The following is a 222,653-nucleotide window of genomic DNA, read 5'->3' as shown; positions in this document are numbered from 1 at the left end:
ACGCCGACGCTGGAGCAGATCGAGGAGGTCCACGGCGCCGTGCGCGCCGCCATGGTCGCGCGGCTGGGGGAGGGCGGTCGCACCGCCCCGATCCTGTACGGCGGTTCGGTCAAGCCCTCGAACGCCGCCGAAATCCTGAAAGTCGCCGAGGTCGGCGGCGCCCTGGTCGGCGGCGCCTCGCTGAAGGCCGCAGACTTCCTGGGGATCATCCGGGCTGTCTAGGGTCGAGGGTCGAGGGTCGAGGGTCGAAGCGGGGTCCCCGGATCACGCGACGGCGCAACCTTTGCTACTCGACCCTCGACCCTATTCCCTCGACCCTCTCTTGATGTTAGACGCCGCCGCTTGATCGGCGCGCCTGCGCCACACATGTAAGCGGCCATGCTCCAGACCATTCTCCTCGTCGTCATGATCCTGATCTCGATCGCCCTCACGGGGATCGTGCTGCTGCAGAAGTCCGAGGGCGGCGCGCTCGGCATGGGCGGCGGGCCTTCGGGCTTCATGACCGCGCGCGGCGCGGGCAATCTGCTGACTACGGTCACCTGGTGGCTGGCCGGAGCCTTCTTCGCCTGCGCCATCGGCCTGACCATCCTGGGCAACGTCCAGCGCGGCAACCAGTCGGTCATCGACGCCAAGGCCGTCGGCTCCATCGCCGTCGACCAGGCCCCGGCCCAGACCGCGCCCGCACAACAGGCTCCGGCGACCCAGCCGGCGGCCCCGGCGGCCCCGTCGCTCGACGATCTGGAGGCCAGCCTCCCGACCGCCGGCGCGGCTCCGGCTCCCGCCCAAAACGCCCCGGCGCCGAAGCAATAAGGTGGCGACGGCGGGACTTCCTCCCCGCCGCTCCCGCCCCCAGTCCCCCAGCGAGCGCGACCGGAGCCGATCCGGACCGCGCTCGTATTGTTTTCAACAGCCGTTTCGTTCGCGAACCGGTCGAGTGGCCGCGAATCAGCGGTAAGGTGACCCCCCATGGCCCGTTACGTGTTCATCACCGGCGGCGTGGTTTCCTCTCTCGGAAAAGGCCTCGCATCCGCCGCTCTCGGCGCGCTTCTGCAAGCGCGCGGCTACAAGGTGCGTCTGCGCAAGCTCGACCCCTATCTGAACGTCGATCCGGGGACGATGAGCCCCTATCAGCACGGCGAGGTCTTCGTGACCGACGACGGCGCCGAGACCGACCTGGACCTGGGCCACTATGAGCGGTTCACCGGGGTGTCGGCGGCCAAGTCGGACAACATCACGACCGGCCGCATCTATTCGACCATCCTGGAGAAGGAGCGCCGCGGTGACTATCTGGGCGCGACCGTCCAGGTGATCCCCCACGTCACGGACCAGATCAAATCCTTCTGCCTGACGCCCGCCTTCACCGACATCGGCGAGGACGTCGACTTCGTGCTGGTCGAGATCGGCGGCACGGTCGGCGACATCGAGGGCCTGCCGTTCTTCGAGGCCATCCGCCAGCTGGGCCAGGACCTGCCGCGCGGCCAGAGCTGTTTCGTGCACCTGACCCTGCTGCCCTTCATCAAGACCGCCGGCGAGATGAAGACCAAGCCGACCCAGCACTCGGTCAAGGAGCTGCGGTCCATCGGCATCCAGCCCGACATCCTGCTGTGCCGCTGCGAGTTCCCGATCCCGCCCGAGGAAAAACGCAAGATCGGCCTGTTCTGCAACGTGCGCGAAAGTGGCGTCATCCAGGCGATGGACTCGGCCGACATCTATGCGGTGCCGCTGGACTATCACCGCGAAGGACTGGACGCTGAGGTCCTGGCGCACTTCGGGATCACCGACGCCCCCGCGCCCGACCTGACCATGTGGGAAGAGATCGCCCGCCGCCGTCTGCAGCCCGACGGCGAGGTCACCGTCGCCGTGGTCGGCAAATATACGGTGCTCAAGGACGCCTACAAATCCCTGATCGAGGCCCTGCATCACGGCGGGGTGGCCAACAACGTCAAGGTCAACATCGACTGGGTCGAGGCCGACACCTTCGAGGGCGACCGTGACGCCTGCGAGGAACGTCTGCAGGGCGCCCATGCGGTGCTGGTGCCCGGCGGCTTCGGCGAGCGCGGCTCGGAGGGCAAGATCGAGGCGGCCCGTTTCGCCCGCGAGCGCAACATCCCTTACTTCGGCATCTGTTTCGGCATGCAGATGGCGGTGATCGAGGCGGCCCGGAACCAGGCCGGCTATCCCAAGGCGTCGTCGACCGAGTTCGGCCCGACCGAAGAGCCGGTCGTCGGCCTGATGACCGAATGGACCCAGGGCAACCAGCGTGTGCTGCGCCAGCAGGGCGGCGATCTGGGTGGCACCATGCGTCTGGGCGCCTATGAGAGCACCCTGAAGGAAGGGTCGAAGATCGCCGAGATCTATGGCTCGACCACCATCAGCGAGCGACACCGCCACCGCTATGAGGTCAACATCAACTACCGCGAGGCTATCGAGGCCAAGGGCCTGGCCTTCGCCGGTCTGTCGCCGGACGGCATCCTGCCCGAGACGGTGGAGCGGACCGACCACCCCTGGTTCATCGGCGTCCAGTACCACCCGGAGCTGAAGAGCCGGCCGTTCAAGCCGCACCCGCTGTTCGCCAGCTTCATCGGCGCGGCCGTGGTGCAGAGCCGGCTGGTCTGAGCCCCCTCGCGCCGCTCTCGCGGAACGCGAAAACTTGAACACGGTTTTTGAACGGTTTCGTGTTACACACGTGACGCGTTCGATCGATCTGCCGGGCGCTTGAGGCGTCTGGGAGGGCGCGGGCGATGGTCGGTGAGTTCATCACCTTTCTGCATCGGCACGTCCGGATCGTGACGCCGGCCGTGGTGCTGGGTTGCGCGGCGGCGACGTTCGCCGTCTTCCATCTGCTGACCGCGCGCTAGGCTCGCATTCTCACAGCCCGTCATCCTCGGGCTCGTCCCGAGGATCCATGGCGAGTTCCGCGCGGTCCTGATCCGCTATTCCACAATCGCCGATCCAGACCACAGCCCGCGTCCGCTGAACGATGGGTCCTCGGGACAAGCCCGAGGATGACGGATTTGGCGTGTGTTGTTCCGGGGGCTGGGGGCAGCAGTGTATCAGCGCTAGCCAGCATCGATGCTTTGACAGAGCATGGACGCATGATTCAGCGCACCCTGTCCCGCCGCTCGACCCTGGCCCTGATGACCGCCGCCGCCGCGACGCCGGCCTTCGCCCGACAGCGAGCCCCTTCCGAAGATTGGGCCGCGCTCGGCGCCGATGTGAAGTCCGAGTTCAAATGGGCCTGGGGCCACTATGTCGAAAAGGCCTGGGGCAAGGACGAGATCAATCCGGTCTCAGGCACCAGCCAGTCCTTCTTCATCGAGGGGCATGATCTGGGCCTGTCGCTGGTCGAGGCCCTGGACACCCTGTGGATCATGGAGCTGGACGACGAGTTCCGGGCCGGGGTCGACTGGGTCAAGGCCAACCTCGACTTCGACATCGATGGCGAGGCCCAGGTGTTCGAGACCAATATCCGTCTGGTCGGCGGCCTGCTGTCGGCCCATCTGGCCTGCGGCGATCCGGTGCTGCTGGCCAAGGCGAAGGATCTGGCCGACCGGTTGATGAAGGCCTTCGACGCCTCGCCGCACGGCCTGCCGTATCGCTATGTGAACCTGAAAACGGGCGCGGTGCGCGATCCCGAGACCAACCTCGCAGAGATCGGCACCTATGCGACCGAGTTCGGCCTGCTGGGCCAGCTGACCGGCGACGACCGCTATTACGCCGCCGCCAAACGGGCGATGAAGCATGCGCTGGACATGCGCTCGCCGCTTGGCCTGATGGCGGCGAACATCCATGCGGAGACCGGTAAATTCACCAGCCGCAACGCCTCGATCGACGTCTATGCGGACAGCTTCTACGAATACCTCTGGGACAGCTGGGAGATGTTCGGCGACGCGGAGATGAAGACGGCGGCGCAGGAATGCATGGCCGCCATGGTCGCCCATCAGGGCCATCGCTACGACGGCAAGCTGTGGTTCCCCATGGTGGATTATGAGACCGGGGCGGTGACCAGCACGTCCCAGACGGTTCTGGGGGCCTATCTGGCCGGGCTGCTGGGGCAGGTGGGGCTGAAGGCCGCCGGTGACGACTTCCTGGCGACCTACACCGCCATGCAGGAGAAGTACGTCATCATCCCCGAGAGCACGGATGTGACCACCGGCACGGCGCGGTCAAAACGCACCGGCCTGCGCCCCGAGTTCGCCGACGCCTGCCTGAACCTGTGGCTTGGTGACCGCGACGACCGGTATCGGGGCCTCGCCGCCATCCACTATCGCAACATGAAGACCACCTCGAAGGCGGCCTTCGGCTACACCTCGCTCAAGGACATCACCACCCGCCCGATGGAGCAGGGCGACAACTGCCCCGGCTACTGGTGGTCCGAGCAGATGAAATACTACTACCTGCTGTTCGCCGACGCGAAGCGCGTGGACTACGGTCGGCTCCAGCTGAGCACGGAGGCGAATGTGCTCAGAGGATTCAGGACGGCCTAGGGGCGTTCACCTCTCCATCGCCGGAGGGCGATGGAGAGGACAGATCGGCGCGCAGCGACGATCAGGAGAGGGCGACTCGACGTCGGCCAAATTGCACTCCATAGTTGCATAATGCCTGACGGGATCAGCTGTACGCGAGCCAAGGTCTTCCGGCGTGTGATGACGCCGCCGGAGGCGCGGCTGTGGACGCGGCTGCGCGGCAAGCGATTGAACGGCGTCAAGTTTCGCCGCCAGCACCCGGTCGGGCCCTACATCCTCGACTTCTATTGTGCTTGGGTGAAGCTGGCGATCGAGGTGGATGGGGCCTCACATGATGCGCCGGAGCGGATCGCCCATGACCGGCGACGGACGGCGTGGCTGGCGACGCAGGGCATCCGGGTGATCCGGCTACGGGCTTCGGATGTGCGCGACGAGATCGAGGGGGGGATGGACTTCATCCAGCGGTCTGTGCGGGAGCGGGTTCCTCCCGGCTATCACGGTGTCGCCCCCTCCTGACCGCTTCGCGGTCTGTCCTCCCCATTCGCCTTCGCGAATGGAGAGGTGAACGGCGGCGTCACCTCTCCATCGCCGGAGGGCGATGGAGAGGGCAGGTTGCGAAGCAACCAGGAGAGGGCGACGCTGCGCCTACCGCCCGAAACCCGTCATCGAATACGGCCTTGCCGCCGCCCCAGAACCCCAGCTCCGGTTCGGCCGCGCGCTCATGACAAACCTCAGTTCGCCGCCGGCGCGGATTTCGTCATCGCCGATCCAGCTGCGGGTGAGGGGGCGGCCGTTCAGCGATACTGACGCGATGTAGGGCCGGGCGTCGGACAGGCCGTCGGTGACGATGATGAAGGTCTTGCCGTTCGGGAGGTTCAGCACGGCGCGATCCACGAAAGGCCGCCCGATCACATACTGGTTGCTGCCCGGCGTGACCGGATAGAAGCCCAGCCCCGTGAACACCAGCCAGGCCGACATCTGGCCCAGGTCGTCGTTGCCGGCGAGGCCGTCGGGACGGGCGTGGTACTGGCTGTCGACGATCTGCTTCAGCCGGGCCTGGGTGCGCCACGGGGCGCCCGCGTAGACGTACATGTATGCCGAGTGATGGCTGGGTTCGTTGCCGTGGATGTACTGGCCGATCAGGCCGGCGATGTCCTCGGCGTGGGAGTAGTCGAGCTTCGAATTGTCGAAGTCGAACATGGCGTCCAGCTTGGCGACGGTGGCGGCGTCCCCGCCCATGGCCCCGACGATGCCGCCGAGATCCTGGGGCGCGAACCACGAATACTGCCAGGCATTGCCCTCGGTGTAGTCGGATCCGTAGTTGATGGCGGTGGGATCGAAGGGGGTGCGGTAGGTCCCGTCCGCCTTGCGGGCGCGCAGGAAGCCGGTCTCCCGGTCGAAGCTGTTGCGCCAGTTCTGCGCGCGCTTCTCGAAGGTCTCGGCGATGTCGGCATGGCCCAGGTTGCGGGCCATGCGGGCGATGGTCCAGTCGTCATAGGCGTATTCGACGGTCTTGGAGGCCGCCTCCGGCTCCCGGTCGATGGGGACGTAACCGAGGTCCATATAGTCGCCGAGGCCACCGTAGGGGCGGTAGGTGGCGCTGGCGACCATGGCCTTCAGCGCCGCCACGCCGTCGAAGCCGCGGATGCCCTTCATCCAGGCGTCGGCGATGACCGGAACGGCGTGATAGCCGATCATGGTCCAGGTCTCCTGACCCGCGAACTGCCAGACCGGCAGCAGGCCATAGGGGCTGTGCTGCTGGGATGCGATCAGGGAGTTGATCATGTCGGCGTTGCGCGCTTCCGGCTGGACCAGCGTCAGCAGCGGGTGCTCGGCGCGGAAGGTGTCCCACAGGGAGAAGGTCGAATGGAAGGTGAAGCCCTCGGCCGCGTGCACGGCTTGATCGGGCCCGCGATAACGACCGTCGACGTCGCCCATGACACTGGGGGCCATCAGCGAGTGATATAGGGCGGTGTAGAGGGTGGTGCGCATCTCGGCGGGGGCGTCGATCTGGACGGCGCCGAGCGCCTGTTCCCACTGCGCTTTCGTTGAGGCGCGCAAGCCGTTGAAATCGAAGTCGCCGCCCTCGCTGTCGAGGTTCTTGATGGCGCCGGCCTCATCGACGCCGGACAGGGCGACCTTGACGATCAGGGGGGCCTCGATCGGACCGAAGTCGAAGACGGCCTCGAGCGCGCGGCCTTCGACCTGATCGCGATCCCCGGGCGTGCGGCCGGGCTTGGTGAAGCCGTTGTAGGTGACATTCTCCTCGCGGTTCTGGATCGAGCGGCTGACCATCGGCTTCGAGAAGCGCATGGCGAAATAGAGCTGACGGCCGGGCGCCCAACCGCGCGTCTCGCGATAGCCGGTGACCGTGCCGTCGGCCGCGACGCGGATGCGCGACCAAGAGACCTTGTCCGGGTAGTCGTAGATGGAGGGGCGGAAGTCGAGCAGGACCCGGGCCGGGGCGCCGGCCGCGAACTGGTAGCGGTGCATGCCGACGCGGGTGCCCGCCGTCAGCTCGGCGCGGACGCCTGAGTCCGTCAGGTTGACCGCGTAATAGCCGGGCTCGGCGACCTCGGAGGCCTTGTCGTAGCGGGAGCGGTAGCCGGAGCCGGGGGTCGCGGCGTCGCCCGGCTCCAGCTTGATCTCGCCGGCGCCGAGCGGCGTCAGCAGGACGTCGCCGAGGTCGGAGTGGCCCGAGCCCGAGAAATGGGTGTGGGAGAAGCCGAGGATGGTCGGGTCGTCGTACCGATAGCCCGAGGCCCAGTCATAGCCCTGACGCAGCACCTTGTGCTCGGTGTCGGGGCTGAGCTGGACCATGCCGAAGGGGGCGACGGCGCCGGGGAAGGTGTGGCCCTGACCCGAGGTGCCGATGAAGGGATCGACGGCGTCATAGGGGAAGGGAACGGCCGCGGTCTGGGCCACCGCGAGACCGCCGGGCCCGACGGCGAGCGCCGCCGAGAGGACCATCGCCACCATCCGACGCACCATGACGACTCTCCCTGCTGACTGCGCCGGGACTTCACATGATCGTGGGAGCGATCTCAAGCGCCCAAAGCCGGGGTCAGGGCGCCGGTTGGGGCTCCCGAACGACCACGCCGCCCTTCATGACCAGCCGCACGGCCTCGACGGCGGTGATGTCCTGCGTCGGATCGCCTTCGACAGCGACCAGATCGGCCAGCAGGCCCGGCTTCACCGCCCCCAGACGGTCGTCGATGTGGAAGATGCGGGCGTTGCCGCCGGTCGCGGCGATCAGGGTCCGGGCGGGCGACAGGCCGGCTGAGACCATCAGCTCCATTTCGCGCGCATTGGTCCCATGGGCATAGACGCCGACGTCGCCGCCCATGCAGAGCGTGACATCGGCCGCCATGGCCTCGGCGAAGGCCCGGCGCTTGTTCAGGACGTTGGCGGGCGCCGGCTCCTGACCATCCCAACCGCGATAGCGGGTAGTGGCGTCGGTGGCGGCGAGGGTCGGGCACAGGGCCGTGCCGCGGTCGTGCATCAGGCGGAAAATCTCGGGCGTGCCCGCATCGCCGTGCTCCAGCGTGTCGGCGCCGGCGAGGATGGCGCGGCGCATGCCCTCGACGGTGCCGGCGTGGACGGCGACCAGCCGACCGGCGGAATGGGCCGTCTCGACCGCCAGCCGCAGCTCGGACTCGGAGAAGGTCGGGCGGCTGGGCTCGCCGGGACCCCAGCGATAGTCGGCATAGAGTTTGACGATGTCGGCGCCGGCCCCGATCTGGCTGCGTACGACCCGAACGAGCGCATCCCCGTCGGCCTCCTCGGCGCCCAGAGGGACCTCGACGCCCGGCTCGAACCCCTTGGGACCATAGGCGCCGGTGGCGACGATGGCGCGGGTCGCGACCAGCATGCGCGGGCCGGGGATGACGCCCTGTTCGATGGCCTTCTTCAGCCCGACGTCGGCATAGCCCGCGCCCTCGGTGCCGAGGTCGCGCACCGTGGTGAAGCCCGCCATCAGGGTGGCCCGCGCCGAGACGGTGGCGCGGGCGGTCCTCAGCGCCAGAGGCTCGTGCAACACCTGATCGTCCCAGGAGGTCTCGTTGTACGGATGCAGGAAGAGGTGGGAATGGCCCTCGATCATTCCGGGCATCAGGGTCATGCCTGGCAGGTCGACGACGCGGGCGGCGGCGGGCACGGTCAGGTTCGGGCCGACCGCCTCGATCCGTTCTCCGCGCACCAGCACCTGCCAGCCCGCGTGGGTTTGCGGGTTCACGCCGTCGAAGACGCGGTCGGGGCGGAGGAGGACAGCCTGTTGTGCGAAGGCCGGGCCAGCGACCAGCGCCAGCAGCAGGATCAGCAGCCCCCGCCTCACGGCTTGCCCGCCGAAAGGGAGGCGGCCGGGGCGATGGGGCTGCCGGGGATCCACTGCGGGGCCTGGTCGGCGTCGGCGACGCGTCGGGTCAGGGTCTCGTAGAAGCGATTGAAGTCGCCCGCGGCCTTCCAGTCGATGGCGGTGGTCAGGTCGTCCTGGGGCATGTGGTAGCGGGTCTGGTACCAGAGGCGGTAACGGGCCTCGGCCTCGGTCCCCGGGTCATAGCCGAAGATGAAGCTGATGCCCGGGACGCCCTTCTGCATGAAGGGCCAGTGGTCCGAGCGGCGCAGCAGACCGCGCTCGGGCTCGGGATCGGCCCGGACCTCGACGCCCATCTCGCCGGCGATCTCCCGCGTCACGGCGCCGAGCGATGTGTCGTTGACCGCCAGGGTGGTCAGGATGGTCAGGGGATAGAGGGGGCGCAGCTGGTCCAGGTTGAGCACGGCGACGGGCAGGCCTTTCGGTCCCATGGCAGGGGTCGGGTGGTCGGCCAGCCAGCGCGAGCCGAGCAGGCCCTTCTCCTCGCCCGTATAGGCGGCGAAGAAGACCGGGCGGCGCAGGCCTTTTCCGCCGAAATGGTCGGCCATCTCGATCAGGGTGGCGACATAGGCGGCGTCGTCCAGGGCGCCGTTGTAGAGGCCGTCGCCGTCGACCGGCTCGCCATAGCCGTAGCCGTCGAGGTGGGCGTTCACCAGCACCGGCTGATCGGCCAGGGCCGGGTCGGTTCCGGGCAGGACGGCCAGGACGTTTTCGGATGAGTAGTCGCTTTCCCTGACTGCGAAGGTCAGGCGCATCCGGGCCGGGATGTCGAAGGCGGGCAGGGGCGCGGCGGCGACGGCCCTGGCGAGGATATCGGCCGAATCCTGGCCGGAGCCCGCAATGACGGCGGCGAGGGCGTCGGCGCTCAGGCGCATCACCGGAAAGGCCGGGCCGCCGGAGGGCGGGTTGTCCGCGAAGCCGACCGAGCGGGCATAGGCCATCGGCCAGCGCGGCGGCTCCACCGTGAAGCCGACATCGTCGATATTGATCAGGGCCACGGCGTCGCCCGCCGTGACGGTCGCCATCCGCCCGGCGGCTGTGGTCATCCCGGCGCGGCGACCGGCGAAACAGACGAGGATCTTGCCGCGCACGTCGCCGATTTCTTGTGGAGAGCAATAGCCGCGGAACGCGAGCGGCGCTTCCAGACGGACGGGCAGGGCGGCGACGGGGGTCACCGAGATTTCGCGGAGGAACTGAAGCGGACGGGTCGAGCCGTCGTCGCCGACGACGGTGAAGCTGGTCCCTTCCTTCACGACCGCCACCTCGTGCAGGGGGATGGACTGGATCCACGTCCCGTTGTCGCCCGCCGGCTGGAGCCCTGCGCGCTGGAACCGGTCGATGACGTAGGCGGCGGCCTTGCGATAGCCTTCCGAACCGGTGTCGCGGCCCTCCATGTCGTCCCTCGAAAGGGCGCTGGTCGTCGCCCACCAGGCGACGACGGCCGGGTCGGTTCCGGGCGGGGGACCGGAAACGGAAGAAGGGGCGCCCGTCGTCGCGCAGCCGGCCAGCCCGGCCAGGAACAGGGCCGCGCCCGCCGCCTTGAGTCCGTACCGCACCGTCATCGCCAACTTCCTTTCAGCACGGCAGGGAGAGGAGGCGTCCGGCCCCTCGAAGTCAATGACAGGGCGGGGCTGTTCGCGGACGCGGCGCCGGTTTCGCGTGTGCGGGGTATGGACTTGGCGCAGGCGCGGAACCACCCCCAGATGCAGCTGGGCTGTAAGACCGGAGCGGGGGCTCCGGGAACTCTGGGGAATCATTCGTATGCCGCAAGAAATCATCGCCGGCGCCGTCGGCATGGGCCTGGTCGCGACCGTGTGGGCTGTGCAACGGTTGATCGTCCTTTCGGTCTCGCGCCGGGAACGCCTGCGATTCTAGGGTGCAGACCGTTGTTTTCTATGGTTCATAGATAGCGACTGAGGGGGCAAGCCTTGGTCAGGCGGCCCGGTGGATTTTCCAGTCACCAAGCCGGGTCGCCTCCCCCCCCCCCTCCAGAACCTGGCGCGACGACAGCCCGCCGAATCCCGCATTTTCAGCCTGTCATTGCGCCTCTGCGCGTAAGAGGCGCGTCGGCGAACGATGGTCTTGAGAAACATCTGAGGTGGGCTGCGAACTGCGGCGTCTCACTAGCGGAGCCCTGTGTTCGGGGCGTGGAATCCGCGTGGGAGGCCGTCTTGCTCTACAGCGAACTCACCCCCGAAGAGGTGGACGTCTTCCATATGCTGGCCGAGCACGCCGGTCAGGTCGCGCATCGGCTGCTGTCGGAACGCGGCATCGAACATCTGGAACAGATGACGGCCGAAGCAGGGCGTCGCGTGCTGCTGCAGGCCTGGCAGGAGGTGGCGGAGGCCTATTTCTCGCACCTCGACGGCGTGGACCTGAAGGCGGCCCTTCCCGAATTCGTCGAGGCCATGATCGGCTGCTGCTCGACGGTCGGAACCCCGGGCCCGACCCTTCACTGACTAATCGCCGAACAAGGCCTCGAGCCCGCCCGGCAGGGACGAGGCGCGGTCCTTGAACACGGCCTTGCGCTTTTCCATGAAGGCGGCGACGCCCTCCTTGCCGTCGGCCTGGCTCATGTCGAACATGGCCAGGCTCTCGATCAGGTGCGCCTCGAGCGGGTTGGGCAGGGCCGGATTGCGGCGCAGCATCTGACGGGTCAGGGCGACGGCGGCCGGCGAGCGATCCGTGATCAGCCGCCGCGCGAAGGCCTCGGCCTCGGCCAACAGCTGGTCCGGCGCATGGACCGAACGCAACAGGCCCGCCGCCTGACCCGTCGCCGCATCGAAGATGTCGCCGGTCAGGCACCACTCCAGCGCCTGCTGCTGGCCGACGAGTCGCGGCAGGAACCAGGTCGAACAGGCCTCGGGCACCACACCCAGCCGGGCGAAGACGAAGCCGATCTTCGCCTCGGTCGAGGCCAGACGAAAATCCATGGCCAGGGTCATGGTCGCGCCCACGCCGACGGCCGCGCCGTTGATGGCGGCGATCACGGGCTTCCTGCAGTTATGGATGGCCAGGGCCACCCGGCCGCCCTTGTCGCGGATATTGCGGACCACATAGGGATCGTCGAACCGCTCGCGCAGCATGGCGAGGTCCGGGCGCGCGGTCTCGTCGAGGGCGAAGACGTTGTCCGGTCGGGTCAGGTCGGCGCCGGCGCAGAAGCTGCGGCCGTTTCCGGTGACGATGATCGCGCCCACGGCGTCGTCGGCGCTGGCCGCGATGAAGGCCGCCTCCAGCTCGTCGCCCATGGCCTCGTTGAAGGCGTTCAACTGATCAGGCCGGTCCAGACGGATCCAGAGGATGCGGTCCCGGAGTTCGATGTTCAGGGTGGTCATGGCCGCCACCTGTATCGAGTTTCGACGCGCCGGGTCCAGAGCAGGACGAAACGTCGCAGGCGCGACCGGCCGCGGTTTCCTGTGCTATCTCGACCGCATGCTGAAGGCGGCCAGGCAGATTCTGCGGCGGTTCGGGGTGCTCGGCGCCCTGCTGATGGCGCTCGTCGCGATCGTCCCGGCCGGCGAGGCCCTGGCCTGCTCGGCGCCGGAGGCGATCGCCGCCGTCGTCCAGAGCCCGGAGCCGGCCTCGGACGGATGCCGTGACTGCGGCCCCGCCTGCCTGCACGGCTGCTGCCACGCGTCTCACGTCGCCCTGCCGGGTGAAGCCTCGCCGGTCGGGACGCCGCTCCGGTTCCGGTCGCCCGTGTCCTGGGCCCATGTCGCGGGCGTGCCTTTGGGCGCGCCCGAAGGCCTCGATCGCCCTCCACGTGCCTGATCGGCGAGGCCGCACAAGCCCTCGCCCTCCTGAATGATCGCCGCAGACGCGCCGCCCTCGCGGTCCCGCGTCGTCGCCCCATGACCATCACGCCCGGCTGACACCGCGCAGCGCTCGCCGGGCCTGCGAGACCTGACATGATCCCATCCAGAACGCCCTCGAGACGGGCCCTGATGACCGCCGCCGCCATCGTCGCCGCCCTGGGCCTCGGCCTCGGCGGGGGCTACGGCCTGGCCCGGTTGAACACCGCCCCCGCGCCCGACGCCCACGGCGAAGAGGAGGGGCACGGCGAGGAGGCTCATGTTGAAGGGGTCGTCGCCCTGACCCCCGAGGCGGCCGCGAAGGCCGGTGTCAGCGTGATCGCGGTCGGTCGCGGCGGCGGAGCGGAACTGACCCTGCCGGGCCGGATCGCCTTCGCCCCGGGCGCCGAGGCCGTGGTCGATGCGCCTCTGCCCGGCCAGGTGGTGCGGGTCCATGTCGGCGTGGGGCAGGGCGTGTCCGCGGGATCGCCTCTGGTCACCCTGCGCAGCCCGGAGGGCGCGGCGTCACGCGCCACAACCGACGCCGCCGAGGCCGCAGCGGAGGCCGCGCGGGCCGCCCTGAGGCGCGACCGCAGCCTGTTCGAACAGGGCTATGTCGCCAAGGCGCGACTGGACATCACCGAAGCCGAGGCACGGCGGGCCGAGGCCGAACTGCGCGCCGCCCGGGCTCGCGTCGGGGCCTATGGGGCGCCCGGCGCCGACGGCCTGGTCGTGGTCAGGAGCCCGGTCGCCGGGGTGGTGACGCGGATGGCCACCGCTCCCGGGCAGGTGCTGCACGAAGAGGATCAGGAGGTCGCCGCCGTCGCCGACGCGCGCCGTCTGGAGCTGGCCTTCGAGGCGCCGCCCCAGGCCGCCGCCCTTCTGGGGCTGGGCGCCCGGGTCGAGGCCCGCACCGGCGACGGTCGTATGGTCGCCGGAACCGTGGTCGCCATCGCGCCCGCCAACGCCAGCGGGGTGGTCATGATCCGCGCCCGTATCGACGGGGCGACGGCGCCCGCCGGAACCGTCGTCTCGGCGCGGCTGATGACGATCGCGGCGAACAGCGGAAACGTCCTGACCGTGCCGTCCGAGGCGGTCCAGACCGTGGAAGGCCGGCCGTCGGTCTTCGTGGTCGAGGAGGGCGGCTTCCACGCCCGGCCGGTGACCACGGGCGCGATCAGCGGCGGCCGCACCGAAATCACTTCGGGCCTGACCGGATCCGAACGCATCGCCGGGACCGGCGCCTTCCTGCTCAAGGCCGAACTGGCCAAGGGCGAAGCCGGGCATGAGGACTGAGGATGCTGGACCGGATCATCGACGCCTCGGTGCGTTTCCGCTGGTGGGTGGTGGGCATCGCCTGCGTCCTGGCGGTGCTGGGCGCGCGAGAGCTGCTCAAACTGCCCGTCGACGCCGTGCCCGACATCACCAACCGTCAGGTGCAGATCACGACCGTCGCCCCGGCGCTTGGGCCCGAGGAGGTGGAGCGGCAGGTGACCTTCCCGCTGGAGACCGCCCTGGCGGGCCTGCCCGGCCTGACCGGAACCCGCTCCCTGTCGCGCCACGGCTTTTCCCAGATCACCGCCGTCTTCACCGACAGCACCGACATCTATTTCGCGCGTAATCTGGTCAACGAGCGCATCCAGTCGGCGCGCGAGGACCTGCCGGGCGGGGTCTCGCCGTCGATGGGGCCGGTCGTGACCGGTCTGGGCGAGGTCTATATCTGGACCCTGGAGTTCAAGGGTGAGGCCGCGAAGACCGGCGTCCCCTATGTCACACCCGAAGGCGAGCGGCTGGTCACCGACGCGGAGAAGGCGACATACCTGCGCACCGTTCAGGACTGGATCGTCGCGCCCCAGCTGAAGACCGTGCCGGGCGTCGCCGGGGTCGATGTGCTGGGCGGCTATGTGAAGGAATATGCGGTCCATCCCGACCCGGCGCGGCTGGCGGCCTATGGCGTCGGTCTGGTGCAGTTGGTCGAGGCGCTGGAGCACGCCAACCGCATCGCCGGCGCGGGCTACGTCAACCGCGCGGGCGAGGCCTATATCGTGCGCGCCGACGCCCGGGTGAAGTCGCTGGCCGAACTGGCCGAGACCCCGATCCTGAACCGGGGCGGGCAGGTGATCCGGGTGTCGGACGTGGCTGCGGTCGAGACCGGCCGGGCGCCGCGTCTGGGGTCGGCCAGCGTCGATGGGCGCGAGACCGTGGTCGGCACCGCCCTGATGCTGCAGGGCGAGAACTCGCGTGAGGTGGCGCATCGGGTCGGGGAGCGGCTGAAATCCATCGCGCCGAGCCTTCCGCCCGGCGTCGCCGTGGTTCCGGCGCTGGACCGGACCGAACTGGTCGAGGCGACCATCCGGACGGTGGAGCACAATCTGGCGCTGGGAGCCCTGCTGGTCATCGCCGTGCTGTTCCTGGCGCTCGGCAATGTGCGAGCGGCGATCATCACCGCCCTGGTGATCCCTCTGGCCTTCCTGTTCGCGGCCTCGGCCATGAACCGGTTCGGGATCAGCGCCAATCTGCTCAGCCTCGGGGCCCTGGACTTCGGCCTGATCGTCGACGGCGCCGTGGTGGTGATCGAGAACACCCTGAGGCGGCTCGGGATCAAGCGGCATGAGACGGGACGGCCGCTGACTGTCGCCGAACGGCTGTTGGTGGCGGCCGAGGCTGCGCGCGAGATGGCTCGGCCCGCCGCCTTCGGTCAGGCCATCATCCTGCTGGTCTATGCGCCCCTGCTGATGTTCGAGGGGGTGGAGGGCAAGATGTTCGGGCCGATGGCCGCGACCGTCATGCTGGCGCTGCTGGCCGCCTTCGTCCTGAGCTTCACCTTCGTACCCGCCATGGCCGCCCTGTGGGTCAAGGAGCCGAAGGAAGACCACGAGGAGACCCGCCTGACCCGCGCGGCCAAGGCGCGTTACCGGCCCCTGCTGGAATGGGCCGTCGCCCGGCCGCAAGCGGTGCTGGGCGGGGCCGGCCTCGCCCTGCTGGCCGGTGTCATCGCCTTCCTGATGCTGGGCCGGGAGTTCGTGCCGACGCTGGATGAAGGGGATGTGCTGGTCCAGGCCATGCGCGTGCCCTCGACCTCTCTGGAACAGAGCCAGGCCATGCAGTTCAAGGTCGAGACGACGCTCAAGGCCATGCCCGAGGTGGAGCGGGTCTTCACCCGCACCGGTACGGCCGAGGTGGCGTCTGACCCCATGCCGCCCTCCATCTCGGACACCTTCGTCATCCTGAAGGACCGCAAGGACTGGCCGAACCCGAACCTGCCCAAGGCCGAACTGGTCGAGCGGATGGAGGGGCAGCTTGGGACGCTGCTGGGCAATGCCTATGAGTTCACCCAGCCGATCCAGATGCGGTTCAACGAGCTGATCGCCGGGGTGCGCTCCGACGTGGCGGTCAAGGTCTATGGCGACGACTTCGCCGCCATGAGCCGGACGGCCAATGAGATCGCGACCATCCTGAACGGCATTGAGGGGGCGGCCGACGTCAAGGTCGAGCAGATCAGTGGACAGCCGACCATCACCGCCGGGGTCGACCGGACACTGGCGGCGGCGCAGGGGATCCACGCCTCCGACGCCGCCGACGCCCTGGCTATCGCCTTCGCCGGCCAGACTGCGGGGCAGGTCAATGAGGGCGACCGCCGCTTTGACGTGGTGGTGCGGCTGGCCGACGACCTGAGGAACGATCCGGCGGTGATGGGCCAGCTGCCGGTCATGCCGGAGGAGGAAAAGTCCGGGGCGCCGACCGTCCCCCTGTCGTCGGTCGCGCGCTTCGACCTCGCCGAGGGGCCGAACCAGATCAGCCGCGAAGACGGCAAGCGCCGCATCACGGTTCAGGCCAATGTCCGCGGCCGCGATCTGGGGAGTTTCGTGAAGGAGGCGCAATCGAAGATCGACGGCAAGGTCACGCCGCCGCCGAACGGCTGGCTGGACTGGGGCGGGCAGTTCGAGAACCTGCAACGGGCCTCGGCGCGGTTGGGGCTGATCGTGCCGATCGTCTTCCTGACCATCGGCGGGCTGTTGGTGCTGGCGTTGCGGTCATGGAAGGACGCCGCCCTGGTGTTCGCGGGCGTGCCGCTGGCCCTCGTCGGCGGAGCGCTGGCGCTGCTGGCCCGAGGCATGCCGCTGTCGATCTCGGCGGCGGTGGGCTTCATCGCCGTGTCCGGCGTCGCCACGCTGAACGGCCTCGTCCTGATGCAGGGCATTCGCGAGCGGCTGGACGCCGGGACCGAGCCGGCAAGCGCCGTGGTCGAGGGGGCGGTCGGGCGGCTGCGAGCCGTTCTGACCACGGCCTTGGTGGCGGTGCTGGGCTTCGCCCCCATGGCTTTCGCCATCGGGGCCGGGGCCGAGGTGCAGAAGCCCCTGGCCACGGTCGTCATCGGCGGCCTGATCACCGCGACCTTGCTGACCCTGATCGTCCTGCCCGCCATGGCCGCGGTCCTCGCGCGGCGCGGTTCCGGCCCGGAGGCGGTCAGCGATTGAGGGATTGGCGGACAGGGTGGGATTCGAACCCACGGTGGGCTTCCACCCACGGCGGTTTTCAAGACCGCTGCCTTAAACCACTCGGCCACCTGTCCATCCGGACGTCGCACGGTGGGCTGGGCCGCGCGGAGGGGCTCCTTAGCAGCGAAAGGCCCGGTTAACCAAAACGGAAATTTTCTCGTCCACACTGAAGGCTCGGGATCGGCCCGAGACTTCCGGACGGACCATGCGGTCAGGATCGCTGAAAGGCGTTATACGAGCGGCGGCGGTGGCGGCGGCGACCGCCACACTGGCCGCCTGCGCCGGCGTGCCCGGGATGGGCGGCGCGGGTCGTCCGCGCATTCCCGTGGTCACAGATCCGGCCCCGATCGTGCCTGGAACCATGCGGCCCTATCAGGTGCGCGGGCGCTGGTATAGGCCGATGAGCGACGCGCGGGGCTATGACGAGACGGGCCTGGCCTCCTGGTACGGCGACCAGTTCAACGGGCGGCCGACCTCGACCGGCGAGCGCTTCGACATGCATGGCCTCAGCGCCGCCCACAAGACCCTGCCGCTGCCGGCCTTGGTCGAGGTGACCAATGAGGCCAACGGCCGCTCCATCGTCGTGCGCGTCAACGACCGGGGGCCCTTCGTCGACAACCGCATCATCGACCTGTCGCGCGGCGCGGCGGAAGAGCTGGACCTGCTCTCGCGCGGCGTAGGGGAGGTCAGGGTCCGCTATCTGGGTCCGGCCCCACGCGGCGGCGGCACCGGCATGGGCGGCGGCTATCAGATCGCCGCCAACGACCGACCGACCCGCCCGCCCCCGCAGGCGAGCGGCCCGGGCGACCGGTTCTGGGTCCAGGCAGGGTCCTTCCAGGATTCGACCCTCGCTCATCTGGCGGCCGAATCGCTGGGCTCGAGGGCCACGGTGAACACCGCCTCGATCGACGGTCAGCGCTATTTCCGCGTCCTCGTGGGCCCGTGGGACGACGCCAACGCCGCCGAGCGCGAGCGCCAGTCCATCGTGGCGCGGGGCGTGCGCGACGCCCTGCTCATTTCCGGCCGCTGATCGGCCTCCCGGGGTTGGCGCCCCGCGCCCGGGTCTTCATCATGGGCGGGTGACCACCCATCCCCGCGACCGTTTCGACCTGCAGCCGTCTTCCGAAGCCGAAGCCGCCTTCGAGGACGCGCGCCTGCGCGGCCGGCTGCACCACGCCTGGCTGCTGTGCGGGCCGGAAGGGGTGGGCAAGGCGACCTTCGCCTATCGCGCCGCCCGCCGCCTGCTGGGCGCCATGCCCGACCCGTCGCGCGGCGTTCTCGGCGCCCGGCCCGACGATCCGGTGTCCAAACTGATCTCCGCTCAGGCCCATCCGGACCTTCTGGTGCTGGAGCGGCTGGTCGAGAACGGCAAGACCAAGAAGTCGATCTCCGTCGATCAGGCGCGCGACCTGCCGGAGTTCTTCTCCAAGAGCCCGTCCCAGGCCCAGGCGCGGGTGGCGATCATCGACGCCGCTGACGACCTTAATGTTAATGCAGCCAATGCCTTGTTGAAGATTCTTGAGGAACCGCCGGAACATGGCGTCCTGCTGATGGTGACCCATGCGCCGGGACGGCTGCTGGCCACCATCCGCTCGCGCTGCCGCCGTCTGGCGTTTCCGGTCTGGTCGCGGCACGCCCTGGCCGAGCTGGTGCTGGACCGGTCGGGCGTCGATCCGGACGAGGCCGACCGGATCGCCGCCATGGCCGGGGGCTCGCCCGGTCAGGCTCTGGCGCTGAGCGCCGGCGCGACCTCGGAGGCCGACCAGCTGGCGCGGCGCTGGGTGTCGGAGCCCTCGCTGGACCGGGCCGAGGCCCTGGCCGTCGCCGACGGTTTCCGCGGCGCGGAGGGTCAGGCGAAGTTCGACATGGTGCTGGACCGGCTCATCGCGGCGGTGAAGGCACAGGCGCTGCAGGCAGAAGCGGGGCAGGGGGCCGCGGCCTGGGCCGAGCTCTGGGGCCGGCTCAGCGAGCTGCCGGACCGGACGGCGGGGCTGAACCTCGACCGTGGCGACGCCCTGGCGGGCGCCCTGGCCGACGTCGCCCGCACGCGCAGGATCGCCAATCTTCAGGGACTGGGCTGATGATCATCGACAGCCACGTCAATCTGCACGCGCCCCAGTTCGATGAGGACCGCGACGAAGTCATCGTCCGCGCCCGCGAGGCCGGGGTGCAGATGATGGTCGAGATCTCGGACAAGCTCTCGACCTTCGAGGCCACCCACGCCCTGGCCATGGCCCATGACGATATCTGGTGCACCGTCGGGGCCCATCCGCATGAGGCCAAGGACCATACGGCCATGACGGCGGCCGATCTGGTCGAGCTGGCGCAGCGGCCCCGCGTGGTCGGCATCGGCGAATGTGGGCTGGACTTCCACTACGACCTGAGCCCGCGCGACATCCAGGCCGAGGTGTTCCGCCGCCATATCGAGGCCGCGCGCGAGACCGGCCTGCCGCTGGTCGTCCACACCCGCGAGGCCGACGAGGTCATGGCCGCGATCCTGAAGGAGGAACAGGGCAGGGGGGCGTTCAAATTCCTCATGCACTGCTATACCAGTGGTCAGGAACTGGCGGATATCGCTCACGAACTTGGCGGATGGTTCTCGGTTTCTGGCATCGCCACCTTCAAGGCGGCCGAAGAGGTCCGGGCGGTGGTCCGCACCATGCCGGCCGACCGGATCATCGTCGAAACAGACTGTCCGTACCTGGCGCCCATGCCGCACCGGGGCCGCCGCAACGAGCCTGCCTATGTGGGTCATGTGCTCGACAAACTGGCCGAGATCCGCGGCTGGGACCGGACCGAGGCCGAGGCCCGGACGACGACAGCCTTCTTCGATCTGTTCGACCGCATCCCGAGGCCGAGTTAAACCGATGGATGAAGTTGCGGCTCTAGAGATCACAATTCTGGGCTCAGGGTCGTCCGGCGGCGTGCCGCGCGGCGACGGCGACTGGGGCGCCTGCGATCCGGCCGAACCGAAGAACCGGCGCACGCGCTGCTCGATGCTGGCGCGCCGACAGGGGCCGGACGGCGTCACCCATGTCCTGATCGACACGTCTCCGGACCTGCGTCAGCAGATGCTGGCGGCGAAGGCGACCTCGGTGGATGCGGTTCTCTATACCCACGACCATGCCGACCAGACCCACGGCATCGACGACCTGAGGGTCTTCGCCATCCGCCGGCGGGCGCGGATTCCGGCCTGGATGGATCAGGCGACGGCTGACGCGCTGCAGCCGCGGTTTCCCTACATCTTCGAAAGCCAGTTCGGCTATCCGGCGCTGCTGGATCTCAACCTGATCCCGCCGCATGGCGATCGCTGGAGTGTTAACGGGCCCGGCGGTGAAATCCCGGTCGTGACCTTCGATCAGGCGCACGGACCGATCCGGTCGGTCGGCTATCGGCTTGGCGACGTCAGCTATTCCAGCGACGTGTCCGGTCTGGATGATGCGGCCATCGCGGCCGTGCGCGGATCGAAGCTCTGGATCGTCGACGCGCTGCGCTGGACGCCGCACCCGACGCACGCCACGGTCGATCAGGCCCTGGACTGGATCGCACGCGCCGAGGTCGAACGCGCCGTGCTGACAAACCTGCACATCGACCTTGATTACAATGATTTGAGCGCCAAAGTTCCGGCTAACGTTGAGGTCGGATACGACGGCTGGGCCGCGTCCATTCCGCTGTGACCCCATCGCTAATTTCGCATAATATATCTTAGGCGATAAAAGATAGTGTAGCTTCGGGCCGGCTCTGCGGCCCCTTCTGACAAGGATTTCGATCATGGCCGGCCTCAAGGACAAGCGCGGGTTCATCGACAAGGACCGGCTGGACCTGTCGGAGCGTCAGGCCGTCGAATACTGGATGAAGCGCTGGGGCGTGACCAGGGACCAGATCACCGCCGCCCACCGCAAGGTCGGCCGGATGACCAAGGACATCGCGGCCGAACTGGGCAAGAAGCGCTAGGCCCCTCACCGTGGTGCTTCAGGGCTTCCGTTCCACCCGCGCGCCCTCCAGACGCGGCGGACTGTTGTACCTACGGGCGCTGGCGGCGACATAGTCGGCGAAGGCCTGAGGCGTCTTCAGGACCTCGCCCTCGCTCCAGCCGGCGGCCAGCATGTAGCGATAGGTCCCGTCGGCCCGGGCCGGGATGCGATAGACGTGGTTGCCGCCGCGCGTCTCCACGAACTGATAGCGGCCGTTTTCGTCGTCGGGGACCACCAGCGCCGTGCCAGCGTAGAGGATCGGCGCCTGCTGCTGCAGGCCCTCGACATCGTCGGGATTGCGCAGAGCTTCCGGAGCGGCGGTGACCACCTGATTGCTATCCTGAACCACAAAGTTTTCTCCCGGACGCTTCCGGATGCCGACCGCGAAATCGGCGCCCTGGCCCCCCGGCCGCCAGGTCAGGAAGCGGGCCTCGGCGGTCGTATAGTTCTGGCCGGCCCAGGCGGAATAGGTCTGTTCGAGGGCATAGGTCCCCTGCCCCGTGTTCCAGTTCATCGTGCGGATGCGGACCATGCTGCGCACCGGCCCGTTGGTTACGACCTCGAAGGCATAGCGGGTGTCGGACTGCTGGCCGCTGTTGAAGCGATGCTCGAGATCAGCCGTGGGCGAGAAGCGCGGCCGTTGCAGCACATCGCCCTCGAACACCCCGATGCCGCCGCCGCCGAAGCTGTCGTCGACCGACTGGATGTCTGCGCCATAGTCCGGGTTCTCGGCCGAAACGCCGTATCCGTCGAGGTTGCCCATATAGAGCCGGTTCGACATCAGGAGCGGCTTGCGCTTGGCGTAGATGTCGATGTCGGTCGGAAACCACAGCTTCCAGCCCACATTCTCGCTCTCCCAGAAGGGCACGGTGTGGCGCATGTAGGAGCCGATGGCGGCGTGGGTGCGGTGCGGGTTCCAGCCGCGCTGCTGGAAGCCGCGATAGACGTAGAAGCGCTTGTGTTCCCCCGCCTTGAGGTCCGCGACGAAGACCAGCTCGTCCCAGATCCCGTCCTTGTCCAGGTCGTCGAACTGATAGTCGAGCGCCCGGCCGTTCGTCTCGCCGCGCCGCTCGTGCGGTCCCTGACGCGCCAGCACCGCCGCCGAGGGCTCGGGACGCGGTTCGCCGTCCGGGTCGACCACGGTGGCGGTCAGTTCCTGTATGTCGGCCAGCATCGGCAGCTGGTCGCGGCGCAGGACGATGGGCTGACCCTTGCGGTCCTCGCTCAGGTCATTGGCGATGACGATCTCGACCCGCTCGACGGGGATGAAGTCGCCTTGCGTGTACCAGCTGGGGCTTTGGGCGAAGGCCGACCCCCCTGCCCCGCCGAGCGCCAACCCTGCGGCCGTGGCGGTCCAAAGCATCCGTCCCATCGTCGTCCTCCCTCGGTCTCAAGCCGATTTGTATGACGAATGTCGATGATAGACGACGGAATGTCTACCGGTGTCAGTGACGCATTCCTTCACCGCTCATCCCGGCGAATGCCGGGATCCAGATGACAAGTCGGGCGCGCAGAGTTTCACGCAATCGGGACCGTGCGTCTCCCGCCGTGCCTGGATCTGGATCCCGGCATTCGCCGGGATGAGCGGTGTGGGGTTAGAGGTGGATCGTCCTGCCGTAGGCGTCCAGCGCCGCCTCATGCATGGCTTCCGACATGGTCGGGTGCGGATAGACGATGCCGTGGATGTCTTCCTCGGTCGCTTCCATGGTGATGGCGGTGACATAGCCCTGGATCATCTCGGTGACCTCGTGGCCGATCATATGGGCGCCGATCAGGGCGCCGGTCTTCGCATCGAAGATGACCTTGACGAAGCCGTCGACCTCGCCCGCCGCCACGGCCTTGCCGTTCACGCGGAAGGGGAAACGTCCGACCTTGACCTCGCGCTTCGTCTCGCGCGCGCCTTGTTCGGTGACGCCGACCGAGGCGACCTGGGGCTGGGTGTAGGTGCAGCCGGCGATCGGCGAGACGACGTTCGGGGTCTTGTAGCCGGCGATATATTCGGCGGCGTGGATGCCCTCGTGCGAGGCCTTGTGCGCCAGCCAGGGGGCGCCGGCGCAGTCGCCGATGGCGAACAGGCCCTTCACATTGGTCTGGCAGTGGCTGTCGACGACGATATGGCCGCGGTCCAGTGTGACGCCCAGCGCCTCCAGACCGATGCCGTCCGTGTTGGCGGTGATGCCCACGGCCGAGATGCAGACTTCGGCCTCCAGGCTCTCGGCCTTGCCGCCGATCTCGACGTCGACCTTCACGCCCGAGGCGGTCTTGGTGACCTTCGACACCTTGGCGCCGACGCGGAACTTGATGCCGCGCTTCTCGAACGACTTCTGGGCGGCCTTGGAGACCTCCTCGTCCTCGACGGGCATGATGCGGTCCACGGCCTCGACGACCGTCACCTCCGAGCCCAGAGCGCGGTAGAAGCTGGCGAACTCCAGACCGATGGCGCCCGAGCCGATGACCACGAAGGTCCTGGGCAGTTTCTTCGGGGCCAGGGCGTCGCGATAGGCCCAGATCTTGTCGCCGTCGGCCTCAAGGCCGATCTGCGGCAGGGCGCGGGCGCGGGCGCCGACGGCCAGCATGACTGCCCTGGCCTCGACCGTACGCGAGCCGCCGGCCTTCAGATCGATGACGACCTTGGGAGCTCCGGCGGCCTTCTCCAGCTTGGCCGAGCCCTCGATGACCTCGATCTTGTTCTTCTTCATCAGGAAGGCGACGCCCTTGTTCATCGTCGCCGCCACGCCGCGCGAGCGCTGGATGATGGCGTCGAAGTCGAAGGTCGCGCCCGAGGCGCTGAGGCCGTAGTCCTTGAGGTGCGACAGGCTCTCGAACTTCTCGCCCGACTTGAGCAGGGCCTTGGTCGGGATACAGCCCCAGTTCAGGCAGATGCCGCCCAGGTTCTCGCGCTCGACGATGGCGACCTTCTGGCCCAGCTGCGCGGCGCGGATGGCCGCGACATAGCCGCCGGGGCCCGAACCGATGACGATGAGATCGAATTCAACAGCCTGGGAAGGGGTGGGCATGATCAGATCAACTTCTCTATGTCGGCCTGGATCGCCGAGGGTTCAGTCTGGGGGGAATAGCGGGCGACCACCCTTCCCTCCCGGTCGGTCAGGAATTTGGTGAAGTTCCACCGGATGGCCTTCGAGCCGAGGAAGCCGCGCTTCTGGCTGGTCAGCCAGGCGTAGAGCGGATGCCGGTTCGGGCCGTTGACCTCGACCTTGTCGAACAAGGGGAAGGACACTTCGTAGTTGGTCGAGCAGAAGGTCGCGATCTCGTCCGCCAGTCCGGGCTCCTGATTGCCGAACTGGTTGCAGGGAAAGCCCAGGACTTCGAACGGCTGGTCCGCGAACTGGCGGTGCAGCGTCTCCAGACCGGCGTACTGACCGGTGAAGCCGCATTTGGACGCCGTGTTCACGATCAGCAGGGCCTGACCGCGAAACCGGTCGAAGGAGACCGGCTCGCCGTCGAGGGCCACAGCGCTGAAGTCATAGACCGAGGCCATGTCTGACCTCAGGCCAGCATCGTCACGGGGTCTTCGATCAGGGGCTTGAAGGCCTGCAGGAAGCGGGCGCCGGTGGCGCCGTCCACCACGCGGTGATCGCAGGTGACGGTGACCGTCATCACGGTCGCCACGGCCAGCTGGCCATTCCTGACGACCGGACGCTGCTCGCCCGCGCCCACGCTCATGATCGCGCCCTGGGGCTCGTTGATGATCGAGGAGAACTGCTTGATCCCGAACATGCCCAGGTTGGACACCGAGAAGGTGCCGCCCTGGAACTCTTCCGGCTTCAGCTTGCGCTCGCGCGCCCGCTTGGCCAGATCCTTCGACTCTACAGCTATTTGCGACAGGGTCTTGGTTTCGGCCTTGAAGATGATCGGGGTGATCAGACCGCCGTCGATCGCCACTGCCATCGCCACGTCGGCGTGGTGGTGCATGGCGATGCCCTCGGGGCTGTAGCTGGCGTTTGCCTCCGGCACCGCCTTCAGGGCCATGGCGGCGGCCTTGATGACGAAGTCGTTGACCGAGACCTTGACGCCCGACTTCTCGAGCAGGGCGTTGACCTTGGTCCGCGCGGCCAGCAGGGCGTCGATCTCGACGTCGATGGTCAGGGGGAAGTGCGGGACCTGCTGCACCGACTCGACCATGCGGCGGGCGATGGCCTTGCGCATGCCGTCCAGCGGGATGAGGTCGTAGCTGCCGTCCGGAATGCCCATCTGGGCCAGGGACTGGACCTTGCGGAACTCCGGCGAAGGCGCAGCGGCGGCTGAAGCGGGCTTGGCGGCCCCACCCTTGCCGGCGGCTTCGACGTCGCGCTTGACGACGCGGCCGTGCGGGCCGGTGCCGGCGATGGTCTTCAGGTCCAGACCCGCCTGGGCGGCCAGACGGCGCGCCAGCGGCGAGGAGAAGACGCGTTCGCCGGAAGCGGCCTTTGCAGGCGCGGGGGCAGCGGCGGGCGCCGGCGCGGCAGCGGCCGGAGCAGCAGCGGCGGGCGCAGCGGCCTTGGGAGCCTCAGCCGCAGGAGCAGCCTTGGGCGCGGGGACAGCGGCGCCGCCCTCGTCCTTCAGACGGGCGATCGGGGTGTTGACCTTCACGCCCTCCGTGCCTTCCGGCACCAGGATGTCGGTGATCTCGCCCTCGTCGACGGCCTCGACCTCCATCGTGGCCTTGTCGGTCTCGATCTCGGCGATCACGTCGCCGGCCTTGACCACGTCGCCGGCCTTGACGTGCCATTTGGCCAGGACGCCCTCTTCCATGGTGGGAGACAGGGCAGGCATCAGGATGTCGGTCATCAGGCATTGCCTCCCTTCAGGGCGGTGGGTTCGGCGACGGTGGCGACGTTGTCGGCCTTGATCACCCCGCTGAGCCCCTGGAGAATACGGTTATAGGCCGCCTTCTCGTCGTGTCCGTGCCGCACGGCATAGCCGTGGGCCATGTGGCGGGCCGCGATGGCCAGCAGTTCGCCGAACTGGGCCGGGTCGCTGAACGCGGGCTTCACCGCCATGACCGGCTCGTCCTTGGACCACCAGATCCGGATCAGCTCGATGGCGCCGTCATCGGCCGCCACGCTGTCCGGAACGGTCAGCAGGTTTTCCAGGGGTTCGCTCACGCCATCACCGCCTTCACGGCCGCGACGATCTTGTCCACGCCCGGCAGGGAGAGGATTTCGAGGTTGGCGGCGTAGGGCAGCGGCACGTCTTCCTGGTGGACCCGCAGCGGCGGGGCGTCGAGGTAGTCGAAGGCGTGTTCGATGACACGGGCCACGACCTCGGCGCCGACGCCCATCGGACCCCAGCCTTCCTCGGCCGAGACCAGACGGCTGGTTTTCTTGACGCTGGCGACGATGGTCTCGTGGTCCAGCGGACGCAGGGTGCGCAGGTCGATGACCTCGCAGCTGATGCCTTCCTCGGCCAGCTTTTCGGCGGCCTGCAGGGCGAAGCCGACCATGCGGGCGTGGGCCGTGATGGTGACGTCGGTCCCCTCGCGGCGGACCTTGGCCTTGCCGATCGGCACGATGTAGTCCTCGACCTCGGGCACGTCGAACTCGATGCCGTACATCATCTCGTGTTCGAGGAAGACGACGGGGTTCGGGTCGCGAATCGCGGCCTTGAGCAGGCCCTTGGCATCGGCCGAGTCATAGGGGGCGACGACCTTCAGGCCGGGCACCTGGGCGTACCAGGCGGAATAGTCCTGGCTGTGCTGGGCGCCGACGCGGCTGGCGGCGCCGTTCGGACCGCGGAACACGATGGGCGCGCGGATCTGGCCGCCCGACATGTACAGCGTCTTGGCCGCCGAGTTGATGATGTGGTCGATGGCCTGCATGGCGAAGTTGAACGTCATGAACTCGACGATCGGCTTCAGGCCCGACATGGCGGCGCCGACGCCCAGGCCGGCGAAGCCGTGCTCGGTGATCGGGGTGTCGACGACGCGGCGGTCGCCGAACTCCTGCAGAAGCTCGCGGCTGACCTTATAGGCGCCCTGATACTGGGCGACTTCCTCGCCGATCAGGAAGACGGCCTCGTCGCGGCGCATTTCCTCTGCCATGGCGTCGCGCAGGGCGTCGCGCACGGTCGTCTTGACCAGCTTCGTGCCCTCCGGGAACTCCGGATCGCGCAGTTCGCCCTTGGGTGCGGCGACCGGGGCGGCGGCGGCGGATTTGGCCTCGGCGGCCTCTTCCTGCGGCGCTTCAGCGGGAGCAGGAGCGGCTTCAGCGGCAGGCGCGGCGGCAGCCGGGGCCTTGGCGCCCGCGTCGTCGCCGGACAGACGGGCGATCAGGGCGTTGACCTTCACGTTCTCCGTGCCTTCAGGCACGAGGATTTCCAGCACCTCGCCCTCGTCGACGGCCTCGACTTCCATCGTGGCCTTGTCGGTTTCGATCTCGGCGATGACATCACCGGCCTTGACGGTGTCGCCGGCCTTGATGTGCCATTTCGTCAGCGTGCCCTCTTCCATGGTGGGGGACAGCGCCGGCATCAGAATATCGGTCACGGATCAGGCCTCTACGTAGACGTCGGTATAGAGCTCGGACGGATCCGGCTCCGGGCTCTCTTGAGCGAACTGCACGGCCTCGGCGACGATGGCCTTGATCTCGTTGTCGATCGCCTTCAGCTCGTCCTCGGTGGCCTTGGCCTCCTCCAGCAGCATCTTGACGTGATCGATCGGGTCGCGGGTCTTCTTGACCTCGTCGACCTCCTCCTTGGACCGGTATTTGGCCGGATCGGACATGGAGTGGCCGCGGTAGCGGTAGGTCTTCACCTCGAGGATGAAGGGGCCCTCGCCCGCACGAGCCCGGGCCACGGCGCGTTCGACCGCATCCTTGACCGCCAGAACGTCCATGCCGTCGACCTGCTCGCCCGGGATGCCGAACGAGGCGCCCCGCATGTAGAGTTCGGTCGTGGACGACGAGCGCTCGATGCTCGTGCCCATGGCGTACTGGTTGTTCTCGATGATGTAGATGGCCGGCAGCTTCCACAGCTGGGCCATGTTGAAGCTCTCGTAGACCTGGCCCTGGTTCGAGGCCCCGTCGCCGAAATAGACGAAGGCGACCGAGTCATCGCCGCGGTACTTGCCGGCGAAGGCCAGGCCGGTGCCGAGCGCCACCTGGGCGCCGACGATGCCGTGACCGCCATAAAAGCCGGTCGGCACGTCGAACATGTGCATCGAGCCGCCCTTGCCCTTGGACGAACCGCCCGAGCGACCGGTCAGCTCGGCCATCACTTCCTTGGGGTCCATCCCGGCGGCCAGCATGTGGCCGTGGTCGCGATAGCCGGTGATGATCTTGTCGTGGCCTTGCTTGACACTCTCCTGAACGCCGACGGCGACGGCTTCCTGGCCGATGTACAGGTGGCAGAAGCCCCCGATCAGGCCCATGCCGTACAGTTGGCCCGCGCGCTCCTCGAAGCGGCGGATCAGCACCATCTCGCGATAGTAGCGAAGCAGATCTTCTTTCGACGCCGTGGGCGTGTTCGGGATCTTGTCGGTCTTTGCCGCGGGTTTCGCGGCGGTCTTAGCGGAGGGGGCTTTCGCCATCCGGCATCTCCCGGCTGAACCCCGAAGAACCACACTGGCTTCAGGGCTTCTTATCGTTACGGAAAGCGGCTTTAGCAGCCTTCGATCAGATAACGCAAAGCGAGCCGGTCCGGCTGTAACAATAGTTCAGGAAGCCATAACTTTTGTGCTCGGCGCCGCGGAGGCCGAAACATGGACCACATAGTCGCGCGGGTCGGCGAAACCGAGCACGACGCGGGCCCGCTCCTCGAGCAGGTCGCGCGACAGGCTATTGGTTCGCAGATAGCGGGCGCGGACCTCCAGGTCGGCGCGTTTCTGGCTAAGCTCGGTGAGCTGGGCCTCGCGCTCGGCCAGCAGGGCGTCGCGGGCATGGCCACTGAGCAGGCCCCGCTCACCCGTCATCGCCTGAACGCCGAGGTAGGCGAACAAAAGCAACAGGAAGGCGGACAGGGAATACGGTTTCATCCGTTCGGGCAAAGCGAACGCTCCTTCTGAGCGTGGGTACAGTTGCCTGAACATGACCGAAAATGCCTAACAAACGGTAGCTTGGCCATAAGTTCGTAACCTTTGTTTCAATCGTGAAACCGGGATTCGACGAACCGCGAATGGGCGGGCTTGCAGGCAGTCTAAAACAGACAGTCCCGCGTGTCGGGGCGACCGACGCGCGGGACTGTGCAGGAACGACGATTGTCGGTGGACAGGCCGCGAGCGCCCCCCCCTTCCCTTTTTATTTCAGCAACATGCCGTCGCCGTAATAGGCGCCCTGGTCGCCCAGCATCTCTTCGATGCGGAGCAGCTGGTTGTACTTGGCCGTACGATCCGAGCGCGCGAGCGAGCCGGTCTTGATCTGTCCGCAGTTGGTGGCGACGGCCAGGTCGGCGATGGTCGAGTCCTCGGTCTCGCCCGAACGGTGGCTCATCACCGAGGTGTAGCCGGCGCGGTTGGCCATATCGACCGCATCCAGGGTCTCCGAAAGCGTGCCGATCTGGTTGACCTTGATCAGGATCGAGTTGGCCAGGCCCTCGCCGATGCCGGCGGCCAGACGGGCCGGGTTGGTCACGAACAGATCGTCGCCGACCAGCTGGATACGGTCGCCCAGACGCTCGGTCAGCAGCTTCCAGCCGTCGAAGTCGTCCTCGGCGCAGCCGTCCTCGATCGAGACGATCGGGAAGCGCTCGCACAGGTCGGCCAGGTAGCCGACCATGCCGTCGGCGTCGAAGGACTTGCCTTCGCCGGTCAGCTCGTACTTGCCCTTCTTGAAGAACTCGGTCGAGGCGACGTCGAGGCCCAGATGGAAGTCCTCACCGGCCAGATAGCCGGCCGACTGGCCCGCCTTGGTGATGAAGCTAAGCGCTTCCTCGGCGGAGGCAAGGTTCGGGGCGAAGCCGCCCTCGTCGCCGACGTTGGTGTTGTGGCCCGCGTCCTTCAGGGCCTTCTTCAGGGCGTGGAAGATCTCCGAACCCATGCGCAGGGCTTCCGAGAAGCTCTCGGCGCCGGTCGGCAGGATCATGAACTCCTGGATGTCGATCGGGTTGTCCGCGTGCATGCCGCCGTTGATGATGTTCATCATCGGGGTCGGCAGGACCCGGGCCGAGACGCCGCCGACGTAGCGATACAGCGGCAGGCCGGCCGAGATGGCGCTGGCCTTGGCCACGGCCAGCGAGACGCCGAGGATGGCGTTGGCGCCCAGGCGGCCCTTGTTCTCGGTGCCGTCCAGCGCGATCATCGCTTCATCGATGCGGCGCTGGTCTTCGGCGTCCATGCCCGACAGGGCGTCGAAGATCTCGCCGTTGACGGCGTCGACCGCGTTCTGGACGCCCTTGCCGCCCCAAAGCCCCTTGTCGCCGTCGCGCAACTCGACGGCCTCGTGTGCGCCCGTCGAGGCGCCCGAGGGCACGGCGGCGCGGCCGAAGGAGCCGTCATCCAGGGTCACATCGACCTCGACGGTAGGGTTGCCACGGCTGTCGAGGATCTGGCGGGCGACGATGTCGGCGATGTCGGTCATTAGGCGCGGCTCTGGCGGATGATTTCGGGAATGGTCCCGGGTTTAGCCCGCGACCGCTCAAACTCAAACCCAGAACCGGCGCTGTGACAGAATGAGAGCGGTGTCAGCCGCAGCTTTCGGCCAGCTGGATCGACGGGCCGCCCGCATGGACCGCCGCGACCTTGCCGTCGGCGCCGACCTCGTAGCGGACGCCGCGCGCCTCGGGATCGGCGACATACTGGGTCGAGCCGCCCCTGGCCCAGACATAGAGGTCCTGGGCCGGGGCCGGTTCGTATTTGGCGGGCTGGACGATGACGCCGCCGCCATAGGCCGCCTTGATGGCCGAGCCTTCCGAGCCGACGCCGAACCCCCTGGCCGTCTTCACCGTCGCGCCTTCGTGCAGACTGATGCGGGTGACGTGGCCCGCCTCGGCCATGACGACCAGACCGACGGGCGCGCGCGACGGGTGGAAGATGTTGCAGCCCGACGGGTCGTTGATGGGGGTGTCGGACATGCCGGACAGGGCCTGGACCTCGCCCACGCTCTGGCCGATGCGAATCATGCCGATGCCGTCGGGCGTCAGCAGATTCGGATCGGCGGGGGCCTCTTCGGCGGGCGCGCGGGTCACGGCGACCTCGGCCGTCTCTGCCGGCTTCGACCGGTCACAGGCCGCCAGGATCGCGACGGGCGCGAGGACGGCGACGGTAGTCAGGACGACGGCGCGGCGAATCATGGGCGGGCTCCGGGGATCGAAGCCGGACTGTAACGCACGAAAACGGCGCGCGAGGCTATCGCGCGCCGTTCAATTCCCGGTCAGCCGCATCAGCGGCCAAGCGCCTGAAAAGACTAGTCTTCCTTGGGCGTCAGAACCTGACGGCCGCGGTAGGTGCCGGTCTTCAGGTCGATGTGGTGCGAGCGGCGCAGCTCGCCCGTGTCCTTGTCCTCGGTGTAGGCGTTCGAGGTCAGGGCGTCGTGGGCGCGGCGCATGTTGCGACGCGAGGGGGATACTTTGCGCTTCGGAACAGCCATGTCCGTCTCAATCTCAGGGCTCGGCGCTCCCGGAAGGGAAACGCGAAAAACAGAAGCGGCGGCCCATCGGTGAGCCGCCTGCGAGCGGGGGCTTATGCCGGAACCCGCCGTAAGTTTCAAGAGGCTGTTTCGCCTCTCAGGAACCCTGATCGACCAGCCGTTCCGCGACCGCCTCGCCGATGGCGAGAGAACTGGTCAGGCCGGGGCTTTCGATGCCGAACAGGGCCATGAGGCCGTCGATGCCATGGTCCTCGGCGCCGCGCAGCTGGAAGTCGGGCTGGGGCTCGCCGGGGCCATGCAGCTTGGGCCGGATGCCCGCGTAGTCGGGCGTCAGGGCGCCGTCGGGCAGGCCCGGCCAGAAGCGGCGAATGTAGCGGGCGAACTCCTCGGCCTTGGCCGGGTCGACGGAGTAGTCCTCGGTCTCGACATAGACGAGGTCCGGCCCGAACACAGCCTGACCGCCCAGATCCTTGCGATAGTGGGTGCCGAGCGCCCCGGCGATGGGCGGCGGATAGATGAGCCGGTCGAACGGCGCCTTGCCCGTCAGGCGGAAGTAGACGCCCTTGCCGAAATGACCGGCCGGGATGCGGTCGGCCGGGAAGCCCTCGATCAGGGCGGCGACGTGCTGGGCTTGCAGCCCCGGCGCGGTGACCAGAAGCCGGGTCGTCAGGGTGGCGCCGCCCTCCCCTCCGGCGACGATCGTGAAGCCGCCGCCCGGCAGGAGCTCGGCGCGCTCGAACGGCGTCGACAGGACGACCGAACCGCCCGCGTCCTCGATCTCGCCCTGCAGGGCCAGCATATAGTCGTGGCTGGCGAACAGGCCGCTCTCGGGCGACAGGATGGCGGCGTGTGCGTTGAGGGCCGGCTCCATGGCCCGCGCCTGGGCGCCCGTCAGATGCTCCAGCCCCTCGACGCCGTTGGTCTTGGCCTGCTGGAATATCTGCTCGATATGCTCGACCTCGCCTTCCTCCGTCGCCACGACCAGCTTGCCGCATTTGCGGTAGTCGATCTTGTGGCTTTCGAGGAAGGCGTAGAGCGCCCGACGGCCCTCGACGCAGAAGCGGGCCTTCAGCGAGCCGGTCGGATAGTAGAGGCCGCCGTGGATGACCTCGGAGTTCCGCGAGGAGACGCCCTGACCGATATGGCCTTCCTTCTCCAGCACCAGGACGGTCAGGCCGCGCTTCGCCAGCGCCCGTCCACAGGCGAGGCCCACGGCCCCTGCCCCCACCACGGTCACGTCGAAGTCGAAGGCCATGGTCATCCGTACCTGCGTTTCGCCTCGGCCTCGAAGCTGGAGATCAGCTTGGAGACGGCCAGATCGAAGTTGGCCTGGAGCATCGCGTTCAGGATCGGGCTCCTGAAGGCGAAGTCGATCATGAACTCCAGCCGTGTCCCGGCCGGGTCCTCATGGAAGTCCCAGCGGTTCTTCAGATGTTTGAACGGCCCGCGGATCAGGCCGACCTCGACGCGCGGCAGGTTGGTGTCATGGCGCACCCAGGTCGAGAACCGCTCCTTCAGGAAGGAGAAGCCCACCTGGGCCTCGGCGTCCAGCAGGGTCACGCCGGGCGCTTCCTCGCGCACGTTCCAGACGCGCATGGAGGTCACCCACTTCACAAACTCGGGATAGGCGCGCACATCCGCCACCAGCGTGGCGAGCTGGGCGGGTTCGTAGGGCAGGATGCGGGTGACGCGGTGGAGAGCCAAACTCAGTCTGTCGGTCGGGGAGCGGCGACGCTCGGCGGATTGGGAGAAAGCCGTTCCAGAACGTCGATCCCGTTGGTCATGCCGATAAACAGCACGCACCAGAATGCCAATGGCACAAGCTCGGCCGCAATGACGATAGCCGCCAGCTGAAGGCGACCGGTCCTGCGCAGCACCAGGGCGATGAGGGCGATCCCGACCACAACGGCGACATAGGTCAGCCAGACCGGGTTGGCGCTCAAAGGCAGAGGCCCGGCCGTCAATGTCGTCAGCAGGGCGACATCGGCGAAAGCCGCGAAGAGCCCGATCCGGAACAGAAGGCTCCAGGCCGGGGCGGCGTCAGTACTCAACGCCTGTTCTGACCTTCGCGGGCGGCCTTCAGGCGGGCGAAGTCGTCGCCGGCGTGGTGGGAGCTGCGCGTCAGGGGGCTGGACGAGACCATCAGGAAGCCCTTGGCCCGGGCGATGGCCTCATAGGCCTTGAACTCTTCCGGCGTTACGAAGCGCTCGATGGCCGCGTGCTTGCGGGTCGGGGCCAGGTACTGACCGATTGTGATGAAGTCGACGCCGGCGGAGCGCATGTCGTCCATGACCTGCATGACCTCCTCCTTGGTCTCGCCCAGGCCGACCATGATGCCGGACTTGGTGAACTGGTTGGGGTCGCGCTCCTTGACCATCTGCAGCAGGCGCAGGGAGTGGAAGTAGCGGGCGCCGGGCCGGATCTTCAGATAGAGGCGCGGCACGGTTTCGAGGTTGTGGTTGAAGACGTCGGGCTTCGCATCGATCATCACCTCGGCCGCCCCGTCCTTGCGCAGGAAGTCGGGCGTCAGGATCTCGATGGTGGTCTGGGGCGCCTGCAGGCGGATCTGGCGCACGACCTCGGCGAAGTGGACGGCGCCGCCGTCGGCGACGTCGTCGCGGTCCACCGAGGTGATCACCACGTGGTTCAGGCCCATCTGCTGGACGGCCAGCCCGACCTTGCCGGGCTCTTCCGGATCCAGCGGCTGGGGCAGGCCCGTCTTGACGTTGCAGAAGGCGCAGGCCCGGGTGCAGGTGTCGCCCATGATCATCAGGGTGGCGTGCTTCTGGCTCCAGCACTCGCCGATGTTCGGGCAGGCCGCCTCTTCGCAGACCGTCACCAGTCCCTTGGAGCGGACGATGTCCTTGGTCGCATTGTACTGGCCCGAACCGGGCGCCTTGACCCGCAGCCAGTCGGGCTTCTTGAGCACCGCCGATTCCGGGCGGTTCTGCTTCTCGGGGTGACGCAGGGCCGAAGGCGACGTCTTCAGGGTGTCGATCAGGGTGACCATGGCCGGTATTTCGTCTTTCCGGGCCCGGAAGGCAAGGCAGGCGGCCAGCACGACTGGTTTCAGCGTTCGCAGGCGGGAACGGCTTCACGCGACGTAACTTATCTTTTCAAGCCGCGCCGAGGGCACTAGGTTCCGCCGCCTGATGCGAGGGAGCCGTGCGAGCTTCCCGGAGGAGATTACCGCTTGCCGTTCGCCCCGAACTCCAGCGCCCTTAAGCCGGCCGTGTATGAAGAAACCCTGTTCGACGCCCTGATCGCGGCGCGGGCCCGGTTCGGCGACAAGGAGATCCTGGAGGACCAGGACCGCAAGCCCCTGACCTACACCGGCCTGATCCGCGCCGCCTTCGTGCTGGGCCGCAAGATCGCCGCCATGACCGAGCCGGGCGAGCGGGTCGGGGTGCTGCTGCCGTCGTCGATGGGCGTTGTGGTCACCTTCTTCGGCCTGCACGCCTTCGGCCGGGTGCCGGTGATGCTCAACTTCACCGCCGGCGAGGCCAATCTGAAGGCGGCGCTCCAGACCTCGGGCGTCAAACGCATCCTCTCGGCCAAGCGCTTCATCCAGCAGGCCAAGCTGGACGAGCTGACTGACGCCCTGGGCAAGGTCGCCGAGATCACCTGGCTGGACGACGTTCGCGCCACCATCGGCCTGCCCGACAAGCTGTTCGGCCTGGCCGCCGGCATCGCGCCCAAACGCTTCCGCACGAAGACCGATCCGGACGGCCCGGGCGTGGTCCTGTTCACCTCGGGCAGCTTCGGCGCGCCCAAGGGGGTGGTGCTGAGCCAGAAGAACCTGGTCGCCAACGCCCGTCAGGTGGCGCTGCACATCGACCTGAAGCCCGAATGGGTGATGTTCAACCCGCTGCCGACCTTCCACTCCTTCGGCCTGACGGGCGGGGTCATTCTGCCGCTGCTGCAGGGGATGAAGGCGTTCGAGTATCCCTCGCCGCTGCACGCCAAACAGATCACCGACCTGCTACCCCAGGTGAAGGCCTCGATCCTGTTCGCGACCGACACCTTCCTGAACCAGTACGCGCGCGTCGCCGAGCCCGGCGACTTCGCCACCCTGCAGTTCGCCGTCGCCGGGGCCGAGAAGGTCCGCGACGAGACGCGTCACCTGTTCAACACCAAGTTCGGCGGGGTGATGGTTCTGGAGGGCTACGGCGCCACCGAGGCCGCGCCTGTCGTCGCCGTGAACCACCCGGATCGTAACCGGCCGGGTTCGGTCGGCCAGATCCTGCCGGGCATCGAATACCGGCTTGAGGAAGTCCCCGGCATCACCGGCGGCGGCCGTCTGTACCTGCGCGGCCCGAACGTCATGGAAGGCTATATCTCCCCCGACGACCCGGAGGGGCTGGATCCGCTGGCCGACGGCTGGCACGACACCGGCGACATCGTCGACATCGACGAAGAGGGCTATGTCACCATCCTCGGCCGGGTGAAGCGCTTCGCCAAGATCGGCGGCGAGATGGTCTCCCTGACCGCCGTGGAAGGCCTGGCCTCGGCCGTCTGGCCCGACAACCGCCATGCTGTCGTCGCCGTCCCCGACAGCCGCAAGGGCGAGAAGCTGGTGTTGGTCACGGACCACAAGGACGCCTCCTCGGGCCGCCTGTCCGAATGGGCCCGCGACCACGGCGCCCCCGAACTGGCCATCCCCAAGAAGATCATCACCGTCGCCGAGGTCCCCGTGCTGGGCACCGGCAAGACCGACTATGTGGCGATCCAGAAGATGGTCGAGGCGGCCTGACCATCCGCAATGACCGATCGCGGCTGGGTCCACGTCCACAAGGGGCTTGAAGGCGACGACGCCAAGGTCGGCGGCCTGTCGGTGTGGAAGCATCAATGGACACGCGTCGGCTCGACGGACCCATTGCCGCACAACGGCGAGGCCGTGCCGGTCTATGAGATCGGCGGCCCGCCTTGGCCGAAGCCCGTAACCTTCGCCGCGACCGAGGCGTCCAACGGCGTGTGGTCGTTCTGGGAGCCCGCCCCCTAGCCGATCCGCACGCCCGTCATCGAGATCGAGCCGCCAGTAATCTCGTCGTTGAAGAAGGTCACCGGTTCGCCGAGCTTCTGCTGGGCGGCGATGTAGAGCAGCGGCAGATAGTGTTCGTCAGTCGGGACGCTGAGCTCAGCCTCCTCGGCGAGGTCGACCCAGTCGATCAGGGCGTCGTGATCGCCGCTGACGAAGGCCGCCTTGACCGCGTCGTTGAAGCTGGTCGCCCAGGGATAGGGGCCGTCGTCCCCGGTCCGCTTCCAGGTGCGCAGGTTGTGGACGAAGTCGCCGGAGCCGGCGATGACAATCCCCTCCTCCCGCAGCGGGCGCAGGGCCTTGGCCAGCTCATAGTGCTGGCGCGCGGTCAGGTCGCGGTTCAGGGACAGCTGGACAACGGGCACATCCGCCTCCGGCCAGACATGGACCAGGACCGACCAGGTGCCGTGGTCCAGACCCCATTGCTCGACGGGCATGGCGCCGGCCAGTTCGGCGACGCGCGCCGCCAGCTCCGGCGATCCCGGTGCAGGGTACTGGACCGCATGCAGCGCCGGCGGGAAGCCGCCGAAGTCATGGATGGTCTCAGGCCGCGCCTGGGCCGTGACGCCCAGCCCACGGGTCTCCCAGTGGGCCGAGATCATGACCACGCCCTTCGGCTTGCCGACCGCCTCGCCCAGGTCGCGCCAGGCGGCGGTATAGGGACCGCCCAGCGCGTTCATCGGAGAGCCGTGACCAAAGAAGATCGCCGGTTGGGTCGTCATGGCCTAGCCGTGCAGCTTCTTCGCGATCTCGGCGATGTGCTTGCCCTGGTGGCGGGCGCCGCCGAGGTCGATGTCCGAAGGCTGACGCGAGCCGTCGCCGCCGGTGATGGTGGTGGCGCCGTAGGGGCTCCCGCCGTGGATGGCTTCCAGCGTCATCTGCTCCTGATAGTTATAGGGCAGGCCGACGACGACCAGGCCGTGGTGCAGCAGGGTCGGGATGAAGCCGAGGATGGTCGATTCCTGGCCGCCGTGCTGGGTCGCGGTCGAGGTGAAGACGCCGCCGACCTTGCCGATCAGGCCGCCCGAGAACCACAAGCCGCCAGTCTGGTCCCAGAAGGCGCGCATCTGCGAGGCGACGGTGCCGAAGCGGGTGCCGGCGCCGACGATGATGGCGTCATAGTTCTTCAGGTCGTCGACGGTGGCGATCGGGGCTTCCTGATCCATCTTGTAGTGGGAGGCCCTGGCCAGCTCGTCCGGCACGGTCTCGGGGACGCGCTTGATGTCGACGGTCACGCCCTCGACCGAGCCCGCGCCTTCGGCGACGGCCTTGGCCATCGTCTCGAGGTGGCCGTAGGTGGAATGATAGAGAACCAGAACCTTCGCCATGGGGCGCTCCTTGAGAATGAGGGACGCGGTTCAGTAACAGCGTCGGTAGCGGATTTAGCTCATCCCGCGCGCGGTTCAAGCCTCAAGGTCGAAACTCTGGGTTTCGGGATGGGGTTTCGGAAACGGACACAACTGGTCGTAAAAAGCGGAGTGCGCAGGCATTTTCTGGCCGCGCGACAGGCGGAATCGATGCTCCACCGCGGTCGCCTGCTGCTCGATGTTGAGATGGTCCCAGCCGCAGGCCGGATCAAGTGGGTAGGCGTAGGAGGCGGCGCTGTCACCCGCCTTGAGCTTGGCCAGCAGCAGGTTCACGCCGTTCAGGGCCTGCCAGACGTGGACCAGCTCATGGATCAGTGTGGCTTGCAGCGAGACGGGCGCGAGCGCGATGTCGGCGGGCAGATCTCGCCCCGGCCAGACGATCCAGCCCCTGCCCCACAGCATGCCTGGCACGAAGGCGCGCTCGAACGGGCTGGCCAGCAGCCGCACGGTCTCCAGCGGGATAGCCTCGGCGAAGACGGAGCGGGCCAGCCCCTGTTCGCCGGTCGTCAGAGGCCGCGTTCTCGGCATCAGGCGGTCGGCGGGCCGAAGCGGTTGGGCTCGGGTTGTCCCGCACCGCTCAACTGGATGATCAGGGTGAGGAGCACCGCCAGATAGCAGATGTTGTTCAGGAAGATGGCGAGGAACAGCCGCATGTCGGGCTCCACGCCGGTCGTGATCTCGTTCATCACCGCCGGTACGGCGACCAGACCGAAGGTGAGGAACGGCAGGGGCGCGAGACCCCAGAAGGCCGACCTCCCGCGGTCATGAAGCCGCCGGGCGACCGCCGCAGCCAGCAGCACCACGGCCGCGATCACCATCCCGCCCAGGATCCAGAACAGGACGCCGAAGTCCGGTATGAACTCGGGATGAGAGCCTTCGATCGCGATGGAGGTGGAGCCGTCCGCGGTGGTTACGGTCGCCTGGTCCGGATGGGCCTCGGCATAGGCGGTCATCTGGCTGACCATACACCCGAAGACCGAGCCGACGGCCACGAACCAGATCAGGATGATCCCGCCCACGACGCACGCCGCCCAGGGCCAGAACTGGCCGCGTGTGTCACGGCCCTTGAAGTCGGTCAGGCGGCTCAGATTGTGCGTGATCGGGTTGGGCATGGGTCAGGATCCTGCGGCGTAACGGGCGGCCGAGGTCCCGACAAACTCCCAGTGCCAGGGCTCGTAGAGGTAGGGGACGAAGCCGAAGCGGGCGGCGTTGGCGACGAGCCAGCGGTAGGTGGGGCCCCGCGTCATGTAGAGACGGCTGGCGGGATCGGTGGAGTCGACGCCCATCCCCTCCATATGGCCGACATAGAGGTCGACGGCGGCGCCGGTGCGGTGGGGCGAACAGGCGGCGCGGCGGACGCCGTCGCAGTTGGCCTCGGCGGCGCAGCGGGCGGCGTCGGCCTCCGGGTCGCGGAAACCCGAGAAGATCTGCAGCAGCTCGGGATCAGCGGCGATGGCCGGGACCTCGCGCCGGGCGGCGGCGGCCATGGCGCGATAGGCCTCGAGGGTGTCGCGGCGCAGCAGGCGGGTCAGGCGGTCGGCGTGCTCCTCCTCCGGCGAGAGGTAGCCCAGCTGGTTCAGCGGCGGCGGCTCGGGGCATTCGTCGCGGGTCCGGGCCATGACGAAGGGCCGGCGCTCCTGCAGCACGCCCTTGAGCACCGCGAAGGTCTCCTGATCGAAGACGCCGGTCGGAGTCAGGGCGTAGCGCCCCTGGAAGGCGGCGAGCGCGGCGGCGAAGTCGGGCGTGCCGGGGGCGCAGTCGGTGCGCAGCTCGCGCTGCAGCAGGGGGAGATAGGTCTCCCAGCCCATCTCCGGCTTGCCGAAGGGCGACCATTCGAGGGTGTAGACCGAGACCGCGTTGGAGAAGGCCGGGCCCGACCACGGCGCTCCGGAGCGGTCGCAGGACTGGGCGTTCGCCGCGCCCGCGACGGCCATCAGCGACAGGGCTCCGAGAGCCGACAGGAAGGCGCGCATACCCATGCGGCGAGGAAGCCTGAGGACGGGCCGGGCCGCAAGCGGAATTGGCCTTCTGCGCCCGCCCGCAATGCTGCGATAACGGGACGGGCCGAATCCTCCGGCCGGCCGCCCGAGACGCCCGCATGACCGACGTCCCCGCCCCTGCCCCCGCGAGCGCAGCGCCGCGCCGCTCCAACGCCGTGCTGGCGGCCTTCTCGACCGTCTGCCTGCCGCTGGCGGCGTTCGGGGTGGCCCTGCCGGTGACCCTGCCGGAGTACTATGCGACCCACGTCGGGCTGGACATCGCCATGGTCGGCTTCGTCTTCATGGCGGTCAGGGCCTTCGACATCGCCGCCGATCCGCTGATCGGGGCGGCGATGGACCGGACGCGGACGCGGTTCGGACGCTATCGCCCGTGGATGGCCGCCTCGACGCCGATCCTGATGCTGGCGGCCCTGATGGTCTTCGTCATGGTCAAACCGGGCGCGGGTCCCTTCTACCTCTTCGCCTGGCTGCTGGTGCTCTACATCGGCTTCTCGGTCGGGACCCTGAGCCAGCTGGGCTGGGCGGCGGTGCTGGCGCCCCAGTACGACCAGCGAAGCCGGGTCTATGCCTGGTGGCAGGCGTTCAACATCATCGGCGTCATCGCCATCCTGATCCTGCCCGCCGCCGTGGTGCAGCTGGGGCTCGGGGACTATGTCGCCGGGGTCCACGTCATGGGCTGGGCCATCGTCGTCGCCCTGCCCGTAACCATCGGCCTGGCCCTGTTCGCCGTGCCCGAGCCGGTCAATGCGGGGGCGCCCGCCCACGGCGGCCTGAAGGCCTATTGGGACATCGTCAAACGCCCGACGGTGGCGCGGCTGCTGGCCTCGGACGTGGTGCTGGGCGTCGCGCCGGGCATCACCGGGGCCCTGCTGTTCTTCTTCTTCGATCAGGTGAAGGGCTACGACAAGGCGGCGGCCTCGATCTTCATGCTGCTCTACTTCGTCGGCGGGCTGTGCGGCGCGCCGATCTGGGCCAAGCTGGCGACGCGGATCGGCAAGCACCGGGCCCTGGCTATCGCCAGCCTGATCTTCGCAGCCCTCTATGTCGTGGCGACCCTGCTGCCCGGCGGCAGCTTCGCCCTGACGGCGGTGGCCATGTTCATTGCCGGCCTGCCCTATGCGGCCGGGCTGTTCCTGCTGCGCGCCATGATGGCCGATGCGGGCGACGAGGTGCGGCTGGAGACGGGTGTCGACCGCACGGCCCTGATGTTCTCCATCCTCAGCGCCACGACCAAGCTGGGCCACGTCTTCGCCCTGATCCCCTATGTCGTCCTCGGCTGGGTCGGCTTCCAGGCCGAGCCGCCGGCCGGGGGCAACAGCCCGACGTCCCTGCTGGTGCTGCAGGTCCTGTTCATCGCCGTGCCGGCCCTGCTGATCGCCTCGGCGGCGGTGATCCTGCGCCGCTATCCGCTGACGCCTGCTCGCCATGACGAGATCCGGCAGGCGCTGGAGGCGCGCGACGCCGAGGGTCCGGCTGCATGACCCCGATCGATCGCCTGCTGGGCATCATGGCGAAGCTGAGGGACCCGGACGGCGGCTGTCCGTGGGACCTGGAGCAGACCTTCGCCACCATCGCCCCCTATACGATCGAGGAGGCCTATGAGGTCGCTGACGCCATCGAGCGGGGCGACATGGGCGAGCTGAAGTCCGAGCTGGGCGACCTGTTGTTCCAGACCGTCTTCCACGCCCGGATGGCCGAGGAGGCCGGGCTGTTCGGCTTCGACGACGTGGCCAACGCCATGTCCGACAAGCTGGTGCGGCGGCATCCGCACGTCTTCGCCGACGAGGCCGCAAAGGGGGACGCCGTCGAGCAGAAGGCGCGCTGGGAGGACATCAAGGCGGCCGAGCGCGCGGCCAAGGCGCAGCACGGGGTGCTGGACGACGTGCCCGTCGGTCTGCCCGCCCTGGCCCGTGCGGCCAAGCTGACCAAGCGGGCGGCGCGGGTCGGGTTCGACTGGCCCTCCACCGACGAGGTCTTCGACAAGCTGGACGAGGAGGTCGGGGAGCTGAAGGCCGAGATCGCCGCGGGGGACCTGGACAAGGCCCGTGAGGAGATGGGCGACCTGCTGTTCGTTGTCGCCAACCTCGCCCGCAAGCTGGGGGTCGAGCCCGAGGACGCGCTGCGGGACGCCAACGCCAAGTTCGTGCGCCGCTTCGGCTTCATCGAGGCCGAGCTGGCGAAGGACGGCCGCACGCCCGACCAGTCCGACCTCACCGAGATGGACGGCCTGTGGGACGCGGCCAAGGTGGCGGAGAAGGCCGGTCCGGCGGGCTGATTGCACTCAAAAAGCCGAGTGCAAAAGGTGCAATTCGGAAGCGAATTGCGAAGAACCGCCGACAAGTCATTGATCTTGCGTCTCGCCGCGTGCGCCGGAAACGGCTCGCCGAAAACCGGCGTGCAAAGGGGCTTGCGAGCGAGCCCCGGATGTCAAAGACCAGAACCGAAGTCTAACACGGCCCGAGTCGGCGCCTGTTCGAATCCCGGGAGCACGCATAATGACCGCCGAGAATTCCAGTCCCGAGGGGCACGACCCCGGCGGCAAGGTGCGGCTGGCACTGATGCCCGGAGTGAAGGGCGACGCGGCGTTCAGCGCGGACGGACGGTATCGCCAGCTGATGCGGCGCTGGACGGGGGAGACCTTTCCCGAGCGCTATATGCTGTTCATCGGCATGAACCCCTCAACCGCCGATGCGATGGTCAACGACCCGACCTGTGCGCGCGAATGGACCTTCACCCGGCGCGAGGGCTTCGACGCCATGGTCAAGGCGAACGTGGGCGACTATCGCGCCACCGATCCGAAGATGCTTCTGGCGCCCGGCGTCGAGGCCGTGTCGCCCGAGAACCTGCCGGCCATCCGGGCGCAAGCGGCTAAGGCCGGCAAGGTGGTCGTCTGCCACGGCAAGCTGAACAAGGCGCTGGCGCCCGCTGGCCGCGCCCTGATCGAGGCCCTGAGGGCCGACGGGGTCGCGCTGTGGTGCTTCGGCCAGAACGGCGACGGCAGCCCGAAACACCCGCTGTATCTGCGCGGGGATACGCCCCTGAGGCCGTTCGAAGGCTGATCAGTCGTCGGCGGCGGACGGATCGACGGCGCCCGCGACCAGCTTTCGCCAGGTCGGGTCGGTGTCATCGACGATGTCGAGGTCTTCCAGCAGGGCGATGGCCGCCTCCCCGGCCGGCAGGATCAGGCCGACGACCTCCATCTCCTCGCCCTCGGCGGTGGTGTGGCATTCGGCCTGGACCGCGACGGCCGCCTGTTCGCCGTCCTCCTCCCACCAGATCACCGGTTGGGGCAGGTCGAGATCGAGCGGGAACGGCCGGTCGGTGTCGTCGAGGGCGAAGACGGCGCGTTTGGCCTGGACGTCGTCCAGCGTCGCGACCCGGCCGGTGAAGGCGGTCAGCCGCGACCAGTCGTCGATGTCGTAACCGCCGGAATCGGGGCCGGAATCTTCGTCGAAATCGGTCATGCGCGGGCCTCCGTCCTTCGGCCGATCCTTTGGGCCGATCCGGCGGGGGACGCCAGAGCCGATTATGGCGATCAGCCCAGCGTCCGACGCAGCTTCAGGCCGATCCAGGGGCCGAAGCTCTCGCGCCGCTGCTCGATCCGGCTGACCGGATTGAGGTCGCGCGGGCCGTCATAGAGGGTGCGGTCCAGCCGGTATCGCCGCCCGGTCAGGTTCTCGGCCTCCAGCGTCACCGTGGTGTTCGGGTGGGCCTTCCACTCGATGAAGGTCGACCACCAGGGATCGGTCATCTCCTCGGCGACCTCGTCGAAGCGGTACTGGCGATACGGCGACCCGAAATAGGCCGTGACGCCCCAGCGCAGGCCCCGGGCGGTCAGGTCGTGGGTGAAGGCGACCTCGGCCTCGAAGGGGTTGTAGCCGGACATGCGGCGGCGCTCGCCGGTCGTGGGGTCTGTCGCCTCGGTATGGGCCCACTCCACGAAGGTCTTCAGCAGACCGCCCTGAAGACCCAGGCGGGCCAGCGGGGCCGAGACCCGCAACTGGGCGACCCGGCGCTCGGCGTCGCCGATATTGCCGGGCGCGTCGAACACCTCGGAGCCCGAGACGATGGGCACGCGGTCGATGGCGTCCTCGATGGCCTCGTGGAAAACGGTCAGGCTGGCGACCCCGTCGGTCCAGAAGCGGCGCTCATAGACGCCTTCGAACACCCATTTGATCGCGGGCCTGAGGTCGGCGTTGCCGGCCGAGATCTGGTCCGTGTCGAGGCTGGCGGAGGTGATGAAGTCGCTGAAGGACAGCTGACCGGCCTCGCGCTCGACGCGGAACCGCCACTGGCTGGACGGGGCCGGGGTCCAGACGGCGATCAGGCGGGGCTTGGCGTAGGTCAGGGTGCGGTCGGCGGCGGCGTCGCCGTCCTGGGTCAGGCTGGAGGTCTCGAGCCGCAGGCCCGCCTCGACCGAGAGCCTGTCCGAAGGCCGCCAGGCGGCCGTGCCGAACAGCTCGGCCCGGCGCTCCTCGACGCGGACATTCGAGGACGGCAGGTCGATGACGACCCCGTCTTCCTCCGAACGGGCCGAGCCTTCCTGCCAGTTGAAGGCGCCCTCCAGGCCGCCGTCCAGCGTCAGCCGCTCGCCCAGACGGCGCGACAGGCTGATGCGGCCGATGCTCTCGCCCGAGGTCTGGTCGCTGTCGAAGCGTTCGGTGGCGCTTTCGGAGTTGACGGTCTCCCAGCCCAGCCGCTGAAGGCCGATGATCTCCAGACGCCCCCGGGACAGGGGCCTCTCCCAGGTCCCGCCGAGTTCGATGTCGGAATCCTCCTCGGTCTCGTCGATCCGCGAGCGGGCCGCGGCCGGGACGCTGATCCGCTCGTCGAGACGCCAGTCGTAGCGCTCGGTCGATGCCAGGGCGTTTGCCGAGAGGGTCCCTCCCCCCAATGGCTGACGCCAGGCTGCGGTCAGCTTGCCCCCGTCCCCGCCCCCGGTCTGGTCGGCGTCGCTGAGGCGAAGAAGGTCGCCCGAGGCGTCGCGGCGCGCGCGCGTCCCGTCGCCGGCGTCCTCGTCAACATAGCGATAGACCTCCCCGGCCACCTCCAGCCGACGATCGTCCGACAGGCTGCGGCTGGCCGAAAAGCCGAGTTCGCCGGCCCAGCGACCATCGTCATGGCGCTCGACGCCGGCCTCCATCGCCCCCTCCAGCGCATGGTTCTGACGGCGAATGATATTCGCGACCACAGGCGCGCCCTGCATGTCGATGCCCGGCGCACCGCCCCGGATCACCTCGATCCGCAGGACCGAGGCGGCGGGAATGCGCCGGATCACGGCGTCCAGATCCTCGGACTTGCTGGCCGGCCGCTGGCCGTCGATCAGGACATTGCCCTGGGCGCCCGACAGGCCGCGCACGTCGCCGCCGCTGTCAAAGGCGAAGCCGGGCAGGCGTTCGATCATGTCCAGGGCTGTGTTGGGCTGAACCCCGGCGAAGAAGGCCGGCTCATAGACCACGACCGATCCGGAGCGAGCCGCCGCCGCAGGTTCAGTCCGGTCTTGCCCGGCCTCCGCCTCGCCCGCGAAGGCCAGGCCGGCCAGCACCGCCAGACTTGTACGCCACCCCGTCATAAACGCCCCTCTAGTTGAGAACGCCTCTCAACAGAAGACAGCCAGCTTGGCAATAGGGCTTGATGTCGCTCATGAAAAAGGGGCGCTCCCGGAAGGAGGCGCCCCCTGATCGATTGGCTGGACGGCCGGCTTAGGCCGCGCCGTCGGCCGCCTTCTTCTTCTCGGCGTAGATCAGCAGAGGCTGGGCCTTGCCGTCGATGACCTCGGCGTTGACGACCACTTCCTCGACGCCCTCGAAGGTCGGCAGCTCGAACATGGTCTCGAGCAGGATGCCTTCCAGGATCGAACGCAGGCCGCGCGCGCCGGTCTTGCGGGTGATGGCCTTCTTGGCGACGGCGTTGAGCGCGTCGTCGGTGAAGGTCAGGTTGACGTTCTCCATCTCGAACAGGCGCTTGTACTGTTTGATCAGGGCGTTCTTGGGCTCGGTCAGGATGGTGACCAGAGCCGCTTCGTCCAGATCTTCCAGCGTCGCCAGAACGGGCAGACGGCCGATGAACTCCGGGATCAGGCCGAAGCGCATCAGGTCGTCAGGCTCGACGCCCTTGAGGATGTCGCCGGTGCGGCGCTCGTCGATTTCCTTGACCTTGGCGCCGAAGCCGATCGAGGCGCCCGCGCCGCGCGCCGAGATCACTTTCTCCAGGCCGGCGAAGGCGCCGCCCACGATGAAGAGGATGTTGGCGGTGTCGACCTGCAGGAATTCCTGCTGGGGATGCTTGCGGCCGCCCTGCGGGGGCACGGAGGCGACGGTGCCTTCCATGATCTTCAGCAGGGCCTGCTGTACGCCCTCGCCCGAGACGTCGCGGGTGATCGAGGGGTTGTCCGACTTCCGGGAAATCTTGTCGATCTCATCGATGTAGACGATGCCGCGCTGGGCGCGTTCGACGTTGTAGTCCGAGGCCTGGAGCAGCTTCAGGATGATGTTCTCGACGTCTTCACCCACATAACCGGCTTCGGTCAGGGTGGTGGCGTCGGCCATGGTGAAGGGCACGTCGATGATGCGCGCCAGGGTCTGGGCCAGCAGCGTCTTGCCGGAGCCGGTCGGCCCGATCAGCATGATGTTCGACTTGGCCAGCTCGACGTCGTTGTTCTTCGTCGCGTGATTCAGGCGCTTGTAGTGGTTGTGCACCGCGACCGAGAGGACCTTCTTGGCGTGGCCCTGACCGATGACGTAGTCGTCGAGGACTTCGCGGATTTCCTTCGGCGTCGGCACGCCGTCCTTGGACTTCACGAAGCCGATCTTGTGCTCTTCGCGGATGATATCCATGCACAGCTCGACGCATTCATCGCAGATGAACACGGTCGGGCCGGCGATGAGCTTGCGCACTTCATGCTGGCTCTTGCCGCAGAAGGAGCAATACAGCGTGCTCTTGGCGTCAGTTCCGGCGGCTTTGGTCATGGACCCTTCTCACTCTCGCGGCGTCTTTCCCCTCAGGTGAGGATGGGACTCTCGCGCTTCCTTCGCGTTGATTCCATCACTATGGACGCGAAGATATTCAAAAAATGACAATCACCCATCCAAACGCCACTCACAACCCCGCTCAAGGTGAGCAGTTCGTGATGGACGTGGATTGGTCTGTATCGATGGGGATCACGGCGGATGAGTGACATGGGGAGCGCACACGCGGTTCGCCAGAGGGTTGAAGCGGGTCAGCCGGTCGTGGCCTTCGATTTCGACGGCACCCTGACGATCCGCGACAGTTTCACCGAATTCCTGCGCTGGCGGGCCGGACCGGGCGGCTGGGCCCTGGGGCTGGTGAAGATGGCGCCGGCGGTGGCCCACTATGCGCGCGATCGCGACCGGGGTCGGATCAAGGCGGCCTCGGTGCGCGAATTCCTCGGCGGAATGGACCGCCAGACGCTGGAATCCGAGGCAGAACGGTTCGCCGAGGCTGTCTGGGACCAGTTCATGCGGCCCGACGCGCTGGACTGCTGGAAGGCCTGGGGCGACAAAGGAGCGCACCGGGTGATCGTCACCGCCTCGCCCGTGACCACGGTCGCGCCCTTCGCGAAACGGCTGGGCGCGGAGAACCTGTTGGGCACGCCCCTGTTCTTCGACGCCGAGGATCGGGTGTCGGGCGCCTTCGCGGGGCCGAACTGCCGGGGCCCCGAGAAGGTGCGGCGGTTGCAGGCGGCCTATGGGGCCGACGTCAGGCTGGCCGCGGCCTATGGCGACACCTCGGGCGATACGGAGATGCTTCAGATCGCCGACGAGAAGGGCTTTCGGGTGTTCAAGGGGCGGCCTTAGGCCCTCTCAGCGTCCTTGGGCGTCGACGTCGAACTCGACGGCCTTGCCGCGCGAGGTGGGCTCCCAGCCGGCCTCGATGGCGGCGGCGACGGCGTTCTTGACGTAGTCAACGTTGACCTTCTGTTTCTCGAGGTCCGGATGGCCGTTGGCGCGCATCGGCATGGGGAATTGGATGATGGCCTCGCGCTTGTAGCCCTGCATCCAGAGGCTGACGGCGATGCCTTCCCAGTTGTTGCCGGTGGTGCGCCGGGGCTGACGGCGCAGCTCCCAGTCGTAGAGTTCGCCGTCGACCTCGACGGTCCCCTTCTGATCGCGTGTGTGCTGCATGGGCGGCTGATAGCACAAAATGAAAAGGGCGCGCCGTCGTGGCGCGCCCTTCCCTCATCTTTATCGAGACAAAGGCCTCAAACGGTCTTGATGCCGTCGGCTTCGGCTTCGGTGCGCTTGTCGTAGACGTGGTCGACGATGCCCCAGGCCTTGGCGGCCTCGGCGTCCATGAAGTGGTCGCGGTCGAGGGTGGATTCGACCTCTTCATAGGTGCGGCCGGTGTGCTGGACGTAGATCTCGTTCAGGCGGCGCTTGGTGTAGCGGATGTCGGCGGCGTGCAGCTCGATGTCCGAGGCCTGACCACGGAAACCGCCCGAGGGCTGGTGGACCATGATGCGGGCGTTCGGCAGGGCGATGCGCTGGCCCGCCTCGCCGGCCGTCAGGATCAGGGAGCCGGCCGAGGCGGCCATGCCCATGACCACGGTCGAGACCGGCGACTTGATGTACTGCATGGTGTCGTAGATCGCGAGCGCCGAGGTCACCTGACCGCCGGGGCTGTTGATGTACATGGAGATTTCCTTCTTCGGGTTTTCCGATTCCAGGAACAGCAGCTGGGCGCAGATCAGCGACGCCATCGTGTCCTCGAACGGACCCGTCAGGAAGATGATCCGCTCGCGCAGCAGGCGGGAGAAGATGTCGAAGGACCGCTCGCCGCGGCTGGATTGCTCCACGACCATGGGCACGAGGTTGTTGGAGATGTAGTCGATCGGATCGCGCATATGGCCTTCTCGGATGCTTGTGGGCGCGACTCGGGAGTTCGCTGCCTCATTGAACAGCATATCGCGTTGCCGAAGCCTTGACGCAAGGTGCGGCCGGGCGAGCGAATGGGCGGGAATCGTCAGTCCGGGCTGTCCGTCGGGCCTTCCCGGACGCGGGTGACGAGGGCCGCCGCCTGGGTTCCGCCGTTGAGCCGCTCGTCCGGTGACGCCGAATAGAGGGCGGCGAGGTAAGACCGGTCCCATTCGGTCAGGCCCGCGACCGAGCCGGGCGCGTCGAACAGGTTCAGGATGGTGTCATAGGGGGCGGTGTCGGCGCGGGGATCGACCTGGGCGAAGGCGACCATGACCAGATAGTCGCACAACTGGTCGATCGAGACGCCCTCCAGCCTGTTCACATCGACCACGACCGTGACCCGGAAAAGGTCGTCGCGGCGCCGGGCGGTGTTCTGGCTGCGCGACATGACCACGACAAAGGGCGCCGACCGCCCGGGGAAGCGCACGGCGGGCCCGGCGGTGCCCTCCACGATGTTGACGGTCATGGGCATGGAGACATGCCACCAGCGGACCGGGTCGTCGGAGGTCTCGAAATCGCTCAGGGCGGCGTTCGAGGCCCGGACGCCGGAGGCGTTGAAGGCGAAATCGGCCCGGATGTCGGCGACCATACGCTGGGCCAGGCCCGGGCCGTCCGCCGTCCCGACGATGAAGATGTTGGGGGCGCAGTCGCCCTCCTTGATCGGCACGCCCAGATCCGCTGCGGTCGAGGCCACCCGGTCGGCGATCATCCGCGCCGCCTCGCCGCGGAAATTGACCACCCCGACGCAGACCGGCGCCATCCAGCGGGCCAGGCCGCGACCGGGCGCTGGGGCGGCGACCTCGTCGACGAAACGGGTGGAGAGCTGTTCCAGCCGGCTGTCGCGCGACCCGACAACATCGATGTCGTCGACGGCGGTGGTCGGCTCAGGGCTTTGCGCCGGTGGCGGCGTCTGCTGCGGGGTCTGGCTCTTGTCGCCTGACGTGAGGGCCAGGGCGGCGAGGCCGACAGCGACGATCTGTGCGGCGGCGAACATCGATCGCTCTCCTCAGGGCTCGGACGGGTCGGCGTTCGGCTGGTCGGCGTCGGGACGCAGGGCCGTGGTCATCAGCTCGGCCTGGCGGAACGGCAGGATGCGCTCGTTGCGGTAGTCGTAGAGGGTCGAGAGATAGGCCCGGTCCCAGTCGGTCAGGCCGCCCGCCCCTGCCCGCTCCGCCGCCGGGCGGTCGAACAGGTTGAGCACGGTTTGAAACTCGGAGGTGTCGGCCTCGGGGTCGATCTGGGCGAAGGCGACCATGGCGATATAGTCGCCCAGCTGGTCGAAGGTCATGCCGTTCGCACTGTTGAAGTCGACGATGACGATGACGCGCTTCAGATCGTCGCGGATGCGGCCGCGCATCTGGGACTTGGCGAAGATCTCGATCCGGGGCGGCCGCTGGCCCGGCATGCGGACGACCGGGTTTCCGGTCCAGGAATCGGTGGGCATGCTGATCTGCCACCATCGCACCGGGGCGTCGGAGGTGCGGAACCGCTCGAAGGCTGCGGGTCCCTGATCGATGCGGCTGGCGCCGATACGGAAGGCGCGGGGGCGGGCGGCAGCCAGGCCGTCGGCCATGACGGCCCCGTCGGCGGCGCCGATCACGAGAACATTGGGCTTGCAGCCCGGCTCGCCCGTCTCGATGCCGTAGTCGAAGGCGACGGTGGAGACATGGTCGATCAGGGTCTGGGCCGCCTCACGGCGCATGTTCACCGCCCCGATACAGACCTTGATGCTGTTCCAGCGGGCGATGCCGCGCTGGTTCACGGGAGCCGCGACCTCGTCGACGAAGGCGCGCACGGCTTCCGGCAGGGCTCCGGCGACGACCTCGACGTCATCGACGGGGGACGCCGGCGGCTCGGTTGGCGTCTGACGGCTCTGCGGAACCGGAGCCGTCTGCAGGGTCAGGGCCGCGAGGCCGAGCATCGCCCACGCCGAAAGACCACCCACCATCGCGTCCTCCTGACCGACCTGCGGTTTGCGGAACGCACGCTAGGGCTGAACGGCGCCAGCGACAATCGCCAAATGGACGCGCGCGGAAAGCCTAGCTCTGGGGAGCCGGTCGAGGGGCGGGCTCGGGCTGGGGCGCCGGTTCAGACCTGGGCTGGTGGGTCATCCGCTCGGCGACATTCCCCTCCTGCTGCGACGTATGCAGCTCGTTCAGCTCGGCGGCGTAGAGGGAGCGGAGGTAACCCAGGTCCCAGTCGGTCATCTGGCGCGCGCCCGACGGATCGGTGAACAGGTTCAGGATGGTGTCATAGCCCGAGACCTCGGCGTCGCCGTCGATCTGGGCCAGGGACACCATGGCGATATAATCGCCAAGGGCCCCGACGTCATAGCCGCCGGTCTGGGCCACATCGACGATGACGAAGGTCCGGGCGAAGACATTGCGGTCCATGGTGCGCAGGCGCGAGGGCTGGCGGATGGCGCGGTATTTGAAATCCTCGCCGGGCAGACGGACCGTCGGGGCCCCGGTGTCGGCGTCGACGGGCACGGTCAGGCGCCAGGCGCGGATCGGGTTGTCGTTGGCCTGGAACCGCTCGAGGTCGGCGATCGTCTGGCGGGTGCCCGAGAAGCCGGGGTTGAAGTTGCGCGGCCGGGCCTGGACCAAGGCGCGGGCCGTGGCGGCGCCGTCGACCGTGGCGATGATCATGATGTTCGGCTTACAGCCCGGCTCGCCGATGTCCATGCCGATGTCCAGCATGCGGCGCGAGACCTGATCGACCAGGGCCTGGGCCACCGCGCCGCGCAGATTGACGACGCCGACGCAGACCCGGCCATCCCAGCGGGCCAGGCCCCGGCCGGGCGGGGTCTCGACGATCTCGTCGACGAAGCTGCGCGCCGCCTCATAGGCCGTCTGGCGCTGGGCCGTGACCTCGACATCCTGCACCGCGGTCGCGGCCGGATCCTGCGGGGCGGTTTGGGGCGCGGTCTGGGCGGGAGCCGTCTGGCCCATAAGGGCGGTGGCGCTCAGCAGGGCGGCGATCAGAGGCATCTGCGTCTCGCAAAACAGGGATAGGGAGGATTGGCCCGACGTAGGGCCGAAAAAGGGCCGGCCCGCGAACGGACCGGCCCTTCAAAGGTCAGTCAGGGTGGAACCGAGGCCCCGAAGACGGCTTCAGCCCTCGTCTTCTTCCTTGAGCAGCTCTTCCTTGGTGATCGGCGTGTCCGTGGTTTCGGCCTGGCCGAAGATCAGGTCGACGACCTTCTCCTCATAGATCGGGGCGCGCATTTGGGCGGCGGCGTTGGGGTTCTGGCGGTAGAAGTCCAGGACCATACGCTCCTGACCCGGGTAGTTGCGGGCCTCGGCCATGATGGCGTTGTTCAGTTCCTGATCGGAGACGCCGACGTTGTTGGCGCGGCCGATTTCAGCGAGGACCAGACCCAGGCGCACGCGGCGCTCGGCGATCTTGCGGTATTCGGCCTTCAGGTCCTCGTCGGACTTGGCGGCGTCTTCCTCCGGCAGGTCGCCCTTGGCCTTGTCGGCCTGGACCTGTTGCCAGATGCCGTCGAACTCGGCGTCGACCATCTTGGGCGGCAGGTCGAAGCTGTGGGCGCTGTCCAGTTGGTCCAGCAGGGCGCGCTTCTGCTTGAAGCGGGCGGCGCCGGCGTACTGCTGGTTCAGGTTGCCGCGCAGCAGCTCCTTGAGCTTGTCCAGCGATTCCAGACCGATGCGCTCGGCGAAGGCGTCGTCGACCACGCCGGCGACTTCCGACTTGATGGCCTTCACCTTGATGTCGAAGGTGGCCAGCTTGCCGGCCAGGTTGGCGGCCTGGTAGTCGGCCGGGAAGGTCACTTCGATGGTCTTCTCTTCACCGACCTTGGCGCCGACCAGCTGTTCCTCGAAGCCGGGGATGAAGCGGCCCGAGCCGATCACCAGGTCCGCGTCCTCGGCCTTGCCGCCGTCGAAGGGTTCGCCGTCCAGCTTGCCCAGGAAGTCGATGGTCAGTTGGTCGCCGTCGGCGGCCTTCACGGTCTTGCCCTTCTTGTCCTCATAGGACTTGGCCTGGCCGGCCAGTTCGGTGAGGGCTTCGTCGAGGTCGGCGTCGGTCGCTTCATAGGTCGGGCGGGTCAGCTTCAGGGTCTTGGGATCGACGGGCGTGAAGTCGGGCATGACTTCCAGCTCCATCTCATAGGCCAGGTCTTCCTGGCCCAGGATCACCTTGTCCATGTCGGAGATCAGCTTCATCTCGGCCGGGGCGGCGGGGCGCACCTTGGCTTCGTCGAGGGCCTTCTGGCTCGTCTCGTTCAGCTCGGCGTTGATGATTTCGCCCATGAACTCACGGCCGAAGGTCTTCTTGACGTGGGCGGCGGGCACCTTGCCGGGACGGAAGCCCTTGAGCTTCATCTGCGGCGCGACTTCCTTCAGCTTGGCGTCCAGCTTGGCGTTCAGCTCGGCGGCGGGGATGGTCACGGCGATGACGCGGCTGAGACCTTCGGTGGATTTTTCGACGACTTGCATGGTCGGTATCTGACGTTCTGGGGCGCAACCGGCCGACGTGGCCATACGCGGAATGGATAAAGCAGAAGAGCCGCCTCGTTTCGGGGCGGCTTCGAAGCCCGCCCTTATGTCGAGACAGGCCCCAAAGGTCAACGCGAACGTGGCGATCTAGAGGCCGAGCCCGTCCATGGCGGGTTCCTCATAGGGGCCGTCCTCGCCGGGGGACCGCAACCGGGCCTCGAATCGGCCGTCCGCCTTCGCCAGTTGCCAGATCAGGCTGTTGGCGGCGGGGGCGATGTCGGGCTTCGACTGGAAGACCGTGTCGGCGAAGGCGGCTTCCGCATCGATCAGGGTCCAGCCCGCGTCGCGGAAGCCCTTCAGCACCTTCGGCAGGAACAGGGCTGTCGCGAGGGTGTGATGGATCAGCAGGGTGTGCGGCGGGCTGCGGCCCAGCACGTCGCGGGCCAGAGCGTCGTAGAAGGCGGCCCGGTCCAGCAGATGGCGCACGAGGAAGTCGCCGTAGGGGCTGACGTCGGCGCCCGGGTCCTTGTCCAGCCGCTCGCGCAGGCGCTGGTCGACGTACCAGTCCGAGGCGTCGATGGTGACGTGGGCGTTGCGCAGACCCCGGTCGGCGAGGACGGAGCGCATCCGGTCGCGGGTCTCCGCCGTCCGCCCCTCGGCCAGATAGGGGAAGCGGAACAGGGGCCGGGCCGTCGCATAGGGCGCGATCACGGGCGCGCAGCGGTCGATGTCGGCGCCGAGGTCGCCAGGGTTTGAACCGCCGTAGTAGGCGTGGGCGTATGTGTGGTTGCCGATCAGGTGTCCGGCCTCGGCCCATGCGGCCAGGCGGGCGGCGCCGGTGGGGTTGTCGACGTATTTGCCCGCAACCAGACCGGCGGCCTTGATCCCGGCGGCGTCCAGCGCGTCCAGCACGGCGCGATGACGGGCCGCCCCGTCCATCAGGGCGCCGTCCGTTATGTTGAAGTCGTCGATGGTGATGGCGAGACGCGGGCCGCGCCCCGCTTCACTGGCAACCGCGCGGGCCCTTCCCGTCGCGGTCAGGGCGGAGACGGCGGCGAGGCCGGACAGGAGGCGACGGCGATCGAGCATGCCGCCTTCCTAGCAGGCGTGTTCCGGTCGGCGCGACGGCTTTCGCCTGCGAGCCGGGATCGCTATCTGTCGGGAATGAGCCAGAGCCCCTCCCCTAACCAAGCCCCTGTGGGCGTCTTCATCACCCCGGTCACGCCGCTGCAGCAGAACTGCACGACCGTCTGGTGCACAAAGACGATGAAGGCCGCCGTGATCGATCCCGGCGGGTCGGCCGACGCCATCCTGGGCGAGATCGCGCGGCGCGGCCTGACGCTGGACCAGATCTGGATCACCCACGGCCACCTCGACCATGCCGGCGGCGCGGCCGAGATGCAGGAGAAGTCGGGCGTCCAGATCATCGGTCCGCAGATCGAGGACCTGTTCTGGATCGAGGGCATTCCGAGGCAGGGTCAGATGTACGGTCTGCCCGAGGCGCGGACCTTCACCCCGAACCGCTGGCTGAACGACGGCGACGTGCTGACGCTCGGCGAGACGACCTGGGAGGTGGTGCACTGCCCGGGCCATACGCCGGGCCATGTGGTCTTCTTCAACCGCGCCATCGGCTTCGCCCAGGTCGGCGACGTCCTGTTCCAGGGCTCGGTCGGCCGGACCGATTTTCCGAAGAGCGACCCCGAGGCGCTGATCCGATCGATCACGCAGAAGCTCTGGCCGCTGGGCGACGGCGTCACCTTCGTGCCGGGCCACGGCCCGCACTCGACCTTCGGTCAGGAGCGGCAGACGAATCCGTTCGTCTCGGACCGTGCATTGCTGGGACCGAGACTGTTCAGAGAGCCGACCGGGCCGTCGTAAGGACGGCTCACTCTCTCACCGCGCATCCCGGCGAATGCCGGGATCCAGATGCAAATGAGGTGTTTGAGGTTCGCACTGTCAGCGACCTTGCGGCGCCCGCAGCGTCTGGATCTGGATCCCGGCATTCGCCGGGATGAGCGGTAGTGGAGTTATCGCCGCAGCAGCAGGCCCAGAACCACGCCCGCCCCGATGGCGTAGAGGGCGGTCTTCATCGGGTGGTCGCGAATGACCTCGCGGGTCTGTTCGGCATGGTCGCGAGCCCAGAGGCGGCCTTGATGCAGGTCGGAACGGACGGCCTTGCGGATGCCTTCCGAGCGGGCGAAGGCGCGGCCCTCTACGTCTGCGATCAGGGTGTCGGCCTTCTTGCCCAGACGCTGGGCGGGGCCTTCCTCGCGCAGGTCGTCGGAGAGGATGTCGTCGGCGGTCGGCGAAGAGATATCGGTCATTGGAAAGCTCCCAGGGGTTCGGCCAAAGAACCGCCGCCCTCGGGCTGGGGTTCCCCGGTTTCTGAACATCGCGGAGGTTTGAACGTTCTCCTTTCAACAGGAGAACCGACATGACCCATATCGATCCGGGCGCCCCGCCTGAATTCCCCGACGAACCCGCCGAAACCCCCGATATCGATCCCGGCGGCGCGCCCGATGAGTTGCCGCAGATTGATCCCGGCATTGGGGATGAACCCGATTCCCGAACCTTTGACCAGAATGCAAGTTGATTGTTCTTGCGACTGAATGACGGCCGCTCGGAACCTTGACCGACCCCCGGGGTTCTTCATCGCAAGCACCACACTACTCAGGAAGGAACAGCCGAATGGCCGAAGGTCAGACCAACCGCCCCTCGGGTGTCTCCAAGCGGGGCTTCGCCTCGATGGACCCGGAACGTCAGCGCGAAATCGCCCGCAAGGGCGGGGCCAGCGTCCCGTCGGAGAAGAGAAGCTTCTCCCAGGACCGCGGTCTGGCCGCACAGGCCGGCCGCAAGGGCGGCGAGGCCTCGCACGGTTCGCGGCGTCCCGACGACGTCGAGACCCAGGCGGAGTAAGCCTCCCCGGAGAGCGCAAGGATCAGGCGGCGAGACCCGAACGGTTTCGTCGCCTTTTTCTTATGCGGTTCAGCCCCTCGCGCGCTGGCCAGCTTTCAGCTCGCGCTCAGCAGGGCCAGGGCGACCGAGGGCTCGGGGCTGGTCTCGAACAGGGTGACGGTCCAGCCGGCCGCCTCGGCCATCTTGATCACCGAGGCGCGGGTGTATTTGCGCGAGCTTTCGGTGTGGATGGTCTCGCCCTTGGCGAAGCGGATGGTCGCGTCACCGATGCGGACGCTCTGATCGCGGGTAGAACGCAGGTGCATTTCCATGCGCGACTCGGCTGCGTTCCAGACCGCCATATGCTCGAAGGCGTCCAGGTCGAAGTCGGCGCCCAGTTCGGCATTGGCGCGGACCAGCAGGTTCTTGTTGAACGCGGCCGTCACGCCTTGAGCGTCGTCATAGGCCGCGACCAGCAGCTCGGGCGCCTTGACCAGATCGACGCCGAGGATGAACAGGGAGCCGTCGTCCAGCCGGGCGCGGGCCGTCTTCAGGAAGTCGATGGCGGCGTCGCGGTCCAGATTGCCGATGGTCGAACCCGGGAAGAAGCCGATGCGGCGCCCGCGCCCCAGCTCCGGCAGCGGCGGCAGGTTCAGGAAGTCCCCGACCACCGGAACGACCTCGACGGAGGGATAGGCCGCCGTGATCCGCTCGGCCGCCTCGTTCAGGGCGTCGGGGCTGATGTCGATCGGGATGTAGGTCGACAGACTGGGCGCCGCGTCCAGCAGGATGCGCGTCTTCTCGCTGGCGCCTGAGCCGAACTCGACCAGGACGGCGTTGTCGCCGAAGTCCTGGGTCAGACGCGGGGCGAGGGCCTTGAGCAGGGCCGCCTCCTGCCGCGTCGGATAGTATTCCGGCAGGCGGGTGATGTCCTCGAACAGGCGCGAGCCCTCGGCGTCGTAGAACCATTTGGGCGAGACGGCCTTCTGGGGCTTCGACAGGCCCGCGATCAGTTCGGCGCGGAACTCGGCCGCCTCGTCGGTATCGGCCGTGGCGCGGTCGGGCGTGATGTCTTCGGCGAGCCTGAGCCCCATGAATGCCCACCTTTGATGCGGATAGAAGAAGTTGCGGTAGGTCGCGCGCGCATGGCCCGGCGGCGTGGCGAAACAGGCGCCGCGCAGCACCATCTGGTTGGCCATGAACTTGCCGTTGTACTCGGACGCCGTGCCGTCGGTCGGTTTGAACCCGGGATAGGCGGAATAGCTGCTGGACGTGTGCTGCCAGACCTCACCGAACAGGTTCGTGAAGGCGGCGGGGTTGGTTACGGCCGCGTGCTCCCACTCGGCCTCGGTCGGCAGCCGCTTGCCGGCCCAGCGGGCATAGGCGTCGGCCTCATAGGCGCTGATGTGGCGCACGGGCGCGGCCGGATCGACAGGGGCGAGGCCCGACAGGCCGAACACGCGCCAGCCGCCCTCCCCTTCAGCGTGCCAATAGAGGGGCGCGGTCCACTCCTTGGCCTTCACCGTCGCCCAGCCGTCGGACAGCCAGAGCTCGGGCCGTGAATAGCCGCCGTCCTGAATGAAGCGGATCCAGTCGCCGTTGGTCACGAGGTCGTTGGCCAGGGCAAACGGCTGGAGGAAGGTCCGATGCGCCGGACCCTCGTTGTCGAAGGCGAAGCCGTCGCCGTCATGGCCGATCGTGACCAGACCGCCCTCGAAACGGGTGACGCCACCGACGGCAGGCTGAACCGGAGCCTCACGCGGCTCCACGGCATAGGCGGCCGGGTCCAGAGGCGAGCGCGACATCAGATAGAGCAGGTCCATCAGGAACAGCTCCTGATGCTGCTGGTCGTGATGGAGGCCCAGGGCGAACAGATAGCGTTCGGCGCCCGAGGTCAGGCCGCGAGACAGCCGGTCGACCATTCGCCGGTCGATCTCGCGCCGATAGGCCAGGACCTCGTCGACCGAAGGCCGGGTCATGAGGCCGCGCTCGGGACGGGCGACGCGCTGACCGAGGGTTTCGTAGTAGGAGTTGAACATCTGGCGGAAGCGCGGATCGACGGGGCGATAGCCCGGCTCGGCGGCCAGGATCATCTCTTCGAAGAACCAGCTGGTGTGGGCCAGATGCCATTTGCCGGGGCTGGCGTCAGCCATGGGCTGGGCGGCCAGATCCTCGGGAGAGAGGCCGTTCGCCAGCTCGGGCATCCGGGCCCGGACCGTGCGGTACAGGTCGATGTCGTCCGAGGCGGACGAGGGAATACGCGAGAGATCATTCATAGCGACAGCCTCCGCCCGGGTTGCCCACGGCGGTTCCCCACCCGGCCCTGAAAATGTCATCGCCGCCGTTTGGTTCCTGTGTCAGGAGCCGGAAGCGTCGATGGCGGGGAGATGGGGAGGCGCGTCAGCTTCGCCATGGATCAACCGCCGTTCGCCGTGGGAAAAGCCCCTTCGGCGAACGGCTGCTGACAAAAACGGGCGACTGTCGTTCTACCGAACGGGCTTGCCGCCGTGCTTGGCGTATTCCAGCCGGGCGATGGTGCGGTTGTGAACCTCGTCCGGGCCGTCGGCGAGGCGCAGGGTCCGCACCCCGGCATAGAGCTCGGCCAGCGGCGTGTCGCCCGAGACCCCGGCGCCGCCGAAGGCCTGGATGGCGTCGTCGATGATCTTGAGCGCCATGCGCGGCGCCGCGACCTTGATCTGGGCGATCTCGGACTTGGCGTTCTTGGCGCCGGCCTGGTCGATCATCCAGGCGGCCTTGAGCACCATCAGACGGCACATCTCGATATTCGTGCGGGCCTCGCCGACGCGCTGCTCCCAGACCGAATGCTCGGCCAGCTGCTTGCGGAAGGCCGTACGGTTGAGCAGGCGCTCGCACATCAGGTCCAGGGCCCGCTCCGCCGCGCCGATGGTGCGCATGCAGTGGTGGATCCGGCCCGGCCCGAGGCGGCCTTGCGCGATCTCGAAGCCCCGGCCCTCGCCGGCGATCAGATTGGTCACGGGGACCCGAACGTTGTCGAGCACGACCTCGGCGTGACCGATCGGACGCTCGTCATAGCCGAAGACGGTCAGCATCCGCTCGACGCGGAAGCCGGGCGTGTCGGTGGGCACCAGGATCTGGGACTGCTGCTGGTGGGTCGCGGCCGAAGTGTCGGTCTTGCCCATGACGATGGCGATCCTGACGTTCGGGTGACCCATGTTGGTCGACCACCATTTGCGGCCGTTGATCACATACTCATCGCCGTCGCGGACGATGGAGGTCTGGATATTGGTCGCGTCGGACGAGGCCACGGCCGGTTCGGTCATCAGGAAGGCCGAGCGGATGGTCCCGGCCATCAGGGGCTTGAGCCATTGTTCCTGCTGGGCTTCGTTTCCGTACATATGGAGCACTTCCATATTGCCGGTGTCGGGGGCGTTGCAGTTGAACACCTCGGCCGACCAGAGCGACCGGCCCATGATCTCGGCCAGGGGTGCGTATTCGAGGTTGGTCAGCCCTGCGCCGTGCTCGCCGGGCAGGAACATGTTCCACAGACCGGCCTCGCGCGCCTCGGCCTTCATGGTCTCCATGATCGGCGGCTGGACGGTGTGGTCGGCGTGGACCTGGGCCCAGTATTCGGCAGCGCGCGGATAGACCTTCTCGTCCATGAAGCGCTGCACCCGCTCCTGCCAGTGCAGGCCGCGTTCGCTGTGCTGGAAGTCCATGTGCGTATCCTCTTCTCGTTGTCCCCGGTCGTGCGCCGGGCTTGGGGAGTCGAAACGAAAACGGCGCGGCCCCGAGGAGCCGCGCCGTCCGTCAGTCGTGTTGTGCGCCGCGCATCAGCGCTTCAGCAGCGCCGGCAGCTTCTGGGCGATCATCATGTCGCCCGCGATCTTCAGCTTGCCCTGCATGAAGGCCATCATGCCGTCCAGCTTGCCTTCCGACAGGGCGATGAAGTCGTCCCAGCTGATGGTGACGGTGGCGTCGGCGGGCTTGTCCTCGTTGGTGACCGTGTTCGGGGTCGAGGCGCCGTCGATGTAGATCTTGCCGGCGTCGCCCAGGTCGATCTTCACGGTCTTGCCCAGACCGGAGTTCTCGCCGACGGCGTTGCGGATGTGATCGGTGACTTGAGCCAGATCGGCCATGGGTCGTCTCCCTGAGATTTTGTCGCCCGGATTTCGGTGACCAGAGCCCTAGACCGCCGCGAGTGGGCTCACAAGATCACGTCGGGGAAAGATCGGGTGATCAGGCTGGGGACGGTCGCTACCAGCTGACTGACTCAAAGCGGCAGGCGCAGCGAGATAGATATTTACAACCGTGACCGTGGCCAGAATCTGAGCGCACCGTTAGGGTTGTGCAGGCAGCTATCGGCGAGCCTCACCAGTCTAGCCCATGTCGTCACGTGCTCACGTCGATCTCGCCCGGGGGGTGGGGGATCTGACCCAGCAGCTTAGGTCATCTGAATGGTTCGAACGCTTTCCGGTCTCTTGTTCATTCTTTTGCTGGCGGGGTGCGTCAAAGGCCCCATCGGTCATTCGTTTTGGCCTGCGATGAAGTTCGGTTACTTCTCGTGGGAAGCTGCGGCTGCACTACTTACAGGGCTCACCGCCGTGGGTGCTGCTACGTTCGTGGGGCTACGGCAGACCGCCATTGCCAGCCGCCAGAACCAGCTTATCGCGCAGCAAGCGGAAATGGCCGCGTTAGCGATCAGAGTGGATACGTTCGACAAAAGGATGGAAGCCTTCGAGGCCGTCAGAAAATGGCTGGACTACATCCTCACCACAGGAAACGTACCCGGATTGACGAGCGATCGATCCTATCCAAAGGGTCATGCAAAGGAGTTTTGGAAGCACGGAGCTGAAGAACAAGCCGCGTTCAGCGCCGCGCTGGAGGCTTCGAGGTTCCTATTTCAGCCGTCAGTCCATAGCCATCTTGAAAGACTACGGGACGTTTCGGTCGAGCTCGATTTTCTCCTCACAAGCCAAGGGCAGAAGAAGATATCCGTGCAGGAGTACGGGGACGCGATAGTCAAACAGCGCCACATTCTTACCAAGGCTCGACCAATGCTCTGGAAAGTTTTCGAGCCAGACATGCACCTAGCTGGACCGCCTGCTTTGTCGCTAGTTGAAAAGGTAGCCCGGGGTATCGACTAACCGGCGAGGTTCGCCTGATACCTTGGCGTACCCTCTCAATGAGAGAGGTGTCTTTGAACTAATGCTGCTCCGGCCCCCGCTCGGTCCAGAGATCGAGGTCTGTCTCGCGCCCGATGAGGGCAAGGCCGGAGGCGATGGATTCGAACTCGCCGCCGGTTTCGATGCGGTCGGCGCCGAAGCGGCGGGCGAAGATGTCGCGGACGGCGGGGACGAAGGAGGTGCCGCCGGTCAGGAAGACGCGGTCGACGCCGCCTGGCTCCAGCCCCGCCTGCGCCATCGCCTCGTCGACGGCGGCTTCCATGGCCGCAAGCTCGGGCGCGATCCAGCCTTCGAAGGTTGCGCGGGCGACCTCGGCCTCGATCTCTACCGAGCCGGCCTCGAAGGCGAAGGTCGCCTCGTCATCCTGCGACAGGGCCATCTTGAGCGCGGAAACGGCCTGATAGAGGGCATAGCCGTGGTTGTCGTCCAGCACCTCGACCAGGCGAGCCAGCTTCTCGGGCTCCACCGCATTGCGGGCGATGTCGCGGATGTCCTTCATGTCGCGAGAGGCGCGCAGCAGGGCCAGCTGGTCCCAGCGGGCGAAGGCGGCGTAGTAGCGCTGGGGGATCGGCAGGGTCTTGTCGAAGGTCCGGTACTGCCCGCCCTTGCCCAGCTCCGGCGAGACCAGATGGTCGATGATCCGGTAGTCGAAGGCGTCGCCGGCCACCCCGACGCCTGACCGGGCCAGGGCGTGGGAGCGCAGACCGTCGGACGTCTGTTCGAAGCGGACGATGGAAAAGTCGCTGGTGCCCCCGCCGAAGTCGGCGACCAGGACGGTGGCGTCGGTCTTGAGCGTGCGGGCGAAGAAGAAGGCGGCGCCGACGGGCTCATAGGCGTAGCGGATGTCGGTGAACCCCAGCCGCTCGAACCCCGCCTGATACCGTTCCAGCGCCAGAGCCGCGTCGGGCGAACCGCCGGCGAAGGTCACGGGGCGGCCGACGATGATCCGGGGCGGCAGGTCGGCCATTCCCTCCCCGGCATGGCCGCGCAACTGCAGCAGGAAGGCGCCCAGCAGGTCTTCGAACTGATAGCGTCGGTTGTCGATGACCGTCTCGGTAAAGGCGGGGCTGGCGGCGAAGCTCTTGAAGGACTGGATGAAGCGGGTGTCGAGTGGATCCTCGACATAGGCGTCGATGGCCCAGGGCCCGGCGGTCACGACCCGTTCGGGCGCCTGCCCCGGGGCCTGGTGCATCTGGAAGCCGAGGGTCGAGCGGAAGGCGGTCAGGTCGCCGACCGGCGCCTCGAACCTGAGTACCTCGGCCTGCCCTTCCGCGCGCGTCACCGCGACCACCGTATTGGTGGTGCCGAAGTCGATGCCGATGGTCAGGACGGGGTCAGTCATGGAGCGCTTTCGGAACGCGACGGCCCCCGCCACTCGGCAAGAGCGCGTGGGCCGGACGGGACGTGAGGGTCAGAAGACAGAGGCCCCGCCTCGACACGACTGGTCGAGGGGGCTTGTCAGGCATCCCGGAGTGGTCGGGAGGTTCGTCCTGCGAAGCGCTTCGGCGCGAAGCAGGATGGCGGAGACGGAGGGATTCGAACCCTCGATACCCCTTACAGGGTATGACGATTTAGCAAACCGTTGCCTTCAGCCACTCGGCCACGTCTCCGGCAGGAGGCGTCGATAGCGAAGGTCGTCGCCGGGCGCAATCGGCAAGACGTCGGTTCGGCGCAGAAGTTTGATCGAACGCCAAAACGCAGGGCGTTAACGCGACATCCACGGCGGCTGTGCAGGATGTCCCGGAGTTTCCCAGACAGCGGACGACGAATGTCGAACACCCTGAACGCCACCCGCCTGCCAGAAGGCGTGGCCGGGCGCACGGCGAAGGCCGATCCCGCGGCCCTGCAGGCCCTCGCCTCCAAGGCTGGGGCTGCGCCTGTCGACGGAGCGTCGCGGCGAGGTCCGTTCCGGCCCGAGGTCTGGCTGAATGCACGCCAGAAGCACGGCTCGCGGCTGTCGGTGCACTATTTCCGCACGGTCGACGTGCTGGCGGTCATCGCCGTGACCCTGGCCTGTGGCTGGGCCGTGTCGCCGGACAATCTGATGGCGCTGGAGATCGCGCGCGCCGCGCCCATGATTCTGGGCGCCGTCGTCGTTCTGGGCCTGATGAAGTCGCTGGGCCTGTATCAGTTCGACCGGCAATCCTCGCTGACCCTGCATCTGGTCGCGCTGACCGGGGTGGTCGCGACGGCGAGCGTGCTGGCGCTCGGCCTCGGCGGACTGCTGCGCGGCCCGGCGCTGGAGCTGGAGGCGATCGGCGTCTGGGCCGGAGCGACGCTTCTGACCGTCGCGGTCCTGCACGCCCTCTGGAGTGGTCTGGTGGCCCATTGGCGGGACACCGGGGCCCTGACGCCCAATATCGTGGTGGTCGGTGCCACCCGCCATGCCGAGCGGCTGATCAAGGACGCGCTCAAGCGCCGAGACATCAATGTGCTGGGCGTGTTCGACGACCGGCTGGCCCGCAATCCCGACAGCGTCGAGGGCGTGCCGGTGCTGGGCGCCGCCGAGGCCCTGCTGAATCACAAGATCACCCCCTATGTGGACCGCATCGTCCTGGCCATCGATCCCGAGGCCCAGGCCCGGGTGCGCGAGCTGACGGCGCGTCTGCAGACCCTGCCAAACGAGGTCACCCTGCTGGTCGATCCGCAAGGGGAAGAGGAGCGCACCGCCGCCCTGACCAAGCTGGCCCGCGCGCCCCTGGCCTCGCTGAACGCGGCCGACGCCGACCGCCGCGCCTTCCACAAGCGGCTGCAGGACATCGTCATCGGCGGTCTGGGTCTGATCGCCGTCTCGCCGGTCATCGCGATCTGCGCCCTGGCCGTGAAGCTGGACAGCCCCGGCCCGGTCTTCTTCCGCCAGCGCCGCCACGGCTTCAATCAGGAGGCCATTGTGGTGTGGAAATTCCGCTCCATGCGTCAGGAGACGTCCGACGCCACCGCTTCGCGTCAAGTCACGGCCGACGATGACCGGATTACGAAGGTCGGCAAGTTCCTGCGCAAGACCAGCCTTGACGAACTGCCGCAACTGCTCAACGTCCTGACCGGCGAGATGTCGCTGGTCGGCCCCCGCCCCCACGCCATCGGTATGAAGACTGGACAGGTCGAATCCGCCCTTCTGGTCGCCGAATACGCCCATCGCCATCGCATCAAGCCCGGCATGACCGGCTGGGCCGCCATCAAGGGCTCGCGCGGACCGCTGGACAGCGCCCATGACGTGCGTCGGCGGGTGCAGCTGGACGTCGATTATATCGAGCGCCAGTCCTTCTGGCTGGATCTGTGGATCATGGCCGTGACCCTGCCCGTCCTGCTGGGCGACCGGTCGGCGGTGCGGTGACCGTCTGATGTTCTGGCGTGGCGTCTGGGGCTATCTGCCCGCGAATATCGTTCAGGGGGTGGTCGGGTTTCTGGCCATCTTCATCTTCACGCGCCTGCTGACGCCCGAGGATTTCGGCCGCTACGCCCTGGCCTTCTCCATCGTCACACTGTGCCACGTCGCCGTCTTCAGCTGGCTGGAGGCGGCGATGGCGCGCTTCTGGGCCGCGCAACAGGCCGGCGCCGATATGGCCGCCCATTTCGCCAGCATCTATCGCACCGCCTTCATCCTGATCGCCGGCTTCATTCCGGTGGCGGCCGTGCTCCTGTGGTTCGCGCCTATCGACCCGCTGTTCAAGGCGGCCATCGGCGCTGGGCTACTGGGCAGTCCGGCCCGGTGTCTGGCCAAGCTGGCGCAGGAGCGGTTCCGCGCGGCGGGCGAGGTCTCGCGCTCGGCCATGCTGGATATGGCGACGACCATCGGCGGCCTGTGCATCGGCGTGGCCTTCGCGCTTTGTGGCGCCGGCGGCGCGGCGCCTCTGGCCGGGCTGGGTCTCGCGCCGCTGGCCGCCCTGCCCTTCATCCTGCCGGGCGAGCTGAAACAGGCGAAGTCGGGCGTGGTCGATCCTGCAAGGCTCAAGTCCTATGCCGCCTATGGCTATCCGATCGCGGCGTCGCTGACCCTGGCCCTGGTGCTGGCCTCGACCGACCGCTTCCTCTTGGCCCTGTTCATGGATGAGGCCGCCGTCGGCGCCTATCACGCGGGCTATTCGATCGCCAACCGGACGCTGGACGTGCTGTTCCTGTGGCTGGGCGCGGCGGGTCAGCCCGCTCTGGTCATGGCGCTGGAGCGCGGCGGGCTGGAGAAGCTGAAGATCGCCGCGCGCGAACAGGCCTCGACCTTCTTCCTGATCGGCTTCCCGGCGGCGGCCGGCGTGGCTCTGGTGGCCAAGCCCCTCGGCGAGGTGATGATCGGCGAGAGCCTGAGGGTCGCGGCGGCGCAGGTGACGCCTTGGGTCGCCTTGTCCGCCCTGCTCTATGGCCTCACCGCCTACTATTTCGGACAGGCCTTCACCTTGGGCCGCAAGACCAAGCTGCTGCTGGTCGCCATGAGCGTGCCGGCGTTCGGCAATGTGGTCCTGAACTTCATCCTGATTCCGCGCTTCGGCGTGGTGGGCGCCGCCTGGTCGACGGCGATCAGCTTCGGCCTCGGCATGCTGGCGACCATGCTGCTGGGCCGCAAGGTGGTGCCCCTGCCCGTGCCGTGGGAGCCGCTGATCCGCTGCGGCGTCGCGACCGGGATCATGGCCGTGGCGGTCTGGTCGTTGCCGGCCATCGGCGGCCTGCCCGAGCTGATCCTCGACGCCTCCGTCGGCGGCATCGTCTATGCGGCCGTGGCCCTGACCATCAACGCGGCCGGGGTGCGCGACATCGCCCTCGGCCTGCTTCAGAAGTTCCGCGCGCGCGAGGCGGCGGCATGACCGTCAAGCCGCGCATCACGGAGAACGCCGCCTGGACCGGCGCCCGGCCCGTCCTGTCGGTGCTGATGCCCTTCCTGCGCGATGATCCCCGCGACCTGCTGCAACTGCTGGATCGCGAGGCCGCCTCGCTGGGCCGTTCGGTCGAGATCGTGGTCCTGGACGACGGCACCGGCGACATTGCCCTGACCGGCGGCCTGATCGACGTCATCACCCATATGAGCCTGCCCGTCCGCCTGATCACCCTGGCGAAGAACGAGGGCCGGTCGGTCGGGCGCAACCGGCTGGCGGCGGCGGCTCGGGGCGGCAGCCTGCTGTTCCTCGACAGCGACATGCGGCCGGATGCGTTCCACTTCCTGGGACCCTGGGCCGATCTTGTGAAGGCGCAGGACCCGGCGGTCGCCTTCGGCGGCTTCTCCCTGCTGCAGGCGCCGACCGACGGCAAATTCGCGGTCCACCGCGCCATGGCGGTCAAGTCGGATTGCCTGCCCCACGATGTTCGCGCCCTGACGCCCGAGAAATACGTCTACACCTCCAACCTTCTGGTTCGCCGCGACGTGTTCGAGGCCGAGGCCTTCGATTCCGCCTTCACCGGCTGGGGCTGGGAGGATGTGGAGTGGGCCATGCGGGTGTCGCGCCGCTGGCCGGTGATCCATATCGACAATCCGGCGACCCATATGGGGCTCGACACCACGGCGTCCCTGGCCGGCAAGTATGAGCAGTCGGCCGCCAACTTCGCCCGGGTCGTGGCCAAGCATCCGGACATCGTCTCGGGCTATCCCAGCTTCCGCGTTGCGAAAAAGCTCAAGCGCCTGCCGATGCTGAAGACGGTGCGGCCGATGATCAAACAGGCGGCGCTGACCGACTGGCTGCCGGTCAAGGCGCGCGCCTTCTCGCTGCGCCTCTATCGCGCCGCCCTTTACGCCGAGGCCGTATGAAGGGCCCTCCGGTCAAGGATGTCGCGGTCATCATCCCGACGATGCGTCGTCCGGACATGCTGGAGCGCGCCCTGAAGTCTGTCTTCGCGCAAAAGGGCGTGGAGCACCGGCTCGCCAGTGTCGTGGTCGTGGACAATGATCCCGGCGGCAGCGCGGCCAGCGTGGTCGGGCGTCTGACCGAGGCCTGTCCGGTCCCACTGGTCTATCGGCACGAGCCCCGCCCCGGCGTGTCGACGGCCCGCAACGCCGGGCTGGCGGCGACGATCTCACCCCTGATCGCCTTCCTCGACGACGACGAGAAGGCCACGCCGGACTGGCTGGCCAAGCTGATCAAGGCGCGCGAGACGCTGAAATGCGACGTCGTCTTCGGCCCCATCCACGGCCGGGTGCCGCCGGGCACGGGCTGGACGACGGCCTATCTGGAACGCTTCTTCGGGCGGCAGGGTCCGGAGAAGACCGGGCTGATCGACCACGCTTACGGCTGCGGCAACTCCCTGATGCTGAGGGCGACCGCCCTGCCCGGCGACGCGCCCTTCGATCCGAAGACCGACCAGAGCGGCGGCGAGGACGACGCCCTGTTCTCGGCCCTGTCGATGCGCGGCGGGACCTTCGGCTGGGCGGCGGATGCCTGGGTCGACGAGTTCGCCCCGCCGCACCGCGCCACCCTGAACTACGCCCTGACCCGCGCCTTCGCCTATGGCCAGAGCCCGCCCCAGCTGGCCTGGCGCGAGGGCAAGCCGGTGCGGATGCTGCTGTGGATGGGCGTCGGCGCCGCCCAGGCGGGGATCTGGGGGATGGCGGCGCTGGCCCTGACCGTGGTCAACAGCGACAGGCGCGCCGAGGCGTTGGACAAGGCCGCGCGCGGGCTGGGCAAGGTCTTCTGGACCAAGGGCTTCGAGCCGCATTTCTACGGCGCGCGCGAGTTGGAGCGGCTGGAGAAGGCGAAGGCCTAGCCCACCAGCCGTCGCAGGAACGACGGCGGCTTGTAGGTCGAGCGATTGACGACGACGCCGGCGATGCGGCCGCCGACGGCCTCGATCTCGTCGCGCAGGATAACGGGCTCGTTGGGCGCGGTGCTCTCGGCGGCGACGACCAGTATGGTGGCGTCGACATAGGGGGCCAGGGTGATGGCGACGTCGTTGCGGTCGGCGGCGGGGGCGTCGATGACCACGGTGTCGGCGTGTTTGCGCATGGCGTCCCAGTAGCGCGGGTCCGGCAGGGGTTCGGCGCGCTGGCCAGAACGCAGGGTCTCGGTGCGGAACCGGGTCACCCACAGCCGCCCGCCCAGACAGGGACGCGCGGTCATCAGCCGGGCCGGATCAACCGGACGGCCGTCACGGCCCAGAATCGGCGGCGTCACCGCGTAGAAGACCGAACCGTCGGGCGAGGCGGCGGCGGGCGAACCCAGACGGCCGAAACGCTCGACCTCGGCGGCCACCGTTTCCTGCTGCCCCTGCTGGGCCAGGTCGGCGTCGACCAGCCAGACGGGCTTGCGGGCGCGCACGGCGGCGAGGCGAGCGAACTCGCGCGCGACGGTCGAGGTCCCCTCGCCGGTTCCGGCGCAGGCGAACTGGATCACCCGCCCGCGGTGGGCGGGGCCGGAGCCCAGGGCGGCCCAGAGGCCGGCCATTTCGGTTGTGAGATCGACCATCGAATCGGTTACGCGTTCTCCGCCGCTCTCAGGCTATCACGCCCTTGAAAAAGCGGGGACATCCGGGTTCAGGCCTTTACGGGCGCGACCGCGAGAACCGGCATCTGCAGCGTCCGTCCGGCCGAGGCCGGGGTGGCGAAGCCGCGCCGCGTGAAGACCCGCAGCAGGCCAACGCACAGGGCGGTGAAGCCGGCGAACAGGAAGACGAGGATCAGCAGAGGCGCCTTCAAGCTGGAACCCTTGGTCGGTGCAGCCGGGTGGGACAGGATCTTCACATTGTCGGCGCCCGAGGCGACGAGGCCGTTGTCAGCCCGGCTCTGGCTGCCGCGCTGCTGGAATTCCTTGATGTTGGCGGTCAGGACGTCGCGGTTACCGGCGAAGATGGCGTTCTTCGATTCCAGCTGGGTCAGCCGGGCCTGACGTTCGCGCAGGGCGGCCAGCTGACCGTCCAGCACCGCCAGACGGGCGGCCAGGGCATCGCGGTCGGCCTCGGCCGTGGTGCGGGCCGTGTCGAGCGCCACCCAGCTAGGGTTCGGCCCGGTGCGGACCTCCTTGGCCCCCACGGTGTCGCCGCCGGCGACATAGGCCTGAAGCTGGGCGATCTGGGCGTCGATGTCGCGGACCGGCTGCGAGTCCGGGCGATAGCGGGCCAGCAGGTTTTCCCGCTCGGTGCGCTTTTGCAGGATCTGGTCCTGGGCGGCGATGTTCAGGTCCTGCTGCAGGACGATCTCGGGCGGTTGGGTGGCGAGCTGGGCCGTAATGGTCTCGACGCGCCGCGCGGCCTGGCTCAGCTGAGCCTGGGTCGAGAGCCGGTCGGTGAAGGTCGTCTGGTAGGTGGCGGTCGCCGCGGCCTTGGCGGTAGCGAAGTCGCCGATTTCGTTGGAAGCCAGGAACTGCTCATAGGCGTCGTCGACATTGGCCAGCTCGTCCTCGAAGGTCTGGCGCTGGGCGTCGATGGCCTGGGTCGAGTTGTCCTGGAAGACTTCGCGGCGATAGTTCTTGTAGGCCTCGAGCACGGCGGCCAGCACCCGGGCCGACTTCTCGGCGTTGTCGCTCTCATAGCTGAGCGAGATGATCGAGCTGGTCGGGCTGGTGCCGACGACGAGGCCTTCGGTGATGGCGCGAATGGCGTCGCCTTCCTGCTTGGCCAGCGACCCGGCGGCGGGCTTGCCGGGCTTCTGGAAGGTCTGGACGCCCAGGGCGCGGACGGCGCGCAGCTTCACGTCGCGGCTGGTCAGGATATTGGCCTCGGTCTGGGCGATCTCGCCCGACGGCGGCGGGCTGGCCCGCTCGGTGACCGTGCCGACGCGCGGCTCATAGACGTATTCCTGACCGGCCCCGGCATAGACCTCGGCGGTGGCGGTGTAGGTCTTCTTCAGGGTCATGACCGCGGCGGCGCCCAGAACGAAGACCAGCAGGAAGATGAGGATCATCAGTCCCAGCTCGCGGAACATCAGGCCGACGATGTCCGCGAGGCCGTAACGTGGGCGGGCGGTCACATAGGCCGTGCGCATAGGGCGAGCGAATCCATCGGATGAGGTACTGATGCGATCCTTCGCCCACCGGCGTTAACCATCAGTTACCCATAACCGGTGAAGGTCCCCTCACCGCTTCACAGTCCCGGGCCGCCGGAAGTTTCATGACCGCTGACCGTCGCCAGATCCTGTTCGCCCTCGGCGCCCTGTCGGCGTCCACCGCCCTTTCGGCCTGCGGCGGGGGCACCGACATCCCTCTGGCCGGCCAGCGCGCGCCCTCCGGGCCACGCGTGCAGACGGATGGCTTCCCGGAAATCGGCTTCGCCGACTGGACCGATCAGGAACCCGAATATCTGTTTTATCCCGGCGACGAGCTGGAGGTGGCGACCCCGACAGCGACCGAACTGACCCGCACGGTCAAGGTCGGGCCGGACGGCCGAATCGCCCTGCCCCTGATCGGCCAGGTCATGGCGGCCGACCGCTCGATCTCCCAGCTTCAGCAAGGAATCTCAGCCGCCTATGCGACCCAGCTGGTCCGACCTGTGGTCGAGATCACGCTGAAAACGGCCGGGCCGATGAAGGTGTGGGTCGACGGCGAGGTGAAGACGCCCGGCGTCTATGACATGCCCGGCGACATCGGCGCCTATCAGGCGGTGGTCATGGCCGGCGGCTATCTGCCCAGCGCCAATCCCCAGCAGGCGGCGCTCATCCGGCGCGGCCCCGGTGGCGTTCGCATGATGCGGGTGATCGATCTGAGACCCCGTCGCGGCGAGGTCACGGCGCTGCGCCGCGGGGACCTGATCTATGTACCGCGCTCGACCCTCGGCGAGCTGGCGACCTTCTTCACCCAGGTGAAGGCGGCCCTGCCGATCGGCTTCAACTACACGATCAACGGCCAGTATCAGCAGTTCTGACAGCCTCCCTCTCCCGGCGGGAGAGGGCTTGAGCGCACGAGAGCGAAGCGATCGTTCTTGCGCGAAAGGGTGAGGGACTGGCGTTCGATCATTAACGCCGAACCCTCATCCGACCCGGCTCCGCCGGGCCACCTTCTCCCACAGGGAGAAGGACGAGAAATCAGGCGGCCAGGGTGACCACGCCGGCGTCGATGTAGCGACGGGCGGCCTTCTGGGCTTCGGCGATCTCTTCGCGCTCCATCTCCTGGCTCATCTCGCGGCGATAGACGCGCGCCTCGATGGAGCCCTTCATGGCGGCCAGGTTGAAGATCATATGGGCCGAGACCCGGTCCATCGGGCAGCCGCCCGAACCGGACGAATACTGCATGCCCAGACGGAACAGCATGTCGCCGTCCATCTCGGGGGTCGGCAGCGGCAGCATCGCGTCAGCGGCAGCAGCTTCAACAAACTCGGGCGCGGTTTCTTGCGCGGTCATCGTCGTATTCCTCTAGTGGCTGCCATTCTGGAGCCGTCCTTCGAGGTCACATCAAATACCGCCGGTTTGAAGTTAAAGTTAACAGCAACGGGGTCCAAAAAGCCTTTTGTGTAAAGACTTTACCAAGTTTCAGCCGCGCGTTCAGACATCATGAACTGATGGGTAAGCATGTGTTTATTGAGGTGTTCTCAAGGTTAACAAACGGCCCGGAGAGCTCAGTGCCAGCCCCCCCTATCGCGCCTTCTGGCCGAACAGGACCTTGCGCGCCTCCTCGGCCGCCGCGCCTGAGGCAGCCAGATTCTTGCGCATCTCCTCTCCCAGCGCCCGACCCGCCTTGACCGCCGGCCGCTCCCCGACCCGCTCAACCCAGGCCTTCAGATTCGGGAAGTCGTCGAGGTTCTGGCCCTGCAGGCTCGGCAGGATCCACGGCCAGGCCGCCATGTCGGCGATGGTGTAGTCGGCGCCCGCCAGATACGGTCGGTCGGCCAGCCGTTTGTCCATGACGCCGTAAAGGCGGTTGGTCTCGTTGGTATAGCGGCGAACGCCATAGGCGATCTGGCGCTGGTCCTTGATCATGCTGGGGGCGTACTGGCGGAAATGATGGGTCTGGCCGGCCATGGGGCCCAGGCCGCCGACCTGCCAGAACAGCCACTGATCGATCTCGGCCTTGTGCCGGCGGTCGGTGGCGTAGAACTGGCCGGTCTTGGCGCCGAGGTACTGAAGAATGGCGCCCGACTCGAAGATCGACAGCGGCAGGCCGTCGGGGCCGTCCGGGTCGATGATGGCCGGCATCCGGCCGTTCGGGCTGATGGCCTGAAACTGGGGCGTGAACTGCTCGCCGGCCCCGATGTTCACGTATTTGACCTCATAGGGCAGGCCCATCTCCTCCAGAGCGATAGAGATCTTCCAGCCGTTGGGCGTGGGCCAGTACCAGAGCTCGATGGGACGGGTCATGCGGCGGCCTCCAGCGGGCCGGATCGCCCCCGCAACCGATCTGGGGCGTGGCGGCGCAAGGCGCAACTGTGTCGCTTCTGAAACCTGACACTCGCGTTCAGGGCGAGTTCATCCGCGGAGCGCGACCGTTAGCCATCTTCAACGGGGCAAGACGGACTGTCCGTCGCAACCCAGAGCAAGGAGCATGAAGATGAACCGACTGATGAAGGCGGCCGTCATGGCCCTGGCCGTCGCGACCACCGCCGCCCCCCTGGCCGCCCAGGCGCAGAACTACGGCCGCCTTGACTATCGCCATGACCGTCGGGACGATCGGCGCGACGACCGCTACGACCGCCGCGATGACCGCCGGGATGGCCGCTACGACCGTCGTGACGACCGCCGCGACTATCGTCAGGACCAGCGCTGGGACCGCAACAATCGCGACTGGTACCGCAACCGCAACGACTTCCGCGACTATCGCGGCTACCGCAGCGGCTACTGGTACGCGCCGAGCTACGGCTATTACCGCGTCGATCCGCGCTACAGCAGCTATCGCTGGCAGCGGGGCGGTTATCTGCCCTCGGCCTACCGCGGCTATTACGTGCGTGACCCGTACGTCTATGGCCTGCGTCCGGCCCCGCGCGGCTATGCCTATGTCCACGCCGGCAGCGACATCGTGATGATCGCCGTCGCCACGGGCCTGATCGCCAGCGTTCTGTCCGGCGTCTACTAGTCCTGACCCCAGATCGAAGAACGGCCCCGCAGGCGACTGGCCTGCGGGGCCTTTTTCATGGTCAGAGATCGGCGATTCATTACGCAGACTTCACTTTGAGGTCCGTTTTCATTCAGACAGGGTTCATCGACGAAATAAGAAATTGACCACGAGCCGCCCATCAGGGGCGTGCGGGGAATAACGACCATGAAACGCACATTGATGGTGTTCGCCGCCATCTCCGCCTTCGCCGCCCCGGCGCTGGCGCCCGTGGCCACCCTGGCCCAGGACCGCGGCGATCGCGGCCAGGAGGACACCGCCCGTCAGCCGCAGCGCGACACCAACCGGCGCAACGACAACAACGGCGACCGTGGCGGCAACCGCCAGCAGTCCGCCCCCGACAGCGGGGACCGTGGGGGCCGCGAACCCTCCGGCGACCGTCCTGACCGGGGCGGCGGCAACGACGGCGGCGGCCGGAATGACGGCGGGCAGCGCCCCGAGCGCCCCTCACAACCGCAGCAGCCTCAGCCCCAGCAGCCCTCGCGTCCGGACCGTCCCTCCGGCGGCCAGAATGGCGGCTGGAACGGCGGCCAGAACCGTCCGGATCGTCCGGATCAGGGCCGTCCTGACCAAGGCCGCCCCGGCAACGGCAATAACAACGGCGGCTGGAACGGCAGTGGCGGGCGCCCGGATCAGGGTCGCCCCGGCAACGGTAACAACAACGGCGGCTGGAACGGGAACGGCGGGCGTCCCGATCAGGGTCGTCCGGATCAGGGCCGTCCCGGAAACGGCAACAACAACGGCGGCTGGAACGGCAACGGCGGTCGTCCCGATCAGGGTCGCCCGGATCAGGGTCGCCCGGATCAGGGCCGTCCCGGAAACGGCAACAACAACGGCGGTTGGAACGGCAACCAGGGCCGGCCCGACAACCGCGACCGTGACCGCCAGCGTCAGGAGTACCGCAACCGCTTCGACTCCAACCGCTGGCAGCAGAACTGGAGCCGCTCGCATCGTGACGACTGGTGGCGCAACGACAGCCGTTTCCGCGGCTGGAACGGTGTCCGCTTCGGCTTCTATTTCGCTCCGGGCTACGGCTATTACAGCGTCCCGCGCAGCTACTACGGCCAGCAGTTCTACGTCGGCCAGTACCTGCCATCGGTCTTCTGGCGCTACAGCATCAATGACTACCGGACCTATGGCCTGGGCTATCCGCCCGAGGGCACCCGCTGGGTCTATGTCGACAACTCGATCTATCTGATCGACGAGTATGACGGCTATATCATCGACGTGATCCGCAACGCCTGGCGTTGGTAGGGGCGCTGGTCCATTTCTAGCCCTGAGAATGACGACGGCCCCTCCTCGCGGAGGGGCCGTTTTCATATCAGGTAAAACCCTGAACCCTGACAGCGTCGTTCAGGCGCGGTTCAGGCTGGGAATCCTATTTCTTCATCATGTCGGGTTTTCACGCCGCCCCCGCGGCAGTCTCACAAGGAGAGACACGTCATGACGAAGATCATCAAGCTGGCCGCCCTGGGCGCCGCCGCCCTCGCCGTCGTCGCTACGCCCATGGCCGCCTCGGCCCAGTCGTATCGCGGCGACCGTGACCACGACGGCCGCTATGAGCGCAACGAGCGCCGCGCCGACCGCAACCGCTACGACGGCGGGCGCTACACCAACCGCGAGCGCTACAACGACGACCGCCGCTATGCCCGCGACCAGCGTCAGGACTACCGCTACGACCAACGTCGCTACTACCGCGGCGGGACCCTGCCCTATCAGTACCGTTCGAACTGGTACATCCGCGACTACAACCGCTACGGCTACGCCCCTCCGCCGCGCGGCTACGGCTACTACCGGACCGACACGGGCGACATCGTCCTGGCGGCCCTGGCGACCGGCGTGATCATCTCGCTGCTCAGCAACTAAGGGCCTCACACGCCGTATAAAGAAGAGCCCGCCCGGAGCGATCCGGGCGGGCTTTTCATTGTGTCACCGGACGCGAAACGCTCAAGCAGCGCGCGACCGCGTCGCGCGCGTTAGCGCCTCTAGGAGAGGCCCAGCTTCGCTTTCAGGATCTGGTTGACCGAAGCCGGGTTGGCCTTGCCGCCGGTGGCCTTCATGACCTGGCCGACGAACCAGCCGAGGGCCTGGGGCTTCTCGGCGACGGCGGCGGCCTTGTCGGGGTTGGCGGCGATCAGTTCGTCGACGGCCTTTTCGATGGCGCCGGTGTCGTTGACCTGCACAAGGCCGCGCGCCTCGACGACGGCGCGGGGCGAGCCCTCGCCATTCCAGACGTGGTCGAAGACTTCCTTGGCGATCTTCGACGAGATCACGCCTTCCTCGATCAGGGCCACCAGCTCGGCGACATAGGCCGCCGGCAGCGGGCTGGCGTCGAACTCGAGGTTGTCGGCCGACAGACGGGCCGACAGCTCATTGGTCACCCAGTTGGCCACCAGCTTGGCGTCGCGGCCCTTCGCGGCTTCTTCGAAGTAATCCGCCTTGGCCTGATCCGAGATCAGGACGACGGCGTCGTACTGCGACAGGCCGTACTGACTCATCAGCCGCCGGCGCTTGTCGTCCGGCAGCTCCGGCAGGGCCGCCTTGATCTCGTCGATCCAGGCCTGTTCGATCTCCAGCGGCAGCAGGTCCGGGTCGGGGAAGTACCGGTAGTCATTGGCCTCTTCCTTGGACCGCATCGAGCGGGTCTCGTTCTTCGTCGGATCGTAGAGACGGGTCTCCTGATCGATCTTGCCGCCGTCCTCGAGGATCTCGATCTGACGGCGCGCCTCGACCCCGATGGCCTGGGAGATGAAGCGGAAGGAGTTGACGTTCTTGATCTCGCAGCGCGTGCCGAGATGCGAGAAATCGCCCGTCGCCTTGAACTTCTCGTACTGGCCGGGACGGCAGACCGAGACGTTGACGTCGGCGCGCAGGTTGCCCTTCTCCATGTCGCCGTCGCAGGTGCCCAGATAGATCAGGATGGTCCGGATCTTCTTGACGTAGGCGACCGCCTCTTCCGGCGAACGGATGTCCGGACGCGACACGATCTCCATCAGGGCCGTGCCCGCGCGGTTCAGGTCGACGAAGCTCTCGGTCGGCGACAGGTCGTGGATCAGCTTGCCCGCGTCCTGTTCCAGGTGCAGGCGCTCGATGCCGACGTTGAAGAAGGAGCCGTCCTCGGCCTCAACCTCGACCACGCCCTCGCCCACGATCGGGAAATAGAGCTGGGAAATCTGATAGCCTGTCGGCAGGTCAGGATAGAAGTAGTTCTTGCGGTCGAACTGGCTTTTCAGATTGATCTTCGCGCGCAGGCCCAGACCCGTCTTGACCGCCTGTTCGACGCAATAGCCGTTCAGGGTCGGCAGCATGCCGGGGAAGCCCGCGTCGACCAGCGACACCTGCTCGTTCGGACCCGCGCCAAAGCCCACGGCGGCGCCGGAAAAGAGCTTGGCCTTCGAGGCCACCTGGGCATGGATTTCCAGCCCCATGACGAGTTCCCAGGGCCCGGTCCGGCCCTGAATCGTTTTCGCGGAAGAAGTGGTCGTGTCGGTCATCCGGTCGTCCTAGCGCCGTCGGGCGCGGGGAGAAAGAGGTTGTCTTGAGGTTGTCGCCAAACCGCGCTCATCTGGCGCGCATTCATGGAGATTCCGATGCTCAAGACCCTGTTCGCCGCCACCGCGGCCACCCTGCTGATCGCCGGCGCCGCCTCGGCCCAAACGGCTCCCGCCCCTGCCCCGGCTCCGGCGCCCGCCCCGGCGGCCCACGTCGCCCATCCCACCATCGAAAGCCCGATCGAGGCGCTGATCAACGACCCGGTGACCAACGCGGTCGTCCAGAAGCACCTGCCGGGCGTCGAAAAACACCCCGCCTATTCGCAGTTCAAGGGCATGACCTTCCGTCAGGTCGCCCCCTACTCCGAGGGCCACATCACCGACGAGCTGATCGCGGCCATCGACGCCGACCTGAAGGCCCTGCCGGCCCACTGAACGACTTACCCGAACGGCCCGGAGCCGCGTCGTTTCGCGCTCCGGGCCGGCTTTCGGATCACTTTACTGACTCCTTGACCAGGATTATCGTCGCGCTCGAGCCGCCCGATCAGAGGCCGCCGGGAGGATGACATGGACGACAAGGCCGGTATCGGACGTCGCCGCCTGCTGACGACCGGAGGCGCGGGCCTTGTCGCCGCGAGCGCCGCTCCCACGGCAGCCCAGACCCCGCAAAGACGTCGCAAGCCCGCCCCGCCCGGCTTCCTCTGGGGCACGGCCATCTCGGCCTATCAAAGCGAGGGGAACAACACGAACGCCGACGCCTGGCTGATGGAGAACCTCCAGCCCAGCATGTTCCGCGAACGCTCGGGCGACGCCTGCGACAGCTACCACCGCTTCGACGAGGACTTCGCCCTTGCCCAGGCCCTGGGCTTCAACTGCCACCGCTTCGGCGTGGAATGGGCCCGGATCGAGCCTAGCGAGGGCGTCTTCTCCAACGCCGAACTGGATCACTACAGCCGGATGCTGGACGCCTGCGTGGCGCGCGGGCTCAAACCCGTCATCACCCTGAACCACTTCACCACGCCCCTGTGGTTCGCCAAGCGCGGCGGGTTCGAGGCGCCGGATTCGCCCGATCTCTTCGCCCGCTATTGCGCGAAGGTGGTCGAGCGGTTGGGCGACTGGATGCATATCGTCACCACCTTCAACGAGGCCAATATCCGCCTGCTGGTCGATATGATGCCCTCGACAGTGGCGGCGAAAACGACGGTCGCGGCGGCCATCGCGGCGGCGGCCAAGGCGACCGGTTCCCCGCGCTTCTCCCGCCTCGCCTTCGCCGATGCGGCGGTTGCGGGCCCCTTGATGCAGGAGGCCCATCGCAAGGCCTATGACGCCATCAAGGCGATCCGCCCCGACCTGCCGGTCGGCATCACCCTGACGACACAGGACATCCAGTCGCCCGGCCGGCCCGATCTGGTCGAGTTGTATCGCCAGAAACTCTACGGCGACTGGATCGCCGTGGCGCGCAGCCACGCCGACGTCTTCGGGGTCCAGACCTACACCCGCTTCACGGTCGGCGAGGACGGCGTCCTGCCCCCGCCGCCGGGCGCGGAGCTGACGATGTCAGGCTATGAATTCTATCCGCAGGCGCTGGCGAACACGATCCGCTGGGCTCACGCCGCCGTCGGCAAGCCCATCTATGTCACCGAAAGCGGCACGGCCGTCGCCGACGACGCCCGCCGCATCGCCTTCATCGACGCCGCCCTCGACGGGGTCCGCGACTGCCTCGACGAAGGCATACCGGTGCACAGCTACCTCTACTGGTCGCTGATCGACAATTTCGAATGGACCTCGGGCTATTCCATGCCGTTCGGCCTGTCGGCGGTGGATCGGGTGACGTTCGAACGCAAACCCCGGCCGAGCGCCTTGCATCTCGGCCGGATCGCGAAGGCGAATTTGATCTAAGACCCCTCTCCCAGAGGGAGAGGAAAGTCACCTACCACCACTTCTCCGCCTTGCCGGTAAAGCCGGCCGCCTTCTCGAGCGCCGCCGCCACCTGGAAGACCGTCGCCTCGTCCAGCGCCTTGCCGATGACCTGCAGGCCGAGCGGGAGGCCGTTGGAGTCGACGCCCGCAGGCACCGACAGGCCGGGCAGGCCCGCGAGGTTGGTCGTCACCGTAAAGACGTCGTTCAGGTACATCCGGACCGGATCGACCTCCTTGTCGCCGATGGCAAAGGCGGCCGAGGGGGTGGACGGCGTCACGATGGCGTCAACCTGGCCCCAGACATTGTCGAAGTCCTCGGCGATGCGGCGGCGGACCTTCAGGGCCCGGACGTAATACGCGTCGTAGAATCCGGCCGACAGCACATAGGCGCCGATGGTCAGGCGGCGCTGGACCTCCTTGCCGAAGCCCTCGGCGCGCGAGGTCTCATAGAGGTCGGTCAGGCTGGTCGTGTTTTCGGCGCGGTGGCCGAAGCGCATGCCGTCGTAGCGGGCCAGGTTGGACGAGGCCTCGGCCGGGGCGACGATATAATAGGCCGGCAGGGCGTACTTCGTGTGCGGCAGGCTGATCGGCACGATCTCGCAGCCGGCGTCCTTCAGCCAGGCGATGCCCTGGTCCCACAGGGCCTGGATCTCGGCGGGCATGCCGTCGACGACATATTCCTTGGGCACGCCGATGCGCAGGCCCTTGACCGACTTGCCGACCGACTGGGTCCAGTCGGGGGTCGGGACGTCGAGGCTGGTGGAATCCTTCACGTCGAACGAGCACATCGAGTTTAGCAGCAGGGCCGCGTCCTCGACGGTCTTCGCGATCGGACCGGCCTGATCCAGCGAGCTGGCGAAGGCCACCATGCCGAAGCGGCTGGCGCGGCCGTAGGTCGGCTTGATCCCGACCGTGCCGGTGAAGGCGGCGGGCTGGCGGATCGAACCGCCGGTGTCCGAGGCCGTGGCGGCCAGGCACAGGTCGGCCGCGACGGCCGAGGCCGAACCGCCCGACGACCCGCCGGGGGTCAGGTCGGCGTTGGAGCCCCTGGACTTCCACGGGTTCACCACCGGACCGAAGGCCGAGGTCTCGTTCGACGAGCCCATGGCGAACTCGTCCATGTTCAGCTTGCCCAGCATGACCGCCCCGTCGCGCCACAGATTGGCGGTCACGGTCGATTCATAGGGCGGCACGAAGCCGCGCAGCATGTTGGAGCCGGCGGTCGTCTGGACGCCGTCGGTGCAGAACAGGTCCTTGATGCCCAGGGGCGCGCCTTCCAGCACGCCGCCCTCGCCCGCAGCCAGTCTGGCGTCGGACGCCTTGGCCATGCCGATCGCCTTGTCGGCGGTGATCTCGACATAGGCGTTGAGGGTCGGGTTGGCGGCCTCGATGTTGGACAGGAAGGCGCGGGTGATTTCCTCGGAGGAGAAGTCTTTCGCCTTCAGGCCGTCGACTGCGCCCTTGAGGGTCAGTTTGGTCAGGTCGCTCATGACTATTCGACCACCTTGGGCACGACATAGAAGCCGTCCGCCGACTTCGGGGCGTTCGACAGGACGGCGTCGACCTTGGCGCCGTCGGTGACGACGTCTTCGCGCAGACGCAGGGGCTGGGCGACGTTCGAGGTCATGGGCTCGACGCCCTCGACATCGACCTCGTTCAGCTGGTCGATCCAGGCCATGATGCCGTTCAACTGCTGGGCCAGCGGCTCCAGCCGGTCTTCAGGGGTCTTGATGCGGGCGAGGTGGGCGACCTTGCGCACCGTCGCGGCGTCGATGGCCATGCGGCCCTCCGATAGTCAAAGTGCAAGGGGCGGTGACTAGCGGGCTGGAACCGGATTCACAAGGATTGAGGCGATCAGGTCGCCGGCGTGATCTCCAGCATGACCGGCTGCTCCTCGTGCGGGGCGACGGTGAAGCCGACGATCATGCGGCGCGTCCGTTTGCCGATAGTGCCCGTGGCCTCATCCATCGTGCTTTCCTCGACCTCCAGATCGACCCGTCCGGCCGACTGGTTGAGCACCTTGAACGAGAGGAAGTCGCCGATCTGGTAGACCCACCACCCCTCGGCCGGGTTGCGGTAGAAGGCGATATAGGTCTGTTCGCCGTTCATGGCCGGGTCGCCGCCCGCCACGCCGAAGATCTTGCCGTCCATGCTGGTGGCTTGGGCCAGATCGTGGACCTCGACGACCGAGGCGTAGGACTGGAGGTTCGCGTCCGGCAGGGCCTTGACCGGCAGGCCGTGTCCGCTCGCGGTCAGGGCGGCGGTCGAGCCGGCGGGAGCCGGAGCCGCGGGTTCGCCCGGCGTCGCGGCCGGCGCCTGCGCCTTCGGAGCATTGAATGCGGTCCAGGCGGCGCCGAGGCGGTCGCAGCCCGACAGGGACACGGCGCCGACGAGCACGGCAGCAGTGAGCAGCGTCTTATTCATGTTGAAGTCCTCCCAAGCTTGACCATGCGCGCGGAACGCCGGTTTGCCAATGCAGGGCCCGTATCGATCCAGACCGCCTCTGCCTTCGACATTCGGCCTCGCCTGCCCTATGCAGCGCCCGTGCCCGTCCTCGACCTTCTCGACCTGCCCGCCGCCTGCCCGCCCGGAACGCCCTGGCTGGGGCTGGACCTCGGCGAGAACACCATCGGGGTCGCCGCCTCCGACACCTCGCGCATGATCGCCAGCCCGCTGGAGCTGATCCGCAAGACGAAATTCACCCAGGACGCCGAGCGGCTGATCAAGCTGATGAACGGCCGCAATGTCTCGGCCCTGGTCATCGGCCTGCCGATGAACATGGACGGCACCGAGGGGCCGCGCGCCCAGTCCTGCCGCGCCTTCGCCCGCAATCTGGATCGCATCCAGCCGGTCAACGTCGCCTTCTGGGACGAGCGGCTGTCGACCTCCGCCGTCGAGCGCTTCCTGATCGAGGACCTCGACCTCAGCCGCAAGCGCCGCGCCGGCGTCGTGGACCGCACCGCCGCCGCCTGGATCCTCCAGGGCGCGCTGGACCGTGTCAGGGATCAGGCGACATGGGTCTGATCCCCATGGTGGCCGGCGTCATGCCGGTCTTTGTCCTGATCGCCCTCGGCTATGGCCTGCGCAAATCGGACTTCCTGCCCGACGCGACCTGGCGGCCGATCGAGAAGCTGTCGATCAACTTCATGTACCCCGGCTTCCTGATCCCCTCGATCTGGGGCGCGGACATGTCGGGCGGCGGGGCCGGGGCGGCGGCGGGCGCGGCGGTGGCGGCGGTCATCATCGTGGCCATCGGGACCTTCGCGGCCAAGCCCTTCATGAAGATCGACGGGCCCGGCTACACCAGCGTCTTCCAGGGCACGATCCGCTGGAACAGCTTCGTCTTCCTGCCGGTCATCCAGGCGGCGTTCGGCGAAAAGGGCCTGGCCCTCGCCGCCGTCATGATCGCCAGCATCATCCCGGTGACCAATATCCTTTGCGTCGCCGTCCTCGCCCGCTGGGGCGCGGATCAGCGCGGCATGCGGCCGCTGGCCCTGATCAGGGCCATGCTGGCCAATCCGATCCTGCTGGCCTGCCTGATCGGTCTGGCGCTCAACTTCGCGCGCGTGCCCTTCATCCCGGGCGTCACCGAGACGCTGAAGCTGCTGGGCTCGGCCGCCCTGCCGACCGGCCTGATCATCGCGGGCGCGGGCCTCAGCTTCGCCGAGGTGGCGCGGCGCCGGGTGACCATCGCCGGCGTTTCCTTCGTCAAGCTGATCATCATGCCGCCGCTGATGTGGGGCCTGTGCATCCTGTTCGGCGGCGACCATCTGGCCCAGGGCGTGGCCATGCTGTGCGGCGCGGCCCCCGGCGCGGCGGCGGCCTATCTTCTGGCGCGGCAGATGGGCGGCGACGCCCCCCTGATGGCCGGGATCATCGCCCTGACCATGGTGATCAGCGCCCTGATGATCCCTCTGCTGCTGTTCATCTATCATCTGACGTAGGACTGCGTTACAGGCGGGCCTCGATGACCGATTCAGCCACCGTCACCGACCTGATCTCCGAACGCCTGATCCCGTTCCCTTCCCCGCATTTCCTGTCCGCCGGCGATCTCAACCCGCCCGCCGCGCTCGGATTGCTGGACCTCGCCGACGCCTTCGTCGACTTCAACCGCCAGTCGGCCAAATCTCTGGACCTGATGCACGGCCGCACGGTCGTGAACATCTTCTTCGAGAACTCGACCCGCACCTCCTCCTCGTTCGAGATAGCGGCCAAGCGGCTGGGCGCGGACGTGGTGACCATGCCGGTTTCGGCCTCCTCGGTGGCCAAGGGCGAGACCCTGATCGACACGGCGGTGACCCTGAACGCCATGAAGCCGGACATTCTGGTGATCCGCCACGCCTCGTCCGGCGCCGCGGCCCTATTGTCCCAGAAGGTCGGCTGCGCGGTGGTCAACGCCGGCGACGGCCGTCATGAGCACCCGACCCAGGCCCTGCTCGACCTCCTCAGCCTGCGCCGCGCCTTCGGCGACGTCGGCGGCCTGACGATTGCGATCTGTGGGGACATCGCCCACAGCCGCGTGGCCCGCTCTAACGTCATCCTGCTGTCGATGATGGGCGCCCGCGTCCGTCTGATCGGCCCGCCGACGCTCGTGCCCGGCGACGCCGACCGCTGGGGCTGCGAGGTCTTCCACGACATGCGCGAAGGGCTTCAGGGCTGCGACGTGGTCATGATGCTTCGCCTGCAGCTTGAGCGGATGGAGGGGGCGCTGGTCCCCTCGACGCGCGAATACTTCCGCTTCTGGGGTCTGGACCGCGAGAAGCTGGCCTGGGCCCTGCCCCATGCCAGGGTCATGCACCCGGGCCCGATGAACCGGGGCGTCGAGATCGATTCCGACGTCGCCGACGACCTGTCGGTCTCGCTCATTCAGGATCAGGTCGAGATGGGCGTCGCCGCCCGGATGGCCATCCTCGCCTCCCTCGCCAATCTGCGGGGAGCCGCCCGATGAGCGCAGTCGCCATTCTCAACGCCCGCCTGCTCGACCCGGCCACCGACTATGCCGGCCCCGGCGCCCTGTTGATCGAGGACGGCCGGATTCTCGAGGTCGTGCGCGGCGCCGCCACCCAGGTCCCGGCCGGGATCGAGGTTGTGGACGCGGGCGGCAAATGCCTGGCCCCCGGCCTGATCGACATCCGGGTCAAGACCGGCGAACCGGGCGCCGAGCCCAAGGAGACGCTGAAGTCGGCCAGTCTGTCCGCGGCGGCTGGCGGGGTCTCGACCATCGTCATCCAGCCCGACACCGACCCGGCCGTCGACGACCCGGCCATGGTCGACTTCATCCAGCGTCGCGGCGTGGCCCTGAACCTGGTCAACGTCTTCGCCGCCGGCGCGGCGACCAAGAACCGCGACGGCCAGCGCATGGCCGAGATCGGCCTGATGGACGAGGCCGGCGCCCTCTACTTCACCGACGGCGACAAGGTCATCGCCAACAGCCGCACCCTGCAGCGGGTGATGAGCTATGCCGCCGCCTTCAACGCCCTGATCGCCTGCCGTCCAGCCGATCCGTGGCTGACCGAGGGCGCGGTGGCGACCTCGGGCGAGCTGGCGACGCGTCTGGGCCTCTCCGGCGCCCCCGCCATCGCCGAACGCATCCAGCTGGAACGCGACCTGGCTCTGGTCGAACAGACCGGCGCCCGTTTCCTGGTGGATCAGATCTCGACCGCCGGCGCGCTGGAGACCCTCGCCCGGGCCCGCGCGAAAGGACTGGAGGTCGCGGCCTCGGTGTCGATCAACCACCTGTGCTTCAACGAGATCGATATCGGCGACTACCGGACCTTCTACCGGCTCGACCCGCCGCTGCGGCCCGAGAGCGACCGTCAGGCCCTGATCGAGGCGGTGCGCGACGGCCTGATCGACGTCATCACCTCGGCCCACGCCCCGGCCCCGGCCGAGGACAAGCGCCGTCCGTTCGGCGAGGCCGCTCCGGGCGCCGTGGGTCTGGAGACCCTGCTGTCGGCGGCCCTGATGCTGCACCACGAGGACGGGCTGGAGCTGCTCGACGTCCTGCGGCCCCTGACCCACGGACCGGCGTCCCTGCTGGGTCTGGAGAGCGGCGTGCTGGCCAAGGGCGCCCCCGCCGACCTCGTCCTGTTCGACCTCAACGCCCCGGTGGTGGTGGATGCCGCGAAGCTCAAATCCAAGTCCAAGAACTCGCCCTTCGACGGACGCATGCTTCAGGGCAAGGTTCTGGGGACGTGGGTCGGGGGTAGACGGGTATTCTAACCCACGTTTGGCTACCCTCTCCCAGCGGGAGAGGGCTTTAGGCTCGCAGAGCGCAGCGATGCGCGAAGCCGAAAGGGTGAGGGGCTGGCGTTGAATGGTGGGCGGGCACCCCTCACCCTTTCGCGCAAGACCGGCCGCTTCGCTTCCGGGCGCTCAAGCCCTCTCCCGCCGGGAGAGGGAATCAGCGCTTACACGTCTCCGCCTTCGCCACTTCCGCGCCCAGCACCGACTTCACCGCCAGCGGCGTGTCCGTCGCGATCACCGTCACGCCCTGATCGAACAGGCCGCGGTATTCGCTGACGTCGCCGTCCGCCGCATAGACGCGATCCAGCGCCCGATCCGAGCCGCCCAGCGTCCCGAACTGGGCCTCGACTCCGACAGCCTTCATCTCGGCCCACAGGGCCGGGTTGGGACGTCCCGCGCCGGTCCAGGCGAGGATATGCGGGCGGCGCAGCCCGTCCAGCTCGGCGACCGACTTGACCCCGGCCGAGATCATCATCTCCGGCGCCATATCGGCGACGGCGCGGGCCGTCTCGGGGCTGTAGGTGATCAGGATGACGCGGTCGGCGGCGCCGACGCGACGGACCTCGTCGATGACCGCGCGGGCCAGGGTCAGGGTCGCGGCCTCCGAGGCCGGCTTCAGATCGATGCTGGCGATGCCCTGGACCTCCCCGGCGGCGGCGAGGGCCTCGGCCAGGGTCGGCGGCGCCTCGTCGGTCAGATGGCCGTCGGGCGCGCGCAGCCGGGCCGCCTTGACCTCGGCCAGGGTCAGTTCGGCGACCTTGCCGTGGCCGGTCGTGGTCCGGTCCATCGTGTCGTCATGCATCAGGGTCAGCTTGCCGTCGCTCGTCAGGACGGCGTCGATCTCGACGATCGCATTCGGAATGGCCCGGCCCGTGGCGCGGATGGCGGCCAGGGAGTTCTCCGGCTGATCGTCCGCCGACTGGCCCCGGTGGGCCGAGATGACGATCCCGCCGTCGCGCACACAGTCGAACCAGGCGGCCAGATGCGGCTCCGACGATCCGGCGCGCGGCGTGGCGGCGCATCCGGTCAGGAGAGCCGCGACAGCGGCGGCGGCGAAAAGGGAACGGATCATGCGCGAACTCCACAGGCGGGCGGACCAAATCCGCAACACCCGGCCAGGTCAAGACAAGGTTTCACAACCCGGAACGATCAACCGCTTGCCGTCACGGAAGTCGCGACGCATCGTCCGCCAAACACGATTTCGGGAGCGAATCACCTTGCAGGATCTCGTAGCGCCAGCTCTGGGCTCGCTCGCCCTCGTGGCGATCGGCGGCTATCTGCTGGGCTCGATCCCCTTTGGCGTGGTCATCACCCGGGCCGCGGGCGCCGGCGACGTGCGCAACATCGGCTCGGGCAATATCGGCGCGACCAATGTGCTCCGCACCGGCCGCAAGGACCTGGCCCTCGCCACCCTGTTGCTGGACGCCGGCAAGGGCGCCGCGGCCCTGCTGATCGCGCGCTGGCTGTTCGGGTCCGAGCTGGCGGGCGCCATCGCGGGCGGCGCGGCCTTCATAGGTCACCTGTTCCCGGTCTGGCTGAAGTTCAAGGGCGGCAAGGGGGTCGCGACCTTCTTCGGCCTTCTGATCGCCGCCCATTGGCCCCTGGGCCTGATGGCCGGAGCGACCTGGCTGATCGTGGCCTTCGCCCTGCGCTACTCCTCTCTGGCGGCGCTGATCGCGTCCCTGCTGGCGCCTGTCTATGCGGTCCTGCCCATCGCGGCGCTCGGCCTGCCGGTCGGCCAGCCGATCCTGATCCTGTCGGTGGTGACCGCGGCCCTGATCTGGGTTCGCCACCATGAGAACATCGCCCGGCTGCTCAAGGGGGCGGAACCCCGCATCGGCGCGAAGAAGGCGTGAGCCTCTCCGACGCAGAACGGTTCGCCCGCCTGCGTCTCGCCCGCGCCGACCGCGTCGGGCCGGTCTCCTTCCGTCAGTTGCTGGAACGGTTCGGCAGCGCCGTCCGTGCGCTGGACTCCCTGCCCGATCTGGTGCGCAAGGGCGGTTCGAGCGGATACGCCCTGCCCCCGACCGACCGGATCGAAGCCGAGCTGGCCGCGGGCGAGAAGAAAGGCGCACGCCTGCTGGTCTTCGGCGACGCCGACTATCCGCCGATGCTGGCGGCGGTCGATCCGCCCCCGCCTCTGCTGTGGACCCTCGGCGACGTCGCCCTGTTGTCGAAGGAGGCCGTCGGCATCGTCGGCGCCCGCATCGCCTCGGCGGGCGGCCAGAGAATCGCGCGTGGTCTGTCGCAGTCCCTGGGTCAGGCCGGGTTCGTCGTGGTCTCGGGCCTGGCGCGCGGCATCGACGCGGCGGCCCATGCCGGGTCGCTGGAGACCGGAACGGTGGCGGTGCTCGGCGGCGGGGTCGATGACGTCTATCCGCCCGACAACGCCGGCCTCTATGACCAGATCGTCGAGCGCGGCTGCGTCGTCTCCGAAAGCCCCATGGGCGCCCGGGCCCAGGCGCGCGACTTCCCGCGCCGCAACCGCATCATCTCCGGCCTCTCGCGCGGCATCATCGTAGTCGAGGCCGAGCTCAAGTCCGGCTCCCTGATCACCGCCCGGCTGGCCGCCGAACAGGGCCGCGACGTCTTCGCCGTGCCGGGGTCACCGCTGGATCCGCGCTCGAAGGGCCCCAACGAACTGCTGCGTCAGGGCGCTATCCTGTGCGAAGGCATCGACGACGTCCGCCGCGCCTTCGAGACCCTGCGCACCTTGTCCGAGCCCCCCGCCGACGCCTTCGAAGACATGCCGGGCGAGGTCGATCAGGCCCTCATCGACCGCGTCGCCGCCCTGCTCTCCCCGACGCCGACACCGCGCGACGAACTGGCCAGAGCCTGCGGGGCGCCGGTCAGCCATGTCGCGGCGGCTTTGCTGGAGCTCAGTCTGGCCGGTCGGGCGACCCTGCTGCCGGGCGGGCTCGCGAGCCTTTAGCCGCCCGCCCCGAGGCGCTCACAAATAAATCGGAGGCCGCCTCCCGCGATCACCGGTTGAGCCCCGCGCCTGGCTCCCCCAGAACGGGCCGACAGACCTTCACCCGTGGATCATGACCTCTTCACTCGACCGACTGACGGAACAGGAGCGCAGGCTGCTGACGCTCCTGGCCCAGGGACATACCGCCAAGACCATCGCGAGCGCCGAAGGCCTGTCCGTCAATGTCGTCAACGAGCGGCTGCGGTCGGCGCGACGCAAGACGGGGGCCGTCAGCAGCCGGGAACTCGCGCGTCTGGTCGGCCCGCAAACCTCACAGGAAAATCGGGCCAAGTTTTTCGGGATTGAGCCAGCGCCCGACGCCCCGCATCCGGGTCGCCGCCGGGGGCCTGCGACGGGCGCAGGACGATGGCTGGTCGGGAGCCTGATCGTGATGTCCGGAATTCTGGTGCTGGTCGCCGTCGCGACCTGGTGGGTTGGAGCGCAGGCGCGCCCCGAGGGCCCCGTGCGCATGCCGATGCCCCTGCCGAACCTGGCTGAGACAGGCCCGAGTTGGCAGGCGGTGACGGCTGATTCCCGCTACCCGGCGATCACCTACCTTATACCCTCGCCTGACGGGCGGGCGGGTGTCTTCGTCCCCCAGGTCATCCTGTCCTGCAGGGACATTTCGATGAGCCTCACAGTGCGCGGCTTCGCGCCTCAGCCGTCCTGGCCTCAACCCGACCTGACGATGCGGATCGGAACCGTCGACCGGGTCGGCCCTCCAACGGCGGTCGCATCCGCGACCGGGCCGACTCTCGGGTACAAGTTTGCGATCGCCGACGAGGTGCTCCAGCCGCTGGGACGCGGCGAGCCGGTGTCTTTCATCTTCAACGGCGAGACGCAGGCGTTCCCTGTCATCCCCGAAGCCCTGCGGTCGGCCTTCGTCACCAACTGCGCCGCCCTCGTTCATCCGGGCATGAGGCGGCGGGGCGCGGCCGGCGACAGGGTCTGGTGAGGCCGATCGGTCCGGGCGGGTTGGCGAGTTTGCAGGGCGTCGCCATCGCCAACGACAGGGTTTGAACCTGCACCCAAGGGGATCGCTGTCGCGATACGTCTACCTATTCCGTCACGTTGGCGCGCCGAGTTTAGCACGCTGGCGCAAAAGTCTCGCGCGCCCGCCCAAGCGCCGATTTGCGGACAGAACGCCCTCAATCCGGACGCGCCAGCGCTCCTCTGACCGCCGCGCGCACTGGCGACCCGGACCTCGGGAACTCACGCCCCAGAGCCTCGGCCATCGCCTGTTCCGCGATCAGGAAGACCTGATCCCGCTGGTGATAGTTGTTGGACAGGACGATCACCGTCACATCGGAGTCGGGCTGGTATGTGATCAGGTTGCGGAAGCCCGACCAGCTGCCGGTGTGATAGATCTGCAGGTCCTCGAAGGACGGCGAGACCATCTCGCCCAGCCGCTTGGTGAAGATGCCATAGCCCCAGGTACGGCGCGTGCGGCCGCGCTCGTCGGGCGTATCGGCCGGGGCGTGGTCGGCCAGCATCTGGCCATAGCTGAAGGGCGTCAGCACATGGCCCCGGTGCAGGGCGCGCTCCCAGGCCAGCATGTCGTCCAGGGTCGAATAGATGGCGCCCGCGCCGATCACGATGCTGACGTTCGGAATGGTCTGGGCGGCCAGGCCCGACGGATAGTTGGCGTAGCCCATGGCCACGTCGGGCGCGTCGCCGAGGCCCGTGCGGGTCATGCCCAGCGGCTCGAAGATGGCCGTGCGCATATAGGTCTCGTACGGCATGCCACTGGCCTTCTCGACGATGGCGGCGGCCAGGTTGAAGCCGGCGTTGTCATACGAGACCTTGGCGCCCGGCTCGAACCGCAGCGGGAAGCGCTTCGAATCCTCCGTCAGCTGATCCAACGTCGCCGGCGTCACCCGCCGCATGCCCCAGTAGGGCCGCGCCATCAGGTCGGGGATGCCCGAGGTATGGGACAGCAGGTGGTGGATCTTGATCTGCGCCCAGGCGGCCGGACACGGCTGGATCCATTTGCACACCGCGTCATTGATGGTCAGCTTGCCCTCGTCCTGCAGCTTCAGGATGGCGGCGGCGGTGAACTGTTTGCTGATCGAAGCCAGGCGGTAGCGGGTCTCGATGGTCGAGCGCTCGCCTCTGGAGACGTCGGCGGGGCCATAGGCCTGACGGAACAGGACCCGGTCGCCCTTCGCCACCAACACCGCCCCCATGAAGCGCGGCTGGGCGTCCAGCGCGGCCTTCAGGTGCGGCAGGTCCTCGACCACCACCACAGGCGGGCGCAGCGGCAGTTGGGCGATCTTCTGATGGACGGTCTCCGGCTTGCCGTGACCCCGGGCCAGCACCACGCCCCCGGCTGCGAGCAGCGCCAGGATCAGAAGGGCCAGAATGCCGATCAGCAGCCGGGGCGGACCGCCGGCGGTCTTTGGGACGATAAACAAACGCGAACCTTGAAAACCAGACGTCCGATCAGACGTCGTACTCCAGACCGAACTGGGCATAGAGGGCCCGACTGTCCTGCCACTTGGGATCGACCTTCACGGTGACGAAAAGATGGACCGGGCGATCCAGCAGTTCGGTCAGCTCCTCACGCGACTTCTGGCCGATCCATTTCAGGGTCTGGCCGCCCTTGCCGAGGATGATCGGCCGCTGGCTCTCGCGCTCGACATAGATGGTCTGTTCGATACGAGCCGAGCCGTCGGCCTTTTCGTCAAAGGCCGTGGTCTCAACCGCCGCCGAATAGGGCAGCTCCTCATGGACACGCAGATAGACCTTCTCGCGCGTGATCTCGGCGGCCAGAACCCGGATCGGCACATCGGCGCTCTGATCCTCGGGATACAGCCAGGGGCCCGCCGGCATGGACATGGCCAGACGCGACTTCAGATCGTCGACGCCGTCTCCGGTCTCGGCGGAGATCATATAGACCTCCGAGTACACCCCGGTTTCGAACAGCTGATGCGACAGGGCCAGCAGGGTGTCGCGGCGCATGCCGTCGATCTTGTTCAGGCCCAGGATGACCTTGGAGCCCGAGGACTTCAGGTTCTCGATGATTGTCTCGGTGTCTTCGGCCGACTTGCGGTCGGCGGGGGTGCCGTCCTTGCCTTCCGAGGCGATGTGCGACGGCGCGTCGATCAGGTGGACGACGACGTCGGCGTCCGAGGCGCCGCCCCACGCCGAGGCGACCATGGCCCGGTCCAGCCGGCGGCGCGGAGTGAAGATCCCGGGCGTGTCGACCAGCACGATCTGGGCGTCGCCCTGGATGGCGATGCCGCGCACGGGAAAGCGGGTCGTCTGCACCTTCTGGGTGACGATCGAGACCTTTGACCCCGTCAGCCGGTTGACCAGCGTCGACTTGCCCGCATTGGGCGCGCCGATGATGGCAGCGAAGCCGGCCTTGGAATTGGGGTTCAGTTCGGTGATGTCGGTCAAATGACGCCTTCTCGTTGCAGCATGGCCACCGCGGCGGCCTTTTCCGCATCCTGACGCGAACGTCCGGAGGCGGATATGGGTTCGATCCCCGGCACCGACACCTGAACGGTGAAGGTGGGGGCGTGGTCCGAGCCGGAACGGCCGGTGATTTCATAGGACGGGAGGGGTCGCCCCTGCCCTTGCGACCATTCCTGGAGCGCGGACTTGGGATTGGTCAGGGCGCGCTCGGGCGGACGGGCCAGTTCCTCGGCCCAGGCGCGTTCGAACACCTTGCGCGCCGCGTCCAGCCCGCCGTCCAGATAGACGGCCGCCAGAACGGCCTCGACGGCGTCGGCGATGACGCCTTCCTTGCGGCGGCCGCCCGACTTGGTCTCGCCCGGCGACAGGCGCACGGCTTCGCCGATGCCCAAGGCCGCGCCGACGCGACCGCAGGCGTGCTTGTCCACCAGCGTATGCAGGCGCGAGGACAGCTGGCCTTCGTCGGCCTCGGGGAAGTCCGTGTGCAGCCGGTCGGCGACCAGCAGGCCCAGCACCCGGTCGCCCAGGAACTCCATCCGCTCGTTGTCGCGCGGAGCCTTCGATGTCTGCGGGGCGACGCCTTCGCCGACGCTGGCATGGGTCAGGGCCCGGTCAAGCAGACGCAGGTCGCGAAAATCGTGACCGAGCCGGCGGACCAGTTCGGCCACCGCCTCTGTCCTTGAATTCGCCATCAGTCGAGAAGGTGGAAGAAGCGGCTAGGCCGGATCTTCGAGAACCAGCTGATCGGATTCCACAGGCTGGCGCCGGGCTTCCACGAGAACATGATGATCTGGGCCTTGCCGACCAGGTTCTCGGCCGGGACGAAGCCCACGCCCGATGACTGTTCGACACGGCTATCGATCGAGTTGTCGCGGTTGTCACCCATCATGAAGTAGTAGCCCGTCGGCACCTCATAGACCGGGGTGTCGTCCAGATCGTTCCCGGGACCGAAGTCCTGGGTCATGAAGGTCTTGCCGTTGGGCAGGGTCTCGCGGACCTCGGTGGCGGCGCGGGCGCCCCAGGCGTCGGCGACCTCGGTGCTCGACACCACGGCGTCCTGCACCGGCGCGCCGTTGATGTAGAGCTTGTTGGCGATCATCTGGATCTTGTCGCCGGGCAGGCCGATCACCCGCTTGATGTAATCGGTCTTGTTGTCGCGCGGCAGTTTGAACACGACGATGTCGCCGCGGTTCGGCACGCGGCCGAAGAGTCGCCCCTCGCCGATCGGCAGATTGATCGGCAGGCCGCTGGAATATTTGGAATAGCCGTACGACCACTTGGACACGACGATGTAGTCGCCCTCATAGAGGTTGGGCTCCATCGAGGCCGACGGGATGGTGAAGGGCTGGAACAGCAGCACCCGCAGGACGAAGGCGATCAGCAGGGCGAAGACGACGGTCTTGACGATCTCAAGGCCTTCGCTGCCGGCGGAGCGTTCTTCAGGATCGTCGACACGGGCGGCCTTGGGCATTTTTTCCTTTTTGGAGGCGGCTTCGTCGTCCTCGAACGGGGCGTCGCCGTGATCGCTCCAGATCGGGCGCCTTTCAGCGCTGGTCACAGCAGCGGCGGCAGCGGTGGTCTCGCCCACAGGCTCGGCGCCGACAGGCTCCAGGTCCTCGACGACGCCTTCGGGCGCCGCGGCCTCGACAGCCTCGACCTGATCGTCCGACACGGTTTCGACCGGGGCTGCAGCGACAGAAGCCGCCTCGGCTTCCGCGGCCGTTTCCGGGGCTTCCTGGTCGTGCGGCTTGTGTTCTTCGCTCATCGTTGAGAAGGCCCGGTCCCCGACCGCTTCGCGCGGTTGTCTGATGGCCGCACTATAGGGTGATTACGCCAGCGGCAAGGCCTCGATCACCACGAAGGCGAGTGCATAGGGGTGTTCGTCGCTGAGGGTGAGATGGATTTTCGCGGTGTGGCCGGGCGGCGTCAGCCGGACCAGATGATCGGCGGCCGGACCCGTCAGGTTCAGGGTCGGCTGGCCGCTGCGCTGGTTCACGACACCCATGTCCTTCCAGTAGACGTCGCGTCGCATCCCGGTGCCCAGGGCCTTGGCGCAGGCCTCCTTGGCCGCGAACCGCTTGGCATAGCTCCAGGCCGCGTCCGGCTTGCGGTCGGAGCGGGTCCGTTCGATCTCGGTGAAGCACCTGTTCCTGAACCGGTCACCGAAGCGGTCGAGCGACTCCTGGATGCGGCGGATGTCGCACAGATCGGCGCCGACCCCGATGATCACGCGGCCTCTCCGGCGCGCGCCTCGTCCATCAGCGCCCGCATCCGGGCGATGGCGGGCCCCAGACCGACGAAGATCGCCTCCCCGATCAGGAAGTGACCGATGTTCAGCTCCATGATTTGCGGAATAGCCGCGACCGGCTTGACCGTCTCATAGTCGATGCCGTGACCCGCATGGACCTCCAGCCCCAGATCGGCCGCCAGAGCGGCGCCGGCGGTCAGCGCGGCCAGATGCTCGGCGGCCTCGGCCTCATGGCCGTCACGCGCGGCGTCGCAGAAGGCGCCGGTGTGCAGTTCGACCACCTGGGCGCCGGTGCGGTGCGCGGCCTCGATCTGCAGCGGATCGGCGCCGATGAACAGGGACACGCGCGAGCCCGCCGCCTTCAGCTGACCCACGAACGGCGCGATCCAGTTGTGGCCGCCGACCACGTCCAGCCCGCCCTCGGTCGTGCGCTCCTCGCGCTTCTCGGGCACCAGACAGACGGCGTGCGGCCGATGGTGCAGGGCGATGTCGAGCATCTCCTGCGTCACCGCCATCTCGAGGTTCAACGGCCGGTCCTCGTCGCGCAGCACCACGGCCAGGGCGTCGATGTCGGCGTCCGAGATATGGCGCCGGTCCTCCCGCAGGTGAGCCGTGATGCCGTCGGCGCCCGCCGCCAGCGCCTCACGCGCCGCCCGCACCGGATCGGGATACAGGCCGCCGCGCGCGTTCCTGACGGTCGCGACGTGGTCGATGTTGACGCCGAGCCTGAGCACCTGCGCAGCCGTCCCTACTTCGACAGCCGCCGGCTGCCCGGGTCCTGCACCGGGATGGCGGCGAGGTCGGCGGGCAGTTCGTCGGCGTGATAGGCGGGCACGTCCAGGGTCGCGAGCGCGATCAGGGGCACGCCGACGTCGGCGCGGCCGCCTGAGCGGTCGACGATACAGGCCGCAGCGACCACGTCGCCGCCGGCCTCCTTGATGGCCGCGATGCATTCGCGCGAGCTCAGACCCGTCGTGACGATGTCCTCGACCATCACGACCTTCTGGCCAGGCTCGATCTGGAAGCCGCGACGCAGTTTGAACGCGCCCCCTTCCCGTTCGACGTAGAGCGACGCCACCTTCAGGTGCCGCGCCGTCTCATAGCCGGGGATGATGCCGCCCACGGCGGGCGAGATGGCCACATCGACCGTGCCGACGGTGGCGACGATCTTCTCGGCCAGGGCCTTACACAGCCGCTCGCAGCGGTCGGCGTGCATGAAGACCAGGTTCTTCTGCAGGAAGACCGGGCTGTGCAGGCCGGAGGACAGGACGAAATGCCCCTCGCGCAAGGCGCCGGCGGCTCGGAACTCGTTGAGGACGTCTTCGGTGTTCATAGCCGAGCGATTAATCCCTGCCCCCTGACCGCGCAACTCGCGACTTGCCAAACGGCGTTACGGGGAGCCAAATCAGCCCAAACAAGGGAGACTGGCATGCGTCTGCCCAAATGGCTGCTGATCGTCGTCGGCGTCTACCTCGTAGGATTGACTGCCTGGTCCTTCCTGCTGGCGACGGGGCGCAACCCCCTGCCCTTTCCCGATCCGGGTTCGCGTATCTTCGCCGCCTCATCCGTCGAAGGGCGCGACGCGGTCGTCGCCCTGCTGGAGCAGCATGGATTGAAGGAGCGGCTTCAGGCCAATACGCCCGGCGTCAGCCGCACGATCCTGATGGACGGCACCATCATCAACCATTCGTCGCCCGAGGTGGTGAGCAAGGTCGGTGGGGCCACCGGCTGCATCGGCCTGGTCGCCGACGACCCGGCGGCCGCGGCGCAAAAGGCAGCGGCCTTCCTGAAGTCGCGAGGGTTCACCGGCGATGTGGTGCTGGACGTGGAACCCGGGATGCCGATCGCCTTCGTCCTGACGAACGCCCTAAGCGGCAACTGCATCAACTTCCGGCGGCACGTGATCCACATGCCCCGACCCGACAGCTGACCGGCCTCTCCGGTTCCTAGCCCCTCACCCGCTCCACCGTATCCACGGACGGATTGGTGCGCAGCGCCGCCATGATCATGGTGGCGTGTTTGGCGTCCTCAACCTCGACGTCGAAATTCAGGTCGAAGAAGTCCTGCTGGCGGTGGGTCAGGGACAGGTTGCGGATATTGCCGCCCGCCTCGCCGATCAGGGTGGTCACCTGACCGAGCACGCCGACGCCGTTGCGGACCGTGGCGCGCAGGCGGGCGACGCCGACCGCGCTCTGCTCGGCCTGGGGCGTCCACTGCAGGTCCTGCCAGACGCTGTCGTCATCGGCGAACTCGGCCAGCTTCTGACAGTCGATGGTGTGGACGGTCAGCCCCTTGTCCTTCTCCAGGATGCCGACGATGCGGTCGCCGGGCAGAGGGGTGCAGCACTGGCCGAAATGGACGCTGACGCCGGGCGTCAGGCCGCCGCCGCGCACGAACAGCCGGGCGCGAGCATCCTGGATGGGCTTGCGCTGCTGGGCCGGCTTGATCTTGCCCATCAGGGCCGGGAACAGGGTCTCGGCGACCTTGACCGGCGAGATGCGGCCCCGGCCGATGGCCTCGAACAGATCGGCCTCATTGGCCACCGCCAGCACTTCCAGCACCGGCTTCAGCGAGACGTCGTCGATCGACTTGCCGGCCTTGGCGATGGTCTGTTCCAGCGTCGCGCGACCCAGACGCAGGAACTCCTCGCGCTCGGCCCCGCGGATGTGGCGGCGGATCGCCGACCGGGCCCGGCCGGTGACGGTCAGGCTGCGCCAGTCGGTCGGCGCCTCGCGCTTGGCGCCGCGGATGATCTCGACCACGTCGCCGTTCTGCAGCGGCGTGCGCATCGGCTTCAGCTCGCCGTTGATCTTCACCCCGGCGGCTGTGTCCCCGACCTCGGTGTGGACGGCATAGGCGAAGTCCAGCGCCATCCCGCCGCGTGGCAGGGTGATCAGCCGGCCCTTGGGCGTGAAGACGAAGACCTGATCCAGGTACATCTCCAGCTTGGCGTGTTCGACCCAGTCCTCGCCGCCTTCGCCGTGCTCGATCACCTGAACCAGGTGGCGCAGGTTCTGCAGCGGGTCGCGCCCGCCCTCGGCCTGCATGCCTTCCTTGTCGAAGCCATAGGACTTGTTCTTGTAGGCCCAGTGGGCGGCGACGCCGTCCTCGGCGACCCGGTCCATGGCCTCGGTGCGGATCTGCATCTCGATGCGCAGGCCGCCGGGCCCGACCACCGTGGTGTGCAGCGAGCGGTAGTTGTTCGACTTGGGCGTCGAGATGAAGTCCTTGAACCGCTCGGGCACCATCGGCCAGGCGCGGTGGATGACGCCGAGCGCGCGATAGCAGTCGTCCTCGAACGGCACGATCACCCGGAAGCCATAGATATCGGACAGGGACGAGAAGCCCACCGTCTTGCGCTGCAGCTTGCGCCAGATCGAATAGGGCGTCTTCTGGCGGCCAAACACGCGGGCGCCTGCGATGCCCGCCTCGGACAGGACCCGCTCGACTTCGGTCGAGACGCCCTCGATGGCGCGGCCGTGCTCCAGCTTGAGCGCTTCCAGACGACGCTCGATCGCCGTGCGCGCCGTCGGATTGATGTGCTCGAACGCCAGCTCTTCCAGTTCGGAGGCGATCGAGTGGATGCCGATCGACCGGCCCAGCGGCGCATAGACCTCAAGCGTTTCGCGGCTGATCCGCTCGCGCTTCTCGGGCTTCACATACTGGAGCGTCCGCATGTTGTGCAGACGGTCGGCCAGCTTGACCAGCAGCACGCGCACGTCGCGGCTGATGGCCAGAATGAATTTCCGCAGATTCTCGGCCTGGCGGGTGTGCTCGGCCTGCAGCTCCAGCCGCGACAGCTTGGTCACCCCCTCGACGAGGACGGCGATCTCCTCGCCGAACAGGGCCGCGATGTCGTCGCGCGTCGCCGAGGTGTCCTCGACCACGTCGTGCAGCAGGGCGGTGACGATGGTGGCCGTGTCCAGCCGGTAGTCGGTCAGGATGCCCGCGACCTGGATCGGATGGCCGAAATAGGGGTCGCCCGAGGCCCGCAGCTGCGAGCCGTGCATCTTCATCGCATAGACATAGGCCTTGTTGAGCATCGCCTCGTCGGCGGTGGGGTCATAGGCCTTGACCGCCTCGATCAGCTCGAACTGACGCAGGATCGGAACGCGTTTCGCCGCCGGAGGCGTCTCCGACGGCGAAACAGGGTCGTTGTTATTGGCGACATTCGTCTGCGGCGGGGACTTGCCGGCCCGCGCCGGGAGGATCGTGATACCGTTAGCGGGTTCCGCCGTCAGTACCGTTCCTCCTGCCCGCCGTCCCGGTCGCTCTGCAGGGCGCGGATCAGCTCCTGCTCGGCCATGTTCATGTGCTGGGGCTCAGCCAGCAGGCCGACGATTTCCGCTTCGTCTTCGGCTTCCGTACGCTCGTCGACGCGCTGCAGGGCGACGACGACGGTCTCCATCAGCTCTGCTGGCAGAACGGTTTCGTCGGCGATCTCGCGCAGGGCGACGACGGGGTTCTTGTCGTTGTCGCGATCCAGGGTCAGGGCGGCGCCGTTGGCGATCGCGCGGGCGCGGTTGCCGGCCAGCAGAACCAGACCAAAGCGGTTCGGCACCTTTTGGATGCAGTCTTCGACAGTGACGCGAGCCATCAAGAATCCTCGTGCGGCGGGAGAACCGCGCCCAATACAGGTATGCACGGATTTGTGCAACGCCACAGGGGCGATTCTGAGGCGCCCGGCTTCTTTGGCCCCTCAGGTCAGCGGGCGCGCATCGGTCCCCACGGTCGCCGTCATCGCCAGGGCCTTGGCGAAGCCGCCGCCCGGGTGCCGCCAGTCCGGCGCGATCTCGGCCAGCGGCCCCATGACGAACAGCCGGTCGGCGGCGCGCGGGTGCGGCAGGATCAGCCCCTCGCAGTCGCCGCGTTCGCGTCCATAGGCGATCAGGTCCAGATCCAGGGTCCGCGGCGCATTCGGCACGGTCCGCTGCCGGCCGAAGCATTCCTCGATCCGCCCCAGGGCCGCCATCAGGGCGTGGGGATCCAGATCGGTGCGCACCACCACGACCCCGTTCAGGAACGGCGGATCGCTCGGGTCCGGCCAGGCCTGTGAGCTCCACCACGACGACTGTGCGACGATGTCGATCCCTTCGGACCGGAACCGGGTCAGGGCGGCCTCCAGCGCGTCGCGGCACGAGGGCCAGACCCCCTTGTCATTGCACCCGAGGGCGACGATGACGGCCGCATCGAGGTCGAGATCGAGATCAACGTCCATATTGACGCCGACGCCTCTCACGCCTGTGGTCGATATTGCGCTGGAGCCTTCCATGTACCCGTCCGATCGCATCGCCCTGTTCATCGACGGGGCCAATCTCTATTCGGCGGCCAGGGCGCTGAACGTCGATCTGGATTTTCGCAAGCTCGTCGATTCGTTCCGCGACAAAGCCGTCCTGGTTCGCGCCTATTATTACACGGCCGTGGTCGAGGGCGAAGAGTTCTCTCCGATCCGGCCTCTGGTCGACTGGCTGGGCTACAACGGCTTCTCTGTCGTGACCAAGCCGGTCAAGCGCTTCACCGACCCCCAGGGGCATACCAGGACCAAGGGTAATATGGACGTCGAGATCGCGGTCGACATGCTGGAGATGGCGCCGCATCTGGATCAGATGGTCCTGTTCTCGGGTGACGGCGACTTCCGCCGGCTGGTCCAGGCGGTGCAGGCGAAAGGGGTGCGCGTCACCGTCGTCTCGACCACCAAAAGCCAGCCGCCGATGATCGCCGACGAGCTGCGCCGTCAGGCCGACGACTATATCGACCTGGCCGACCGGCTGGGCGACTGGGCCCGTCCGAAGGCGGCGGCGCCCTCCCCCAATGCCCGGACCTTCGAGGACTGACGCGCCCCGTTCCTTGGCTGATCAAATCTCCTTGCGGCACAGAGATTTGATCGGCGTGCAGGCCACGAAAAATCTCCACTTCCGATTGTCTCTCTGCGGGGTTCGCGATAGCGTCGGTTGCTGAATGCTGTCCAGGAGGTCCGCCGTGCTTGCTCCGCTCCTCGCCGCCCTGCTGGTTTCCGGCGCGCCCGACGCCGTCTCGACCCAAACTCCGGTCCCCCAGGTCTCGCCCTCCATCCCGTCCGCCGACCAGCCGACCGATCTGGAAGACATCACCGTCACCGGTCGCCGGCTCGATGAGGCGACCCGGGCGTTCGTGCGCGAGGTCGGCGCCCCGGCGCGCGGCCGCGGACTGGCCCGCTGGCGTAACGGTGTCTGCGTCGGCGTCGCCAATCTCCAGCCCGAGGTCGCCCAGTATATCGCCGACCGGGTCTCGACCGTGGCCCAGGACCTGGGCCTGAGCGCGGGAGCGCCCGGCTGCAACCCCAGCGTCCTGATCGTCGCCACCCAGGACGGTGACGCCTTCACGCCCGAGTTCGTCGCCGAACGCCCGCGCCTGTTCCGCGTCGGCGGCGCGGGCATGGACCAGGGCGCCGCGGCGCTGAAGCGGTTCGAGACCAATGGTCAGCCCGTGCGCTGGTGGACCGTCAGCGCCCCCGTAGACGGCGACACCGGCCAGATCGTCGTGCGGATTCCCGGCGGGGTCAACGGCGGCCAGGACGCGGGCGGGAACGACAGCCCGATGCTCTACGCCCCCAACACCGAAATCCGCGCCGCCTCGCGCCTCTCGACCCAGATCGTCGACGATTCCAAGCGCGCCTTCATCATCGTGGACGTGTCCAAGACCGGCGGCGTCACCCTGCCCCAGCTCGCGGACTACCTGGCCATGGTGTCCCTGGCCCAGATCAATCCCGAGGCAGACACCGCCGGCTTCGCCACCATCCTGAACCTGTTCGACGATCCGGTGCAGACCGAGGGTCTGACCAACTGGGACCTGGCCTATCTGAAGGGGCTCTACGACACCGAGCGGACCCGCCAGAACCGCAACAGCGCCCGGACCGAGATCGTCGCCTCGGTAATCCACGCCCACGACGAGCTGACCGCCGCCCAGGACCAGACCGCACCACAGTAGGGAAACGCCCCGATGATCGCCTCCCTCCTCGCCGCCCTCCTGCTCTCGACCCCGGCCGACGCCGGTCCGGGCCAGACGCCGCCGCCTGTGCAGGTCACGGCTGTGGATCAGGACCAGCCCACCGATCTGGGCGACATCACCGTCGAGGGGCGCCGGCTTCGGGACATGACCGAGGACTTCGTGCGCGAGGTCGGGCAACCGGCGCGCGGCCGCGGCCTCGCGCGCTGGAAGGACGGCATCTGCGTCGGCGTGGCCAACCTCCAGCCCGAGGCGGCGCAATATATCGTCGACCGCGTATCGACCGTGGCCGAGGACCTTGGCCTGAAAGCCGGTGCGCCGGGCTGCCACCCCAGCGTCCTGATCGTCGCCACCGCCGACGGCAACGCCTTCGCCGAAGAGTTCGTGGCAATGCGTCCGCGCCTGTTCGCGATCGGAAGCGCCGGGACCGATCTGGGCTATACGGCGCTCAACCGGTTCAAGACCGCCGAACGTCCCGTGCGCTGGTGGAACGTCAGCATGCCCACCGATTCCGACACCGGCGACCGCGCCGTGCGCCTGCCCGGCGACGGCGGCGGCAGCATCTTCACCTATGCGCCGACCATCGAAGTGCGCGGCGTGTCGCGCCTGTCGACCCAGATCATCGACGTCTCGAAGCGGACCTTCGTGATCATCGACGTCAGCAAGATCAGCCAGGTCTCGGTGACCCAGCTGGCCGACTATGTCGCCATGGTCTCCCTGGCCCAGATCAACCCCGACGCCGACACCTCGGGCTATGCGACGGTGCTCAATCTGTTCGACGACGCCGAGCACACGACCGGCCTGACCGACTGGGACAAGGCTTATCTGGCCGGCCTCTATGACGCCCAGCGCACCCGCCGCAACGAGGCCAGCGCCCGGGGCGAGATCGTCGCCTCCATCGTCCGCGTCCACCACGACCTGACCGCCGCCACCGACGAAGACGCCCCGCAGTAGGATCGCCACACAATGATCTCCTCGCTCCTCGCCGCCCTGCTGCTCTCGTCGCCCGCGGACGCCCCAGCCGTCCAGGCCACGGTTCCTGCGCCGCAGATCTCGGCCGCCGCTGTGGGTCAGGACGCCCCGACGGACCTCGGCGACATCGTGGTCGAAGGCGCCCGGCTGGAGGACACCGCCCGGTCGTTCGTGCGCGAGGTCGGCGCGCCGGCCGCCAACCGCGGCCTGGCCCGCTGGCGCAACGGCATCTGCGTCGGCGTCGCCAATCTCCAGGCCGACACCGCCCGCTATATCGTCGACCGGATTTCCGACGTGACGCGCGAGGTCGGGCTTCAGGCCGGCGAACCGGGCTGCGAACCCAATGTCCTGATCGTGGCCACGACCGACGCCAACGCCTTCACCCCGCAGTTCGTGGCCATGCGGCCGCGCCTGTTCCGCGTCGGCGGCGCCGGCATGGATCGCGGCGGCGACGCCCTTGAGGCCTTCGAAACCAACGACCAGCCGGTGCGCTGGTGGCACGTCAGCGTTCCGGTCGACGATCGCGGCGCCATCGCGGTGCGACTGCCCGGCGTCTGCCGCTACCAGTGCGCAGAGACCATGGATTTCGCTCCGCAGTTGACCCAGAACGCGTCGCGCCTCCAGGCCAACACCGGGGACGATCTGAAGCGAATCTTCATCATCGTCGACGTCGACAGGATCGGCGGGGTCAGCCTGGAACAGCTGGGCGACTATCTCGCCTTCGTCGCCCTCGCCCAGGTCAATCCGGACGCCGACACCTCGGGCTATTCGACCATTCTGAACATCTTCCAGAACCCGACCGACACCCCTGCGCTCAGCCAGTGGGACATGGCCTATCTCAAGGGCCTCTATGACGCCGAGATGACCCGGGCCAGCGTCGGCGCCGCCCGTCAGGAGGTCGCCAACTCGATCGTCCGCACTCGCCGCCAGATGACCGCCGCCGAAGACGAAACGCCCGAAACCGGATCTGAATGATGTGACGCCCGACCGTCTAGCGGCCCGAGATCAGCTCGTTCTGGACACGGCGACCCAGAGGATCCCGCGACGCCCAGCGCTCGCCCACGCCCGCCTCGATCATCGGCGAACAGAAGCGCGAGATCATCATGAAGGACGGCCGGATGCCGTTCAGGCAGACCCGGTTGCCCTCGACCCGCCAGGTCGCCGTGATCCGCCGCCCGTCCGAGAACTCGGCCGAATAGCTGCCGTCGCGGTTGAACCAGTGCTTGACCCACCCGCCGTCCGGATAGTGGGACACGACCGTATTGCCGAACGCCGCCGCCACATCGGCCGAAGCCGGTGATGCGCAGGCGAATGCCGCTGCTATCGCAGCGCACAAAAAGCGCTTCATTTCAAAGCCCTCTTACCTTCCCCGCCGTTAACTAACGTCCATCGAACGGGTTTTGCAACCTTCGTCCAGAGAACGCGCGAACAGGCTTCGGCGATCCCTGAATACTTGACTCTGGCGAGGGGGCTTCTATATGCGGCCCACGTTCGGGACAGGTCTGGCGAATTCGCGCCGCCCGCTCGCCCACCGAGGGGCGGTTCCGCGCATCGCACACGCATCCACGCTGGATGCGCCACCTGACTCCCAAGGACTCATGACAGAATTCGCAAACCTGGGCCTTTCGCCCACGACCCTGCAAGCGGTCGCCGACACCGGCTATACGACCGCGACCCCGATCCAGGCCCAGGCCATCCCCGTAGCCCTCGCCGGCCGCGACGTGCTGGGCATCGCCCAGACGGGCACCGGCAAGACCGCCGCCTTCACCCTCCCCCTCATCGACAAGCTGTCCAAGGGCCGCGCCCGGGCCCGTATGCCCCGCGCCCTGGTTCTGGCCCCCACCCGCGAACTGGCCGACCAGGTCGCGATGAGCTTCGAGAAATACGCCAAGGGCACCAAGCTCAGCTGGGTGCTGCTGATCGGCGGCGTCTCCATGGGCGACCAGGTCGCGGCGCTGAACAAGGGCGTTGACGTCCTGATCGCGACGCCCGGCCGCCTTCTGGACCTGTTCGAGCGCGGCAAGATGCTGTTGACCGGCGTCGAGCTGATGGTCGTCGACGAAGCCGACCGCATGCTGGACATGGGCTTCATCCCGGACATCGAGCGCATCTTCAAACTGACGCCGCCCAAGCGCCAGACCCTGTTCTTCTCGGCGACCATGCCGCCCGAGATCACCCGCCTGACCCAGGCCTTCCTGAAGGATCCGACCCGGATCGAGGCCTCTCGTCCGGCCCAGACGGCCGAGACGATCACCCAGTATCTGGTCCGCATCCCGACCTCGGACCCCAAGGCCAAGCGCGCCGCCCTGCGCGAGCTGGTCGGCCGCGAGGACGTCCGCAACGGCATCGTCTTCTGCAACCGCAAATCCGAAGTCGACGTCGTCGCCAAGTCGCTGAAACAGCACGGCTTCGACGCCGCGCCGATCCACGGCGACCTCGACCAGTCGCTGCGTACGAAGACCCTGGCGGACTTCCGCTCGGGCGCGCTCAAGATCCTGGTGGCCTCCGACGTCGCTGCGCGCGGTCTGGACATCCCGGACGTCAGCCACGTCTTCAACTACGACGTCTCGCACCACGCCGACGACTATGTCCACCGCATCGGCCGCACCGGCCGCGCGGGCAAGCTGGGTCAGGCCTTCATGATCGTGACCCCGGCCGACGACAAGGGTCTGGACAAGGTCCTGAAGCTGATCAAGATGGCGCCCGAAGAGCTGAAGCTGGACATCGACTGGTCCGCCCTGGGCGGTCGTCGCGACTCCAAGCCCTCGGAGCGTTCCGAAGGCCGTTCGGAAAGTCGGGGCTCCAGCCATGGTCGCGCCCCGCGTGGCGAGAAAGCCGCCGAAATCGAGGTCGTCGAGACCGTCGCCGCTCCCGCCGTCGAGGCCGCCCCGAGCGTCAAGGCTGACTCCGACGAGACCCCGGCCCGCCGCACGCGCAGCCGCCGTGGCCGCGGCGCCGACAAGGCAGCCCCGGTCGAGACCGCTGTGGAAGCCGTCGCCCCCGCGGCCAGGGCTGAAGCCGAGCCCTCGGACGCCCGCCCGGCCCGCGAGCCCAAGCTGCGTCAGGCCGATCGTCCCGGCGCCTCGAAGGACCGCGAACTGCCGCCCGCCCGGGAAGGCTCCGGCTTCGGCGCCGACATCCCGGCCTTCCTGCGTCGCCCGGTTCCGGTCCGCGCCTGAAGCCTTCGGCTGATTAATGGACGAACATCGGCGTTTTCCGGCGCCGCTTAACTCGCCGTTACGGAACCGCCGCTAACCTCTCCCCCGTCGATGTCAGAAGACATATCGGGGGATATTGATGGCCAGTCAGGTCGAAACAGCGCTTCGAGGCCCGGAGGCCTTCCAACTCGCCAGGCGCGCTCTGGCCGAGATGGAAACCGCCGGCGTCTGGCCGACGCCGCTGAATTTCGAGCTGTGGCTGCACTATGTCGGCGATCCCGAAGGTCCGCTGGGCCGCGAGATCACCCGCCTGCTGGGCAACAAGGACGCCTTCACCGAAGGCACGGCCGAGATGCTGGCCGCCGAATACCTGCCGCGCGGCCGTCTGTCGGAAGAGATCCGCGACGCCGGCGCCGTGCTGAACCGCGAACTGTCCAGCGTCTCCGACGCCATCGCCAAGGCCCGTGAGTCCCAGGCTGCCTATGGCGAGACCCTGGCCGAGGCCGGCGCCAATATCGAACAGGCCGCCGCCCCCGCCGATCTGAAACAGCTGGTCAGCGGCCTGACCGACGCCACCTCGCGCGTCCAGCGCGAGAACGCGACCCTCGAACGCCGCCTCGAGACCTCGACCAAGGAAGTGGCCCGCCTGCGCGAACACCTGGAACAGGTGCGCCGCGACGCCATGACCGACGCCCTGACCAATCTCGCCAACCGCAAGGCCTTCGACGAAGAGCTGCTGCGCGCCTGCGATCAGGCCGAGGCCGACAACTCCGTCGTCACCCTCGCCGTCCTCGACATCGATCACTTCAAGCGCTTCAACGACACCTGGGGCCACCAGACCGGCGACCAGGTCCTGCGCTATGTGGCCAGCGTCATCGGCCGTATCTCCAAGAACCCGCGCGTCGCCGCCCGCTACGGCGGCGAGGAGTTCGCGATCATCTTCCCGGGCGAAGGCGCCCTGCAGGTTGAGGCGGCGCTCAACGCCATCCGCGAGGAGATCGGCTCGCGCGCCCTGCGCCGCCGTTCGACCAATGACGAGCTCGGCGCCGTGACCATCTCGGCGGGTCTGGCCCAGCGCCGCCCCGGCGAGAGCGGCACCCTGCTGCTCGACCGCGCCGACGAGGCCCTCTACGCCTCCAAACGCGGCGGCCGGAACATGGTCACCAACGGCGAACGCCTCCCCGCCGCCGCCTGATAAGGCGAGACGCGCACGCAAAGCGTGCCATAGTCCCCCCATGCGAAGCTTTGCTTTCAACGTCGCCTACTGGGCCCTGTCGATCTTCTACGGCCTGACGGCGGCCTTCGCGGCGCTGACGCCCGGCCGCGAGGCCACCGCCTGGGTCATCCGTCGCTATGTGAAGCGGATGGTTCAGGCCATGCGCGTCTTTGCCGGAATCACCCTCCAGGTGCGTGGTCGCGAGCGGCTGCCGGCCGGCGCCTTCATCATCGCCTCCAAACACCAGTCCTGGGGCGACGGCTTCGCCACCTATGACCAGTTCGACGACCTGGCCTTCGTCACAGGCGACCATCTGGAGAAGTTTCCGCTGCTCGGCGCGGTGCTCAAGAAGCTGGGCGCCATCGTCGTCAACAGCTGCGGCGGCCGCGAGGCCCGCGATTCGCTCAAGCAGCGCGGCGCCGACGCCCATGCCGAGGGCCGCAAGATCCTGATCTTCCCCGAGGGCCATCTGGCGAAGATCGGCACCAAATACCGCTATCGCTCCGGCGTCTGGCACATGTACCGCGACTTCGACATGCCGGTCGTGCCCCTGGCCACCAACCTCGGCCTGTTCTGGCCCGAGGAGAAGTACGAGAAGCATCCGGGGACGGCGACGCTGGAGTTCCTCGACCCCATCCCCACCGGCCTCGGCAAGGACGAGTTCCTCGCCCGCCTCGAAGGCGTCATCGAGGGCAAGACCGACGACCTGATCGCCGAGGCGACGGGCAAGCCGGCAGCGCCCGCGGTGCGCGTGCTGTCCGAGGATGAGGCGTCGCGGGCCAATAGATGACCCGCTCATCCCCGCGAAGGCGGGGACCCAGACCTTTGGGCGATCAGCGAGTGTGGTTGGACAGGCTCACAATCCAGCACACTGGCTCACAACAGAACTGGGTCCCCGCCTTCGCGGGGATGAGCGGAATTTGGGTCAGGCCTTGGGCTTGCGCGGCTTCTTCGCCGCCGCCTTCCTCACCGCGACCTCGAACGCCCCGCGGCCCCAGTCCGACGCCTCATCCGGATCGTCCGTCGCCGTATCCGGCAGGCTCCAGTAGCCGAGCTTCATCTCGACCCCGTCCTTGCCCGGATAGGTGAACTGACGCGAGCCGGCCGCCTCCAGCGCCGGAACATTCGTCTCATCGCCCTTCAGCCAGACCACGCCGTCGTCCAGCAGGGCGAAGATGATCCCCTGACGATAGACGCCGGCCCCGCCGAACATCCGCTTGATCTCCAGCGGACCGAGCGCCGCGAAATGCTCGCGCACCCATTCCTCGAAGTCGGGATCGCGCGCGCCCAAATCAGGCTTCCAGCGCCTTGGCCGGGATGATGGTCACGCTCTCGCCGCAGCCGCAGGCGTCGGTCTGGTTCGGATTGCGGAACACGAATTTGGACGACAGCTTGGTCGTCTCGTAGTCGATCTCGGAGCCGATCAGGAACAGGATGGCCTTGGGGTCGATCAGGATGGTGACGCCCTTGTCCTCGACCACCTCGTCGAGCGTCTCGATCTGTTCGGCATAGGCGAAGGTGTATTCCTGCCCCGCGCAGCCGCCGTTCTTCACCCCGACGCGCAGGGCGATGTACGGCTTGTCCGCATTGGTCATGATCTCCTGCACCCGCTCGGCGGCGGCGTCCGTCAGGGTCACGGCCTTGGGACGCGGACGGCGCGGACGGGTGGTGGTCTGAAGCTCGGTCATCTGCGCTCTCAGAACATGTTCAAGGCCAGCTTGGCCTCGTCGCTCATCTTGGAGGAATCCCACGGCGGGTCGAATACCAGATTGGCCTTGGCCGACTTCACGCCGTCCACCTTGGTCACCGCATCCTCGACCCAGCCCGGCATCTCGCCGGCCACCGGACATCCGGGCGCCGTCAGGGTCATGTCGATGATCACGTCGCGGTCGTCATTGACGTCGACCTTGTAGATCAGGCCCAGCTCATAGATGTCGACCGGGATTTCCGGGTCATAGACGGTCTTCAGCGCCTCGATCAGGTCGTCGGTCAGCTTGTTCAGCTCGGCCTGCGACAGGGCGCTCTTCTGGGGCTCGTCCCAGGCGGCGGCGAAGGCGTCGGTTTCGGGGGTCGTCTGGTCGGTCATCACACAAAGAACTCGCGCGCCTTGATCAGCGCATCCACGAAGGCATCCGTATCCTCCACGGTGTTATATAGGGCGAAGCTGGCGCGGGTGCTCGAGGTCACGCCCATTCTTTTCGCCAGCGGCTCGGCGCAGTGCAGGCCCGCGCGCACGGCGACGCCGTAGCGGTCCATGATCTGGGCGATGTCGTGGGCGTGGGCGTCGGCGACGGTGAAGGCGAGGATCGCCCCCTTCCCTTCGGCCTGCCCCAGAATCCGCAGCCAGTTCAGCCCCTCCAGCCGCGAGACCGCGTGCTGATACAGGGCGTGCTCATGCGCCGCGATCGCCGCCCGGTCGAAGCCCGACAGCCACTCCAGCGCCGCGCCCAGGCCGATGGCCTCGATGATCGGCGGGGTGCCGGCCTCGAACCGGTGCGGCGGCTTGGCGTATCTAATCCGATCCTTTTCGACCGTCTCGATCATCTCGCCCCCGCCCTGATAGGGCGGCAGGCTCTCCAGCGCCCCGGCGGTCCCGTACAGGGCGCCGATGCCGGTCGGGGCATAGAGTTTGTGGCCCGTGACCACATAGAAGTCGCAGCCGATGGCCTGAACGTCGGGCGCGGCATGCACCGCCCCCTGACAGCCGTCGATCAGGACGCGAGCGCCTGCGGCATGGGCCAGTCGGGTGATCTCGGCGACCGGATTGATGGTCCCCAGCACGTTCGACATATGGGTGACCGCGACCATCCGGGTCTTTGGACCCAGCAGTTCGGCATATGCGGCCATGTCCAGCGAACCGTCGGCCAGCACCGGGATCCACTTCAGCACCGCCCCGCGCCGCTCGCGCAGCAGATGCCAGGGCACGATGTTGGAGTGGTGCTCCATCTCCGAGACGATGATCTCGTCACCGGGCTCAATGGACAGGCCGATGCCGTTGGCCACCAGATTGATCGCCTCGGTCCCGCCCTTGGTCCAGGCGATGGTCTCCGGGCTCGGCGCGTTCAGATATCGCGCCACGGTCTCGCGCGCCGCCTCGAAGGCGTCGGTCGCCTCGTTCGACAGGGTGTGCAGGCCGCGGTGGACGTTGGCGTAACTGCCCTCCATCTGCGCGACCAGATTGTCGATCACCGCCCGCGGCTTCTGGGCCGAGGCGGCGTTGTCCAGATAGACCAGCGGCTTGCCGTTCACCGTCCGCGACAGGATCGGGAACTGGGCGCGCGCGGCGTAGGGGTCAAAAGCAGCCATAACTAGAGGCGTTCCGTCAGCCATGACCGGACCACCTCCCGCGCCTGCTCGTGTTCGATCCGGTCCACGACCTCGATCAGGAAGGCTTGGGTCAGCAGCGCCCGGGCCTCCTCCAGCGGAATGCCGCGCTGCTGCATGTAGAACAGGGCGCTCTCATCCAGATTGCCGACCGTATTGCCGTGGGCGCACTGGACGTCGTCGGCATAGATGATCAGCTCGGGCTTGGCGTCGATCTCGGCCCGCTCGCCCAGGATCAGGGCATGGTGGCCCATCCGCGCATCGGTGCCGTCGGCGCCGCGCTCGACGACGATCTTGCCCTGGAAGACGCCGCGCGCCGTGTCGCGCACCACCCCCTTGGTCACCTGGCTCGTCTGGCCGTCGGCGGCCAGGTGATCGACGACCGAGGTCAGGTCCGTGTGCCGCGCCCCGGTCAGGGCATAGAGGCCGTCCAGACGCACATCGGCGCCCTCGGCCCCGTGGGCGACATGGGTCTCCAGCCGCTGCAGCTTCGCGCCGGTGGCCACGATGGTCTGGCGATAGAGGCCGCCTGGGGCGACTTTGACCTGGGCCTCGGTCACCGAGATGGCGTCCTCCGGCTCCTCGACCAGGACGATGCGGGTCACCTCGGCGGTTGGGGCCACGTCGATGGTCAGGCGGTTGTGGGCCACATAGCCGCCGCCGCGACCCTCATGGGTCTCCAGCAGCAGCAGTTTCGATCCGGCCCGGGCCGCCACCTGAACCGAAGTCGCATGGCCGGTCCCGACCTGCGCCGGGTCGGTGGCATCCGAGATGAACCGCAGCCGCAGCGTCTGTTCGCCCGAGGCCACGAAGGCGTCGACGCCCACCGCCACCCCGTTGACGAAGACGATCGCCTCCCCGCCCAAGTCGAAGAAGGGCCCCGGCCCGGTCAGGACGCCGCTCGGCGACGGCTCAGGCGCTTCCTTCAGAACCCGGCGCAGGTCGCTGTATTTCCACGCCTCCGTTCGCCGCGAGGGGAAGGTGGAGGCGTCGGTGATGTCCAGCGCGGTCAAGCGGCAATCTCGGGGATGGGCGGCAGGTACTGGTCGTAGCCCTCCGCCTCCAGCTTGAGCGCCAGCTCGGGCCCACCCGAGGCCACGATCCGGCCCGCGGCCAGGACGTGCACCCGGTCGGGTTTGATATAGTCGAGCAGCCGCTGATAGTGGGTGATGACCAGCATGGAGCGGTCCGGCGAACGCAGGGCGTTTACCCCCTCCGACACGATGCGCAGGGCGTCGATGTCGAGGCCGGAATCGGTCTCGTCGAGGATCAGCAGCGACGGCTCCAGCAGGGCCATCTGCAGGATCTCCATCCGCTTCTTCTCGCCGCCCGAGAAGCCGACGTTCAGCGGCCGCTTGAGCATGTCGAAATTCATCTTCAGCGTCGCCGAGGCCGTCTTGACCAGCTTCAGGAACTCGGGCGCCGAGACCTCGACCTCGCCACGCGCGCGCTTCTGGGCGTTCAGGGCCGTGCGCACGAAGGTCATGGCCGGCACGCCGGGAATCTCGACGGGATACTGGAACGACAGGAAGACGCCCTTGGCGGCGCGCTCGGCCGGCTCCAGCGCCAGCATATCGTCGCCATTCCACTGGACCGAACCTTCGGTCGCCTCATAGCCCGGCCGGCCCGACAGGGCGTAGCCCAGCGTCGACTTGCCCGCCCCGTTCGGACCCATGATGGCATGCACCTCGCCGGCGGGCACATCGAGCGTCAGCCCCTTGAGGATCGGCTTTTCACCGACGGAGACGTGGAGGTTGTTGATCTTCAGCATGGTTCTTCTTTTACCCGACCGAGCCTTCAAGGCTGATCGCCACTAGTTTTTGCGCCTCGACGGCGAACTCCATCGGCAGCTTCTGCATGACGTCGCGGACGAAGCCGTTGACCAGCAGGGCCACCGCCTCTTCCTGGCTCAGGCCGCGCTGCTGGACGTAGAAGAGCTGATCGTCGGACAGGCGGGTCGTCGTCGCCTCGTGCTCCAGCTGGGCCGAGCCGTTGCGCGCCTCGATATAGGGCACGGTGTGGGAGCCGCAGTCCTTGCCGATGAGCAGGCTGTCGCACTGGGTGAAGTTCCGCACCCCCGTCGCCTTCGGATGCACCGAGACCAGACCGCGATAGGTCGAGTCCGACTTGCCCGCCGACACCGCCTTGGCGATGATTCGCGACTTCGAGTTCTTGCCCAGATGGATCATCTTGGTGCCGGTGTCGGCCTGCTGATGCCCGTTGGTGATGGCGATCGAATAGAACTCGCCCGAGCTCTCCTCGCCCTTCAGAATGCAGGACGGGTATTTCCAGGTCACGGCCGAGCCGGTCTCGACCTGGGTCCAGCTGACCATCGACCGGTCGCCGCGGCAGTCGGCGCGCTTGGTCACGAAGTTGTAGATGCCGCCCTTGCCGTTGGCGTCGCCCGGATACCAGTTCTGGACGGTCGAGTATTTCACCTCGGCGTCGTCCAGGGCGACGATCTCGACCACGGCCGCATGCAGCTGGTTCTCGTCGCGCATGGGGGCCGTGCAACCTTCCAGATACGAGACGTAGCTGCCCTTGTCGGCGATGATCAGGGTGCGTTCGAACTGGCCGGTCTGGCTCGCATTGATGCGGAAATAGGTCGACAGCTCCATCGGGCAGCGCACGCCCGGCGGGATGTAGACGAACGACCCGTCCGAAAAGACCGCGCTGTTCAGGGCCGCGAAATAGTTGTCCGACACCGGCACGACCGATCCCAGATACTGACGCACCAGATCAGGATATTCGCGCAAGGCCTCGGAAATCGGCATGAAAATGACGCCGACCTTGGCCAGCTCGGCCTTGAAGGTGGTGACCACGCTGACGCTGTCGAAGACGGCGTCCACGGCATATTTCGGCGCGCCCTCGACGCCGGCCAGCACCGCCTGTTCGTTCAGCGGAATGCCCAGCTTGGCATAGACGGCCAGCAGTTCGGGATCGACCTCGTCCAGCGACTTGGGCCCGTCCTTCTTCTTCGGCGCGGCGTAGTAGAACAGCGACTGGTAGTCGACCGGCTCGTATTTCACCGAGGCCCAGGTCGGCTCCTCCATGGCCTGCCAGCGCTCATAGGCGGCCAGACGCCATTCAAGCATCCACTCAGGTTCGCCCTTCTTCTCACTGATAAAGCGGACGATATCGGCGTTTAGGCCGCGCGGCGCGAACTCGGTGTCGATCTCGGAGGTGAAGCCGTGCTCGTACTTCTCCAGCGCGGCGACCGCGTCGATGGTTTCCTGAACGGCGGCCATTACGCGACCTCCTTCTTGCTACGCTCGGCGATCCGTTGGCGCTGGGCGGCATAGGCCGTCGCCCAGGTCGTCGCGAAACGGATCCAGTCATCTTCGGTGGTGGTCCAGCCGCCCGAGGCGCGCACGCCTCCAGTGGCCAGGTCGGCGCGGCCCGTTGCCAGGATGGCGCGCGAGGGTTTGGTCTTGCCCGACGAACAGGCCGACCCGCCCGAGGCCATGATCCCGGCCAGATCGAGGGTGATCACCTGCTGCGGACTGTCCCAGTCGGCGACGGCCATGAACAGGGTGTTGGGCAGCCGCTCGACTGCCCCGCCAATGATCACGGCGCCGGCGGCGGTGACCGTCTTCTCGGCCGCGTCGCGCCAAGGCTTGTGCGTCTCGACATGGGGCAGGTCACGCAGGGCGCATTCCGCCGCCACGCCGAAGCCCGCCACGCCCGCGACATTCTCGGTGCCGCCGCGCATGCCGCGCTCCTGACCGGCGCCGTGGACCACGGCGACCGCCGACCGGCCCGCGCCCATGATCAGAGCGCCCACGCCTTGGGGCCCGCCCAGCTTGTGCGCCGAAAGGGTCAGGCTGTCGGCGCCGAGGCTACGCATATCGACCGGGATCTTGCCCGCCGACTGGACCGCATCGACATGCAGCCAGCCGCCGGCCTCGCGCACGATCCGGGCGGCCGCGGCGATGGGCTGGAGGACCCCGCTCTCATTGTTCGCGTGATGGATGGCCACCACCGCCTTGCCGGGCAGGCGCAGCAGCTCCGACAGCTTGCCCAGCTGGATCACGCCGTTGGTATCCACCGGCAGCATCTTCACCGGCTTGCCGGAGGCCACCGCGGCTTCGAGGATGCAGGGATGCTCGGTCGAGCTGACGATCAGCCGCTCGCAGCCGGCGGCCAGGGCGCTGGCCAGACCCTGACCGTTGGATTCCGTGCCGCCGGACGAGAAGATCACCGCCGTCGGATCGGCGCCGACCAGGGCCGCCACCTGGGCCCGCGCCGTCTCGATCCGCGCCCGCGCCTTGCGGCCCAGGGCATGCACCGCCGAGGCGTTGCCGCCCTCGGCCAGGATGGCGGTCATGACCTCCAGCACTTCCGGCCGGATCAGGCCCGAAGCGTTGTAGTCGAGGTAGACGCTCATGCGGCCTCCTCCACGACGATGACGGCTTCCGCCTCAGCCGCCCGGCGCCGCGCGCCCGTGCGGTTCATCACCACGTCTTCCAGCGAGACGCCGGCCAGATAGCGGTGGATCTCGTCGCCGAGATCTTCCCACAGATTGTGGGTGATGCAGCGCTCGCCGGCCATCATGCAGCCCTTGGGCGAGGAATGGCCGACGCAGCGGGTCGCGCGGATCGGCTCATCGACCGCCAGGACGATGTCGGCGACCACGGTCTCATCCGCCCCCCTGGCCAGCCGATAGCCGCCGCCGGGACCGCGCACGCTCATGACCAGCCCGCCCTTCCTCAGTCGGGCGAACAGCTGTTCCAGATAACTCAATGAAATCTCTTGGCGCTGCGCGATCTCGGCCAGCGAAACCGCGCGCGCGGCGCCGTCATCCGCACGGCTGTTCTTCGCCAGATCGGCCATCGCCATCACGGCGTATCGTCCCTTGGTCGACAGACGCATTCGCACCCTCAAAATTCTCGCGCTTTTCGGGGGTCCTGTGCTAAGACCCGCGCCTTCTGCAAGGCGGCGGCGCGCACGGGGGACTTAGAAAGTCCTACCGCAGCGGTCAAGTATTCATGCCGCCGAAACGACATATGTGAACGGATTCCAGAGCCTCATGCCTGAAGTCATCCTGCCCGGCGCCTCCGGTCGTATCGAAGGTCGCTATTCCCCGGGCAAGCGCGCCAATGCTCCGATCGCCCTGATCCTGCACCCGCACCCCAAGGCCGGCGGCCATATGAACAACCCGGTCGCGGTGACGCTGTACCAGCTGTTCGTGAAGCGTGGCTTCGCGACCCTGCGCTACAATTCGCGCGGCGTGGGCAAGTCCCAGGGCGAGTTCGATTCGGGCATCGGCGAGCTGGCCGACGCCGCCACCGCCCTCGACTGGCTCCAGGCCAACAACCCCGCCGCCACCCAGACCTGGGTCGCCGGCTATCAATTCGGCGCCTATATCGGCATGCAGCTTCTGATGCGCCGGCCCGAGACCGACGGCTTCATCTCCGTCTCGCCGCCGTCGAACATGTACGACTTCTCCTTCCTCGCCCCCTGCCCGGCCTCGGGCCTGTTCCTGCACGGGACGGCGGACAGCATCGTGCCGCCGGTCGAGGTCGAGCGCGTGGTCAACAAGCTGCGCACCCAGAAGGGCATCGTCATCGACTATGAGCTGGAGGACGGCGCCAGCCACTTCTGGCAAAACCACATGGACGCCGTCGACCGCCGCGTCGGCGCCTATCTGGACAAGCGCCTGGAAGAAAAGCCGGCCTGATCAGTCCTCCTCGCAGGACGGGTAGCCGGCGAACAGGGCCTCGTATTCCTTGAGCGTCCGGTGGAAGCCCATGGCCGCCCGGCGCTCTTCCGCGTGCTCCGGATCTTCGAGGGCGTCGTAGTCGACGACGAATTTGCCGCCCTTGCAGGTCATCTGGGTGCCGTAGCGCTGCGGCCGTCCCTCAGCGACCGCCAGCCGGTCGTACATCAGGCCGTAGGACTGCCCCTCGACCTCGCCGGTAGCGACCAGCGGCTCCAGCACCGGCAGGAAGCGCCGCCAGAGATCGACATCCGAATGCTGGATGATCAGGAAGGCCGTACTGGCTGGTCCGTCGCCGTAGACGGATTTGTAGAACCACCCCTCGGGCGGCAACATCTCCAGCAAAGCCTTCTGGTTGGACTCGTCCACCGCGCCGATGGCGGTCCACATCGCCGCCATCGCCGGCTGGCGTTGATCGGGCGGCAGGGTGGTGAAATCGATATCCGTCGCGGCGGCCCGGGTCTGCTGGTCCAGCCTGTACATGCGCAGGAACCGCTCATTGATGTCGGCGGGCGGCGGCAGGGCGGCCTGCCGGGCCTGTTCGGTCGTGATTCCGTCCAGGACCGGTGCGATCAGTTGCCTTGCTTCAGGGCTCAGGGTCGGCGCCGGGGCCGGAGGCAGCGACAGGCCCGACGGCGCCCCCGTCTGAAACGTCAGCACCGCCGCCAATACCAGACCGATCATCCGCCCCTCCGCACCGCTACAGGCTGAGCAGGAGACCGACGGATTGTGTCGGGGATGGGACATCGCCCGCTGAAAGACCTGCGGTATAGAAGGCCTTGGGGAGACGACTCAGATGATCAACAGACTGGCTGCCGCCCTGTTCGGGCTCGCGTCCATGCTGGCCGCGGCGCCGGCCATGGCGGAACACTACGACTACGGCCTGCGCGACTTCTGCGCCGACCGGCCGGGCAAGGGCACGCCGACCTGTATCCTCGACCAGGGTCACTGGCAGGTCGAACTGGGCCTCTTCGACGGCGGCTGGCAGAAGACCGACGACTTCAAGGTCGAGAGCCTCGCCTATGGCGACACCTTCATCCGCTACGGCGTCGACGGACAGAACGAGATCCAGTCGGCGTCACCCCCTACAGCCGTGAAAAGGTCACCGACCGCGCCACGGTCGACAGCGAGATCGCCGATGGCATCGGCGACATCTCGATCGGCGTCCGCCATTCCCTGGCCCGTCCGGACGGCAGCGGGCTGTCGGCGGCCATCGTCGGCTTCATCACCGCCCCGACCGGCTCGCGCGACGTGGGAGACGACGGCTTCGAGGGCGGGATCGTCCTGCCCGTCTCCGTGGCGCTGAACGACGACTGGTCGCTGAGCCTGTCGCCCGAGATCGACGTCGCCGCCGACAGCGACGGCGACGGCCGCCACGCCGCGTACACAATAGTGGCGGGCATCGGGCGCGGCTTCGGCGAATGGGCCCTGGGCGCCGAGATCTGGGTCAGTCGCGACGACGACCCGGTCGAGGCCTCGACCCAGTCGACCTTCGACCTGACCGCCGTCTGGACCCCGCCGATGCTGGCCGACAGCCAGCTCGACGTCGGCCTGAATTTCGGTCTGAACGACGACAGCCCCGACGTGGAGTTCGGCGTCGGCCTGGCGCGGCGGTTCTAGCCCGTCATCGGGCTGAGCGGCGTTGGGTCAGCATACCGGCCCGGTCCAACAGGCTGATACTCCGCGTCTTTCAGGCGAATGGGAGCATTCGGCTTGGCACGCCTCAAAACCGGGTTAGACTCCCAGTCCCCGGTCTTTGACATCACCGCCGCGCCCGCACTCGAGTGCAAGCCGAGTGCAAACCCTTCTCGCGATATAGATCGTTAGACTTCAGGAATTTACGCACCAAACCTGAACTTCATCATTCAAAAATGCACCTTTTGCACTCGCCTTTTTCGGAGTGCAAACCCTACCGCTCGGCCTCCAGCTCCGGCCCATGCGCCCGCACGCTGAGCAGGACGCTGGCGACCATCAGGACCACGGCCAGCCCCTCCAGCAGGCTCGGGCCGCGCCGGGCCAAGAGGAAGCCATAGGCCAGGGCGAACAGAGTCTCGAAGACGATCATCTGGCCCATCAGGGTCATGGGCAGCAGCCGGCTGGCGCGGTTCCAGAAGGCGTTGCCGACGATGGAGGCGCCGAAGGCCACGGCCGCCGAGACACCGACGAACAGGCCCCAATCGCCAATGGCCCACTGCGGCGGATCGAACAGCACCAGCACCGCCAAGCCCAGCGACAGGCCTCCTGTCACCACCCCGGTCAGCAGCGACCAGTCGTGGGCCGAGACGTCCGGCAGCCGGTCAAGCCAGCGGCTGTTGAATACCGCATAGGCCGACCAGGACACCAGGGCCGCGACCGCGCAGCCGAGACCCATCAGGCTGGTCCACAGGGGCCGCGCCCCCTCCCCGCCTGCCTCTCCTTGCGAGGCTTCATGCCCGATCAGGACCACGGCGATGACCGCCAGCACCAACGCCGGAGCGATCCGCTTCAGCGGCGCGGCGCCCGGCTCGCGCAGCCCCCACAGGGCCACCACCACCGGCACCATCCCGACGATCAGGGCGCTGGCCGAGACCCCGGCCCAGTGCACGGCGACGACCAGCAGGGCGTAGTAGAGCAGGTTCCCCAGCACGCTCAGCAGCACCAGCGCCCGCCAGGCCTCGCCGGTCAGCAGGGCCGTCAGCCGCCGCCAGCGCGGGGCGACCAGCATCGCCGCGATCAGCCCGTAGGCGATGTAGCGCCCGGCCGCCATCAGGGCCGGAGAGGCGTCCGGCGTGGCCTTGGGCGCCAGGAAGACCATGCCCCACATGGCCCCGGCCCCGACGCCGCACGCGACGCCCAGCCACCGGTTGGACAGGCCGCTCAATAGAGCAGGCCGCTCAATAGAGCAGGCCCCTCAATAGAGCAGGAAGGGCTTCCGCGCCTCTTCCCAGGCCGCCTCGTCCGGCAGGGTCAGGGCGTCCAGATCGGCGGCCGTGGCCTCCCGATCGTCGACCCATTCCCGCAGGGCCGGGCTGCCGTTGATGGTGTCGATCGGCAGCTTGCCGAAGGCGTACTCATAGGGGAAGTCGCGCCACAGATCGTAGTCCGGATAGAGGTTGCGCACCGCCTTGAAGGCCAGGGCCTGGACCCGCCAGGGCTTGAAGGCGGCATGGTCATAGTGGGGGTCGTCGACGTGGATCTGGACCCCGTTGCAGAGCTGGCCGACGTGCTTGTGGAAGGTCGGCTGGAACCAGCAGTCGCGCAGGACACAGCCCTTCAGCCACTCGGGCGCCAGCCGCTGCATCTCGGCGATGACATCGCGGGCCACGATGTCGGGCGCCCCGAACAGCTCCAGCGGACGGGTCGTGCCTCGCCCCTCCGACAGGGTCGCCCCCTCCAGCATGACAGTGCCGGCATAGGCCCGGACCATGGAGACATTGGGGGCGTTGGGGCTGGGGTTGATCCAGCTGCGCTGACTCAGCGGCCAGCCGTAGCCGGGCCCCTGCTCGGGCTCCCAGCCCTCCATCTCGATGACGCGGTAGTCCACCTTCAGCCCGAAGTGGTCGATAAACCACAGGCCCATCTCGCCCAGGGTCATGCCGTGCCGCATCGGCATGGGCCCGGCCCCGACGAAGCTCTCCCAGCCCGGCCGCAGCGTCAGCCCCTCGACCGGCCGCCCGGCCGGGTTGGGCCGGTCCAGCACCCAGACCGTCTTGCCGTGCTCGGCCGCGGCCTCCAGCACGTACAGCAGGGTCGTCACGAAGGTGTAGATGCGGCAGCCCACATCCTGCAGGTCGATCAGGATGACGTCGAAGGTGGTCATCGACTGGCCCGAGGGCCGGCGCACCTCCCCGTACAGGCTGAAGACGGGGATGCCGTGGACCGGATCGGTCTCGTCCGGCGTCTCCATCATATTGTCCTGCAGGTCGCCCTTCATCCCGTGCTGCGGCCCGAAGGCGGCCGTCAGCTTGATCCCCGGCAGGGCCGCCAGGGCGTCGATGGAGTGGGTCAGGTCCGCCGTCACCGACGCCGGATGCGCCAGCAACGCCACGCGCCGCCCCTTCAGCTCGGCCTGAAGGGCGGGGTCGGACAGCAGGCGGTCGATGCCGAACTTCATGGGTGCTCCAGGGCGGGCGAGATCAGCGCGAACGAGTCCGCATGGTGGAAGTCGGGCATATCCGAGGGATGGGTCAGGGCCCAATAGGTTTTGGAACCGTCAGTGCCCTCGATCACGGCCGACAGGCCGATCGCCTCGATGTGCGGCCAGTCGCTCCACGGGATCATGGCCGTCAGCTCGAACCCGTCGTCCTTCGGGATCACCCGGATGTCGGGGGCGGACACAGAGAAGTTGCGCATGCCGGCGCGGTAGCCGGAGAAGGCATAGGCGGCCCAGTCGCCTGACGGGGACAGGTTGAACTCGACATAGTCGTCGAGACGCCGCCGGGCGAAGACCTCGCAGCAGGTGCGCATCCAGAGCTCGTCGCGACGCTCAGGCGCCTTCCCCGCCGGCAGGAAGACGCCGCCTGCGAAGCCCGAGGCCCGGAAGGTCACGTAGACGTACGACCGGCCCTCCCAATCGACCTCGACGTTGATGTTGCCAAGGCCTGCGGCGGTCGTGCCGGGATGCGGAAGCAGCGTGCGTTCAAGGACCATCCCTCTTCGATAGCGTGCGCCGCCCGGACGTCAAACGCTTGACCGTCCGGCGGCCTTCATCCTAGCCTGCGGAGATGTTCGCACGCCTCGCCCGCACCGGCCTCTATTACCGCTCACTGAGCTAGCGAGCGGCCGCGAACCTACGCGCCGCCCTCGCCGGCGGCGCGCCCCTTCCGGAAACGGATGACGCCCGTCGGCTCCCCTGCTAACGGAACCGCCATGACCGATACCCCCTTCAAGTCCGACTTCCTCAAGACGCTGCAGGACCGCGGCTATATCCATCAGGTGACCCATCCGGCCGAGCTGGATGCGGCGGCCGCCGCCGGGATCGTGGTCGGCTATGTCGGCTTCGACGCGACGGCGAAGAGCCTCCACGTCGGCAATCTGATCTCGGTCATGATGCTGCGCCGGCTGCAGCAGGCGGGCGGCAAGCCCGTGGTCATCATCGGCGGCGGCACGACCAAGGTCGGCGATCCGACCGGCCGCGACACCTCGCGCCCGCACCTGACCGACGCCGACATCGCCGCCAACATCGCCTCCATCAAGTCGGTGTTCGAGGTCTTCCTGACCTTCGGCGACGGGCCCACCGACGCCATCCTGATCAACAACGACGACTGGCTGTCCGAGTACGGCTACATCCAGTTCCTGCGCGAGTACGGGACCCACTTCACGGTCAACCGGATGCTGGCCTTCGACTCGGTCAAGCTGCGGCTGGAGCGCGAGCAGCCGATGAGCTTCCTCGAGTTCAACTACATGCTGATGCAGTCGGTCGACTTCCTCGAGCTGAACCGCCGCCACAACGTCACCCTGCAGATGGGCGGGTCGGACCAGTGGGGCAACATCGTCTCGGGCGTCGACCTGGTGCGCCGCGTGGACCAGAAGTCGGCCTTCGGCCTGACCACGCCGCTGCTGACCACAGCCTCGGGCGGCAAGATGGGCAAGACCGCGCAGGGCGCTGTCTGGCTGAACGCCGAACAGCTGAGCCCGTACGACTACTGGCAGTTCTGGCGCAATGCCGAGGACGGCGACGTGGGCAAGTTCATGCGCCTGTTCACCGACCTGCCGCTGGACGAGATCGCCCGTCTGGAGGCGCTGGAAGGCGCCGCCATCAATGACGCCAAGAAGGCGCTGGCCGACGCCGCCACAGCCCTGCTGCACGGGGCGGAGGCCGCCGCCACCGCTCGCGCGGCCGCCGAGAGCGCCTTCGAGAAGGGTCAGCTGTCGGCCGACCTGCCGACCGTCGAACTGGCGTCTGACGAAGTGATCGGGGCCATGGTCGCCGCCGTCGTGACCAAGGCCGGCCTGACTGCATCGAACGGCGAGGCCCGGCGCCTGGCCCAGGGCGGCGGCCTGCGCCTGAACGACGAGGCCATCGCCGACGGGGCCCGCCTGATCGAGGTCTCCGACGTCAACGCCGACGGGGTGATCAAGCTGGCCGCCGGCAAGAAGAAGATCGTCCTGGTCAGGCCCGTCTGATGGTGGAGATCACCGAAGGCGCCCCTGCCCCCGCGTTCAACCTGCCTGTCGACGGCGGCGGGGCGATCTCGCTCGCAGGGCTGAATGGGAAGACCGTGGTCCTCTACTTCTACCCCAAGGCCGACACCCCCGGCTGCACGACCGAGGGCCAGGACTTCACCGCCCTCGGCGACCAGTTCGCCGCCGCGAACGCCGTCGTCATCGGCGTCTCCCGCGACCCGGTGAAGAAGCTGGACCGGTTCAAGACCAAGGCGGCGCTGGGCGTCGTCCTGGGCTCGGACGAGACCGGCGCGGTCACGGAAGGCTACGGCGTCTGGGGCGAGAAGCAGCTCTACGGCCGCGTCTATATGGGAATCGAACGCGCCACCTTCCTGATCGACGAAGCCGGAGTTGTGCGGCGCACATGGCGCAAGGTCTCGGTCAAGGGCCACGCCGCCGCCGTGCTCGAGGCCGCCAAGGAACTGCGTCCCGCCTGACCTCGGCCCCGCAAGCAGACTGTGCCCCTGCAACAATACCCCAATCGCGCGAATCTGGGCCTGCCCTAGATTCGTTTCAGGCGTTGCAGCGCACAATGATGGTTAACAACGCGTGAACGCTGTTGCCGTCCTGCCTCTGTTCCCGGATAAGTGTCCCCGTAAGCGTGGGGGCGTGATTACAATGCAGGAAGACACAGGAGTGGTCAGGCGCTCCTTGATCGAACGCCTATTCCCCGAACGTTGTCTCTATCTGCGCGAGAGCAACGGCGATGTTCGGGGCTATGTGCTGACGACGGGACGCCAGATGATCATGGCCGGCGTCGCGGCGCTGGCGGTCGGCTGGACCCTGGTCGCCTCGGGCGGCTTCCTCTTCGATGTCGTGGCCCGGACCCAGGCGGACAGCCAGGTCGTGCGCGCCCGCGCCGCCTCCGAACGCGCCAACGCCGACCTTCAGGCCCGTCTTGAGACCGCCGTGGTGCGGATGTCGGCGACGAACGGCTCGCTGGACGAGATGGCCCAGATGGTCGAGCACCGCCACGCGGCCCTGACCGGCGTGATGTCCATGTTCCACGGGGTGCCGGGGGCGCAGGGCGCGCTCAAGCCCGCCACCCCGCTCCGCGCCGCCGACCATTCGCCCGTCCAGCGCGTCATGGCCGTGCGGCTGGATCAGGACCGGTTGATCGCCAGGGCCGAGGCCTTCGCCCAGACCCGCGCCGAGCGGCTACGCCTCGCCTTCCGCCTGGCCGGCCTGAATCCCGCCGCCTATGTGGTCCAGGGCGCCGGCCTCGGCGGCCCGCTGGTCGAGGCCAAGGACCCGCGCGCCCTGGCCGCCATTCTGGACGTCGACGAAGGCTTCGCCATCCGCATCCGCAACGCCGCCGACAATCTGAACGACATGCGCCGGCTGGCCGACGTCGCCGACGGCCTGCCGTTCGCCCGCCCGACCCAGGCCCGCACGACCTCGGGCTTCGGCGTCCGCTTCGACCCCTTCAACGGCCGTCCCGCCCTGCATCAGGGCCAGGACTTCGCCGCCCCCTTGAACACCCCCATCTATGCGACGGCCCCCGGCGTCATCTCTTTACGGGCGTTCGTTCAGGGTATGGCAACACCGTTGAGATAGACCATGGGCACGGTTTCAAGACCCGGTTCGCCCATCTGAACTCCATCGCCGTCAAGCCCGGCCAGCCAATCGCGCTCGGCCAGCGGATCGGCGCGATGGGAACCACCGGCCGCTCCACGGGCGTTCATCTGCACTACGAGGTGTGGGTCAACGGTCGTGCCCAGAACCCCGCCCGCTTCCTCAGAGCAGGAGATCAACTTGTTCAACAAGACTAAGCCCGCCACGCCCGCTCCCGGCCAGACCCGGCCGATCCCTGCGCCGATCCCGCCGCTGCCGGATCTGCCTTCGCCAGGACGTCCCATGACCAGCGCCCCCACCCCGGCTCCCGCCCCGTCGATCTCGTCGCGCGGCCTGTCGACCCTGTCGTCGGACCTGCAGTTCGAGGGCACGGTCACCGGCGGCGGCGACCTGCAGGTCGACGGCGCGGTCAAGGGCGACATCCGCGTCGGCCGCCTGATCGTCGGCGAGACCGGCGCCGTCGAGGGCAATGTCAGCGCCGACTATCTCGAAGTGCGCGGCCGCATCGTCGGCGGCGTCACGGGCAAGCAGGTCAAGCTGGTCTCGACCGCCTATGTCGACGGCGACATCACCGCCGAACAGCTGTCGATCGACATCGGCGCCTACTTCCAGGGCCGCGTGCTGCAGAGCCGTCCGCAGGCTCCTGTCGTCGCTCCCGTCGCCGCCGCTCCGGCCCCGACGCCCGCTCCGGCGCCCACCGCCGACGCCTTCAGCGCCCCGCCCCTGCCGGTCGAGGAGAAGCCGCAGATCCCGAGCTTCTGAGGGCTGGCGACAGGCAGACAGCAAAAAGGGCCCGGAGCGATCCGGGCCCTTTCTGTTTGTCGCGTCTAGGTCAGCTTGCGCAGGTGGACCGCATAGTCCTCGAAGTCGGGCGTCTTCAGATCGGCGCTTTCCAGCCCGTGGGCGATGATGAAGTCGCAGAACTCCAGCTGGTCGCCGGGGTTGGGCAAGGTCCTGAAGCTCTCCACCATCTCGGCAAGCCCGCGTTCGGGCTCGCCAGTGCGGGCCAGCAGCGCGCCCCGAATGGCGCGCGGATGGGGCAGACTGTCGAGGTCGAGGGCTCGCCGCGAATAGAGGTCGGCCGCGGCCAAATCCCCGATCGGGGACCGGACGAACGACCAGGCCGCCATCCCCCAGGCATAGCCCCAGCTCACCGCCATCGGGGCCGCGACCTCGCGCTCCGGCCGCAGGAAGGCCTCATGCGCCTCGGCGCAGGCTCTGGCCGCCTCATGATCCTTTGAGAAGGGAAGGATGTGCATCAGCCCGCCGAGGAAGCCGGGCTGGTCGGGGTAGCGGGCAAAGGCGTCCCGATACTTGGCCTCGGCTTGCGACCAACGCTTCGCCTGAGCGAGGGACACAGCCTGGTAGGCGTCGTGAAGCGGGCCCCAGTCCACGGCCGCGCGCCGCCGCAGAAGCAGATGAAGCAACTGTCGCCCGTCCGACACCAGGGCCTGCCCCTCGAAGGCATAGGTCCGGGGAACCAGAGCCATCGCCCCTGTGATGAGGTTCGAGAACAGCGACGCCAGCGTCAGGGCGGCCGGGACGCCGCCCCAGTGCGGCGCTCCGTTCACCAGCCACAGCATGACCCCGGCGACGGCGAGGTTCGCGGCCGCCCCCGCCGCGAAGACCGCCATGTCTCCCGCACGGCTGGCCGTCTTCAAGGGCATCTGGATCACATATCCGAAGCCCAGATCGCGACCGAAGGCCAGACGGGTGAGGCCTATGCTGAAGGCCCCGAAGGCGCGGCCCGTGCCGATGTTGATCTGATAGACGCGCCGGCCCAGCAAGGCGGCGACGCCGGCATGGCCCAGCTCATGAATGGCGAGTGTGACCGGGGCCATGAGGATGAAGCCGCCCCAGGCCACGAGGATATAGCCGAACGGTTCCAGCACGGCGCCTGCCGCCAGAATCGCGCTTCCCGCCAACACCATCAGGCCAGACACGACGAGGCTCTCCAGCCCGAACCGGCCTCTGGGCACGGGCCGGCATCCAAAACACAGCCAGCGGCGCAGGCCGAACAGGTTGCGCTTCACGGGCCGGAAGACGGCGCGGTTCCCCGACCTGTACCCGCACGAACAACACGACAGCCCCATGCCGCGATAGTCCGGCAATCGGTGAAGCCTGTCCACTCCGGGAGCCTGCCCCCCCCCCCGAAAGGCAAAAGGGCCCGGATCGCTCCGGGCCCTTTCTCTTTTAGTCCACCGACGAGCCGCGGGTCTCGCCGACCCGCTGGGCCAGGGCCGCGCCCATGAAGGCGTCGAGGTCGCCGTCCAGAACCCCTGCGGTGTCCGAGGTCTCGACCTCGGTGCGCAGGTCCTTGACCATCTGATAGGGCTGCAGGACGTAGGAGCGGATCTGGTGCCCCCAGCCGATGTCGGTCTTGGCGTCGGCCAGGGCCTGGGCAGCCGCCTCGCGCTTCTGCAGTTCCAGCTCGTACAGACGGCCGCGCAGCATCTTCCACGCCATCTCGCGGTTCTGGTGCTGGGAGCGGCCGGCCTGACAGGCCACCACCGTATTGGTCGGGATATGGGTCAGGCGCACGGCCGAGTCGGTCTTGTTGATGTGCTGACCGCCCGAGCCGGAGGCGCGATAGGTGTCGGTGCGCACGTCCGACGGATTGATGTCGATCTCGATGGTGTCATCGACGACCGGCGACACTCCGATGGAGGCGAAGGAGGTGTGGCGTTTGGCGGCGGCGTCATAGGGGCTGATGCGGACCAGGCGGTGGACGCCCGATTCCGACTTCAGCCAGCCATAGGCGTTGGGGCCGGTGATCAGGACCGTCGCCGATTTGACGCCCGCCTGTTCGCCGTCTTCCAGGGCCTCGATCTCGACCTCATAGCCGTGCGCCTTGGCCCAGCGGGTGTACATGCGCAGCAGCATGCCGGCCCAGTCGTTCGACTCGGTGCCACCGGCGCCGGAGTTCACTTCCAGATAGGCGTCGTTGCCGTCGGCCTCGCCGGACAGCAGGGCCTCCAGCTCGGCGCGGGCGGCACGGTCCTTGATGGCCTTGAGCTGGGCGCGGGCCTCCTCGAGGGTGGCCTCATCGCCCTCCTCGTCGGCCATTTCGGACAGCATGACGCCGTCCTCCAGGTCGCGGACCATCTCCTTGACGGTGTTGATCTTGCCTTCGAGCTGGGCGCGCTCGCGACTGACGGCCTGGGCCTCGTCGGGCTTGTCCCACAGGGTCGGGTCCTCGACCCGGGCGTTCAGCTCATCGAGCTTTCTGACGGCGACATCCCAGTCAAAGACGCCTCCTGAGCAGAGCGACGCTCTGCTCGATGTCGGCCTTCATGGCCTCGACATCCGGTCTCATCGCAATCTCCGGCGATACACAAGTGAGGCGCGGACATAGAGCGCGCCGGGGGAAAGGGAAAGGGAGAACAGGGTCGAGGGATGAGGGTCGAGGGTCGAAAGAAGCCTGACTCGCCCCTCGACCCTCGACCCTTTGACCTCAGTACAGTCCGCTCAGATCCTCTGCCGGCGGCTTCTGCGGCGGCGGCGGGGCCGACTGGGCCGGCAGGTTCGGGATGGCGGGACCCACGTTCTGCTGCTCCTGACGGATGACGTCATTGTAGTTCAGCGGACCGACGGGGGCGTTCGGATCCGGCGCCTGGTCGTTGCGGGCGCGCTCGGTGCCGGGGCGGAAGGCTTCCTCGATGCCGTTGACCGTGCGGAAGACGGCGTTGCGCGGACGCACGAAGGGCCGGGCCGGACGCTCGCGCAGGGCGCGCTGCATGAAGTCGGTGAAGATCGGCACCGGGGTGGCCGCGCCCGTTTCGCCGGAGCCCAGCGAGCGGTTGTCGTCGAAGCCGATGAAGACCCCGACCACGATGTCGGACGAGAAGCCGACGAACCAGGCCGAGCGGTAGTCGTTGGTCGTCCCGGTCTTGCCGCCGATCCAGCGGCCGAGGCCGCGCGCGCTGGCTGCGGTGCCGCGCTGGACCACGCCTTCCAGCATGGAGGAAATCTGGTAGGCGGTGATCGGGTCGATGACCTGGGTCCCGCGCGGCTCCAGACGCGGCGACGGCTGGCCGCTGAAGCCGCGATCGCACTCACGGCACTGGCGGCGGTCGGCGCGATAGATGGTCTCGCCGTTCCGGTCCTGGACCATCTCGATCAGATAGGGATCAACCCGGCGGCCGCCGTTGACGAAGGCGGCATAGGACGCGGTCAGGCGATAGGGGGTGGTCTCCCCTGCCCCCAGCGATACCGACAGATTGGGCTGCAGGCTGTTGGAGACGCCCATCTTCTTGGCCAGGTCGATGATGCGCGGCATGCCGATGGTCGAGGCAAGGCGCACGGTCATGACGTTGCGCGACAGCTCCAGACCGCGACGCAGGGTCGAGGGGCCGTAGTACTCTTTCGAATAGTTCTCGGGCGTCCAGCGGCCGCCGTTGGCGCCGCCCGCGAAGCTGATCGGGGCGTCCAGCACGACCGAGGCCGGGGTGAAGTCGCCAGTCTCCAGAGCGGTGGCGTAGACGATCGGCTTGAAGGCCGAGCCGGGCTGGCGCTCGGCCTGGGTGGCGCGGTTGAAGCTGGACAGGGCGTAGGAATAGCCGCCGACCATGGCCAGGACGCGGCCCGACTGGGGTTCGATGGCCACCAGGGCGCCGTTGACGGCCGGGATCTGTTTCAGGGCGTACTGGCCGCCCTTCTTCTCGACGAAGATCAGGTCGCCGCGGCGCAGCTGGCGATTGGCGTTGGCCCAGGCGGCGTCGGCGACGATCAGGCTGCCGGTATCGCCGTCGCGGGCGGTGACGATCGAGACGCTGTTGCCCGAAACCGAGGTTACCGCGGCGGCCTGCCAGGCGCGGCGTTCGGGCGGGGTGGTCTTCTTCAGGGCCTGGGCCTGCCAGCCGTCAGCGAAGTCGGTCGTGCCCCATGCGCCGCGCCAGCCGTGGCGGCGGTCATAGTTCTCGAGCCCGGTCATCAGGGCGTCGCGGGCCGCCGTCTGGAGCGTCGGGTCAAGGGTCGTGCGCATATAGAAGCCGCCGGCGTTCAGCTGGTCGCCGATGTCGGTATTGGCCAGGGCCTGACGGCGGGCTTCCTCGACGAAGAAGTCGGCGTCGGCGTACTGGGCGCGCTTGGGAGCGTCCTGGGTGATCAGGGGCCGGGCGCGGCCGTCGATCATCTGCTGCTCGGTGATCCAGTGGTTCTGCTCCATCTCGCCGAGCACCCAGTCGCGCCGGCCCTTGGCCGCGCCCGGGTGGCGTTTGGGATGGTAGTTGTTCGGTCCCTTGGGCAGGGAGGCGAGGAAGGCCGCCTCGTCCGGCGTCAGCTGCTGCAGCGACTTGCCGAAGTAGTTGTAGGCCGCCGAGGCCACACCATACGACCGGTAGCCGAGGAAAATCTCGTTCAGATAGAGCTCGAGGATCTGTTCCTTGGTCAGGGTCGCTTCCAGGCGGCTGGAGAGGATGGCCTCCTTCAGCTTGCGGCCCACCGTCGACTCATTGGTCAGGAGGACGTTCTTGGCGACCTGCTGGGTGATGGTCGAGCCGCCCTCCAGACGCCGTCCGGAGACGAAGTTGAAGACGTTCTTGAACATGGCCCGGCCCAGGCCGGACACGTCGATACCGCCGTGCTGGAAGAAATTCTTGTCCTCGGCCGCCATGAAGGCGTGCACGACCTGCTGTGGGATCTGTTCATAGGGCACATAGATGCGCCGCTCGTCCGAGAACTCGCCGATCAGGGTGCCGTCGCCGGCATAGACGCGCGTCGCGGTCGGCGGGCGGTAGTCGGCCAGTTCGGAGGCGTCGGGCAGGTCATGGAACAGCCAGGCCGCATAGATGGCGACCACCAGTCCCGCCAGCGCAATAGCGCCCAGCAGGCCGATGCCCGCCCACACGAACCAGCGCTCCGCAACCTTCACCGCAAACTCCGACGGGAACTCCCCAGAGGTGGGTTTAGCCCGCGTCGCCGTCAGCGCAAACAGTCATCGACGAACGGGGGCGCTAAAAGCCTCAGGCGGCCCGCGAATAGCCGCGGCCTGTGGCATGGCTGCGGGCCGGAGCCGCGCGATCCAGCTCGAAGCGGGCGACCAGATCGGCCAGCTCGCGCGACTGCTGTGCCAGCATGTGGCTGGCGGCGGTCGACTGCTCGACCATGGCGGCGTTCTGCTGGGTCACGCGGTCCATCTGGTTGATGGCGGTGTTGACCTCCTGCAGGCCGCTGGCCTGTTCGCGCGCCGAGGCGGCGATCTCGGCGGCCAGGACACGGACCTGATCGACCTCTGCGGCGATGGCGCTCAGGGCCGAGCCCGTCTGATCGACCAGTTTGACGCCGACGTCCACGTGCCGGCCGGATTCGGTCATCAGGGCCTTGATCTCGCGCGCGGCCTCGGCCGAGCGCTGGGCTAGGGCCCGGACTTCCTGGGCGACCACGGCGAAGCCGCGACCGCTGTCGCCCGCCCGCGCCGCCTCGACCCCGGCGTTGAGGGCCAGAAGGTTGGTCTGGAAGGCAATTTCGTCGATCACGCCCAGGATCTGGCTGATCTGCTGCGAGCTGGCGGCGATGGCCGTCATGGCGGTGTTGGCGTCCTGCGCCACCTCTCCGCCCGCACGGGCGGCGTCCATGGCGGTGTTCGACACGCCCGCGACCTTGCCGGCGCTCTCGGCCGTGGAGCGGACGGTGGCGGTGATCTGGTCCAGGGCCGCGGCGGTCTCTTCCAGGGCGGCGGCCTGTTGTTCGGTGCGGCGCGACAGGTCGTCCGCGGCGGTGGTGATCTCACCCGCGCCGTTCTGCATCTCGTCCACGGCGCCCGCCACCGCGCCCAGGGCCTCGCCGAGGGTGGCGGCGGCGGCGTTGAAGTCCTGCTTCAGCCGCTCGGCCTTGGGGGCGACCGGGGTCGAGATGCGATAGGTCAGATTGCCGTCGGCCAGGGCGGCCAGGCCCTCGGCCAGAACCTCGATCAGATGGTGGTCGTCGGCGGCCTCGCGGGCCTTGTCGGCGCTGACGGCGGCGCGTTCGGCTTCGGTGGCGGCGCGGGTTTCCTGCGCCTCGACGGCCAGACGTTCGCGATCGAGCGCCGCGACGCGGAAGCGTTCGACGGCCTGGGCCATCTGGCCGATGTCGTCGCGGCGGTCGGCCCAGGGCGTGGCGACGTCCGTCGCGCCGCCCGCCAGCCGGTGCATGAAGGCGCCGAGGCCTTCCAGCGGCTTGAGCAGCCGGCGCGTGGCCAGAAGGCAGATCAGGGTGGCCAGAAGGGTGAAGACGCCGCCGATGGCCATCAGGGCGTTGCGGGTGTCGGTGACCGACTTCATGAACTCGGCTTCGGGGATGCCGACATAGAGGACGCCGATCACATCGCCCCGCACGTTCTTGATCGGGTCGTAGGCGACGAAGAATGGCTTGCCGAGAATGTCCGCCCGACCGCGATAGGACTGCCCCCGGGTCAGGACGGCGTCATAGACCGGCCCCTTGGCCAGGGCGGTGCCGATGGCGCGGCTGCCGTCCGGCTTCTTCACATTGGTGGTGATCCGGGTGTCGCCCATGAAGATGGTGGCGGTGCCGCCGACCAGGGTCTTGATCTTGTCCACGGGTGCGAAGAAGTCGTTCAGGGCCGTGGAGCCGACGGTCATCCGGCCGCCGGCAACGTCGAAGTCGGTGCCGTACTGGCCCAGGACGTCCCAGGCGACCCGCATGTTGGATTCCTGACGCTCGGCGGCGCGCGCCATGGCGTCTTCGGTCATCAGCCAGGACGTCGTCACGGTCAGCAGGATGCCCAGGGCGGCGAGCCCCGCCACGATCATCAGGGCGACCCGGCCCGACAGAGATCCCATTGCCTTGTGCATTGAACGCCCGACTCACTTGTTCGCTGGTGCAGCAAAGCTAGACACCGCCGCTGAAGCCAGACCTAAGCCACGACTAGGTAATATTCCTTAACGCGACGCCGATCAGGCCGCCTTTCGACGCGCGATCTCGCCTTTCGCCGCCGCGACGGCGTCGATGTCCATGTCGGTTTGGGCCGCCATCCAGCGCAGATAGTCGTCCGGCACCTCGGACCAGGGCTTCCGGCGGTGCTTGCCGAAGGGGACGGTGGCGATGTCGCGCGGGGCGTTGGACCACTTGAGCAGATGTTCGACGCTGTGCTCCTTCAGCAAGTCCATCAGGATGTGGGCGGTGACCCAGGCGTCAGGGCCGGCCCGGTGCGCCGGATCGGCCAGGGCGGGGTCCAGTTTGAAACCCCGCCAGTAGCGCAGCACCTGGTTGGAATGGCCGGGCGCCTCGGGCCAGGCCTGTTTCGACGACCGCACCGTACAGATCCATGGCAGGCCGCCGTGCGCGGTATCGGCGATGAAGGCGCGCTCGAACCGAGCGGAATGGGCGACCATGACGTCGGCGGGTTCCGCGAACATCTCGCGCAGCTTGTATTCGTCGCAGTGCGGGTCGTCGGCGCAGAAATGGTCGGGCGTCAGATGGTGCACGGCCATGGCATGGAACGAGATCTCGCCGCGCGGGCGGAACAGCTTCGACACCGGCGGCAGGGCTTTCCACCCCTCCCCATCCCCTTCATTGGTCCGCACGACATCGACGAAGCCGACCTCGATGATCTCGGAGGTACGGTCCCCGCCGGTGGTTTCCAGATCGACGACTCTAAGACGCATGGCGGCAATATAGGCCGTCAAACGGCCTTGCCCACGTCAGGAGCGGACGTCTGCTGTCAGGGTCGGCCTAGGTCGTGGACTCATAAGCTCTGAGCCACAGGCGGGTTGAGGCCAGCAGTACGGCGGCGAGGAAGTTGCGGGCCAGTTTGTCGAAGCGTGTGGCGACGCGGCGGAAGTGCTTGAGCTTGCAGAAGTAGCGCTCCACGACGTTGCGCTGTCGATAGATGGCGGGATCGACGGAGCGCTGGACCTTGCGATCCTTCTGGGTCGGGATATGGGCGCAGCCGCCGCGAGAGCGGACCAGATCGATGACGGCCTGTGCGTCGTAACCTCTGTCGGCGACGAGCGCCTTGGCGGGCTTGAGGCCGTAGATCAGTTCCTCGACGGCGGCCTTGTCGGACGCCTGGCCGGCCGAGAGGGTGATCCTGAGCGGCAATCCGTCCTGATCGACCAGGGCGTTGATCTTGGTGCTCAGTCCCCCACGAGATCGGCCGATGGCGTGATCCGGGCCCCCTTTTTCCACCGGCGGCGTGCTGGTGGGCCCGAATGATCGAACTGTCGATCAGGTGCATCGAACCCGGCGACGCCGCCGACAGCGCCTCGAACACCCGCACCCAGACGCCTGCTTTGGCCCACCGATTGAAGCGATTGTAGACCGTCGTGTGCGGCCCGTAGCGACCCGGCAGGTCACGCCAGGGCGAACCCGTCCTCAGAATGTAGAAGATGCCGTTGATCACCCGACGGTCGTCCACGCGGGCCACGCCGCGGGGCTTGTTCGGAAGCAACGGCTGGATCAGCCGCCACTCCGTTTCGCTCAGATCGTATCGCGCCATCGACGTCTCCTTCCGAAGACCTCGAATCCCTCAGACCTTTATGGGTTCAGAACCTAGGGCTGGCCCGCCGCCATACTGGCTGAGGCCATTTGCAGGGGCGCGCTCGGCTCGCGGAAGTAGCGGTCGATGCCTTCGGCGACGGCGTGCATCAGGCGGCGGCGGCTGGAAGCGTCGCCGAGGGCGCGCTCGTCGTCGGGATTGGTGATGAAGCCCATCTCCAGCAGGACGGCGGGCACATCGGCGCCAGCAGCACGGCCAGACCGGCGTCGCGGTGACTACGGCGCAGCAGCGGCTGGTCGGCGGCTTCCATATGGGTCAGCAGGACGCGGGCGAACTGGGCCGAACGGTTCTGGGTGGCGCGCTGGGTCATGTCCAGCAGGATGCGGTCGACCGAGGGGTCGCGGCCCGGCAGGTGCAGGTCGCGGTGCCAGTTGTCGCTGCGGGTGACCTCGCGCACGGCCCGGCTCGCCCCCTGTTCGGACAGGGTATAGACCGAGGCGCCGCGCGTGGCCGGGTCTGCCCCGGCGTCGGCGTGCAGGGAGATGAAGAGATCGGCGTCGGCCCGGCGCGCGATGCGCACGCGCTGATAGAGATCGACATAGGTGTCGTTGGTGCGGGTCAGGAGCACGCGGTAGCGGCCCGTGGCCTCCAGCTCGGACTTCAGCGCCAGGGCGGCGGCGAGGGTCAGCTCGCTCTCGTGACGGTTGGCGCCCGAAGCCCCCGGATCGTGGCCGCCGTGACCGGCGTCGATGACCACCAGCGGCTTGTCGGCGCGGCGGGTCTCTGGACGCGGGGCCTGACGCGGCGCGCCGGGGCGAGGTCCGTTGGCGACCCCGCCCGTGCGGACGGGGCCGGTGGCGCGCAGGTCGATGACATAGCGATAGTTGGTCACCCCGTCGCCGGGCGGCAGCAGGAAGCGGCGTTCGATCTGGGCGTTGCGCGCCAGGGACAGCTCGACGCGCGAGGCGGTCCCGACCGGATTGACCACGAAGGCGTTGACCAGGCCCGAACCGTCCCCATCTAGAGTGGAGCGCGGCGCGACGCCGCTGAGGGTCAGGACCACCTGGCCGCCGGCGCCGGTCTCGACGACACGACCCTGGGCCGAGGCGCCGAGGTCGATGACCACTCGGGTGCGCTCACCGTCGCCGCCGAAGCGGACGCCCAGCACATCGCCGACGGAGCCCGCCGCCAGACCGCGGCCGCCGGCGAACAGCACGGCGCAGATGACGACGAAGGCCATCGCCGTCATCGCCCACTCACGCGCGCCCCACCGGGCCATTTGAGACATCCACCGACCGTGCATTCTGACGGGAAACCCACCTTCTTTGTTAAGCACAGGATGCCAGAGGGGAGTTTGGAATGGGTTAAGCGCCACGGGCTTTTCGTTAGCCTGAAGCCCAAGCCTTTTCATTCCCGTCCGGGATGCCTATGCTTTATCTGCTCGCGGAGTGTTCGCGCCCTTCCCTTCTGATCCTGCGATCCGATCGGTCCCGGCGCGTCGACCTCGCCGGCGCTGACTTTCAACCTATCCGAGGATCCGGGGCGTAGAGCCCGGGAGCCGAAGACCGGGGCCCCCTCGCAGCCTTTCTTTCTGGCGCGAACGACCCCAGGACCGACTGAACCCCATGGGCCTTTTCGCCTGCGCTCCCACCCGGCCATCGACGGCCGTCGTCGAGTTTCTCGACGGGAAGACGCTCGCCCTGGCCTGCAATCCCATTCGGCGAGCCGCCACAGACCTGAAGGCCAAGGCCACAGGATCCGGCAGAGCGCGCCAGAGAGACTCCTTCAATGTCAAAGACCATGCTTATCGATGCGGCGCACGCGGAAGAAACCCGCGTCGCCATCGTGGACGGACGCCAGGTTGAGGAATTCGACTTCGAGTCGAAAACCAAGCGCCAGCTCCGCGGCAATATCTATCTCGCCAAGGTTACGCGCGTAGAGCCCAGCCTGCAGGCCGCCTTCGTGGAATACGGCGGCAATCGCCACGGCTTCCTGGCCTTCAACGAAATCCACCCCGACTACTACCAGATCCCGACCGCCGACCGCGAAGCCATCATGGCCGAGGCGAACTCGGATGAGGACGACGCCGACGACCACGCCCGCGATTCGGATGACGAATCCGAAGGCGGCATGGCCGAGGAAGAGCGTCTGAAGCGCCGCCTGATGCGCCGCTACAAGATCCAGGACGTCATCCGCCGCCGTCAGATCCTGCTGGTCCAGGTCGTCAAGGACGAGCGCGGCGCCAAGGGCGCGGCCCTGACCACCTGGCTGTCGCTGGCCGGCCGTTACTGCGTTCTGATGCCCAACACCGGCAAGGGCGGCGGCATCTCGCGCAAGATCACCCAGGCCTCGGACCGCAAGCGCCTGAAGGCCGCGGCCGCCGCCCTGGACGTACCGCGCGGCATGGGCCTGATCATCCGTACGGCCGGCGCCAAGCGCACCAAGGCCGAGATCAAGCGCGACTACGAATATCTGCTGCGTCTTTGGGAGACGATCCGCGAGACCACCCTGGCCTCCAACGCCCCGTCGCTGATCTATGAGGAAGAGAACCTCGTCCGCCGCGCCGTGCGCGACATGTTCGACAAGGATTTCGACGGCATCCAGGTCGAGGGCGTCGAGGGCTTCAAGGAAGCGCGCGACTTCATGCGGGTGCTGATGCCCTCGCAGGCCAAGAAGGTGCACCTGTACCAGGGCTCCAAACCCCTGTTCGCGGCCAATGGCATCGAAGAGGTCTTGACGGGCATCCACCAGCCGGTGGTGACCCTGAAGTCCGGCGGCTATCTGGTGATCAACCAGACCGAGGCCCTGGTGGCCATCGACGTCAACTCGGGCCGCGCGACCAAGGAACGCAACGTCGAGCAGACCGCGTTCAAGACCAACTGCGAGGCCGCCGTCGAGGCTGCCCGCCAGCTGCGCCTGCGCGACCTCGCCGGCCTGGTTGTCATCGACTTCATCGACATGGATGAATCGAAGAACAACCGCACGGTCGAGCGCATCCTGAAGGACGCCCTGTCGGAAGACCGCGCCCGCATCCAGATGGGCAAGATCTCCAGCTTCGGCCTGATGGAAATCAGCCGCCAGCGCCGCCGTCTGGGCGTGCTGGAAGGCGCGACCGAGGTCTGCCCGCACTGCCAGGGCGCCGGCCGCGTCCGCTCGGCGGAATCGGCCGCCCTGATGGTGCTGCGCGCCGTCGACATCGAGGCCGGCAAGAACGGCGCGGGCTCGATCAACCTGCGCGTCTCGACCGCCGTCGCCCTCTACATCCTGAACCACAAGCGCGACTATCTGCAGCGCCTGCAGGCCGCGCGCGGTCTGGCCGTGATCATCCAGATCGATGACAGCCTGGGTCAGGGCGAGAGCGCCATCGAGCGCACCGAGACCAATGAGGACTTCGTCGCCGCAGAGCCGACCATCGCCCTGGCCGACCTGCTCAACGACGGCTTCGACGACAACGTCTTCGACGACGAAGACGAGGACGACGACGAGATCATCGACGACGAGGACGAGGACGACCTCGAGCGCGAGGACACCGACGACGACGAGCCGCGCACGCGTCTGGAAGTCGAGAACCGCGGCGGTCGCGGCCGCAAGCGCCGTCGTGGCGGTCGCCGCGACGAGGAATCCTCCGCCAGCTACGCCGAGGGGGCCCTGCCCCGTCCTCGGACGACGACGATGACGACAGCGAGGCCGGCCGTCGCCGTCGTCGCGGTCGCCGTGGCGGTCGCCGCGTGCGTGAGGACGGCGACGTTTCGGGCGGCGGCGCCTTCTTCTGGGTCCGTGGCCGCACCCCGTCGCTGGACGACCCCTACGTCTGGTTCGACCCGATCAACCCCGAACCCCGCGCCCCGCGAGCGCCCGCTCAGGATGGCGTTCGCGCCGAGGGCGTCGCTTCCGACGTCGAGGAACGCGTCGGCGAACGTCCCGAGGGCGAAGCCGGCGGCGAGCGTGAAGGCGGCCGTTCGCGTCGCCGTCGTCGCGGTCGCGGCCGTGGCGGCGATCGGGGCGGCCTGACCCACGAGGTCAAGGTCGAGGCCCGCGCCACCAACGAAGGCATGCCCGCCGACGGCTCGCCCGACACCCCCATGGCCGTGATGGTCGAGGGCGAGGCCGTTGAGGCCGACGCCCCGGTCATCCCCGCCGAGCCGCAACGCCGCCGCGTGCGCCGCAAGCCGGCCAGCGCCTCGGCCGCGACCACCGAGGTCGATCTCGACACCGGCGTGGAGCCCAACGAGGCCGAGCCGATCGGCGCGCCGGTCGAGCTGGACGTCACCCCGGTGGAAGCCATCGAGGAACGCGCCGAGGTCGAGGCCCTGATCGCCGAGCCCGAGCCGGAGACGACGCCCGTCCCCGCCGCCCCCGTCCCCGCCACTGTCGTCGAGCCCAAGCCCGCCCCGACGCCCGAGGCCGATCTGTCGGCGATCATCGCCGCCGATCCGAACCAGATCGCGGCTCCGCCCGAGAAGCCCAAGCGCGGATGGTGGCGCCGCTGAGCCGCAGGGCCTAGATGACAAGGACTGGAGCGCGTCAGCCGCAAAACGGACACCGATCCCGGCGACCGTCGCGCTCCAGTCCAGCCATCCGGCCCGCCCATGCGGCCACGGGGAGCGCATCTTGAACGGCCTTGTTCGCCTCGCTTCTGTCTTCCGGCCTTCTCGCAAGGCTGTTTCGCGTCTGATCGCGGCGGCGACGGCGGCCGTGTTCGCCTTCGGCGTCGCCGGGCCCGCCTCGGCCCAGAGCGCCATCCGCGACACCGAGATCGAGGGCATCATTCGCGGCTGGGCCGATCCGGTCTTCGTCGCCATGGGCCTGAACCCCGACGAGGTCGAGGTCCTGCTGATCAACGACCCGACCCTGAACGCCTTCGCCCTGAAGGGGCGGATCATGGGCATCAACACCGGCCTGATCGAACAGACCACCACGCCCAACGAGCTGCTGGGCGTGATGGCGCACGAGGCCGGGCACATCAAGAACCGCCACCTGCTGCGCGACGGCGTCCAGAACGCGGGCATGCAGCCCTTCCTGATGAGCATGGCCCTGGGCGCCCTGGCCGTAGCCGTGGGTCAGCCGGGCGCGGGCGCCATGCTGATGGCCAACAGCCAGTATTTCGGCACTCTCGGCGCCCTGCGCTATATGCAGAGCCAGGAGGGCGAGGCCGACGTGTCGGGCGCCCGGGCGCTGGAGGCCGCCGGCGAAAGCGGCAAGGGGCTGGTCGATTTCTTCGAGAATTTCCGCTCGCAGGAGGTCTTCTCCGACGCGCGACGCTATCCCTATTTCCGCAGCCACCCCCTGTCCGGCGACCGGATCGAGGCCCTGCGCCGTCCGGTCGAGGCCGCGCCCCACTACGGGCATCAGGACAGCCCCGAGCGGCTGGCCGATCACGCCCTGATCGTGGCCAAGATCCACGCCTTCATGGATCCGCCCAGCCAGACCCTGCGCGACTATCCGGCCTCGGCGACGGACTTCCCCAGCCGCTACGCCCGGGCCATCGGCTATTATCGCGACGGCCAGACCGACAAGGCGATCCAGGGCGTCGACGCCCTGCTGACCGAAAAGCCGAACGATCCGTATCTGTGGGAGCTGAAGGGCCAGATCCTGTTCGAGGACGGCCGCCCGGGCGATTCCCTGTCGGCGCACCAACGCTCTGTCGAGCTCAATCCCGACGCCCCGCTGCTGCGCATCAACCTGGCCCACGCCCTGATCGAGACCAACGACCCGGCCAATCTGGACCCGGCCATCGACCAGTTGAAGCGGGCCGTGGCGCGCGAGCCGGACAACACCATGGCCTGGCGCCTGCTGTCCCAGGCCTATTCCAGCCAGGGCAAGGAGGGTCAGGCGCGCCTGGCCTCGGCCGAATACTGGTTCGCCGCCGGCGACACCGACCAGGCCACCCAGTTCGCCCTGCGCGCCCGCCCGCTGCTGGACCGCACCTCGCCCGAATGGCGGCGCGCCGTCGACATCGTCCTGGCCTCGGGCGCGACCGATCAGGACATCCAGGACCTGGACCGGCGCCAGCAGCGCCGCCAGGGCCCGATCATCGAGCCGCCGCCTTCCACGGCGACCCTGCCGGCCGCTAACCGGCCGACCACCTGACCTCCAAAGACGAGCCTTCATGACCGACGACGTTCCCGCGCCCGAACCCGCCGCCGCGCCCGCCGAAACGCCCACGCTGAAGTCGCGCTGGCTGACCGGCCGTAGCATGCTGGCGCTCGGCGTCTCGGTCGTCGCCCTCGGCTTCGCGGCCGCGCCCTATGTCGTGCCGGGCCTCTTTGGATCCCAGGTCCGCGCCTATCTGCTGAACCACCCCGAAGTGCTGGCCGAGGCCCAGGTCGCCTATCAGGTCCAGCAGCAGAACGACCAGCAGGCCCGGGTCAACGCCGCCGCCGCCGCCCATCCCGGCGCCCTGCGCGCCGCGGCCGGCGAGCCCGCCTTTGGCCCGGCCGACGCCAAGGTCACGGTGGTGCAATTCTTCGACTACCAATGCCCCTACTGCAAGGCGGTGGCCCCGGACTTCCTGCGGCTGATGCAGGCCAATCCGGACGTGCGTTTCATCTTCAAGGAATGGCCGATCCTGGACCACGGCGAAGGGATCACCTCGCGCTATGCCGCCCAGGCGGCGCTGGCCGCCCAGGCCCAGGGCAAGTATCTGGCCGTGCATCAGGCCCTGATGGCCGAGCGCGCCCTGACGCCCCAGGCCGTGGACCGGATCCTGGCGGCCAACGGCGTGACGGGCCCGGTCGGCAGCGCCGAGGCTGCCCGGATCGTGACCAATGTCCGGGTCGATGCGACCAATCTGACGATCGAAGGCACCCCGACCTTCTTCATCAACGGCAAGGCTTCGCCCACCCACGACCCGGCGGGTCTGGCCCAGATCATCAATGCCGAAAAGGCGAAGTAGGCCGACCTAGGCCAGCGCCAGATACATCCGCCCGCCGATCCACTGGGCGCGGGACTGGCTGAGGGCGGCGTCCATGGCGGAGGTGTTCCCCAGCGCCTTCTCGGCCTCGGCGAGGACGAAGTAGCTATAGGGGTCGGCGGGCCAGTCCTTGAGGAGCTCCTCGATCTTCGCCTTGGCCCCGGCGGCGTCGCCCGAGGCCAGCATGGCGGCGGCGAGGCTGCGACGGGTCGGATACCAGATGGCGGGCGGATCGCCGCCCTCGTCGTCCTGGGCCTGGATGGCGGCGGCGCGGGTGAAGGCAGCGACGGCCGCGGGGTGGTCGCCGGTGATCATGGCCGCGCGGCCCTCCAGCACCTTCTGGAACAGTTCGATGAAGTCCTTGACGTCCTTCGCCTGGGGCGCGGTGTCCGGGATGGCCTGCCGCAACTCGGCGATGGCCCGGGCCTCGACCGTGACGGCCTCGACATCGCCACGGCGCGCGGCGGCCTCGCCCCGGGCGTAGCGCCAGCTCATGCGCAGCAGCGGGTTTGAGGCCGGCGGCTCCTTCAGGGCCGCGACCGCCTCCTGCGAACCGAACCGGCCGTAGAGGGCATAGGCGTCATTGGCCATGATCTGGCGCCAGGCGTTGGTCGCCGGAATGTCCGGATAGGTGGCCAGGAAGCCGTCGGCGAGGGCCAGCCCCTCCTCCGCCCCGCCGGCCATCAGGGCGCCGCCCATACCGAAATGCAGGTTGTGGCCGTGCAGGGGCATGCCGCCCGCGATCCCGCCCGGACGCGGCGCGATCTGCTCATACCGCTTGTCCAGGGCCACGGCGTTCACATTGGCCCGCATGGCGTCGATGTAGCGGCCGACGCGGTAATAGGTGTGCGACGGCATATGGACCAGATGGCTGGCGTTCGGGGCCAGCAGGGCCAGCTTCTCGCCATAGGGAATGGCCTTGTGCGGGTCCGCCGACCATTCGGTCATATGGATGTAGAGGTGGATATTGCCGGGATCGTCCGGTTTGACCGCCAGGGCGTGCTCCAGAATCTCCATGGTGCGGGTCGTCTCGGGGTAGGCCGCCGTGCCGTCCTTCTTCCACGGATCGCCGTCGATGCTCAGCATCCAGGCGTCGGCGGTGATGGCGGCGATGGAGATGTCGTTGGGATGGGCGCGGGCGATCCGGTCCATGCCGCGGGCAAACCGGGTGGCGCGCGTGGCCTTGCGGCCCGAGTAGCGCTGGATCAGGGCGTCGATCATCTGCTTCTGCATGGGCGAGGCGTCGCGGGCCAGCCGCCGCGCCTCACGCGCCGCCGTCAGGGCCGCCGCGATCGAGGCGTCGTCATTGCCGCCGCCGTTGATGTTCGGCCCGAGAGCCCAGGCCTCGCCCCAGGCGCACATGCCGCAGGTGGGGTCGAGGGCGCGGGCCTTGCGGAAGGCGCGCACCGCCTCGGTGTGTTCGAAGGCCCAGCGCAGGCGGACGCCCTGGTTGAACCAGACCTGGGCTTCGGGCTTAGCGTCGACCGCGTAGCCTTCGTCCCCGAAGCCGTCGACCAGCACCATGTCGGCGACCGGCGCCGTGGTCATGGCCGAGCCGACCTTGCCGCACTGTGGGGCGTCGTCGATGGCGTCCAGCATGGCCTTGTCGGCCGTGGCGTCGGCGACGGCGGCGGGCCCGATCAGGGCCAATGTCGCCACCGTGAAAGCCAGAAGTTTCAAACGCATCGTCGCCTCCCGAACAGCCGGGAGCACCCTGACGGAAAAACAGCGTCAGGCCAACGGGAAAGCCTAGATCAGACCGGCGAGCGGCGACGACGGATCGGCGTACATCCGGCGCGGCATGCGGCCGGCCAGATAGCCCTGACGCCCGGCGATGACGGCGTGCTTCATCGCACTGGCCATCAGGATCGGATCCCTGGCCCCGGCGATGGCGGTGTTCATCAGGACGGCGTCGCAGCCCAGTTCCATGGCCAGAACCGCGTCTGATGGCGTGCCCACGCCCGCGTCCACCAGAACCGGCACCTTGGCCTGCTCGACGATCAACCGGACGTTGACGGCGTTCTGAAGCCCCAGACCCGAGCCGATCGGGGCGGCGGCGGGCATGATGGCGGCGGCGCCGGCCTCTTCCAGCCGTTGGGCCATGACCACGTCGTCGGTGCAGTAGACCATGACGTCGAAGCCGTCCTTGACCAGCATATCGAGCGCCCTGAGCGTCTCGACCATGTCGGGATAGAGGTGGGCGGTGTTGGACAGGACCTCCAGCTTGACCAGGTTCCAGCCCCCGGCCTCGCGCGCCAGACGCAGTGTCCGCACGGCGTCCTCACCGGTGAAACAGCCGGCGGTGTTGGGCAGGAAGGTGAAGCGGTCCGGCTTCACATAGTCGACCAGCATCGGCTGGGTCGGGTCCGACAGGTTCACCCGGCGCAGGGCCACGGTCACGATCTCGGCCCCCGCGGCCTCGGCGGCGGCGGCGTTCTGGGCGTAGTCGGCGTATTTGCCTGTGCCCACGATCAGCCGCGAGGAGAAGGTGCGGCCGGCGACGGTCCAGGTGTCGGAGGTCTCGGTGGCGATAGGAGCGTGCGCGTTCATGCGCCTGATCTAGGCCTCCGGGGCCCGAAACGGAACCCGCGATTCATCCCCCGCCGACGAAGATCACCATCTCGATGCGGTCGCCCTCGGCGAGGGCGGTGTCAGCGTGGAGCGAGCGGGGCACGATCTCGAGATTGCGCTCGACGGCGACCTTGCGCGGGTCCAGACCCAGTTCGCCGACCAGAGCCAGAACTGTGGTGGCAGAGACGTCTTTCGTATCTCCGTTGACTTGAATGCGCATACCGCTACGTCAGCCTTTCGCGCGGGTCGCTTTGACCTGCGCCGTCAGTCAGTTAAAAGGCCGCCCGATTCATGGGCGTTCCCGCGCCTGGAGCAACACCGCAGGTAATGCCCGAAACGCCCGTCATCTACGTCCTGAACGGTCCGAATCTCAACCTCCTCGGGGTGCGTGAGCCGGATATCTATGGGCACGAGACCCTCGCGGACGTTCAGGCGCTCTGCGAGAAGGCCGCGGAAGGCGCGAAGGTCGTTTTCCTTCAGTCCAACCATGAAGGCCAACTGATTGACTGGGTCCACGAGGCCCGCACCGAGGGTTCGGTCCTGGTCATCAACCCCGCCGGCTATGGCCACACCTCCGTGGCCCTGCTGGACGCGCTGAAGACCCTGTCGATCCCGGTGATCGAATGTCACCTGTCCAACCCGGCCTCCCGCGAGGAATTCCGGCACAAGACCTATGTTTCGCTGGTCGCGACCGGCGTCGTCGCGGGCTTCGGCCCGCAAAGCTACGAACTGGCCGTCAAGGCCGCGGTGAAGCTGGCTGCGGAACGCGCAGCGGCCCCCGCCCGTTCGTCCAAAGATTAAAAAGAAGGCTCGAGAGAACCCATGGCCGATCCGAAATCGTCCCCTGCCAAGCTCAAGAACGAAGAGATCGACGCGACCCTGGTCCGCCAGCTCGCCGACATCCTGAACGACACCTCCCTGACGGAGATCGAGGTCGAGCGCGGCGAGCTGCGCATCCGGGTGGCGCGTGAGGTCGTCTCCGCCCCGGTGATGCAATACACCGCCGCCCCGGTCGCCCACGCCGCTCCTGCCCCGGCCGCCGCGCCCGCCGCCGCTGCTCCCGCCGCCGCCGCCCCTGCCGCTGCTCCCGCCGCCAAGGCTGGCGAGACGGTGAAGTCGCCGATGGTCGGCACCGCCTATCTGCAAGCCTCGCCCGAGGCGCCGCCGTTCGTCCAGCCGGGCGACAAGGTCAAAAAGGGCCAGACCCTGATCATCGTCGAGGCGATGAAGACCATGAACCCCATCCAGGCCCCGCGCGACGGCGTGGTCGCCGAAATCCTGGTCGGCGACGCCCAGCCCGTCGAATACGGCGAACCCCTCGTCCTGCTCGAGGCGTAAGAGCGCCATGTTCACCAAGGTCCTGATCGCCAACCGCGGCGAAATCGCCCTGCGTATCCACCGGGCGTGCAAGGAGATGGGCATCTCCACCGTCGCCGTGCACTCCGAGGCCGACCGCGGCGCCATGTGGGTGCGGCTGGCGGACGAAAGCGTCTGCATTGGCCCCGCTCCGGCGGCCAAGAGCTATCTGAACATCCCCTCGATCATCGCGGCGGCCGAGATCACCGGCGCCCAGGCGATCCACCCGGGCTACGGCTTCCTGTCCGAGAACGCCCGCTTCGCCGAGATCGTCGAAGCCCACGGCATGACCTTCATCGGGCCCAAGCCGGACCACATTCGGGTCATGGGCGACAAGATCAGCGCCAAACAGACGGTCAAGGACGCCGGCATCCCGGTCGTTCCGGGTTCTGACGGCGAGGTCGAGACCGTCGAGGCCGCCATCGAGGCGTCCAGGACCATCGGCTTCCCCCTTATTGTCAAGGCGGCCGCCGGCGGCGGCGGACGCGGCATGAAGGTGGCCCTGACCGCAGACGACCTGGTCGAGGCCGTCCAGACCGCCCAGACCGAGGCCAAGGCGGCCTTCGGCAACGGCGCCGTCTACATGGAGCGCTACCTCCAGAAGCCGCGCCACATCGAGATCCAGGTCGTCGCCGACAGCCACGGCAACGTCGTCCATCTGGGCGAACGTGACTGCTCCCTGCAGCGCCGCCACCAGAAGGTGCTGGAAGAGGCCCCCTCGCCCGCCCTGTCGGCGGCCCAGCGCACCGAAATCGGCAAGACGGTCAACAAGGCCATCGCCGCCATCGGCTATCTGGGCGTCGGCACCATCGAGTTCCTGTGGGAGGACGGCGAGTTCTTCTTCATCGAGATGAACACCCGCCTGCAGGTCGAACACCCGGTCACCGAAGCCATCACCGGCGTCGATCTGGTGCGAGAACAGATCCGCATCGCCGCGGGCCTGCCCCTGTCCTTCACCCAGGAAGACATCCATTTCGAGGGCCACGCCATCGAGGTACGGATCAATGCCGAGAACTCGGAAACCTTCACCCCGTCGCCGGGTACAATCACCGACTTCCACGCCCCCGGCGGCCTGGGCGTGCGGCTGGATAGCGCCATCTACGCCGGCTACTCGATCCCGCCCTATTACGACAGCCTGATCGGCAAGCTGATCGTGCACGGGCGCGACCGGGCCGAGTGCGTGGCGCGGCTGAAGCGCAGTCTGGGCGAGATGGTCATCGGCGGCGTCGACACCACCATCCCCCTGTTCCAGCGCCTGCTGGCCGAACCTGACATTCTCAGTGGCGACTACGACATCCACTGGCTGGAGAAGTGGGCCGCCAAACAGGCTCCGAAGGCCTGACCGAGCCCGGCTTCAGCGTGGGTCCTTTCGGCGGCATCGGCCCCGAGGAGCTGCTGAACTGCTATGCGACGGGCGTTTTCCCCATGGGCGAGGCGCGCGACGATCCGCGCATATTCCTGGTCGAACCGGACCAGCGGGGCGTCATTCCGCTGGACGGCTTTCACATCCCGACGCGGCTGAAGCGGACGGTGCGAAGCGCGCCGTTCGAGGTGCGCGTCTCCACCGCCTTCGACGCCGTTCTGGACGCCTGCGCGGCCCCGGGGCCGGGGCGTGAGGACACCTGGATCAACGGTCCGATCCGCCGCCTCTATCTGGCGCTCCAGGCCATGGGTCACGCCCATTCGATCGAGTGCTGGAAGGGCGAGCGGCTGGTCGGCGGCCTGTATGGCGTCACTCTCGGCGGCGCCTTCTTCGGCGAGAGCATGTTCAGCCGCGAGCGCGACGCGTCAAAGGTCGCCCTGGTTCATCTGGTGGCGCGGCTGAAGCGCGGCGGCTGGCGGCTGCTGGACGCCCAGTTCCTGACCGAACACCTCAGCCAGTTCGGAGCGGTGGAAACGCCGCAGGGCGCCTATCTCAAGCTATTGAAGGCGGCGCGGCCATTGAGGCCCAACAGCCGGTCCCTGTTCGAGCCGATGAGCGGAGAGGCGGCGGTCTTCTACGCCTTGCAGCCCACGACCCAGGCGTCATAGAGCGGGTGTTGCAGGCCGCTGATCGCCGGCGTCGAGGCGAACATCCAGCCGCGGAAGATCTGGCGCGGTTCGCGAACGGTGGTGGTGCCCTTGGGCTCCAGGCTGACGTCCACATAGGCGATGGCGTCGGACACCAGTTCATTGTCGGCCGAGACCTCGCAGGCGCGGACACTGAAGATCAGGCTGTCGTTGAACCGCACGGCGCGACCGCCGACCACGACCTCGAACCGCATCCGGTCGGCGGTGATCTTGTCGATCGCTTCGATGATCGCGACGCGGCGACGCTGGCGCGGCAGGGGCGTGTCGGCTTCCTGGATCTTCTCCTCGGCCGGGACCTTGGCGTCGTCCTTGGCCTCGGCCTCGTCGGCGGCGGTCTCCTGGGGAGCGGCGGCCATATCGACCGGGGCGGTCGGAACGATGGCGACCGGAGCCGCTGGCGCGGGCGCGCCGGCCGGAGCGGTCTCGACAGGCGGGGCGTTTCTCAGGATGTCGCCGACCGGATCGGCCGAGGGACGGGCGTCCTGCGGCGGGCTGTTCTGCAGCCCCCCGGCCACGACAACGCCTCCCGCCCCGACGACGGTCAGGGCGACGACAGCGAGGCCGATGAGCCGGGCGCGGTTCACTATTCGGGCTTCCAGGCTTCGTAGTCGCCCGTGGCGGCCGGGCGCACGCCCTCGGCGGCCAGCGAGCCCGGCGGACGCCAGGCCAGCGGGGTGCCGGTCAGGTTGGGCTGGTGGTCCAGCTCCCAGGCGCGGCGCTTGAGCGGCTCCGCGGTCGGCGGCTCGTCGAAGGTGTAGTGGAGCCAGCCGTGCCAGTCGGGCGAGACTTTCGAGGCCTCGGCATAGCCGTTGTAGACGACCCAGCGGCGCTTGCGCCCGTCATAGCTCTTGTTGTCGCGGCTCTCGTAGTAGCGGTTGCCCATCTCGTCCGTGCCGATCAGGTTCGCGCGCTTGGCGATCGTGAACAGGGTGCCGATGGTGGCGCCGTTCCACCAGGTGAAAATCTGAGCAAGCACTGAGTGGGAATCCCATCGAATCCGTGGCGCCGGTCGGTCCGGCGACGCTGGCGCGATCATAGAAACCGGAGGGCTCCGCGTCCAGCGCGACGGCCTTTTCGCGGACATCAACATCTTGGGGGTAACCCCCGCGCTGTCCGCAACATCTATTGATGGCTGTGTCCTGCCTGCCTAGTCTGGGAGAACCTTTCGGCGGAAAGAGTCCCGCATGCGCTTCGCCCCACGCTTCATCGAGCCCGCGAGCCTGATCGCGACCGGCCCTCGCTGGGTCGAGCGCAGCGATTCGGTGGTCGAGATGATCGCGCCGGACGGCTGGTCCGACGCCCGCGTCGAGGCCTGGATGGACTGGGCCGACGGCCTGCCCCAGGACCTGCCCACCGGCATGGCGGCCGAGACGGTGTCCCTCGGGCTGGAGGTGCTCGGCGGACGGATTTCGGGCTGGGCCGGGCGTCTCGCCGTCTGGGGCCGCTCCACAGGGGTCTTCGCCGGGGCCGCCGACGCCCGCACCTTCGCCGAGGAGCTGACCGCCAGCGTCCTGCTGGGCCTCGCCGCCCCCGCCCGGGGTCTGAAGGACGGAGTGCGCCTGCCCGCCAGCATCGGCGCCCCGCCCGCCGCGACGGTTCTCGATCTGGAAGAAGCCTCGGATATCAAGGCTCTGACCGCCGCGCTGGACGGCCGCCGCGCCGCGAAACTGGCCGAGAGCGCCGCCGAGGCCGCCGCCCGGGCCCTGTCGGGCGTCGCCGCCGCCGTGGACCGCTGCGAGGGACCGCGCGGCGACTGCGGCGATCCCGCCCGCAACCCGGCCCTCGCCCGCGCTGCGGCCGCCGCCCGCCGCGCCGGGGCGAGCGACCTCGACATCCTGCGCGCCATCGACGGCGAACGGATCGTCATCGACTTCCCGCCGCTCCCGGTTGAACGGATCGTCGCCGTGGCGGACCGCGCGCCTTTCGCCGCCGCCACGGAGGCCGGCCTCGCGGGCCGCGCCGCCCTGACCGGCGACCTGATCCTGACCTTTGACGCCGCCGACGCCCGGGCCGTGGCGGACCAGCCGCTGGCCGCCGCCTGCGCCCTGAACCTGCCTGTGCTGGCCGCCCTGGCCGAAGGAGCGGAGTTCGCTCCCGCCCTGGAGGCCCTGACCCGGCTGTGGACCACGGCGCTGGAGATCGAACTGACCTCCGGCTTCTCCGCCACCGTCGATCAGGCGCGTCGGCGTCAGGCCGTGCGCCCCGTCGCCCTCGGCCTCGCGGGCGCGGCCGAATGGTTGCTGGCCCAGGGGCTGGTTCCGGACGAGAGGGGGCAAGCCGCCCTCGCGGCCGTGGCCGGCGTCGTCTCGGCCGGCGCCGCCCTGACCGCCTGCGAGCTGACCGAGGCGCTGGGCCCCTGCCCCGAAGGCCCAGCCCTGGCCGGAGAGGCGCTGGACGCCCTGCAGCGCCGTCAGGGCCTACTGGCCGCCCTTGACGCCCGCCAGCCGGCGCCTCTGGCCGCCCATGCCGCGAAGCTGACCGCGGCCGCCCGCAAGGCCATGAAGCGCGACGGCCGCCGGCACGGCTCGATCTCCCTGCTGGTCGACGACGCGGAGCTGGCCCTGCGCCTCGGCGCTCCGGCCTTCGCCCACGCCGCCGTTCTCGAAACCGCCGATGGGGCCGTCGAGCGCCACCTGTCGCCGGCCCTCGTCGCCGCCATGGATGAGGCGGACGCGGCCGCCGCCGAACGCCGCCTGCTGGGCCGCCGCACCCTGGTCGAGGCGCCCGGAGTGGACCACGACATCCTGCGCGCCTTCGGCTTCACCGACGCCGAGCTCGAGTCGGTCGAGATCGCCCTGGCCCAGGTCGAGCGGCTGGAAGACGCCTTCGGGCCTCTGGTGCTGGACCCCGGCTATGTGCGCGACGTGCTGGGCATCGAGGGCGCCGGCCCCCTGCTCCCGCGCCTGGGCCTGTCCGCGGACGCCCTCGCCGCCGCCGAGGCCTATGCCCTGGGCCACGCCGATCTGTCGGGCTGGGATGACGCCCCGGCCGTCCTCGCCGAGACCCTGAACCGCGCACCCGCCGAGATCGAGCGCGACCTGCGCCGCGCGATGGAGCCGTTCAGCGACACACCCGACATCACGCCCGACGCCGTCAGCTGGCGCGCGACCGCCGCCGAGACCTCGGCCCTGCTGGCCGCCGCCGCGAGCGAGGGCCGTCGCGCCGTGCGCCTGCTGCCCGACGCCGCCCCCTCGGGAACGCTGCTCGACCTGCCCGAGCTGGACGCCGCGCCGCGCCGTCCTGAAGCCGCCGCCGAAGTCCCGCCGACCGAGAAGATCGTCGAACGCGTCGTCGAACGCGACCGCACCCGCCGCAAACTTCCCGACCGCCGCAAGGGCTATATCCAGAAGGCGGCCGTCGGCGGCCACAAGGTCTATATCCACACCGGCGAGTACGACGACGGCGAGCTTGGCGAGATCTTCATCGACATGCACAAGGAAGGCGCCGCTTTCCGCAGTCTTATGAATAACTTCGCCATCGCGATTTCCATCGGACTTCAATACGGGGTGCCGCTGGACGAGTTCGTGGACGCCTTCGTCTTCACCCGGTTCGAGCCCGCCGGACGGGTCACCGGCAACGACCGCGTCGGCTCGGCGACCTCGATCCTGGACTACATCTTCCGCGAGCTGGGCGTCTCCTATCTGGACCGGACCGAGCTGGCCAATGCGGACGCCGAGCCGCTGGACGCCGACGGTCTGGGCGCGGGCAAGGCCGACGAACTGGTTCCCGCCGCCCACTTCATCTCCAAGGGCTTCGCCCGGGGCGCGGCGCCCGACAACCTCGTGGTCCTGCCCTTCGGCAAGCGCGAGCCCGAGGCCCGTGTCGTCTCGGTCGCCAACGCCGACGCCTGCCCGGCCTGCGGCGACTTCACCCTGCAGCAACGCGGCGCGGTCCGCGTCTGCGACAGCTGCGGCGCGGCGGAAACCGCAGGCCACGGATCGTAAACACCTCTGCGGTATGGGTCTTTGAAAGATCACAGCGCCGGTTCGCCCGGCCGGAGCCTGCCCGTGAAGAAACCCCTCGTCCTGATCGCCGCCGTCGCGGCGGTCGCCACTCCTGTTCTGGCCCAGAACGCGGGCCAGATCGCCAGCGTCCGCTCCGGCCATGACTGCCGTGGCTGCAACCTGTTCCAGGGCGATTTCTCCAACATCGAGAAGCGCGGGCTGAACCTGACGGGCTCGCGCCTGCGTCAGGCCGACTTCAGCTTGGCGGTCATGAACCGCACCCGTTTCGCCAACACCGACATGCGCGACGTCGAGGCCTATGGCGCGGTCTTCTCCAGCTCCAACTTCTCGGGCGCAAACCTGACCAACGCCAGTTTGGTCGGCGCCTACCTCGAAGGCTCGTCCTTCGCGGGCGCGACCCTGACGGGCGCCAATTTCTCGGGCGCCCAGCTGGCCCGGGCCACCGGCCTGACCCAGCGCCAACTCAACCAGGCCTGCGGCGATGAAGCCACCACCCTGCCCGGCGGCCTGCATATTCCCGCCTGCTGAGCGGCCCGACTGTTACCGCGATTTAAGTAGGCTTTCAGGGGCTTCCGCTTCATTGAGGCGATGTGAAACAGATCGCAGCACTAATCCGTAACGCCTCCGCCGCCGCCCTCGGGCTGGCCGCCGTCGCCTGCGCGACCCAGGCCGCCGCCGAAGTGCGCTTCAGCCTTCAGGACGGAGTGTCGCGTACGGTCACCCTGGGCGGTTCCTGCAACCGCTGCGACCTCTCGGGCCGGAACCTGTCAGGCGCGACCCTGAGCGGCGCCACCTTCATCAGCGCGACCCTGGTCGGCGCCAATCTCCGCGGCGCCGAACTGACGGGCGGCAACTTCACCAACAGCGACTTCAGCCGCGCCAATATGACCGGCACGGAGCTGAACGGCGCCAACTTCACCTCAGCCGCCTTTGTGGATGTGGCCATGAACGGCGCCGAGGCCTCGGGTGGCGTCTTCGCCAACGCCAATATGGCGCGCGTCGATCTGACCGGCGCCGAACTGAGCGCCGTCAACATGAATTCGACAGTGTTGCAGGACGCCCGTCTGACCGGGGCCGAGATGTTCGGCGCCAACCTGGCCAATGTGAACGCCCGCAACACCTCCTTTGCCCACGCCGAGATGCAGGCCGCGAACATGATTTCAGGCGACTTCTCGGGCGCCAATTTCTCGGGCGCCAGCCTGGACAACGCCCGCTTCCGGAACGGCAACTTCAACCGCGCCAACTTCGCGGGCGCCTCGCTGCGTCGGACCGATATCCGCGGCGCCGACCTGTCGCGCGCCGTGGGCCTGACCCAGGACCAGGTCAGCGAGGCCTGCGCCAATGACGAGACCCGTCTGCCGCGCGGCCTGCAGATCGGCAACTGCCGCAGCCGGGTCTTCGTCCGGGTGGCCCCTCCGACCCCGCCGCGCCCGCCGGCAGTTCCGACCCCGCCCGTGCGCCACTACGCCGCGAACGACTGAGGCTCTCCTCCGGACAACAAAAAAGGCGGCCCTCGCAGGCCGCCTTTTTCTTTTTCAGACAATCGCTTCCGATCAGATCTTGATCGGAACGGCGGTGCGGATGTGGACGTCCTTGAGCTGACGCTCCTGCGCCTCGGTCGGGGCGTTCATCAGCAGATCCTCGCCCTGCTGGTTCAGCGGGAAGGCGATGACCTCGCGGATGGCGGTCTCGCCGGCCAGCAGCATGACGATCCGGTCGATGCCGGGAGCCAGACCGCCGTGCGGCGGCGCGCCGTAGCGGAAGGCGTTCAGCATTCCGCCGAACTGATCCTCGACCACCGAGCTGTCATAGCCGGCGATGTTGAAGGCCTTGAGCATGATCTCGGCCTTGTGGTTCCGGATCGCGCCCGAGCACAGCTCATAGCCGTTGCAGACGATGTCGTACTGATAGGCGCGGATGGTCAGCGGGTCCTGGGTCTCCAGAGCCTCCAGACCGCCCTGCGGCATCGAGAAGGGGTTGTGCGAGAAGTCGACCTTCTTCTCTTCCTCGGACCATTCGAACATCGGGAAATCGACGATCCAGCAGAATTTGAACTGGTCTTCGGCGACCAGCTTCAGCTCCGTGCCGACGCGGGTGCGGGCCAGACCCGCGAACTTGGCGAAGGCGGTCGGCAGGCCGGCGACGAAGAAGGCGGCGTCGCCCTGGCCGAGACCCAGCGAGGTCATCAGGGCCTCGGTCGGCTCCTGACCCAGGTTCTTGGCGATCGGGCCGCCCCAGGCGTTCTGATCATCCGACCAGAAGATATAGCCGAGGCCCGGCTGGCCCTCGCCCTGGGCCCAGGAGTTCATGCGGTCGCAGAAGGCGCGCGACCCGCCGGTCGGGGCCGGGATGGCCCAGACGGCGTTCTTTTCGTCTGCGCCGAGGATCTTGGCGAACAGGCCGAAGCCGCCGTCGCGGAAGTGGTCCGAAACGACCTGCATCTTGATCGGGTTGCGGGTGTCGGGCTTGTCGGTGCCGTACCAGGCCATCGACTGGGCGAAGGTCAGGCGCTCGAAGCCGCCGTGCTCGAACGTCTCGCCGAAGTCGTTGGTGAAACTATGTTTTCCATCAATGGGCGACACCGGCAGGCCGTTCGAGAACTCCTCGAACACGCCGTGCATGACGGGCTCGATCGCCGCGAAAACATCCTCTTGCGTGACGAAGCTCATCTCGACGTCGAGCTGGTAGAACTCCAGCGAACGGTCGGCGCGCAGGTCCTCGTCGCGGAAACAGGGGGCGATCTGGAAATAGCGGTCGAAGCCCGAGACCATGAGCAACTGCTTGAACTGCTGCGGGGCCTGCGGCAGGGCGTAGAATTTGCCCGGGTGCAGACGCGACGGCACCAGGAAGTCGCGCGCGCCTTCGGGCGAGGACGCCGTGAGGATCGGGGTCTGGTACTCCAGGAAGCCCTGACCGACCATGCGCTGGCGGATCGAGGAGATCACCTTCGAGCGCAGGACGATGTTCTTGTGCAGACGCTCGCGACGCAGGTCGAGGAAGCGGTTCTGCAGGCGGATTTCCTCGGGGTACTCCTGATCGCCGAAGACCGGCATCGGCAGCTCAGCGGCTTCCGACAGGACTTCCAGGCCGGCGACGCGGACCTCCACCTCGCCGGTAGGCAGCAGGGGGTTCACGGTCGAGGGGTCGCGCATGACGGCTTCACCGTCGATGCGGATCACGCTTTCGGCGCGCAGGCGCTCGACGATCTCGAAGCCCGGGGTCGACGGGTGCAGCACCAGCTGGGTGATGCCGTAGTGGTCGCGCAGGTCGACGAACAGCAGGCCGCCGAGGTCGCGCTTGCGGTGAACCCAGCCCGAAAGACGCACATTGGCGCCCGCGTCCGAAGACCGGAGAGCGCCGCAGGTGTGGGAGCGATAGGCGTGCATGAACAAATTTCGTCTGAAGCGGCCGCCCAAAACAGGGAAGGCCGGCGGGAATTGGAAGGCGCGGAAGGGCGCATCATCGCCCCCGAAAGTCAAGGTCGGAGCCCATTTCACGACCTTGTCCACAGGCCGGCGAATCCACATATCAACGGGCGTCCAGTCCAGCGGAAGCCGCTCATGTTCCTGATCGAGATCACCTACACCCGCCCCATCGAGGAGATCGAGGCGAAGACGGCCGAACATCGGGCCTGGCTGGACGAGCAGATCGCCGACGGCCTGCTGATCCTCACCGGCCCCAAGGTTCCGCGCACCGGCGGCTTCCTGATCGCCCGCGGCGGCAAGTCGCTGGACGAGGTCACCGCCATCATGAAGCAGGACCCGTTCGCCGCGCACGGCCTGGCCGACTACCGCGTCGTCGAGTTCGCGGCGGGTCGGATCAACCCCGCCCTGGCCGAATTCGTCTGAAGCCACCCACAGGACGACCGTCTTGTCCCCGATGTCCCCCGTTTCCGTCGCCTTCCCGTTAACCGCGTTTTCGATGCGGGGTGGTAGGATGACACCATGCCGGGACGTCTCGCCATGACCGATCAACTCCGCCTGCCGCTGCAGAGCGACGTGCCCCAGGGCGCGTCGACCTTCGTGCGCTCGGCCTCCAACGAAGAGGCCGTGCGGGTGCTGGAGCGCTGGCCCGATGCGGCCGGTCAGGTCATGGCCATCTGCGGCCCCGCCGGCTGCGGCAAGAGCCATCTGGCCGCCATCTGGGCCGAGCGGGTCGGCGCCGTGGCCCTGAACGGCGCCGAGGCCGCCCACCACGATCCGCTGGAGCTGGAAGGCCGCCCTGTCCTTTTGGACATCGCCCAGGACGCCGACGACGAGACCCTGTTCCACCTGATCAACCTGGCCCAGGCCGATGGCGGGGCCCTGCTGCTGGTCTCGCGCCCCTCCCCGCGCTTCTGGAAGGTCCAGGTGCCCGACCTGCGCTCGCGGCTCGACTCGATCCGGGTCACGGCGATGGAGGAGCCCGACGACGTCGTCCTGGCCGCCATCCTGCGCGCCCGATTCGCCGAACGCAGCATTACCCCGACCGATGAGGTCATCGACTATCTGGTGCGGCGTATCGACCGGTCCGCCGCCGCCGTGGAAGACGTCGTCGCCCGCCTCGACGAGCAGCATCGCCCGGTCACGCGGGCCCTGGCCCGTCAGGTGCTGGAAGCCGCCCAGACTCTTCCTGACGAAGAAGACGCCGCGGACGACGAAGAGAACTGAACAGCGAGGTTGCAGCCGTCACGAACGCGCTCCACAACCTGTATCCATGTCCGATGCCGTGATTGCCGACACCACCACCGGAGAAGAGGTTCCCTCTTCCCGCGCGCCTCAGCTGGCTCTGTCCGAAGAGCTGATGGCGTCGCCCGAACGGTTCTTCAACCGCGAGATCAGCTGGCTGAAGTTCAACGCCCGAGTGCTGGAGGAGGCCGCCAACCCGACGCATCCGCTGCTGGAACGGCTGCGCTTCCTGTCGATCTCGGCCAACAATCTGGATGAGTTCTTCATGACCCGGGTCGCTGGCCTTAAGGGTCAGGTGCGCGAGCGGGTCCGGGTGTTGTCCTCCGACGGTCTGACGCCGGCCGAACAGCTGGAGAGGGTGAATCTGGCCGCCGGCGAGCTGATGGCCGAGCAGCAGTCGCGCTGGGCCCAGCTGCGCAAGGAGCTGACCGAGGCCGGCATCGAGGTCATCCATTCGGCCAAGATCACCCGGACCGAGCGCGACCGGCTGGAGCCGGAGTTCCTGAACCAGCTGTTCGCGGTCCTGACGCCCCTGGCCATCGACCCGGCCCACCCCTTCCCCTTCCTGCCCAACCTCGGCTTCTCCCTGGTGCTCAAGCTGCGCCGCCACGCCGACAACCGGGTGCTCTACGCCCTGGTGCCCGTGCCGACCCAGGTGCGCCGCTTCTGGGAGCTGCCGGTCGACGGCCGCTCCAAGTCGGGCCGCAGGCGTTTCGTGACGCTGGAAAGCCTGCTGCTGCTGTTCATCGACCACCTGTTCCCCGGTTGCGAGGTGCTGGAGCGCGGCTTGATCCGTCTGATCCGCGACTCGGACATCGAGATCGAGGAAGAGGCCGAGGATCTGGTTCTCGAATATGAGGAAGCCCTCAAGCAGCGTCGTCTCGGCGAGGTGGTGCGGGTCAAGATCGAGGCCTCGACCCCCGACGACCTGCGCGACTTCATCGTCACCGAGTTGAAGGCCGCGCCCCAGGACGTGGTCATGGTCCAGGGCATGCTGGGTCTGGCCCAGCTTTCCGAACTGATCCCGCCCGGCCATCCGGACCTGAAATTCCCGGGCTATGAGCCCCGCTATCCCGAACGCGTCCGCGACCAGGGCGGCGACGTCTTCGCCGCCGTGCGCGAGAAGGACATCCTGATCCACCACCCGTTCGAGAGCTTCGACGTGGTGGTGCAGTTCCTGCGCCAGGCCGCGCGGGACCCCAACGTCATCGCGATCAAGCAGACGCTCTACCGCACCTCCAAGGACAGCCCGATCGTCGCAGCCCTGATCGAGGCGGCCGAGAACGGCAAGAACGTCGTCGCCCTGGTCGAGATCAAGGCCCGGTTCGACGAGGAGGCCAACCTGCGCTGGGCCCGGGCCATGGAGCGGGCCGGCGTGCACGTCGTCTTCGGCTTCGTCGAGTACAAAACCCACGCCAAGCTCAGCGTCGTCGTCCGGCGCGAGGGCGAGGGCCTGAAGACCTACTGCCACTTCGGCACCGGCAACTATCACCCGGTGACGGCCAAGATTTACACCGACCTCAGCCTTTTCAGCTCTGACCCGGTCCTGGCCCGCGATGCCGGGCGGGTGTTCAACTACATCACCGGCTATGCCGAGCCGGAAGAGCTGGAAGCCCTGGTCGTCTCGCCCATCAATATGAAGGCGACCCTGATCGAGCTGATCGGCAAGGAGATGTCGGCGGCGGCCATGGGCAAGCCCGCGGCCATCTGGGTCAAACTCAATGCGCTGGTCGATCCCGAGATCATCGACGCCCTGTATCGCGCCAGCCAGTGGGGCGTGCGCATCGAGCTGGTGGTGCGTGGCATCTGCTGCCTGCGTCCCGGCGTGCCGGGACTGTCGGAGAACATCCGGGTCAAGTCGATCGTCGGTCGCTTCCTGGAGCACAGCCGCATCGTCTGTTTCGCCAACGGCCGCGACCTGCCGCACGACAAGGCCAAACTCTTCATCTCCTCGGCCGACTGGATGGAGCGGAACCTCAATCGGCGGGTCGAGCTGATGACCCCGATCCGCAACGCCACCGTCCACGATCAGGTGCTGGACCAGATCATGGTCGCCAACCTCAAGGACGACGCCCAGAGCTGGACACTGGACGCCGAGGGGAACTATGTGCGCGTCACCCCGGCCGATCCGGAACGGCCCTTCTCGGCGCACAAATACTTCATGACCAACCCCAGCCTCTCGGGCCGCGGCCGCAAGGTGAAGAACAAGCCCGAAGCCCTGCGCTACGTGCGCCCCTCGCGTTGAGCCCGACCTAAGTGATCGAATCCTACATCGCCCCGCGGGAGGCGGCGGTCGTCGATATCGGCTCCAACTCCGTGCGCCTGGTGCTCTACCGGCTTGAAGGGCGCGCCATCTGGACGGTGTTCAACGAAAAGGTCCTCGCGGGTCTGGGCCGCGACCTGCCCGCGACCGGGAAGCTTTCGCCCGTCGGCGTCGAAATGGCCCTGACGGCGCTCAGGCGATTCGCGGCGGTGCTGGAGAGCGTGCGCCCGGCCTATCTGCATGTGACCGCCACCGCTGCCGTGCGCGACGCCATCGACGGCCCCGAGTTCTGCCAGCGTGTCGCCGCCGAGACGGGGCTTCAGGTCCGCGTCCTGTCGGGCGAGGAAGAGGCCCGCTATTCGGCGCTCGGCGTGCTGGCGGGCGATCCGACGGCCGAGGGGGTCGCGGCCGACATGGGCGGCTCCAGCCTTGAGCTCATCCGGCTGGAGGGCCAGACGCTCAAGCCCGGGATCACCCTGCCGCTGGGCCCGTTCAGCCTGGCCGATCCCGCCGGCTTCGACACCGGCCGCCTGCGCGCCACCATCGCCGAGCGGCTCAAGCCCGCGGCCAAGCCCTTCGCCACCGACAGCCTGCACGCCGTCGGCGGCGGCTGGCGCTCCCTGGCCCAGCTGCACATGGCCATGAACGGCTATCCGATCCGGATCGTGCACCAGTACGCTATGAACGCCGACGATGCGCGCGGCGTGGCCCGGCTGGTGGCCCAGCAGTCGCGCGCCTCGCTGGACCGCCTGCCCGGCCTGTCGAAGAAGCGCGCCGAGACCCTGCCCTACTCCGCCCTCGTGCTGGAGGGGCTGATCGACCGTCTCGGCCTCAAGACCATCCACTTCTCGGCCTGGGGCCTGCGCGAGGGGCTTCTGTTCGAGGCCCTGGACCGCGACGAGGCCGTCGAGGACCCGCTGATCGCGGGCTGCGCGGCCCTGGGCGGCCGCCAGGGCATCTCGCCGACCCTGCCCGGCGCCCTGCGCGGCTGGCTCGCGGACGTCATCGCCGCCCTGCCCCCGGCGTTCGGTCGTCGGCGCGACGACGTCCTGGCCTCGGCCGCCTGCCAGCTGGCCGACCTCGGCGCCCGGCTGCATCCCGACCACCGGCTGGAGCTGGTCTTCGATCAGGTCCTGCGGGCGCCCATCCCGGGCCAGAGCCACGCCGAACGCGTCTTCCTGGCCTGTGTACTCAACGCCCGCTACGGCGGCTCGGCGGCGACGCCCGATCCCGCGGCGGTCGATCGGTTGCTGGACGAGACCGCCCGCCAGCGCGCCCGCGCCCTGGGCCTGGCCATGCGCCTCGGCTGCGACCTCTCGGGCCGCTCGCCCCAGCTTCTGGCCAACGCCTCGGTCACGGTCGATCGCGGTCTGCTGCGTCTCACGGCCTCAGACGGCTATGCCGACGTCCTGCTGGGCGAACAGACCCGCCGTCGCGCCAAGGCCCTGGCCGAGGCCATGAAGCTCAAGCTGGACATCTGACGCTGCCGAGGATCATTCTCCCGGCGAAACCAAAGGGGGAATATCATGGCGGTGACCGGGATCGGCGGCTTCTTCTTCAGGGCGAAGGACCCCAAGGCGCTCGGCGCCTGGTATCTGGAGCATCTGGGCGTCGGGGCGCCCGAGGGCCAGTTCGTCTGGGACCAGCAGGCCGGCCCGACCGTCTTCGCCCCGTTCAAGGCCGATACGGATTACTTCCCGGCCGAGAAGCAGTTCATGATCAACCTGCGCGTCGACGATCTCGACACCCTGCTGGCCAGCCTGCGGGTCGCCGGCGTCGAGGCCATCACCAAGGCCGAATGGGACAGCCCCGAGGTCGGCCGCTTCGCCCGCATCCAGGACCCCGAAGGCAACCAGATCGAACTCTGGGAACCGGTGAAGTAACTCTCCTCCCCGTTCGCCGCCGGGCGAATGGGGAGGTGGATCGGCGGCGCTCAGCCGACGAGACGGAGGGGGCGAGGAGAGTTTTTCAGGTGAGGAACTCGGCGGCCGGCACGGTGTCGCCCCCTCCGTCTCCTCGCAAGCGCTCGGAGCCACCTCCCCATCGCTGCGCGACGGGGAGGAGACGTCAGAACTACTCGATCTCGACGACCTCGACCCGCGGGCCGTTCAGGACCAGGGCGATCTCGCCGCGCTTGAGCTTGAGCGCGTCCTCGCCGAACAGCTGACGCCGCCAGCCGTGCAGGGCCTCGACCTCGGCGGTGTCCGACAAGGCGATCTTCTCCAGATCGGCGACCGTGGCGATCAGCTTGGAAGCCACGCCGGCGTTGTCGCTCTTGGCCTTGAGCAGCACCTTGAGCAGCTCGACCACCGACGGCGGGGCCGGCTGGTTGTGCGACGGACGATCCAGCTTGGGCGCATGGGCCTCGGGGTCGGCCATGACCCGCTTCAGCTCCTCGATCAGTTCCAGCCCCAACCGCGAGCCGCCGAAACCCTTGGGCACCGAGCGCAGGCGGTTGAAGGCCTCGACGTCGGTCGGCGCCTGGGTGGCGATCTCGTCGATGGCCTCGTCCTTGAGGATGCGGCCGCGCGGCTGGTCGCGCTCCTGCGCCGCCGTCTCGCGCCACACCGCCGTCGCCTTGAAGGCCGCGAGGTATTTGGCCGCGTACTTCTTGGGCCGCAGACGCTTCCAGGCGTTGTCGGGCGTGGTGTCATAGAGGGCGGGATCGACCAGATCCTCCATCTCCGACGTCACCCAGTCCAGACGGCCCTCCCGGGACAGCCGGTCGCGCAGCTTGGGATAGAGGGCCGCGAGGTGGGTCACATCGCCGATGGCGTAGGTCAGTTGGGCGTCCGACAGCGGGCGGCGAGCCCAGTCGGTGAAGCGGCTGCCCTTGTCGAGATCGACCTTCAGCATCTGGCGCACGAGCGAGTCGTAGCTGACCTGATCGCCGAACCCGGCGGCCATGGCCGCGACCTGGGTGTCGAACATCGGCTTGGGCATGGCGCCCAGTTTGACGAAGATCTCGGTGTCCTGACGCGCGGCGTGGAAGACCTTGATCACGGCCGGGTCGCGCAGGATGTCCAGGAAGGGCTCCAGATCCAGACCGTCCGCCAGCGGATCGATGATCGCCTCATGCGTCGGGGTCGCAGCCTGGATCAGGCACAGCTTGGGCCAATAGGTGGTCTCGCGCATGAACTCGGTGTCCACGGCGATGAACGGAGCCTGCGCAACGGCCTCACAGAAAGCAACCAGCGCGTCATTGGTGGTGATTGGCGTCATTCGGATGCTATAGCCCCGCGCGACGCCTTTGTGGCAAGAGCCGCAACACATTTCCGCACTGATTCAGGCCCCGATCCATGACCGACAGCCCCGAAACGCTGAAAAACGGCCTGACCTACGCCGATGCGGGCGTGGATATCGACGCCGGCGAACAGCTGGTGGACGCCATCAAGCCTCTGGCGAAGTCGACTCGCCGCCCCGGAGCCGAGGCTTCGCTGGGGGGATTCGGCGCCCTGTTCGACCTCAAGGCCGCCGGATTCGAGGATCCGCTGATCGTCGCCACCACCGACGGCGTCGGCACCAAGCTGAAGATCGCCATCGAAACCGGCCGTCATGACGGCGTCGGCGTCGATCTGGTCGCCATGTGCGTCAACGACCTTCTGGCCCAGGGCGCCGAGCCCCTGCTGTTCCTCGACTACTACGCCACCGGCAAGCTCGAGATCGACGCCGCCCGCCGCGTGGTCGCCGGCATCGCCGAGGGCTGCCGCCAGGCCGGCTGCGCCCTCGTCGGCGGCGAGACGGCCGAAATGCCGGGCATGTACGCCGGCGGCGACTACGATCTCGCCGGTTTCTCGCTCGGCGCCGTCGAGCGCGGCCACGCCCTGCCTTATCTGGACCGCCAGAACGCCGGCGACGTCATCATCGGCCTGGCCTCGTCCGGCCCGCACTCCAACGGCTATTCCCTGATCCGCAAGGTGGTCGAGAAGTCCGGCCTGTCGTGGGGCGACGACGCCCCCTTCGCCAGGGACCGGTCCCTGGCCCAGGCCCTGATGGAGCCTACCAAGATCTACATCAAGCCGGTCCTGCCGCTGATGAAGGCCGGTCTGGTCAAGGGCGCGGCCCACATCACCGGCGGCGGCCTGATCGAGAACCCGCCGCGCTGCATCGCCGAGGGCCTGAGCGCCGAGTTCGACTGGGACGCCTGGCCCGTGCCGCCCGTCTTCCAGTGGCTGGGCGAGGTCGGCGGCGTCTCCGACCACGAACTGCGCCGCACCTTCAACTGCGGCGTCGGCTTCATCCTCATCGTCGCGCCGGAGAACGTCGAGACGGTGCTGGAAGGCCTGCTGGAGGCCGGAGAGACGGCCTTCGTCTGCGGCCAACTGGTCTAAAGACAAACCCCGTCATCCTCGGGCTTGTCCCGAGGACCTATGGCTGGGCAGACTCGGACCGCTCCGGCGAGAGCCGCGCGGTGGACACATGGGTCCTCGGGACAAGCCCGAGGATGACGGATCTAAGGATGGCGCTGATGCGAATTGCTTCTCTTACCGCTCCCGCCCTCGCCGCCTTGCTGGCCGCCTTGCCCGCGACATCCCACGCCCAGACCTCAGTCGCGGTCGAACAGCCGCTGCTGCATGAGATCGCGGGTCAGATCCAGCCCGAGCGGATGCGCGCCGACATCACCAGCCTGGTCGGCTTCGGCACGAGACACACCCTTTCAGACACCGTCTCCGAGACGCGCGGCATCGGCGCGGCTCGCCGCTGGACCGAGCGCCAGTTCCGGGCGATGAGCGCCGACTGCGGCGGCTGCCTCGAGATCGCCCTGCCCGCCGACACCGTCACCGGCCGCCGCGTGCCGACGCCCACCGAGGTCGTTGACGTCCTGGCCATCCAGCGCGGGACCGGCGATCCGAACCGCGTCATCGTCATCTCCGGCCATATCGACAGCCGCGTCACCGACGTCATGAACTTCACCGCCGACGCTCCCGGCGCCAATGACGACGCCTCGGGCGTCGCCGCCGTGCTGGAAGCCGCCCGGGTCCTGTCGAAGCAGAAGTTCGAGGCGACCCTCGTCTATGCCGTCCTGTCCGGCGAGGAACAGGGGCTGCTGGGCGGCAAGATCCTGGCCGACTACGCCAAGGCGCAGGGCTGGACCGTCGAGGCCAATCTGAACAACGACATCGTCGGCAACTCCCAGGGGATGTCCGGCGTGCGCGACACCACGCGGATCCGTGTCTTCTCCGAAGGCACCAAGACGGTCGAGACGCCGGAACAGGCCGCCACCCGTCGCTACAACGGCGGCGAGCTGGACAGCTCCTCGCGCAACCTCGCCCGGTTCGTGGACTCGATCGCCGACCGCTACCTGACCAATTTCGATGTCGAGATGATCTATCGCACCGACCGCTTCGGACGTGGCGGCGATCAGGTCGAGATGCTCAAGGCCGGCTTCCCCGCCGTCCGCATCACCGAGGGCGCGGAGAATTATAACCACCAGCACCAGGACCTGCGCACCGAGAACGGCATCGTCTATGGCGACACCATCGACGGCGTCGACTTCGCATATCTGGGTCAGGTGGCGCGGCTGAACATCGTGACCATGGCCGCCCTGGCCAAGGCCCCGACCGTCCCGACCGGCGTCGCCATCTCCGGCAATGTCTCGCCCGACACCACGGTCAAATGGACCGCCGTCCCGGGCGCGGCTGGCTATCGTGTCTGGTGGCGCACCACCACCGCCCCGCAATGGACCAACAGCCGCTGGGCTGGTTCGGCGAGCGAACTGGTGCTCAAGGACATCCCGATCGACGATTATTTCTTCGGCGTCTCGGCGGTCTCGGCCGATGGCTATGAGAGCCCGGTGGTCTTCCCAGGTCCGGCCGGCGCCTTCGTCTCCGAAACGCCCCCGGCGGCGCCTGCGTCCTGATGCCTGACGCTCCGAACGGCCGGGTGAAGGTCGGGATACTGATCTCCGGCGCCGGGTCGAACATGGCGGCCCTGATCGACGCCTCACGCGCCGAAGACTGCCCCTATGAGATCGCCCTGGTCGTCTCCAACAAGCCGGACGCGGGCGGTCTCCATGTCGCCCAGGCCAAGGGGATTTCGACCGACGTCGTCGATCACCGCGACTTCGGCAAGGACCGCGAGGCCCACGAACGCGTCGTCAACGCCGTCCTCATGGCCGAGGGCGTCAAGGTCGTGGCCCTGGCCGGCTATATGCGCATCCTGACGCCCTGGCTGGTGGCGCGCTGGGCGGGGCGGATGCTGAACGTCCACCCGTCGCTCCTGCCCCTCTATCCGGGGCTCGACACCCACGCCCGGGCGATCGAGGCCGGCGACGCAGAGGCGGGCTGCACCCTGCACATCGTCACCGACGGCGTCGACGAGGGCCCCATCCTCGGTCAGGCCCGGGTGCCGATCGTCGCGGGCGACACGCCCCACAGTCTCGCCGAACGCGTCCATGTCGCGGAGCATCAGCTTTATCCGCGGGTGCTCGCCGACTTCTGCCGCGATCTGCAACAGGCTGAGCGACATTAGATTTTTGTAATGCTGGCGATTCCGCCGCGACAAAACGTCTCGCCGGGACCAGTCTCCGCCCCAGATTTCCAAATGGGGCTCCCATGAAACGACACGCTTCACTCCTGGCCACGGCGGCCCTCGCCCTGACCCTGTCCGCGCCCGCCTTCGCCCAGACGGCCCCGACGGCCGGCCACGCCGTCATCGGGACCTGGGGCTTCGATCCGGCGACGATGGACACCTCGGTCAAGCCCGGGAACGACTTCAACCGCTACGCCTCGGGCGGCTGGCTCGACGCCACCACCATCCCGGCCGACCGTCCGTCGTGGAGCCCCTGGGACGTGATCTATGATCAAAGCCAGGAACAGCTGAAGGCGATCATCGAGAACAGCGCCGCCCATCCCGAGAGCTCGCCTGAAGCCCAGCGCATCGGCGACTTCTACGCCAGCTATATGGACGAGGCCCGCGTCAACGCCCTCGGCGCCAAACCGCTGGACGCCGGCCTGGCTGTCATCCGCGCCGCCCACGACCGCACCGACATCGCCCGCATCATGGGCAAGAGCTTCGGCGGCGCGGGCAAGAGCCTGTTCGCCCTTCAGGTTTTCGAGGACCTGAAGGACCCGAACACCAACAGCGCCTATATCGCCCAGGACGGCCTCGGCCTGCCTGACCGCGACTATTATCTGGAAGCCTCCTTCGCCGAGAAGAAGACCGCCTATCAGGCCTATGTCGCCCAGATGCTGGGCAAGATCGGCTGGGCCAACCCCGAGCAAGCCGCCGCGAACATCGTCGCCTTCGAGACCAAGGTCGCCGAGAAGTCCTGGACCAAGGTCGAGTCCCGTCAGATGGACAAGATCTACAACCCCATGACCCTGTCCGAAGTCGCCGCCTATGCGCCCGGCTTCGACTGGGCGGCCTGGGCGGAGGCGGCGAACCTGCCGGCCGCAGCCCACACCGTGGTCAATGAGAAGACGGCCCTGCCCGAAATCGCCGCCATCTTCGGCGCGACCGACCTCGACACCCTCAAGGCCTATGCCGCCTTCCACTTCACCGATCAGGCCGCGGGCGTGCTGTCGCAGGACTTCGTCGACGCCAGCTTCGCCTTCCACGGCACGGTCCTGAACGGCGTGGCCCAGAACCGTCCGCGCTGGAACCGCGCAGTCCGCACCGTCAACGGCTCGCTCGGCGAGGCGCTCGGCAAGGAATACGTCCGCCTGCATTTCCCCGCCTCGTCCAAGACGGCGATGGAGGCCCTGGTCCAGAACCTGCTGGCCGCCATGACCGAGCGTCTCAAGCGACTGGACTGGATGAGCCCCGAAACCAAGGAGCAGGCGCTCTACAAGATCGCCCACTTCGGGGTGAAGGTCGGCTATCCCGACGAATGGCGCAGCTATGACGGGCTGGAAATCCGCAAGGACGACCTGTTCGGCAACACCGAGCGCGCCGCCGCCTTCGAATGGGCCTTCCAGCTGTCCAACACGACCAAGCCGGTGAACCCCAGGGAATGGGGCATGACGCCTCAGACCCTGAACGCCTACTACAACCCGCCGCGCAACGAGATCGTCTTCCCGGCCGCCATCCTCCAAGCGCCCTTCTTCGATCCGAACGCCGACATGGCCGTCAACTACGGCGGCATCGGCGCGGTCATCGGCCATGAGATCACCCACGGCTTCGACGACCAGGGCCGCAAGGTCGATGGCGACGGCGTGCTGCGGGACTGGTGGACCGCCGAGGACGCCGCCAAGTTCGAGGCCCAGGCCAGGATTTTCGGCGCCGAATACGACGCCACCTTCCCCCTCCCGGGCATGCATGTGAACGGCGACCTGACCATGGGTGAAAACATCGCCGATTTCGGCGGCCTGCTGATGGCGCTCGACGCCTATCACCTGTCGCTGAACGGCAAGCCCGCACCGGTGATCAACGGCTTGACCGGCGACCAGCGCCTGTTCCTCGGCTGGGCCCAGGTCTGGCGCGAGAAGGCCCGCGAGGCCGCCCTGCAGCAGCAACTGGCGACCGACCCCCACTCGCCCGCCGAAGTCCGCGCCACCGTGCCGATCCGCAACATCCAGGCTTGGTATGACGCCTTCGGGGTCAAGCCCGGCGACGAGAAGTACATCGCCCCGGCCGACCGGGCGGTGATCTGGTAAGGCTCAAACAGGCCTACCGGCCGATAGCCCAACAAAAAAGCGGCCCCGGGATCCTTCCCGGGGCCGCTTCCATGCGTACGCCTGATTTAGTTGGGGCGACGGGGCGTGGTGGCCGCGCCCACGGCCGCGCCGGCGACGGCGCCACCCACGGTGGCGGTGGTGTTGCCGCCCAGAACCTGACCGGCGACGGCGCCGCCCAGGGCGCCCGTGGCGGCGCGTTGTTCCATGGTCGAACCACAGGCGGCCAGCAGGCCGACGACAGCGACGACGGGGGTGAGTTTGAGAAGGGTCTTCATTGTTAAATCTCCTGAACGTCTCGGGGGAACGACGTGTGGAGAACAAACGAAACGACCCCCGCCCGGTTCCCCGGACGAGGGTCGCAATGTCAGGTGTCGCTATCGTTCGCCGCGCGGCGGCTCACTGCATGAGCGACGTAAGATCCTGATTTAGCCGACGATCTGGTCGTCGGTGAAGAACTGGGCGATTTCGATGCCGGCGTTTTCCAGCGAGTCCGAACCGTGGACCGAGTTCTCGCCGATCGACAGGGCGAATTGCTTGCGGATGGTGCCTTCGGCGGCCTGTTCCGGGTTGGTCGCGCCCATGACTTCACGGTAGGCGGCGACGGCGTTCGGGCCTTCCAGCACCTGAACGACGACCGGCTCGGCGGTCATTTGCGACACCAGCTCGCCGTAGAACGGGCGTTCGGCGTGGACTTCGTAGAATTTCTTGGCCTGGGCCTCGGTCAGCTTGATGCGGCGTTGCGCGACGATGCGCAGGCCGGCGCCTTCGATCACGGCGTTGACGGCGCCGGTCAGGTTGCGGCGGGTCGCGTCGGGCTTGATGATCGAGAAGGTGCGTTCGGTCATGGTGAGACTTCTTGTTTGGGAGTTTCGGGTCGCGGGCTTATAGACGCGCCCTCAGTCATTTCCAAGGCGTCCCTGCCGCTTCCGGCCCCCTCCCCGAAAAGGGCCGTTCGCGTGTGTCCGGGGATGCCCAGCTCAAGTCCGTCCGAACCATGCTCCAGATCACCGACCTGACGTTCAGCGCCTGGGGCCGCAAATTCCTCGTCGACGCCTCCGTCAGCCTGCCGCCGGGCTCCAAGGTCGGCCTCGTGGGCCGCAACGGCATCGGCAAGTCGACCCTGTTCAAGCTGATCCTCGGCGAACTGGCCGGCAACGGCGACGAGATCAGCCTGCCCAGGACCGCGCGGATCGGCTCGGTCGATCAGGAGCACCCTGCGACCCCGGTCAGCGTCATCGACACCATCCTCGAGGCCGACGTCGAACGTCACACCCTGCTGGGTCGTCTGGAGACCGCCGAGCCCGAGGAGATGGGCGAGATCTGGGCCCGGCTGATCGAGATCGACGCCGACGCCGCCCCGGCCCGCGCCGCCGAAATCCTCGTCGGCCTCGGCTTCGATCAGGAAAACCAGCAGCGGCCGATGTCCGAATTCTCGGGCGGCTGGCGCATGCGCGTCGCCCTGGCCGCCGCCCTGTTCGCCGAGCCGGACATGCTGCTGCTCGACGAACCGACCAACTACCTCGACCTCGAAGGCGCCCTGTGGCTCGAGGCGCGGCTGAAGAAGTATCCGCACACCGCCCTGATCATCTCCCACGACCGCGAGATGCTGAACGAGGTCTGCACCCACATCCTGCACCTCGCGAACCACAATCTGACCCTCTACACGGGCAACTACGACCAGTTCGAAAAGGCCCGCGCCGAGAAGGCCCGTCTGCAGCTCTCGGCCAAGGCCAAGCAGGACGCCGAGCGCGCTCACCTCCAGGCCTTCGTCGACCGCTTCAAGGCCAAGGCGTCGAAAGCCGCCCAGGCCCAGTCGCGTATGAAGCGGCTGGAGAAGATGCAGCCGGTGGCCACCACCATCGAGGAGCGGGTCGCCCCCTTCACCCTGCCCTCGCCGCCGCGTCCGCTGGCCCCGCCGCTGATCCGGCTGGAGCGCGCCAACGTCGGCTATGAGGCCGGCAAGTCGATCCTGAAGAACCTCAACCTGCGCATGGATCTGGACGACCGCATCGGCCTGCTGGGCGTCAACGGCGCCGGCAAGTCGACCTTCGCCAAGATGATCGCGGGCGCCCTGAACGTGTCGGAGGGCGAACTGCACCGCGACCGCAAGATGAAGGTCGGTTGGTTCCACCAGCACCAGATCGAGGCCATGGACCCGACCGACACCCCGCTCGAAATCATCCGCCGGGCCATGCCGGATGCCTCGGAATCGAGCCGCCGTTCGCGCCTCGCCCAGTTCGGCCTCGGGTTCGAGAAGCAGGAAACCACCGTCGACAGCCTGTCCGGCGGTGAGCGCGCACGCCTGCTGCTCAACATGGTCGCCATGGACGCGCCCCACGTCCTGATCCTCGACGAACCGACCAACCACCTGGACATCGACAGCCGTCGCGCCCTCCTGGACGCGCTCAATGACTACAACGGCGCCGTCATCCTGATCACCCACGACCGCTCGCTGATGGAGATGGTCGCCGACCGGCTGTGGCTGGCCGCCGACGGCACGGTGAAGCCCTTCGAGGGCGACATGGACGACTATGCCAAATTCGTCCTTGACCGCGCCAGGGCGGCGATCGCCAAGCCCAGCCAGATCAAGAAGGAAGAGGCGGCCGCCGCCGCTGCGGCGCCGCAGGTCAATGCCGGCGGAAACAAGGGAAATAACAAGAAATCAGGCCCTTCACCCTCGACCCTGCGCCACGCTGTGAAGAAGGCCGAGGAGCGGATGAGCCAGCTGACCGCCGAGATCGCCCGCATCGACGACGACATGGCCAATGCCTCGGTCAACAATCCCAAGGCTCTGGAAGGCCTGTCCCGCGCGCGGGCGAAGACCCAGTCCGATCTCGACGCCGCCGAAGCCGCCTGGGTCGCCGCCGAGGAAGCCCTGGCTGAAGTCTCCTGATCTCCTCCCCGTGCGCAGCATGGGGAGGTGGCGCGTCGCCGCTTGGCGACGCGACGGAGGGGGCGACACGACTTCGCCGATGAACACCGAAAGCATCAGATCATGAAACCCGCCGAACCCATAGAATTCTCTAAGGAAGAGATGCGAGACATGGTTCGGCGGGTGCAGGCGTATTTCGAGACCGAGCTTGATCAGGAACTGGGCGCCCTGCCCGCCGAGATGCTGATCGCCTTCTTCGGCCGCGAGGTCGGCGCCTTCTTCTACAACCGCGGTCTCCGTGACGCCCAGGCGGTATTCACGGCGAAGGCCGAGGACGTCGCCGACCAGATCTACGGCCTGGAGCAGAAGACCGGCGGGCGCTAGAGCTTCGTCATTGCAAATCGTTCGCATCTAAGGCAATGCCGTTTCCGAACCGGAGACACCCCATGCGGACCCTGCGCAACGCCGCCCTCACCAGCTTCCTCATCGCCCTCACCGCCGGTCAGGCCTTCGCCCACGTCCCCTATGTCCGGCCGAATGTCATGGACGCCACCGGGCGCGATCACGTGACCGTCGAGGCCAGTTTCACCGAGGATGTCTTCGCCGCCGAGGTGGTGATGCGGTCCGACGCCTGGCACGTCGTCGGGCCGAATGGCGACACCCCGATCACCGCCGTTACCTATCTGCGCGATCTGGCCGTGTTCGAGGCCGCGACGCCCGTGGACGGCACCTACCGCATCTCCTCCGGCCCGCGCACCGGCCGTATGGGCCAGATGTACAAGGCCGCCGACGGCAGCTGGAAGATGGTCGGCGAGGAGGACGGCCCCGCCCCCGCCGGCGCCGAGATCGTGCCGGTCCAGAGCATCACCACCGCCGACGTCTATGTGACGAAGGGCCAGCCCAAGGCCGCCGCCATTGCGCCCTCGGGTCACGGGCTCGAGGTCGTGCCGGACGTCCAGCCGGGCGACATCGTCGCCGGCGAGGACGTGCCGCTGCGCATCCTGTTCGACGGCAAGCCGCTGGCGAACACGCCGCTGGTCGTCTATCGCGAGGCCGGCCTCTACGACGGCAAGAAGGTCGAGGCCGAGCTGACCAGCGACGCCGAGGGCAAGGTCACGGTCCGCGTCGGTGACCCCGGCGCATACATGACCCTGGTCCGCTACCGCGCCGAGGCCCCCGCAGACTCCGGCGTCCGCTTCCGCAGCTACAGCCACAGCCTGACCTTCGCGGCACAAGGCGGCTGATCCGGCCAGGTGAGCGCGTTCTCGCCTGATCAAGAGAATCGCCGAACGCTGACCTCCCAACTTCAAGGAGGCGTCATGGCGTTCCGGATCATCCCCCTCGCGGCCTTTCTCGCCGCCCTTCCCGCTCTGGCCTTCGCCGCCGAACCTCCGGAACGCTACGCCCTGAACCTGTCGGTGGTTCGCGATGGGGTCGAGGTGGTCGCCGCCCGCACCCTGATCGTCGAGGACGGCACGGCGGAGATCTCGATCTCCGACGGCGATCAGCGCTACGAGGTCAACGCCGAGCTGAGCCCGGTCCAGGGCGACGGCGACGACACGGTCCTGGCCCTCTACGCCAACATCAGCCACGCCGACGACCAGCCGCAGGAGCCGCGTCTTCTGATCCAGCGCGGCGAAACGGCTCGTTTCGAGACCGGTCGCGAGGACGCGTCGGGCGCCATGACCGACGGTCTGAAGCTGACCCTGACGCCGGTCGCCGCCGCGTCCCACTGACGCTGACCGGACGCTTGTCTTGACGGGACGGCGGGGGCGGTCGAGGGTTCGCCTCCCCCGGCTGTTCCGAGAATCCCTGCCTATGTCGCGTCTGCTCCTGTCCGCCTGCGCCGCCGCCCTGACCCTTGCCGCGGCTCCCGCGCTCAGCCAGACCTTTCCGACAACCGGAACCCCCATCATCGCTGACGCCAGCCAGGCGCCGCTGGCCCTGCCCCGCGCCCAGCCCGCGATCCCGGCGCCGGTCGATACACCCTACCCCGGCGTGATCCGCTACAAGGCCGACGTCACCGATCTGGAGCGCAAGATCGTCAATGTGACGGAGACCATCCCCGTCGCCGCCGGCCCCCTGACCCTGCTCTATCCGGAGTATCTGCCGGGCAACCACGCCGCGACCGGCCCCATCCAGCTGATCTCTGGCGTCACCGTCACCGGCGGGGGCAAGCGCATCGAATGGCTGCGCGACACGATCCAGCCCTATGCCTTCCACCTCGACATCCCCGAGGGCGTCACCGAGATCGAGGTCAGCTTCCAGTGGCTGACCCAGCCGGACAACGCCAACTGGCGCGTGACCATGACGCCGTCGATCGTGAACATGCAGTGGGAGAAGGCCCTGCTCTATCCGGCGGGCCACTATTCGCGCCGGATCACCTTCGCCCCCTCGATCCAGCTGCCCGCCGGCTGGGGCTATGGCACGGCGCTGGAGACCGAGAGCTTCGAGAACGGCCTTGCGACGTTCAAGCCGACCGACCTCTACACCCTGGTCGACAGCCCCATGTATGCGGGCGCCAACCATCGCCGCGTCGACATCGATCCGACCGGCGACGCCGTCCATATGGAGATCGTCGCCGACAAGGCCGCCAACCTGGCCATCACCGACGAGCAGATCGGCCTCTACCAGAACATGGTCACCCAGGCCGACCGGCTGTTCGGCGCACGCCACTTCGACCACTACGACGTCCTGATGGCCCTGTCGGACCAGCTGGGCGGCATCGGGCTGGAGCATCACCGCTCGTCCGAGAACACCGGCGGCCCGGGCTTCTTCACCGAATGGGACAAGAACGCCGGCGGCCGGGCCACCATCCCGCACGAGTTCACGCACTCCTGGAACGGCAAATTCATGCGGCCGGCCGACGAGCTGACCGCCAACTACAATGTCCCGACCCAGAACACCCTGCTGTGGGTCTATGAGGGCCAAACCGAGTACTGGGGCCACGTCCTCGCCGCCCGCTCGGGCATCCACACCGTCGAGGAAGAGAAGATCCTGCTGGCCGGGGTCGCCGCCTTCTACGAGAACCAGCCCGGCCGCGAGTGGCGCGCGCTCCAAGACACCGACAACCACAACCTGCTGGGCTATCGCGTGCCCGGCCAGTGGACGTCCTGGATGCGCGGCACCGGCGACTATTACCGAGAGAGCCAGCTGATGTGGCTGGACGCCGACACCCTGATCCGCGAGGGCACCGACAACAGGAAGTCGCTCGACGACTTCGCCAGGGCCTTCTTCGGCGTCGAGGACGGCCGCTACACCCCGCGCGGCTATACGTTCGAAGAGGTCGTCGCGGCCCTGAACGGCGTCTATGCCCACGACTGGGCGACCTTCCTGCGCGGCCGTCTGGACGCGGTCGGGCCGGACGCCAGGGCCCCGACCGACGGCATCACCCGCGCCGGCTATTTCCTGACCTACACGGACACCCTGACGGCGCTGGAGAAGAAGGTCATGTCCGGCTGGGCGACTGATTTCCAGTATTCGCTGGGCTTCACCCTGTCGGGGCCGACCAACCGCCTGTCCAACATCCGCTGGGGCAGCCCGGCCTTCAACGCGCCCCTGGGCGCCGGCTGGGACCTGATCGCGGTCAATGAGGTCGCGGCGACGCCCGAGGTGCTGCGCGACGCCGTGACGGCCGCAAAGACCTCCACCGACCCCATCGTCCTGCTGCTCAAGAACGGCAGCCGCTACCGCACCGTCAGCTTCGACTACCACGAGGGCCTGCGCTATCCGCGTCTGGCGCGGACCGAGGGCGCCCCCGACCGCCTGGCCGACATCTGGGCCCCCAGAAGGCGATAGAACAACGGCCCCGGGTCTCCCCGGGGCCGCCGCTCGCTAGGCCTTGAGCGCCGTCAGCAGCGCCTCTGCCGCCTCGTGTGAAGAGGCCGGGTTCTGCCCCGTGATCAGCTGGCCGTCGACCTGAACGAAGGACGCCCAGTCCGGGCCCTTGGCGTAAAGACCGCCATTGGCCTTCAGCATGTCCTCGACCAGGAACGGCACCACCTCGGTCAGGCCCACGGCCTCCTCCTCGGAGTTGGTGAAGCCCGCGACGGCGCGTCCCTTCACCAGCGGCTCGCCGTTCGCGGCCTTGACGTTCTTGAACACGCCCGGCGCGTGACAGACGGCGGCGACCGGCTTGTCGGCCCCGACGAAAGCCTCGATCAGGGCGATCGATTTTGCATCCTCGGCCAGATCCCAGAGCGGACCATGCCCGCCCGGATAGAAGACGGCGTCGAAGTCGGCGGCCTCGACACTGGCCAGGGTCACCGTATGGGCCAGAGCCTCCTGGGCCTCGGCGTCAGCCTTGAAGCGGCGCGTATCGTCCGTCTGGGCGTCCGCATCGTCGCTCTTCGGATCGAGCGGCGGCTGACCGCCCCTGGGTGAGGCCAGCACGATCTCCGCCCCGGCGTCCTTGAGCGCGTAATAGGGCGCCGCGAACTCCTCCAGCCAGAAGCCGGTCTTCTTTCCGGTGTCACCGAGTTCGTCGTGCGAGGTCAGAACCATCAGAATCTTCATGGAGGGCATCCTTCTTGTCTTGGAGGCGACAGATGGTGACCCGCCCCGCCTGACGCCACCCGCGCAAACGCAAACGGGCCCGGCGATTGCTCGCCGGGCCCGCTGAAGTCTGAGCCCTCCCGAAGGAGGGACCAAAGTCCGATCTTACTTGATCTGGATCTTGGCGCCGGCTTCTTCCAGCTTCTTCTTGATTTCGTCGGCGGTCTGCTTGGAGACGTTCTCGACGACGTTGGCCGGAGCAGCTTCGACCAGGTCCTTGGCTTCCTTCAGACCGAGGTCCGAACGCACGCCACGGACTTCCTTGATGACGTTGATCTTCTTGTCGCCACCGTCCAGCAGGACGACGGTGAACTCGGTTTGCTCTTCAGCAGCTTCGGCGGGGGCGGCGGCGCCACCACCGGCGGGCATGGCCATGGCGACCGGAGCGGCGGCGGAGACGCCCCACTTTTCTTCCAGCAGCTTGGACAGTTCGGCGGCTTCGAGGACGGTCAGCGAGGACAGGTCTTCGACGATCTTGGACAGGTCGGCCATTTCAGTATTTCCTTCGGAGGATTGGGTTGGTTTGGATTTTTGCAGAGATGGAAGCGGGGTCGCTTACGCGGCGTCCTTGGTGGCGTACGCGTTGAACACGCGGGCCAGTTGGGCAGCCGGAGCTTGCACGACGCCGGCGACCTTGGTCGCGGGAGCGTTGAGCAGGCCGAGCAGCGAAGCGCGGATCTGATCCAGCGACGGCAGCTTCGACAGGGTCGAAACGCCGTTGGCGTCCAGAACGGTCTCGCCCATGAAACCACCCAGGACGACGAACTTGTCGTTGCCCTTGGCGTAATCGGCGGTGACCTTGGCGGCGGTGACGGCGTCGGGGGCGTAGGCGATGCCCACCGGACCCTTGAACAGGCCGTGGTAGGCGGAGCCTTCCTCGACGTTCAGGGCCTTCAGCGCCAGGCGGTTCTTGACCACCTTGAACGCGCCGCCGGCAGTGCGCAGCTTGCCACGCAGGTCTTCCATTTCCGCAACGGTCAGACCCAGGTTGTGGGTCACGACCACGGCGCCGGCGTCAGCGAAAACGCCTTTCAGCGTTTCGATCGACTCGGCCTTTTGTGCGCGGTCCATTGCGGTCTCCAGTCTTGGTGTTGCCGCCCGGGCTTATTCCCGGACGACGTTTGGCCAAAGCGTTCCGCATCGCTGCGAGACGTTGTGGCCGGTCTTGTTGTCCGAAGGATGCGACTGAGGCCGTCATCCCGACAGGCGGGCCGACAGCAATCCAGATTTCGCGTCCCCATCTCCCCACGGCGTCAGAGGGCTCTCTGACAGTTACGGCATGGGTGGCCCCCACGCCCCGAAGTTCTCGGACAGGACCGCCGAAACCAGAGGTCTCGACGGAGAAGCGGCGCTCTTACAGGCGATGCGGTGAAAGATCAACCGCCCTCGCACACGAACTGGGCCGGCGCCTCACCTGAAATATTCGCGAAACAATCCGCATCCAAACGATAAGGCGGTGGCGGCAGCGCGACGTCATAGGACTGTAGAGTTTTGTCACGAGTGCGGGGGCGCTGGGGATGGCCGGAGATCTGGGGAGCCGACAGGCCGATTTGCTGCGTCAGGCCGGCGAGGCCCTGGCCCGGCTCGACGCCCCCGGAGCCATTCGCCTGCTGGACCAGGCCGACGCCATCGGCCCCACTCACAACGGCGTCCTGAACCGCTCGGTGGCCCTGCGGCTTCAAGGGGATTTCGTCGGCTCACTGGCCCTGATCGACCGCGCCCTGTCGATGGAGCCCTATGATTTCGTCGCCCTGCTGGCCAAGGGCGCCCTGCTGGAGAAGATCGGCCGCGGCAAGGCGGCGGCCGAGGTCTATCGCAACGCGCTCAAGATCGCACCGCCGCGCGACCGCTGCCCGCCGGCCGTCCTCAAACAGCTCGACTACGCCTCGGAGTTCGTCAGAACCCACGCCCAGGCCCTGCGCGACCATATGCTGGCCGAGGTCGCCGGCCTGCGCGGCGCCGTCGATCCCGAGACCCTGGACCGGTTCGACGAGGGGCTGGAGATCTACGCCGGCCTCAAGTCCGCGCCGAAGCAGGAGCCGATCCTGCTCAACTACCCCCGCCTGCCCGCCATCCCCTTCTATGACCGCACCCTCTTCCCCTGGCTGGGAGAGCTGGAGGGGGCGACGCAGATGATCCAGGACGAACTGACCGCCCTGGTCGAGACCGAGCTCGACCGGTTCGCCCCCTATATCCAGTACCCGCCCGAGGCGCCGGTGAACCAGTGGGGAGAGCTGAACCACTCCCTGAAATGGTCCTCCCTGTTCCTGTGGAAGGACGGAGCGAAGCAGGACGATATCTGCGACCGCTGTCCCGGGACCGCCGCCCTGCTGGACCGCCTGCCGATGGCGCATCAGGACGACTTCGCCCCGACCGCCGTCTTCTCGGCCCTGCAGCCGCACACCCATATCCCGCCGCACACGGGATCGGCCAATGTCCGGCTGCTGTGCCATCTGCCGCTGATCCTGCCCGGCCCGGCGCGCTTCCGCGTCGGCAACACCACCCGGGACTGGAAGATGGGTCAGGCCTGGGTCTTCGACGACACCATTGAGCACGAGGCCTGGAACGACGCCGACGCGCTGCGGGTCATCCTCATTTTCGACGTCTGGAACCCCTATCTGGCCGAGAGCGAGAAGGCCCTGATCACCGCCATGATGAAGGCCCAGCGGCGCTTCATGGCCAACTAGATCAGTCGTCGAGCGCGACGCCCGCGAAGCCGCGGATCATCTCGGCCAGGTCCGGCTCCATGACCGCATTCGCGGCATCTTCCAGCGACATCCAGCGCCGCTCCCGCTCGGCCGCCTCCGGCCAGGCGCCCAGCTGGATCAGGACCTTCAGCGGATAGACCGCGACCACGCAGTTGCGGACATCGCCGCCACGCAGGCGTTTGGCGTAACGAAAGGCGCCGATGGCGGTCTGGGCGATCTCCCCCTGCACCCCCGCCTCCTCCATCGCCTCGACGGCGGCGGCCTGGGGATCGGTCTTGCCGGCCATGCGCCCGCCCTTGGGGATGACCCAGCGGCGCGTCTCGCGCGAGGTGATCATCAGGACTTCGCGGCCGCTCGCGCCGATGCGCCACGGCAGGGCGGCGACCTGTCGTGTTTCGGATCGGGCGGACCTTTTGACCGCCTTGCCGGTCACGTCAGGAAAAGCCCGCCGACGTAGTAGAAGATCCCGCCCACTGCGGCGGCGGCCGGCATCGTGATGAACCAGGCGGTGACGATGCTGCGGGCCACGCCCCAGCGCACGGCCGAGACCCGGCGGGCGGCGCCCACGCCGACGATCGCGCCGGTGATGGTGTGGGTGGTCGAAACCGGGATCCCCAGACCCGTGGCGAGGAACAGGGTGATGGCCCCGCCCGTCTCGGCGCAGAAGCCCTGCTGGGGCGAAAGCCGCGTGATCTTCGACCCCATGGTGTGAACGATCTTCCAGCCGCCGAACAGCGTGCCCAGGGCGATGGCCGACTGACAGGTCAGCACGACCCACATCGGGACGTGGAACTCGGTACCGGCCGGGGCCCGCGAGAGCAACAGGATGGCGATGATGCCCATGGTCTTCTGGGCGTCATTGCCGCCGTGCCCCAGCGAATAGGCCGAGGCGGAGATGAACTGTAGCGATCGGAAGGCCTTGTCGGCGAACGCGGGATTGGCCTTCACGAAGGCCCACGACACGATGAAGACCAGCAGCAGGGCCAGGGCGAAGCCGATGGCCGGCGACAGGAAGATGGCCGCTACGGTCTTCAGCGTGCCCGTCAGGACGACCGCGCCCAACCCGGCCTTGGCCACGCCCGCGCCCAACAGGCCGCCGACGAGGGCGTGCGAACTCGACGACGGAATCCCCGCCATCCAGGTCACCACGTTCCAGGTAATAGCGCCCATCAGGGCGCCGAAGATGACCTGATCCGAGACGATGTGCGGATCGATGATCCCCTTGCCGATCGTCGAGGCCACGTGCAGGCCGAAGAACAGGAAGGCGATGAAGTTGAAGAAGGCGGCCCAGCCCACGGCGAAGACGGGCGGCAACACCCGCGTCGCCACGATGGTCGCGATCGAGTTCGCCGCGTCATGCAGGCCGTTCAGAAAGTCGAACAGCAGGGCGACGCCGATCAGAAAGACCAGGATCAGAAGGGCGTGATCCACCTTACAGGTGCTCGACGAGGATGCCGCTGATGCGCGTCGCCACATCTTCGAACCGGTCGATCACCTTCTCCAGATGGTCATAGACCTCGGCGCCGATGATGAAGTCCAGCGCGCTGCCGGCCCCCTTCTGCTCCAGATACAGGGCCTTCATGCCCTGATCGTAGAGGACGTCGCTTTCGCTCTCCAGGTTCGCCAACTGCTCGGTCAGGGCGTTCAACCGGTCCCGGTTCTTGCTCATGTTCGGCAGCAGGGCCACCGCCTCGACCGTCAGGGCCGCACAACGCACCGCGATGTCGCCCAGGTCGCGCATCTGCGGCGCGAAGTCCCTCAGATCATACAGGGTCACGCATTTCGCGGTCTTCTGCATCTGGTCGATGGCGTCATCCAGCGAGTTGGTCAGGCCGCGGATATCGGACCGGTCGAAGGGGGTGATGAAGCTGCGGCGCACGGCGAACAGGACCTCGCGTGCCACGTCGTCCGCCTCGTTCTCATGCTCGACGATCTTCGCGCACCAGTCCGGAACCGCCCCGCCGCCATCCAGCATGTGACGCATGGCGTCCGCGCCCTTGGTCAGGGTGGCGGCATGGGCGTCGAACAGACGGAAGAAATTGTCTTCCTTGGGCAGCAGCGCCTGAAACCAGCCGAGCATCGCATCATCCTCCGGTCGCCCCGTTCGGCGACCCTGTGACCTTTCGCCTCAAGACGGCATCACCCGCCGCAGGTCAAGCCGCCTTGTTGCGAAGCTTTCACGTCAGCGAGGCGCGCCGGTCAAATGCGACCTGGGCCTCGACCACGTCCGGCATCCGGCTCTCGGCCCAGTCGACCATCGGCTGCAGGGCCGCCACCAGGGTCTGACCCAGGGGGGTAATCGCATAGGTGACCGAAATCGGCACCGTGGCCTCCACCGAGCGGCTGACCAGGCCGTCGCGCTCGAGCTGGCGCAGGGTCTGGCTCAGCATCTTCTGCGAAACCCCCTCGACCCGCCGTTTCAGGGCGTTGAACCGCATCGGTCCGCCCTTGAGCGTCGTCAGCAGCAACACGGTCCATTTGTCGGCGATCCGGTCCAGCAGGACCCGGGTCGGGCAGCTCTTCGCATAGACGTCCCACGCCAGTTCCGCTTTCGGGCGGGTTTCCTGCGGGTGACCAGATGAGGTTTCGGTGCCTTCTTGCATGGTCGATCTCCATATCTCACTTGGTCACTATTGGAAACCACGGAGTTCAATCCATGAAGATCGCAGTCCTCGGCGCCAGCGGTCGCGCCGGATCGGAAATCACGAAGGAGCTCGCCTCGCGCGGCCATTCGGTCACGGCCATCGCCCGCAAGCCCGAGGCCATCCCCGCCGCTGACGGCGTCACGCCCGTGCAGGGCGACGCCTCCGACGCCACCGCCCTTGCCGAGTTGATAAAGGGGTCGGACGCCGTGGTCAGCGCCCTGCATTTCGACGTTCCCGCCGCCACCCTGCTCTCGGCCCTGAAGACGGCCGGGGTCCCTCGCCTGCTGGTCACCGGCGGCGCCGCCAGCCTGGAGGTCGCGCCCGGCGTCCGCCTGATCGACACGCCCGAGTTCCCCGAGGAATGGAAGGTCTTCGCCCAGGGCGGCATCACCTTCCTCGACGCCCTGAAGACGGAGAAGGATATCGACTGGACCTTCTTCTCCCCCGCCGCCGTCATCGAGGAAGGCCCGCGTCTCGGCCGCTTCCGCCTCGGGACCGATCAGTTGGTGACCGACGACAAGGGCGAGAGCCGCATCAGCTTCGCCGACTACGCCATCGCCATGGCCGATGAGGTCGAGCAGCACCGCCACCCGAAGGCGCGCTTCACCGCCGCCTACTGAACCCAAACGAAAACGGCGGCGGAGATCGCTCTCCGCCGCCGTCATCCAGGTTCGCCGCGCGACCTCAGGGTTTGGCCGCGCCTCGCGTCGGTGTCGCCGTCCCGCAATCGAACTCGCGGCAATATTTCGCCATCAGCCCCTCCACGAACGTCTCCTGGGCCCGCAAAATGACTTCACCCGAGGCGACCCCAAGATCGAAGGACTTGCCCGCGATCTGGCGCCCCATCGGGGATTCGTAGAACTCGACCTGGGCCTGGAGTTCTTCCACGGTGAAGGTCTCGGCATAGACGTCCGTCATCTGCCGCAGGATGTCTTCCGCCATACGCACGGCCATCCGCGGCATGTTCTCACGCATCCAGGCCGCCTCGTCGTCCTCCAGATCCGTCAGCTCTTCCAGTTCGGTCGCGACCTGCTTCTCGACCATCTTGGACATGTTGCCGCCCTGGGAGATCGTCACCAGACGCCGGGCCAGTTCACCGCGCCGCGCCGAATCCGCGTCCTGGGCCGAAGCCGCCGTCGCCTGGAAGAGAAACAGGGCCGCGAGAGCCGCCAGAAAATAACGCATGACCATGTCCGCACTGAGAGAATGCCGTGACAGTCTCCGGTTGCATGCGACGACGCAAGGGCAGCTTGGCCATACGGACAGAAAAAAGGGCGGCGACCCTGCGGTCGCCGCCCTCTTCAACTCATCGCTTCGATCGATTTAGGCCAGCGAGGCCGGATCGACCTTGAAGCCCGGGCCCATCGTCGAGGACAGGGTGATGCGCTTGACGTAGGTGCCCTTGGCGCCGGCCGGCTTGGCGCGGTTCAGGGCGTCCACATAGGCCTTCACGTTGGCTTCGAGGGCTTCCTGGGTGAAGGAGACCTTGCCGATGCCGCCGTGAGCGATACCGGCCTTCTCGACGCGGAACTCGACGGCGCCGCCCTTGGCGTCCTTGACGGCCTGGGCGACGTTCGGGGTGACGGTGCCGACCTTGGGGTTCGGCATCAGGCCGCGCGGGCCCAGCACCTTACCCAGACGGCCGACGAGGGCCATCATGTCGGGCGAGGCGATGACACGATCGAAGTCCATCAGGCCGCCGTTGATCTGCTCGTACAGATCCTCGGCGCCGACGTACTCAGCGCCGGCGGCGCGGGCTTCGTCAGCCTTGGCGTCCTTGGCGAAGACGGCGACGCGGACGTCACGGCCGGTGCCCGACGGCAGGTTGACGACGCCACGGACCTGCTGGTCGGCGTGACGCGGGTCGACGCCCAGGTTGACGGCGATTTCGATCGACTCGTCGAACTTGGCCTTGGCGTTGTCCTTGACCAGCTTGATGGCGTCCGAGAACGGCATCAGGGTCAGGGTGTCGCCGGTGCGGGCTTTTTGAGCCTTGGTTTGCTTGGCCATGTGCTTAGCCCTCCACCACGTTGAGGCCCATGGCGCGAGCCGAGCCTTCGATGATCTTCGTCGCGGCGTCCAGGTCGTTCGCGTTCAGATCCTTCATCTTCTTTTCGGCGATCTCACGCAGCTGGCTGCGCTTGATCTTGCCGGCCACTTCACGGCCCGGCAGCTTCGACGCCGAGGTGATGCCGGCGGCCTGCTTGATGTAGTGGGTCGCGGGCGGGGTCTTGGTGACGAAGGTGAACGACTTGTCCTGATAGACCGTGATCACGGTCGGCAGGGGGGTGCCCTTCACTTCCTTCTCGGTGCGCGCGTTGAACTCCTTGACGAAGCCCATGATGTTCACGCCGCGTTGACCCAGAGCCGGGCCGATCGGGGGCGAAGGCGTGGCCGAACCGGCCGGCACCTGCAGTTTGATATAGCCGAGGATCTTCTTGGCCATTGGTCTCTCCTGTGAATGACCCCGGAACATGATCCGGAGCCGGTGAGCCGTGGTCTGGCATGGCTGCCTCCCACGGATTTGTCCCCCGCTACGCAAGGGAGGCGCGCGTGTAGCAAACACGGGGCCCAAATGCAAACGGCGGCCCCGAGGAGCCGCCGCCGCAAATCCGGAAGTCGGACTGGGGCTTAAGCCGCGGTCTTCTCGACTTGATTGTATTCCAGATCCACCGGGGTCGGGCGGCCGAAGATCGACACGGCGACGCGCAGGCGGGCGGCGTCTTCGTCGACGCTCTCGACCTGGCCGTCGAAGCTGGCGAACGGGCCGTCGATGACCTTGACGGTCTCGCCGATGTCGAAGCGGATGGTGGGCTTCGGACGCTCGACGCCCTCTTCCACGGCGCCGATGATGGCCTGGACCTCACGCTCGGTGACCGGCAGGGGCTTGGTGCCGCCCGCGGCGCCCAGGAAGCCCGTGACCTTCGGGGTGTCCTTGACCAGGTGGTAGGCGTCGTCGGTCATCTCCATCTTCGCCAGAACGTAGCCGGGGAAGAATTTGCGTTCCGAGTTCACCTTGCGGCCGCGACGGATCTCGATGACGTCCTCGGTCGGAACCAGGATCTCGGAGAAATTGTCCTCCAGGCCGCGCTGTTTGGCCTGGTCGCGGATGTGCTGGGCGACCTTCTTCTCGAAGTTCGAATAGGCGTGGATGATGTACCACTTGTGCCGCGGGTTGGCGGGCTTGGTATCGGGCGCTGCATCGGTCATATGCGCTGCTCCTTGATTATTGGCCAATGGCGAGGATGACCTGCGACAGGAACGTCAGGCCGGAGTCCACGATCCAGAAGAACAGCGTGGCGACGAGAACCATGATGAAGACCATCACCGAGGTGATCCAGGTCTCCTTGCGGCTGGGCCAGACGATCTTGCGGGCCTCGGCGCGAACCTGGCTGGCGAACTGCGGCAGCGAGGTCTTCTTTTTCGGAGCCGCAGAATCGATCGTCACGGTCGCCGGAGCGCCCGCAGCAACCGGCGCCTTGCCGGGACGGAAGCCGGGGCGTGTAGGCTTGCCGGGGGACTTGGCCATCAATGGTCTCTTCAAACGTTTTACCCTGTCGCACCAGATGGGGAGGCCCATCCGGCGGCGACAGGGGGGAAATGGCAGGAGCTGGGGGATTCGAACCCACGACCCCCGGTTTTGGAGACCGGTGCTCTACCAGCTGAGCTAAGCTCCTCTATGAAAGACAGGGCGCCGTGGGTTTCCCCGGCGGCGCTTGCCTTCGCCAGACCGCGGCGTATGCCCCACCGGTAGAGCGTTTTCAAGGACAATCCGCCTTATTCGGACCGGATCAGCCCTCGTAGTGTTCCGCGACCGCCTTCTTCTCGTCTTCGGCGTTCACGACCTGCCTGAAGATCAGCTTGTCGATGCGGCGATCGTCCATATCGACGACCTCGACCTCGAATCGGCCCAGCTGCAGCACCTCACCCTCGTCGGGCACGCGCGACAGCTGGTGCAGCACCAAGCCGGCGACGGTGTGGAAGCTTTCGTTTTCGCCGAAATCCTCGCCCAGCAGGTCGCACAGCTCGTCCAGATCGGTGCGACCGTCCACCAGCCAGCTGCCGTCGGCGCGCTCGACCACGAACGAATGGTCGTCGTCATGGCCTTCGTTGAAGTCGCCGGCGATCATTTCCAGGATGTCGGTCGCGGTCACCACGCCTTCGAAGGCGCCGTATTCATCGACGATGAAGGCCATGTGGACGTGGGTGCCCTTCAGGATCTCCAGCGCCTTGAGCACCGAGGTCGACTGCGGGATGAAGGCCGGCTCGGCGACATGGTCGCCCAGGGCCATCTCCCCGGTCGTCAGCAGGCTGTCCAGCAGGTCCTTCTTGTGAACCACGCCGATGGGGTGATCCAGGTCGCCGTCCCGGGCGACCACGATGCGCGAATAAGGGCAGACGCGAATCTCTTCGCGCAGCACGGCCGGATCGTCGTCGATGGCGATCCAGTAGACGTCGGTGCGCGGCGTCATCGCCACCCGCACCGGACGGTCGCCGAGGCGCAGGATTTCCTCGATCATCACCTGTTCCTCAGGCTCGATCAGACCCGCCGAGGTGCCCTCGGCGATCATGGTCTCGACCTCCTCCTGGGTGACGTCGGAACCGTCGCGGTCCTTGACGCCCATGATCTTCAGGATGCCGGAGGTCGAGGCCGTCAGCACCACCACGAAGGGCTTCAGCACGATCGCCAGGCCGGAGACCGGGGCCGCCATCTTCGAGGCGATGGCCTCGGGGAAGATCAGCGCCAGACGCTTGGGCACCAGCTCACCCACGATCACCGAGACATAGGTGATGAATACGACGACGATCGCGGTCGAGAAGATCTCGGTATAGGCGATCAGCGCCGGGAAGGTGGTCTCCAGAATCTTGTCGAGTTCGCCGGCGATGGCGGCCTGACCGTAGGCGCCCGCCAGAATCCCGATCAGGGTGATTCCGACCTGGACGGCCGACAGGAAATGGGTTGGATCTTCCGCCAGCCTCAGGGCCGCCCGCGCCCCCTTGTCCCCCTTCTCGGCCCGGCTTTGAAGCTTGGATCGGCGCGAGGAGACGACCGCGAGTTCGGTCATGGCGAACAGGCCGTTGAGCACCACGAGGAGCAGAACGACGACAATGGCGATGAGTAACATCTAGAGGGAGGAGAACCAGCGCGGCGCGACAGTCGGCGTCCGCTGTTCGTTCCTAGCCGAAGTCGGCCGTTTCCGCCACGATTTCCTTGTGCGGACGACCAGGAGCGCCCTGCCCTGTCCAGCACTGGGGCCGGATCAGGCCGGTTCAGCCGCCCGTGCGGCCGACTTCGACGCCGCCATAGGCGCCCGTCCGGCCGGTGTCGGCGCCTTGCACGGTCGCACAGGCGCACATTCCGATCAGGGTGCCGATGAACAGGCCGATATGAAGCGCGCGCCGCATGATGCTTACCAAAACATTAACGTCCGATAAGCGCACATGCCTGCAAGCCCCGGGCCCGCGCAAGGTCCCGCCCCGGGACAGCTGTGGCTTAACCCTGCTTATCCCCCATGAAGCGACTTCCCTCTGCCACGGGGAGAACACCCCTCACCGCTCATCCCGGCGAATGCCGGGATCCAGATTCACATGCGGTGATCAGAGGGGCGCACGATCAGCATCTGAACGGCTCTCACGGTGCCTGGATCTGGATCCCGGCCTTGGCTGCTGCGCGCCGCCCTTCGGGTCGCCGGGATGAGCGGTGAAGTGAAAAAGCAAAACCCCCGCCGGATTGCTCCGACGGGGGCTCTGTACTCATCATCGTCGCGCTCAAGCAGCGAGCGACCGCGTCGCTCGCGTTAGCGCGCCTAAATAATCAGGCGATGATCTTGGCGACGACGCCGGCGCCGACGGTGCGGCCGCCTTCACGGATGGCGAAGCGGAGCTTCTCTTCCATGGCGATCGGGGTGATCAGTTCGACGTTCAGCTCGGCGTTGTCGCCGGGCATGATCATTTCGACGCCTTCCTTCAGGTGAACGATGCCGGTCACATCCGTGGTGCGGAAGTAGAACTGCGGGCGGTAGTTCGTGAAGAACGGCGTGTGACGGCCGCCTTCTTCCTTGGTCAGGATGTAGGCTTCGGCCAGGAACTTGGTGTGCGGGGTGATCGAACCCGGCTTGCACAGAACCTGACCGCGCTCGACGTCTTCACGCTTGGTGCCGCGCAGCAGAACGCCGACGTTGTCGCCCGCTTGACCTTGGTCCAGCAGCTTGCGGAACATTTCGACGCCCGTGCAGGTCGTCTTCTGGACCGGACGGATGCCGACGATCTCGACTTCTTCACCGACCTTGACGATGCCGCGCTCGACGCGGCCGGTCACGACCGTACCGCGGCCCGAGATCGAGAACACGTCTTCGACCGGCATCAGGAAGGGCAGGTCGACCGGGCGTTCCGGTTGCGGGATGTAGGCGTCGACGGTTTCCATCAGGGCCAGAACGCGCTGTTCGCCGATTTCCGGGTTCACGCCGTCGGTCGCGGCCTTGGCCGAACCCATGGTGATCGGAATGTCGTCGCCCGGGAACTGGTAGGACGACAGCAGCTCGCGCACTTCCATCTCGACCAGCTCGAGCAGCTCGGCGTCGTCGACCAGGTCGACCTTGTTCATGAAGACCACCAGGGCCGGCACGCCGACCTGACGGGCCAGCAGGATGTGCTCGCGGGTCTGCGGCATCGGGCCGTCAGCGGCCGAAACCACCAGGATCGCGCCGTCCATCTGCGCGGCGCCCGTGATCATGTTCTTCACATAGTCGGCGTGGCCGGGGCAGTCGACGTGGGCGTAGTGACGGTTGGCCGTCTCATACTCAACGTGCGCGGTGTTGATCGTAATGCCGCGGGCCTTTTCTTCCGGCGCGGCGTCGATGTCGGCGTAGTTCATCGCCTTGGCGCCGCCGGCCTTCGCCAGCGTCATCGTGATCGCCGCCGTCAGCGTCGTCTTGCCGTGGTCAACGTGACCGATCGTGCCGATGTTGCAGTGCGGCTTGGTGCGTTCGAACTTTTCCTTGGCCATTCTCTTCTCTCCGTCCCCTGAAATGAGGGGGCTTCAGTCCTTGGGGTTTTCAGGGGCCGGCGGGCCGAAGCCCGCCGGATGTCTTGGGGTTTAGGCGCTGTACTTCTTGATGACTTCGTCGGCGACGTGTTGCGGCACCGGTTCGTAGTGGTCGTACTGCATGGTGAACTGGGCGCGGCCCTGCGACATGCCGCGCAGCGTGTTCACATAGCCGAACATGTTGGCCAGCGGCACGAAGGCGTTCACGACGGTGGCGTTGCCGCGCATGTCCTGACCCTGGATCATGCCGCGACGGCCGTTCAGGTCGCCGATGACCGAACCGAGGTAGTCCTCGGGGGTCACGACCTCAACCGCCATGATCGGCTCGAGCAGTTTGGGCGAACCCTTCTCCTTCAGCTCCCGGAAGGCGGCGCGCGACGCGATTTCGAACGCCAGCACGCTGGAGTCGACGTCGTGGAACTTGCCGTCCGTCAGGGTCGCCTTGAAGTCGATCATCGGGAAGCCGGCCAGCAGGCCGTTGTCCTTGGCCGAGGTCAGACCCTTTTCGACGCCCGGGATGTATTCCTTGGGCACCGCGCCGCCGACGATCGAGTTCTCGAACACGAAGCCCGAGCCCGGCTCGCCGGGTTCGAAGGTGATCATGACGCGGGCGAACTGGCCCGTACCACCGGTCTGCTTCTTGTGGGTGTAGTCGATGTCGACCTTGCGGCCGAGCGATTCACGATAGGCGACCTGCGGCGCGCCGATGGTGGCCTCGACCTTGTAGGTGCGCTTCAGGATGTCGATCTTGATGTCCAGGTGCAGCTCGCCCATGCCCTTCAGGATGGTCTGGCCCGACTCGTGGTCGGTCGAGACGGTGAAGGACGGGTCTTCCGAAGCCAGCTTGGCCAGGGCGACGCCCAGCTTTTCCTGGTCGGCCTTGGTCTTGGGCTCCACCGAGATCTCGATGACCGGCGCCGGGAATTCCATCTTCTCGAGGATGACGGGCGACTTCAGCGGATCGCACAGGGTGTCCCCGGTGCGGGTTTCCTTGAGGCCGGCCAGGGCGACGATGTCGCCGGCGAAGGCTTCCTTGACGTCTTCACGGTTGTTCGAGTGCATCTGCAGCATGCGGCCAACGCGCTCGCGCTTGTCGCGCGACGAGTTCAGCAGGCTCATGCCGGTTTCCATCTTGCCCGAGTACAGGCGGCAGAAGGTCAGCGAACCGACGAAGGGGTCGTCCATGATCTTGAACGCCAGAACCGACAGGGGCTCATCGTCCGAGGCGTTGCGAACGACGGGCTCTTCGGTCTTGAAGTCGATGCCCGGGGTCGGCGGGATGTCCAGCGGCGACGGCAGGTAGTCGACGACGGCGTCGAGCAGGGTCTGCACGCCCTTGTTCTTGAACGCCGAGCCGCAGAGGATCGGGTAGAAGGCGCCGGTCAGAACGGCCTTACGGATGCACTTCTTGATGGTGGCTTCGTCAGGCTCTTTGCCTTCGAGGTAGGCTTCCATCGCCTCGTCGTCGAGTTCGACGGCGTTGTCGATCAGGTACTGACGGGCTTCGTTGGCCTTGTCGACCAGATCGGCCGGGATCGGCACGTCCTTGTAGGAAGCGCCCAGGCCGTCGTTGTCCCAGACCACGCCGGTCATGCGGACCAGGTCGACCAGACCCGACAGCGAGGATTCCGAACCAATCGGGAACTGGATCGGCACAGCCTTGGCGCCCAGACGGTCGCGGATCGACTCGACCGAGGCGTCGAAGTCGGCGCCGATCTTGTCCATCTTGTTGACGTAGACGATCCGCGGAACCTTGTACTTGTCGGCCTGACGCCAGACGGTCTCGGTCTGCGGCTCAACGCCGGCGTTGCCGTCCAGCACGGTCACGGCGCCGTCGAGGACGCGCAGCGAACGCTCGACCTCGATGGTGAAGTCCACGTGTCCGGGGGTGTCGATGATGTTCAGGCGCTTGCCCTGCCAGAAGGCGGTCGTCGCGGCGGACGTGATGGTGATGCCGCGCTCTTGTTCCTGGTCCATCCAGTCCATGGTCGCGGCGCCGTCGTGGACTTCGCCGATCTTGTGGGACTTGCCGGTGTAATACAGGATCCGCTCGGTCGTCGTCGTCTTGCCCGCGTCGATGTGGGCCATGATGCCGAAGTTGCGGTAGTCCTCAAGCTTGTGAGTGCGGGCCATGGAACGTGCCTTGAAGTGAGTTCAGGACGCGGGAGGCGTCCTCGGAAAGATCGTACGGTGTCTGGATAAGCGGGCGCGGGCGATTTAGCTCAAACCGCCCGCGCCGGATAGTCCTAGATAGTCAGAGCCCGGCCCTTACGGAAGGGCCATGACACTTTGAAGGCATTACCAGCGGTAATGGCTGAAGGCGCGGTTGGCTTCGGCCATCTTGTGGGTGTCTTCGCGCTTCTTGACCGCGGTGCCGCGGTTGTTCGACGCGTCCAGCAGCTCGGCGGCCAGCTTTTCGGTCATGGTGTTCTCACCACGCTTGCGCGCGGCGTTGACCAGCCAGCGGATGGCCAGGGCGCGGCGACGGTCCGGACGGACCTCGACCGGCACCTGATAGGTGGCGCCGCCGACGCGACGCGAACGGACTTCGACCGACGGCTGAACGTTTTCCAGGGCGGTGTGGAAGGTGACGACGGCTTCGACGTCCTTCTTCTTGTCGGCCAGAATGTCGAATGCACCGTAGACGATGTTTTCGGCGACGGCCTTTTTGCCCTCGTACATGACGTAGTTCATGAACTTGGTGACGGTCAGATCCTTGTATTTGGGATCCGGCAGGACTTCGCGTTTCTGGGCGCGGTGACGACGGGACATGGGCTGGGCCTCTTAAATCGGTATCGGAAAGCCGGACGAAACCGGCTGAATCTGGAAGGTCGGCGGGGCGTCTTACTTCGGACGCTTGGTGCCGTAGTGCGAACGGCGCTGCTTGCGGTCCTTGACGCCTTGCGTATCGAGCACGCCGCGCAGGATGTGGTAGCGAACGCCGGGCAAGTCCTTCACGCGGCCGCCGCGGATCAGAACAACCGAGTGTTCCTGCAGGTTGTGGCCTTCGCCGGGGATGTAGCACACGGCTTCGTAGCCGGACTTGGCCAGACGGACCTTGGCGACCTTACGCAGAGCCGAGTTCGGCTTCTTCGGGGTCGTCGTATAGACGCGGGTGCAGACGCCGCGGCGCTGGGGCGAGCCTTCCAGGGCCGGCACCTTGTTGCGCACGGGCTTGGGCTTGCGGGGCTTGCGGATCAGTTGGTTGATCGTAGGCATTTTAACTCGTCTCGACTTCTGATGGAGGCGTGTGCCTGTCGGCCGGGGCGCCTCATGTCCTTCTTTTGAACGGGGCCGGCTGGCCTCGCCCGGGGTCTTTGAGGCCAGGCGCGCCGCCCAAACAGAAAAACCGGAACGCGCGCTTTGGGCGTTCCGGCGGGCACAGCCCGTCCGTTCGATTGTCACGATCCCGGCGAGGGAAGAATCCCCCATGCCTCGAAAGTCCGGCGCGTATAGGCGTGAAGGGGTTTCAGGTCAAGCGGGGAGCTCAGGGCTGGTCCGGCACGCCGGCCGGCCAGGGATAGCGGGTCGTGAACCGGACGGTCTCGCCCGGGCGGGGCGGAACGGTCGGCCGGCTATAGCGGGTCCGGCGGGCGTCCCTCAGGGCGCGGTCGCCCAGTCCGTGTCCCGCCGGCGTCTCCGACACCACCCGACAGTTCGTCAGCCCGCCATCGGCCTGCAGGCCGCATTCCAGGGTCACCGACGCATCGCGCAGGGGGGCGACGATCGGCTCGGGCATGACCGGTGTTTCCGGCGCGGTCTGGCCCGACGTTTGACCCATCGTCTGAGGCGCGCCCGGGACGGCCGCCTGGGCCATCAGGAACAGCAATGCGAGCGATATCGGCATAGGGCGTCCTCGGGAGTCGGCCCCATGCCGACAGCCTGCAACCGAAGCTAGCATGCCGTATGCCCTCGCCCCAATACCGCCACGCTCCACGCCTCTCTTGCGCGGGTACGGGGGGGTGGATGGCGGATCAGGCGTTGCATTGGCCCGGACGGCGCGGATCCCGGGGACGTCGGGGGGCCGCGGTTCCGATCGCCGTCGTCGGCTCGATCGCCTTCCATGTTCTCGTCCTGGGTTATCTCGCCCTTCGCGCCCTGTCGGACGAGAGCCCGCGCTGGACAGACGTGATCGAGGATCCGCTCATTCCTGACGCCATTCCGGTCGAGCTGGTTCCCTTCACCGCGAGGGAGGGCCGCCACGTCCGGGTCAACCGGGTGGTTCCGCACAAGGACATGCCTCTACCGCAGGTTCCGGCCGAGTTGTCGCCCGACTTCCATCCGCCGGAACCGGGCCGACGCCCCATGCCTCAGGGCCCTTCGCTGGAGGCGCAGCCCCGCGTCGGGGTGAACGAAACCGACCTCCCCGCCCGGCCCGACGCCGGCGGCGCGGCGGTCGCGGGACCGACGCCCTTCCCCGGACGGCCGCGAACCTCCGCCCTCGCCTGCCGCAACCTGACGACGACGCTGACGCTGGAGGAGCAGGCGATCTGCGACGAACGGTTCGGCCGGGCCGCCATGGCCGCCCGGACCATCACCGGCACCGACGATCCCGTCCGGGACGCCCGGTTCGCCGCCGAGGGGCAGGCCGAACTTGACGCCTATGAGGCCTTGAGAGCGCCACTAAAGCCCCGGACACCTTGCGAGGGCGCCGACATGATGGGGCGATGCCCGTTCGTCATCCAGATCCCTCTGTTTTCGAGGAAGTTTTGAGCGTCCAAGCCCTCAAGCCCTCGGGACGCCCGCCGGCCTGGTCCGGCCGGTCGCGAGAGATGCGCCGCGCCGCTATCCTCGCGGGCTCGGTCGCGCTTCACGCCCTGGTCCTGGGTCTGATCGGACTGGGCCTGCTGGAGACCCGGCGGGACAAGACGGTCGTCGACGACCGCGCCGTCTATGTCGAGCTGGAGCCCCGCCCCCTCCTGCAGGGCGAGACCGCGCGTATTCCCCGTTCGGCGCAGGCCCGACCGGCGGACGCCCCTCCCCTGACCCGTTCGCTGAGCCGCCTGTTCGTGCCGCCCCGGCTGAAGGACGAGGACGAGGACCGCCCCTCCCCGCCTTCGACTCGCGCGGCGGGCGTTCCCGCGGCCGGCGCCCCGGCCCCGCCGGCGGAGGCCACTCCCTGGACCTATCGCCCCGAAAGCCTCGGCGCCGCCGTCGGCCGGACCATGCGCACCGGCGCGGGCGGCTGCCGGATCATGGACGGCCATCTCAGCCCCACGGAACAGGCGATCTGCGACGAGCGCTTCAACGAAGGCGCGGCCGAGGCCGGGCGGCGTCATCCCCCGGGCGGCCGGACCCTGACGCCGAGCGAGCAACGCCGCGAGGCCCGGTTCGCCGCCGAGGGCCGCCGCGCCCTGGAACAGTACGAGGGCCGCCGCGCGCCCCTCAGGCCCGGCGGCGGCAATGTCTCCTCCGGCGACTGCCCGGGCGGCAATCTCGGCATCGGCTGCGCGGGCGCCAACCTCGATCCGTCGATGCGCGAAGGCGCGACCAGCACCATCCGTCAGGGCTCCAACCGCACGCCCGGCGACCAGCACCGCCCCCTGCCCGGCCACGAGCCGAACTGACGGCAGATCCCAAGGCGTGACAGCGATCAGGGCGCGGGGGGCGTCAGAGCCGCGTCGACCAGCGACCGGCGCATGTCGCGGGTGATCTGGCTTTCCTGGTTGGTGAAGGGCTGGCCGACGCCGACCGCATAGACCCCGGCGACCAAAGCCCGGTCCCAGGCCGTCAGCTCCGTCGGCCCGCCCGGTGCGAACAGGTTCAGGATCGTGTCGGCGCCCACGACGTCCGGCAGCTGCGGCAGGTCCAGCATGACCGCGAACGCCACATAGGCCGCCAGCCCCCGCGACGGCACATTATCGAGACGACGCGGATCGATCACGATCAGAGCCCGATCGATCTCCTCGGCCGTGCTCAGGCTCAGTCGCGAATTGGGCAGGTCCGCTGCGGCCGCGTCCTTACTTCCCTGCAGGTTCGCGGCCACCATCGTGGCCGCCGCCGACCGCCGTATCGCCGTGGTCCGGGTCCGGTGCTGCCAGCGTACCGGCCGGGCCGGATTGGCGAACTCGGCCATATCCTGCCGCCGCATGCCGAACAGACGATTGCTGTAGCGTTGGGTCACGACCCGCGCGAAGCCGCCTGCGTTGTCGGCGATCACCACCATGACGTTGGGCTTGCGGCAGTAGCCCTCCTCGAGAGGCGCTCCCAGCGATCGGAAGGCGTCAGCGATCTGCTCGCCCAGCCGGGTGTTCACATCGGGCTCGCCACCGATCACCCGCACGCAAAGTGGGTCGTTCCAGCGGGCGATCTGGCCCGCGTTCCGCCCCAGCCGCGCGGGCTCCAGCAGCTCGCCGACGAAGGCGTTCACCGCTTCCGCGTTCACCCCCGTGACGGCGATGTCGTCGACGGTGTCGGGCGCCCGTTGTCGATCGACCGGCGGTGCGGCCTGGGGCGCCGTCTGCACCGCGAGCGCCAAGGCCAGCATCCACCCAGAGATCGTCATCAGCGCCTCCTGCGAGAACACCACTCTGGGGTGTGGGCCCGCACAGTGCAATCCGGCATTCGCCGGAGGCGCCCGTTTCCTCAGGGAGCCGTCAGGGCGTCGCATCCGGTTCTCGATCTCGGACTGCTGGAAGCCGAAGCTGACGTCGGGTGTCATGCGGTAGAGGGCCTGGAGGAAGGCCAAAAAGAAAAAGGGCGGCTCCGTCACCGAAGCCGCCCCTTCAGTCTTGTCATCCCGGGCCTGACCCGGGACGGCGATTACTCGCTCTCGGCCAGTTCCAGTTGCAGGTCTTCCGGAAGCGGCTCGACGTTGGCTTCGCGCGTCGAGGTCAGAAGGGCGTCGCGCTCGTTGGCGACCTTCTGCAGCGAACGCAGGTAGGCGCCGGTGCCGGCCGGGATCAGACGGCCGACGATGACGTTTTCCTTCAGGCCTTCCAGCGTGTCCTTCTTGCCGTTGACCGAGGCGTCGGTGAGGACGCGGGTCGTTTCCTGGAAGGACGCCGCCGAGATGAAGCTGCGGGTCTGCAGCGACGCCTTGGTGATGCCCAGCAGGACCGGCTGGGTGGTGGCGATACGGCCGCCACGCTTTTCGACCTTCTCGTTTTCGAGCACGGCTTCAGCCACTTCGACCGTGTCGCCACGGATCAGGGTGGTTTCGCCCGAGTCGATGATCTCGACCTTCTGCAGCATCTGGCGAACGATCACCTCGATGTGCTTGTCGTTGATCGGCACGCCCTGCAGTCGGTAGACCTCCTGCACTTCGTTCACGAGATACTCGGCCAGCGCCTCGACGCCCTGAATACGCAGCAGATCGTGCGGATCGGGGTTGCCGTCGATGATGTAGTCGCCCTTCTGGATCAGATCGCCGTCGTGGACGGAGATGTGCTTGCCCTTCGGGATCAGGAACTCGACGGGTTCGCCCTGGTTGCCATCGGCATCCGGCTCCGGCGTGATCTTGATGCGGCGCTTGTTCTTGTAGTCGCGACCGAATTCAACGCGGCCATCCATTTCGGCGATGACGGCGCAGTCCTTCGGACGGCGGGCTTCGAACAGTTCGGCGACGCGCGGCAGACCGCCGGTGATGTCGCGGGTCTTGGCGCCTTCGGTCGGGATACGCGCCAGGATTTCACCCGGCTTGACCGTATCGCCGTTGGCCACGGAGAGAATGGCGCCGACGGGCAGCAGGTAACGGGCGTCAGAGCCCGAGGCCAGCTTGGCATAGGCGTCGCCGACGGTGACGCCCATGGCCGGACGCAGGTCCGAACCGCGGGGCGACGCGCGCCAGTCGATGACGACGCGTTGGGCGATGCCCGTCGCTTCGTCGGTCTCTTCCTTGAACGACAGGCCTTCCGTCAGGTCCTCGAAGCGGACGACGCCGCCGACTTCCGTGATGATCGGGGTGGTGTAGGGGTCCCACTCCGCCAGACGCTGGTTCTTCTTGACCTCTTCGTCGGCCTTGACGCGGATGCGGCCGCCGTAGGGGATCTTGTAGCTTTCACGATCCTTGCCATCGACCATGACGGTGACGACCACGTTGCGGCTCATCGACACCAGGTCGCCGTGGGCGGCGGTGACGGTCGGCCCCGCGATCTTGATCACGCCGGCGTTGGTCGCCTCGTAGAACGAGGTTTCCGCCACCTGGGCCGTACCGCCGATGTGGAAGGTCCGCATCGTCAGCTGGGTGCCCGGCTCGCCGATCGACTGGGCCGCGATGACCCCAACCGCCTCACCAATGTTGACGTTGGTGCCGCGCGCCAGGTCGCGACCGTAGCACATGCCGCAGATGCCGGCTTCGGCTTCACAGGTCAGGGCCGAACGGACCTTGACCGACTGCACGCCCTCGCGGTCGATGACCTCGACCACGTCCTCCACCAGATAGGTGTCGGCGGGGAACAGGACGGTGTCCGTGCCCGGAGCCTTGATGTCCTCGGCGTTGTAGCGGCCCAAGACGCGTTGACCCAGCGAGACCAGGACGTCGCCGCCTTCGACCACGGCGCGCAGGGTGATGCCCCGCGTGGAGCCGCAATCGTCCTCGGTGACGATCGAGTCCTGCGCGACGTCCACCAGACGACGAGTCAGGTAACCCGAGTTGGCGGTCTTCAGCGCGGTGTCGGCCAGACCCTTACGGGCGCCGTGGGTGGAGTTGAAGTACTCCAGAACGGTCAGGCCTTCCTTGAAGTTCGAGACGATCGGGGTCTCGATGATCTCGCCGGACGGCTTGGCCATCAGGCCGCGCATCCCGCCGAGCTGCTTCATCTGGGCCTGCGAACCACGGGCGCCGGAGTTGGCCATCATGTAGACGGAGTTGATCTCGGCGGTACGACCCGAGGCCAGGACGCGCGGTTGCGCGATCTCGCCCATCATCTCGTCGGCGACCTTGTCCGTGGCCTTGGCCCAGGCGTCGACGACCTTGTTGTACTTCTCACCCTTGGTGATCAGGCCGTCGGCGTACTGCTGCTCGTATTCCTCGACCAGGGTGCGCGTTTCGGCGACCAGCTGGGCCTTCTTCGCCGGAATGACGATGTCGTCCTTGCCGAAGGAAATGCCGGCCTTGGCCGCTTCCTTGAAGCCGAGACCCATCATCTGGTCGGCGAAGATCACCGTCGCCTTCTGACCGCAGTGGCGATAGACCACGTCGATCAGGTTGCCGATTTCCTTCTTGGTGAGGTTCTTCTCGAGCAGCCGGTACCCGACGTTCGGGTTCTTGGGCAGCAGGGCGCCGAGCTTCATCCGGCCCGGGGTCGAGTCGATCACCTTGGTGATCTCGTTGCCGTCCTTGTCTTCCTCGGTCCAGCGCGCCTTGATGCGGGTGTGCAGGGTCACCACGCCGGCGTCGAGCGCCGCGTCGATCTCGCCCATGTTGGCGAACAGCTTGCCTTCACCCGGCTCGCCGTCCTTGACCAGCGAGATGTAGTACAGGCCCAGGACGATGTCCTGCGACGGCACGATGATCGGCTTGCCGTTGGCGGGCGACAGGATGTTGTTCGTCGACATCATCAGGACGCGCGCTTCGAGTTGCGCTTCGAGCGACAGCGGCACGTGAACGGCCATCTGGTCGCCGTCGAAGTCGGCGTTGAACGCGGCGCAGACCAGCGGGTGCAGCTGGATGGCCTTGCCCTCGATCAGCTTCGGCTCGAACGCCTGGATGCCCAGACGGTGAAGCGTCGGCGCGCGGTTCAGCATGACCGGGTGCTCGCGGATCACCTCTTCGAGGATGTCCCACACCTGGGGCTGTTCACGCTCGACCATGCGCTTGGATTGCTTGACGGTGCCCGACAGGCCCTTGGCGTCCAGACGCGCATAGATGAACGGCTTGAACAGCTCGAGCGCCATCTTCTTGGGCAGGCCGCACTCGTGCAGCTTCAGGTCCGGACCGACCACGATGACCGAACGGCCCGAGTAGTCGACGCGCTTGCCCAGCAGGTTCTGACGGAAGCGACCCTGCTTGCCCTTCAGCATGTCGGCCAGCGACTTCAGCGGACGCTTGTTGGCGCCCGTGATCACGCGGCCGCGGCGGCCGTTGTCGAACAGGGCGTCGACCGATTCCTGCAGCATCCGCTTTTCGTTGCGGATGATGATGTCCGGCGCGCGGAGCTCCATCAGGCGCTTCAGGCGGTTGTTCCGGTTGATCACGCGACGGTACAGGTCGTTCAGGTCGGAGGTCGCGAAACGACCGCCGTCCAGCGGCACCAGCGGGCGCAGTTCCGGCGGGATGACCGGAACGACGGTCAGGATCATCCACTCGGGCTTGTTGCCGCTCTCGAGGAAGGCCTCGATCAGCTTCAGGCGCTTGGAGGCCTTCTTGGCCTTCATTTCCGAGGGGCTGTCGGCCAGTTCGCCGCGGTGACGCTCGGCCTCGGCGTTGAGGTCGATGCCCATCAGCAGGTTGCGCACGGCCTCGGCGCCGATCTCGGCGGTGAAGCCGTCATCGCCGAACTCGTCCTGGTAGCGGTAGAACTCGTCTTCCGTCAGCAGCTGGTTCTGCTTCAGCGGGGTCAGGCCCGGCTCGGTGACGATGTAGTTTTCGAAGTAGAGCACGCGCTCCACGTCCTTCAGCGCCATGTCCAGCATCAGCGAGATGCGCGACGGCAGCGACTTCAGGAACCAGATGTGGGCGACCGGCGAGGCCAGTTCGATGTGGCCCATGCGCTCGCGACGGACGCGGGCCAGGGTGACTTCGACGCCGCACTTCTCGCAGATGATGCCCTTGTACTTCATGCGCTTGTACTTGCCGCACAGGCATTCGTAGTCCTTGGTCGGGCCAAAGATACGGGCGCAGAACAGGCCGTCACGCTCGGGCTTGAACGTGCGGTAGTTGATGGTTTCGGGCTTCTTGATCTCGCCGAACGACCACGAGCGGATCTTCTCCGGCGAGGCCAGGGCGATCTTGATCTGGTCGAAGGTCGGGGTGACCGGGACCGCGTTGAAGATGTTCAGGACTTCCTGGTTCATCTTGAGTTCCTTCTGCGGACTTGCCGCGAATAAATCTTTGAGAGCGTGGGAGCGGCTGGTGACAAGTGAGCAGTGAGCGAGAAGTGAGCGAAGAAAGAGCGACCTGCGTGCTCACCCCTTCGCTCACTCTTCACTGCTCGCTCACGATCAGCTGTTCTCCAGCTCCACGTTCAGACCCAGCGAACGCATTTCCTTGATGAGAACGTTGAAGCTCTCGGGAATGCCGGCCTCGAAGCTGTCGTCGCCGCGGACGATGGCCTCGTAGACCTTGGTCCGGCCGGCCACGTCGTCGGACTTCACCGTCAGCATTTCCTGCAGGGTGTAGGCGGCGCCGTAGGCTTCCAGAGCCCAGACCTCCATTTCCCCGAAGCGCTGACCGCCGAACTGCGCCTTACCGCCCAGCGGCTGCTGGGTGACGAGCGAGTACGGGCCGATGGAGCGGGCGTGGATCTTGTCGTCGACCAGGTGGTGCAGCTTCAGCATGTAGATGTAGCCGACCGTGACCGGACGCTTGAACTGCTCGCCGGTCTGACCGTCATAGACGATCGACTGGCCCGAACGCTCCAGACCGGCCGATTCCAGCAGGTCCTCGATGTCCGAGATGTGCGCGCCGTCGAACACCGGAGTGGCGAACGGAACACCCTTCGAGAGGTTCTTCGACAGTTCGATCAGATCTTCCTCGTCTTCCGGCAGCGGGGTGTCCGCACCGTAGATTTCGGTCAGACGCTCGACGAGCGCCTGCTTCTGGCCGCCCTGTTGCCAGGCTTCCAGCAGACCCGCGATCTGACGACCGAGGCCAGCGGCCGCCCAACCCAGGTGGGTTTCGAAGATCTGGCCGATGTTCATGCGCGACGGCACGCCCAGCGGGTTCAGAACGACGTCGACGGAGGTGCCGTCGGCCAGGTGAGGCATGTCCTCGATCGGCAGGATCTTGGAGATGACGCCCTTGTTGCCGTGACGGCCGGCCATCTTGTCGCCCGGCTGAAGCTTGCGCTTCACGGCCACGAAGACCTTGACCATCTTCATCACGCCCGGAGGCAGTTCGTCGCCGCGTTGCAGCTTCTCGACCTTGTCTTCGAAGCGACGGTCCAGCGCCTTGCGGGCGTTTTCGAACTGGGCCTTCATGGCTTCCAGCTCGCCCATGGCCTTCTCGTCGTCGAGGGCGATCTGCCACCACAGGCCGCGCGAGAGCTCGCCCAGCTTGTCTTCGGTGACTTCACCGCGGCCCAGGCCCTTCGGACCCGAGGTCGCGTTCTTGCCCAGCAGCAGGGGCTTCAGGCGGCCGTAGACGTTGCGTTCCAGGATCGCGAGCTCGTCGTCGCGGTCCTTGCCGAGGCGTTCGATTTCCGAACGCTCGATCGACATGGCGCGCTCGTCCTTGTCGACGCCGTGGCGGTTGAAGACGCGAACGTCAACGACCGTGCCGGCGACGCCGGGCGGCAGGCGCAGGGAGGTGTCGCGCACGTCCGAGGCCTTTTCACCGAAGATGGCGCGCAGCAGCTTCTCTTCGGGGGTCATCGGGCTTTCGCCCTTCGGGGTGACCTTGCCGCAGAGGATGTCGCCCGGCTGGACTTCGGCGCCGATCGCCACGATGCCCGCTTCGTCGAGGTTGCGCAGGGCTTCCTCGCCGACGTTGGGGATGTCGCGGGTGATTTCTTCCGGCCCAAGCTTCGTATCGCGGGCCATCACTTCGAACTCGTCGATGTGGATCGAGGTGAACACGTCGTCGCGGACGATGCGTTCCGAGATCAGGATCGAGTCTTCGAAGTTGTAGCCGTTCCAGGGCATGAAGGCGACGAGGGCGTTGCGGCCCAGGGCCAGATCGCCCAGGTCGGTCGACGGACCGTCGGCGATGACGTCGCCGGTCTTCACTTCATCGCCCACGCGCACGATCGGTCGCTGGTTGATGCAGGTCGACTGGTTCGAGCGCTGGAACTTGGACAGGCGGTAGATGTCGACGCCCGAGCGGGCGGCTTCCAGTTCGCCGGTGGCGCGCACGACGATACGCGTGCCGTCGATCTGCTCGACCACGCCGTCGCGGCGGGCGATGACCACGGCGCCCGAGTCACGGGCCACGACCGCTTCCATGCCGGTGCCGACCAGCGGCGCGTCGGACTGCACCAGAGGCACGGCCTGACGTTGCATGTTGGCGCCCATCAGTGCGCGGTTGGCGTCGTCGTTTTCCAGGAACGGGATCAGGGCCGCGGCGACCGAAACGACCTGTTTCGGCGACACGTCCATCATGTCGACGTCGGCCTTGGTCAGCAGCTGGGATTCACCGTTGATCCGACCGGGGACCAGATCGTCGACGATCTCGCCGTCCTTGAGGGCGATGTTCGCCTGGGCGATCGTGTACTTCGACTCCTCCATGGCCGAGATGTAGACCACCTCGCCCTGGGCCTTGCCGTCCTTCACGCGACGGTACGGGCTCTCGATGAAGCCGTACTTGTTGACGCGGGCGTGGGTGGCCAGGGAGTTGATCAGACCGATGTTCGGGCCTTCCGGCGTTTCGATCGGGCAGATGCGGCCGTAGTGGGTCGGGTGGACGTCGCGGACTTCAAAGCCCGCGCGCTCACGCGTCAGACCGCCCGGGCCAAGCGCCGAAAGGCGGCGCTTGTGGGTGATTTCCGACAGCGGGTTCGTCTGGTCCATGAACTGCGACAGCTGCGACGAGCCGAAGAACTCGCGCACCGAGGCGGCGGCCGGCTTGGCGTTGATCAGGTCGTGCGGCATGACGGTGTCGATATCGACCGACGACATGCGCTCCTTGATCGCGCGCTCCATGCGCAGCAGGCCGACGCGGTACTGGTTTTCCAGCAGCTCGCCCACCGAACGGACCCGGCGGTTGCCCAGGTTGTCGATATCGTCGATCTCGCCCTTGCCGTCCTTCAGGCCGACCAGGATCTGCAGCACCTTCAGGACGTCGTCCTTCTGGAGCACGCGGATTTCGTCCGAAACCTCGGGGGTTTCCAGACGCATGTTCATCTTCACCCGGCCGACGGCCGACAGGTCGTAGCGTTCGGCGTCGAAGAACAGCGAGTTGAACATCGCTTCGGCGGCTTCGGGGGTCGGCGGCTCGCCCGGGCGCATCACGCGATAGACGTCGAACAGGGCGTCCTCGCGGCCGGTGTTCTTGTCCACCCGCAGGGTGTTGCGCATGTAGGCGCCGACCGTCACGTGGTCGATGTCCAGCACGTCGATGGTGGTGAAGCCCTTGCCTTCCAGCAGTTCGATAGTCGGGGCGTCCAGCTCGTCGCCGGCCTCGGCGTAGATCTCGCCGGTCTCGTAGTTGACGGCGTCGGCCGCCAGATAACGGGTGACCAGGGCGTCAGCGGCCAGCGACAGCGACTTCAGGCCGCCGTCCTGCAGCTTCTTGGCCGCGCGGGCGCTGATCTTGTGACCGGCCTGGGCGACCACTTCGCCGGTGTCGGCGTCGATCAGGTCGAACTCCGGCTTCACGCCGCGCCAGCGCTCGGGCTTGTAGGGGGTGACCCAGCCTTCGCCGCGCTTCTCGTAGGGAACGGTCTCGTAGAAGGTGCGCAGGATTTCTTCGCCGTCCATGCCCAGGGCGAGCAGGAAGGTGGTCGCCGGCAGCTTGCGGCGACGGTCGATACGCACGAACACCACGTCCTTGGCGTCGAACTCGAAGTCCAGCCACGAGCCGCGGTACGGGATCACGCGGGCGGCGAACAGCAGCTTGCCCGACGAGTGGGTCTTGCCCTTGTCGTGGTCGAAGAACACGCCCGGCGAACGGTGCATCTGCGAGACGATCACGCGCTCGGTGCCGTTGACGATGAACGTGCCCTTGTCCGTCATCAGGGGGATGTCCCCCATGTAGACGTCCTGTTCCTTGATGTCCTTGACCGAGCGGGCGCCGGTCTCTTCGTCCGCTTCAAAGACGATCAGGCGCAGCTTGACCTTCAGCGGAGCCGCGAAGGTCATGTCGCGCTGAATGCATTCCTCGACGTCGTACTTGGGCTCCTCGAACTCGTAGGAGACGTATTCCAGAACGGCGCGTTCGTTGAAGTCCTTGATCGGGAACACCGACTTGAAGACCGCCTCGATGCCCTGGTCCTTGCGGACGCCGGCGCGGACTTCGCGCTGCAGGAACTGCTCGTAGGAGGCGCGCTGAACCTCGATCAGGTTCGGCATCGCGACCGCTTCGGGGATCCGCCCGAAGGATTTGCGAATGCGCTTCTTGCCGGTGAAGGTGGTGGCCGACGCGATCTGACCGTTGATGGTGAGACCGTTGAGGACGTCTGTCATTCAGTGTTTCCCAATCCTGGCAGCGTGACCTGCCGGAGAAATGCAGTGGCACGACACGCTTTTCAGCGGCCGCGCGTTTCGGTTTCGGCCTCCACCCTCGGACCCTTGCGGGGACCAGGAGGCCTGAAATCTATGGGCTCCCTGGGATAGGAGCCGCACCTTCGCTCGGTCGGAGGGCGACGGACCGGGCCTCGGCGCTTTCGCGCAGACTCAATTGAGCTGTTGCGGAACGGGGACATATACTCGCTTTTCCGACGAAATAAAGGCCGGTCCACAAGGAATTATGCCGTCCTTCGGATTCCCGCTTTTCACCCGCCCGAAACCCTGCCAGGCGCGCTCGCCCAACATGGAAAGGCGACCGGCATAGCGCCACTTTTCGGCGCGCCGGGACCCTGCTAGCGTCGCTATATGACCCCTATCGCACGCCTCGCCCTGATCTCCGTCGCCGCCCTCGGCCTGACCTCCGGCCTCGCCGGTTGCGCCGCCACCGTGCCGCCGACCATCCTCGCCGCCGCGCCGAACGATGCGACGGCCTGGGTCCCGGCCCAGCGCGCCTATCTGGCCTGGAACCTGACCAACCGCGGCTGGAACGTCACCCCCTCGGGCCTGCAGTACAAGCGCGTCGGCCGCGCCTTCCCCAAGGCCGCCCAGCCCGTCTCGACCGACACCGTCCGCGTCCACTATCGCGGCACACTCATCAACGGGACCGAGTTCGACAGCTCCTATTCGCGGAACGAGCCCGCCTCCTTCCCCCTGAACCGCGTCATCAAGGGCTGGACCGAGGGCGTCGCCCTGATGCACGTCGGCGAGACCTATGACTTCGTCATTCCCGCCAACCTGGCCTACGCCGGCCGCCGCATGGGCGACGATATCCCGGCCGAAAGCACCCTGCTGTTCCGGGTCCAGCTGCTGGCGGTCAACCCGTAGGACAGTCCCCAAGGGACCGACGCTCCGGCGGCCTATGGTCCGACTGGAGGAAACACCCGATGGCGCGGGGACCGGCGGCGAGCCAATGACGGGGCTCGTTTCACCGGAATCTCCCCATGACCGGCTCAAGCATGACCTGCGGCCTGCTGCTGACGGCGGGCCTGGCCCTGGCTTTCGGCGGCGCTTCGGCGGGGTCGCCCCCAGGCTCGCTACAATCCACCGAACCGACGCGGAGCACCGCCCCGACGGCGCCCCTGGGCGATCCGGCCAGGCCGCCCACCGGCTACCTCACCCTGTGCGAACGTCATCCCGAGGAATGCCGGGCCGCCGAGAACGCAAACGGCGAGGCTGACGACGACATTCGCCTGGAAGCCGGCGCCCTGCTCTACAAGCGCGCCTTCGCCGGTCCCGACGCGCCCGTCGCCGCTGGCGCCGATGCGCCGCCGCCGGAACCGGCGGAGACCGTGCTCGTCATAACCCCGCAGCTTCTGGCCCTGCTGTATCGGGTCAATCATCTGGTGAACGCGGAAATCCGGATGAAGAGCGACGTTTCCAACTACGACAGGGTCGACTACTGGAACGTCGCCTCCGGCGAGGACGAGCATGGCGACTGCGAAGACTACGCCCTGACCAAACGCCACCTGCTGGTCGACGCCGGCGTGTCCCCCGACGTCCTGACCTTCGGCATTGTCCGCACGTCCTGGGGCGAACTCCACGCCGTCCTGATCGTCACGACCGACCAGGGCGACATGATCCTCGACAACATCACCGGCGACATCCTGCACTGGAACAACACCGGCTATCACTGGATCAAACGCCAGACGCCCGGCCAGCCCCTCGACTGGCGCCGCGTCGACTCCTAGACCGACATACAACTTATGAGAGTCCATTTACCCTGTAATTGACGCATAGATTGTTTTCGATTCCACCCGACAACCGCCGGCGCGATCCTCTTCGTGGACGAGGAGACCTTCGCCATGGGCAAGCCGGGACTATTGCTGACGACCGCACTGGCCCTGGTGGGCGGCGACCTGACCCATGCCCGGACGCCCCCGCAACACGCCGGGCCCGAGCGCACCCCTACCCCCTATGCGCCCGAGGGTCGGGCCGCCGCCCCGCCCGAAGGCTTCCTCGTCCTCTGCGAACGCACACCCGCCGAATGCCGTGAATCCGGCGAGGAGGACGGCCATGACGACGCCGCCATCCGCAAGCAGGCCTCGACCATCGAATGGCGCAACGCGTTCGGCGGCCCGGCCTCGGCCGCCTTCCCGCCCGGGGCGACCGGCGCCCCGCCGCCCGGGACGCCACCGGTCCACCCCCCCTCCCCGGCCGGACGCGCGGCCCTGACGCCGTCCGGCGCCCTGGTCATGACCGCCGAGCGCTGGGCGCTGGTGGACCGCATCAACCAGTCGGTGAACCGCGCCGTCCAGATGGAGAGCGACCAGGCCCAGTACGGCCAGTCCGACTACTGGAACGTCCAGTCAGGCCGCGACGAGCACGGCGACTGCGAGGATTACGCCCTGACCAAGCGGCATCAGCTGATCGCAGCTGGTGTTCCTCCCGAAGTCCTGTCCTTCGGGATCGTCCGCACGCCCTGGAACGAGCTGCACGCGGTGCTGATCCTGACCACCGACCAGGGCGACATGATCCTGGACAATCTCTCGGCCTGGATCCTCCACTGGGATCAGACAGGCTATCGCTGGATCGAGCGCCAGACGCCCGGCCAGCCCTTCGACTGGCGCACCGTCGAGGCGTCCTGACCGCTAGAGCGGCGTCCATTCCTCATCGGCCGGCAGGGGCGCGAACAGGGCCGCCACCGCGGCGTCCGACACCCCGTCAAGCGTCGCCGGCGACCATTGCGGCGCATTGTCCTTGTCGACCACAACGGCGCGCACGCCCTCCTGGAAGTCATGGGTCGAGACGATGCGGCCGCCCAGCCGGTATTCCATGGCCATGTTGTGGGCGAACTCGGTCAGGGTCGCCCCGGTCCGCACCTGTTTCAGCGACACCTTCATCGACGTCGGCGACTTGGTCTTCAGCGTCGCCAGCTGGGCAAGGGCCCAGTCCGACCCGTCCGCCGCAAGCGCCGCGAAGATCTCTTCCACGCTGTCGAAGGCGAACAGCCGGTCGATCGCCTCCCGGTCGATCGTCGCCGGTCCCGGATCGGTGGCGCGATGCTTCGCCACGGCCTCCGCCGGCTCCACCCCGCCCATCAGATCGGCCTTCAGGGCCATGACGCCGTCCGACGGCACGAAATGCGTATGGATGCCCAGGGCCACCGTATCCGCCGCCTTCAGCCGCGCTCCCGTCAGGGCCAGCCAGACCCCCGTCTGTCCCGGCAGCCGCGACAGGAACCAGCCGCCGCCCACGTCGGGGAACAGGCCGATCCCGGTCTCGGGCATCGCGTAGGTCGTCCGCTCGGTCGCGATCCGCACCGAGGCCGGCTCGGAGATGCCCACGCCCCCGCCCATGACGATGCCGTCGACCACCGCCGTGATCGGCTTGGGGTATTCGAACATCAGATGATTCAGCCGGTATTCGGTCTTGAAGAAGGCCTTCGCCTCGGAGGCGTCGCCCGCCCCGCTCTCGGCGATCATGCGGATATCGCCCCCGGCGCAGAAGCCGCGCTCGCCCATATGGTCGATCAGCACCCCGACCACCTCCTGATCGTCGCGCCACTCCGTCAGGGCGTCGATCATCGCCTCGCACATCGCCTTGTTCAGGGCGTGCAGGGCCTTGGGCCGGTTCAGGGTGATCCGCCCCACGGCGCCGTCGATACGGGTCAGGACTTCGGCTTCGGACATCGGACTCTCCCGCGACGGTCTGGGGCGGTGATAGGCAGAGCCGCCGCCCGCGTCGAGCCGCGCCGCCGCAATCCCCGCCTGCGATTTCGCGGGACCAGTCAGGACTTCGGCGTCACCGTCAGCTTGTAGGGGATGAACATCGACAGCTCGAGCGGCCCGGACTGGATCCAGGTCACCCGGTTTTCCAGCCCTTCGGCCTGAACCCCGTACCCCGGTCCAAACGCCTGGGCCGTTGCGCGCGCGTCCTCCGCCATCAGGGCCAGGATCGGCGTACGATACTGGGCCGGGTTCAGGATCGACAGCTGCCAGTCGCCGGTGATGTTGAGCAGGGTCCGGCCCGCCTTGGGCGCGCCCTGGACGAAGCGCTCGATCCGTCCAGAGGCGCTGTCCATGGTGTCGTCGGCCCGGATCGGCGTCTTGACGATCAGGGAGGCGGTCGAGGTGTCGGAACGGTTGCCGTCGACGCCCAGGGTCAGGGTGCTGACCATGTCCTCGGTCAGGGGCGTCAGGGCGCCGTCCACCTCGATGCTCAGGTCGATGTCGGCCTGCCGCCCCGCCGCCCGCGCCAGGCCGCGCAGGGTCTCGATCAGTTCGGCTCGCCTCTGGGCCGCGTCCCGCGTGTCGCCGACGGCGCGGATCTCGACGATCAGATTGTCGGCGCGGCGGTCGAGCCGGACGGCCGGAATCTCGTCCGGATCCCATCCTCGCACGCGTGAGCCCGTGACCACCACCTCCTCGACCGCCCCGGACTGACAGAAGGCCGGCGAGGCGGCGGCCGCTCCGAGGGCCAGGATGACGGCGGCGACGGCGACAGCGGTGTTTTTGATCATTGGCGGTTCCTCCCGCCCAAGGTTGACCACCGATCCGCGAACCTGTCACCCGCCCCTCACCCTTGCCCCGGCCTTTGCAGCCTGGCCGCCCTTGGTCTAAGCCGCGCCCATGACTCTGCCCTTCATGCCCGCCGCCTTCCCCATGGCCCGTCCCCGTCGTCTGCGCGCCAGCCCGTGGGTGCGCCGTCTGGTCGCCGAGACGGTGCTGACCCCGTCCGACCTGATCTGGCCGCTGATCGTCCATGACGGCGCCGAGGACCGCTTGCCGGTCCCGTCCATGCCCGGCGTCTTCCGTCTGTCGCCGAAAGCCGCCGCCGCCGCCGCGGTCGAGGCCCGCGATCTGGGCATCCCCATGGTCGCCCTCTTCCCGAATGTCGACGCCGCGACCAAGGACGCGATCGGGACCGGCGCCACCGACCCCGACGGCCTGATCCCCGACTGCATCAAGGCCATCAAGGACGCGGCGCCCGAGATCGGCGTCATGTGCGACGTGGCGCTCGACTGCTACACCGACCACGGCCATGACGGGGTGGTCGAGGACGGCCGCATCCTCAATGACGCCTCCCTGGACCGCCTCGCCGAACAGGCCTTCATCCAGGCCCATGCCGGCGCCGACGTCGTCGCTCCCTCGGACATGATGGACGGCCGGGTCCAGGCCATCCGCGAGGCGCTGGAGGCCAACGGCTTCCACGACACACTGATCCTGTCCTACGCCGCCAAGTTCGCCTCGGCCTTCTACGGCCCGTATCGCGATGCGGTCGGCTCGGCCAAGATGCTGACCGGCGACAAGAAAACCTATCAGATGGACTACGCCAACTCCGACGAGGCCCTGAAGGAGGTCGCGATGGACATTTCGGAGGGCGCGGACGCCGTCATGGTCAAGCCCGGCATGCCCTATCTGGACATCGTCCGCCGCGTGCACGAGACCTTCAAAATCCCGACCTTCGCCTACCAGGTGTCGGGCGAGTATTCGATGATGCAGGCCTCCATCGCCAACGGCTGGCTCGACCAGGACCGCGCCATCCTCGAGACCCTCCACGGCTTCAAGCGCGCAGGCTGCGCGGGGGTGCTGACCTATTTCGCCCCGCAGGCGGCGAGATTGCTGGGGGCCTGACTCCGCCAATCTCTGCTTGACCTCACCGACCACCGTTCGGAAAAGGGTTGACGCAAAGGCAGGTGGGGATCGGCATGGGCTTTCTGTGGTTCGGGCGGAAGAAGCCCTCTCGCGGATCAACGCCCGCTGTATCGCTGGACTTCGCGGCCTCGCCTGATCCCGAGGTCGTCGTCGCCGGGGCCGTGGCCGCCGCGGCCGCCGCCCTGACGCCCCATCCGTCGCCGACGCCGGACGAGGCCCTGCAGATGCTGCGCGACGGCAATGCGGCCTTCCTGTCGGGGGCCTCCAGCCTCGGCCACGTCACCGCCCACGACCTCGACGCCCTGCAGGGCGGCCACAAGCCCATCGCCACCATCGTCGGCTGCGCCGACAGCCGCACCCCGCCGACCATCCTGTTCAACCAGGGCCTCGGAAAGCTCTTCATCATCCGTGTGGCGGGCAACACCGTCGACCGGCGCGGCCTGTCGTCCATCGTTTACGCCGTCAAGCACCTCAGCTGCCCGCTTGTGGTGGTCATGGGCCACACCGGCTGCGGCGCCGTGGCGGCGGCCGAGGCCGTGGTCGACGGCAAGGCCGAGCTCGATCCCTCGCTGGAGGAGATGATCGTCCCCATCCTCCCCGCCGTCCTCTCGGCGCGGAAGATCGGCGGTCCCGATCAGGCCCGTCTCGCTGTCGAGGAGAACGCCCGCCGCGTCGTCGCCCGCCTGCTGACCGCCGACACCGCCCTGGCCCAGGCCGTCGATACCGGCGCGATCAGGATCGTCGCCGCCGTCAAGGACATGGTCACCGGCCGGGTCGACTTCCTCGACCTGCCCGACGAACCCGCCCCCGCCCACCACTAAAGCCCGTTTTCCGGCTCCGCTTTCGTCCTTTCTTCATCCCCTCCGGCGACAACTTGCCCGGGAAGGGACAAACACGTGGCGGCAGTAGCCTGTTTGCGAGTGTTGCTGGACGGCAACCGGACGGAAGTGCCGGCGGACCAGCTCGGCCCGCTGGTCGCCAAATATTCCAACCTTTTCCTCGAGGTGCGCTGGAAACTTCCGCGCCACTACGACCAGCTCAGCCCCTACGCCTATCTGCTGGGCGACCCGGACGCCGAGGAGCTGGACACCGTCGAACTGGCCCATCTTTCGCACGACCTCCAGACCAAGCTGTTCGGCGCCGGCGTCGAGGACGCGGTCAAACTGGTCCTGTTCGAGGGCGACGACGAGGCCATCGACACCTTCGCCAACTGGTCGTCCGAGGCCGTTCTGGACGCCATGGAGGACCCGAGCCGTCTTCCCCGGGGCGGCCTGCTGCGCCGCATCGCCCGCGACGGCGCCCTGATCGAGGTTCCGGAACACACCGAAAGCGCCGCGACCGCCGAGGCCTTCCGCTTCGGCCCCACCATCGACACCGCCCAGGGCGTCTGGTTCAGCGCCGGCCAGACCTTCATCGGCGATGTGCTCAGCTGCACCCCGGTCACCGCCTCGACCTACTACAGCCTGCTGGACGGCCCGGACCACCAGCCCGAGGACACCGAGACCTTCGACGCCGCCTGCGTGACCACGGCCCTGCGCTTCCTGGTCGACTTCCCGGTGATCCAGCCCCTGATCCTGCCCGTCTCCTTCTCGACCCTGGTCCGGCCCAGCCAGCGCGCCGCCTATGAGGACCTGCTTCTGGTCCTGCCCGAGGGCTATCGGCACAAGCTGTCGGTCAGCGTCTATGACACCCCGCGCGGCCCGTCCTTCTTCGCCCTGAAGACCATCCGTCAGGCGCTCGATCCGCACTTCGGCGCCATCGACCTGTGCACCCACGATCCGGACTTCCAGATCCAGCAACTGGGAACCCGGGCCGTGTCCAGCGTCACCCTGGCCCTGCCCGACGCCAGGCCCGACGTGCGGCTGGCGGCCATCCGCCGCTTCGCCAGCCACGCCTCCCACTATCGTCGCCGCCGCATCGTCGCGGGGATCGCCAACATCCGCTTCCGGGCCGAGCGCGAACTGGCCATCGCGCTGAAGGTGCCCTTCCTCTCCGGCCCCGGCATCTGCCGCATCCAGAGCGAGCCCGTCGGCGGCCGCCGCTGGGAGGCCGAGGCCCTGCCCCTGCTTCAGATCACCCCCGGCGCCGCCATGGCCGCCGCGACGGCGGCCTAGCCCCCGGACCGCGCCAGCAGGGCGATCAGGTCGTCCTTCCAGAACACCGCCCAGGTATGGGTCCCGTGCCCCTTGCCGCCGACGCTGTTGGGGATCAGCCGGTACTGGCCGTTGCGGATGCGCGGGATGAACTGCTCCGACAGCCCCAGCTCCGGCGGATTGATGAAGTCGTCGGCCGAGTTGATCCACATCACCGGCGCGGTGATCTTCTCCAGATCGGCCGAGGGGTCATAGTCGCTCGAGGCGTTGACCTGGTACCACAGGTCGTTGGCGTCCAGCGTCGGCAGCCGCCGCGTCTGCTGGGTCCGCGCATAGGCGTCCACGGCCTCGGGCGTGGCCAGATCGTGCTGCAGCGGCATCGTCGCCCCGCCCGCCAGCACCAGCAGGTCGACGGCCTCCCTCAGACCCAGCTTCGGCTGCTCGACATAGTTCCCGCCCATCCAGGCCGGGTCGTTGCGGATGGCGTCCTTCAGCATGGTCCGCCACAGTCGGTTGCGCCCCACCAGCGCCGTCGGCTCGCACGCCAGCGGCATCAGGGCGTCGGCGAAGTCGGGATGGGTCTCGCCCCAGACGAAGGCGTGCATGCAGCCCATCGAGGTGCCCAGGATCAGCCGCAGGTGATCGACGTGCAGCCCCTCGACCAGCATCCGCCGCTGGGCCTCGACCATGTCTGCGTACTGATAGGCCGGAAAGGCCGCGCGCAGCCCGTCGCTGGGCTTGGTCGACTGCCCGTGGCCCAGACTGTCGGGCATGATGATGTAGTAGCGGGTGATATCCAGCGGCTGGTCCGGCCCGAACAGCTCGCCCGCGAACTGGGGCGACAGGAAGGTCGCGCCAGTCCCGCCCGTGCCGTGCAGGATCATCACCGCATTGGTCACCCGCCCCTCGGCGTTCCGCGTCGGCGTCCCCAGCGTCCGGTAGTGCATCCGCAGCTCCGGCAGCGTCCCGCCCGACCGGATTTCCAGCGGCCCGCCGACATAGTCGCCCTCGACGGGTGTGTAGCGTGGCGGGGGCGTTTGGGCGTTCCCCGCCCCACCCCAGAGGACCAGCAGGATCAGGCTCAAAAGGATGCGCATGGTTCGACTCCGGGGATTGGCTCCCGCATCCTGCACGGCAGCCGGGAACCGGAACAGCCCCCCGATGTTCGTCGCCCTTGATGAAGTACCCGACGACGCCTGACGGACGCTATTTCGAGGTGCGCGGCCGGCTGTGGCGCACCTCGCGGCCCGACCTCGATCCCGATGAACGTCAGCGGCTGGTGAACGCCCTCATGGATGCCCGACGAGCCGTCCGGACCGCGCTTTCCGGTGAGAACCCGGACGACCTCCGCCAGGCCCGCCGGGACGTGGACGCCGCCAAGGTGGCCCTGGGCGAACGGGGCCCTGTCTGGTGGACCGACGGCGCGCCGGATTACAATCAGCACATGGCCCGGAACACTCCCTATGCGGACTGGTTCGCAGGACTCGGCTCATGAGAGCCGACCCGGACGGCCCCGTCCTGCGCCTCGTCCTCGGCGACCAGTTGTCGAACGCACTGACCGGCCTGGGCGACCTCAACCCCGACCACGACGTCGTCCTCATGGCCGAGGTACGCGACGAGGCGACCTATGTCCGCCATCACAAGCAGAAGATCGCCCTCACCTTCGCGGCGATGCGCGCCTTCGCCGCCCGGATTGCGGACCGCGGCGTCGCCGTCCGCTATGTCCGCATTGACGATCCCGACAACACCCATTCCATCGTCGGGGAACTCCACCGCGCCCTGGACGCGAGCCCTTTCTCCAAAATCGTCCTGACCGAATGTGGCGAATGGCGGCTGGCCCAGGCGCTGGAAGCCTTCGCCGGCGTCGCTACCGTTCCGGTGGAGATTCGCGAGGACCGCCGCTTCATCTGCTCCCGGGACCGTTTCAGACGCTGGGCGACGGACAAGCGCGAACTGCGAATGGAGTTTTTCTACCGGGAAATGCGCCGCGAGACCGGCCTGCTCATGGACGGCCCGGACCCTGAAGGCGGACGCTGGAACTACGACGCCGAGAACCGCCGCAAACTCACGAAAGGCCTGCGCCCGCCCCAACGGCTGAGAACGCCGCCCTCCTCCCTGACCCGCGACGCCATCGCCGACGTCGCCCGCCTCTTCCCCGACCATTTCCGCGATCTGGAGAGCTTCGGCTGGCCGACCACGGCTGAGGAGGCCGAGACGGTGCTGGCCGACTTCCTCGACCGCGTCCTGCCCGCCTTCGGGGACTGGCAGGACGCCATGGCGGAAGGGCAGCCGTGGATGTGGCACGGGCTGATCTCGACCGCGATCAACCTCGGCCTGCTCGATCCTCTGGACGTTTGCCGCAGGGCCGAGGCCGTCTATCGCGCGGGCGCCGCCCCCCTGAACGCGGTCGAGGGGTTCATCCGCCAGATCCTCGGATGGCGCGAGTTCATGCGCGGCGTCTACTGGCTCAAGGTCCCGGAATACCGCCAGAGGAACGCGCTCGACGCCGACCGCGTCCTGCCGTGGTTCTACTGGTCCGGCAAAACCGACATGGCCTGCGTCGCCGACGTGGTCGCGACCAGCCGCACCAACGCCTACGCCCACCATATCCAGCGGCTGATGGTCACCGGCAATCTGGCCATGATGCTGGGCGTGCATCCCGACGCCGTCGACGACTGGTATATGACGGTCTACGCCGACGCATACGAATGGGTGGAGATGCCCAACACCCGCGGCATGGCGACCTTCGCGGACGGCGGCATCGTGGGTTCCAAACCCTATGCGGCCTCCGGCGCCTATATCAACCGGATGAGCGACTACTGCGGCGCCTGCCGCTATGACGTGAAGGGCAAGTCCGGCGACGGCGCCTGCCCGTTCAACCGGCTCTACTGGGGCTTTCTGGAGCGCAATCGCGGCCGTCTGCGCGACAATATCCGCCTCGCCATGCCCTACCGGACTCTCGACGGGTTCGGCGAAGCCCGGCGCGCCGACCTGCTCGCCGAGGCGGAGCGGACGCGGGTTTCGCTCGGAGCGATCGTCGGGGAAAAGGCGACAAAGGGGGAGACGGAAAAGGGGACGCCCTGACCGGCGTCCCCTCCCCGTTCGTCGACGCGCCGGTTTCTCCGGCCTGCCGCGCCCGTTCTGGCCGCGACAAATCTGCTCGATCCGCGAGCGGCGGGAGACGCCGGGATAATCGCGCCTCCCGCCGCCTGCCCCGAAACCCCTCCCTCGATAGGATTCCGGCCTTGCGGACCTCTCGCCGCCGCGCCCTTCCAGCTCGCGGCGACAAGGCGACGCTCTCACGACATCGGAACCGCGACAGTCGGGTCAAACCCTCAGCCGCCGCCCGATTCCGCCCGAGATCGGGCCCGAGGCATCGAACACCACCTGGTCATAGGCCCAAAGCGATTTGAAGAACGACCGTGCAGCCTCAGTCGCCGCGGCCCCGACACGTTCGATGACTTCGCCGATCGTTCGGTCGCCATCGATGGCGTCGAACAGCGCCTTTTCGGTCGAGCCGATCGGCAGAATCAGGTCGTGGAACCAATGATTCCGGTTGAACAGCAGGCCGACAGCCCCCGGCGGAAGGCGCTCGGCGACACAGGCGGTGGAGGGAAGCCGGATCGGCACATAGCCCTTCCAGCACTCGCCCCCGAGGTCGATTGGCGCTCCCCCGGTCTCGTCGTCCCGGCGAACGACGAGGCTATGCGTCGCCATCGCCCCGCGCCACAGCTCCATTGCCGCATATTGCGCGGCCGGATCGAGCTTGCCGATCCGCTCTGCGTGCGCCGTCTGCGCGATTGCCCCGCACTGAGGCAGATAGGGCGCCTGCCGATACCAGCGAACGAAGGACAGGCCATTGGCGGCGAGCGCCTCGAACAGTTGCGGCACGCTATACGCCCGGTCGCGCGGATTGAGCAGTGCATCGGCGAGCGCGTCGGGATCGAGGAAGTCGCTCGACTGCTCCATTACGGGCCGCAGCGGATGCTGCCAGGGAAGCGCCTCGACCGCCTCGACCAGCTCGGCGATCTCGCCGCGCGAGGCGCCGATGCCCAGCCTGCGGCAATAGTCCTGCAGCAGGTAGATGCCGGTACGCCCATAGGGCGCATAGAGCATCAGGTAGAGCACCCCTCCGGGCTTCAGCACCGAACGTAGCGCGCGAAGTCCTGCCTCGGGATCGGCCAGGTGATGGAGCACGCCGGTGCAAACGACGAGATCGAAGCGTCGGCCGAGTTCCCCCGCATCCTCGATCGCGCGCAGCTCGGTTTCAAGATTGTCGAGCTTGTACTTGTGCTTGAGCGCCTGCGTCTCCTTGAGGCTTGCCTCGCTGACGTCGATCCCGGTAACGCGCGCTTCCGGACGGGTGGCCGCATGCCTCGCCGCCTGCGATGTGCCACAACCTGCGACGAGAATGTCGATATCCGCGCGATAGGGCCGGTCGGGCCAGAACTGGTGGTAGTCGGCCCTCGCGCGGTTCGGCTCGCGCCACTGCGCACGCGCGCGCTCGAGATCGGCGACCGGCGGCGGATAGGGATGGGCGTTGTAGAAGGTGTGGATCGGGTCGGCTGCTGTCCGGTTCAAAGAAAATCGCTCCCCAAAGCGAACGGGCCGGCCCCTTGCGGGTCCGGCCCATCCTTGTTTTTGGCTGTTACCAGGCGCTCAGTTGCTGCTGGCGCCCGCATTCTCCAGCTTTGCCATCGCCTTTTCGAGCACCTTATGTACGCTCAACGAGTCAGAGCCTTGGCGCGGCGGATAGTCCATGATGCTCTTCATCTGCGCGGCAATATAGGGAGTCGCAGCGGTCGGAGCCCACAGCTTGGAGGCCACGAACTTGCGGCCGATATAGCCCCACTCCTCGCTCTCCGGATCCATCTTCTCAAGCGGATCCATGCGCAAGTTGAAGATATAGGGCACCGAAGGCCAGTACTTCTCGTTCCACCAGCTGCCTTCCTTCTTGACGCCGATGTGCATCTTCCAGTTGCCCACGCGGACCGCCGTCAGGTCGGTTTCGTCATAATAGAAATAGGCACTACGGGCCGAGACATCAGTCTTGCCGGTCCACACATCCATCTGGTTGAAGCCATCGAGGTGCACCTTGTAGGTGATCTCGCTCTTGCCAAGCTTGGTGCCCTTGAGCAGCTTTTCCTTGATGTCGGTCAGACCGGCCGCCGCTGCCAGGGTGACATAGACGTCCTCATGGCTTTGCAGGGCGTTGCTCTTGCTGCCGGCCGGAATGGTTCCGGGCCAACGAGCAAGCATCGGCACGCGCACGCCACCTTCCCAGGTCGTGCCCTTCTCGCCGCGGAACGGTGCATAGCCGCCGTCGGGCCACATCATCAGTTCATTGCCGTTGTCGGTCGAATAGATGACGATGGTGTCGTCGGTGAGATTGTTGTCGTCCAGCCACTTAAGCAACACGCCGATCTGCTCGTCATGTTCCAGCATCTTGGCTCGGACCAAATCTTCCTCGGCGCGGCCTTCGTCTGCCGCCATCTGCTTGTACTTCTGCTGCGGGTGCGACCAGATGTGGATCGCGGTGGTGTTGAACCAGCAGAAGAACGGACCATCCTTGTTGCGGCCGAGCCAGTCGAGTGTCTTGTCCAGCACCTCGCCGTCGAACGTTTCCATCCGCTTGCGTGTCAGCGGACCGGTATTCTCGACCTTCTGCTTGCCGCGCCGGCCGAACACACCATCTTCGGTGTCGTCATCGACGTCGGTCGCCCAGGCATGCATGACACCGCGCGGGGCGTATTTCTTCTTGTACTCGGGGTCCTTCTGACCCGGATAGTCAAGCTGTTCGGGCTCTTCCTCGGCATTGAGGTGGTAGAGGTTGCCGAACCATTCGTCGAAGCCATGGACGGTCGGCAGGAACTCGTTGCGGTCGCCCAGATGATTCTTGCCGAACTGGCCGGTCTTGTAGCCGGCCTCCTTGAGCACTTCGGCGAGCGTCGGATCTTCCTTCTGCAGGCCGAGTGCCGATCCGGGAATGCCGATCGTGGTCATGCCGGAGCGGAGCGGGATCTGGCCGGTGATGAAGGCGGCGCGGCCGGCAGTGCAACTCGGCTGGCCATAGTGATCGGTGAAGAGCATGCCTTCCTTGGCGATGCGATCGATGTTGGGCGTGTCGCCCATCATGCCGTGAGTGTAGGCGCCGACATTCCACATGCCGATGTCGTCGCCCCAGATCACCAGAATATTCGGTTTCTTGTCCGCCATCACACGTCTCCATGATTGCCGGGCACGGGGAAGGCTCGGCTTCATGAAACAGGAAAGCACGCCGGCCCTGACGGGGAAGTCGGGTCAAACCCCCAGCCACCCGTCCGATTCGACCTGAGCCCCCGCGCCCTTGCGTCGCACGGGTCACATCCGGAGCTCGGCTCACATATTCCGGCGCCACTGCCCATTGAAATCATGAAGGCTTTCGCGAGAGTTCGCCAATCGGTTCAGCAGACCTTGAGGCCGTGCGAAACTGCGCCGCGGTCTTTGACATCCGGCGCCCCGCCCCACGGCCCGCGCCCTCATCCCATGCACGCCGCCTGCACGCGCGCAAAACGGAGCGCAACGCACAGCGCTCAACTGATGATTTAAATTCAGCACCTTAAGGCCTGATCCTCAGGTCAAACCTGAACCATTGCACTTTTTGCACCCACTTTTTTCGAGTGCAAAACGCGCCCTCAGGGCTCCAGCCGGGCCTTCAGGCTGGAGGTGTCCCAGCGCCGCCCGCCCAGCTTCTGGACGTCGGCATAGAACTGGTCGACCAGGGCGGTCAGGGACACCGTGGCCCCGTTGGCCCGGGCCTCGTCCAGCACCAGACCCAGGTCCTTGCGCATCCAGTCGACGGCGAAGCCGAAGTCGAACTTCCCTTCCGCCGCCGTCTTCCAGCGGTTGTCCATCTGCCAGCTCTGGGCCGCGCCCTTTGACACGGCCTGATAGACGGCGTCGGTGTCCAGCCCCGCCGTCTTGGCGAAGTGAATGGCCTCGGCCAGGCCCTGGACCACGCCCGCGATGGCGATCTGGTTGACCATCTTGGTCAGCTGGCCGGCGCCCGACGGCCCCATGTGCTGGATCGCCTTGGAGTAGGCCATGACGGCGCTCTCAACCCTCGCGAGGGCCCCGGCGTCGCCGCCCGCCATGACGCTCAGCTGGCCGTTCTCGGCGCCCGCCTGACCGCCGGACACGGGGGCGTCGATGAAGAAGCGGCCGCTCCCGGCCGCCAGTTCGGCCATCTCGCGGGCCACCTTGGCCGAGGTCGTGGTGTGGTCCACGACCACCGCCCCCTCGGCCAGGTGCGGCAGGGCCTCGGTCACCACCGCCCGCACGTCGTCGTCATTGCCGACGCACAGGACGAACAGCTCGACGCCCTTCACGGCCTCGGCCACCGTCGCGCCCACCCTTGCCTGACCAGCCTTGCCCCCGTTCGCCTCGGCCCAGGCGACAGCCTTGGCGGGCGAGCGGTTGTAGCCCGTGACCTCGTGGCCGGCGTTCAACAGGTGGCGCGCCATCGGGGCGCCCATGACGCCCAGTCCGGCGAAGGCGATCTTCATTCTGTCGGCTCCGATGCGGCGCCGTAGCGACCGCGGAAGAAGGTCAGGGCCTCCAGCCCGCTCTCTGGGCCGCCCGCGTCGTGGAAGGCCTCGACCTTGCCGACGATGATCAGATGGTCGCCCATCTGGATCCGGTCATGCGTCGAACACTCGAACCGCACCAGGGCCTCGGGCAGGCAGGGCGCGCCGTCGTCGGCGGGGCGGACGAACTCCCCCTCCCCCAGCAGCGAGACGCCCTTGGCGAACCGGCTGGCCAGCGGCTTGTCGGTCGAGGGCAGGACGTGGATGGCGAACCGCTCGGCGGCGGCGAACACCGGCCAGCGGTCCGACCGCTCGTCCAGGCACCACAGCACCAGTCGCGGCGTCAGCGAGACGGAGGTAAAGGAGTTGACGGTGATCCCCAACGGCCCGGCCGGGCTGTCGGCGGTCACGACGCACACCCCGGTCGCGAAGGCGCCCAGCGCCCTGCGATAGGCGGCGGTGTCGCGGGCGAGATCGTCGGGCAAGGGTTCGAGGGTCACGATCCCGACCTAAAGGAGGCCGCCGGATCGAGCAAATGGGAAACGCGGCGTTAACCCTGAACCGTCACCCTGTGGGCCTGTTCTCCCCAAGGTCCCTTGCATGTCATCCGCCGGCGATCGTCCGATCCTGATCAAGAAGATCAAGAAGGTGTCCGGCGGCGGGCACCACGGCGGCGCCTGGAAGGTCGCCTACGCCGACTTCGTGACCGCGATGATGGCCTTCTTCCTGCTGATGTGGCTGATCAACACGACCGACCCGGAGCAGAAGCGCGGCATCGCCGAGTACTTCGCCCCGGCCAGCGTCTCGGACAGCACCTCCGGCTCGGGCGGCCTGCTTGGCGGCACGGCCCTCGGTCAGGACGGCTCCAAGGCCGCCGGCTCGATGTCGGTCACCCAGCAACTTGCGCCCCAGGCGCCGCCGGACGCCCCGCCGGACTCTGGCTCCAGCCCCAATGTCGCCTCCGCCAGCGACGCGGCCCTGGCGGCCGAGGTCTCCCGCCGCGAGGCCCAGGAGTTCCAGAGCGCCGCCGAAAGCCTGCGTCAGGCCATGCAGCGCATGCCCGAGCTGGCCGAGCTGTCCAAGCAGCTGATCATCGACCAGACGCCCGAGGGCCTGCGTATCCAGCTGGTCGATCAGGAAGGCCGGTCCATGTTCGACCAGAACTCGGCCCGCCCCAACGCCCGCGCCCAGGTCCTGCTGCGCGCCGTGGCCCAGGTGATCAACCGCCTGCCCAACCGTATCGCGATCAGCGGCCATACCTCCTCGGTCGCCGGCTCGGGCCGCGCCTCGACCGCCGCCGACTGGCCCCTGTCGGCCAACCGCGCCGACGCCTCGCGGTCCATCCTGCAACAGGCCGGCGTCGATCCCGACCGGGTCTACTCCGTCGCGGGCAAGGCCGGCTCCGACCCTCTGTACCCGGACGATCCCTCGCTGGCGGGCAACCGTCGCATCGCCATCGTCCTGCTGCGCGAGGCCCCGGTCCTGCCCATGGACACCAGCCTGTGATCCAGACCGGGGTATCGGAGCCACTCCTGTGTGGCGCGAACGCCCTTGCGATCTGGCCACGAAGCGCGCCAAATCAGGCCATGAACGGTCAGGCGTCACACTGTTGGCAAGATCGGGTGCGGACCTAGGCCCGTGACCCAGCATATCCCGACCCGTCAGCTTCGCTTCTTCATGACCGCGGTCGCGCCCTGCCCCTACCTGCCCGGCATGACCGAGCGGAAGGTGTTCGCCAACCTGCCCTTCTCGGACGGCGCCCATGTCAATGACGAGCTGACCCACGCGGGCTTCCGGCGCAGCCAGAACATCGCCTACCGCCCGGCCTGCGAGAACTGCGACGCCTGCGTCTCCGTCCGCCTGCCGGTCCCCGAGTTCGCGTTCAGCCGCTCGCAGCGCAAGACCCTGAGCCGCAACGCCGACCTGTCGCGCGCCCTGGTCGAGGCCGAGGCCACGATCGAGCAGTTCGACCTGCTCAAACGCTACCTCGCCCACCGCCACCCCGGCGGCGGCATGACGGACATGACCTGGGCCGACTATGTCGCCATGGTCGAGGACACGGCGGTCCGCACCCACCTCATTGAGTACCGCACGGTCTCGCCCGACGGCGGCCCCGGCGATCTGGTCGCTGTCACCCTCGCCGACCTGCTCTCGGACGGCCTGTCCATGGTCTACAGCTTCTTCGATCCGGAGCTTGAGCGCCGCTCGCTCGGCGTCTTCGCCATCCTCGACCACGTGCGTCAGGCCCGGGCCGTGAACCTGCCCTTCGTCTACCTCGGCTACTGGGTCCAGGGCTCGACCAAGATGGACTACAAGGCCAACTTCCGCCCCATGGAAGTCCTGCGCCACCAAGGCTGGATGCGGCTGGAAGACTGATCCTTCCGCTCCCTCTCCTGGCGGGAGAGGGAGGCCGCGCACGGCGGCCTTGGCCGTCGTCCTGGCGCGGCCGGGTGAGGGGTTGGCGTATCCGACTTTCGCCGCCAGCCCCCCACCCTTTCGCCTGGCCGATCGCTTCGCTCCCGGAGGCTCAAGCCCTCTCCCGCCGGGAGAGGGTCAGGAGATGGGAACAGACGTCCCATACCGGGTCGCCGGCACGGCGGCTCCATAGTCCGGCGGCGGCAGGTCGCGCCCGCCCGCATACTTCACCAGCGCCGCGATCCGCTTCTCGATCGAAGGGTGGGTGGCGAACAGGCTGTCGATGCCCTCCTTGTCGGGCTGGTTGTCCAGGAACATGCCCTGGACCTCGTCGGGCGCCTTGACGGTCGAGTGTCCCTCGATCTTGCGCAGGGCCGAGATCATGGCGTCGGGGTTCCTGGTCAGGTCGACCGAGCCGGCGTCGGCGACATACTCCCGCGTCCGCGACAGCATCAGCCGGATCACGATCGCCAGCCCATAGCCGACCGCCGCGATGACCAGACCGATCAGGATCAGCGGCCCGGCGTTCCTGTTGTCCCTGCGGCTTCCTCCGCGGACATAGAACATCGACCTCAGGACAAGTTGGGCCACCACGCTGATGATCCCGGCGAAGATGGACGCGACGACCATCGTCCGCACGTCCTTGTTGATGACGTGGGTCAGCTCATGGGCCAGCACGGCCTCGACCTCGTCGCGGTCCAGCACGTTCAGCAGCCCCCGGGTGACGGTGACGCTGTACTGCCCCTCGTGCAGGCCCGAGGCATAGGCGTTCATCGCGTCGGTCTCGATGATCCGCAGCGTCGGGGTCTTGAGCCCGCGCGAGATCGCCAGGTTCTCCAGCAGGTTATAGAGCTCGGGCATGTCGCGGCGCTCGACCTTGGTCGCGCCGGTCATGGCGTCGATGATGGCCTGGTTGCCGAACCAGGCGATGACGAACCAGACGCCCGCCACGACGATGGCCAGCGGGATGGTCGCCCCCAGCATGGAGACCGCATAGGCCAGGTCGTCGCCCAGCCCCCGCCCGGAGTTGGGGAGCAGGCCCAGCCCCATGGCGATCAGCTGGACGCCGAAGATCAGCCCGACCAGCAGGACCGGGAACATCGCCAGCAGGATGACCGACCGGGTGTTGTTGGCCCAGATGTGGGTCTGCAGACCGACCGCGCCGCCCATCTATCGAGGCCTCAGAACTTCACCGTCGGCGGGGCGGCGTTCATCGTGGCGCGCTCGGTCGCGTCCACGGCGAAGAAGGGCTTGTCCGCGCCGAAGCCGAACATCCCGGCGATCAGGACGGTCGGGAACTGGGCCCGCACGGCGTTGAACTCGGCGACGGCGTTGTTGAAGAAGCGGCGCGCGGCGGCCAGCTTGTTCTCGATGTCCGACAGCTCGCGCTGCAGCTCCAGGAAGTTGGTGTTGGCCTTGAGGTCCGGATAGGCCTCCGACACGGCGAACAGACGCCCCAGCGCCCCGGTCATCATGTTGTCGGCGGCGACCTTCTCATTAACCGTGGTGGCCCCGGCGGCGGCCGCGCGGGCCGCGGTGACGGCCTCCAGCGTGCCGCTCTCGTGCGAGGCATAGCCCTTCACCGTCTCGACCAGGTTGGGGATCAGGTCGTTGCGCTGCTTCAGCTGGACGTCGATGTCCGCGAACGACTGGTCCGCCTTCTGGTTCAGCGCCACCAGCCGGTTGTAGGACCCGATGATCACGAAGCCGATCACGGCGATGATGACGACGACGACGACGATGCCCAGCATGGAGTTCTCCTTCGATGGCCCCCCGAGTATCGCGCGCGGCCCGGGCGGCGGATAGTGAAATCGGCGTCACCCGATAGTGATGGAGCAGGAGAAGGGCTATCTCCGATCCATGACCCAACCCTCCCCCCTCATCTCCACCGCCGACCTCGCCGCCCGCCTCGGCGATCCGTCGCTCAGGATCATCGACGCCAGCTGGCATCTGGACGGGCGTGACGCCTCGGCCGAGCACCTTGAGGCCCGCATCCCCGGCGCCGTCTGGTTCGATCTGGAAGGGGTCTCGGACCATTCCAGCCCCCTGCCCCATATGCTGCCGACGCCGGACGCCTTCGCCGAGGCCGCGGGCGCTCTGGGCGTGTCGGAGGGCGACACGGTGGTGGTCTATGACACGGCGGGCCTGTTCTCGGCGCCGCGCGTCTGGTGGACCTTCCGGCTGATGGGGGCGAAGGACGTGCGGGTGCTGGACGGCGGCCTGCCGCGTTGGACCGCCGAGGGCCGCACAGTCGAGAGCGGCGCCGCGACCGCGCCGACGCCTGCCCTGTTCACCGCCACGCCCCGCACCGGCGACGTCGCCGACCTGCCCACGGTGCTGGCCGCCCTGACGGGCGACGCCCAGATCGTCGACGCCCGCCCCGAAGCCCGCTTCCGGGGCGAGGCTGCCGAGCCGCGTCCGGGCCTGCGCTCCGGCCATATGCCCGGGGCGCTCAACCTGTCCTTCAAGACCCTGCTGGCAGAGGACGGGCTGATGCTGCGCGGCGAGGCCCTGTCGGCCCGGTTCGCAGACGTCGGCCTCGACCTTGAGGGCCCCATCATCACCAGTTGCGGCTCGGGCGTCTCGGCCGCCATCCTGACCCTGGCTCTCGCAGAGTTGGGCCGCGACAGCGCCGTCTACGACGGCTCCTGGGCCGAATGGGGCGGTCGCGACGACACGCCGGTGGTGGTCGGTTAGGCCCCGACCGGCTCCGGCTCTTCCGCATCGGCCGCGACCGAGTCGTCGCTCTCGCCGCGCGAGACCACCGTGGCCAGCACCAGGTCGCCGGTGACGTTCAGCGTCGTGCGGCACATGTCGAGGAAACGGTCGACGCCCAGGATCAGGCCGATACCCTCGGCGGGCACGCCCACCATGACCAGGATCATCGCCACCACCGGCAGCGAACCGGCAGGGACGCCCGCCGTGCCGACGCCGCCGAGGATGCAGACCAGCATGACCAGCACCTGCTGACCGATCGTCAGGTCGATGTGGAAGAACTGGGCCAGGAACAGGACAGTGACGCCCTCGAACAGGGCGGTGCCGTTCTGGTTGGCGGTGGCGCCGACGGTCAGGACGAAGCGGGCGATCTTGCGCGGCAGGCCCAGCTCGGTCTCGGCCGCCTTCAGCGACACCGGCAGGGCGGCGTTGGACGAGGCGGTCGAGAAGGCCACGACCATGGGCTCGCGCACGCCCTTGAAGAATCGGAACGGCGACATGCCGCCGCCGATCCAGACGACCAGCGGATAGACCACGAACATGTGGATCAGCATCGCGCCCACGGCGACCGCCACATAGGCCGCCAGACGCACCAGCAGGTCCCAGCCGAACACGGCGGCCAGCTTGAACATCAGGCAGGCGATGGCCAGCGGGGCCAGTTTGATGAAGAGGTTGATCAGCTTCATCGTGACCTCCAGCAGGCCCTCGATGGTCCGCTGAAGCTGGTCGGTGGCCTTGGACTGCGCCATCACCAGGCCGATGCCGAAGAACAGGGCGAAGATCATCACCGGCAGGATCTGGTTCTCCGACGCCGCCGTGAACACGTTCGAGGGCACCAGATCGAGGAAGAACTGGTCGAACTGGACGCTGGCCGGGGCCTTGTCGACGATGGCCGCCGCGCCCTCTGCGCCTTGCTGCATCAGCTTGGCGGCGACTTCCGGAGCGACGCCGTCGCCGGGGCGGAAGAAGTTGACCATGCCCAGGCCGATGACCACGGCGATGCCCGAGACCACGATGGTCAGCAACAGGGTCTTGATCCCCGCCCGTCCCAGCGACTTCAGATCGCCCATCTCGGCGACCCCGATCACGAGGGCCGAGAACAGCAGGGGGATGACCATCATGAACAGCAGCTTCAGGAACAGCTGGCCGATGGTGCCCGCGACCGCGACGAGCGTCGTCAGCCAGGCGGCTTCGGGGTCGACGTAGAAGTTGGCCGCCAGGCCCCCGGCCAGACCGACCACGAACCCGATCAGCATCAGCCAGTGAAGCGGGATCCCGCCGCGTTTCGTCTCAGTCATTCGTCCCCACGAGGTCGTTGTGTCGGGCGCAGCAACAGCGCCGCAAGGTCATCAGCGGATCGGCAGGCCGTAGATCAGCCCGCCCGGCCGCGCGTTCCATTGTGCATTCAATCCACGGGCAAGGTCGAGGGCCGATTGCGCACCCAGGTTCCGCTCGAAGATCTCGCCGTAGTTGCCGACCCCGACGACGGCGTCCAGCGCCCAGTCCTTCGACAGGCCCAGCCGTTCGCCGAAGTCGCCCTCGACGCCCAGCAGGCGGCGGATGCGCGGGTCGGCGCTGTCCTTGGCGAGCTGCTTCGCATTGGCCTGGGTCACGCCCATCTCCTCGGCCAGGATGACGGCGTTCAGGGTCCAGCGGACCAGGGCCGTCCACTGCTCGTCGCCGCGCCGGACGACCGGACCCAGAGGCTCCTTGGAGACGATGTCGGCGAGAATCGCATGCTGCTGTGGATCGGCCATCGTCGTGCGCGCGGCCGCGAGGGCCGAGATGTCGGCGGTGAAGGCGTCGCAGTCCTCGCGCCCATAGGCCTGCCGCGCCGCCTCCTCGGTCGGCGCCACGACCGGGGTGTATTCGATGCCGCGCGAGCGGAAGTAGTCCTGGGCGTTCAGGGCGCTGGTCGACCCGGCCGCGACGCAGACCCGGGCGCCGTTCAGCTCGGAGGCGCTGTTCAGGTCCAGTGCGCGCCGGACCATGAAGCCCTGGCCGTCGTAATAGTTGATCCCGGCGAAGGTGAACCGGCCGCCGACGTCGCGGTCCATCGTCCAGGAGGTGTTGCGCCACAGGACGTCGATCCGCCCGGCCGCGAGGGCGTCGAAGCGGTTGTCGGCGGTCAGGGGCACGAAGCGCACCTTGTCCGGATCGCCGAAGATGGAAGCCGCCATCACCCGACAGAACTCCACATCGAAGCCGCGCCAGTCGCCGCGGTTGTCGGTATAGGCGAAGCCGACCAGCCCCTGATGGACGCCGCAGTTCAGATAGCCGCGCCTCTGCACCGCCTTCAGGGTCGGACTCTCGGCCTTGACCACGCCCGCCTTGGGCAAGGCGCCCGTGTCGGCGACATCGGCGGGACCCGGGTTGGTCCGCTTCTCGCCACACCCCGCCACGGAGCCCGCAAGCGTCAGGAGGGCCAGACCCATCAGGGCCAGACGTC

216 protein-coding genes, 4 tRNA genes and 1 pseudogene (2 of these 221 cut by a window edge) are annotated in these 222,653 nt (G+C 67.7%); 95 read left to right on the top strand and 126 right to left on the bottom strand.

The genetic code is table 11. The features are described from left to right. From tpiA to IFJ75_RS06860, 5 genes are all read left to right on the top strand, one after another. Window positions 1–222 carry the final stretch of a triose-phosphate isomerase gene (gene tpiA, locus IFJ75_RS06880; RefSeq protein ID WP_207931861.1) on the top strand. Its footprint begins 528 nt before the window's first position, so the window shows 222 of its 750 coding nt (coding positions 529–750); the start codon falls outside the window, past its left edge; the stop codon is at window positions 220–222. A gap of 156 nt (window positions 223–378) precedes the next feature. Continuing rightward, window positions 379–810, top strand: coding sequence for a preprotein translocase subunit SecG (gene secG, locus IFJ75_RS06875; RefSeq protein WP_207931860.1), 432 nt, complete (start codon window positions 379–381; stop codon window positions 808–810). Window positions 811–966: 156 nt separating this feature from the next. Continuing rightward, window positions 967–2,616, top strand: a complete 1,650-nt coding sequence (locus IFJ75_RS06870; protein WP_207931859.1) for a CTP synthase — start codon at window positions 967–969, stop codon at window positions 2,614–2,616. Between the two features lie 479 nt (window positions 2,617–3,095). Continuing rightward, complete coding sequence (locus tag IFJ75_RS06865) at window positions 3,096–4,487, top strand: glycoside hydrolase family 47 protein (RefSeq protein ID WP_207931858.1); 1,392 nt, start codon at window positions 3,096–3,098, stop codon at window positions 4,485–4,487. 111 nt (window positions 4,488–4,598) lie between these two features. Then, window positions 4,599–4,982, top strand: coding sequence for an endonuclease domain-containing protein (locus IFJ75_RS06860; protein WP_207931857.1), 384 nt, complete (start codon window positions 4,599–4,601; stop codon window positions 4,980–4,982). Window positions 4,983–5,111: 129 nt separating this feature from the next. Here the strand turns inward: IFJ75_RS06860 and IFJ75_RS06855 are convergent, their stop codons facing one another. The 3 genes from IFJ75_RS06855 to IFJ75_RS06845 form a co-directional block, all read right to left on the bottom strand. After that, window positions 5,112–7,457, bottom strand: a complete 2,346-nt coding sequence (locus IFJ75_RS06855) for a GH92 family glycosyl hydrolase (protein WP_225897030.1) — start codon at window positions 7,455–7,457, stop codon at window positions 5,112–5,114. 73 nt (window positions 7,458–7,530) lie between these two features. Next, complete coding sequence (locus tag IFJ75_RS06850) at window positions 7,531–8,799, bottom strand: metal-dependent hydrolase family protein (protein ID WP_207931856.1); 1,269 nt, start codon at window positions 8,797–8,799, stop codon at window positions 7,531–7,533. After that, window positions 8,796–10,400, bottom strand: a complete 1,605-nt coding sequence (locus tag IFJ75_RS06845; RefSeq protein WP_207931855.1) for a M28 family peptidase — start codon at window positions 10,398–10,400, stop codon at window positions 8,796–8,798. Before IFJ75_RS06845 ends, IFJ75_RS06850 begins: the two co-directional genes overlap by 4 nt. 585 nt (window positions 10,401–10,985) lie before the next feature. Between IFJ75_RS06845 and IFJ75_RS06840 the strand changes: the two genes are divergently transcribed. After that, the gene (locus IFJ75_RS06840; RefSeq protein WP_207931854.1) at window positions 10,986–11,297 is read left to right on the top strand and encodes a hypothetical protein; all 312 of its coding nucleotides are present in this window, start codon (window positions 10,986–10,988) and stop codon (window positions 11,295–11,297) included. On the opposite strand, the gene IFJ75_RS06835 is transcribed toward IFJ75_RS06840, so the two are convergent. Beyond that, entirely contained in the window at window positions 11,298–12,173 is an 876-nt protein-coding gene (locus tag IFJ75_RS06835; RefSeq protein WP_207931853.1) for a crotonase/enoyl-CoA hydratase family protein, read from the bottom strand. Here IFJ75_RS06835 and IFJ75_RS06830 point away from each other — a divergent pair. The 3 genes from IFJ75_RS06830 to IFJ75_RS06820 all read left to right on the top strand — a co-directional run bounded on the left by IFJ75_RS06830 (window position 12,157) and on the right by IFJ75_RS06820 (window position 17,107). Further along, window positions 12,157–12,609, top strand: a complete 453-nt coding sequence (locus IFJ75_RS06830) for a hypothetical protein (RefSeq protein ID WP_207931852.1) — start codon at window positions 12,157–12,159, stop codon at window positions 12,607–12,609. The genes IFJ75_RS06835 and IFJ75_RS06830 overlap by 17 nt on opposite strands. A gap of 173 nt (window positions 12,610–12,782) precedes the next feature. Continuing rightward, window positions 12,783–13,925, top strand: coding sequence for an efflux RND transporter periplasmic adaptor subunit (locus IFJ75_RS06825; protein WP_225897029.1), 1,143 nt, complete (start codon window positions 12,783–12,785; stop codon window positions 13,923–13,925). A 2-nt stretch (window positions 13,926–13,927) separates the two neighbouring features. Next, complete coding sequence (locus IFJ75_RS06820; RefSeq protein ID WP_207931850.1) at window positions 13,928–17,107, top strand: efflux RND transporter permease subunit; 3,180 nt, start codon at window positions 13,928–13,930, stop codon at window positions 17,105–17,107. A gap of 5 nt (window positions 17,108–17,112) precedes the next feature. On the opposite strand, the gene IFJ75_RS06815 is transcribed toward IFJ75_RS06820, so the two are convergent. Continuing rightward, window positions 17,113–17,202, bottom strand: a tRNA-Ser gene (locus IFJ75_RS06815). A 131-nt stretch (window positions 17,203–17,333) separates the two neighbouring features. Between IFJ75_RS06815 and IFJ75_RS06810 the strand changes: the two genes are divergently transcribed. The 5 genes from IFJ75_RS06810 (at window position 17,334) to IFJ75_RS06790 (ending at window position 21,082) form a co-directional block, all read left to right on the top strand. Then, window positions 17,334–18,158 carry a septal ring lytic transglycosylase RlpA family protein gene (locus tag IFJ75_RS06810; protein ID WP_207931849.1) on the top strand — a complete coding sequence of 275 codons (825 nt, stop codon included), beginning with the start codon at window positions 17,334–17,336 and terminating at the stop codon, window positions 18,156–18,158. 49 nt (window positions 18,159–18,207) lie between these two features. Beyond that, window positions 18,208–19,209, top strand: coding sequence for a DNA polymerase III subunit delta' (locus tag IFJ75_RS06805; protein ID WP_207931848.1), 1,002 nt, complete (start codon window positions 18,208–18,210; stop codon window positions 19,207–19,209). Next, entirely contained in the window at window positions 19,209–19,991 is a 783-nt protein-coding gene (locus tag IFJ75_RS06800; RefSeq protein ID WP_207931847.1) for a TatD family hydrolase, read from the top strand. The genes IFJ75_RS06805 and IFJ75_RS06800 overlap by 1 nt, the downstream gene beginning before the upstream one ends. A gap of 4 nt (window positions 19,992–19,995) precedes the next feature. Next, window positions 19,996–20,805 (top strand): MBL fold metallo-hydrolase, encoded by an 810-nt coding sequence (locus tag IFJ75_RS06795; protein WP_207931846.1) that lies wholly within the window; start codon window positions 19,996–19,998, stop codon window positions 20,803–20,805. A gap of 94 nt (window positions 20,806–20,899) precedes the next feature. Further along, window positions 20,900–21,082: a DUF3606 domain-containing protein gene (locus IFJ75_RS06790; protein ID WP_047413801.1), complete on the top strand. Its 183-nt coding sequence runs from the start codon at window positions 20,900–20,902 to the stop codon at window positions 21,080–21,082. Between the two features lie 18 nt (window positions 21,083–21,100). On the opposite strand, the gene IFJ75_RS06785 is transcribed toward IFJ75_RS06790, so the two are convergent. The 15 genes from IFJ75_RS06785 to lipA all read right to left on the bottom strand — a co-directional run bounded on the left by IFJ75_RS06785 (window position 21,101) and on the right by lipA (window position 34,629). After that, entirely contained in the window at window positions 21,101–22,474 is a 1,374-nt protein-coding gene (locus IFJ75_RS06785) for a DUF4861 family protein (RefSeq protein WP_207931845.1), read from the bottom strand. A 223-nt stretch (window positions 22,475–22,697) separates the two neighbouring features. Next, entirely contained in the window at window positions 22,698–24,119 is a 1,422-nt protein-coding gene (lpdA, locus tag IFJ75_RS06780) for a dihydrolipoyl dehydrogenase (RefSeq protein WP_207931844.1), read from the bottom strand. Window positions 24,120–24,121: 2 nt separating this feature from the next. Continuing rightward, window positions 24,122–24,601, bottom strand: a complete 480-nt coding sequence (locus IFJ75_RS06775) for a glutathione peroxidase (RefSeq protein WP_207931843.1) — start codon at window positions 24,599–24,601, stop codon at window positions 24,122–24,124. An 8-nt stretch (window positions 24,602–24,609) separates the two neighbouring features. After that, on the bottom strand, window positions 24,610–25,893 hold the full coding sequence (locus IFJ75_RS06770) for a pyruvate dehydrogenase complex dihydrolipoamide acetyltransferase (RefSeq protein ID WP_207932507.1): 1,284 nt from the start codon (window positions 25,891–25,893) through the stop codon (window positions 24,610–24,612). Then, window positions 25,890–26,207, bottom strand: a complete 318-nt coding sequence (locus IFJ75_RS06765; protein WP_207931842.1) for a DUF5076 domain-containing protein — start codon at window positions 26,205–26,207, stop codon at window positions 25,890–25,892. Before IFJ75_RS06765 ends, IFJ75_RS06770 begins: the two co-directional genes overlap by 4 nt. Beyond that, window positions 26,204–27,586, bottom strand: coding sequence for a pyruvate dehydrogenase complex E1 component subunit beta (locus IFJ75_RS06760; RefSeq protein WP_207931841.1), 1,383 nt, complete (start codon window positions 27,584–27,586; stop codon window positions 26,204–26,206). The genes IFJ75_RS06765 and IFJ75_RS06760 overlap by 4 nt, the downstream gene beginning before the upstream one ends. Window positions 27,587–27,589: 3 nt before the next feature. Next, window positions 27,590–28,627 (bottom strand): pyruvate dehydrogenase (acetyl-transferring) E1 component subunit alpha, encoded by a 1,038-nt coding sequence (pdhA, locus tag IFJ75_RS06755; RefSeq protein ID WP_207931840.1) that lies wholly within the window; start codon window positions 28,625–28,627, stop codon window positions 27,590–27,592. A 126-nt stretch (window positions 28,628–28,753) separates the two neighbouring features. Beyond that, a complete protein-coding gene (locus IFJ75_RS06750) occupies window positions 28,754–29,071 on the bottom strand; it encodes an FtsB family cell division protein (protein WP_207932506.1) in 318 nt (105 codons plus the stop codon). 262 nt (window positions 29,072–29,333) lie between these two features. After that, window positions 29,334–30,611, bottom strand: coding sequence for a phosphopyruvate hydratase (gene eno, locus IFJ75_RS06745; RefSeq protein ID WP_207931839.1), 1,278 nt, complete (start codon window positions 30,609–30,611; stop codon window positions 29,334–29,336). A gap of 103 nt (window positions 30,612–30,714) precedes the next feature. Next, complete coding sequence (locus IFJ75_RS06740) at window positions 30,715–31,323, bottom strand: hypothetical protein (protein ID WP_207931838.1); 609 nt, start codon at window positions 31,321–31,323, stop codon at window positions 30,715–30,717. Between the two features lie 113 nt (window positions 31,324–31,436). After that, on the bottom strand, window positions 31,437–31,619 hold the full coding sequence (gene rpmF / locus IFJ75_RS06735) for a 50S ribosomal protein L32 (RefSeq protein WP_207931837.1): 183 nt from the start codon (window positions 31,617–31,619) through the stop codon (window positions 31,437–31,439). 136 nt (window positions 31,620–31,755) lie between these two features. After that, complete coding sequence (locus IFJ75_RS06730) at window positions 31,756–32,874, bottom strand: NAD(P)/FAD-dependent oxidoreductase (protein ID WP_225897094.1); 1,119 nt, start codon at window positions 32,872–32,874, stop codon at window positions 31,756–31,758. 2 nt (window positions 32,875–32,876) lie between these two features. Next, window positions 32,877–33,323 (bottom strand): type II toxin-antitoxin system RatA family toxin, encoded by a 447-nt coding sequence (locus tag IFJ75_RS06725; protein ID WP_207931835.1) that lies wholly within the window; start codon window positions 33,321–33,323, stop codon window positions 32,877–32,879. Window positions 33,324–33,325: 2 nt separating this feature from the next. Continuing rightward, complete coding sequence (locus tag IFJ75_RS06720) at window positions 33,326–33,670, bottom strand: hypothetical protein (RefSeq protein ID WP_207931834.1); 345 nt, start codon at window positions 33,668–33,670, stop codon at window positions 33,326–33,328. Beyond that, complete coding sequence (gene lipA / locus IFJ75_RS06715) at window positions 33,667–34,629, bottom strand: lipoyl synthase (RefSeq protein ID WP_207931833.1); 963 nt, start codon at window positions 34,627–34,629, stop codon at window positions 33,667–33,669. The genes IFJ75_RS06720 and lipA overlap by 4 nt, the downstream gene beginning before the upstream one ends. A gap of 183 nt (window positions 34,630–34,812) precedes the next feature. Between lipA and IFJ75_RS06710 the strand changes: the two genes are divergently transcribed. Both IFJ75_RS06710 and IFJ75_RS06705 read left to right on the top strand, forming a co-directional pair. Continuing rightward, entirely contained in the window at window positions 34,813–36,372 is a 1,560-nt protein-coding gene (locus tag IFJ75_RS06710; protein ID WP_207931832.1) for an AMP-binding protein, read from the top strand. A 9-nt stretch (window positions 36,373–36,381) separates the two neighbouring features. Next, window positions 36,382–36,621: a hypothetical protein gene (locus IFJ75_RS06705; protein ID WP_207931831.1), complete on the top strand. Its 240-nt coding sequence runs from the start codon at window positions 36,382–36,384 to the stop codon at window positions 36,619–36,621. Here the strand turns inward: IFJ75_RS06705 and ygiD are convergent. The 5 genes from ygiD to IFJ75_RS06680 all read right to left on the bottom strand — a co-directional run bounded on the left by ygiD (window position 36,618) and on the right by IFJ75_RS06680 (window position 40,003). Next, entirely contained in the window at window positions 36,618–37,379 is a 762-nt protein-coding gene (ygiD, locus tag IFJ75_RS06700; protein WP_207931830.1) for a 4,5-DOPA-extradiol-dioxygenase, read from the bottom strand. The two genes, IFJ75_RS06705 and ygiD, sit on opposite strands and share 4 nt — an antisense overlap. 3 nt (window positions 37,380–37,382) lie before the next feature. After that, entirely contained in the window at window positions 37,383–37,985 is a 603-nt protein-coding gene (wrbA, locus tag IFJ75_RS06695) for an NAD(P)H:quinone oxidoreductase (RefSeq protein ID WP_207931829.1), read from the bottom strand. A 75-nt stretch (window positions 37,986–38,060) separates the two neighbouring features. Further along, entirely contained in the window at window positions 38,061–38,552 is a 492-nt protein-coding gene (locus IFJ75_RS06690) for a hypothetical protein (protein WP_225897027.1), read from the bottom strand. Further along, window positions 38,552–39,136: a DUF805 domain-containing protein gene (locus IFJ75_RS06685; protein ID WP_207931828.1), complete on the bottom strand. Its 585-nt coding sequence runs from the start codon at window positions 39,134–39,136 to the stop codon at window positions 38,552–38,554. The genes IFJ75_RS06690 and IFJ75_RS06685 overlap by 1 nt, the downstream gene beginning before the upstream one ends. Window positions 39,137–39,139: 3 nt before the next feature. Beyond that, window positions 39,140–40,003, bottom strand: coding sequence for a M15 family metallopeptidase (locus tag IFJ75_RS06680; protein ID WP_207931827.1), 864 nt, complete (start codon window positions 40,001–40,003; stop codon window positions 39,140–39,142). 119 nt (window positions 40,004–40,122) lie between these two features. Between IFJ75_RS06680 and IFJ75_RS06675 the strand changes: the two genes are divergently transcribed. From IFJ75_RS06675 to IFJ75_RS06665, 3 genes are all read left to right on the top strand, one after another. Next, the gene (locus tag IFJ75_RS06675; protein ID WP_207931826.1) at window positions 40,123–41,505 is read left to right on the top strand and encodes an MFS transporter; all 1,383 of its coding nucleotides are present in this window, start codon (window positions 40,123–40,125) and stop codon (window positions 41,503–41,505) included. Beyond that, window positions 41,502–42,299, top strand: coding sequence for a nucleoside triphosphate pyrophosphohydrolase (mazG, locus tag IFJ75_RS06670; RefSeq protein WP_207931825.1), 798 nt, complete (start codon window positions 41,502–41,504; stop codon window positions 42,297–42,299). Before IFJ75_RS06675 ends, mazG begins: the two co-directional genes overlap by 4 nt. Window positions 42,300–42,519: 220 nt before the next feature. Then, on the top strand, window positions 42,520–43,083 hold the full coding sequence (locus IFJ75_RS06665) for a DUF1643 domain-containing protein (protein ID WP_207931824.1): 564 nt from the start codon (window positions 42,520–42,522) through the stop codon (window positions 43,081–43,083). Here IFJ75_RS06665 and IFJ75_RS06660 read toward each other — a convergent pair whose 3' ends face one another. From IFJ75_RS06660 to clpX, 3 genes are all read right to left on the bottom strand, one after another. Beyond that, the gene (locus IFJ75_RS06660; protein ID WP_207931823.1) at window positions 43,084–43,488 is read right to left on the bottom strand and encodes a hypothetical protein; all 405 of its coding nucleotides are present in this window, start codon (window positions 43,486–43,488) and stop codon (window positions 43,084–43,086) included. It lies immediately after the preceding gene. Between the two features lie 71 nt (window positions 43,489–43,559). After that, window positions 43,560–45,596 carry a TonB-dependent receptor plug domain-containing protein gene (locus IFJ75_RS06655; protein ID WP_207931822.1) on the bottom strand — a complete coding sequence of 679 codons (2,037 nt, stop codon included), beginning with the start codon at window positions 45,594–45,596 and terminating at the stop codon, window positions 43,560–43,562. Between the two features lie 130 nt (window positions 45,597–45,726). Beyond that, entirely contained in the window at window positions 45,727–46,992 is a 1,266-nt protein-coding gene (gene clpX / locus IFJ75_RS06650) for an ATP-dependent Clp protease ATP-binding subunit ClpX (RefSeq protein ID WP_207931821.1), read from the bottom strand. Window positions 46,993–47,202: 210 nt separating this feature from the next. On the opposite strand from clpX, the gene IFJ75_RS06645 reads away from it, so the two are divergent. Beyond that, window positions 47,203–47,841, top strand: a complete 639-nt coding sequence (locus IFJ75_RS06645) for an HAD-IB family hydrolase (RefSeq protein WP_225897026.1) — start codon at window positions 47,203–47,205, stop codon at window positions 47,839–47,841. 6 nt (window positions 47,842–47,847) lie between these two features. Here IFJ75_RS06645 and IFJ75_RS06640 read toward each other — a convergent pair whose 3' ends face one another. The 7 genes from IFJ75_RS06640 to IFJ75_RS06610 form a co-directional block, all read right to left on the bottom strand. Next, window positions 47,848–48,168: a hypothetical protein gene (locus IFJ75_RS06640; protein WP_207931819.1), complete on the bottom strand. Its 321-nt coding sequence runs from the start codon at window positions 48,166–48,168 to the stop codon at window positions 47,848–47,850. 77 nt (window positions 48,169–48,245) lie between these two features. Further along, complete coding sequence (locus IFJ75_RS06635; protein WP_207931818.1) at window positions 48,246–48,887, bottom strand: ATP-dependent Clp protease proteolytic subunit; 642 nt, start codon at window positions 48,885–48,887, stop codon at window positions 48,246–48,248. Window positions 48,888–49,006: 119 nt separating this feature from the next. Then, complete coding sequence (locus IFJ75_RS06630) at window positions 49,007–49,954, bottom strand: hypothetical protein (protein WP_207931817.1); 948 nt, start codon at window positions 49,952–49,954, stop codon at window positions 49,007–49,009. A 12-nt stretch (window positions 49,955–49,966) separates the two neighbouring features. Next, window positions 49,967–50,908: a hypothetical protein gene (locus IFJ75_RS06625; protein WP_207931816.1), complete on the bottom strand. Its 942-nt coding sequence runs from the start codon at window positions 50,906–50,908 to the stop codon at window positions 49,967–49,969. Window positions 50,909–50,999: 91 nt separating this feature from the next. Then, a complete protein-coding gene (locus tag IFJ75_RS06620) occupies window positions 51,000–51,950 on the bottom strand; it encodes a hypothetical protein (protein WP_207931815.1) in 951 nt (316 codons plus the stop codon). Between the two features lie 123 nt (window positions 51,951–52,073). After that, window positions 52,074–53,417 carry a trigger factor gene (gene tig / locus IFJ75_RS06615; RefSeq protein WP_207931814.1) on the bottom strand — a complete coding sequence of 448 codons (1,344 nt, stop codon included), beginning with the start codon at window positions 53,415–53,417 and terminating at the stop codon, window positions 52,074–52,076. A 147-nt stretch (window positions 53,418–53,564) separates the two neighbouring features. After that, a complete protein-coding gene (locus IFJ75_RS06610) occupies window positions 53,565–54,506 on the bottom strand; it encodes a polysaccharide deacetylase family protein (protein WP_207931813.1) in 942 nt (313 codons plus the stop codon). 75 nt (window positions 54,507–54,581) lie between these two features. Between IFJ75_RS06610 and IFJ75_RS06605 the strand changes: the two genes are divergently transcribed. Next, entirely contained in the window at window positions 54,582–55,295 is a 714-nt protein-coding gene (locus IFJ75_RS06605) for an MBL fold metallo-hydrolase (protein WP_318781083.1), read from the top strand. A 149-nt stretch (window positions 55,296–55,444) separates the two neighbouring features. Here the strand turns inward: IFJ75_RS06605 and IFJ75_RS06600 are convergent, their stop codons facing one another. Then, the gene (locus IFJ75_RS06600; protein WP_207931811.1) at window positions 55,445–55,741 is read right to left on the bottom strand and encodes a hypothetical protein; all 297 of its coding nucleotides are present in this window, start codon (window positions 55,739–55,741) and stop codon (window positions 55,445–55,447) included. 110 nt (window positions 55,742–55,851) lie between these two features. On the opposite strand from IFJ75_RS06600, the gene IFJ75_RS06595 reads away from it, so the two are divergent. Next, the gene (locus tag IFJ75_RS06595) at window positions 55,852–56,010 is read left to right on the top strand and encodes a hypothetical protein (RefSeq protein WP_207931810.1); all 159 of its coding nucleotides are present in this window, start codon (window positions 55,852–55,854) and stop codon (window positions 56,008–56,010) included. 95 nt (window positions 56,011–56,105) lie between these two features. Further along, window positions 56,106–56,333, top strand: coding sequence for a con-10 family general stress protein (locus IFJ75_RS06590; RefSeq protein ID WP_207931809.1), 228 nt, complete (start codon window positions 56,106–56,108; stop codon window positions 56,331–56,333). A gap of 95 nt (window positions 56,334–56,428) precedes the next feature. Here IFJ75_RS06590 and egtB read toward each other — a convergent pair whose 3' ends face one another. From egtB to IFJ75_RS06575, 3 genes are all read right to left on the bottom strand, one after another. After that, window positions 56,429–58,588 (bottom strand): ergothioneine biosynthesis protein EgtB, encoded by a 2,160-nt coding sequence (egtB, locus tag IFJ75_RS06585; RefSeq protein ID WP_207931808.1) that lies wholly within the window; start codon window positions 58,586–58,588, stop codon window positions 56,429–56,431. Window positions 58,589–58,798: 210 nt separating this feature from the next. After that, complete coding sequence (locus tag IFJ75_RS06580; RefSeq protein WP_207931807.1) at window positions 58,799–60,010, bottom strand: acyl-CoA dehydrogenase family protein; 1,212 nt, start codon at window positions 60,008–60,010, stop codon at window positions 58,799–58,801. Window positions 60,011–60,124: 114 nt separating this feature from the next. Then, window positions 60,125–60,430 (bottom strand): SCP2 sterol-binding domain-containing protein, encoded by a 306-nt coding sequence (locus IFJ75_RS06575; protein WP_207931806.1) that lies wholly within the window; start codon window positions 60,428–60,430, stop codon window positions 60,125–60,127. 318 nt (window positions 60,431–60,748) lie between these two features. Between IFJ75_RS06575 and IFJ75_RS06570 the strand changes: the two genes are divergently transcribed. Then, the gene (locus IFJ75_RS06570; protein WP_207931805.1) at window positions 60,749–61,438 is read left to right on the top strand and encodes a hypothetical protein; all 690 of its coding nucleotides are present in this window, start codon (window positions 60,749–60,751) and stop codon (window positions 61,436–61,438) included. A gap of 58 nt (window positions 61,439–61,496) precedes the next feature. Here IFJ75_RS06570 and IFJ75_RS06565 read toward each other — a convergent pair whose 3' ends face one another. Both IFJ75_RS06565 and IFJ75_RS06560 read right to left on the bottom strand, forming a co-directional pair. Beyond that, complete coding sequence (locus IFJ75_RS06565) at window positions 61,497–62,819, bottom strand: Hsp70 family protein (RefSeq protein WP_207931804.1); 1,323 nt, start codon at window positions 62,817–62,819, stop codon at window positions 61,497–61,499. Window positions 62,820–62,995: 176 nt separating this feature from the next. Further along, window positions 62,996–63,087 (bottom strand) — tRNA-Ser (locus IFJ75_RS06560). A gap of 158 nt (window positions 63,088–63,245) precedes the next feature. Between IFJ75_RS06560 and IFJ75_RS06555 the strand changes: the two genes are divergently transcribed. The 4 genes from IFJ75_RS06555 to IFJ75_RS06540 are packed head-to-tail and all read left to right on the top strand — an operon-like array spanning window position 63,246 to window position 68,158. Continuing rightward, on the top strand, window positions 63,246–64,811 hold the full coding sequence (locus IFJ75_RS06555) for an exopolysaccharide biosynthesis polyprenyl glycosylphosphotransferase (RefSeq protein WP_207931803.1): 1,566 nt from the start codon (window positions 63,246–63,248) through the stop codon (window positions 64,809–64,811). A 7-nt stretch (window positions 64,812–64,818) separates the two neighbouring features. Next, window positions 64,819–66,270: a lipopolysaccharide biosynthesis protein gene (locus IFJ75_RS06550; RefSeq protein WP_207931802.1), complete on the top strand. Its 1,452-nt coding sequence runs from the start codon at window positions 64,819–64,821 to the stop codon at window positions 66,268–66,270. Continuing rightward, a complete protein-coding gene (locus IFJ75_RS06545) occupies window positions 66,267–67,205 on the top strand; it encodes a glycosyltransferase family 2 protein (RefSeq protein WP_207931801.1) in 939 nt (312 codons plus the stop codon). Before IFJ75_RS06550 ends, IFJ75_RS06545 begins: the two co-directional genes overlap by 4 nt. Beyond that, window positions 67,202–68,158, top strand: coding sequence for a glycosyltransferase family 2 protein (locus tag IFJ75_RS06540; RefSeq protein WP_207931800.1), 957 nt, complete (start codon window positions 67,202–67,204; stop codon window positions 68,156–68,158). Before IFJ75_RS06545 ends, IFJ75_RS06540 begins: the two co-directional genes overlap by 4 nt. On the opposite strand, the gene IFJ75_RS06535 is transcribed toward IFJ75_RS06540, so the two are convergent. Both IFJ75_RS06535 and IFJ75_RS06530 read right to left on the bottom strand, forming a co-directional pair. Next, the gene (locus tag IFJ75_RS06535; RefSeq protein ID WP_207931799.1) at window positions 68,155–68,856 is read right to left on the bottom strand and encodes a P-loop NTPase family protein; all 702 of its coding nucleotides are present in this window, start codon (window positions 68,854–68,856) and stop codon (window positions 68,155–68,157) included. The two genes, IFJ75_RS06540 and IFJ75_RS06535, sit on opposite strands and share 4 nt — an antisense overlap. A gap of 68 nt (window positions 68,857–68,924) precedes the next feature. Beyond that, window positions 68,925–70,370, bottom strand: coding sequence for a GumC family protein (locus IFJ75_RS06530; RefSeq protein WP_207931798.1), 1,446 nt, complete (start codon window positions 70,368–70,370; stop codon window positions 68,925–68,927). A 125-nt stretch (window positions 70,371–70,495) separates the two neighbouring features. Between IFJ75_RS06530 and IFJ75_RS06525 the strand changes: the two genes are divergently transcribed. Beyond that, window positions 70,496–71,245 (top strand): polysaccharide biosynthesis/export family protein, encoded by a 750-nt coding sequence (locus IFJ75_RS06525; protein ID WP_207931797.1) that lies wholly within the window; start codon window positions 70,496–70,498, stop codon window positions 71,243–71,245. Window positions 71,246–71,405: 160 nt separating this feature from the next. Here the strand turns inward: IFJ75_RS06525 and IFJ75_RS06520 are convergent, their stop codons facing one another. Beyond that, window positions 71,406–71,720 (bottom strand): sel1 repeat family protein, encoded by a 315-nt coding sequence (locus IFJ75_RS06520; protein WP_207931796.1) that lies wholly within the window; start codon window positions 71,718–71,720, stop codon window positions 71,406–71,408. A gap of 231 nt (window positions 71,721–71,951) precedes the next feature. Then, window positions 71,952–72,674, bottom strand: coding sequence for a glutathione S-transferase N-terminal domain-containing protein (locus IFJ75_RS06515; RefSeq protein ID WP_207931795.1), 723 nt, complete (start codon window positions 72,672–72,674; stop codon window positions 71,952–71,954). 190 nt (window positions 72,675–72,864) lie between these two features. On the opposite strand from IFJ75_RS06515, the gene IFJ75_RS06510 reads away from it, so the two are divergent. From IFJ75_RS06510 to IFJ75_RS06500, 3 genes are all read left to right on the top strand, one after another. After that, entirely contained in the window at window positions 72,865–73,386 is a 522-nt protein-coding gene (locus IFJ75_RS06510; RefSeq protein ID WP_207931794.1) for an RcnB family protein, read from the top strand. A gap of 186 nt (window positions 73,387–73,572) precedes the next feature. After that, window positions 73,573–74,679, top strand: a complete 1,107-nt coding sequence (locus IFJ75_RS06505) for an RcnB family protein (RefSeq protein ID WP_225897025.1) — start codon at window positions 73,573–73,575, stop codon at window positions 74,677–74,679. A gap of 189 nt (window positions 74,680–74,868) precedes the next feature. Beyond that, on the top strand, window positions 74,869–75,291 hold the full coding sequence (locus IFJ75_RS06500; RefSeq protein ID WP_207931793.1) for an RcnB family protein: 423 nt from the start codon (window positions 74,869–74,871) through the stop codon (window positions 75,289–75,291). A gap of 119 nt (window positions 75,292–75,410) precedes the next feature. On the opposite strand, the gene gatB is transcribed toward IFJ75_RS06500, so the two are convergent. Beyond that, window positions 75,411–76,919: an Asp-tRNA(Asn)/Glu-tRNA(Gln) amidotransferase subunit GatB gene (gene gatB, locus IFJ75_RS06495; protein WP_207931792.1), complete on the bottom strand. Its 1,509-nt coding sequence runs from the start codon at window positions 76,917–76,919 to the stop codon at window positions 75,411–75,413. A gap of 96 nt (window positions 76,920–77,015) precedes the next feature. On the opposite strand from gatB, the gene IFJ75_RS06490 reads away from it, so the two are divergent. Beyond that, window positions 77,016–77,351, top strand: coding sequence for a hypothetical protein (locus IFJ75_RS06490; protein ID WP_225897024.1), 336 nt, complete (start codon window positions 77,016–77,018; stop codon window positions 77,349–77,351). A 132-nt stretch (window positions 77,352–77,483) separates the two neighbouring features. Then, window positions 77,484–78,815, top strand: a complete 1,332-nt coding sequence (locus IFJ75_RS06485; protein ID WP_207931790.1) for a glycoside hydrolase family 1 protein — start codon at window positions 77,484–77,486, stop codon at window positions 78,813–78,815. A gap of 31 nt (window positions 78,816–78,846) precedes the next feature. Here the strand turns inward: IFJ75_RS06485 and gatA are convergent, their stop codons facing one another. From gatA to IFJ75_RS06470, 3 genes are all read right to left on the bottom strand, one after another. Next, entirely contained in the window at window positions 78,847–80,325 is a 1,479-nt protein-coding gene (gatA, locus tag IFJ75_RS06480) for an Asp-tRNA(Asn)/Glu-tRNA(Gln) amidotransferase subunit GatA (RefSeq protein WP_207931789.1), read from the bottom strand. 2 nt (window positions 80,326–80,327) lie between these two features. Next, window positions 80,328–80,615, bottom strand: coding sequence for an Asp-tRNA(Asn)/Glu-tRNA(Gln) amidotransferase subunit GatC (gene gatC, locus IFJ75_RS06475; RefSeq protein ID WP_207931788.1), 288 nt, complete (start codon window positions 80,613–80,615; stop codon window positions 80,328–80,330). 74 nt (window positions 80,616–80,689) lie between these two features. Continuing rightward, window positions 80,690–81,259, bottom strand: coding sequence for a hypothetical protein (locus tag IFJ75_RS06470; protein ID WP_207931787.1), 570 nt, complete (start codon window positions 81,257–81,259; stop codon window positions 80,690–80,692). Between the two features lie 120 nt (window positions 81,260–81,379). Between IFJ75_RS06470 and ruvX the strand changes: the two genes are divergently transcribed. Genes ruvX through pyrC form a run of 4 tightly spaced genes read left to right on the top strand, consistent with a single transcriptional unit; the run spans window position 81,380 to window position 85,057 of the window. Then, window positions 81,380–81,859: a Holliday junction resolvase RuvX gene (ruvX, locus tag IFJ75_RS06465; protein ID WP_207932502.1), complete on the top strand. Its 480-nt coding sequence runs from the start codon at window positions 81,380–81,382 to the stop codon at window positions 81,857–81,859. Beyond that, entirely contained in the window at window positions 81,850–82,779 is a 930-nt protein-coding gene (locus tag IFJ75_RS06460) for an AEC family transporter (protein ID WP_318781081.1), read from the top strand. The genes ruvX and IFJ75_RS06460 overlap by 10 nt, the downstream gene beginning before the upstream one ends. A gap of 23 nt (window positions 82,780–82,802) precedes the next feature. After that, complete coding sequence (locus tag IFJ75_RS06455; protein ID WP_207931786.1) at window positions 82,803–83,783, top strand: aspartate carbamoyltransferase catalytic subunit; 981 nt, start codon at window positions 82,803–82,805, stop codon at window positions 83,781–83,783. Beyond that, window positions 83,780–85,057, top strand: a complete 1,278-nt coding sequence (gene pyrC, locus IFJ75_RS06450) for a dihydroorotase (RefSeq protein WP_207931785.1) — start codon at window positions 83,780–83,782, stop codon at window positions 85,055–85,057. Before IFJ75_RS06455 ends, pyrC begins: the two co-directional genes overlap by 4 nt. Window positions 85,058–85,238: 181 nt before the next feature. Here the strand turns inward: pyrC and IFJ75_RS06445 are convergent, their stop codons facing one another. Then, the gene (locus IFJ75_RS06445) at window positions 85,239–86,153 is read right to left on the bottom strand and encodes a glycerophosphodiester phosphodiesterase family protein (RefSeq protein WP_207931784.1); all 915 of its coding nucleotides are present in this window, start codon (window positions 86,151–86,153) and stop codon (window positions 85,239–85,241) included. Window positions 86,154–86,298: 145 nt separating this feature from the next. On the opposite strand from IFJ75_RS06445, the gene plsY reads away from it, so the two are divergent. The 3 genes from plsY (at window position 86,299) to IFJ75_RS06430 (ending at window position 89,007) form a co-directional block, all read left to right on the top strand. Next, the gene (plsY, locus tag IFJ75_RS06440) at window positions 86,299–86,937 is read left to right on the top strand and encodes a glycerol-3-phosphate 1-O-acyltransferase PlsY (RefSeq protein WP_207931783.1); all 639 of its coding nucleotides are present in this window, start codon (window positions 86,299–86,301) and stop codon (window positions 86,935–86,937) included. Then, window positions 86,934–88,013 (top strand): DNA-processing protein DprA, encoded by a 1,080-nt coding sequence (gene dprA / locus IFJ75_RS06435; RefSeq protein ID WP_207931782.1) that lies wholly within the window; start codon window positions 86,934–86,936, stop codon window positions 88,011–88,013. Before plsY ends, dprA begins: the two co-directional genes overlap by 4 nt. A gap of 112 nt (window positions 88,014–88,125) precedes the next feature. Beyond that, window positions 88,126–89,007 carry a helix-turn-helix transcriptional regulator gene (locus IFJ75_RS06430; RefSeq protein WP_207931781.1) on the top strand — a complete coding sequence of 294 codons (882 nt, stop codon included), beginning with the start codon at window positions 88,126–88,128 and terminating at the stop codon, window positions 89,005–89,007. 46 nt (window positions 89,008–89,053) lie between these two features. Here IFJ75_RS06430 and IFJ75_RS06425 read toward each other — a convergent pair. The 8 genes from IFJ75_RS06425 to pyrE all read right to left on the bottom strand — a co-directional run bounded on the left by IFJ75_RS06425 (window position 89,054) and on the right by pyrE (window position 95,053). Next, a tRNA-Arg gene (locus IFJ75_RS06425) sits at window positions 89,054–89,128 on the bottom strand. A gap of 72 nt (window positions 89,129–89,200) precedes the next feature. Then, window positions 89,201–90,466 carry a serine hydrolase domain-containing protein gene (locus IFJ75_RS06420; RefSeq protein WP_207931780.1) on the bottom strand — a complete coding sequence of 422 codons (1,266 nt, stop codon included), beginning with the start codon at window positions 90,464–90,466 and terminating at the stop codon, window positions 89,201–89,203. 28 nt (window positions 90,467–90,494) lie between these two features. Further along, the gene (gene era / locus IFJ75_RS06415) at window positions 90,495–91,445 is read right to left on the bottom strand and encodes a GTPase Era (protein WP_207932501.1); all 951 of its coding nucleotides are present in this window, start codon (window positions 91,443–91,445) and stop codon (window positions 90,495–90,497) included. Between the two features lie 5 nt (window positions 91,446–91,450). Beyond that, window positions 91,451–92,164: a ribonuclease III gene (gene rnc, locus IFJ75_RS06410; RefSeq protein WP_207931779.1), complete on the bottom strand. Its 714-nt coding sequence runs from the start codon at window positions 92,162–92,164 to the stop codon at window positions 91,451–91,453. Further along, complete coding sequence (lepB, locus tag IFJ75_RS06405; RefSeq protein WP_263973042.1) at window positions 92,164–92,943, bottom strand: signal peptidase I; 780 nt, start codon at window positions 92,941–92,943, stop codon at window positions 92,164–92,166. Before lepB ends, rnc begins: the two co-directional genes overlap by 1 nt. 357 nt (window positions 92,944–93,300) lie before the next feature. Further along, window positions 93,301–93,702: a holo-ACP synthase gene (gene acpS, locus IFJ75_RS06400; RefSeq protein ID WP_207931777.1), complete on the bottom strand. Its 402-nt coding sequence runs from the start codon at window positions 93,700–93,702 to the stop codon at window positions 93,301–93,303. Continuing rightward, a complete protein-coding gene (locus tag IFJ75_RS06395; RefSeq protein ID WP_207931776.1) occupies window positions 93,699–94,454 on the bottom strand; it encodes a pyridoxine 5'-phosphate synthase in 756 nt (251 codons plus the stop codon). Before IFJ75_RS06395 ends, acpS begins: the two co-directional genes overlap by 4 nt. Window positions 94,455–94,468: 14 nt before the next feature. After that, window positions 94,469–95,053, bottom strand: a complete 585-nt coding sequence (gene pyrE / locus IFJ75_RS06390; RefSeq protein ID WP_207931775.1) for an orotate phosphoribosyltransferase — start codon at window positions 95,051–95,053, stop codon at window positions 94,469–94,471. A gap of 96 nt (window positions 95,054–95,149) precedes the next feature. Here pyrE and IFJ75_RS06385 point away from each other — a divergent pair, with 96 nt between their 5' ends. After that, entirely contained in the window at window positions 95,150–95,650 is a 501-nt protein-coding gene (locus IFJ75_RS06385) for a hypothetical protein (protein WP_207931774.1), read from the top strand. 16 nt (window positions 95,651–95,666) lie between these two features. Here the strand turns inward: IFJ75_RS06385 and IFJ75_RS06380 are convergent, their stop codons facing one another. The 3 genes from IFJ75_RS06380 to folK all read right to left on the bottom strand — a co-directional run bounded on the left by IFJ75_RS06380 (window position 95,667) and on the right by folK (window position 98,938). Further along, complete coding sequence (locus tag IFJ75_RS06380; RefSeq protein WP_225897023.1) at window positions 95,667–97,763, bottom strand: RelA/SpoT family protein; 2,097 nt, start codon at window positions 97,761–97,763, stop codon at window positions 95,667–95,669. A 194-nt stretch (window positions 97,764–97,957) separates the two neighbouring features. Further along, a complete protein-coding gene (gene rpoZ / locus IFJ75_RS06375) occupies window positions 97,958–98,317 on the bottom strand; it encodes a DNA-directed RNA polymerase subunit omega (RefSeq protein ID WP_207931773.1) in 360 nt (119 codons plus the stop codon). 102 nt (window positions 98,318–98,419) lie between these two features. Then, window positions 98,420–98,938, bottom strand: a complete 519-nt coding sequence (gene folK, locus IFJ75_RS06370; protein WP_207931772.1) for a 2-amino-4-hydroxy-6-hydroxymethyldihydropteridine diphosphokinase — start codon at window positions 98,936–98,938, stop codon at window positions 98,420–98,422. 52 nt (window positions 98,939–98,990) lie between these two features. Here folK and IFJ75_RS06365 point away from each other — a divergent pair, with 52 nt between their 5' ends. The 4 genes from IFJ75_RS06365 to IFJ75_RS06350 all read left to right on the top strand — a co-directional run bounded on the left by IFJ75_RS06365 (window position 98,991) and on the right by IFJ75_RS06350 (window position 102,651). Then, entirely contained in the window at window positions 98,991–99,554 is a 564-nt protein-coding gene (locus tag IFJ75_RS06365; RefSeq protein WP_207931771.1) for a LabA-like NYN domain-containing protein, read from the top strand. Window positions 99,555–99,699: 145 nt separating this feature from the next. Beyond that, window positions 99,700–100,686: a hypothetical protein gene (locus IFJ75_RS06360; protein WP_207931770.1), complete on the top strand. Its 987-nt coding sequence runs from the start codon at window positions 99,700–99,702 to the stop codon at window positions 100,684–100,686. 12 nt (window positions 100,687–100,698) lie between these two features. Beyond that, window positions 100,699–101,658 carry a hypothetical protein gene (locus IFJ75_RS06355; protein ID WP_207931769.1) on the top strand — a complete coding sequence of 320 codons (960 nt, stop codon included), beginning with the start codon at window positions 100,699–100,701 and terminating at the stop codon, window positions 101,656–101,658. A gap of 12 nt (window positions 101,659–101,670) precedes the next feature. Then, window positions 101,671–102,651: a hypothetical protein gene (locus IFJ75_RS06350; protein ID WP_207931768.1), complete on the top strand. Its 981-nt coding sequence runs from the start codon at window positions 101,671–101,673 to the stop codon at window positions 102,649–102,651. Window positions 102,652–102,667: 16 nt separating this feature from the next. On the opposite strand, the gene IFJ75_RS06345 is transcribed toward IFJ75_RS06350, so the two are convergent. Then, complete coding sequence (locus IFJ75_RS06345; protein WP_207931767.1) at window positions 102,668–103,024, bottom strand: hypothetical protein; 357 nt, start codon at window positions 103,022–103,024, stop codon at window positions 102,668–102,670. Window positions 103,025–103,274: 250 nt separating this feature from the next. Here IFJ75_RS06345 and IFJ75_RS06340 point away from each other — a divergent pair, with 250 nt between their 5' ends. The 3 genes from IFJ75_RS06340 to IFJ75_RS06330 all read left to right on the top strand — a co-directional run bounded on the left by IFJ75_RS06340 (window position 103,275) and on the right by IFJ75_RS06330 (window position 106,840). Beyond that, window positions 103,275–104,855, top strand: coding sequence for a DEAD/DEAH box helicase (locus tag IFJ75_RS06340; protein WP_207931766.1), 1,581 nt, complete (start codon window positions 103,275–103,277; stop codon window positions 104,853–104,855). Window positions 104,856–104,973: 118 nt separating this feature from the next. After that, entirely contained in the window at window positions 104,974–106,029 is a 1,056-nt protein-coding gene (locus IFJ75_RS06335; protein ID WP_207931765.1) for a GGDEF domain-containing protein, read from the top strand. 40 nt (window positions 106,030–106,069) lie between these two features. Next, window positions 106,070–106,840 carry a lysophospholipid acyltransferase family protein gene (locus IFJ75_RS06330; RefSeq protein WP_207931764.1) on the top strand — a complete coding sequence of 257 codons (771 nt, stop codon included), beginning with the start codon at window positions 106,070–106,072 and terminating at the stop codon, window positions 106,838–106,840. A gap of 135 nt (window positions 106,841–106,975) precedes the next feature. On the opposite strand, the gene IFJ75_RS06325 is transcribed toward IFJ75_RS06330, so the two are convergent. The 9 genes from IFJ75_RS06325 to IFJ75_RS06285 are packed head-to-tail and all read right to left on the bottom strand — an operon-like array spanning window position 106,976 to window position 114,246. Continuing rightward, window positions 106,976–107,341 (bottom strand): TfoX/Sxy family protein, encoded by a 366-nt coding sequence (locus IFJ75_RS06325; RefSeq protein WP_225897022.1) that lies wholly within the window; start codon window positions 107,339–107,341, stop codon window positions 106,976–106,978. 1 nt (window position 107,342) lies between these two features. Then, window positions 107,343–107,738 (bottom strand): HesB/IscA family protein, encoded by a 396-nt coding sequence (locus IFJ75_RS06320; RefSeq protein ID WP_207931763.1) that lies wholly within the window; start codon window positions 107,736–107,738, stop codon window positions 107,343–107,345. 8 nt (window positions 107,739–107,746) lie between these two features. After that, the gene (locus IFJ75_RS06315) at window positions 107,747–108,136 is read right to left on the bottom strand and encodes an SUF system Fe-S cluster assembly protein (protein WP_207931762.1); all 390 of its coding nucleotides are present in this window, start codon (window positions 108,134–108,136) and stop codon (window positions 107,747–107,749) included. Then, window positions 108,136–109,356, bottom strand: coding sequence for an aminotransferase class V-fold PLP-dependent enzyme (locus IFJ75_RS06310; protein ID WP_225897021.1), 1,221 nt, complete (start codon window positions 109,354–109,356; stop codon window positions 108,136–108,138). Before IFJ75_RS06310 ends, IFJ75_RS06315 begins: the two co-directional genes overlap by 1 nt. Before the next feature lie 2 nt (window positions 109,357–109,358). Further along, a complete protein-coding gene (gene sufD, locus IFJ75_RS06305; protein ID WP_207931760.1) occupies window positions 109,359–110,387 on the bottom strand; it encodes a Fe-S cluster assembly protein SufD in 1,029 nt (342 codons plus the stop codon). Next, window positions 110,384–111,145 (bottom strand): Fe-S cluster assembly ATPase SufC, encoded by a 762-nt coding sequence (sufC, locus tag IFJ75_RS06300; RefSeq protein ID WP_207931759.1) that lies wholly within the window; start codon window positions 111,143–111,145, stop codon window positions 110,384–110,386. The genes sufD and sufC overlap by 4 nt, the downstream gene beginning before the upstream one ends. A 10-nt stretch (window positions 111,146–111,155) precedes the next feature. Beyond that, window positions 111,156–112,622: a Fe-S cluster assembly protein SufB gene (gene sufB, locus IFJ75_RS06295; protein ID WP_207931758.1), complete on the bottom strand. Its 1,467-nt coding sequence runs from the start codon at window positions 112,620–112,622 to the stop codon at window positions 111,156–111,158. Further along, window positions 112,622–113,761 (bottom strand): cysteine desulfurase family protein, encoded by a 1,140-nt coding sequence (locus IFJ75_RS06290; RefSeq protein WP_207931757.1) that lies wholly within the window; start codon window positions 113,759–113,761, stop codon window positions 112,622–112,624. Before IFJ75_RS06290 ends, sufB begins: the two co-directional genes overlap by 1 nt. Next, on the bottom strand, window positions 113,758–114,246 hold the full coding sequence (locus IFJ75_RS06285; protein WP_207931756.1) for an Rrf2 family transcriptional regulator: 489 nt from the start codon (window positions 114,244–114,246) through the stop codon (window positions 113,758–113,760). Before IFJ75_RS06285 ends, IFJ75_RS06290 begins: the two co-directional genes overlap by 4 nt. Before the next feature lie 157 nt (window positions 114,247–114,403). On the opposite strand from IFJ75_RS06285, the gene IFJ75_RS06280 reads away from it, so the two are divergent. Next, window positions 114,404–115,054 carry an alpha/beta hydrolase gene (locus tag IFJ75_RS06280; protein WP_207931755.1) on the top strand — a complete coding sequence of 217 codons (651 nt, stop codon included), beginning with the start codon at window positions 114,404–114,406 and terminating at the stop codon, window positions 115,052–115,054. On the opposite strand, the gene IFJ75_RS06275 is transcribed toward IFJ75_RS06280, so the two are convergent. Next, window positions 115,055–115,777, bottom strand: coding sequence for a DUF6624 domain-containing protein (locus tag IFJ75_RS06275; RefSeq protein ID WP_207931754.1), 723 nt, complete (start codon window positions 115,775–115,777; stop codon window positions 115,055–115,057). 54 nt (window positions 115,778–115,831) lie between these two features. Here IFJ75_RS06275 and IFJ75_RS06270 point away from each other — a divergent pair, with 54 nt between their 5' ends. Continuing rightward, window positions 115,832–116,713 carry a transporter gene (locus IFJ75_RS06270; RefSeq protein WP_207931753.1) on the top strand — a complete coding sequence of 294 codons (882 nt, stop codon included), beginning with the start codon at window positions 115,832–115,834 and terminating at the stop codon, window positions 116,711–116,713. A 289-nt stretch (window positions 116,714–117,002) separates the two neighbouring features. Here the strand turns inward: IFJ75_RS06270 and IFJ75_RS06265 are convergent, their stop codons facing one another. Genes IFJ75_RS06265 through IFJ75_RS06255 form a run of 3 tightly spaced genes read right to left on the bottom strand, consistent with a single transcriptional unit; the run spans window position 117,003 to window position 119,722 of the window. Further along, the gene (locus IFJ75_RS06265) at window positions 117,003–117,953 is read right to left on the bottom strand and encodes a DMT family transporter (RefSeq protein ID WP_225897020.1); all 951 of its coding nucleotides are present in this window, start codon (window positions 117,951–117,953) and stop codon (window positions 117,003–117,005) included. 30 nt (window positions 117,954–117,983) lie between these two features. Further along, window positions 117,984–119,186, bottom strand: coding sequence for an exo-beta-N-acetylmuramidase NamZ family protein (locus IFJ75_RS06260; RefSeq protein ID WP_207931752.1), 1,203 nt, complete (start codon window positions 119,184–119,186; stop codon window positions 117,984–117,986). Further along, entirely contained in the window at window positions 119,183–119,722 is a 540-nt protein-coding gene (locus tag IFJ75_RS06255) for a DOMON-like domain-containing protein (protein WP_207931751.1), read from the bottom strand. Before IFJ75_RS06255 ends, IFJ75_RS06260 begins: the two co-directional genes overlap by 4 nt. A gap of 219 nt (window positions 119,723–119,941) precedes the next feature. Here IFJ75_RS06255 and tyrS point away from each other — a divergent pair, with 219 nt between their 5' ends. The 5 genes from tyrS (at window position 119,942) to IFJ75_RS06235 (ending at window position 123,574) form a co-directional block, all read left to right on the top strand. Next, window positions 119,942–121,198 carry a tyrosine--tRNA ligase gene (tyrS, locus tag IFJ75_RS06250; RefSeq protein WP_207931750.1) on the top strand — a complete coding sequence of 419 codons (1,257 nt, stop codon included), beginning with the start codon at window positions 119,942–119,944 and terminating at the stop codon, window positions 121,196–121,198. Further along, a complete protein-coding gene (locus tag IFJ75_RS06245) occupies window positions 121,198–121,674 on the top strand; it encodes a peroxiredoxin (protein WP_207931749.1) in 477 nt (158 codons plus the stop codon). Before tyrS ends, IFJ75_RS06245 begins: the two co-directional genes overlap by 1 nt. A gap of 214 nt (window positions 121,675–121,888) precedes the next feature. After that, a complete protein-coding gene (locus tag IFJ75_RS06240; RefSeq protein WP_318781078.1) occupies window positions 121,889–122,794 on the top strand; it encodes a M23 family metallopeptidase in 906 nt (301 codons plus the stop codon). Next, entirely contained in the window at window positions 122,791–123,009 is a 219-nt protein-coding gene (locus tag IFJ75_RS20080; protein WP_318781103.1) for a M23 family metallopeptidase, read from the top strand. Before IFJ75_RS06240 ends, IFJ75_RS20080 begins: the two co-directional genes overlap by 4 nt. Beyond that, window positions 122,993–123,574: a bactofilin family protein gene (locus IFJ75_RS06235; protein WP_225897019.1), complete on the top strand. Its 582-nt coding sequence runs from the start codon at window positions 122,993–122,995 to the stop codon at window positions 123,572–123,574. The genes IFJ75_RS20080 and IFJ75_RS06235 overlap by 17 nt, the downstream gene beginning before the upstream one ends. 65 nt (window positions 123,575–123,639) lie before the next feature. On the opposite strand, the gene IFJ75_RS06230 is transcribed toward IFJ75_RS06235, so the two are convergent. From IFJ75_RS06230 to IFJ75_RS06200, 8 genes are all read right to left on the bottom strand, one after another. Continuing rightward, entirely contained in the window at window positions 123,640–124,845 is a 1,206-nt protein-coding gene (locus IFJ75_RS06230) for a tetratricopeptide repeat protein (protein WP_207931748.1), read from the bottom strand. Window positions 124,846–125,005: 160 nt separating this feature from the next. After that, window positions 125,006–126,128 (bottom strand): peptide chain release factor 2 gene (gene prfB, locus IFJ75_RS06225; RefSeq protein ID WP_207931747.1). Its coding sequence is split into 2 segments (ribosomal slippage): window positions 125,006–126,058 and window positions 126,060–126,128, totalling 1,122 coding nucleotides; the frame shifts between segments, so codons are not numbered across the junction. A 138-nt stretch (window positions 126,129–126,266) separates the two neighbouring features. Next, complete coding sequence (locus IFJ75_RS06220; protein WP_207931746.1) at window positions 126,267–128,684, bottom strand: penicillin-binding protein 1A; 2,418 nt, start codon at window positions 128,682–128,684, stop codon at window positions 126,267–126,269. 91 nt (window positions 128,685–128,775) lie between these two features. Beyond that, on the bottom strand, window positions 128,776–130,605 hold the full coding sequence (locus tag IFJ75_RS06215; protein WP_207931745.1) for a methyl-accepting chemotaxis protein: 1,830 nt from the start codon (window positions 130,603–130,605) through the stop codon (window positions 128,776–128,778). 102 nt (window positions 130,606–130,707) lie between these two features. After that, window positions 130,708–131,418 carry an exonuclease domain-containing protein gene (locus IFJ75_RS06210; protein ID WP_207931744.1) on the bottom strand — a complete coding sequence of 237 codons (711 nt, stop codon included), beginning with the start codon at window positions 131,416–131,418 and terminating at the stop codon, window positions 130,708–130,710. 67 nt (window positions 131,419–131,485) lie between these two features. Next, window positions 131,486–132,251, bottom strand: a protein-coding gene (locus IFJ75_RS06205) for an IS5 family transposase (RefSeq protein WP_207931743.1) whose coding sequence is annotated in 2 segments (ribosomal slippage) — window positions 131,486–131,924 and window positions 131,923–132,251 — 768 coding nt in all. Because the reading frame shifts where the segments join, the coding sequence is not laid out codon by codon here. A gap of 53 nt (window positions 132,252–132,304) precedes the next feature. Next, window positions 132,305–132,466 (bottom strand): hypothetical protein, encoded by a 162-nt coding sequence (locus IFJ75_RS19930; protein WP_263973028.1) that lies wholly within the window; start codon window positions 132,464–132,466, stop codon window positions 132,305–132,307. Beyond that, window positions 132,400–133,530 (bottom strand): N-acetylmuramoyl-L-alanine amidase, encoded by a 1,131-nt coding sequence (locus tag IFJ75_RS06200; RefSeq protein ID WP_263973027.1) that lies wholly within the window; start codon window positions 133,528–133,530, stop codon window positions 132,400–132,402. The genes IFJ75_RS19930 and IFJ75_RS06200 overlap by 67 nt, the downstream gene beginning before the upstream one ends. Window positions 133,531–134,039: 509 nt before the next feature. Between IFJ75_RS06200 and IFJ75_RS06195 the strand changes: the two are divergent. The 3 genes and pseudogenes from IFJ75_RS06195 to IFJ75_RS06185 all read left to right on the top strand — a co-directional run bounded on the left by IFJ75_RS06195 (window position 134,040) and on the right by IFJ75_RS06185 (window position 139,146). Beyond that, a pseudogene (locus IFJ75_RS06195) lies at window positions 134,040–136,741 on the top strand (Rne/Rng family ribonuclease). Window positions 136,742–136,862: 121 nt separating this feature from the next. Beyond that, the gene (locus tag IFJ75_RS06190; protein WP_404822075.1) at window positions 136,863–138,341 is read left to right on the top strand and encodes a M48 family metalloprotease; all 1,479 of its coding nucleotides are present in this window, start codon (window positions 136,863–136,865) and stop codon (window positions 138,339–138,341) included. Between the two features lie 19 nt (window positions 138,342–138,360). Continuing rightward, entirely contained in the window at window positions 138,361–139,146 is a 786-nt protein-coding gene (locus tag IFJ75_RS06185) for a thioredoxin domain-containing protein (protein ID WP_207931742.1), read from the top strand. Window positions 139,147–139,152: 6 nt separating this feature from the next. Here the strand turns inward: IFJ75_RS06185 and IFJ75_RS06180 are convergent, their stop codons facing one another. The 3 genes from IFJ75_RS06180 to thiS all read right to left on the bottom strand — a co-directional run bounded on the left by IFJ75_RS06180 (window position 139,153) and on the right by thiS (window position 141,955). Beyond that, the gene (locus IFJ75_RS06180; RefSeq protein WP_207931741.1) at window positions 139,153–140,850 is read right to left on the bottom strand and encodes a hypothetical protein; all 1,698 of its coding nucleotides are present in this window, start codon (window positions 140,848–140,850) and stop codon (window positions 139,153–139,155) included. 63 nt (window positions 140,851–140,913) lie between these two features. Beyond that, window positions 140,914–141,714: a thiazole synthase gene (locus IFJ75_RS06175; RefSeq protein ID WP_207931740.1), complete on the bottom strand. Its 801-nt coding sequence runs from the start codon at window positions 141,712–141,714 to the stop codon at window positions 140,914–140,916. A gap of 43 nt (window positions 141,715–141,757) precedes the next feature. Then, window positions 141,758–141,955, bottom strand: a complete 198-nt coding sequence (thiS, locus tag IFJ75_RS06170; protein ID WP_207931739.1) for a sulfur carrier protein ThiS — start codon at window positions 141,953–141,955, stop codon at window positions 141,758–141,760. Between the two features lie 107 nt (window positions 141,956–142,062). Here thiS and aroQ point away from each other — a divergent pair, with 107 nt between their 5' ends. The 4 genes from aroQ to aat all read left to right on the top strand — a co-directional run bounded on the left by aroQ (window position 142,063) and on the right by aat (window position 145,122). Beyond that, window positions 142,063–142,536, top strand: a complete 474-nt coding sequence (gene aroQ / locus IFJ75_RS06165) for a type II 3-dehydroquinate dehydratase (protein ID WP_207931738.1) — start codon at window positions 142,063–142,065, stop codon at window positions 142,534–142,536. Between the two features lie 21 nt (window positions 142,537–142,557). Further along, entirely contained in the window at window positions 142,558–143,073 is a 516-nt protein-coding gene (gene accB / locus IFJ75_RS06160) for an acetyl-CoA carboxylase biotin carboxyl carrier protein (RefSeq protein WP_207931737.1), read from the top strand. Between the two features lie 7 nt (window positions 143,074–143,080). Next, window positions 143,081–144,433 carry an acetyl-CoA carboxylase biotin carboxylase subunit gene (gene accC / locus IFJ75_RS06155; RefSeq protein WP_207931736.1) on the top strand — a complete coding sequence of 451 codons (1,353 nt, stop codon included), beginning with the start codon at window positions 143,081–143,083 and terminating at the stop codon, window positions 144,431–144,433. 83 nt (window positions 144,434–144,516) lie between these two features. Beyond that, window positions 144,517–145,122: a leucyl/phenylalanyl-tRNA--protein transferase gene (aat, locus tag IFJ75_RS06150; protein WP_263973041.1), complete on the top strand. Its 606-nt coding sequence runs from the start codon at window positions 144,517–144,519 to the stop codon at window positions 145,120–145,122. On the opposite strand, the gene IFJ75_RS06145 is transcribed toward aat, so the two are convergent. Then, the gene (locus IFJ75_RS06145) at window positions 145,089–145,745 is read right to left on the bottom strand and encodes a DUF2155 domain-containing protein (RefSeq protein WP_225897017.1); all 657 of its coding nucleotides are present in this window, start codon (window positions 145,743–145,745) and stop codon (window positions 145,089–145,091) included. The two genes, aat and IFJ75_RS06145, sit on opposite strands and share 34 nt — an antisense overlap. Next, complete coding sequence (locus IFJ75_RS06140) at window positions 145,745–146,137, bottom strand: NADH:ubiquinone oxidoreductase subunit NDUFA12 (RefSeq protein WP_207931735.1); 393 nt, start codon at window positions 146,135–146,137, stop codon at window positions 145,745–145,747. Before IFJ75_RS06140 ends, IFJ75_RS06145 begins: the two co-directional genes overlap by 1 nt. Before the next feature lie 208 nt (window positions 146,138–146,345). Here IFJ75_RS06140 and IFJ75_RS06135 point away from each other — a divergent pair, with 208 nt between their 5' ends. The 3 genes from IFJ75_RS06135 to IFJ75_RS06125 all read left to right on the top strand — a co-directional run bounded on the left by IFJ75_RS06135 (window position 146,346) and on the right by IFJ75_RS06125 (window position 150,607). Further along, the gene (locus IFJ75_RS06135) at window positions 146,346–149,105 is read left to right on the top strand and encodes a TSCPD domain-containing protein (protein WP_207931734.1); all 2,760 of its coding nucleotides are present in this window, start codon (window positions 146,346–146,348) and stop codon (window positions 149,103–149,105) included. Window positions 149,106–149,168: 63 nt separating this feature from the next. Next, window positions 149,169–149,654 (top strand): pentapeptide repeat-containing protein, encoded by a 486-nt coding sequence (locus IFJ75_RS06130; protein WP_207931733.1) that lies wholly within the window; start codon window positions 149,169–149,171, stop codon window positions 149,652–149,654. Between the two features lie 62 nt (window positions 149,655–149,716). Then, entirely contained in the window at window positions 149,717–150,607 is an 891-nt protein-coding gene (locus IFJ75_RS06125; RefSeq protein ID WP_207931732.1) for a pentapeptide repeat-containing protein, read from the top strand. Between the two features lie 72 nt (window positions 150,608–150,679). Here IFJ75_RS06125 and aspS read toward each other — a convergent pair whose 3' ends face one another. Then, the gene (aspS, locus tag IFJ75_RS06120; protein ID WP_207931731.1) at window positions 150,680–152,512 is read right to left on the bottom strand and encodes an aspartate--tRNA ligase; all 1,833 of its coding nucleotides are present in this window, start codon (window positions 152,510–152,512) and stop codon (window positions 150,680–150,682) included. Between the two features lie 174 nt (window positions 152,513–152,686). Between aspS and IFJ75_RS06115 the strand changes: the two genes are divergently transcribed. From IFJ75_RS06115 to IFJ75_RS06095, 5 genes are all read left to right on the top strand, one after another. Beyond that, a complete protein-coding gene (locus IFJ75_RS06115) occupies window positions 152,687–152,974 on the top strand; it encodes a YciI family protein (protein WP_207931730.1) in 288 nt (95 codons plus the stop codon). A 114-nt stretch (window positions 152,975–153,088) separates the two neighbouring features. Further along, complete coding sequence (locus IFJ75_RS06110) at window positions 153,089–153,775, top strand: P-loop NTPase family protein (protein ID WP_225897016.1); 687 nt, start codon at window positions 153,089–153,091, stop codon at window positions 153,773–153,775. Window positions 153,776–153,821: 46 nt separating this feature from the next. Then, on the top strand, window positions 153,822–156,038 hold the full coding sequence (locus tag IFJ75_RS06105) for an RNA degradosome polyphosphate kinase (protein WP_207931728.1): 2,217 nt from the start codon (window positions 153,822–153,824) through the stop codon (window positions 156,036–156,038). 11 nt (window positions 156,039–156,049) lie between these two features. Further along, window positions 156,050–157,537, top strand: a complete 1,488-nt coding sequence (locus tag IFJ75_RS06100) for a Ppx/GppA phosphatase family protein (protein WP_207931727.1) — start codon at window positions 156,050–156,052, stop codon at window positions 157,535–157,537. 45 nt (window positions 157,538–157,582) lie between these two features. Beyond that, window positions 157,583–157,939, top strand: coding sequence for a VOC family protein (locus IFJ75_RS06095; protein ID WP_207931726.1), 357 nt, complete (start codon window positions 157,583–157,585; stop codon window positions 157,937–157,939). Between the two features lie 190 nt (window positions 157,940–158,129). On the opposite strand, the gene rnd is transcribed toward IFJ75_RS06095, so the two are convergent. Beyond that, a complete protein-coding gene (rnd, locus tag IFJ75_RS06090; protein WP_207931725.1) occupies window positions 158,130–159,278 on the bottom strand; it encodes a ribonuclease D in 1,149 nt (382 codons plus the stop codon). A 77-nt stretch (window positions 159,279–159,355) separates the two neighbouring features. Here rnd and purM point away from each other — a divergent pair, with 77 nt between their 5' ends. The 4 genes from purM to IFJ75_RS06070 all read left to right on the top strand — a co-directional run bounded on the left by purM (window position 159,356) and on the right by IFJ75_RS06070 (window position 164,653). Beyond that, window positions 159,356–160,387, top strand: a complete 1,032-nt coding sequence (gene purM, locus IFJ75_RS06085; RefSeq protein ID WP_207931724.1) for a phosphoribosylformylglycinamidine cyclo-ligase — start codon at window positions 159,356–159,358, stop codon at window positions 160,385–160,387. Between the two features lie 137 nt (window positions 160,388–160,524). Beyond that, window positions 160,525–161,916 carry a M20/M25/M40 family metallo-hydrolase gene (locus IFJ75_RS06080; RefSeq protein WP_207931723.1) on the top strand — a complete coding sequence of 464 codons (1,392 nt, stop codon included), beginning with the start codon at window positions 160,525–160,527 and terminating at the stop codon, window positions 161,914–161,916. After that, complete coding sequence (gene purN / locus IFJ75_RS06075) at window positions 161,916–162,527, top strand: phosphoribosylglycinamide formyltransferase (protein WP_207931722.1); 612 nt, start codon at window positions 161,916–161,918, stop codon at window positions 162,525–162,527. Before IFJ75_RS06080 ends, purN begins: the two co-directional genes overlap by 1 nt. An 83-nt stretch (window positions 162,528–162,610) precedes the next feature. Beyond that, window positions 162,611–164,653: a M13 family metallopeptidase gene (locus IFJ75_RS06070; RefSeq protein ID WP_207931721.1), complete on the top strand. Its 2,043-nt coding sequence runs from the start codon at window positions 162,611–162,613 to the stop codon at window positions 164,651–164,653. Window positions 164,654–164,739: 86 nt separating this feature from the next. Here IFJ75_RS06070 and IFJ75_RS06065 read toward each other — a convergent pair whose 3' ends face one another. Both IFJ75_RS06065 and ndk read right to left on the bottom strand, forming a co-directional pair. Further along, on the bottom strand, window positions 164,740–164,949 hold the full coding sequence (locus tag IFJ75_RS06065) for a hypothetical protein (protein ID WP_207931720.1): 210 nt from the start codon (window positions 164,947–164,949) through the stop codon (window positions 164,740–164,742). A 150-nt stretch (window positions 164,950–165,099) separates the two neighbouring features. Continuing rightward, window positions 165,100–165,519: a nucleoside-diphosphate kinase gene (gene ndk / locus IFJ75_RS06060; RefSeq protein WP_207931719.1), complete on the bottom strand. Its 420-nt coding sequence runs from the start codon at window positions 165,517–165,519 to the stop codon at window positions 165,100–165,102. 149 nt (window positions 165,520–165,668) lie between these two features. Here ndk and IFJ75_RS06055 point away from each other — a divergent pair, with 149 nt between their 5' ends. From IFJ75_RS06055 to IFJ75_RS06035, 5 genes are all read left to right on the top strand, one after another. Continuing rightward, entirely contained in the window at window positions 165,669–167,567 is a 1,899-nt protein-coding gene (locus IFJ75_RS06055) for an ABC-F family ATP-binding cassette domain-containing protein (RefSeq protein WP_207931718.1), read from the top strand. A gap of 102 nt (window positions 167,568–167,669) precedes the next feature. Further along, on the top strand, window positions 167,670–167,930 hold the full coding sequence (locus IFJ75_RS06050; protein ID WP_207931717.1) for a DUF2164 domain-containing protein: 261 nt from the start codon (window positions 167,670–167,672) through the stop codon (window positions 167,928–167,930). Between the two features lie 62 nt (window positions 167,931–167,992). Next, complete coding sequence (locus IFJ75_RS06045; protein ID WP_207931716.1) at window positions 167,993–168,790, top strand: DUF4198 domain-containing protein; 798 nt, start codon at window positions 167,993–167,995, stop codon at window positions 168,788–168,790. 75 nt (window positions 168,791–168,865) lie between these two features. Beyond that, window positions 168,866–169,282 carry a hypothetical protein gene (locus tag IFJ75_RS06040; RefSeq protein WP_207931715.1) on the top strand — a complete coding sequence of 139 codons (417 nt, stop codon included), beginning with the start codon at window positions 168,866–168,868 and terminating at the stop codon, window positions 169,280–169,282. Between the two features lie 82 nt (window positions 169,283–169,364). After that, entirely contained in the window at window positions 169,365–171,344 is a 1,980-nt protein-coding gene (locus tag IFJ75_RS06035; RefSeq protein WP_207931714.1) for a M61 family metallopeptidase, read from the top strand. Between the two features lie 36 nt (window positions 171,345–171,380). Here the strand turns inward: IFJ75_RS06035 and IFJ75_RS06030 are convergent, their stop codons facing one another. The 3 genes from IFJ75_RS06030 to rplJ form a co-directional block, all read right to left on the bottom strand. Next, on the bottom strand, window positions 171,381–172,061 hold the full coding sequence (locus IFJ75_RS06030) for a type 1 glutamine amidotransferase domain-containing protein (RefSeq protein ID WP_207931713.1): 681 nt from the start codon (window positions 172,059–172,061) through the stop codon (window positions 171,381–171,383). A gap of 144 nt (window positions 172,062–172,205) precedes the next feature. Next, window positions 172,206–172,592, bottom strand: coding sequence for a 50S ribosomal protein L7/L12 (gene rplL / locus IFJ75_RS06025; protein WP_207931712.1), 387 nt, complete (start codon window positions 172,590–172,592; stop codon window positions 172,206–172,208). 63 nt (window positions 172,593–172,655) lie between these two features. Continuing rightward, on the bottom strand, window positions 172,656–173,171 hold the full coding sequence (rplJ, locus tag IFJ75_RS06020; RefSeq protein WP_207931711.1) for a 50S ribosomal protein L10: 516 nt from the start codon (window positions 173,169–173,171) through the stop codon (window positions 172,656–172,658). 446 nt (window positions 173,172–173,617) lie between these two features. Between rplJ and IFJ75_RS06015 the strand changes: the two genes are divergently transcribed. Further along, the gene (locus tag IFJ75_RS06015) at window positions 173,618–174,787 is read left to right on the top strand and encodes an aspartyl/asparaginyl beta-hydroxylase domain-containing protein (RefSeq protein WP_225897015.1); all 1,170 of its coding nucleotides are present in this window, start codon (window positions 173,618–173,620) and stop codon (window positions 174,785–174,787) included. Between the two features lies 1 nt (window position 174,788). Here the strand turns inward: IFJ75_RS06015 and IFJ75_RS06010 are convergent, their stop codons facing one another. The 4 genes from IFJ75_RS06010 to IFJ75_RS05995 form a co-directional block, all read right to left on the bottom strand. Continuing rightward, window positions 174,789–175,241, bottom strand: coding sequence for an NUDIX hydrolase (locus IFJ75_RS06010; protein ID WP_225897014.1), 453 nt, complete (start codon window positions 175,239–175,241; stop codon window positions 174,789–174,791). Beyond that, window positions 175,238–176,239: an inorganic phosphate transporter gene (locus IFJ75_RS06005; protein WP_207931710.1), complete on the bottom strand. Its 1,002-nt coding sequence runs from the start codon at window positions 176,237–176,239 to the stop codon at window positions 175,238–175,240. Before IFJ75_RS06005 ends, IFJ75_RS06010 begins: the two co-directional genes overlap by 4 nt. Before the next feature lies 1 nt (window position 176,240). After that, complete coding sequence (locus tag IFJ75_RS06000) at window positions 176,241–176,888, bottom strand: DUF47 domain-containing protein (protein WP_207931709.1); 648 nt, start codon at window positions 176,886–176,888, stop codon at window positions 176,241–176,243. 97 nt (window positions 176,889–176,985) lie between these two features. Further along, window positions 176,986–177,411: a winged helix-turn-helix transcriptional regulator gene (locus IFJ75_RS05995; RefSeq protein ID WP_207931708.1), complete on the bottom strand. Its 426-nt coding sequence runs from the start codon at window positions 177,409–177,411 to the stop codon at window positions 176,986–176,988. Between the two features lie 53 nt (window positions 177,412–177,464). Here IFJ75_RS05995 and IFJ75_RS05990 point away from each other — a divergent pair, with 53 nt between their 5' ends. Beyond that, on the top strand, window positions 177,465–178,073 hold the full coding sequence (locus IFJ75_RS05990) for an NAD(P)-dependent oxidoreductase (RefSeq protein ID WP_207931707.1): 609 nt from the start codon (window positions 177,465–177,467) through the stop codon (window positions 178,071–178,073). A 64-nt stretch (window positions 178,074–178,137) separates the two neighbouring features. Here the strand turns inward: IFJ75_RS05990 and IFJ75_RS05985 are convergent, their stop codons facing one another. From IFJ75_RS05985 to IFJ75_RS05930, 13 genes are all read right to left on the bottom strand, one after another. After that, window positions 178,138–178,638 (bottom strand): DUF2059 domain-containing protein, encoded by a 501-nt coding sequence (locus IFJ75_RS05985; RefSeq protein ID WP_207931706.1) that lies wholly within the window; start codon window positions 178,636–178,638, stop codon window positions 178,138–178,140. Window positions 178,639–178,776: 138 nt separating this feature from the next. Further along, window positions 178,777–179,463 carry a 50S ribosomal protein L1 gene (gene rplA, locus IFJ75_RS05980; RefSeq protein ID WP_207931705.1) on the bottom strand — a complete coding sequence of 229 codons (687 nt, stop codon included), beginning with the start codon at window positions 179,461–179,463 and terminating at the stop codon, window positions 178,777–178,779. A 4-nt stretch (window positions 179,464–179,467) separates the two neighbouring features. After that, window positions 179,468–179,899, bottom strand: coding sequence for a 50S ribosomal protein L11 (gene rplK / locus IFJ75_RS05975; RefSeq protein ID WP_207931704.1), 432 nt, complete (start codon window positions 179,897–179,899; stop codon window positions 179,468–179,470). A 185-nt stretch (window positions 179,900–180,084) separates the two neighbouring features. After that, window positions 180,085–180,663 (bottom strand): transcription termination/antitermination protein NusG, encoded by a 579-nt coding sequence (gene nusG, locus IFJ75_RS05970; protein ID WP_207931703.1) that lies wholly within the window; start codon window positions 180,661–180,663, stop codon window positions 180,085–180,087. Window positions 180,664–180,679: 16 nt separating this feature from the next. Beyond that, the gene (gene secE, locus IFJ75_RS05965; protein ID WP_207931702.1) at window positions 180,680–180,982 is read right to left on the bottom strand and encodes a preprotein translocase subunit SecE; all 303 of its coding nucleotides are present in this window, start codon (window positions 180,980–180,982) and stop codon (window positions 180,680–180,682) included. Window positions 180,983–181,054: 72 nt separating this feature from the next. Next, window positions 181,055–181,130 (bottom strand) — tRNA-Trp (locus IFJ75_RS05960). Between the two features lie 114 nt (window positions 181,131–181,244). After that, a complete protein-coding gene (locus IFJ75_RS05955) occupies window positions 181,245–182,579 on the bottom strand; it encodes a hemolysin family protein (protein ID WP_207931701.1) in 1,335 nt (444 codons plus the stop codon). Window positions 182,580–182,724: 145 nt separating this feature from the next. Continuing rightward, entirely contained in the window at window positions 182,725–182,859 is a 135-nt protein-coding gene (locus tag IFJ75_RS19925; RefSeq protein ID WP_263973025.1) for a hypothetical protein, read from the bottom strand. 409 nt (window positions 182,860–183,268) lie between these two features. Continuing rightward, on the bottom strand, window positions 183,269–184,459 hold the full coding sequence (gene tuf / locus IFJ75_RS05950; protein ID WP_207870893.1) for an elongation factor Tu: 1,191 nt from the start codon (window positions 184,457–184,459) through the stop codon (window positions 183,269–183,271). Between the two features lie 90 nt (window positions 184,460–184,549). Continuing rightward, the gene (gene fusA / locus IFJ75_RS05945) at window positions 184,550–186,631 is read right to left on the bottom strand and encodes an elongation factor G (protein ID WP_207931700.1); all 2,082 of its coding nucleotides are present in this window, start codon (window positions 186,629–186,631) and stop codon (window positions 184,550–184,552) included. Between the two features lie 165 nt (window positions 186,632–186,796). Next, the gene (gene rpsG / locus IFJ75_RS05940) at window positions 186,797–187,270 is read right to left on the bottom strand and encodes a 30S ribosomal protein S7 (RefSeq protein WP_207931699.1); all 474 of its coding nucleotides are present in this window, start codon (window positions 187,268–187,270) and stop codon (window positions 186,797–186,799) included. Window positions 187,271–187,342: 72 nt separating this feature from the next. Continuing rightward, a complete protein-coding gene (gene rpsL, locus IFJ75_RS05935) occupies window positions 187,343–187,717 on the bottom strand; it encodes a 30S ribosomal protein S12 (protein ID WP_013269204.1) in 375 nt (124 codons plus the stop codon). Between the two features lie 268 nt (window positions 187,718–187,985). After that, entirely contained in the window at window positions 187,986–188,345 is a 360-nt protein-coding gene (locus IFJ75_RS05930; protein WP_207931698.1) for an energy transducer TonB, read from the bottom strand. A gap of 119 nt (window positions 188,346–188,464) precedes the next feature. On the opposite strand from IFJ75_RS05930, the gene IFJ75_RS05925 reads away from it, so the two are divergent. Beyond that, window positions 188,465–189,211, top strand: coding sequence for a hypothetical protein (locus tag IFJ75_RS05925; RefSeq protein WP_207931697.1), 747 nt, complete (start codon window positions 188,465–188,467; stop codon window positions 189,209–189,211). 59 nt (window positions 189,212–189,270) lie between these two features. Next, complete coding sequence (locus IFJ75_RS05920) at window positions 189,271–190,065, top strand: hypothetical protein (protein WP_207931696.1); 795 nt, start codon at window positions 189,271–189,273, stop codon at window positions 190,063–190,065. A gap of 26 nt (window positions 190,066–190,091) precedes the next feature. On the opposite strand, the gene IFJ75_RS05915 is transcribed toward IFJ75_RS05920, so the two are convergent. The 3 genes from IFJ75_RS05915 to rpoB form a co-directional block, all read right to left on the bottom strand. Further along, the gene (locus tag IFJ75_RS05915) at window positions 190,092–191,003 is read right to left on the bottom strand and encodes a hypothetical protein (protein ID WP_207931695.1); all 912 of its coding nucleotides are present in this window, start codon (window positions 191,001–191,003) and stop codon (window positions 190,092–190,094) included. A gap of 257 nt (window positions 191,004–191,260) precedes the next feature. Beyond that, entirely contained in the window at window positions 191,261–195,454 is a 4,194-nt protein-coding gene (gene rpoC / locus IFJ75_RS05910) for a DNA-directed RNA polymerase subunit beta' (RefSeq protein WP_207931694.1), read from the bottom strand. A gap of 147 nt (window positions 195,455–195,601) precedes the next feature. Further along, entirely contained in the window at window positions 195,602–199,720 is a 4,119-nt protein-coding gene (rpoB, locus tag IFJ75_RS05905) for a DNA-directed RNA polymerase subunit beta (RefSeq protein ID WP_207931693.1), read from the bottom strand. 408 nt (window positions 199,721–200,128) lie between these two features. Here rpoB and IFJ75_RS05900 point away from each other — a divergent pair, with 408 nt between their 5' ends. The 3 genes from IFJ75_RS05900 to IFJ75_RS05890 all read left to right on the top strand — a co-directional run bounded on the left by IFJ75_RS05900 (window position 200,129) and on the right by IFJ75_RS05890 (window position 202,407). Beyond that, the gene (locus IFJ75_RS05900; protein WP_207931692.1) at window positions 200,129–200,647 is read left to right on the top strand and encodes an FKBP-type peptidyl-prolyl cis-trans isomerase; all 519 of its coding nucleotides are present in this window, start codon (window positions 200,129–200,131) and stop codon (window positions 200,645–200,647) included. Between the two features lie 116 nt (window positions 200,648–200,763). Then, entirely contained in the window at window positions 200,764–201,510 is a 747-nt protein-coding gene (locus IFJ75_RS05895) for a transglutaminase-like cysteine peptidase (RefSeq protein WP_207931691.1), read from the top strand. Window positions 201,511–201,603: 93 nt separating this feature from the next. Next, the gene (locus IFJ75_RS05890) at window positions 201,604–202,407 is read left to right on the top strand and encodes a transglutaminase-like cysteine peptidase (protein ID WP_207931690.1); all 804 of its coding nucleotides are present in this window, start codon (window positions 201,604–201,606) and stop codon (window positions 202,405–202,407) included. Window positions 202,408–202,410: 3 nt separating this feature from the next. Here the strand turns inward: IFJ75_RS05890 and IFJ75_RS05885 are convergent, their stop codons facing one another. Together IFJ75_RS05885 and IFJ75_RS05880 are read right to left on the bottom strand one after the other, a co-directional pair. Further along, window positions 202,411–203,451: an enoyl-CoA hydratase/isomerase family protein gene (locus tag IFJ75_RS05885; RefSeq protein ID WP_207931689.1), complete on the bottom strand. Its 1,041-nt coding sequence runs from the start codon at window positions 203,449–203,451 to the stop codon at window positions 202,411–202,413. 98 nt (window positions 203,452–203,549) lie between these two features. Next, the gene (locus tag IFJ75_RS05880) at window positions 203,550–204,281 is read right to left on the bottom strand and encodes a hypothetical protein (protein ID WP_207931688.1); all 732 of its coding nucleotides are present in this window, start codon (window positions 204,279–204,281) and stop codon (window positions 203,550–203,552) included. Window positions 204,282–204,390: 109 nt separating this feature from the next. Between IFJ75_RS05880 and hemB the strand changes: the two genes are divergently transcribed. The 3 genes from hemB to IFJ75_RS05865 all read left to right on the top strand — a co-directional run bounded on the left by hemB (window position 204,391) and on the right by IFJ75_RS05865 (window position 207,530). Continuing rightward, entirely contained in the window at window positions 204,391–205,395 is a 1,005-nt protein-coding gene (gene hemB / locus IFJ75_RS05875) for a porphobilinogen synthase (RefSeq protein ID WP_207931687.1), read from the top strand. Between the two features lie 74 nt (window positions 205,396–205,469). After that, the gene (locus IFJ75_RS05870) at window positions 205,470–206,237 is read left to right on the top strand and encodes a carbonic anhydrase (RefSeq protein ID WP_207931686.1); all 768 of its coding nucleotides are present in this window, start codon (window positions 205,470–205,472) and stop codon (window positions 206,235–206,237) included. Window positions 206,238–206,312: 75 nt separating this feature from the next. Then, on the top strand, window positions 206,313–207,530 hold the full coding sequence (locus tag IFJ75_RS05865) for a hypothetical protein (RefSeq protein WP_207931685.1): 1,218 nt from the start codon (window positions 206,313–206,315) through the stop codon (window positions 207,528–207,530). Here IFJ75_RS05865 and IFJ75_RS05860 read toward each other — a convergent pair. After that, window positions 207,527–208,606, bottom strand: a complete 1,080-nt coding sequence (locus tag IFJ75_RS05860) for an alpha/beta fold hydrolase (RefSeq protein ID WP_207931684.1) — start codon at window positions 208,604–208,606, stop codon at window positions 207,527–207,529. The two genes, IFJ75_RS05865 and IFJ75_RS05860, sit on opposite strands and share 4 nt — an antisense overlap. A gap of 80 nt (window positions 208,607–208,686) precedes the next feature. Between IFJ75_RS05860 and IFJ75_RS05855 the strand changes: the two genes are divergently transcribed. Together IFJ75_RS05855 and IFJ75_RS05850 are read left to right on the top strand one after the other, a co-directional pair. Beyond that, on the top strand, window positions 208,687–209,004 hold the full coding sequence (locus IFJ75_RS05855; protein WP_207932491.1) for a hypothetical protein: 318 nt from the start codon (window positions 208,687–208,689) through the stop codon (window positions 209,002–209,004). Then, entirely contained in the window at window positions 209,001–210,593 is a 1,593-nt protein-coding gene (locus IFJ75_RS05850; RefSeq protein WP_207931683.1) for a cryptochrome/photolyase family protein, read from the top strand. Before IFJ75_RS05855 ends, IFJ75_RS05850 begins: the two co-directional genes overlap by 4 nt. A 243-nt stretch (window positions 210,594–210,836) precedes the next feature. Here IFJ75_RS05850 and IFJ75_RS05845 read toward each other — a convergent pair whose 3' ends face one another. From IFJ75_RS05845 to IFJ75_RS05830, 4 genes are all read right to left on the bottom strand, one after another. Then, window positions 210,837–212,090 (bottom strand): class I SAM-dependent methyltransferase, encoded by a 1,254-nt coding sequence (locus IFJ75_RS05845; RefSeq protein WP_207931682.1) that lies wholly within the window; start codon window positions 212,088–212,090, stop codon window positions 210,837–210,839. Between the two features lie 78 nt (window positions 212,091–212,168). Then, window positions 212,169–213,725 carry an arylsulfatase gene (locus IFJ75_RS05840; RefSeq protein WP_207931681.1) on the bottom strand — a complete coding sequence of 519 codons (1,557 nt, stop codon included), beginning with the start codon at window positions 213,723–213,725 and terminating at the stop codon, window positions 212,169–212,171. A 458-nt stretch (window positions 213,726–214,183) separates the two neighbouring features. Further along, window positions 214,184–215,053 (bottom strand): NAD(P)-dependent oxidoreductase, encoded by an 870-nt coding sequence (locus tag IFJ75_RS05835; protein WP_207931680.1) that lies wholly within the window; start codon window positions 215,051–215,053, stop codon window positions 214,184–214,186. After that, window positions 215,050–215,574, bottom strand: a complete 525-nt coding sequence (locus IFJ75_RS05830) for a flavin reductase family protein (RefSeq protein ID WP_207931679.1) — start codon at window positions 215,572–215,574, stop codon at window positions 215,050–215,052. Before IFJ75_RS05830 ends, IFJ75_RS05835 begins: the two co-directional genes overlap by 4 nt. A 100-nt stretch (window positions 215,575–215,674) precedes the next feature. On the opposite strand from IFJ75_RS05830, the gene IFJ75_RS05825 reads away from it, so the two are divergent. Both IFJ75_RS05825 and IFJ75_RS05820 read left to right on the top strand, forming a co-directional pair. After that, a complete protein-coding gene (locus IFJ75_RS05825; protein ID WP_207931678.1) occupies window positions 215,675–216,580 on the top strand; it encodes a flagellar motor protein MotB in 906 nt (301 codons plus the stop codon). A gap of 132 nt (window positions 216,581–216,712) precedes the next feature. Further along, the gene (locus IFJ75_RS05820; protein ID WP_207931677.1) at window positions 216,713–217,450 is read left to right on the top strand and encodes an arginyltransferase; all 738 of its coding nucleotides are present in this window, start codon (window positions 216,713–216,715) and stop codon (window positions 217,448–217,450) included. Window positions 217,451–217,627: 177 nt separating this feature from the next. Here the strand turns inward: IFJ75_RS05820 and IFJ75_RS05815 are convergent, their stop codons facing one another. Then, a complete protein-coding gene (locus tag IFJ75_RS05815) occupies window positions 217,628–218,659 on the bottom strand; it encodes a M48 family metallopeptidase (RefSeq protein ID WP_207931676.1) in 1,032 nt (343 codons plus the stop codon). A gap of 11 nt (window positions 218,660–218,670) precedes the next feature. Then, window positions 218,671–219,240 (bottom strand): LemA family protein, encoded by a 570-nt coding sequence (locus IFJ75_RS05810; protein WP_207931675.1) that lies wholly within the window; start codon window positions 219,238–219,240, stop codon window positions 218,671–218,673. A gap of 109 nt (window positions 219,241–219,349) precedes the next feature. Between IFJ75_RS05810 and sseA the strand changes: the two genes are divergently transcribed. After that, window positions 219,350–220,186: a 3-mercaptopyruvate sulfurtransferase gene (gene sseA / locus IFJ75_RS05805; protein ID WP_207931674.1), complete on the top strand. Its 837-nt coding sequence runs from the start codon at window positions 219,350–219,352 to the stop codon at window positions 220,184–220,186. Here the strand turns inward: sseA and IFJ75_RS05800 are convergent. Together IFJ75_RS05800 and IFJ75_RS05795 are read right to left on the bottom strand one after the other, a co-directional pair. Further along, window positions 220,183–221,502 carry a dicarboxylate/amino acid:cation symporter gene (locus IFJ75_RS05800; protein ID WP_207931673.1) on the bottom strand — a complete coding sequence of 440 codons (1,320 nt, stop codon included), beginning with the start codon at window positions 221,500–221,502 and terminating at the stop codon, window positions 220,183–220,185. The two genes, sseA and IFJ75_RS05800, sit on opposite strands and share 4 nt — an antisense overlap. 51 nt (window positions 221,503–221,553) lie before the next feature. Beyond that, window positions 221,554–222,653: the 3' portion of an amino acid ABC transporter substrate-binding protein gene (locus tag IFJ75_RS05795; protein ID WP_225897013.1), read on the bottom strand. Its footprint extends 25 nt past the window's final position; only the last 1,100 of its 1,125 coding nucleotides appear in the window; the start codon falls outside the window, past its right edge — the gene reads right to left on this strand; it ends in the stop codon at window positions 221,554–221,556.

Source organism: Brevundimonas goettingensis (genome assembly GCF_017487405.1).
In the GTDB taxonomy this organism is placed as follows: Bacteria; Pseudomonadota; Alphaproteobacteria; order Caulobacterales; family Caulobacteraceae; genus Brevundimonas; species Brevundimonas goettingensis.
The sequence above is the reverse complement of the archived record's forward strand: the minus strand, read 5'-3'. Positions and strand labels throughout refer to the sequence as shown.

Excerpts from the sequence above, each read along its gene's own strand:
- secG (WP_207931860.1), top strand. The coding sequence starts at position 379 with ATGCTCCAGACCATTCTCCTCGTCGTCATGATCCTGATCTCGATCGCC.
- IFJ75_RS06870 (WP_207931859.1), top strand. The coding sequence starts at position 967 with ATGGCCCGTTACGTGTTCATCACCGGCGGCGTGGTTTCCTCTCTCGGA.
- IFJ75_RS06865 (WP_207931858.1), top strand. The coding sequence starts at position 3,096 with ATGATTCAGCGCACCCTGTCCCGCCGCTCGACCCTGGCCCTGATGACC.
- IFJ75_RS06860 (WP_207931857.1), top strand. The coding sequence starts at position 4,599 with ATGCCTGACGGGATCAGCTGTACGCGAGCCAAGGTCTTCCGGCGTGTG.
- IFJ75_RS06855 (WP_225897030.1), bottom strand. The coding sequence starts at position 7,457 with ATGGTGCGTCGGATGGTGGCGATGGTCCTCTCGGCGGCGCTCGCCGTC.
- IFJ75_RS06845 (WP_207931855.1), bottom strand. The coding sequence starts at position 10,400 with ATGACGGTGCGGTACGGACTCAAGGCGGCGGGCGCGGCCCTGTTCCTG.
- IFJ75_RS06830 (WP_207931852.1), top strand. The coding sequence starts at position 12,157 with ATGTTCAGGGTGGTCATGGCCGCCACCTGTATCGAGTTTCGACGCGCC.
- IFJ75_RS06835 (WP_207931853.1), bottom strand. The coding sequence starts at position 12,173 with ATGACCACCCTGAACATCGAACTCCGGGACCGCATCCTCTGGATCCGT.
- IFJ75_RS06825 (WP_225897029.1), top strand. The coding sequence starts at position 12,783 with ATGACCGCCGCCGCCATCGTCGCCGCCCTGGGCCTCGGCCTCGGCGGG.
- IFJ75_RS06820 (WP_207931850.1), top strand. The coding sequence starts at position 13,928 with ATGCTGGACCGGATCATCGACGCCTCGGTGCGTTTCCGCTGGTGGGTG.
- IFJ75_RS06810 (WP_207931849.1), top strand. The coding sequence starts at position 17,334 with ATGCGGTCAGGATCGCTGAAAGGCGTTATACGAGCGGCGGCGGTGGCG.
- IFJ75_RS06800 (WP_207931847.1), top strand. The coding sequence starts at position 19,209 with ATGATCATCGACAGCCACGTCAATCTGCACGCGCCCCAGTTCGATGAG.
- IFJ75_RS06795 (WP_207931846.1), top strand. The coding sequence starts at position 19,996 with ATGGATGAAGTTGCGGCTCTAGAGATCACAATTCTGGGCTCAGGGTCG.
- IFJ75_RS06790 (WP_047413801.1), top strand. The coding sequence starts at position 20,900 with ATGGCCGGCCTCAAGGACAAGCGCGGGTTCATCGACAAGGACCGGCTG.
- IFJ75_RS06785 (WP_207931845.1), bottom strand. The coding sequence starts at position 22,474 with ATGGGACGGATGCTTTGGACCGCCACGGCCGCAGGGTTGGCGCTCGGC.
- lpdA (WP_207931844.1), bottom strand. The coding sequence starts at position 24,119 with ATGCCCACCCCTTCCCAGGCTGTTGAATTCGATCTCATCGTCATCGGT.
- IFJ75_RS06775 (WP_207931843.1), bottom strand. The coding sequence starts at position 24,601 with ATGGCCTCGGTCTATGACTTCAGCGCTGTGGCCCTCGACGGCGAGCCG.
- pdhA (WP_207931840.1), bottom strand. The coding sequence starts at position 28,627 with ATGGCGAAAGCCCCCTCCGCTAAGACCGCCGCGAAACCCGCGGCAAAG.
- IFJ75_RS06750 (WP_207932506.1), bottom strand. The coding sequence starts at position 29,071 with ATGAAACCGTATTCCCTGTCCGCCTTCCTGTTGCTTTTGTTCGCCTAC.
- eno (WP_207931839.1), bottom strand. The coding sequence starts at position 30,611 with ATGACCGACATCGCCGACATCGTCGCCCGCCAGATCCTCGACAGCCGT.
- IFJ75_RS06740 (WP_207931838.1), bottom strand. The coding sequence starts at position 31,323 with ATGATTCGCCGCGCCGTCGTCCTGACTACCGTCGCCGTCCTCGCGCCC.
- rpmF (WP_207931837.1), bottom strand. The coding sequence starts at position 31,619 with ATGGCTGTTCCGAAGCGCAAAGTATCCCCCTCGCGTCGCAACATGCGC.
- IFJ75_RS06730 (WP_225897094.1), bottom strand. The coding sequence starts at position 32,874 with ATGGCCTTCGACTTCGACGTGACCGTGGTGGGGGCAGGGGCCGTGGGC.
- lipA (WP_207931833.1), bottom strand. The coding sequence starts at position 34,629 with ATGGTCACCCTGATCGACACCCTGAAGACGTCGCCTTCGGCCCTGCGT.
- IFJ75_RS06705 (WP_207931831.1), top strand. The coding sequence starts at position 36,382 with ATGACCGATCGCGGCTGGGTCCACGTCCACAAGGGGCTTGAAGGCGAC.
- ygiD (WP_207931830.1), bottom strand. The coding sequence starts at position 37,379 with ATGACGACCCAACCGGCGATCTTCTTTGGTCACGGCTCTCCGATGAAC.
- wrbA (WP_207931829.1), bottom strand. The coding sequence starts at position 37,985 with ATGGCGAAGGTTCTGGTTCTCTATCATTCCACCTACGGCCACCTCGAG.
- IFJ75_RS06690 (WP_225897027.1), bottom strand. The coding sequence starts at position 38,552 with ATGCCGAGAACGCGGCCTCTGACGACCGGCGAACAGGGGCTGGCCCGC.
- IFJ75_RS06685 (WP_207931828.1), bottom strand. The coding sequence starts at position 39,136 with ATGCCCAACCCGATCACGCACAATCTGAGCCGCCTGACCGACTTCAAG.
- IFJ75_RS06680 (WP_207931827.1), bottom strand. The coding sequence starts at position 40,003 with ATGGGTATGCGCGCCTTCCTGTCGGCTCTCGGAGCCCTGTCGCTGATG.
- IFJ75_RS06675 (WP_207931826.1), top strand. The coding sequence starts at position 40,123 with ATGACCGACGTCCCCGCCCCTGCCCCCGCGAGCGCAGCGCCGCGCCGC.
- mazG (WP_207931825.1), top strand. The coding sequence starts at position 41,502 with ATGACCCCGATCGATCGCCTGCTGGGCATCATGGCGAAGCTGAGGGAC.
- IFJ75_RS06665 (WP_207931824.1), top strand. The coding sequence starts at position 42,520 with ATGACCGCCGAGAATTCCAGTCCCGAGGGGCACGACCCCGGCGGCAAG.
- IFJ75_RS06660 (WP_207931823.1), bottom strand. The coding sequence starts at position 43,488 with ATGACCGATTTCGACGAAGATTCCGGCCCCGATTCCGGCGGTTACGAC.
- IFJ75_RS06655 (WP_207931822.1), bottom strand. The coding sequence starts at position 45,596 with ATGACGGGGTGGCGTACAAGTCTGGCGGTGCTGGCCGGCCTGGCCTTC.
- clpX (WP_207931821.1), bottom strand. The coding sequence starts at position 46,992 with ATGACCAAAGCCGCCGGAACTGACGCCAAGAGCACGCTGTATTGCTCC.
- IFJ75_RS06645 (WP_225897026.1), top strand. The coding sequence starts at position 47,203 with ATGGGGAGCGCACACGCGGTTCGCCAGAGGGTTGAAGCGGGTCAGCCG.
- IFJ75_RS06640 (WP_207931819.1), bottom strand. The coding sequence starts at position 48,168 with ATGCAGCACACACGCGATCAGAAGGGGACCGTCGAGGTCGACGGCGAA.
- IFJ75_RS06635 (WP_207931818.1), bottom strand. The coding sequence starts at position 48,887 with ATGCGCGATCCGATCGACTACATCTCCAACAACCTCGTGCCCATGGTC.
- IFJ75_RS06630 (WP_207931817.1), bottom strand. The coding sequence starts at position 49,954 with ATGTTCGCCGCCGCACAGATCGTCGCTGTCGGCCTCGCCGCCCTGGCC.
- IFJ75_RS06625 (WP_207931816.1), bottom strand. The coding sequence starts at position 50,908 with ATGGTGGGTGGTCTTTCGGCGTGGGCGATGCTCGGCCTCGCGGCCCTG.
- IFJ75_RS06620 (WP_207931815.1), bottom strand. The coding sequence starts at position 51,950 with ATGCCTCTGATCGCCGCCCTGCTGAGCGCCACCGCCCTTATGGGCCAG.
- tig (WP_207931814.1), bottom strand. The coding sequence starts at position 53,417 with ATGCAAGTCGTCGAAAAATCCACCGAAGGTCTCAGCCGCGTCATCGCC.
- IFJ75_RS06610 (WP_207931813.1), bottom strand. The coding sequence starts at position 54,506 with ATGCTCGATCGCCGTCGCCTCCTGTCCGGCCTCGCCGCCGTCTCCGCC.
- IFJ75_RS06605 (WP_318781083.1), top strand. The coding sequence starts at position 54,582 with ATGAGCCAGAGCCCCTCCCCTAACCAAGCCCCTGTGGGCGTCTTCATC.
- IFJ75_RS06600 (WP_207931811.1), bottom strand. The coding sequence starts at position 55,741 with ATGACCGATATCTCTTCGCCGACCGCCGACGACATCCTCTCCGACGAC.
- IFJ75_RS06595 (WP_207931810.1), top strand. The coding sequence starts at position 55,852 with ATGACCCATATCGATCCGGGCGCCCCGCCTGAATTCCCCGACGAACCC.
- IFJ75_RS06590 (WP_207931809.1), top strand. The coding sequence starts at position 56,106 with ATGGCCGAAGGTCAGACCAACCGCCCCTCGGGTGTCTCCAAGCGGGGC.
- egtB (WP_207931808.1), bottom strand. The coding sequence starts at position 58,588 with ATGAATGATCTCTCGCGTATTCCCTCGTCCGCCTCGGACGACATCGAC.
- IFJ75_RS06580 (WP_207931807.1), bottom strand. The coding sequence starts at position 60,010 with ATGGACTTCCAGCACAGCGAACGCGGCCTGCACTGGCAGGAGCGGGTG.
- IFJ75_RS06575 (WP_207931806.1), bottom strand. The coding sequence starts at position 60,430 with ATGGCCGATCTGGCTCAAGTCACCGATCACATCCGCAACGCCGTCGGC.
- IFJ75_RS06570 (WP_207931805.1), top strand. The coding sequence starts at position 60,749 with ATGGTTCGAACGCTTTCCGGTCTCTTGTTCATTCTTTTGCTGGCGGGG.
- IFJ75_RS06565 (WP_207931804.1), bottom strand. The coding sequence starts at position 62,819 with ATGACTGACCCCGTCCTGACCATCGGCATCGACTTCGGCACCACCAAT.
- IFJ75_RS06555 (WP_207931803.1), top strand. The coding sequence starts at position 63,246 with ATGTCGAACACCCTGAACGCCACCCGCCTGCCAGAAGGCGTGGCCGGG.
- IFJ75_RS06550 (WP_207931802.1), top strand. The coding sequence starts at position 64,819 with ATGTTCTGGCGTGGCGTCTGGGGCTATCTGCCCGCGAATATCGTTCAG.
- IFJ75_RS06545 (WP_207931801.1), top strand. The coding sequence starts at position 66,267 with ATGACCGTCAAGCCGCGCATCACGGAGAACGCCGCCTGGACCGGCGCC.
- IFJ75_RS06540 (WP_207931800.1), top strand. The coding sequence starts at position 67,202 with ATGAAGGGCCCTCCGGTCAAGGATGTCGCGGTCATCATCCCGACGATG.
- IFJ75_RS06535 (WP_207931799.1), bottom strand. The coding sequence starts at position 68,856 with ATGGTCGATCTCACAACCGAAATGGCCGGCCTCTGGGCCGCCCTGGGC.
- IFJ75_RS06530 (WP_207931798.1), bottom strand. The coding sequence starts at position 70,370 with ATGCGCACGGCCTATGTGACCGCCCGCCCACGTTACGGCCTCGCGGAC.
- IFJ75_RS06525 (WP_207931797.1), top strand. The coding sequence starts at position 70,496 with ATGACCGCTGACCGTCGCCAGATCCTGTTCGCCCTCGGCGCCCTGTCG.
- IFJ75_RS06520 (WP_207931796.1), bottom strand. The coding sequence starts at position 71,720 with ATGACCGCGCAAGAAACCGCGCCCGAGTTTGTTGAAGCTGCTGCCGCT.
- IFJ75_RS06515 (WP_207931795.1), bottom strand. The coding sequence starts at position 72,674 with ATGACCCGTCCCATCGAGCTCTGGTACTGGCCCACGCCCAACGGCTGG.
- IFJ75_RS06510 (WP_207931794.1), top strand. The coding sequence starts at position 72,865 with ATGAACCGACTGATGAAGGCGGCCGTCATGGCCCTGGCCGTCGCGACC.
- IFJ75_RS06505 (WP_225897025.1), top strand. The coding sequence starts at position 73,573 with ATGAAACGCACATTGATGGTGTTCGCCGCCATCTCCGCCTTCGCCGCC.
- IFJ75_RS06500 (WP_207931793.1), top strand. The coding sequence starts at position 74,869 with ATGACGAAGATCATCAAGCTGGCCGCCCTGGGCGCCGCCGCCCTCGCC.
- gatB (WP_207931792.1), bottom strand. The coding sequence starts at position 76,919 with ATGACCGACACGACCACTTCTTCCGCGAAAACGATTCAGGGCCGGACC.
- IFJ75_RS06490 (WP_225897024.1), top strand. The coding sequence starts at position 77,016 with ATGCTCAAGACCCTGTTCGCCGCCACCGCGGCCACCCTGCTGATCGCC.
- IFJ75_RS06485 (WP_207931790.1), top strand. The coding sequence starts at position 77,484 with ATGGACGACAAGGCCGGTATCGGACGTCGCCGCCTGCTGACGACCGGA.
- gatA (WP_207931789.1), bottom strand. The coding sequence starts at position 80,325 with ATGAGCGACCTGACCAAACTGACCCTCAAGGGCGCAGTCGACGGCCTG.
- gatC (WP_207931788.1), bottom strand. The coding sequence starts at position 80,615 with ATGGCCATCGACGCCGCGACGGTGCGCAAGGTCGCCCACCTCGCCCGC.
- IFJ75_RS06470 (WP_207931787.1), bottom strand. The coding sequence starts at position 81,259 with ATGAATAAGACGCTGCTCACTGCTGCCGTGCTCGTCGGCGCCGTGTCC.
- IFJ75_RS06460 (WP_318781081.1), top strand. The coding sequence starts at position 81,850 with ATGGGTCTGATCCCCATGGTGGCCGGCGTCATGCCGGTCTTTGTCCTG.
- IFJ75_RS06455 (WP_207931786.1), top strand. The coding sequence starts at position 82,803 with ATGACCGATTCAGCCACCGTCACCGACCTGATCTCCGAACGCCTGATC.
- pyrC (WP_207931785.1), top strand. The coding sequence starts at position 83,780 with ATGAGCGCAGTCGCCATTCTCAACGCCCGCCTGCTCGACCCGGCCACC.
- IFJ75_RS06445 (WP_207931784.1), bottom strand. The coding sequence starts at position 86,153 with ATGATCCGTTCCCTTTTCGCCGCCGCCGCTGTCGCGGCTCTCCTGACC.
- IFJ75_RS06430 (WP_207931781.1), top strand. The coding sequence starts at position 88,126 with ATGACCTCTTCACTCGACCGACTGACGGAACAGGAGCGCAGGCTGCTG.
- rnc (WP_207931779.1), bottom strand. The coding sequence starts at position 92,164 with ATGGCGAATTCAAGGACAGAGGCGGTGGCCGAACTGGTCCGCCGGCTC.
- lepB (WP_263973042.1), bottom strand. The coding sequence starts at position 92,943 with ATGCCCAAGGCCGCCCGTGTCGACGATCCTGAAGAACGCTCCGCCGGC.
- pyrE (WP_207931775.1), bottom strand. The coding sequence starts at position 95,053 with ATGAACACCGAAGACGTCCTCAACGAGTTCCGAGCCGCCGGCGCCTTG.
- IFJ75_RS06385 (WP_207931774.1), top strand. The coding sequence starts at position 95,150 with ATGCGTCTGCCCAAATGGCTGCTGATCGTCGTCGGCGTCTACCTCGTA.
- IFJ75_RS06380 (WP_225897023.1), bottom strand. The coding sequence starts at position 97,763 with ATGCTCAACAAGGCCTATGTCTATGCGATGAAGATGCACGGCTCGCAG.
- rpoZ (WP_207931773.1), bottom strand. The coding sequence starts at position 98,317 with ATGGCTCGCGTCACTGTCGAAGACTGCATCCAAAAGGTGCCGAACCGC.
- folK (WP_207931772.1), bottom strand. The coding sequence starts at position 98,938 with ATGGACGTTGATCTCGATCTCGACCTCGATGCGGCCGTCATCGTCGCC.
- IFJ75_RS06365 (WP_207931771.1), top strand. The coding sequence starts at position 98,991 with ATGTACCCGTCCGATCGCATCGCCCTGTTCATCGACGGGGCCAATCTC.
- IFJ75_RS06355 (WP_207931769.1), top strand. The coding sequence starts at position 100,699 with ATGATCGCCTCCCTCCTCGCCGCCCTCCTGCTCTCGACCCCGGCCGAC.
- IFJ75_RS06350 (WP_207931768.1), top strand. The coding sequence starts at position 101,671 with ATGATCTCCTCGCTCCTCGCCGCCCTGCTGCTCTCGTCGCCCGCGGAC.
- IFJ75_RS06345 (WP_207931767.1), bottom strand. The coding sequence starts at position 103,024 with ATGAAGCGCTTTTTGTGCGCTGCGATAGCAGCGGCATTCGCCTGCGCA.
- IFJ75_RS06340 (WP_207931766.1), top strand. The coding sequence starts at position 103,275 with ATGACAGAATTCGCAAACCTGGGCCTTTCGCCCACGACCCTGCAAGCG.
- IFJ75_RS06335 (WP_207931765.1), top strand. The coding sequence starts at position 104,974 with ATGGCCAGTCAGGTCGAAACAGCGCTTCGAGGCCCGGAGGCCTTCCAA.
- IFJ75_RS06330 (WP_207931764.1), top strand. The coding sequence starts at position 106,070 with ATGCGAAGCTTTGCTTTCAACGTCGCCTACTGGGCCCTGTCGATCTTC.
- IFJ75_RS06320 (WP_207931763.1), bottom strand. The coding sequence starts at position 107,738 with ATGACCGAGCTTCAGACCACCACCCGTCCGCGCCGTCCGCGTCCCAAG.
- IFJ75_RS06315 (WP_207931762.1), bottom strand. The coding sequence starts at position 108,136 with ATGACCGACCAGACGACCCCCGAAACCGACGCCTTCGCCGCCGCCTGG.
- IFJ75_RS06310 (WP_225897021.1), bottom strand. The coding sequence starts at position 109,356 with ATGGCTGCTTTTGACCCCTACGCCGCGCGCGCCCAGTTCCCGATCCTG.
- sufC (WP_207931759.1), bottom strand. The coding sequence starts at position 111,145 with ATGCTGAAGATCAACAACCTCCACGTCTCCGTCGGTGAAAAGCCGATC.
- sufB (WP_207931758.1), bottom strand. The coding sequence starts at position 112,622 with ATGGCCGCCGTTCAGGAAACCATCGACGCGGTCGCCGCGCTGGAGAAG.
- IFJ75_RS06290 (WP_207931757.1), bottom strand. The coding sequence starts at position 113,761 with ATGAGCGTCTACCTCGACTACAACGCTTCGGGCCTGATCCGGCCGGAA.
- IFJ75_RS06285 (WP_207931756.1), bottom strand. The coding sequence starts at position 114,246 with ATGCGTCTGTCGACCAAGGGACGATACGCCGTGATGGCGATGGCCGAT.
- IFJ75_RS06280 (WP_207931755.1), top strand. The coding sequence starts at position 114,404 with ATGCCTGAAGTCATCCTGCCCGGCGCCTCCGGTCGTATCGAAGGTCGC.
- IFJ75_RS06275 (WP_207931754.1), bottom strand. The coding sequence starts at position 115,777 with ATGATCGGTCTGGTATTGGCGGCGGTGCTGACGTTTCAGACGGGGGCG.
- IFJ75_RS06270 (WP_207931753.1), top strand. The coding sequence starts at position 115,832 with ATGGGACATCGCCCGCTGAAAGACCTGCGGTATAGAAGGCCTTGGGGA.
- IFJ75_RS06260 (WP_207931752.1), bottom strand. The coding sequence starts at position 119,186 with ATGAAGTTCGGCATCGACCGCCTGCTGTCCGACCCCGCCCTTCAGGCC.
- IFJ75_RS06255 (WP_207931751.1), bottom strand. The coding sequence starts at position 119,722 with ATGGTCCTTGAACGCACGCTGCTTCCGCATCCCGGCACGACCGCCGCA.
- tyrS (WP_207931750.1), top strand. The coding sequence starts at position 119,942 with ATGACCGATACCCCCTTCAAGTCCGACTTCCTCAAGACGCTGCAGGAC.
- IFJ75_RS06245 (WP_207931749.1), top strand. The coding sequence starts at position 121,198 with ATGGTGGAGATCACCGAAGGCGCCCCTGCCCCCGCGTTCAACCTGCCT.
- IFJ75_RS06215 (WP_207931745.1), bottom strand. The coding sequence starts at position 130,605 with ATGCACAAGGCAATGGGATCTCTGTCGGGCCGGGTCGCCCTGATGATC.
- IFJ75_RS06210 (WP_207931744.1), bottom strand. The coding sequence starts at position 131,418 with ATGCGTCTTAGAGTCGTCGATCTGGAAACCACCGGCGGGGACCGTACC.
- IFJ75_RS19930 (WP_263973028.1), bottom strand. The coding sequence starts at position 132,466 with ATGGGCTTCATCACCAATCCCGACGACGAGCGCGCCCTCGGCGACGCT.
- IFJ75_RS06200 (WP_263973027.1), bottom strand. The coding sequence starts at position 133,530 with ATGGCCCGGTGGGGCGCGCGTGAGTGGGCGATGACGGCGATGGCCTTC.
- IFJ75_RS06185 (WP_207931742.1), top strand. The coding sequence starts at position 138,361 with ATGACCGACGACGTTCCCGCGCCCGAACCCGCCGCCGCGCCCGCCGAA.
- IFJ75_RS06180 (WP_207931741.1), bottom strand. The coding sequence starts at position 140,850 with ATGCGTTTGAAACTTCTGGCTTTCACGGTGGCGACATTGGCCCTGATC.
- IFJ75_RS06175 (WP_207931740.1), bottom strand. The coding sequence starts at position 141,714 with ATGAACGCGCACGCTCCTATCGCCACCGAGACCTCCGACACCTGGACC.
- thiS (WP_207931739.1), bottom strand. The coding sequence starts at position 141,955 with ATGCGCATTCAAGTCAACGGAGATACGAAAGACGTCTCTGCCACCACA.
- aroQ (WP_207931738.1), top strand. The coding sequence starts at position 142,063 with ATGCCCGAAACGCCCGTCATCTACGTCCTGAACGGTCCGAATCTCAAC.
- accB (WP_207931737.1), top strand. The coding sequence starts at position 142,558 with ATGGCCGATCCGAAATCGTCCCCTGCCAAGCTCAAGAACGAAGAGATC.
- accC (WP_207931736.1), top strand. The coding sequence starts at position 143,081 with ATGTTCACCAAGGTCCTGATCGCCAACCGCGGCGAAATCGCCCTGCGT.
- aat (WP_263973041.1), top strand. The coding sequence starts at position 144,517 with ATGGGCGAGGCGCGCGACGATCCGCGCATATTCCTGGTCGAACCGGAC.
- IFJ75_RS06135 (WP_207931734.1), top strand. The coding sequence starts at position 146,346 with ATGCGCTTCGCCCCACGCTTCATCGAGCCCGCGAGCCTGATCGCGACC.
- aspS (WP_207931731.1), bottom strand. The coding sequence starts at position 152,512 with ATGCACGCCTATCGCTCCCACACCTGCGGCGCTCTCCGGTCTTCGGAC.
- IFJ75_RS06115 (WP_207931730.1), top strand. The coding sequence starts at position 152,687 with ATGTTCCTGATCGAGATCACCTACACCCGCCCCATCGAGGAGATCGAG.
- IFJ75_RS06110 (WP_225897016.1), top strand. The coding sequence starts at position 153,089 with ATGACCGATCAACTCCGCCTGCCGCTGCAGAGCGACGTGCCCCAGGGC.
- IFJ75_RS06105 (WP_207931728.1), top strand. The coding sequence starts at position 153,822 with ATGTCCGATGCCGTGATTGCCGACACCACCACCGGAGAAGAGGTTCCC.
- IFJ75_RS06095 (WP_207931726.1), top strand. The coding sequence starts at position 157,583 with ATGGCGGTGACCGGGATCGGCGGCTTCTTCTTCAGGGCGAAGGACCCC.
- rnd (WP_207931725.1), bottom strand. The coding sequence starts at position 159,278 with ATGACGCCAATCACCACCAATGACGCGCTGGTTGCTTTCTGTGAGGCC.
- purM (WP_207931724.1), top strand. The coding sequence starts at position 159,356 with ATGACCGACAGCCCCGAAACGCTGAAAAACGGCCTGACCTACGCCGAT.
- IFJ75_RS06080 (WP_207931723.1), top strand. The coding sequence starts at position 160,525 with ATGCGAATTGCTTCTCTTACCGCTCCCGCCCTCGCCGCCTTGCTGGCC.
- purN (WP_207931722.1), top strand. The coding sequence starts at position 161,916 with ATGCCTGACGCTCCGAACGGCCGGGTGAAGGTCGGGATACTGATCTCC.
- IFJ75_RS06070 (WP_207931721.1), top strand. The coding sequence starts at position 162,611 with ATGAAACGACACGCTTCACTCCTGGCCACGGCGGCCCTCGCCCTGACC.
- IFJ75_RS06065 (WP_207931720.1), bottom strand. The coding sequence starts at position 164,949 with ATGAAGACCCTTCTCAAACTCACCCCCGTCGTCGCTGTCGTCGGCCTG.
- ndk (WP_207931719.1), bottom strand. The coding sequence starts at position 165,519 with ATGACCGAACGCACCTTCTCGATCATCAAGCCCGACGCGACCCGCCGC.
- IFJ75_RS06055 (WP_207931718.1), top strand. The coding sequence starts at position 165,669 with ATGCTCCAGATCACCGACCTGACGTTCAGCGCCTGGGGCCGCAAATTC.
- IFJ75_RS06050 (WP_207931717.1), top strand. The coding sequence starts at position 167,670 with ATGAAACCCGCCGAACCCATAGAATTCTCTAAGGAAGAGATGCGAGAC.
- IFJ75_RS06045 (WP_207931716.1), top strand. The coding sequence starts at position 167,993 with ATGCGGACCCTGCGCAACGCCGCCCTCACCAGCTTCCTCATCGCCCTC.
- IFJ75_RS06040 (WP_207931715.1), top strand. The coding sequence starts at position 168,866 with ATGGCGTTCCGGATCATCCCCCTCGCGGCCTTTCTCGCCGCCCTTCCC.
- IFJ75_RS06035 (WP_207931714.1), top strand. The coding sequence starts at position 169,365 with ATGTCGCGTCTGCTCCTGTCCGCCTGCGCCGCCGCCCTGACCCTTGCC.
- IFJ75_RS06030 (WP_207931713.1), bottom strand. The coding sequence starts at position 172,061 with ATGAAGATTCTGATGGTTCTGACCTCGCACGACGAACTCGGTGACACC.
- rplL (WP_207931712.1), bottom strand. The coding sequence starts at position 172,592 with ATGGCCGACCTGTCCAAGATCGTCGAAGACCTGTCCTCGCTGACCGTC.
- rplJ (WP_207931711.1), bottom strand. The coding sequence starts at position 173,171 with ATGGACCGCGCACAAAAGGCCGAGTCGATCGAAACGCTGAAAGGCGTT.
- IFJ75_RS06015 (WP_225897015.1), top strand. The coding sequence starts at position 173,618 with ATGGCCGGAGATCTGGGGAGCCGACAGGCCGATTTGCTGCGTCAGGCC.
- IFJ75_RS06000 (WP_207931709.1), bottom strand. The coding sequence starts at position 176,888 with ATGCTCGGCTGGTTTCAGGCGCTGCTGCCCAAGGAAGACAATTTCTTC.
- IFJ75_RS05995 (WP_207931708.1), bottom strand. The coding sequence starts at position 177,411 with ATGCAAGAAGGCACCGAAACCTCATCTGGTCACCCGCAGGAAACCCGC.
- IFJ75_RS05990 (WP_207931707.1), top strand. The coding sequence starts at position 177,465 with ATGAAGATCGCAGTCCTCGGCGCCAGCGGTCGCGCCGGATCGGAAATC.
- IFJ75_RS05985 (WP_207931706.1), bottom strand. The coding sequence starts at position 178,638 with ATGCGTTATTTTCTGGCGGCTCTCGCGGCCCTGTTTCTCTTCCAGGCG.
- rplA (WP_207931705.1), bottom strand. The coding sequence starts at position 179,463 with ATGGCCAAGCAAACCAAGGCTCAAAAAGCCCGCACCGGCGACACCCTG.
- rplK (WP_207931704.1), bottom strand. The coding sequence starts at position 179,899 with ATGGCCAAGAAGATCCTCGGCTATATCAAACTGCAGGTGCCGGCCGGT.
- nusG (WP_207931703.1), bottom strand. The coding sequence starts at position 180,663 with ATGACCGATGCAGCGCCCGATACCAAGCCCGCCAACCCGCGGCACAAG.
- secE (WP_207931702.1), bottom strand. The coding sequence starts at position 180,982 with ATGGCCAAGTCCCCCGGCAAGCCTACACGCCCCGGCTTCCGTCCCGGC.
- IFJ75_RS05955 (WP_207931701.1), bottom strand. The coding sequence starts at position 182,579 with ATGTTACTCATCGCCATTGTCGTCGTTCTGCTCCTCGTGGTGCTCAAC.
- IFJ75_RS19925 (WP_263973025.1), bottom strand. The coding sequence starts at position 182,859 with ATGCGGCGCGCGCTTCATATCGGCCTGTTCATCGGCACCCTGATCGGA.
- tuf (WP_207870893.1), bottom strand. The coding sequence starts at position 184,459 with ATGGCCAAGGAAAAGTTCGAACGCACCAAGCCGCACTGCAACATCGGC.
- fusA (WP_207931700.1), bottom strand. The coding sequence starts at position 186,631 with ATGGCCCGCACTCACAAGCTTGAGGACTACCGCAACTTCGGCATCATG.
- rpsG (WP_207931699.1), bottom strand. The coding sequence starts at position 187,270 with ATGTCCCGTCGTCACCGCGCCCAGAAACGCGAAGTCCTGCCGGATCCC.
- rpsL (WP_013269204.1), bottom strand. The coding sequence starts at position 187,717 with ATGCCTACGATCAACCAACTGATCCGCAAGCCCCGCAAGCCCAAGCCC.
- IFJ75_RS05930 (WP_207931698.1), bottom strand. The coding sequence starts at position 188,345 with ATGCCGATATCGCTCGCATTGCTGTTCCTGATGGCCCAGGCGGCCGTC.
- IFJ75_RS05925 (WP_207931697.1), top strand. The coding sequence starts at position 188,465 with ATGGCGGATCAGGCGTTGCATTGGCCCGGACGGCGCGGATCCCGGGGA.
- IFJ75_RS05920 (WP_207931696.1), top strand. The coding sequence starts at position 189,271 with ATGCGCCGCGCCGCTATCCTCGCGGGCTCGGTCGCGCTTCACGCCCTG.
- IFJ75_RS05915 (WP_207931695.1), bottom strand. The coding sequence starts at position 191,003 with ATGACGATCTCTGGGTGGATGCTGGCCTTGGCGCTCGCGGTGCAGACG.
- rpoC (WP_207931694.1), bottom strand. The coding sequence starts at position 195,454 with ATGAACCAGGAAGTCCTGAACATCTTCAACGCGGTCCCGGTCACCCCG.
- rpoB (WP_207931693.1), bottom strand. The coding sequence starts at position 199,720 with ATGACAGACGTCCTCAACGGTCTCACCATCAACGGTCAGATCGCGTCG.
- IFJ75_RS05900 (WP_207931692.1), top strand. The coding sequence starts at position 200,129 with ATGACCCCTATCGCACGCCTCGCCCTGATCTCCGTCGCCGCCCTCGGC.
- IFJ75_RS05895 (WP_207931691.1), top strand. The coding sequence starts at position 200,764 with ATGACCGGCTCAAGCATGACCTGCGGCCTGCTGCTGACGGCGGGCCTG.
- IFJ75_RS05885 (WP_207931689.1), bottom strand. The coding sequence starts at position 203,451 with ATGTCCGAAGCCGAAGTCCTGACCCGTATCGACGGCGCCGTGGGGCGG.
- IFJ75_RS05880 (WP_207931688.1), bottom strand. The coding sequence starts at position 204,281 with ATGATCAAAAACACCGCTGTCGCCGTCGCCGCCGTCATCCTGGCCCTC.
- hemB (WP_207931687.1), top strand. The coding sequence starts at position 204,391 with ATGACTCTGCCCTTCATGCCCGCCGCCTTCCCCATGGCCCGTCCCCGT.
- IFJ75_RS05870 (WP_207931686.1), top strand. The coding sequence starts at position 205,470 with ATGGGCTTTCTGTGGTTCGGGCGGAAGAAGCCCTCTCGCGGATCAACG.
- IFJ75_RS05860 (WP_207931684.1), bottom strand. The coding sequence starts at position 208,606 with ATGCGCATCCTTTTGAGCCTGATCCTGCTGGTCCTCTGGGGTGGGGCG.
- IFJ75_RS05855 (WP_207932491.1), top strand. The coding sequence starts at position 208,687 with ATGAAGTACCCGACGACGCCTGACGGACGCTATTTCGAGGTGCGCGGC.
- IFJ75_RS05850 (WP_207931683.1), top strand. The coding sequence starts at position 209,001 with ATGAGAGCCGACCCGGACGGCCCCGTCCTGCGCCTCGTCCTCGGCGAC.
- IFJ75_RS05840 (WP_207931681.1), bottom strand. The coding sequence starts at position 213,725 with ATGGCGGACAAGAAACCGAATATTCTGGTGATCTGGGGCGACGACATC.
- IFJ75_RS05835 (WP_207931680.1), bottom strand. The coding sequence starts at position 215,053 with ATGAAGATCGCCTTCGCCGGACTGGGCGTCATGGGCGCCCCGATGGCG.
- IFJ75_RS05825 (WP_207931678.1), top strand. The coding sequence starts at position 215,675 with ATGTCATCCGCCGGCGATCGTCCGATCCTGATCAAGAAGATCAAGAAG.
- IFJ75_RS05815 (WP_207931676.1), bottom strand. The coding sequence starts at position 218,659 with ATGGGCGGCGCGGTCGGTCTGCAGACCCACATCTGGGCCAACAACACC.
- IFJ75_RS05810 (WP_207931675.1), bottom strand. The coding sequence starts at position 219,240 with ATGCTGGGCATCGTCGTCGTCGTCGTCATCATCGCCGTGATCGGCTTC.
- sseA (WP_207931674.1), top strand. The coding sequence starts at position 219,350 with ATGACCCAACCCTCCCCCCTCATCTCCACCGCCGACCTCGCCGCCCGC.
- IFJ75_RS05800 (WP_207931673.1), bottom strand. The coding sequence starts at position 221,502 with ATGACTGAGACGAAACGCGGCGGGATCCCGCTTCACTGGCTGATGCTG.